Annotated in this window: 199 protein-coding genes, 7 tRNA genes and 2 pseudogenes (2 of these 208 running past the window's edge); 72 read left to right on the top strand and 136 right to left on the bottom strand. The window is 71.2% G+C overall.

The genetic code is table 11. The features are described from left to right. Together MTF65_RS09185 and MTF65_RS09180 are read right to left on the bottom strand one after the other, a co-directional pair. Positions 1–206 carry the start of a peroxiredoxin gene (locus MTF65_RS09185; RefSeq protein WP_243627960.1) on the bottom strand. Its footprint begins 253 nt before the window's first position, so the window shows 206 of its 459 coding nt (coding positions 1–206); its start codon is at positions 204–206; the stop codon falls past the left edge of the window. Between the two features lie 152 nt (positions 207–358). After that, positions 359–784, bottom strand: a complete 426-nt coding sequence (locus MTF65_RS09180; protein ID WP_243627959.1) for a DUF3052 domain-containing protein — start codon at positions 782–784, stop codon at positions 359–361. Between the two features lie 401 nt (positions 785–1,185). On the opposite strand from MTF65_RS09180, the gene aceE reads away from it, so the two are divergent. Together aceE and MTF65_RS09170 are read left to right on the top strand one after the other, a co-directional pair. Next, a complete protein-coding gene (gene aceE / locus MTF65_RS09175; RefSeq protein ID WP_243627958.1) occupies positions 1,186–3,936 on the top strand; it encodes a pyruvate dehydrogenase (acetyl-transferring), homodimeric type in 2,751 nt (916 codons plus the stop codon). Between the two features lie 71 nt (positions 3,937–4,007). Beyond that, complete coding sequence (locus MTF65_RS09170) at positions 4,008–4,796, top strand: potassium channel family protein (RefSeq protein ID WP_243627956.1); 789 nt, start codon at positions 4,008–4,010, stop codon at positions 4,794–4,796. Here MTF65_RS09170 and MTF65_RS09165 read toward each other — a convergent pair. Then, positions 4,777–5,214, bottom strand: coding sequence for a peptidase inhibitor family I36 protein (locus MTF65_RS09165; RefSeq protein ID WP_243627955.1), 438 nt, complete (start codon positions 5,212–5,214; stop codon positions 4,777–4,779). The two genes, MTF65_RS09170 and MTF65_RS09165, sit on opposite strands and share 20 nt — an antisense overlap. On the opposite strand from MTF65_RS09165, the gene MTF65_RS09160 reads away from it, so the two are divergent. From MTF65_RS09160 to MTF65_RS09145, 4 genes are all read left to right on the top strand, one after another. After that, positions 5,213–5,368: a hypothetical protein gene (locus MTF65_RS09160; RefSeq protein WP_243627953.1), complete on the top strand. Its 156-nt coding sequence runs from the start codon at positions 5,213–5,215 to the stop codon at positions 5,366–5,368. The genes MTF65_RS09165 and MTF65_RS09160 overlap by 2 nt on opposite strands. Positions 5,369–5,630: 262 nt before the next feature. Beyond that, positions 5,631–6,284 carry a TetR/AcrR family transcriptional regulator gene (locus MTF65_RS09155; RefSeq protein ID WP_243627951.1) on the top strand — a complete coding sequence of 218 codons (654 nt, stop codon included), beginning with the start codon at positions 5,631–5,633 and terminating at the stop codon, positions 6,282–6,284. A gap of 151 nt (positions 6,285–6,435) precedes the next feature. Then, positions 6,436–7,575, top strand: coding sequence for an alpha/beta hydrolase (locus MTF65_RS09150; RefSeq protein ID WP_243628629.1), 1,140 nt, complete (start codon positions 6,436–6,438; stop codon positions 7,573–7,575). 75 nt (positions 7,576–7,650) lie between these two features. Further along, a complete protein-coding gene (locus tag MTF65_RS09145; protein ID WP_243627950.1) occupies positions 7,651–8,418 on the top strand; it encodes a DUF4429 domain-containing protein in 768 nt (255 codons plus the stop codon). 92 nt (positions 8,419–8,510) lie between these two features. Here the strand turns inward: MTF65_RS09145 and MTF65_RS09140 are convergent, their stop codons facing one another. Then, positions 8,511–9,533, bottom strand: coding sequence for an aldo/keto reductase (locus MTF65_RS09140; RefSeq protein WP_243627948.1), 1,023 nt, complete (start codon positions 9,531–9,533; stop codon positions 8,511–8,513). Beyond that, positions 9,530–9,967, bottom strand: coding sequence for a MerR family transcriptional regulator (locus MTF65_RS09135; RefSeq protein ID WP_243627946.1), 438 nt, complete (start codon positions 9,965–9,967; stop codon positions 9,530–9,532). The genes MTF65_RS09140 and MTF65_RS09135 overlap by 4 nt, the downstream gene beginning before the upstream one ends. An 87-nt stretch (positions 9,968–10,054) precedes the next feature. Between MTF65_RS09135 and MTF65_RS09130 the strand changes: the two genes are divergently transcribed. Then, a complete protein-coding gene (locus MTF65_RS09130) occupies positions 10,055–10,873 on the top strand; it encodes a serine hydrolase (RefSeq protein ID WP_243628628.1) in 819 nt (272 codons plus the stop codon). 37 nt (positions 10,874–10,910) lie between these two features. On the opposite strand, the gene MTF65_RS09125 is transcribed toward MTF65_RS09130, so the two are convergent. Beyond that, complete coding sequence (locus tag MTF65_RS09125; RefSeq protein ID WP_243627944.1) at positions 10,911–11,567, bottom strand: pirin family protein; 657 nt, start codon at positions 11,565–11,567, stop codon at positions 10,911–10,913. 69 nt (positions 11,568–11,636) lie between these two features. Between MTF65_RS09125 and MTF65_RS09120 the strand changes: the two genes are divergently transcribed. The 5 genes from MTF65_RS09120 to fabF all read left to right on the top strand — a co-directional run bounded on the left by MTF65_RS09120 (position 11,637) and on the right by fabF (position 16,551). Further along, positions 11,637–12,857, top strand: a complete 1,221-nt coding sequence (locus MTF65_RS09120) for a CdaR family transcriptional regulator (protein WP_243627942.1) — start codon at positions 11,637–11,639, stop codon at positions 12,855–12,857. 89 nt (positions 12,858–12,946) lie between these two features. Further along, on the top strand, positions 12,947–13,879 hold the full coding sequence (locus MTF65_RS09115; protein ID WP_243627941.1) for an ACP S-malonyltransferase: 933 nt from the start codon (positions 12,947–12,949) through the stop codon (positions 13,877–13,879). A 19-nt stretch (positions 13,880–13,898) separates the two neighbouring features. Continuing rightward, positions 13,899–14,903 (top strand): ketoacyl-ACP synthase III, encoded by a 1,005-nt coding sequence (locus tag MTF65_RS09110; RefSeq protein ID WP_243627939.1) that lies wholly within the window; start codon positions 13,899–13,901, stop codon positions 14,901–14,903. A gap of 54 nt (positions 14,904–14,957) precedes the next feature. After that, the gene (locus MTF65_RS09105; RefSeq protein ID WP_243627937.1) at positions 14,958–15,206 is read left to right on the top strand and encodes an acyl carrier protein; all 249 of its coding nucleotides are present in this window, start codon (positions 14,958–14,960) and stop codon (positions 15,204–15,206) included. A gap of 79 nt (positions 15,207–15,285) precedes the next feature. After that, entirely contained in the window at positions 15,286–16,551 is a 1,266-nt protein-coding gene (gene fabF, locus MTF65_RS09100; RefSeq protein WP_243627934.1) for a beta-ketoacyl-ACP synthase II, read from the top strand. Between the two features lie 66 nt (positions 16,552–16,617). Here fabF and MTF65_RS09095 read toward each other — a convergent pair whose 3' ends face one another. Continuing rightward, positions 16,618–17,112, bottom strand: coding sequence for a DUF3145 domain-containing protein (locus MTF65_RS09095; protein WP_243627933.1), 495 nt, complete (start codon positions 17,110–17,112; stop codon positions 16,618–16,620). Positions 17,113–17,363: 251 nt separating this feature from the next. Between MTF65_RS09095 and MTF65_RS09090 the strand changes: the two genes are divergently transcribed. Continuing rightward, on the top strand, positions 17,364–18,260 hold the full coding sequence (locus tag MTF65_RS09090) for an SGNH/GDSL hydrolase family protein (protein WP_243627931.1): 897 nt from the start codon (positions 17,364–17,366) through the stop codon (positions 18,258–18,260). A 67-nt stretch (positions 18,261–18,327) separates the two neighbouring features. Here MTF65_RS09090 and MTF65_RS09085 read toward each other — a convergent pair whose 3' ends face one another. Continuing rightward, positions 18,328–20,805, bottom strand: a complete 2,478-nt coding sequence (locus tag MTF65_RS09085; protein ID WP_243627929.1) for a beta-glucosidase — start codon at positions 20,803–20,805, stop codon at positions 18,328–18,330. Positions 20,806–21,029: 224 nt separating this feature from the next. Between MTF65_RS09085 and MTF65_RS09080 the strand changes: the two genes are divergently transcribed. Together MTF65_RS09080 and MTF65_RS09075 are read left to right on the top strand one after the other, a co-directional pair. Next, entirely contained in the window at positions 21,030–21,605 is a 576-nt protein-coding gene (locus tag MTF65_RS09080) for a TetR/AcrR family transcriptional regulator (protein ID WP_243627927.1), read from the top strand. Between the two features lie 58 nt (positions 21,606–21,663). Next, a complete protein-coding gene (locus MTF65_RS09075; RefSeq protein WP_243627926.1) occupies positions 21,664–22,380 on the top strand; it encodes a carbon-nitrogen hydrolase family protein in 717 nt (238 codons plus the stop codon). Here MTF65_RS09075 and MTF65_RS09070 read toward each other — a convergent pair. Then, positions 22,377–22,712, bottom strand: coding sequence for a helix-turn-helix domain-containing protein (locus MTF65_RS09070; RefSeq protein WP_243627923.1), 336 nt, complete (start codon positions 22,710–22,712; stop codon positions 22,377–22,379). The two genes, MTF65_RS09075 and MTF65_RS09070, sit on opposite strands and share 4 nt — an antisense overlap. A 96-nt stretch (positions 22,713–22,808) precedes the next feature. On the opposite strand from MTF65_RS09070, the gene MTF65_RS09065 reads away from it, so the two are divergent. Next, on the top strand, positions 22,809–23,696 hold the full coding sequence (locus MTF65_RS09065) for an NAD(P)-dependent oxidoreductase (RefSeq protein ID WP_243627922.1): 888 nt from the start codon (positions 22,809–22,811) through the stop codon (positions 23,694–23,696). A 32-nt stretch (positions 23,697–23,728) separates the two neighbouring features. On the opposite strand, the gene MTF65_RS09060 is transcribed toward MTF65_RS09065, so the two are convergent. The 3 genes from MTF65_RS09060 to MTF65_RS09050 all read right to left on the bottom strand — a co-directional run bounded on the left by MTF65_RS09060 (position 23,729) and on the right by MTF65_RS09050 (position 26,179). Beyond that, on the bottom strand, positions 23,729–24,589 hold the full coding sequence (locus MTF65_RS09060; RefSeq protein ID WP_243627921.1) for an EI24 domain-containing protein: 861 nt from the start codon (positions 24,587–24,589) through the stop codon (positions 23,729–23,731). A gap of 79 nt (positions 24,590–24,668) precedes the next feature. Continuing rightward, positions 24,669–25,091 (bottom strand): organic hydroperoxide resistance protein, encoded by a 423-nt coding sequence (locus MTF65_RS09055; RefSeq protein ID WP_243627920.1) that lies wholly within the window; start codon positions 25,089–25,091, stop codon positions 24,669–24,671. A gap of 65 nt (positions 25,092–25,156) precedes the next feature. After that, the gene (locus tag MTF65_RS09050) at positions 25,157–26,179 is read right to left on the bottom strand and encodes an NADP-dependent oxidoreductase (RefSeq protein ID WP_243627919.1); all 1,023 of its coding nucleotides are present in this window, start codon (positions 26,177–26,179) and stop codon (positions 25,157–25,159) included. A gap of 145 nt (positions 26,180–26,324) precedes the next feature. Between MTF65_RS09050 and MTF65_RS09045 the strand changes: the two genes are divergently transcribed. Beyond that, complete coding sequence (locus MTF65_RS09045; protein ID WP_243627918.1) at positions 26,325–26,753, top strand: MarR family winged helix-turn-helix transcriptional regulator; 429 nt, start codon at positions 26,325–26,327, stop codon at positions 26,751–26,753. Between the two features lie 31 nt (positions 26,754–26,784). Here MTF65_RS09045 and MTF65_RS09040 read toward each other — a convergent pair whose 3' ends face one another. Next, entirely contained in the window at positions 26,785–27,594 is an 810-nt protein-coding gene (locus tag MTF65_RS09040; protein ID WP_243627917.1) for a hypothetical protein, read from the bottom strand. Between the two features lie 78 nt (positions 27,595–27,672). On the opposite strand from MTF65_RS09040, the gene MTF65_RS09035 reads away from it, so the two are divergent. Further along, positions 27,673–28,302 carry a hypothetical protein gene (locus MTF65_RS09035; RefSeq protein WP_243627916.1) on the top strand — a complete coding sequence of 210 codons (630 nt, stop codon included), beginning with the start codon at positions 27,673–27,675 and terminating at the stop codon, positions 28,300–28,302. On the opposite strand, the gene MTF65_RS09030 is transcribed toward MTF65_RS09035, so the two are convergent. Beyond that, positions 28,299–29,021, bottom strand: coding sequence for a triacylglycerol lipase (locus tag MTF65_RS09030; protein ID WP_243627913.1), 723 nt, complete (start codon positions 29,019–29,021; stop codon positions 28,299–28,301). The two genes, MTF65_RS09035 and MTF65_RS09030, sit on opposite strands and share 4 nt — an antisense overlap. 220 nt (positions 29,022–29,241) lie before the next feature. Here MTF65_RS09030 and MTF65_RS09025 point away from each other — a divergent pair, with 220 nt between their 5' ends. Together MTF65_RS09025 and MTF65_RS09020 are read left to right on the top strand one after the other, a co-directional pair. Continuing rightward, entirely contained in the window at positions 29,242–30,279 is a 1,038-nt protein-coding gene (locus MTF65_RS09025) for a rod shape-determining protein (protein WP_243627911.1), read from the top strand. Positions 30,280–30,301: 22 nt separating this feature from the next. Then, on the top strand, positions 30,302–31,870 hold the full coding sequence (locus tag MTF65_RS09020) for a GAF domain-containing protein (RefSeq protein WP_243627909.1): 1,569 nt from the start codon (positions 30,302–30,304) through the stop codon (positions 31,868–31,870). Positions 31,871–32,187: 317 nt separating this feature from the next. Here the strand turns inward: MTF65_RS09020 and MTF65_RS09015 are convergent, their stop codons facing one another. Continuing rightward, the gene (locus tag MTF65_RS09015) at positions 32,188–32,628 is read right to left on the bottom strand and encodes an Lrp/AsnC family transcriptional regulator (protein WP_243627906.1); all 441 of its coding nucleotides are present in this window, start codon (positions 32,626–32,628) and stop codon (positions 32,188–32,190) included. Positions 32,629–33,649: 1,021 nt separating this feature from the next. On the opposite strand from MTF65_RS09015, the gene MTF65_RS09010 reads away from it, so the two are divergent. From MTF65_RS09010 to MTF65_RS09000, 3 genes are all read left to right on the top strand, one after another. Beyond that, positions 33,650–33,907 carry a hypothetical protein gene (locus MTF65_RS09010; protein WP_243628695.1) on the top strand — a complete coding sequence of 86 codons (258 nt, stop codon included), beginning with the start codon at positions 33,650–33,652 and terminating at the stop codon, positions 33,905–33,907. A 67-nt stretch (positions 33,908–33,974) separates the two neighbouring features. Continuing rightward, positions 33,975–35,336: a carboxyl transferase domain-containing protein gene (locus MTF65_RS09005; protein ID WP_243627905.1), complete on the top strand. Its 1,362-nt coding sequence runs from the start codon at positions 33,975–33,977 to the stop codon at positions 35,334–35,336. A gap of 88 nt (positions 35,337–35,424) precedes the next feature. Next, entirely contained in the window at positions 35,425–35,865 is a 441-nt protein-coding gene (locus tag MTF65_RS09000; RefSeq protein WP_243627903.1) for a hypothetical protein, read from the top strand. A 199-nt stretch (positions 35,866–36,064) separates the two neighbouring features. Here the strand turns inward: MTF65_RS09000 and MTF65_RS08995 are convergent, their stop codons facing one another. Beyond that, positions 36,065–36,916, bottom strand: a complete 852-nt coding sequence (locus tag MTF65_RS08995; protein WP_243627902.1) for an AraC family transcriptional regulator — start codon at positions 36,914–36,916, stop codon at positions 36,065–36,067. A gap of 49 nt (positions 36,917–36,965) precedes the next feature. Here MTF65_RS08995 and MTF65_RS08990 point away from each other — a divergent pair, with 49 nt between their 5' ends. Continuing rightward, positions 36,966–37,337, top strand: coding sequence for a cupin domain-containing protein (locus tag MTF65_RS08990; protein WP_243627901.1), 372 nt, complete (start codon positions 36,966–36,968; stop codon positions 37,335–37,337). A 26-nt stretch (positions 37,338–37,363) separates the two neighbouring features. Here the strand turns inward: MTF65_RS08990 and MTF65_RS08985 are convergent, their stop codons facing one another. Further along, complete coding sequence (locus MTF65_RS08985; RefSeq protein ID WP_243627900.1) at positions 37,364–38,641, bottom strand: MFS transporter; 1,278 nt, start codon at positions 38,639–38,641, stop codon at positions 37,364–37,366. Positions 38,642–38,859: 218 nt separating this feature from the next. Here MTF65_RS08985 and MTF65_RS08980 point away from each other — a divergent pair, with 218 nt between their 5' ends. Continuing rightward, positions 38,860–40,005 (top strand): glutamate--cysteine ligase, encoded by a 1,146-nt coding sequence (locus MTF65_RS08980; RefSeq protein WP_243627899.1) that lies wholly within the window; start codon positions 38,860–38,862, stop codon positions 40,003–40,005. Positions 40,006–40,146: 141 nt separating this feature from the next. On the opposite strand, the gene MTF65_RS08975 is transcribed toward MTF65_RS08980, so the two are convergent. The 17 genes from MTF65_RS08975 to MTF65_RS08895 all read right to left on the bottom strand — a co-directional run bounded on the left by MTF65_RS08975 (position 40,147) and on the right by MTF65_RS08895 (position 60,560). Beyond that, positions 40,147–41,307 carry a hypothetical protein gene (locus tag MTF65_RS08975; RefSeq protein WP_243627898.1) on the bottom strand — a complete coding sequence of 387 codons (1,161 nt, stop codon included), beginning with the start codon at positions 41,305–41,307 and terminating at the stop codon, positions 40,147–40,149. A gap of 289 nt (positions 41,308–41,596) precedes the next feature. Further along, positions 41,597–42,844, bottom strand: a complete 1,248-nt coding sequence (locus tag MTF65_RS08970) for an MFS transporter (protein WP_243627896.1) — start codon at positions 42,842–42,844, stop codon at positions 41,597–41,599. Continuing rightward, positions 42,841–44,100: an ATP-grasp domain-containing protein gene (locus MTF65_RS08965; RefSeq protein ID WP_243627894.1), complete on the bottom strand. Its 1,260-nt coding sequence runs from the start codon at positions 44,098–44,100 to the stop codon at positions 42,841–42,843. Before MTF65_RS08965 ends, MTF65_RS08970 begins: the two co-directional genes overlap by 4 nt. A gap of 381 nt (positions 44,101–44,481) precedes the next feature. Beyond that, positions 44,482–46,254, bottom strand: a complete 1,773-nt coding sequence (locus MTF65_RS08960; RefSeq protein WP_243627892.1) for an HAD-IA family hydrolase — start codon at positions 46,252–46,254, stop codon at positions 44,482–44,484. Positions 46,255–46,375: 121 nt separating this feature from the next. After that, positions 46,376–47,638, bottom strand: coding sequence for an ATP-grasp domain-containing protein (locus tag MTF65_RS08955; RefSeq protein ID WP_243627890.1), 1,263 nt, complete (start codon positions 47,636–47,638; stop codon positions 46,376–46,378). Position 47,639: 1 nt separating this feature from the next. Next, positions 47,640–49,277, bottom strand: a complete 1,638-nt coding sequence (locus MTF65_RS08950) for a thiamine pyrophosphate-binding protein (protein WP_243627888.1) — start codon at positions 49,275–49,277, stop codon at positions 47,640–47,642. Next, positions 49,274–50,482, bottom strand: a complete 1,209-nt coding sequence (locus MTF65_RS08945) for a pyridoxal-phosphate dependent enzyme (protein WP_243627887.1) — start codon at positions 50,480–50,482, stop codon at positions 49,274–49,276. Before MTF65_RS08945 ends, MTF65_RS08950 begins: the two co-directional genes overlap by 4 nt. Then, positions 50,482–50,889 carry a DUF6917 domain-containing protein gene (locus MTF65_RS08940; RefSeq protein WP_243627886.1) on the bottom strand — a complete coding sequence of 136 codons (408 nt, stop codon included), beginning with the start codon at positions 50,887–50,889 and terminating at the stop codon, positions 50,482–50,484. The genes MTF65_RS08945 and MTF65_RS08940 overlap by 1 nt, the downstream gene beginning before the upstream one ends. Positions 50,890–51,104: 215 nt before the next feature. Continuing rightward, entirely contained in the window at positions 51,105–52,943 is a 1,839-nt protein-coding gene (locus tag MTF65_RS08935; RefSeq protein WP_243627884.1) for a carbamoyltransferase, read from the bottom strand. Next, positions 52,943–55,024 carry an iron-containing redox enzyme family protein gene (locus tag MTF65_RS08930; protein ID WP_243627883.1) on the bottom strand — a complete coding sequence of 694 codons (2,082 nt, stop codon included), beginning with the start codon at positions 55,022–55,024 and terminating at the stop codon, positions 52,943–52,945. Before MTF65_RS08930 ends, MTF65_RS08935 begins: the two co-directional genes overlap by 1 nt. A gap of 205 nt (positions 55,025–55,229) precedes the next feature. Next, positions 55,230–56,231: an SGNH/GDSL hydrolase family protein gene (locus MTF65_RS08925; protein ID WP_243627882.1), complete on the bottom strand. Its 1,002-nt coding sequence runs from the start codon at positions 56,229–56,231 to the stop codon at positions 55,230–55,232. Positions 56,232–56,274: 43 nt separating this feature from the next. Beyond that, entirely contained in the window at positions 56,275–57,537 is a 1,263-nt protein-coding gene (locus MTF65_RS08920; RefSeq protein ID WP_243627879.1) for an ATP-grasp domain-containing protein, read from the bottom strand. Positions 57,538–57,732: 195 nt separating this feature from the next. Continuing rightward, positions 57,733–59,016, bottom strand: coding sequence for a phosphopyruvate hydratase (gene eno / locus MTF65_RS08915; RefSeq protein ID WP_243627878.1), 1,284 nt, complete (start codon positions 59,014–59,016; stop codon positions 57,733–57,735). A gap of 654 nt (positions 59,017–59,670) precedes the next feature. Then, entirely contained in the window at positions 59,671–59,922 is a 252-nt protein-coding gene (locus MTF65_RS08910) for a hypothetical protein (protein ID WP_243627876.1), read from the bottom strand. Positions 59,923–60,152: 230 nt separating this feature from the next. After that, positions 60,153–60,226: transfer RNA gene (locus MTF65_RS08905), tRNA-Ile, on the bottom strand. A 183-nt stretch (positions 60,227–60,409) separates the two neighbouring features. Next, positions 60,410–60,482, bottom strand: a tRNA-Asn gene (locus tag MTF65_RS08900). Between the two features lie 5 nt (positions 60,483–60,487). After that, positions 60,488–60,560: transfer RNA gene (locus MTF65_RS08895), tRNA-Asn, on the bottom strand. Between the two features lie 146 nt (positions 60,561–60,706). Between MTF65_RS08895 and MTF65_RS08890 the strand changes: the two genes are divergently transcribed. The 4 genes from MTF65_RS08890 to MTF65_RS08875 all read left to right on the top strand — a co-directional run bounded on the left by MTF65_RS08890 (position 60,707) and on the right by MTF65_RS08875 (position 66,308). Further along, on the top strand, positions 60,707–61,018 hold the full coding sequence (locus MTF65_RS08890; RefSeq protein ID WP_243627875.1) for a YtxH domain-containing protein: 312 nt from the start codon (positions 60,707–60,709) through the stop codon (positions 61,016–61,018). A gap of 44 nt (positions 61,019–61,062) precedes the next feature. Further along, positions 61,063–62,511, top strand: coding sequence for an FGGY family carbohydrate kinase (locus MTF65_RS08885; RefSeq protein ID WP_243627872.1), 1,449 nt, complete (start codon positions 61,063–61,065; stop codon positions 62,509–62,511). Positions 62,512–62,655: 144 nt separating this feature from the next. Next, positions 62,656–64,389: an ABC transporter ATP-binding protein gene (locus MTF65_RS08880; protein ID WP_243627870.1), complete on the top strand. Its 1,734-nt coding sequence runs from the start codon at positions 62,656–62,658 to the stop codon at positions 64,387–64,389. Continuing rightward, on the top strand, positions 64,386–66,308 hold the full coding sequence (locus tag MTF65_RS08875) for an ABC transporter ATP-binding protein (protein ID WP_243627868.1): 1,923 nt from the start codon (positions 64,386–64,388) through the stop codon (positions 66,306–66,308). Before MTF65_RS08880 ends, MTF65_RS08875 begins: the two co-directional genes overlap by 4 nt. 82 nt (positions 66,309–66,390) lie before the next feature. Here the strand turns inward: MTF65_RS08875 and MTF65_RS08870 are convergent, their stop codons facing one another. The 3 genes from MTF65_RS08870 to MTF65_RS08860 all read right to left on the bottom strand — a co-directional run bounded on the left by MTF65_RS08870 (position 66,391) and on the right by MTF65_RS08860 (position 70,588). Then, positions 66,391–67,488 carry an RNA polymerase sigma factor gene (locus MTF65_RS08870; protein WP_243627866.1) on the bottom strand — a complete coding sequence of 366 codons (1,098 nt, stop codon included), beginning with the start codon at positions 67,486–67,488 and terminating at the stop codon, positions 66,391–66,393. A 196-nt stretch (positions 67,489–67,684) separates the two neighbouring features. Beyond that, positions 67,685–69,763, bottom strand: coding sequence for a molybdopterin oxidoreductase family protein (locus MTF65_RS08865; RefSeq protein ID WP_243627865.1), 2,079 nt, complete (start codon positions 69,761–69,763; stop codon positions 67,685–67,687). Between the two features lie 105 nt (positions 69,764–69,868). After that, a complete protein-coding gene (locus MTF65_RS08860) occupies positions 69,869–70,588 on the bottom strand; it encodes a vancomycin high temperature exclusion protein (RefSeq protein ID WP_243627864.1) in 720 nt (239 codons plus the stop codon). 363 nt (positions 70,589–70,951) lie between these two features. Here MTF65_RS08860 and MTF65_RS08855 point away from each other — a divergent pair, with 363 nt between their 5' ends. The 4 genes from MTF65_RS08855 (at position 70,952) to dnaG (ending at position 76,391) form a co-directional block, all read left to right on the top strand. Next, the gene (locus tag MTF65_RS08855; protein ID WP_374207187.1) at positions 70,952–71,680 is read left to right on the top strand and encodes a sirohydrochlorin chelatase; all 729 of its coding nucleotides are present in this window, start codon (positions 70,952–70,954) and stop codon (positions 71,678–71,680) included. A 36-nt stretch (positions 71,681–71,716) separates the two neighbouring features. After that, on the top strand, positions 71,717–73,060 hold the full coding sequence (locus MTF65_RS08850) for a deoxyguanosinetriphosphate triphosphohydrolase (RefSeq protein ID WP_374207186.1): 1,344 nt from the start codon (positions 71,717–71,719) through the stop codon (positions 73,058–73,060). Between the two features lie 93 nt (positions 73,061–73,153). Next, positions 73,154–74,428: an FAD-dependent oxidoreductase gene (locus tag MTF65_RS08845; protein ID WP_243627863.1), complete on the top strand. Its 1,275-nt coding sequence runs from the start codon at positions 73,154–73,156 to the stop codon at positions 74,426–74,428. 34 nt (positions 74,429–74,462) lie between these two features. Further along, positions 74,463–76,391 (top strand): DNA primase, encoded by a 1,929-nt coding sequence (gene dnaG / locus MTF65_RS08840; protein WP_243627861.1) that lies wholly within the window; start codon positions 74,463–74,465, stop codon positions 76,389–76,391. A gap of 58 nt (positions 76,392–76,449) precedes the next feature. Here the strand turns inward: dnaG and MTF65_RS08835 are convergent, their stop codons facing one another. Further along, positions 76,450–76,866 carry a gamma-glutamylcyclotransferase family protein gene (locus MTF65_RS08835; RefSeq protein ID WP_243627860.1) on the bottom strand — a complete coding sequence of 139 codons (417 nt, stop codon included), beginning with the start codon at positions 76,864–76,866 and terminating at the stop codon, positions 76,450–76,452. Next, the gene (gene cutA, locus MTF65_RS08830) at positions 76,863–77,243 is read right to left on the bottom strand and encodes a divalent-cation tolerance protein CutA (protein ID WP_243627859.1); all 381 of its coding nucleotides are present in this window, start codon (positions 77,241–77,243) and stop codon (positions 76,863–76,865) included. Before cutA ends, MTF65_RS08835 begins: the two co-directional genes overlap by 4 nt. Positions 77,244–77,495: 252 nt before the next feature. Here cutA and MTF65_RS08825 point away from each other — a divergent pair, with 252 nt between their 5' ends. Further along, a complete protein-coding gene (locus MTF65_RS08825; protein ID WP_374207185.1) occupies positions 77,496–78,050 on the top strand; it encodes a hypothetical protein in 555 nt (184 codons plus the stop codon). A gap of 141 nt (positions 78,051–78,191) precedes the next feature. Then, positions 78,192–78,815 (top strand): class F sortase, encoded by a 624-nt coding sequence (locus MTF65_RS08820; protein ID WP_243627858.1) that lies wholly within the window; start codon positions 78,192–78,194, stop codon positions 78,813–78,815. Positions 78,816–78,830: 15 nt separating this feature from the next. Here MTF65_RS08820 and MTF65_RS08815 read toward each other — a convergent pair whose 3' ends face one another. After that, positions 78,831–79,607, bottom strand: a complete 777-nt coding sequence (locus MTF65_RS08815; RefSeq protein ID WP_243627857.1) for a TSUP family transporter — start codon at positions 79,605–79,607, stop codon at positions 78,831–78,833. A gap of 175 nt (positions 79,608–79,782) precedes the next feature. Between MTF65_RS08815 and MTF65_RS08810 the strand changes: the two genes are divergently transcribed. The 3 genes from MTF65_RS08810 to nirD are packed head-to-tail and all read left to right on the top strand — an operon-like array spanning position 79,783 to position 84,013. Continuing rightward, positions 79,783–81,144: an NAD(P)/FAD-dependent oxidoreductase gene (locus MTF65_RS08810; RefSeq protein ID WP_243627856.1), complete on the top strand. Its 1,362-nt coding sequence runs from the start codon at positions 79,783–79,785 to the stop codon at positions 81,142–81,144. 2 nt (positions 81,145–81,146) lie between these two features. Next, positions 81,147–83,684, top strand: coding sequence for a nitrite reductase large subunit NirB (nirB, locus tag MTF65_RS08805; RefSeq protein WP_243627853.1), 2,538 nt, complete (start codon positions 81,147–81,149; stop codon positions 83,682–83,684). Beyond that, the gene (gene nirD / locus MTF65_RS08800) at positions 83,681–84,013 is read left to right on the top strand and encodes a nitrite reductase small subunit NirD (RefSeq protein ID WP_243627851.1); all 333 of its coding nucleotides are present in this window, start codon (positions 83,681–83,683) and stop codon (positions 84,011–84,013) included. Before nirB ends, nirD begins: the two co-directional genes overlap by 4 nt. A gap of 41 nt (positions 84,014–84,054) precedes the next feature. Here nirD and MTF65_RS08795 read toward each other — a convergent pair whose 3' ends face one another. After that, positions 84,055–84,459, bottom strand: coding sequence for a VOC family protein (locus MTF65_RS08795; RefSeq protein ID WP_243627849.1), 405 nt, complete (start codon positions 84,457–84,459; stop codon positions 84,055–84,057). 279 nt (positions 84,460–84,738) lie between these two features. On the opposite strand from MTF65_RS08795, the gene MTF65_RS08790 reads away from it, so the two are divergent. Beyond that, positions 84,739–85,899 (top strand): alkaline phosphatase PhoX, encoded by a 1,161-nt coding sequence (locus MTF65_RS08790; RefSeq protein WP_243627848.1) that lies wholly within the window; start codon positions 84,739–84,741, stop codon positions 85,897–85,899. 77 nt (positions 85,900–85,976) lie between these two features. On the opposite strand, the gene MTF65_RS08785 is transcribed toward MTF65_RS08790, so the two are convergent. From MTF65_RS08785 to dusB, 3 genes are all read right to left on the bottom strand, one after another. Further along, positions 85,977–86,981, bottom strand: a complete 1,005-nt coding sequence (locus MTF65_RS08785; protein WP_243627845.1) for a helix-turn-helix domain-containing protein — start codon at positions 86,979–86,981, stop codon at positions 85,977–85,979. Positions 86,982–87,451: 470 nt separating this feature from the next. Continuing rightward, positions 87,452–90,160 (bottom strand): pyruvate, phosphate dikinase, encoded by a 2,709-nt coding sequence (gene ppdK, locus MTF65_RS08780; protein WP_243627842.1) that lies wholly within the window; start codon positions 90,158–90,160, stop codon positions 87,452–87,454. Positions 90,161–90,526: 366 nt separating this feature from the next. Continuing rightward, entirely contained in the window at positions 90,527–91,687 is a 1,161-nt protein-coding gene (gene dusB, locus MTF65_RS08775; protein ID WP_243627840.1) for a tRNA dihydrouridine synthase DusB, read from the bottom strand. 34 nt (positions 91,688–91,721) lie between these two features. Between dusB and MTF65_RS08770 the strand changes: the two genes are divergently transcribed. After that, positions 91,722–93,173 carry an MFS transporter gene (locus MTF65_RS08770; RefSeq protein ID WP_243627839.1) on the top strand — a complete coding sequence of 484 codons (1,452 nt, stop codon included), beginning with the start codon at positions 91,722–91,724 and terminating at the stop codon, positions 93,171–93,173. Positions 93,174–93,216: 43 nt separating this feature from the next. Here MTF65_RS08770 and MTF65_RS08765 read toward each other — a convergent pair whose 3' ends face one another. Next, positions 93,217–93,702, bottom strand: coding sequence for a MarR family winged helix-turn-helix transcriptional regulator (locus MTF65_RS08765; protein WP_243627837.1), 486 nt, complete (start codon positions 93,700–93,702; stop codon positions 93,217–93,219). Positions 93,703–93,793: 91 nt separating this feature from the next. On the opposite strand from MTF65_RS08765, the gene MTF65_RS08760 reads away from it, so the two are divergent. The 4 genes from MTF65_RS08760 (at position 93,794) to MTF65_RS08745 (ending at position 96,746) form a co-directional block, all read left to right on the top strand. Beyond that, a complete protein-coding gene (locus MTF65_RS08760) occupies positions 93,794–94,138 on the top strand; it encodes a DoxX family protein (RefSeq protein ID WP_243627835.1) in 345 nt (114 codons plus the stop codon). Positions 94,139–94,194: 56 nt separating this feature from the next. Further along, positions 94,195–95,274, top strand: a complete 1,080-nt coding sequence (locus MTF65_RS08755) for an aldo/keto reductase (protein ID WP_243627834.1) — start codon at positions 94,195–94,197, stop codon at positions 95,272–95,274. A 21-nt stretch (positions 95,275–95,295) separates the two neighbouring features. Then, positions 95,296–95,889, top strand: a complete 594-nt coding sequence (locus MTF65_RS08750; RefSeq protein WP_243627833.1) for a TetR family transcriptional regulator — start codon at positions 95,296–95,298, stop codon at positions 95,887–95,889. 137 nt (positions 95,890–96,026) lie between these two features. Continuing rightward, positions 96,027–96,746 carry a VC0807 family protein gene (locus MTF65_RS08745; RefSeq protein ID WP_243627831.1) on the top strand — a complete coding sequence of 240 codons (720 nt, stop codon included), beginning with the start codon at positions 96,027–96,029 and terminating at the stop codon, positions 96,744–96,746. Between the two features lie 69 nt (positions 96,747–96,815). On the opposite strand, the gene MTF65_RS08740 is transcribed toward MTF65_RS08745, so the two are convergent. Further along, the gene (locus tag MTF65_RS08740) at positions 96,816–98,198 is read right to left on the bottom strand and encodes a glycine--tRNA ligase (RefSeq protein WP_243627828.1); all 1,383 of its coding nucleotides are present in this window, start codon (positions 98,196–98,198) and stop codon (positions 96,816–96,818) included. 154 nt (positions 98,199–98,352) lie between these two features. Between MTF65_RS08740 and MTF65_RS08735 the strand changes: the two genes are divergently transcribed. From MTF65_RS08735 to MTF65_RS08720, 4 genes are read left to right on the top strand one after another with little or no spacing between them, the layout of a single operon-like run. Next, entirely contained in the window at positions 98,353–99,345 is a 993-nt protein-coding gene (locus MTF65_RS08735; RefSeq protein ID WP_243627826.1) for a metal ABC transporter substrate-binding protein, read from the top strand. A 29-nt stretch (positions 99,346–99,374) separates the two neighbouring features. After that, on the top strand, positions 99,375–100,166 hold the full coding sequence (locus MTF65_RS08730) for a metal ABC transporter ATP-binding protein (RefSeq protein ID WP_243627824.1): 792 nt from the start codon (positions 99,375–99,377) through the stop codon (positions 100,164–100,166). Beyond that, positions 100,166–101,032 carry a metal ABC transporter permease gene (locus MTF65_RS08725; protein WP_243627822.1) on the top strand — a complete coding sequence of 289 codons (867 nt, stop codon included), beginning with the start codon at positions 100,166–100,168 and terminating at the stop codon, positions 101,030–101,032. The genes MTF65_RS08730 and MTF65_RS08725 overlap by 1 nt, the downstream gene beginning before the upstream one ends. A gap of 55 nt (positions 101,033–101,087) precedes the next feature. Then, positions 101,088–101,510, top strand: coding sequence for a Fur family transcriptional regulator (locus tag MTF65_RS08720; RefSeq protein WP_243627819.1), 423 nt, complete (start codon positions 101,088–101,090; stop codon positions 101,508–101,510). Here the strand turns inward: MTF65_RS08720 and MTF65_RS08715 are convergent. The 6 genes from MTF65_RS08715 to leuA form a co-directional block, all read right to left on the bottom strand. Further along, complete coding sequence (locus MTF65_RS08715) at positions 101,507–101,686, bottom strand: hypothetical protein (protein ID WP_243627817.1); 180 nt, start codon at positions 101,684–101,686, stop codon at positions 101,507–101,509. The two genes, MTF65_RS08720 and MTF65_RS08715, sit on opposite strands and share 4 nt — an antisense overlap. 122 nt (positions 101,687–101,808) lie before the next feature. Then, the gene (locus MTF65_RS08710) at positions 101,809–102,636 is read right to left on the bottom strand and encodes an isoprenyl transferase (RefSeq protein WP_243627814.1); all 828 of its coding nucleotides are present in this window, start codon (positions 102,634–102,636) and stop codon (positions 101,809–101,811) included. Positions 102,637–102,647: 11 nt separating this feature from the next. After that, complete coding sequence (gene recO, locus MTF65_RS08705; RefSeq protein WP_030009060.1) at positions 102,648–103,394, bottom strand: DNA repair protein RecO; 747 nt, start codon at positions 103,392–103,394, stop codon at positions 102,648–102,650. 115 nt (positions 103,395–103,509) lie between these two features. Beyond that, positions 103,510–105,075, bottom strand: a complete 1,566-nt coding sequence (locus MTF65_RS08700; protein ID WP_243627813.1) for a solute carrier family 23 protein — start codon at positions 105,073–105,075, stop codon at positions 103,510–103,512. 519 nt (positions 105,076–105,594) lie between these two features. Then, positions 105,595–106,296 carry a TerB family tellurite resistance protein gene (locus MTF65_RS08695; protein WP_243627812.1) on the bottom strand — a complete coding sequence of 234 codons (702 nt, stop codon included), beginning with the start codon at positions 106,294–106,296 and terminating at the stop codon, positions 105,595–105,597. Between the two features lie 216 nt (positions 106,297–106,512). Further along, the gene (leuA, locus tag MTF65_RS08690; RefSeq protein WP_243627811.1) at positions 106,513–108,276 is read right to left on the bottom strand and encodes a 2-isopropylmalate synthase; all 1,764 of its coding nucleotides are present in this window, start codon (positions 108,274–108,276) and stop codon (positions 106,513–106,515) included. A 299-nt stretch (positions 108,277–108,575) separates the two neighbouring features. Here leuA and MTF65_RS08685 point away from each other — a divergent pair, with 299 nt between their 5' ends. The 5 genes from MTF65_RS08685 to MTF65_RS08665 all read left to right on the top strand — a co-directional run bounded on the left by MTF65_RS08685 (position 108,576) and on the right by MTF65_RS08665 (position 112,965). Next, positions 108,576–109,718: a transposase gene (locus MTF65_RS08685; protein ID WP_308407129.1), complete on the top strand. Its 1,143-nt coding sequence runs from the start codon at positions 108,576–108,578 to the stop codon at positions 109,716–109,718. Positions 109,719–109,828: 110 nt separating this feature from the next. Continuing rightward, complete coding sequence (locus tag MTF65_RS08680; protein ID WP_243627810.1) at positions 109,829–110,914, top strand: M4 family metallopeptidase; 1,086 nt, start codon at positions 109,829–109,831, stop codon at positions 110,912–110,914. A 20-nt stretch (positions 110,915–110,934) separates the two neighbouring features. After that, positions 110,935–111,204 (top strand): protealysin inhibitor emfourin, encoded by a 270-nt coding sequence (locus MTF65_RS08675; RefSeq protein WP_243627809.1) that lies wholly within the window; start codon positions 110,935–110,937, stop codon positions 111,202–111,204. Positions 111,205–111,306: 102 nt separating this feature from the next. Further along, complete coding sequence (locus tag MTF65_RS08670) at positions 111,307–112,131, top strand: GNAT family N-acetyltransferase (protein WP_243627807.1); 825 nt, start codon at positions 111,307–111,309, stop codon at positions 112,129–112,131. 126 nt (positions 112,132–112,257) lie between these two features. Next, entirely contained in the window at positions 112,258–112,965 is a 708-nt protein-coding gene (locus tag MTF65_RS08665) for a bifunctional 2-polyprenyl-6-hydroxyphenol methylase/3-demethylubiquinol 3-O-methyltransferase UbiG (protein ID WP_243627805.1), read from the top strand. A 22-nt stretch (positions 112,966–112,987) separates the two neighbouring features. On the opposite strand, the gene era is transcribed toward MTF65_RS08665, so the two are convergent. From era to MTF65_RS08645, 4 genes and pseudogenes are all read right to left on the bottom strand, one after another. Then, entirely contained in the window at positions 112,988–113,938 is a 951-nt protein-coding gene (era, locus tag MTF65_RS08660; protein WP_243628625.1) for a GTPase Era, read from the bottom strand. A gap of 510 nt (positions 113,939–114,448) precedes the next feature. Beyond that, positions 114,449–114,763 (bottom strand): annotated as a pseudogene (locus tag MTF65_RS08655) (WxL protein peptidoglycan domain-containing protein); the annotation flags it as partial. 431 nt (positions 114,764–115,194) lie between these two features. Next, entirely contained in the window at positions 115,195–116,520 is a 1,326-nt protein-coding gene (locus MTF65_RS08650) for a WxL domain-containing protein (protein ID WP_243628624.1), read from the bottom strand. 108 nt (positions 116,521–116,628) lie between these two features. After that, the gene (locus MTF65_RS08645) at positions 116,629–117,699 is read right to left on the bottom strand and encodes a GlxA family transcriptional regulator (RefSeq protein WP_243627802.1); all 1,071 of its coding nucleotides are present in this window, start codon (positions 117,697–117,699) and stop codon (positions 116,629–116,631) included. Between the two features lie 71 nt (positions 117,700–117,770). On the opposite strand from MTF65_RS08645, the gene MTF65_RS08640 reads away from it, so the two are divergent. After that, complete coding sequence (locus MTF65_RS08640) at positions 117,771–119,072, top strand: MFS transporter (RefSeq protein WP_243627800.1); 1,302 nt, start codon at positions 117,771–117,773, stop codon at positions 119,070–119,072. A gap of 325 nt (positions 119,073–119,397) precedes the next feature. Here the strand turns inward: MTF65_RS08640 and MTF65_RS08635 are convergent, their stop codons facing one another. The 12 genes from MTF65_RS08635 to hrcA form a co-directional block, all read right to left on the bottom strand. Then, positions 119,398–119,754 carry a cytidine deaminase gene (locus MTF65_RS08635; RefSeq protein WP_243627799.1) on the bottom strand — a complete coding sequence of 119 codons (357 nt, stop codon included), beginning with the start codon at positions 119,752–119,754 and terminating at the stop codon, positions 119,398–119,400. Between the two features lie 56 nt (positions 119,755–119,810). Beyond that, positions 119,811–120,164 (bottom strand): MmcQ/YjbR family DNA-binding protein, encoded by a 354-nt coding sequence (locus tag MTF65_RS08630; RefSeq protein ID WP_243627798.1) that lies wholly within the window; start codon positions 120,162–120,164, stop codon positions 119,811–119,813. After that, positions 120,161–121,471: a hemolysin family protein gene (locus tag MTF65_RS08625; RefSeq protein ID WP_243627797.1), complete on the bottom strand. Its 1,311-nt coding sequence runs from the start codon at positions 121,469–121,471 to the stop codon at positions 120,161–120,163. Before MTF65_RS08625 ends, MTF65_RS08630 begins: the two co-directional genes overlap by 4 nt. Further along, positions 121,468–121,965 carry an rRNA maturation RNase YbeY gene (gene ybeY, locus MTF65_RS08620; protein ID WP_243627796.1) on the bottom strand — a complete coding sequence of 166 codons (498 nt, stop codon included), beginning with the start codon at positions 121,963–121,965 and terminating at the stop codon, positions 121,468–121,470. Before ybeY ends, MTF65_RS08625 begins: the two co-directional genes overlap by 4 nt. A gap of 13 nt (positions 121,966–121,978) precedes the next feature. Beyond that, entirely contained in the window at positions 121,979–123,055 is a 1,077-nt protein-coding gene (locus MTF65_RS08615; RefSeq protein WP_243627795.1) for a PhoH family protein, read from the bottom strand. Positions 123,056–123,291: 236 nt separating this feature from the next. Continuing rightward, a complete protein-coding gene (locus MTF65_RS08610) occupies positions 123,292–124,470 on the bottom strand; it encodes a carbohydrate kinase family protein (RefSeq protein ID WP_374207184.1) in 1,179 nt (392 codons plus the stop codon). Positions 124,471–124,543: 73 nt separating this feature from the next. After that, positions 124,544–125,449 (bottom strand): ribonuclease Z, encoded by a 906-nt coding sequence (locus tag MTF65_RS08605; RefSeq protein WP_243627792.1) that lies wholly within the window; start codon positions 125,447–125,449, stop codon positions 124,544–124,546. A 3-nt stretch (positions 125,450–125,452) separates the two neighbouring features. Next, positions 125,453–125,812: a histidine triad nucleotide-binding protein gene (locus MTF65_RS08600; protein WP_243627791.1), complete on the bottom strand. Its 360-nt coding sequence runs from the start codon at positions 125,810–125,812 to the stop codon at positions 125,453–125,455. Positions 125,813–125,909: 97 nt separating this feature from the next. Beyond that, complete coding sequence (locus MTF65_RS08595; protein WP_243627790.1) at positions 125,910–126,656, bottom strand: 16S rRNA (uracil(1498)-N(3))-methyltransferase; 747 nt, start codon at positions 126,654–126,656, stop codon at positions 125,910–125,912. Next, entirely contained in the window at positions 126,653–127,744 is a 1,092-nt protein-coding gene (locus tag MTF65_RS08590) for a nitronate monooxygenase (RefSeq protein ID WP_243627789.1), read from the bottom strand. The genes MTF65_RS08595 and MTF65_RS08590 overlap by 4 nt, the downstream gene beginning before the upstream one ends. A gap of 202 nt (positions 127,745–127,946) precedes the next feature. Next, complete coding sequence (gene dnaJ / locus MTF65_RS08585; protein ID WP_243627788.1) at positions 127,947–129,086, bottom strand: molecular chaperone DnaJ; 1,140 nt, start codon at positions 129,084–129,086, stop codon at positions 127,947–127,949. Next, positions 129,087–130,103, bottom strand: a complete 1,017-nt coding sequence (gene hrcA, locus MTF65_RS08580) for a heat-inducible transcriptional repressor HrcA (RefSeq protein WP_243628623.1) — start codon at positions 130,101–130,103, stop codon at positions 129,087–129,089. 202 nt (positions 130,104–130,305) lie between these two features. Here hrcA and MTF65_RS08575 point away from each other — a divergent pair, with 202 nt between their 5' ends. Together MTF65_RS08575 and MTF65_RS08570 are read left to right on the top strand one after the other, a co-directional pair. Further along, positions 130,306–131,034 carry an MBL fold metallo-hydrolase gene (locus MTF65_RS08575; RefSeq protein ID WP_243627786.1) on the top strand — a complete coding sequence of 243 codons (729 nt, stop codon included), beginning with the start codon at positions 130,306–130,308 and terminating at the stop codon, positions 131,032–131,034. 28 nt (positions 131,035–131,062) lie between these two features. Further along, the gene (locus MTF65_RS08570) at positions 131,063–131,896 is read left to right on the top strand and encodes a DUF3097 domain-containing protein (protein WP_243627784.1); all 834 of its coding nucleotides are present in this window, start codon (positions 131,063–131,065) and stop codon (positions 131,894–131,896) included. 134 nt (positions 131,897–132,030) lie between these two features. On the opposite strand, the gene hemW is transcribed toward MTF65_RS08570, so the two are convergent. The 3 genes from hemW to lepA all read right to left on the bottom strand — a co-directional run bounded on the left by hemW (position 132,031) and on the right by lepA (position 137,378). Further along, a complete protein-coding gene (gene hemW, locus MTF65_RS08565) occupies positions 132,031–133,263 on the bottom strand; it encodes a radical SAM family heme chaperone HemW (protein WP_243627783.1) in 1,233 nt (410 codons plus the stop codon). A gap of 144 nt (positions 133,264–133,407) precedes the next feature. Then, entirely contained in the window at positions 133,408–135,297 is a 1,890-nt protein-coding gene (locus tag MTF65_RS08560; protein ID WP_243627782.1) for a long-chain fatty acid--CoA ligase, read from the bottom strand. Positions 135,298–135,512: 215 nt separating this feature from the next. After that, positions 135,513–137,378, bottom strand: a complete 1,866-nt coding sequence (lepA, locus tag MTF65_RS08555; protein WP_243627781.1) for a translation elongation factor 4 — start codon at positions 137,376–137,378, stop codon at positions 135,513–135,515. Between the two features lie 230 nt (positions 137,379–137,608). Between lepA and rpsT the strand changes: the two genes are divergently transcribed. Continuing rightward, positions 137,609–137,875 (top strand): 30S ribosomal protein S20, encoded by a 267-nt coding sequence (gene rpsT, locus MTF65_RS08550; RefSeq protein ID WP_243627780.1) that lies wholly within the window; start codon positions 137,609–137,611, stop codon positions 137,873–137,875. 313 nt (positions 137,876–138,188) lie between these two features. On the opposite strand, the gene holA is transcribed toward rpsT, so the two are convergent. Next, positions 138,189–139,181 carry a DNA polymerase III subunit delta gene (gene holA / locus MTF65_RS08545; protein WP_243627779.1) on the bottom strand — a complete coding sequence of 331 codons (993 nt, stop codon included), beginning with the start codon at positions 139,179–139,181 and terminating at the stop codon, positions 138,189–138,191. A gap of 91 nt (positions 139,182–139,272) precedes the next feature. Between holA and MTF65_RS08540 the strand changes: the two genes are divergently transcribed. Next, positions 139,273–139,515, top strand: a complete 243-nt coding sequence (locus MTF65_RS08540) for a hypothetical protein (protein ID WP_243627776.1) — start codon at positions 139,273–139,275, stop codon at positions 139,513–139,515. Positions 139,516–139,544: 29 nt separating this feature from the next. Here MTF65_RS08540 and MTF65_RS08535 read toward each other — a convergent pair whose 3' ends face one another. The 3 genes and pseudogenes from MTF65_RS08535 to MTF65_RS30470 form a co-directional block, all read right to left on the bottom strand. Then, a complete protein-coding gene (locus MTF65_RS08535; RefSeq protein WP_374207183.1) occupies positions 139,545–140,426 on the bottom strand; it encodes a YceI family protein in 882 nt (293 codons plus the stop codon). A 124-nt stretch (positions 140,427–140,550) separates the two neighbouring features. Then, positions 140,551–142,947 (bottom strand): annotated as a pseudogene (locus tag MTF65_RS08530) (ComEC/Rec2 family competence protein); the annotation flags it as partial. A 257-nt stretch (positions 142,948–143,204) separates the two neighbouring features. Beyond that, positions 143,205–143,807, bottom strand: a complete 603-nt coding sequence (locus tag MTF65_RS30470; protein WP_308407128.1) for a ComEA family DNA-binding protein — start codon at positions 143,805–143,807, stop codon at positions 143,205–143,207. On the opposite strand from MTF65_RS30470, the gene MTF65_RS30465 reads away from it, so the two are divergent. Continuing rightward, a complete protein-coding gene (locus MTF65_RS30465; protein WP_308407127.1) occupies positions 143,794–144,060 on the top strand; it encodes a hypothetical protein in 267 nt (88 codons plus the stop codon). The two genes, MTF65_RS30470 and MTF65_RS30465, sit on opposite strands and share 14 nt — an antisense overlap. A gap of 310 nt (positions 144,061–144,370) precedes the next feature. Here the strand turns inward: MTF65_RS30465 and MTF65_RS08520 are convergent, their stop codons facing one another. The 11 genes from MTF65_RS08520 to MTF65_RS08470 form a co-directional block, all read right to left on the bottom strand. After that, the gene (locus MTF65_RS08520) at positions 144,371–145,216 is read right to left on the bottom strand and encodes a DegV family protein (protein WP_243627774.1); all 846 of its coding nucleotides are present in this window, start codon (positions 145,214–145,216) and stop codon (positions 144,371–144,373) included. A 135-nt stretch (positions 145,217–145,351) separates the two neighbouring features. After that, positions 145,352–146,161: a hypothetical protein gene (locus MTF65_RS08515; protein ID WP_243627773.1), complete on the bottom strand. Its 810-nt coding sequence runs from the start codon at positions 146,159–146,161 to the stop codon at positions 145,352–145,354. A 134-nt stretch (positions 146,162–146,295) separates the two neighbouring features. Next, on the bottom strand, positions 146,296–149,178 hold the full coding sequence (gene leuS / locus MTF65_RS08510; protein WP_243627772.1) for a leucine--tRNA ligase: 2,883 nt from the start codon (positions 149,176–149,178) through the stop codon (positions 146,296–146,298). Positions 149,179–149,438: 260 nt separating this feature from the next. Further along, a tRNA-Ala gene (locus MTF65_RS08505) sits at positions 149,439–149,511 on the bottom strand. A gap of 141 nt (positions 149,512–149,652) precedes the next feature. After that, positions 149,653–149,886, bottom strand: a complete 234-nt coding sequence (locus MTF65_RS08500; RefSeq protein WP_008738908.1) for a hypothetical protein — start codon at positions 149,884–149,886, stop codon at positions 149,653–149,655. Between the two features lie 144 nt (positions 149,887–150,030). Continuing rightward, a tRNA-Ala gene (locus MTF65_RS08495) sits at positions 150,031–150,103 on the bottom strand. A gap of 143 nt (positions 150,104–150,246) precedes the next feature. Then, on the bottom strand, positions 150,247–150,912 hold the full coding sequence (locus tag MTF65_RS08490) for a histidine phosphatase family protein (protein WP_243628621.1): 666 nt from the start codon (positions 150,910–150,912) through the stop codon (positions 150,247–150,249). Further along, a complete protein-coding gene (rsfS, locus tag MTF65_RS08485; RefSeq protein WP_243627770.1) occupies positions 150,909–151,355 on the bottom strand; it encodes a ribosome silencing factor in 447 nt (148 codons plus the stop codon). Before rsfS ends, MTF65_RS08490 begins: the two co-directional genes overlap by 4 nt. A gap of 108 nt (positions 151,356–151,463) precedes the next feature. Further along, the gene (locus MTF65_RS08480) at positions 151,464–153,167 is read right to left on the bottom strand and encodes an LCP family protein (protein ID WP_243627768.1); all 1,704 of its coding nucleotides are present in this window, start codon (positions 153,165–153,167) and stop codon (positions 151,464–151,466) included. A gap of 23 nt (positions 153,168–153,190) precedes the next feature. After that, positions 153,191–153,808: a nicotinate-nucleotide adenylyltransferase gene (nadD, locus tag MTF65_RS08475; RefSeq protein ID WP_243627766.1), complete on the bottom strand. Its 618-nt coding sequence runs from the start codon at positions 153,806–153,808 to the stop codon at positions 153,191–153,193. 67 nt (positions 153,809–153,875) lie between these two features. Then, on the bottom strand, positions 153,876–154,040 hold the full coding sequence (locus MTF65_RS08470) for a hypothetical protein (RefSeq protein ID WP_243627764.1): 165 nt from the start codon (positions 154,038–154,040) through the stop codon (positions 153,876–153,878). Positions 154,041–154,181: 141 nt separating this feature from the next. On the opposite strand from MTF65_RS08470, the gene MTF65_RS08465 reads away from it, so the two are divergent. Then, positions 154,182–155,273: a M48 family metallopeptidase gene (locus tag MTF65_RS08465; RefSeq protein WP_243627762.1), complete on the top strand. Its 1,092-nt coding sequence runs from the start codon at positions 154,182–154,184 to the stop codon at positions 155,271–155,273. Here the strand turns inward: MTF65_RS08465 and MTF65_RS08460 are convergent. The 7 genes from MTF65_RS08460 to MTF65_RS08430 form a co-directional block, all read right to left on the bottom strand. Further along, complete coding sequence (locus MTF65_RS08460) at positions 155,257–156,402, bottom strand: hypothetical protein (protein ID WP_243627760.1); 1,146 nt, start codon at positions 156,400–156,402, stop codon at positions 155,257–155,259. The two genes, MTF65_RS08465 and MTF65_RS08460, sit on opposite strands and share 17 nt — an antisense overlap. Before the next feature lie 69 nt (positions 156,403–156,471). After that, positions 156,472–157,014, bottom strand: coding sequence for a hypothetical protein (locus MTF65_RS08455; protein ID WP_243627759.1), 543 nt, complete (start codon positions 157,012–157,014; stop codon positions 156,472–156,474). Between the two features lie 76 nt (positions 157,015–157,090). After that, positions 157,091–158,374 (bottom strand): glutamate-5-semialdehyde dehydrogenase, encoded by a 1,284-nt coding sequence (locus MTF65_RS08450; protein WP_243627757.1) that lies wholly within the window; start codon positions 158,372–158,374, stop codon positions 157,091–157,093. A gap of 371 nt (positions 158,375–158,745) precedes the next feature. Next, positions 158,746–159,144 carry a hypothetical protein gene (locus MTF65_RS08445; protein WP_243628620.1) on the bottom strand — a complete coding sequence of 133 codons (399 nt, stop codon included), beginning with the start codon at positions 159,142–159,144 and terminating at the stop codon, positions 158,746–158,748. A gap of 96 nt (positions 159,145–159,240) precedes the next feature. After that, positions 159,241–160,368, bottom strand: a complete 1,128-nt coding sequence (proB, locus tag MTF65_RS08440) for a glutamate 5-kinase (RefSeq protein ID WP_243627755.1) — start codon at positions 160,366–160,368, stop codon at positions 159,241–159,243. Between the two features lie 78 nt (positions 160,369–160,446). Then, positions 160,447–160,881 (bottom strand): GtrA family protein, encoded by a 435-nt coding sequence (locus tag MTF65_RS08435; protein WP_243627753.1) that lies wholly within the window; start codon positions 160,879–160,881, stop codon positions 160,447–160,449. Further along, positions 160,878–161,897, bottom strand: coding sequence for a glycosyltransferase family 2 protein (locus MTF65_RS08430; RefSeq protein WP_243627751.1), 1,020 nt, complete (start codon positions 161,895–161,897; stop codon positions 160,878–160,880). The genes MTF65_RS08435 and MTF65_RS08430 overlap by 4 nt, the downstream gene beginning before the upstream one ends. A gap of 157 nt (positions 161,898–162,054) precedes the next feature. Here MTF65_RS08430 and MTF65_RS08425 point away from each other — a divergent pair, with 157 nt between their 5' ends. Further along, positions 162,055–164,943 carry a bifunctional glycosyltransferase family 2 protein/CDP-glycerol:glycerophosphate glycerophosphotransferase gene (locus tag MTF65_RS08425; RefSeq protein ID WP_243627750.1) on the top strand — a complete coding sequence of 963 codons (2,889 nt, stop codon included), beginning with the start codon at positions 162,055–162,057 and terminating at the stop codon, positions 164,941–164,943. After that, positions 164,940–166,112 carry a glycosyltransferase gene (locus MTF65_RS08420; RefSeq protein ID WP_243627748.1) on the top strand — a complete coding sequence of 391 codons (1,173 nt, stop codon included), beginning with the start codon at positions 164,940–164,942 and terminating at the stop codon, positions 166,110–166,112. The genes MTF65_RS08425 and MTF65_RS08420 overlap by 4 nt, the downstream gene beginning before the upstream one ends. A 127-nt stretch (positions 166,113–166,239) precedes the next feature. Here the strand turns inward: MTF65_RS08420 and galE are convergent, their stop codons facing one another. The 27 genes from galE to ltrA form a co-directional block, all read right to left on the bottom strand. Next, positions 166,240–167,241, bottom strand: coding sequence for a UDP-glucose 4-epimerase GalE (galE, locus tag MTF65_RS08415; protein ID WP_243627746.1), 1,002 nt, complete (start codon positions 167,239–167,241; stop codon positions 166,240–166,242). 108 nt (positions 167,242–167,349) lie between these two features. Then, positions 167,350–168,969, bottom strand: coding sequence for a glycosyltransferase family 2 protein (locus MTF65_RS08410; protein WP_243627744.1), 1,620 nt, complete (start codon positions 168,967–168,969; stop codon positions 167,350–167,352). A 67-nt stretch (positions 168,970–169,036) separates the two neighbouring features. Next, positions 169,037–170,482, bottom strand: coding sequence for a GTPase ObgE (obgE, locus tag MTF65_RS08405; protein ID WP_243627743.1), 1,446 nt, complete (start codon positions 170,480–170,482; stop codon positions 169,037–169,039). Positions 170,483–170,650: 168 nt separating this feature from the next. After that, entirely contained in the window at positions 170,651–170,905 is a 255-nt protein-coding gene (gene rpmA / locus MTF65_RS08400; protein ID WP_069920265.1) for a 50S ribosomal protein L27, read from the bottom strand. A gap of 13 nt (positions 170,906–170,918) precedes the next feature. Continuing rightward, the gene (gene rplU, locus MTF65_RS08395) at positions 170,919–171,239 is read right to left on the bottom strand and encodes a 50S ribosomal protein L21 (protein WP_056558958.1); all 321 of its coding nucleotides are present in this window, start codon (positions 171,237–171,239) and stop codon (positions 170,919–170,921) included. A gap of 276 nt (positions 171,240–171,515) precedes the next feature. After that, on the bottom strand, positions 171,516–175,505 hold the full coding sequence (locus MTF65_RS08390; RefSeq protein ID WP_243627740.1) for an Rne/Rng family ribonuclease: 3,990 nt from the start codon (positions 175,503–175,505) through the stop codon (positions 171,516–171,518). A 235-nt stretch (positions 175,506–175,740) separates the two neighbouring features. Continuing rightward, positions 175,741–176,520 (bottom strand): TIGR03936 family radical SAM-associated protein, encoded by a 780-nt coding sequence (locus MTF65_RS08385; RefSeq protein WP_243627738.1) that lies wholly within the window; start codon positions 176,518–176,520, stop codon positions 175,741–175,743. A gap of 236 nt (positions 176,521–176,756) precedes the next feature. Then, complete coding sequence (locus MTF65_RS08380; RefSeq protein WP_243627736.1) at positions 176,757–177,194, bottom strand: PIN domain-containing protein; 438 nt, start codon at positions 177,192–177,194, stop codon at positions 176,757–176,759. Then, a complete protein-coding gene (locus MTF65_RS08375) occupies positions 177,182–177,412 on the bottom strand; it encodes a type II toxin-antitoxin system VapB family antitoxin (protein WP_243627734.1) in 231 nt (76 codons plus the stop codon). Before MTF65_RS08375 ends, MTF65_RS08380 begins: the two co-directional genes overlap by 13 nt. Before the next feature lie 157 nt (positions 177,413–177,569). Continuing rightward, positions 177,570–179,495, bottom strand: coding sequence for a TIGR03960 family B12-binding radical SAM protein (locus MTF65_RS08370; protein ID WP_243627732.1), 1,926 nt, complete (start codon positions 179,493–179,495; stop codon positions 177,570–177,572). 102 nt (positions 179,496–179,597) lie between these two features. Then, positions 179,598–181,121 carry a CYTH and CHAD domain-containing protein gene (locus MTF65_RS08365; RefSeq protein ID WP_243627731.1) on the bottom strand — a complete coding sequence of 508 codons (1,524 nt, stop codon included), beginning with the start codon at positions 181,119–181,121 and terminating at the stop codon, positions 179,598–179,600. A gap of 105 nt (positions 181,122–181,226) precedes the next feature. After that, positions 181,227–182,426: a rod shape-determining protein RodA gene (rodA, locus tag MTF65_RS08360; RefSeq protein ID WP_243627730.1), complete on the bottom strand. Its 1,200-nt coding sequence runs from the start codon at positions 182,424–182,426 to the stop codon at positions 181,227–181,229. Next, complete coding sequence (mrdA, locus tag MTF65_RS08355; RefSeq protein WP_243627727.1) at positions 182,426–184,597, bottom strand: penicillin-binding protein 2; 2,172 nt, start codon at positions 184,595–184,597, stop codon at positions 182,426–182,428. Before mrdA ends, rodA begins: the two co-directional genes overlap by 1 nt. Positions 184,598–184,613: 16 nt before the next feature. Further along, entirely contained in the window at positions 184,614–185,336 is a 723-nt protein-coding gene (gene mreD / locus MTF65_RS08350; protein ID WP_243627725.1) for a rod shape-determining protein MreD, read from the bottom strand. Between the two features lie 3 nt (positions 185,337–185,339). Next, positions 185,340–186,290: a rod shape-determining protein MreC gene (mreC, locus tag MTF65_RS08345; protein WP_243627723.1), complete on the bottom strand. Its 951-nt coding sequence runs from the start codon at positions 186,288–186,290 to the stop codon at positions 185,340–185,342. 169 nt (positions 186,291–186,459) lie between these two features. Then, positions 186,460–187,479: a rod shape-determining protein gene (locus MTF65_RS08340; protein WP_008738981.1), complete on the bottom strand. Its 1,020-nt coding sequence runs from the start codon at positions 187,477–187,479 to the stop codon at positions 186,460–186,462. A 293-nt stretch (positions 187,480–187,772) separates the two neighbouring features. Next, positions 187,773–188,186, bottom strand: coding sequence for a nucleoside-diphosphate kinase (gene ndk, locus MTF65_RS08335; protein ID WP_243627721.1), 414 nt, complete (start codon positions 188,184–188,186; stop codon positions 187,773–187,775). Between the two features lie 39 nt (positions 188,187–188,225). Beyond that, a complete protein-coding gene (locus MTF65_RS08330; RefSeq protein WP_243627719.1) occupies positions 188,226–188,606 on the bottom strand; it encodes a DUF4233 domain-containing protein in 381 nt (126 codons plus the stop codon). Between the two features lie 3 nt (positions 188,607–188,609). Then, on the bottom strand, positions 188,610–190,139 hold the full coding sequence (locus tag MTF65_RS08325) for a folylpolyglutamate synthase/dihydrofolate synthase family protein (RefSeq protein WP_243627715.1): 1,530 nt from the start codon (positions 190,137–190,139) through the stop codon (positions 188,610–188,612). 29 nt (positions 190,140–190,168) lie between these two features. Further along, complete coding sequence (locus tag MTF65_RS08320) at positions 190,169–191,266, bottom strand: sugar phosphate nucleotidyltransferase (RefSeq protein ID WP_243627713.1); 1,098 nt, start codon at positions 191,264–191,266, stop codon at positions 190,169–190,171. A gap of 34 nt (positions 191,267–191,300) precedes the next feature. Further along, positions 191,301–192,560: a glycoside hydrolase family 113 gene (locus MTF65_RS08315; RefSeq protein ID WP_243627712.1), complete on the bottom strand. Its 1,260-nt coding sequence runs from the start codon at positions 192,558–192,560 to the stop codon at positions 191,301–191,303. Positions 192,561–192,577: 17 nt separating this feature from the next. Further along, positions 192,578–194,026 carry a glycosyltransferase family 2 protein gene (locus MTF65_RS08310; protein ID WP_243627711.1) on the bottom strand — a complete coding sequence of 483 codons (1,449 nt, stop codon included), beginning with the start codon at positions 194,024–194,026 and terminating at the stop codon, positions 192,578–192,580. Positions 194,027–194,140: 114 nt separating this feature from the next. Beyond that, on the bottom strand, positions 194,141–194,932 hold the full coding sequence (locus tag MTF65_RS08305; protein WP_243627710.1) for a hypothetical protein: 792 nt from the start codon (positions 194,930–194,932) through the stop codon (positions 194,141–194,143). Between the two features lie 64 nt (positions 194,933–194,996). Continuing rightward, the gene (locus MTF65_RS30460) at positions 194,997–196,361 is read right to left on the bottom strand and encodes a glycosyl hydrolase (RefSeq protein WP_243627709.1); all 1,365 of its coding nucleotides are present in this window, start codon (positions 196,359–196,361) and stop codon (positions 194,997–194,999) included. Between the two features lie 185 nt (positions 196,362–196,546). Further along, complete coding sequence (locus MTF65_RS08295) at positions 196,547–199,168, bottom strand: valine--tRNA ligase (RefSeq protein ID WP_243627706.1); 2,622 nt, start codon at positions 199,166–199,168, stop codon at positions 196,547–196,549. An 86-nt stretch (positions 199,169–199,254) separates the two neighbouring features. After that, the gene (locus MTF65_RS08290) at positions 199,255–200,205 is read right to left on the bottom strand and encodes a transposase (protein ID WP_243628619.1); all 951 of its coding nucleotides are present in this window, start codon (positions 200,203–200,205) and stop codon (positions 199,255–199,257) included. Between the two features lie 109 nt (positions 200,206–200,314). Further along, a complete protein-coding gene (ltrA, locus tag MTF65_RS08285) occupies positions 200,315–202,084 on the bottom strand; it encodes a group II intron reverse transcriptase/maturase (RefSeq protein ID WP_243627703.1) in 1,770 nt (589 codons plus the stop codon). An 860-nt stretch (positions 202,085–202,944) separates the two neighbouring features. Here ltrA and MTF65_RS08280 point away from each other — a divergent pair. After that, entirely contained in the window at positions 202,945–203,895 is a 951-nt protein-coding gene (locus MTF65_RS08280) for a hypothetical protein (protein WP_243627701.1), read from the top strand. A 76-nt stretch (positions 203,896–203,971) separates the two neighbouring features. On the opposite strand, the gene clpX is transcribed toward MTF65_RS08280, so the two are convergent. The 5 genes from clpX to MTF65_RS08255 form a co-directional block, all read right to left on the bottom strand. Then, complete coding sequence (gene clpX, locus MTF65_RS08275) at positions 203,972–205,258, bottom strand: ATP-dependent Clp protease ATP-binding subunit ClpX (protein ID WP_243627700.1); 1,287 nt, start codon at positions 205,256–205,258, stop codon at positions 203,972–203,974. A gap of 153 nt (positions 205,259–205,411) precedes the next feature. Continuing rightward, a complete protein-coding gene (locus MTF65_RS08270) occupies positions 205,412–206,086 on the bottom strand; it encodes an ATP-dependent Clp protease proteolytic subunit (protein ID WP_279398787.1) in 675 nt (224 codons plus the stop codon). A gap of 68 nt (positions 206,087–206,154) precedes the next feature. Beyond that, a complete protein-coding gene (locus MTF65_RS08265) occupies positions 206,155–206,772 on the bottom strand; it encodes an ATP-dependent Clp protease proteolytic subunit (RefSeq protein WP_308407125.1) in 618 nt (205 codons plus the stop codon). 308 nt (positions 206,773–207,080) lie between these two features. Further along, positions 207,081–208,487: a trigger factor gene (gene tig, locus MTF65_RS08260; RefSeq protein ID WP_243627699.1), complete on the bottom strand. Its 1,407-nt coding sequence runs from the start codon at positions 208,485–208,487 to the stop codon at positions 207,081–207,083. A gap of 177 nt (positions 208,488–208,664) precedes the next feature. After that, positions 208,665–208,741, bottom strand: a tRNA-Pro gene (locus MTF65_RS08255). A 141-nt stretch (positions 208,742–208,882) separates the two neighbouring features. Here MTF65_RS08255 and MTF65_RS08250 point away from each other — a divergent pair. Continuing rightward, positions 208,883–208,953 (top strand) — tRNA-Gly (locus MTF65_RS08250). A 70-nt stretch (positions 208,954–209,023) separates the two neighbouring features. Here the strand turns inward: MTF65_RS08250 and MTF65_RS08245 are convergent. The 3 genes from MTF65_RS08245 to MTF65_RS08235 form a co-directional block, all read right to left on the bottom strand. Beyond that, positions 209,024–209,218, bottom strand: coding sequence for a hypothetical protein (locus MTF65_RS08245; protein WP_243627698.1), 195 nt, complete (start codon positions 209,216–209,218; stop codon positions 209,024–209,026). A gap of 177 nt (positions 209,219–209,395) precedes the next feature. Continuing rightward, a complete protein-coding gene (locus tag MTF65_RS08240; RefSeq protein WP_243627695.1) occupies positions 209,396–209,851 on the bottom strand; it encodes an HD domain-containing protein in 456 nt (151 codons plus the stop codon). After that, entirely contained in the window at positions 209,848–211,242 is a 1,395-nt protein-coding gene (locus MTF65_RS08235) for a pyridoxal-dependent decarboxylase (RefSeq protein ID WP_243627694.1), read from the bottom strand. The genes MTF65_RS08240 and MTF65_RS08235 overlap by 4 nt, the downstream gene beginning before the upstream one ends. Positions 211,243–211,332: 90 nt before the next feature. Here MTF65_RS08235 and MTF65_RS08230 point away from each other — a divergent pair, with 90 nt between their 5' ends. Beyond that, positions 211,333–211,965, top strand: a complete 633-nt coding sequence (locus MTF65_RS08230; protein ID WP_243627693.1) for a DUF4232 domain-containing protein — start codon at positions 211,333–211,335, stop codon at positions 211,963–211,965. Positions 211,966–212,602: 637 nt separating this feature from the next. Here the strand turns inward: MTF65_RS08230 and MTF65_RS08225 are convergent. Further along, positions 212,603–213,745: a PP2C family protein-serine/threonine phosphatase gene (locus MTF65_RS08225; protein WP_243627692.1), complete on the bottom strand. Its 1,143-nt coding sequence runs from the start codon at positions 213,743–213,745 to the stop codon at positions 212,603–212,605. A 117-nt stretch (positions 213,746–213,862) separates the two neighbouring features. Between MTF65_RS08225 and MTF65_RS08220 the strand changes: the two genes are divergently transcribed. Continuing rightward, a complete protein-coding gene (locus tag MTF65_RS08220; RefSeq protein WP_243627690.1) occupies positions 213,863–215,098 on the top strand; it encodes a GNAT family N-acetyltransferase in 1,236 nt (411 codons plus the stop codon). Between the two features lie 96 nt (positions 215,099–215,194). Here the strand turns inward: MTF65_RS08220 and MTF65_RS08215 are convergent, their stop codons facing one another. Both MTF65_RS08215 and MTF65_RS08210 read right to left on the bottom strand, forming a co-directional pair. Further along, complete coding sequence (locus tag MTF65_RS08215; protein WP_243627689.1) at positions 215,195–216,001, bottom strand: Fpg/Nei family DNA glycosylase; 807 nt, start codon at positions 215,999–216,001, stop codon at positions 215,195–215,197. Between the two features lie 73 nt (positions 216,002–216,074). Then, entirely contained in the window at positions 216,075–216,560 is a 486-nt protein-coding gene (locus tag MTF65_RS08210; protein WP_243627687.1) for a ribose-5-phosphate isomerase, read from the bottom strand. 218 nt (positions 216,561–216,778) lie between these two features. Here MTF65_RS08210 and MTF65_RS08205 point away from each other — a divergent pair, with 218 nt between their 5' ends. Further along, positions 216,779–218,215: an amino acid permease gene (locus tag MTF65_RS08205; protein WP_243627686.1), complete on the top strand. Its 1,437-nt coding sequence runs from the start codon at positions 216,779–216,781 to the stop codon at positions 218,213–218,215. Between the two features lie 95 nt (positions 218,216–218,310). Here MTF65_RS08205 and MTF65_RS08200 read toward each other — a convergent pair whose 3' ends face one another. Continuing rightward, entirely contained in the window at positions 218,311–218,892 is a 582-nt protein-coding gene (locus MTF65_RS08200; protein ID WP_243627684.1) for a biotin transporter BioY, read from the bottom strand. Between the two features lie 306 nt (positions 218,893–219,198). Here MTF65_RS08200 and MTF65_RS08195 point away from each other — a divergent pair, with 306 nt between their 5' ends. Next, entirely contained in the window at positions 219,199–220,611 is a 1,413-nt protein-coding gene (locus MTF65_RS08195) for an amino acid permease (RefSeq protein WP_243627682.1), read from the top strand. 100 nt (positions 220,612–220,711) lie between these two features. Here the strand turns inward: MTF65_RS08195 and MTF65_RS08190 are convergent, their stop codons facing one another. Then, positions 220,712–221,494, bottom strand: a complete 783-nt coding sequence (locus tag MTF65_RS08190; protein ID WP_243627680.1) for an SDR family NAD(P)-dependent oxidoreductase — start codon at positions 221,492–221,494, stop codon at positions 220,712–220,714. Between the two features lie 164 nt (positions 221,495–221,658). Here MTF65_RS08190 and MTF65_RS08185 point away from each other — a divergent pair, with 164 nt between their 5' ends. Together MTF65_RS08185 and MTF65_RS08180 are read left to right on the top strand one after the other, a co-directional pair. Further along, positions 221,659–223,056, top strand: a complete 1,398-nt coding sequence (locus MTF65_RS08185; RefSeq protein ID WP_243627678.1) for an amino acid permease — start codon at positions 221,659–221,661, stop codon at positions 223,054–223,056. A 93-nt stretch (positions 223,057–223,149) separates the two neighbouring features. Next, a complete protein-coding gene (locus MTF65_RS08180; RefSeq protein ID WP_243627676.1) occupies positions 223,150–223,809 on the top strand; it encodes a superoxide dismutase in 660 nt (219 codons plus the stop codon). 121 nt (positions 223,810–223,930) lie between these two features. Here the strand turns inward: MTF65_RS08180 and MTF65_RS08175 are convergent, their stop codons facing one another. After that, positions 223,931–224,578, bottom strand: a complete 648-nt coding sequence (locus tag MTF65_RS08175) for a DsbA family protein (protein WP_243627674.1) — start codon at positions 224,576–224,578, stop codon at positions 223,931–223,933. 128 nt (positions 224,579–224,706) lie between these two features. On the opposite strand from MTF65_RS08175, the gene pepN reads away from it, so the two are divergent. Beyond that, on the top strand, positions 224,707–227,262 hold the full coding sequence (gene pepN, locus MTF65_RS08170) for an aminopeptidase N (protein WP_243627671.1): 2,556 nt from the start codon (positions 224,707–224,709) through the stop codon (positions 227,260–227,262). A gap of 315 nt (positions 227,263–227,577) precedes the next feature. After that, the gene (locus MTF65_RS08165) at positions 227,578–228,561 is read left to right on the top strand and encodes a hypothetical protein (protein WP_243627669.1); all 984 of its coding nucleotides are present in this window, start codon (positions 227,578–227,580) and stop codon (positions 228,559–228,561) included. Here MTF65_RS08165 and MTF65_RS08160 read toward each other — a convergent pair. Beyond that, positions 228,537–229,457: a pyridoxamine 5'-phosphate oxidase family protein gene (locus MTF65_RS08160; RefSeq protein ID WP_243627668.1), complete on the bottom strand. Its 921-nt coding sequence runs from the start codon at positions 229,455–229,457 to the stop codon at positions 228,537–228,539. The two genes, MTF65_RS08165 and MTF65_RS08160, sit on opposite strands and share 25 nt — an antisense overlap. Then, positions 229,457–229,850, bottom strand: partial view of a VOC family protein gene (locus tag MTF65_RS08155; RefSeq protein WP_243627667.1) — the 3' portion only. The gene runs 65 nt beyond the window's last position; 394 of the gene's 459 nt are visible here — the last part of the coding sequence; the start codon falls outside the window, past its right edge — the gene reads right to left on this strand; the stop codon is at positions 229,457–229,459. The genes MTF65_RS08160 and MTF65_RS08155 overlap by 1 nt, the downstream gene beginning before the upstream one ends.

The following is a 229,850-nucleotide window of genomic DNA, read 5'->3' as shown; positions in this document are numbered from 1 at the left end:
GCGAGGAGCTGGACGTCGTCGTTCTGGAAGCGAGGCAGCTGATCGCGCAGCTCACAGAGCTCGCCGGTGCAGACGCCGGTGAAGGCGAACGGGTAGAAGAGCAGCACGACGGCCTTCTCCCCCCGGAAGTCGGAGAGCCGCACGGTGGCGCCGTGGTTGTCCTTGAGTTCGAAGCCCGGTGCCTTGTCGCCGACCTCGATCGCCATCTCTCGTATCCCTTCGTTCCTGCATCCCTGCATGGGGCTGTTCGGGTGAGACCCAGCCTAGGCGGGTCCCGGTGCGCCGAACGCGCACACCCCGCCGACCGCGGGTGGTCCGGGTCGGCGGGGTGTGCGTCCGCTTGGCTGCGGGTTACGGCTCAGCGCTTGGCCTTGGCGGCCTTCGGCGTCACCAGCTTGGTGGAGGTCCACTCCTTGCCGACGGGCAGGCCCTTGGCAAGCGAGAGGCCGGCCGTCTCGGCGGCCTCGCTGATGTCGCTGGCCTCGACGTAGCCGTCACGGCCCGTCTTGGGGGTCAGCAGCAGGATCAGTGCGCCGTCCTCGACCAGATCGGTCGCATCGACCAGGGCGTCCGTCAGATCGCCGTCCTCGTCTCGGAACCACAACAGCACCGCGTCGGCGACGTCGTCGTAGTCCTCGTCGGCGAGCTCGCTGACGAGCTTCTCGACGGCGTCACGGAATTCCTGATCGACGTCGTCGTCGTAGCCGATCTCCTGGACCACCTGTTCGGACTGGAAACCCAGCCGGGCGGCCAGGCTCTCCGCGTGGTCCGCGGTCGCGCTCACGGGGTGCCTCCTGCTCATGTTCGGTGAATGTCTTTCGGCGGCGCGCGTACGCGCAGCATTGGGCGTAGTCCACACGGGCGCGGCGGATCGCGCAAGTACCCGGCCGCCGAGACCGCCGAAACGGTGACGATTGCGGCCGTCTCACCGCAACTTTCAGCCTCCCCGTATACACCTCTGGTGATTCATCCCACACCATTCCAGCTCATTCGACATCATCGGCAACGCTTGACTGCTTTCCTACCTGTTTGAACGAGGAACGGCCTGACGAGTCGGTCGGCGGATCGACTCGGGACGTTACCCGGGGGTACAGGTGAAGATTCCCGCCGAGCGTACGACCATGGGAGGCGGCGACCCCAAGGCACGACCCCAGGCACGACTCCCCCCGACAGCGAAGGAACAGCGTGGCTTCCGCATCCGATCGCAATCCGATCATCATTGGCGGCCTTCCGAGCCAGGTCCCGGACTTCGATCCGGAGGAGACGCAGGAGTGGCTCGACTCCCTGGACGCAGCCGTCGACGAGCGGGGCCGTGAGCGCGCCCGCTATCTGATGCTGCGGCTGATCGAGCGGGCCCGCGAGAAGCGCGTGGCCGTGCCGGAGATGCGCAGCACGGACTACGTCAACACGATCGCCACGAAGGACGAGCCCTTCTTCCCCGGCAACGAGGAGATCGAGCGCAGGATCCTCAACGCCACGCGGTGGAACGCGGCCGTGATGGTCTCGCGCGCCCAGCGTCCCGGCATCGGCGTCGGCGGCCACATCGCGACCTTCGCCTCCTCCGCCTCCCTCTACGACGTGGGCTTCAACCACTTCTTCCGGGGCAAGGACGAGGGCGACGGCGGCGACCAGATCTTCTTCCAGGGTCACGCCTCCCCCGGTATCTACGCCCGCGCCTTCCTCCTGGACCGGCTCTCCGAGCAGCGGCTCGACGCGTTCCGGCAGGAGAAGTCGAAGGCCCCGTACGGCCTGTCCAGCTACCCGCACCCGCGGCTGATGCCGGACTTCTGGGAGTTCCCGACCGTCTCGATGGGCCTCGGCCCCATCAGTGCGATCTACCAGGCCCGGATGAACCGGTACATGGAGGCGCGCGGTATCGCGGACACGTCCAAGTCCCACGTTTGGGCGTATCTGGGCGACGGTGAGATGGACGAGCCCGAGTCGCTCGGCCAGCTGTCGATCGCCGCCCGCGAGGGCCTGGACAACCTGACCTTCGTCGTCAACTGCAACCTCCAGCGCCTCGACGGCCCGGTGCGCGGCAACGGCAAGATCATCCAGGAGCTGGAGTCGCAGTTCCGCGGCGCCGGCTGGAACGTCATCAAGCTGATCTGGGACCGCTCCTGGGACCCGCTGCTGGCCCAGGACCAGGACGGCATCCTGGTCAACAAGATGAACTCCACCCCGGACGGGCAGTTCCAGACGTACGCCACCGAGTCGGGCGCGTACATCCGCGACCACTTCTTCGGCGGCGACCAGCGGCTGCGGGCGATGGTCGCGAACATGACCGACCGGCAGATCCAGCACCTGGGCCGCGGCGGCCACGACCACAAGAAGGTCTACGCGGCGTACGCGGCGGCCAAGGCCCACAAGGGCCAGCCGACGGTGATCCTGGCGCAGACGGTCAAGGGCTGGACCCTCGGCCCGAACTTCGAGGGCCGCAACGCGACGCACCAGATGAAGAAGCTGACGGTCGACGACCTCAAGCGCTTCCGCGACCGCCTGCACATCCCGATCACGGACGCGCAGCTGGAGGGCGGCGCCCCGCCGTACTACCACCCGGGCCGCAACTCGCCGGAGATCCAGTACATGCACGACCAGCGCAGCGCGCTGGGCGGCTACGTGCCGACCCGCGTGGTGCGCGCGAAGCCGCTCCAGCTGCCGGGCGAGAGCACGTACGCGGCGGCCAGGAAGGGCTCGGGGCACCAGTCGATCGCGACCACGATGGCCTTCGTCCGCATCCTGAAGGACCTGATGCGGGACAAGGAGATCGGCAGGCGCTTCGTGCTGATCGCGCCCGACGAGTACCGCACCTTCGGCATGGACGCCTTCTTCCCGAGCGCCAAGATCTACAACCCGCTGGGCCAGCAGTACGAGGCGGTCGACCGCGACCTGCTGCTCGCGTACAAGGAGTCGCCGACCGGCCAGATGCTGCACGACGGCATCTCCGAGGCGGGCTGCACGGCCTCGCTGATCGCCGCGGGCTCGGCATACGCGACGCACGGCGAACCGCTGATCCCTGTGTACGTCTTCTATTCGATGTTCGGTTTCCAGCGCACCGGTGACCAGTTCTGGCAGATGGCCGACCAGCTGGCGCGCGGTTTCGTCCTCGGCGCGACCGCCGGCCGGACCACCCTGACGGGTGAAGGTCTCCAGCACGCCGACGGTCACTCCCAGCTGCTGGCGTCGACCAACCCGGGCTGTGTGGCGTACGACCCGGCCTACGGCTACGAGATCGCGCACATCGTCAGGGACGGTCTGCGGCGCATGTACGGGCCCACCGCGACGAATGCGCCCGGCGAGGACGTCTTCTACTACCTGACGGTCTACAACGAGCCGATCCAGCACCCGGCCGAGCCCGCGGACGTCGATGTGGACGGCATCCTCAAGGGCATCCACCGGGTCTCGGAGGGCACCTCCGGCACCATCGGGGCGCAGATCATGGCCTCGGGCGTGGCGGTGCCGTGGGCGCTGGAGGCGCAGCGGATCCTGGCGCAGGACTGGAACGTCAAGGCGGACGTCTGGTCGGCGACCTCCTGGAACGAGCTGCGCCGCGATGCCGTCGAGGTGGAGGAGTACAACCTGCTCCACCCGGAGGAGGAGCAGCGCGTCCCGTACGTGAGGCGCAAGCTGTCGGGCGCCGAGGGACAGCCGTTCGTCGCGGTCTCGGACTGGATGCGGGCGGTGCCGGACCAGATCTCGCGCTGGGTGCCCGGCCCGTACACCTCGCTGGGCGCGGACGGCTTCGGCTTCGCGGACACGCGTGGCGCGGCCCGCCGGTTCTTCCACATCGACGCGCAGTCGGTGGTCCTGGCGGTACTGACCGAGCTCGCCAAGGAGGGCCGGATCGACCGCTCGGCGCTGAAGCAGGCGGTCGATCGCTACCAGCTGCTGGACGTGGCCTCGGCCGACCCGGGCGCGGCGGGCGGGGACGCGTAGCCGTCACCCTTGCGTGGGGGCGCCGGGACACCTGTCCCGGCGCCCCTTACGCGTTCTTTACGATGCTGGGCATGAAGGAACCCTCCCGCCAGCTGCGGTGGGAGCGCCGTACGCAGGCTCCCCTGCTGGTGCTCGCCGTGACATTCGCCCTCGCCTACGCCGTACCGATCGTCGCGCCCGACGCGAGCCCGGAGGTGCACCGGGCCTGCACCCGCGCGGAGTGGGTGGTGTGGGGGGCCTTCGCCGTCGACTACCTGGTGCGCCTCGCCCTCTCGGACAACCGCAAGGCCTTCGTACGGACGCACTGGGTGGACCTGGCGGCCGTGGTGCTGCCGCTCGTCCAGCCGCTGCGGCTGCTGCGGCTGGTCTCCACGTTGCTGCTGGTGGGCCGGCGGGCCCGGATGGCTCCGCAGATCCGGCTGACGACGTACGTGGCCGGGGCCGTGGTGGGGCTGCTGATGTTCGGCTCCCTCGCCGTGCTGAGCGTGGAGCGGGACGCCCCGAACGGGAACATCAAGAGCCTGGGCGACGCGGTGTGGTGGTCCTTCACCACGATGACGACGGTCGGGTACGGGGACCACTCCCCCACCACCGGGCTCGGCCGGGTCCTGGCGGTGGGCCTGATGCTGTCCGGGATCGCGCTGCTCGGTGTGGTGACCGCCAACATCGCGGCCTGGTTCATCGCCCGCTTCGAGCGTGACGACCAGGTGGAGCGGCTCCAGCTGGCGGCCGTCCAGGAACTCCAGGCGGAGGTACGGGCGCTGCGCGCCGAGGTCGCCCGGCTCGGCTGCGGCGGCGGCGGGGCCGCCGAGCGGCCGGGGGCCCCGGCGCCGCGGGCGGTTACCTCTCCCACACCTTGAACGCCCGCACCAGATAGGGCGACCGGGGCAGCCAGACCCCGTCGCCCGGGTAGGTCTGGAACTCTCCGGTCTCCAGGCAGTCGGCGCTCTGGTAGGTGGTCACGGGCCGTCCGACGCGGTTGATGAGCGACTCGGCGGTGGCCCCGGCGGGCAGGGCGGTGCAGCTGTTGATCTCCAGGGTGCTCAGCTCGTAGGTCCGCTTGGTGCCCTTGAACTCCGGGTTCTTCCACAGGCACAGCGAGCCGGTCGGGCAGGCCGACCCGAACGTCGGCGGGCCCGCGGTGTGCGTGCCGGGTGCCGGTGCGGCGGGGGCCTGCGCGGCGAGGGCCTGCGCCGCGTGTGCGCTGGTGGACGTGCTCGGGATGAGGGCCGTGAGGGCCAGGACGGCGGCCGCGAGAGCGGTGGAACACGTACGCATGACGGGTCAACTCCTTGTGGACGCAGGGCGCCCGGACCTGTTCCGGAGCGCCGCCGACACCACGCTGACCTGCGGCGACGGGCGGGCGGAAGGGGCTGCGGGCGGGTCCACCCGGATAGGCGACACCCCCGCCGGAACCCTGCGGCGGGGCTGATCCCCGTGCGGAATTGACGCCTCGGACGCGGGCCGCGCCCGCGCCGGCGGCGGTGCGGGCGTCCGGCCCCGGCCCGGCCGTCCCCGAACGAGTCGCCGTACAAGTCCCCAACCGAGTCGCCGTTCAAGCCGCGGACGGTGCGGCCGACACGTCACCAACGGCTCAACGGGCGGTCGCCGGGAGGTCGGTCGCGGGTACCCTGACCGCCTACTCGGCGCTCACTCAGCGTCAGGATCCGGCATCAGAAGGGGATCTCGCGGTGATGACCGACCAGCGGCCCGCACCGGCTGCGCCGGCGGCCGGACTGCGCGAACGCAAGAAGCGGCGCACCCGCGACGCGTTGCTGCGCGCCGCCCTCCTCCTCTTCACCTCGCAGGGTTACGAGCAGACGACCGTCGACGAGATCACCGACGCCGTGGCCGTCTCCCAGCGCACCTTCTTCCGCTACTTCGCGAACAAGGAGGAGGTCGCCTTCGCCGTCCAGGACCTCGTCGAATCGCATTTCGTGGCCGCCCTGCGGGCCCGGCCCGCCGCCGAGGGCCCCCTGGAGGCCCTGCGGAACGCGGTGCTCGAAACCTGGGACACCGTCGGCGAGGCCCTCTCGGAGACGGTCCCGGTCGACCTCTACATGCGCACCTACCGGCTCATCGAGTCGACCCCGGCACTGCTCGCCGTCCACCTGCGGCGCTCCACCGAGCTGGAGGAGCGGATCGCCCGCCTGATCGCCGCCCGCGAGCGCCTGGACATGGACGCCGACCCGCGGCCCCGGGTCGCGGTCGCCGCGTTCTCCGGAGTGATGCGCGTCACCGGGCGGCTCTGGGGACAGGGCGAGGACACCAGCGTGGCCGCGATCCGGCGGATGACGGAGCACTACCTCGACCAGATCGGCCCGGCTCTGGCCTCCGAGTGGCGGTGACTCCGCTCACCTTGGGCGCCGTGGCCCGAAAGGGTCTTTTAGGCTGGTCTCAGTGAACGTGCCCGGCCCTGCCCTCCCCTCCCCCACGCCCAGCGCCGCCCCGCGCCTCGCCGCCCTGCGCACCCTGCTCGCGCTCGCGGTGGTGTTCGTCATGCTGGCGACCACGGGGTGGACCGCGGTGCACCGGCCCGAGGCCGGGGCCGCCCCGCGCGCCGCCGCCCTCGCCGCCTGGGCCGCCGCCCGGATCGACGGCCGCCCCCTGCCGTCCGCCGACGCGCCCGTACGGACGGTGGCCCGCTTCTTCGCCGGCCTCGACGGCGTCCAGCGGGCCCGGCTCGCCGACGGCTACCCGCTCGTTGTCGGCAACCTCGACGGGACCCCCGCCACCACCCGCTACCGGGCGAACCGGCGTGCCCTGGAGCAGGCCGGGCGGATCGAGAAGGCCCGCGGCCGCGATGTCACGCTGACCCCGGCCGACCGCGCCACCGCCGACCGGCGCGCCCACCGCTTCGCCTCCCTCCTGGAGCCCGGCCGCCAGATCCTCGCGTTCGACCCGACCGGCGGCGGCCTCGCCGCCGAGGTCTTCGGCGACCTCGACCGGGCCCGCCGGGTCTCGGTGGTCGTGCCCGGCGTCGACACCGACCTGCTCACCTTCGAGCGCACCCAGCGCCGCCTCACGGCCCCCGTCGGCATGGCCCGGTCGCTGTACGAGGCCCAGCGCGCGGCCGCTCCGGACAGCCGGACCGCGGTCATCGCCTGGGCCGGCTACACCGCCCCCATCGGGCTCGGCATCGACGCGGCCACCGGCCGGCTGGCCGTGGAGGGCGCCGTACGGCTGGAGTCGCTGGCCGCGGCCCTGCCCGGTGACGCGAGCGTGGCCCTGTTCTGCCACAGCTACGGATCGGTGGTGTGCGGGGTCGCCGCGCACGCGCTGCCGGACCGCGTGACCGACCTGGTGGTGGCCGGGAGCCCCGGCATGCGCGCGGAGAACACCGCCGACCTGGACACCTCGGCGCGCGTGTGGGCGGCCCGGGACGCCGGGGACTGGATCGCGGACGTACCGCACCTGGAGGTCGGCGGTGTGGGCCACGGGGCGGATCCGGTGTCCCCGGACTTCGGCGCCCGGCTGCTGTCCTCGGCCGGAGCCAAGAGCCACACGGGCTATTTCCAGCCAGGCACCGCTTCCTTGGACAACTTCGCCAAAATCGGAACCGGCGCGTTCGGTTCGATCGTGTGCGCGACCGGCGACGATGCCTGCCGACGGGAAATTTCCGGGACAGACGGGGACTGACACGTGTAGAGCTCCGGAAAACGGGCTTCGCACCGAGGGGGACGCATCGGGGTGCGTCCCTTTACCATGTGCCGCATGGGTGACGTACTGGCCGGAAATCATGCCGTCTGGGAGTTCGACTCGGACTCGGTGCTCATCCGCTTCGCACGGGGGATGCGAACTCCACGCCTCTGGCACGCCCTTGGGTCGCGCCGCATCCCCCTGGAAGCGCTGGCCGAGGTGACCGTGACCGCCGGAAAACGGGACACGGTGATCCTGCGCGCCGTCCCGAGACCGGGCGCGGATCCGCTGATGGAGGCCGCCGCCGGGCAGTTGAAGGAGGCCTGCGATCCGTACCGGCTGGTGCTGCCGGGCGAGCGGGCCCCGCAGGCGGCGGCCCTCGCGGACGCCGTACGGGGCCGGTTGGGGCCGGATGCCGCCGAACCGGCGCCGCGCTTCCTGGTCCGCGTGCCGGAGCCGGCGCGGGACCTGAAGGCGTACGACGCGCGGGTGGGGTTCGACGGCTCGGCCGTCACCTTCCGTTGGTCCCGTACGGGCGCCAGCAGCACCAAGTGGAAGGCGGGCGACCAGCGTTACCCGCTCTCCGAGCTCGCCGGGGTCGAATGGCGCTCCCCCGAGGGTCCGGGCGAGGGCCATCTGCGGCTGCTGCCCCACGAGCCCCGGGGAAGCGCCCGCGATCCCCGGCCCGACCACGATCTGGCGGCCGCCGTCTTCGCCACCGGGCACGGGGCCGTGCACGAGTCGCTGCCGTTCACGGCCGCCGTTCTCTGCGCCCTGCCGCGCGGCCGGCGGCTGACCTCCGCGCGGGGCCTGCTCCCCACCCCACCGCCGCAGCCGCACTGAGCGGGGCGGGGGGCGGCGGGGCGGGTCACACATCGCGCCGGGGTCACACCTCGCGCCGGGTCACGCCGCGCGCCAGGTCACACCGCGCCGGGTCACACCTCGCGCCCCACCGAGGTGAAGGCCATGTCCGGGTAGCGGTCCCCGGCGACCCGGGCGGCGATCGGCTCCAGCAGGGCCAGCTCCGCCGCGCTCAGGGTGATCCGCGTCGCCGCGGCGTTCTCCGCCAGCCGTCCCGGCTTGCGGGTGCCGGGGATCGGAACCACCGTCAGCCCGTGCACCTCCGCCCGCTGTTGCACCCAGGCCAGCGCGATCTGCGCCGGGCTCGCGCCGCGGGCCCGCGCGATCTCCCGTACCGGGGCCAGCAGCGCGGCGTTGGCCTCGGCGTTGTCCCCGGTGAACCGCGGCTGGTTCCGGCGGAAGTCACCGGCCGACAGCTCCTTGGCCGCGTCGGCGAACGCGCCCGTCAGGAACCCGCGCCCCAGCGGGGAGTACGGAACGAAGGCCACCCCCAGCTCGGCCGCCGCGCCCACCGCGCTGCGCTCCACATCCCGGCTGAACAGCGACCACTCCGACTGGAGCGCCGCGATCGGATGCACCGCGTACGCCTCGCGCAGCTCCGCTCCGGTGACCTCGCTCAGCCCCAGGTGGCGCACCTTCCCCTCGCGCACCAGCTCCGCCATCACGCCCACCGACTCCGCGAGCGGCACGGCCGGATCGCGCCGGTGCATGTAGTACACGTCGATCACATCGGTCCCGAGCCGCCGCAGGCTGTCCTCCGCGGCCCGGCGGATGTACGCCGGGTCGTTGCGGACGCCCCGGTACCGCGGATCGTCGGCGCGCCGCTCTATGGCGAACTTGGTGGCGAGGGTGATCTCGTCCCGGTGCGCGGCCACGAACGGGGCGAGGAACTCCTCGTTCGCGCCCTGCCCGTAGACGTCCGCCGTGTCGAAGAGGGTGACCCCGGCGGCCAGTGCCGCGTCGAGGGTCGCGCGGGCCGCCGTCCCGTCCGTCTCCCCGTAGAACTCGCTCATGCCCATGCAGCCGAGGCCCTGGACTCCGACGACCGGTCCGCCCTTGCCGAGTTCCACCTGCCGCACACTGCCGTACTCCGTCATTGTTCCGCCCTCACCGTGGCCGCGCTCACCGTGGCCGCGCTCACCGCGGCGGTGCTCATCGCGGCCGTGCTCATCGAGTACATCCCGATCTTGAAGTCCAGTACGCCGAGCGCGTCCGTCAGTTCCGTGATCCGCGCCCGCACCTCGCGGCGGGTCCGCTCCAGCAACTCCCGCCGCTCGTCTACGGTGTGCGCGCCCTCGCGCACCAGTTCCGCGTACCGGACCATGTCCGCCACCGACATCCCGGTGGCGCGCAGCTTGCCCACGAAGGACAGCCAGTCGAGGTCCCTGTCGCTGAACCGCCGCTGCCCCGAGTGGGAGCGGTCCACGTGGGGCATCAGACCGATCCGCTCGTACCAGCGCAGCGTGTGCTGGGTGAGACCGGTCCGGGCCGCGACCTCGCTGATCGTGTACCGCGTCTGCGTCAGGCTCATACGACCACGCTAAAACCTTGGAGTGCACTCCAAGCAAGTAGGCTCAGCCGCATGGAGAGCGTGGAGGGTACGGAGAGCGTGAACAGCATGGAGAGCCTGCGGATCATCGAGACCTGGCCCGTGCCGACCGCCGCCGCGGCCGTCGTGCGCGCCGACGGGAGCGTGGCCGGCTCCCACGGGCCCGTCGGCCACCGCTTCCCGCTCGCCTCGGTCACCAAGCCGCTCGCCGCGTACGCCGCCCTCGTCGCGTACGAGGAGGGGGCGATCGAGCTCGACGAACCGGCCGGACCGGAGGGTTCCACCGTCCGCCACCTGCTCGCGCACACCAGCGGCCTGGCCTTCGACGAGCACCGCGCGATGGCCCCGGCCGGGACGCGCCGGCTGTACTCCAACGCCGGGTTCGAGGTCCTCGGCGACCACATCGCCAAGGCCACCGGAATTCCCTTCGCGGAGTACCTGCACCAGGCCGTCTTCGAGCCGCTGGGCATGACCGCCTCCGCCCTGGAGGGGTCGCCCGCCAAGGACGGCGTCTCCACCGTCTCCGACCTGGTGCGGTTCGCCTCCGAACTGCAGGCGCCCCGGCTGCTCGACGTCCGTACGGTCGCCGAGGCCACCTCCGTCGTCCACCCGGGCCTCAAGGGCGTCCTGCCCGGCTACGGGCACCAGTCCCCCAACGACTGGGGGCTCGGGATGGAGATCCGCGACGGGAAGTCCCCGCACTGGACGGGCTCCGCGTCCTCCCTGCGGGCCTTCGGGCACTTCGGGCAGTCCGGCACCTTCCTGTGGGTGGATCCGGACGCGCGCGCCGCGTGCGTGGCGCTGACAGACCGCGCCTTCGGCCCGTGGGCCGTGGAGGCCTGGCCTCCGTTCACCGACGCGGTCCTCGCCGAACTCGCGGGCCGCTGACCCCGGGCGCTGACCCGAGGCCGCCGACCCGAGGCCGCTACGGCAGCTCCCAGAGCAGCAGCTCCCCCGGCGAGCCGGCGACGACCTCCAGGCCGCGCTCGCCGGTGATCCGCGCCGAGTCCCCCGGCCCGAGTTCCTCGCCGTCGAGCCGCAGGTCCCCCCGTACGACGTGCAGGTACACCCGCTCCGCCGCCGGTACGGGGATCCGCTCGCCCGCGCCCGGCCGGCGTACGTGGAGGACCGCTCCGGCCGCGGGGACCTCGTAGGGGGTGTGGTCGTCGATCCCCCGGACGAGTTCGTACGTGGGCTCCCCGCCCGCGGCGAGCGGCGCGAGCCACATCTGCACGAACCGCAGGGGCACGGTGGCGTCGTTGCGCTCGACGTGCCGCGCCCCGTTCCCGGCGCCGAGCCGCTGGATGTCCCCGGGCCGGACCAGGCCGGTCCCGCCGGTGGCGCTGTCCTTGTGGGTGAGCTCGCCCTCCACCACCCAGGTGACGATCTCGGTCTGGCTGTGCGGGTGCTCGTCGAAGCCGGCTCCCGGGGCGAGGTGCTCCTCGTTGCAGGCCAGGAGCGGGCCGAACCGGATGTTGTCCGGGTCGTAGAACCCCCCGAAGGAGAAGGCGTGCCGGGTGGTGATCCCGGTGGCCCGGTCCCCGCCCTCGTACCGGTCCGCGGCGCGGCGTACATCAATCATGGGGGCCACGGTAGACCCCGGTGTGGGACCGGAGTCCGTTCCGGCGTCCCGATAAGGCAGTCTTGTCCCGTGCCCGAACCCGAACGTGAGCAGTCCCGCGCGACCCATCCCGCTCATTCCGCGCATCCTGCGCACCCGCACGCCGCGACGCTGCGCCGACTGGAGAAGTCCTCCGGCCGGCTCGCCGCCAACGCGATCGCGCGCATGGACGAGACCCTGCCGTGGTACCGGGCGATGCCACCGGAGAACCGGTCCTGGATCGGCCTGGTCGCCCAGGCGGGTATCGCCGCGTTCACGGAGTGGTTCCGGCATCCCGAGACCCCGCAGGCGATCTCCACCGACGTGTTCGGGACGGCTCCGCGCGAGCTGACCCGGGCGATCACGCTGCGCCAGACCGTCGAGATGGTCCGTACCACGATCGAGGTCATGGAGACCGCGATCGACGAGGTGGCGGCGCCTGGCGACGAGCAGATCCTGCGCGAGGCGCTGCTGGTGTACGCCCGGGAGATCGCCTTCGCGACCGCCCAGGTGTACGCCCAGGCCGCCGAGGCGCGCGGCGCCTGGGACGCCCGGCTGGAGTCCCTGGTCGTCAACGCGGTGCTGTCCGGCGAGGCCGACGAGGGCGCGCTGTCGCGGGCGGCCGCGCTCGGCTGGAACTCCCCGGAGCACGTGTGCGTGGTGCTGGGGACGGCCCCGGAGGGGGACAGCGAGCTGACGGTGGAGGCGATCCGGCGCGCCGCCCGGCACCACAAGCTCCAGGTGCTGACGGGTGTGCTGGGCGACCGGCTGGTGGTGATCGCGGGCGGCAGCGACAACCCCATGCTGGTGGCCAAGTCCCTGATCGGCCCGTTCGCGGCCGGGCCGGTGGTGGCGGGGCCGGTGGTCTCCGACCTGCTGAACGCGACCAAGTCCGCGCAGGCCGCGGCGGCCGGTCTGAAGGCCTGCACGGCGTGGCAGGACGCGCCGCGGCCGGTGCTGGCGGATGATCTCCTGCCGGAGCGCGCGATCGCCTCCGACCCTTCGGCGCGAGAGCAGCTGGTGGAGGAGATCTACAGACCGCTGGAGGAAGCGGGGTCCGCGCTGCTGGAGACGCTGAGTGTCTACCTGGAGCAGGCGAGCAGCCTGGAGGGTGCCGCTCGGATGCTCTTCGTCCACCCCAACACGGTGCGCTACCGGCTCCGACGTGTGACCGACGTCACCGGCTGGTCGCCCTCTGATGTCCGTTCCGCATTTACTCTGCGGATCGCCCTGATTCTGGGGCGTCTGGCCGACGGCGATCTTCAGTCCTAGACTTTTGTCGGACATCAACAATTCCCCCGACGGTTCTTCGTCCCTGTCCCCACGGGCGACAGGGACCATCCACAAGAGAGAGTGTGAGGGTGCTCGTACTCGTCGCTCCCGGCCAAGGCGCACAGACGCCCGGCTTCCTGACTCCCTGGCTCGACCTCCCCGGCGCCGCCGAGCGCGTCGGCGCGTGGTCGGACGCCATCGGGCTCGACCTTGCCCACTACGGCACGAAGGCCGACGCGGAGGAGATCCGCGACACGGCGGTGGCCCAGCCCCTGCTGGTCGCCGCCGGACTTCTGTCCGCTTCGGCGCTCGACGCTTCCCACGGGAAGGGCCGTACGGCCTTCGGCGCCGTCTCGGGCCACAGCGTCGGTGAGATCACCGCCGCCGCGTACGCCGGCGTGCTGTCCGACGCGGAGGCGCTGTCGTTCGTACGGACCCGCGGGCTCGGCATGGCCGAGGCCGCCGCCGTCACCGCGACCGGCATGGCCGCGGTCCTGGGCGGCGAGCCGGACGTGGTCGTCGCGCATCTGGAGAAGCTGGGCCTGACCGCGGCGAACATCAACGGCGCGGGCCAGATCGTGGCCGCCGGCACCATGGAGCAGATCGCCGCTCTGGAGGCCGACAAGCCCGAAGGCTCCATGAAGGTCGTCGCCCTCAAGGTCGCGGGCGCCTTCCACACGCACCACATGATCCCGGCGGTCGACAAGCTGGCGGAGGCCGCGCAGGCGCTCTCCCCGGCCGACCCGGAGCTGAAGTACGTCTCGAACAAGGACGGCCACGTCGTCACCACGGGCGCCGACGTCGTCGCCCGCCTGGTCGGCCAGGTCGCGAACCCGGTCCGCTGGGACCTGTGCATGGAGACGTTCGCCGCGCTGGGCGTCACGGGGATCATCGAGCTCTGCCCCGGCGGCACCCTGACGGGTCTGGCCAAGCGCGCGCTGAAGGGCGTACCGAGCGTGGCCCTGAAGACCCCGGACGATCTCGAAAAGGCCGCCGAGCTCGTCGCCGAGCACGCGGCCTGAGAGAAGGAGCCCACACAGCATGTCGAAGATCAAGCCTGCCAAGGGCTCCCCGTACGCCCGCATCCTCGGAGTCGGCGGCTACCGGCCGATCCGCGTGGTGCCCAATGAGGTCATCCTGGAGACGATCGACTCGTCCGACGAGTGGATCCGCTCGCGCTCCGGCATCGCGACCCGGCACTGGGCCTCGCCGCAGGAGACGGTGGCCGCGATGTCGGTGGAGGCCTCGGGCAAAGCGCTCGCCGATGCCGGGATCTCCCCCGAGCAGATCGGCGCCGTGATCGTCTCGACGGTCTCGCACTTCAAGCAGACCCCGGCCGTCGCGACCGAGATCGCCCACCGGATCGGCGCGGGCAAGCCCGCCGCGTTCGACATCTCCGCGGGCTGCGCCGGCTTCGGCTACGGCCTGACGCTGGCCAAGGGCATGGTGGTGGAAGGTTCCGCCGCGTACGTGCTCGTGATCGGCGTGGAGCGGCTCTCGGACCTGACGGACCTGGAGGACCGCGCGACGGCCTTCCTGTTCGGCGACGGCGCCGGAGCCGTGGTCGTCGGCCCCTCGGACGAGCCGGCCATCGGCCCCACGGTGTGGGGTTCGGAGGGCGACAAGTCCGAGACGATCAAGCAGACCGTGCCCTGGGACGAGTACCGCACCACGGACGGCGCCGAGAAGTTCCCCGCCATCACCCAGGAGGGTCAGGCGGTCTTCCGCTGGGCCGTCTTCGAGATGGCCAAGGTGGCCCAGCAGGCGCTCGACGCGGCCGGGATCACCCCCGACGACCTGGACGTCTTCATTCCGCACCAGGCGAATATGCGGATCATCGACTCGATGGTGAAGACTCTGAAGCTGCCGGAGCACGTCACGGTCGCCCGTGACATCGAGACCACCGGCAACACCTCGGCCGCCTCGATCCCGCTCGCGATGGAGCGGCTCCTGGCGACCGGAGCGGCGAAGAGCGGCGACACCGCGCTCGTCATCGGCTTCGGGGCGGGACTCGTCTACGCCGCGACGGTCGTTACCCTCCCCTAGGGCCGGGGATCCATCCCGCCCTGATCCACCAGTTAGCTACAGAAGGAGCGCCACATGGCCGCCACGCAGGAAGAGATCGTCAAGGGTCTCGCGGAGATCGTCAACGAGATCGCCGGCATCCCGGTCGAGGACGTCGAGATCGACAAGTCCTTCACCGACGACCTGGACGTCGACTCGCTGTCCATGGTCGAGGTCGTCGTCGCCGCCGAAGAGCGCTTCGACGTCAAGATCCCGGACGAGGACGTCAAGAACCTCAAGACGGTCGGCGACGCCGCGAGCTACATCCTGAAGCACCAGGCCTGAGCCTGACGAGCGTTTGTCGCCACCTGGCGGTGGCGCCGTGACAATTCAGCACCCCCTTAGACGTGGAGAAAGAATTCCTGTGAGCCCGACCAATCGCACCGTGGTCGTCACCGGTATCGGCGCAACCACTCCGCTGGGTGGCGACAGCGCTTCGACCTGGGAAGGTCTGCTTGCCGGCCGTTCCGGTGTCAAGCCCCTGGAGGGCGAGCGCTTTGCCGAACTCCCGGTTCGCATCGCAGCCCCGGTCGCTGTCGACCCGAGCGAGGTACTGCCCCGGCCGCTGGCCCGAAAGCTGGACCGCTCGGCGCAGTTCGCCGTCATCGCCGCCCGTGAGGCCTGGGCCGACGCCGGCTACACCGCCCCCGCGGGCGAGGGTGAGCCCATCCTCCCCGAGCGCCTGGGCACCGTCATCGCGTCCGGCATCGGCGGTGTCACCACGCTGCTCGACCAGTACGACGTACTGAAGGAAAAGGGTGTGCGCCGGGTCTCCCCGCACACCGTCCCCATGCTCATGCCGAACGGCCCGTCGGCCAACGTCGGCCTTGAGGTCAACGCCCGTGCGGGCGTGCACACTCCGGTCAGCGCCTGCGCGTCCGGCGCCGAGGCCATCGGCTACGCCGTCGAGATGATCCGTACCGGCCGTGCCGACGTGGTCGTCGCGGGCGGCACCGAGGCGGCGATCCACCCGCTGCCGATCGCCGCGTTCGCCAACATGATGGCGATGTCCAAGAACAACGAGAACCCCGAGCAGGCCTCCCGCCCGTACGACAAGGCCCGCGACGGCTTCGTCCTCGGCGAGGGCGCGGGCGTCGTCGTCCTGGAGTCCGCCGAGCACGCCGCCGCGCGGGGCGCCCGGGTCTACTGCGAGGTGCTGGGCCAGGGTCTGTCCGCCGACAGCCACCACATCGCGCAGCCCGAGCCGACCGGCCGCGGTGTCGCGGCCGCGGTGCAGAACCTGCTGGACAACACGGGTCTCGACCCGGCCGAGCTGGTCCACCTCAACGCGCACGCCACCTCGACCCCGCAGGGTGACACGGCCGAGCTGAAGGCCCTGCGCAAGGTCCTGGGCGACGACCTCGACCACATCGCCATCTCGGCGACCAAGTCGATGACCGGCCACCTGCTGGGCGGCGCCGGCGGGATCGAGACCGTCGCGACCGTGCTGGCGCTCTACCACCGGATCGCCCCGGCGACGATCAACGTGGACGAGCTGGACGACGACATCGACGCGGACATCGTCGTGGGCGAGCCGCGCAAGCTCCCGGCCGACGGCCCGATCTCCGCGATCAACAACTCGTTCGGCTTCGGCGGCCACAACGTCACCCTGGCCTTCCGCACGGTCTGACGTACTGCCTCACCACGTGAAAAGGCCCTCCCGGTGTACCGGGAGGGCCTTTTCGCATGCGCGTTCTCAGACCACTTGGTGGAGCCAGCGCACCGGGGCGCCCTCGCCCGCGTAGCGGAAGGGTTCGAGCTCGTCGTCCCAGGGCTTGCCGAGCAGCCTGGAGATCTCCGCCTCCAGGTCGGTCTCGCCCCGCGCGGAGCGGGCGAGGGCGGCGCGCAGCCGGTCCTCGGGGATGAGGATGTCGCCGTGCATTCCGGTGACGGCGTGGAAGATGCCGAGTTCCGGGGTGGAGCTGTAGCGCTCTCCCTCGGCGGTGGGGCAGGGTTCCGCGGTCACTTCGAAACGCAGCAGGTGCCAGCCGCGCAGCGCGGAGGCCAGCTTCGAGGCGGTGCCCGCTTCGGCCTGCCAGGAGAACTCGGCTCTCCAGGTGCCGGGGGAGGCGGGCTGCCTGATCCAGTCGAGGTTCACCCGCACCCCGAGCACGCCCGCAACAGCCCATTCCACATGCGGGCAGAGCGCGCGCGGTGCGGAATGCACGTACAGAACTCCACGTGTCGTCACCGGGACCTCCAGTATGGGACGAGGTCAGGAATAAACTCCAGAAAACGGACAGTTTGTGACGTGATGCAATTTAGCGGAAATGATCTGACATTGCGTCGCGAGACCTGCGGCCGAAACGCCACGGGAAAAAGCTACCGTGCGCCAGGGGTCCTGGTGTGACGTACGGTCGCTCATAACCCGGTAAACACAGAGCTTTCACTCAGCAGGACGCCCCCGAACGACGCGGGGCGACAAGGGAGGAGACCCACCCGATGCGCACGACCGCTCCGCACCGCCGCGCGCGCCGCACCCTCGCGGGCGTGGTCACGGCGGTCGCCGTGCTGGCCGGGGCGGTTACGGGGTGTCAGTCGGGCGAGTCGGCCTCCGAGGGTGAGCGCGGGGCGCAGGCCGCGCCGCGCTGGAACACCGCGCCGGCCTCGATCGCCGCTGTGGGTGACTCCATCACACGTGGTTTCGATGCCTGTTCGGTCCTGGCGGACTGCCCGGAGGTCTCCTGGGCGACGGGCGACGACCCCGAGGTGCGCTCCCTGGCCGCCCGGCTGCTCGGGGAGGCCGAGGCGCCCGCCCGCAGCTGGAACTACGCGGTGACCGGCTCGCGGATGGCGGACCTGCCGGGACAGCTGGCCTCGGCCGCCGAGCACAAGCCCGGCCTGGTCACGGTGATGGTGGGCTCGAACGACGCCTGCCGGCCGCTGGCTTCGTCGATGACGCCGGTCGCCGAGTTCCGGGCCGGTTTCGAGAAGGCGCTCGCCGGTCTGCGGGCGGCCTCGCCCACGACCCAGGTGTACGTGTCCTCGGTGCCCGACCTGCAGCGGTTGTGGGAGCAGGGCAAGGACAGCCCGGTGGTGCGGCAGATCTGGAAGCTGGGCATCTGTCAGTCGATGCTGGCGGACCCGCTGTCGGCCGGATCGGGAGCGACGGCCCGGCGCGTGCAGGTGCGGGCACGGGTGGTCGAGTACAACGAGGTGCTGCGCGAGGTCTGCGCGAAGGACGCGCTGTGCCGGTACGACGGGGGTGCGGTGTTCCAGTATCCGTTCGAGGCCGATCAGTTGAGCCGCTGGGACTGGTTCCACCCGGGGAAGAACGGGCAGGCGCGGCTGGCCGAGCTGGCGCACCGCCAGGTGACCTCGGCCGAACCGCCGCGCTGAGCGGTACGGACCGGGGGGCGGTGTCAGGGCCGCTCCCGGTCCGGTTCGTGGGTGATTTCCGGCCATATCAGGAACTGGCGGCGGCGCCCTGGATGTCGAGGGCCGCCGTGAGGCGGGTATCGGCGTGGGAATGGCCGGCGCGGACCTCGTAGGTGCCGCCGATCCGACGCCAGCCGCGCGCCTCCTCGTCCCAGATCTCGAAGGCCCGGGCGGGCAGGGCGAGCTCGGCTTCGACGCTCTCCCCCGGGCCCGCCCCGACTCCCGCGAAGGCGGCCAGCCAGCTCACCGGGCGCTCGACGCCGCACCCGCCGACGGGGGCGAGGTAGACCTGGACGACCTCGCGGCCCGGGCGGTCGCCGGTGTTGGTGAGACGCACCCGGGCGGTGGTGCCGGTGACCTCCAGGGACTCGTACGTCCAGTCGGTGTAGCCGAGTCCGTGCCCGAACGGGTAGGCGGGGGTGAGGGAGCGGGCCTCGTAGGCCCGGTATCCGATGAAGAGCCCCTCGCGGTACTCCAGTCGCCCGGCGGTCGGCGCGACCTCGGTGACGGGCGCGTCGGCGAAGCGCGCCGGCCAGGTGGTGGGCAGCCGCCCGCCCGGCTCCGCGTCGCCGAGGAGTACGTCGGCCAGCGCGGCCCCGCCCTCCTGCCCGGGGAACCAGGTCAGGAGCACGGCGGCGACGTCCTCGCGCCACGGGAGTTCCACCGGGGAGCCCGCGTTGACGACGACCACGGTGTTCGGGTTGGCGGCGGCGACGGCCCGGACGAGGTCGTCCTGCCGGCCGGGCAGGGTGAGGTCCTCGCGGTCGAAGCCCTCGGACTCGACACGCTCGGTGGTGGCGACGACCACGACGGCGGTGTCGGCGGCCCGGGCGGCCCGCACGGCCTCGGCGATCAGCTCGTCGGCGTCGCGCCGCGGGCCGAGGTGCAGGAGGGAGAACATGACCGCCTTGAGCGGCAGGGCGCTCATGTCGGGGACCTGGAGCGTCAGCGAGACCTCGACGGGCTGCCCTTCGGTGAGGACGACGAGGGCGCGTTCGCTGGGGGCCCCGAAGAAGGCCTCGAACGGGTCGGCCTCGTCGCCCCTCTCCTGGACGCCGTCCCAGACGGCCGCGCCGCCGACGGCGAGGGTGAAGACGCCGAGCCCGCGGGTGCCGAAGGCGTGCTCGCCGCTCTCGCGCGGCAGGAACGTGCCGGTGACCTCGACGCTCGCCATGGTCTCGTACGTGACCCCGGCGGGCAGGTCCTCGCCGATCCACTGGACCTGGCCGGTCGGCAGGCCGCCCTCGCCGAGGACGGCCCCGGAGGCGTCGCGGCAGACGGCGCGGAGCTCGAAGCCCTGGTCGGCGGGGGCCAGTTCCTCGCTGGGGTCGGCGCCGACGGCGTAGGTCAGCGCCCCGGCGGGCAGCGCGGCGCCCAAGCCGGCGAGCGGGGAGACCACCCGCTCGGGGAAGACGGTGGCGGAGCCGCCGCCGAGGACGCGGGCATCGCGGGCGGCGGCGCCGATGAGGGCGACGGTGCGGCCGGCGCCGGCGTCCAGCGGCAGGGCCGGGGTGTCATCGAGCACCGCCTCGTTGCGTACCAGGACGAACCCGCGGGTGGCGAGTTCCCGGGCCAGGGCCTGGCCGTCGACGGGAGCGGGGGGCTCGGTGACGACGGCCGGCGCGCCCTCCAGGAGGCCGACGCGGGCGGCGAGGCGCAGGACGTTGCGCACGGCCGCGTCCACGGCGGACTCGGGGACCTCGCCGGAGCGCACGGCCTCGGCGAGGGAGGGCCCGTAGACGGTCTGCGGGCCGGGCATGGCGACGTCGAGGCCGCCGAGGATGCCCCCGGTGGTGGAACGGGCGGCCATCCAGTCGGAGACGTTGCACCCGTCGAAGCCCCATTCGCCGCGCAGGACCTCGTTGACGAGGTGCTGGTGCTCGGTCATGGTCGTGCCGTTGACCTGGTTGTACGCCGTCATGATGCCCCAGGGGCGGGCGTTTTCGACGATGGCCTCGAAGGGAGCCAGGTACAGCTCGCGCAGCGGGCGCGGGGCGATGGCGTTGTCGACGGTGAACCGCTCGGTCTCGGCGTCGTTGCCGGCGAAGTGCTTGACGGTGGTGCCGATTCCGCCGTCCTGGACCCCGTTGACGTAGCCGGTGCCGATGACTCCGGTGAGGTACGGGTCCTCGGAGTAGCACTCGAAGTGCCGGCCGCCGAGCGGGGAGCGGTGCAGGTTGACGGTGGGCGCGAGGAGGACGTGGACGCCCTTGCGACGGGCCTCCTGGGCGAGGAGGCGGCCGGCGCGCCGGGCGAGGGCCGGGTCCCAGGCGGCCGCGAGCGCGGTCGGGGAGGGCAGGGCGATCGAGGGGTCGTCGGCGGTCCAGCGCACGCCGCGGACGCCGACGGGGCCGTCGGACATGACCAGGGACTTCAGCCCGATCTCGGGGACGGCGGGCAGGGACCACATGTCCTGGCCGGCCAGCAGACGGGTCTTGGTGTCGAGGTCCAGCTTGCCGAGCGCCGCCTCCACGGCGTCGTCGCGGACCTGATCGGCATCGGTCACGGCCGTGCCTCCTCGTTGAGTGCGGTGCGGTGCGGTGCGGTGCGGGCGGTGCGGTGCGGTGCGGTGCGGTGCGGTGCGGTGCGGTGCGGTGCGGTGCGGTGCGCCCATGGTGGACCGGTACCTGGTGAGCGGTAGGGTTAGTTATCTATTCGTGATATAGCGATGCCGTACGGTCCTGCTGGCGGGCTTGTCTGGCGGGCTGGTACGGAAGGGGTGCGCGGGCGATGGCCAGAGCGAGGAGCGAGGAGCGGCGCGGCGACATCGTCCGCGCGGCCGTCGAGGTGATAGCGGAACGCGGCTACCGGGGCGCGTCCCTGGGGGCGGTCGCCGAGCGCGTGGGCCTGACCCAGCAGGGGCTGCTGCACTACTTCCCCACCAAGGAGGCGCTGCTGGTCGCGGTGCTGGAGGAGCGCGACCGCTGGGACACGGGCGGCGGCTCGCGCGCCTCGGCCGGCGCCTGGCGGCTGGACCTGCTGGCCTCGCTGGTGGAGTACAACGCCATGCGCCCGGGCATCGTGCAGACGTTCTCGGCACTGCTGGGCGAGAGCGTGACCGACGGGCACCCGGCGCGGGAGTTCTTCACCGAGCGCTACGAGCAGGTCCGCGCGGAGATGGCGGCCGTACTGCGCGCCGAGTTCGGCGACCGGCTTCCCTCGGGCCTCACCCCGGAGCAGGCGGCGCCGCTGCTGACGGCCGTCATGGACGGCCTCCAGTACCAGTGGCTGCTCGCCCCGGAATCGGTGGACATGCCGACGGCCTTCCGCGCGTTCCTGACCCTCCTGCGGGCACCCGAAGCCTGACCGCCGACCCCGCGCCGGCCCGGCGATATCCCGGCCGCGGGCTGGCATCCTGTACACGGTGAAGATCGCCGCAGCGCAGATGACCTGCATCCCCGCCGACGTCCACGCCAATGCCGCGCAGGCCGCCGTCCTCGCCGCCCAGGCCCGCGAACAGGGCGCCGAGCTGGTCGTGTTCCCCGAGTTCACGCTCACCGGGTACGAGCTGGAGGCCTTGACCGCCGACCCCCGCCTGTGGATCGCCGATGCCGAGGACCCTCGCCTGGACCCGGTCCGCTCGGCCGGGATCGCCACCGCGGTCAACGTCGCCCTGCGCACCGGGGGCCCGCGCCCCGCCATCGCGACGCTGGTCCACGGGGCGGACGGCGCGCACCTCACCACATACGCCAAGCAGCACCTCTACCGGCACGAGCAGGGCGTCTTCGCCCCCGGCGAGACGGACGGGCGCTTCGAACTCGGCGGGATCCGCTTCTCCCTGGGCGTCTGCTACGACAACCACTTCCCGGAACTGACCGGCCGGGCCGCGGCGGACGGCTGCCGGGTCCACCTGGCCGGCTCGCTCTACGGCACCGGCGACGGAATCCACGAGCGGGCCACGGTCCACCCCGGGATCGCGCGGCGGCACGGCCTCTACGTCGTCCTCGCCAACCACGTCGGCCCCGCGGGCCCGTGGACCGGCTGCGGCCGCGCCGCCGTATGGGCGCCGGGCGGGGCGCTGCTGGCCGAGGCGGACGACCGGACGCCCTCCGTGGTGACGGCCGAGGTCGGAGTCGGCTAGGGGGTGACCTGGAGGAGGTTTCTGGCGCCCCACTCCCCCAGGGACGCCAGGGCCCCGTTCAGGTCCTGGCCCAGCGGGGTCAGGGAGTACTCCACGCGCGGCGGGACCTCCTCGTAGACCTCGCGGTGGACGACGCCGTCCGCCTCCAGCTCACGCAGCTGGGCGGCGAGCACCTTCTCGGAGATCCCCGGGGCCATGCGGCGCAGTTCGCCGAACCGGCGCGGGCACAGCCCCAGCGCCCACAAGAGCGAGACCTTCCATTTGCCGTCGATCACGGACATCGCCGCGGCGACCCCGCAGTGATCCGCCCCCGGCCTTCGCGTCAGCGCCATCGCACACCCCTCCCACCTGCTCGCTCACCTTGGGGTAACCACCCACTCCAAAGTGCGTACTTGAGTGCCTGTCAGCCTGCCACCAGGCTAAACGCCATGACTGACAACCACGCGAAGACCCCGCTCACCCTCCTCGGCCTCGGTGCCATGGGCACCGCCCTCGCCCGCACCTGGCTCGCCGCCGGCCACCCGCTCACCGTCTGGAACCGCACCCCCGCCAAGGCCGAGGCCCTCGCCGCCGAGGGGGCCGCCGTCGCCGCGAGCCCCGCCGAGGCGGTGGCCGCGAGCGGGCTCGTCGTCCTCTGCCTGCTGGACGACGCCAGCATCGGCTCGGCCCTGGACGGCGTCGGGCTGGCCGGCAAGGACCTCGTCAACCTCACCACCGGTACGCCCGCCGAGGGCCGCGCCCGAGCCGTCTGGGCCGAGGAGCGCGGGGCCCGGTTCCTGGACGGCGGAATCATGGGCACGCCGTCGATGATCGGAAACCCGGCGGCCGGCGGGTACGTCTTCTACAGCGGCTCCCGGCGCCTCTTCGACACCCACCGGACGGTGCTGGAGGTCCCGGCCGGGGCCCGCTTCGTCGGGGAGAACCCCGGCTGCGCCGCCCTGCACGACGTGGCGCTGCTGAGCGCGATGACGGGCCTGTTCGCCGGAATCTCGCACGCCTTCGCACTGATCGAGGGCGAGGACATCTCCCCGAAGGATCTGGCGCCGCTGCTCACCGAGTGGCTGGGTGCGATGGGGTTCTTCGCGGGCTCCGCCGCCGAGCGGCTGGTCTCGGGGGACTTCACCACCGGGGTGGAGTCGAACCTGGCCATGCAGGTCGCGGCCAGCGGCACCCTGCTGCGCACCGCCGCGGAGCAGGGGGTCAGCGCCGAGCTGATCACCCCCTACCTGGAGCTGATGCGGGAGCGCCTGGAGGCCGACCCGGCGGCCCACGGCGGCGAGGACACGGCGGGCGCGATCACCCTGCTGAAGCGGTAGTCCCCCTTACATGTGCGGCTTACATGCGCCGCTCACATGCGCGGCGGCGGCCCGAAGCCCCCGTCGGCCGGAGCCTGCGGCCGGCTCTGCGGCCAGGCCTCCACCGCCGGAGCACCCGGCGCACCCGCAGCGCCCGGAGCCGGTGCGGACGGGTCCTCGGCTCCCGTCAGGTCCCGGGCCATCAGCGTGGCTCCCGCCACCGCACCCGGCATCAGGAACACCGCGACCAGCGGCACCAGGAACGAAAGCACCAGCGGCACCCCGAACCCGAGCACCAGCATCCGCCGTGTCCGCAGCAGTACCAGCCGCTCCGACAGGTCGATCTTGCGCCGCTGGAGGGCGACGGCCGTGAGCTCCTGGGTGAGGAAGTACCCGGAGACGCAGAAGCCGATGACCGGGATCACCGTCTGCCCGATCACCGGGATGAATCCCAGGGCGAACAGCAGGATCCCGTACAGCACCACCCGGCCGAGCACCTTCACGCTGTCCCGGGCCGAGATCCACAGCTCCCGCCCGAGCGAGAGCCCGGACTCGGGGACCGCTCCGCCCTCGGTGCGGTCGACCTGCTCCGAGAGGGACTCGTAGAACGGCTGGCCGATGAGCAGGGTCACCGCGGTGAAGGTGATCACCGCGAGGAAGAGGCCGAGGCAGAACACCAGGCCGGTCAGGAAGCCCCGGAACAGCCCGAGCCACGGCGCGGACCAGTCGTCGGCGAAGGGCGTGGCCCAGGCGGTGAGGTCGTCGGCGCCGTAGCCGAGTCCGATGAGCGCGCCGGCGTACAGCGCCAGCGACACCAGCCCCGGCAGCAGGCCGAAGCCCAGCCAGCGGCCGTGCCGGAACACCCATCGCTGTCCGGCCAGCAGATAGCCGAATCCCCCCGCAAGATCACGCATGGGTCCAGCTTAAGGCGGCGAACGGCGAAGGCCGCACCCCCCGTCAGGGGGATGCGGCCTTCGGCGAGCGGGTGCCGGATCAGACGGCGAGCTCGACGGTGATGTTGCCGCGGGTCGCCTTGGAGTACGGGCAGACCTGGTGGGCCTTCTCGATGAGGTCCTTGGCGGTGGCGGCGTCCACGTTCGGGATCGAGGCGGAGATCTTGACGATCAGGCCGAAGCCGTCGTCGTTCTTGCCGATGCCGACCTCGGCGGTGACGGTGGAGCCCGAGATATCGGCGTTCTCGTTGCGGGCGACAACACCGAGCGCGCCCTGGAAGCAGGCGCTGTAGCCGGCGGCGAACAGCTGCTCCGGGTTGGTGCCGGCGCCGCTGCCGCCCATCTCCTTCGGCGGGTTCACGACGACGTCGAGCTGGCCGTCGTTGGTCGCGACGCGGCCGTCACGGCCGTTCTCGGCGGTGGCGACGGCGGTGTAGAGAACGTCGGAGTGCTGGATGGACATGTAAGAGGTTCCTCCTGATGAATCGCCGCGACTCGCGCCCACGATCGCGACGGTGTGGAGTGAGCCTAACCGGTGAAAGAAACGATCATCTTTCCGGTGTTCTCGCCGCGCAGCATTCCGAGGAACGCGTCGGTCGCGTTCTCGACGCCCTCGACGACCGTCTCGTCGTAGCGCAGCTCGCCCGAGCGCAGCCAGCCGGCCACGTCCTGCACGAACTGCTGCTGGAGCCCGGCGTGGTCGTTGACGAGGATGCCCTGCAGGCGCAGGCGCTTGCCGATGACCTGCATGAGGTTGCGCGGGCCGGGGGCGGCCTCGGTGTCGTTGTACCCGGCGATGGCGCCGCACAGTGTGGCGCGGCCGTTCACCTTCAGGGAGGAGATGGCGGCCTCCAGGTGGTCGCCGCCGACGTTGTCGAAGTAGACGTCGATGCCCTCGGGTGCGGCCTCGGGGAGCTGCTTGGCCACGGGGCCGTTCTTGTAGTTGAAGGCGGCGTCGAAGCCGTACTTCTCCGTGAGGAGCGTCACCTTCTCCTCCGAGCCGGCGGAGCCGATCACCCGGGAGGCGCCCTTGATCTTGGCGAACTGGCCGACCAGGCTGCCGACCGCACCGGCGGCGCCGGAGACGAAGACGGAGTCGCCCTCCTTGAAGGAGGCGACCTCGAAGAGCCCGGCGTAGGCGGTCAGGCCCGGCATGCCGAGGACGCCGAGGTAGGCGGAGAGCGGGGCGAGGGCGGCGTCGACCTTGGTGGCGTGCGCGGCGTCCATGTCCGCGTACTCGCGCCAGCCCAGGTGGTGCAGGACGTGGTCACCGATCGCGAAGCGCTCGTCGGCGGAGGCGACGACCTCGCCGACCGCGCCGCCCTGCATGGGCTCGTCCAGCTGGAAGGGCGGGATGTACGACTTCACGTCGTTCATCCGGCCGCGCATGTACGGGTCCACGGACATGTGGAGGTTGCGGACGAGGATCCGGCCGACGGCGGGCTCGGCGTTCACCGGGACCTCGCGCAGGGCGAAGTCCTCGGCGACAGGCCAGCCCTGCGGGCGGCGGACGAGGTGCCACTCACGGCTCACGGCGGGGATCTCGGACATGCGGGGCTCCTGACAAAGCAACAGAGGGGAGGGTCAGCGGGTCAGCGGGTAGCCGGCGGTAGCCAGGCGAAGAAATGCTTCACTAGCTGAAACAACCATGCGCCTGGATATTTCATGTTGTCAAGTAAATGGGTACGCTGGTTCCATGCCCAGTCGTCGCGCAGACCCCCTGACCCTTGAGGTCGTCGAACTCATCGGCGATGTCGTGGCCCGCTACCACGTGGAGTACGAGCAGGCGGCCGCCAGGCACCAGCTCACCGGCGCCCAGGCCAAGGTGCTGACCATGCTGGCGCTGGAGGCGGCGCCCCTGCCGATGCGCAAGATCGCGCAGAAGCTGCGGTGCGAGCCCTCGAACATCACCGGCATCGTGGACCGGCTGGAGACCCGCAGGCTCGTCGAGCGTCTGCCGGACCCCGTCGACCGCCGGGTCAAGCTGGCCGGTCCGACGGAGGAGGGCCTCCAGGCCGCGGACCGGCTGCGCGAATCGCTGGACTTCGCGCGGGAGCCGCTGGCCGGCCTGTCCACGGCCGAGCGGACGGCCCTGCGGGACCTGCTCAGGCGGATGCTGGGCTGACGGGGCCCCGGTCAGCCCGCCCCCCGGGCTCTCAGCCGCAGAAGATCCAGAAGACGCAGTCCTTCGTCTTCGTCGGGCTCGGCGAGGGCGAGGCCGAAGGCGTGACCAGCCCCGGGGCCGGCGCCGTCCCGCTCGCGGACCCGCTCGGCGAGGGCTGCCCCGAGTTCCTCGGCTTTACGGTGGAACCGCCTCCGGCGCCGCCCTGCGACGGCTCCGGATTCCCGGGCCCGGAGGCGCTCCCGGCCGGCCCCGGCTGCGCACTGGCGCCCGGGGACTGCCCCGGGGAGGCCGACTTCGACGCCCCACCGGCGCCCTTCGCGGGCGCGGGGCCCTTCCCGGACGAGGGCAGGGCCGAGGGAACGGCGGGCCCGCCCGCCCGGCTCGGCAGCGGGGCCGGCTGATCCGGAGCGGAGTCGTCGGTCAGCATCACCTCGGAGGCCCGGTCGGAGCGCTCCCCGTCGGTCGCGATCTGGGCGACCGCCACCGAGGCCCCGACGGCGAGCAGCAGGCCGAGCCCGACGCTCATCCCGGCCTTGCGGCGTCTGCGGTTCGCGACCCGGCGACGGGCCCCGGCGCGGCGCTCGTAGGGCACCGACAGCGTGACGATCCAGTCCTCGGGCTCCGGCTCGGCCCCGGGCTCCGGCCCGGACGGCACCGGGCCGGGCTCGGCGAACGGCGCGGCCGGCGCGACCCCCGCGGGGGCGGCAGGGGCGACGGGTCCGGCGGCGGGCCCGGCGGCGAAAACAGGGGCCGCGGGTATCAGGTACTCGGCCGGGGTTCCGCACCCGGCGCACGCCAGTGCGCCATTGAGGTGTCTCCGGCAGGCGTGGCAGTAGTTCATGGCGCCCGCAGGCTACGTGGTCCCGGGCATCATCCGTATCGCGGGAACGTAAGGATCCTGTGTGGAATCGTGGCCCGCATGACAGCGCCCTCGTCCCCGGGCCGGTTCGGTCCGGCCGCCTTCCAACTGGTTCTGCTGCGCCAGATGGCGGACTTCCAGCCCGATCTCGCGGAGCGGGCCCGGCTCCGGCTCGGCGCCTCGCTCGCCGAACAGCGGGAGGCGAACAAGCGCTGGCAGGCCATGGTCCGCTCACCGCGCTCGCGCGGCGCGCTCGCCCGCTACCGTTCGGTGCTCGGCCCGCCGGAGTCGGCGACCGCGCGCACCATCGGCGACCTGGAGTGCGAGGCCCTGCTGTGGCCGGTGCCGCTCTGGCCGGACCTGCGCTTCGAGGTGCTGGCCGCGCCGGACGGAGCCGTCTGGAACGAGTGGCTGGTCCGGGCCCCGGGCGCGCCGGGGCCCGTACTGGAGACGCCGGAGGACCTGCGGCCCTGGTCGGCCACGGTGGACGAGGTGGCCCGGGCCTTCGCCCCCGTACGCCCGATGGAGGGCACGGCGCCGACCCGTTGGCGGCTGGCGTTCGCCGTGCGGGGAGCGCGGTACATCGCGGAGTTCACGTACGGCCTGCTCCAGCGGGTCTCCACGGAGGAACCGCCGGACACCCCGCTGGACCCGCTGGACACCCGGCCGGGCATCCCCGATACCGCTTAGCGCCCGAGGAAGGCGCGGACGCCCGCCGAGGTGCCGTCGTCGCCGAGCAGGTCGTTGTGGCCCAGGCAGCCGACGGGCGTGTTGGCGGCCCCGGTCAGCGGGACGCTGCCGTCGGGGTTGACGACCTCGTCGCAGTCCGACCAGAACGTCGCGTACTTCACCGCGCCCGGGGTCTCGTCCCCACTCGCCAGGTTCTTCGCCACGTACGACCCGGGGGTCATGTCCCGGCACGCCTGATCCCACAGCGCACAGCCCCAGGCCGTGGAGGTGCCGTGGTTGGGGCCGGCGAGCGAGACCCAGTGGTTCACGGTCTCGGTGCCGCCGCCGAATTTCACGTACCAGCGGCTGACGAGCGAGCCGAAGGAGTGCGCCACGATGTCCACCCGGGCGGCGCCGGTCTGCCGGCGGACCTGCTCGACGTATCCGCCGAGTTGCCCGGCGAGGACCTCGTTGACGGACCGGTGGGTGTCGTAACCCCAGGAGAAGAGCTCCGAGTCGGCGTACCCGGCGGCCCGCAGGTCCTCGCGCAGGGCGCCCCAGACTCCCGGGTCGGCGTTGTAGCCGTGCACAAAGACCACCGGATCACGGGGGACGGCCCGGGCGGAGGCTTGGGCGGCGGACCAGTCCCCGGGCCGGCCGGCGGCCTGAGCCGGGAAGGGCGCCAGCAGGGCGAGGCAGAGCGTCAGGAGCGCCGGTAATTTCTGGCGGGGCGTCAGCATCGGGTCCCCTTTACCTTGTTACGCGCGAGTAGCGCGAGCACTGCGCGCATGGTGCTGCCTGTCGGTACAGAAATCCACCCCCGTGCAGCACCCGGGCCACTCCGTCGGCGCACCCCGACCGGAGCACCACAACGGGCGGAATGTCGGATTGGCCCGAGAAGATATGAAGTACAGCCGGCGCTCGCCGGTCTTCTTGCGTCCGTTCTCGGGAGGATCCGCCGTGACCGTCAGTCTTGAGCAGTTGCGCCGCTGCCACGTCGCCGTCGACCTGGGCGCGGCCAGGACCCGCGTGTACGTCAAGGGCGCCGGCCTCGTCGTCGACGAGCCCAGCGTCGCCGCGGTGAACACCCGCACCGGCGCACTCATCGCCGTCGGAACCTTCGCCGAGCGGATGACCGGCCGCACCCCCGACTACATCCGGGTGGTACGCCCCGTCTCCGGCGGCACCGTCATCGACATCGAGATGGCCCAGCGGATGCTGCGTCACCTCCTCGGCGAGAAGCTGCGGCGCGCCCTTCGCCGCAAGCCCCGGCTGCGGGCCGCCGCCTGCACCCCGCACGACGCCGACCCGCTCGCCCAGCGCGCGACCGTGGAGACGCTGGTCGGGCTCGGCGCCCGGCGCGTCGAACTGGTCGACACCCTGATCGCGGCGGCCGTCGGCTGCGGTCTGCCCGTGGAGCAGCCGACCGCGACGATGATCATGGTGTGCGGGGCCGCGGCCACCCAGGTGGCCGTCCTCTCGCTCGGCTCCGTCGTCACCGCCGAGCGGATCCCGGTCGGCGGCGAGGCCGTCGACCACGCCGTGGTCCAGCACCTGCGGCTCGCGCACGAGCTGATGCTGCCCAGCCAGGCCGTCCGGCCGCTCCAGCTGGCCCTGCACGACAGCGGCATCACCCCCGACGGCCCGGCCTCCACGCTCATCCACGGCCTGGACGTGGCCACCGGACTGGCCCGTTCCGTCCACGTGGACACCGCGGCCGTACGGGACGCCATCCACACCCCGCTGACCGCCGTCCTGGACGGCATCGGCAAGGTGCTGCGGGACTGCCCGCCGGACCTGGTCGCCGACCTGACGGACCGGGGGATCATGATGGTGGGCGGCAGCGCCCTGCTGCCGGGCCTGGACCAGATGCTGCGGGACGCCACCGGGATGCCCGTCGCGATCGCTGAACGGCCGGACGTGTGCGCCGTACTCGGTCTCGGCGCGATGCTCGAAGGAACGATCGCTCCCATGGTTCTCAACCATCTGGCCCAATGACGCACGCGGATGACGTACTCGGATGACGCACGCGGATGAGGAGCCTGACCGGCCGTCCGCCCTCCCGGTCCTGCTGGAGGCGGTTCTCGGCGTCGGCTCCGAGGTCGAGCTGAACGCCACCCTCCAGCACATCGTGGATTCGGCGACCGAGCTGTGCGCGGCCCGGTACGGCGCGCTCGGGGTCATCGACCCCGAGCGCGTCCGGCTGACCGGGCTCTTCACCGCCGGGCTGACCGAGGAGGAACGGGCGGCGATCCCCCGGCTGCCCGACGGGCGCTCCGGCGTACTGGGCGCGCTCATCAGCGACCCCCGGCCGCTGCTGCTGGACGATCTGACGGCGGACCCCCGCTCGGTGGGGTTCCCGCCGGGCCACCCTCACATGCGCGGCTTCCTGGGCGTGCCCATCCGGGTGCACACGGAGGTGTTCGGGAACCTCTACCTGACCGGGAAGCGGGGCGGCGGACCCTTCACCGACGGGGACCTCGCGCTCGTGCGCGTCCTGGCCTCGCAGGCGGGCATGGCGATCGGCAACGCCCGGCTGTACGAGACCGCGCGCCGCCGGGAGCGCTGGATCGAGGGGGCCGCGGCCGTGACCACGGCCCTGCTGGCCGGGCGGCCTGCGGCGGACGCCCTGATGTGCGTGGCCGAGCGGGCCCGGCTGCTCGCCGACGCGGCGGCCGGGGTGGTGCTCCAGCCGACCCCCGAGGGCGGGATGGAGATCGTGGCCGCCTCGGCGCAGGGGGACCCCGGTGACCTGGTGGGCACCTCCATCGCCCCCGGATCGGCGGTCCTGGAACAGCTCCTGGGCGGCGAGCCCGTCTTCATCGAGGACTCGGCGACGGATCCCCGGATGACGACACACGTGCGGGAACGTTTCGGCCCGAGCATGATGCTGCCGCTCCAGAGCGGCGGCCAGCTGATCGGCACCCTGGCCCTGCCACGCGGGCGGGGCGGGCCCCCGTACGACGCGGTGGACCGGCTGCTGGCCTCCCAGTTCGCCTCCCAGGCCGCACTGGCCCTCGTCCTGGCGGACGCCCAGCACGACCGGGAGCAGTTGGCGGTGTACGAGGACCGGGACCGGATCGCGCGGGACCTGCACGATCTGGTGATCCAGCGGCTGTTCGCGACGGAGATGATGCTGGAGAGCACCCGGAGGCGCTCGTCGAACGCGCCCACCGGGGACGGGGACACGGTGGGGGACGAACTCGGCCGCGCGGTGGACGAGCTGGACTCCACGATCCAGGAGGTCCGCACGGCCATCTTCGCCCTCCAGCAGCCCCCGACGGACGCCCCGACGGCCTTCCGCGGCCGCGTCCTGCGCGAGACGGGCGGCGCGGCGGTGCTGCTGGGCTTCCAGCCGTCGGTCCACTTCGCGGGGGCGGTGGACGCGCTGCTGCCGGACCCGGTGGCGGACGACCTCCTCGGCGCCCTGCGCGGAGCCCTGGCGGCGGCCCATCGCCGTATCGGGGTCACCTCGATCGGCGTGGAGGTCGATGCGACCCCGGCCCTGGTCCGCCTGACGGTCTCGGACGACGGCGGCACGGAATCGGGCGGCCGGGGCACGACGGTGACGTGGGAGTCCGCGCTGTAGGGGTCCGTCGGCGTGGCCGTGATCCGCCGGCGTCGGCGTGATCCGCCGGCGTGGGCCGGGCCGGACTTCCACGTTCTTTGGCTCCGGCGCCCGCTCGACGGCTGGGCCAGTAGTGGGCTGATGCACAAGCATGACCTGCGAGGAGAGGCCGTCCGTGCCTCGGGTGAGCCCTTGGCCGCCGGTTCGAGGGTGGTACCAAAACACCTTTGACCGCCGTCAGCCGCTGCGGCCCCGGCAGGCCGGTCACCCGGATCCGGACCAGACCAGGTCGGCCTGTTCGGTCTTCTCCCGCAGGGAGGTCACCGGGTCCTCCCCTCTTACGGCCGGGCGGGGCGGGTCGCGGCCCGCAGGGCGATGCGGGTGCTGGACTGGGCCACCCCGGCGTCCCGTTTGAGCCTGCGCAGCAGCGCGTCGAGGGCCGCCGGGTCGGAGGCCCGGGCGCGTACGAGGTAGTCGTACTCCCCCGTGACGTGCACGACTTCGGTGATTCCGGGCAGGTGGGCGACCTGGCGCTCGAACTCATCGTTGGTGGTGTCCTGGCGCAGTGTGAGGTCGATGAAAACGACGAGCCCGCCGCGCGTGTCGGCGGCCGGATCCACGACGACCGTGAAGCCGCGGATCACTCCGTCGCGGCGCATCCGCCGCACCCGGTCGGCGGCGGCGTTCGCGCTGAGGCCGACGCGGACGCCGAGGTCGCGGTACGAGATCCGCGCATCCTGCTGGAGGATGCCGAGGATTTCCCTGTCGAGGCGGTCCATGCCGCGATTCTCGCAGGAGGGCCCGGTAATCGCTGCCCGATCGCCGGGCGGGCCACGCACCCTCGCCTCCATGAGCGAACTGTTGACACCGGCCCTGGCGGGCGCGGTCGCGGGCCTGGGCGTGGCGATGCCGATGGGTGCGATGAGCGTGCTGCTGCTCCAGGAGGCGATCCGGCACCGCCGCGCCGCGGTGGCGGCGGCCGCGGGCATCGCGGTGGTCGACCTCGGCTACGCCGCCCTCGCCACCGCGCTCGGCCCCTGGGTGGCCGCCCATGTCACCCCGGTGGAGGCCTGGGTCCGGCTGGCCTCGGCGGGCGTCCTCCTGGCCATCGCGGCCGTCGGCCTCCACCGCTCACGCCCATCGCGCGAAGCCCCCGCCCCGGCACCCGCCGATCGCGACCGCGGCCCCACAGCCGAACCCGGCTCCGCCCCCGGCCCCCGCCCCGGCTCCGGCTCCGCACCCGCATCCGCGCCCGGACCGGGCTCCGGCCCAAGCCCGGCACCCGGCCCCGGCTCCGCACCCGCATCCGCATCCGCACCCCGACCAGGCTCCAGCCCAAGCCCCGCACCCGAACCCGGCCCCGCACCCGCACCCGCGCCCGCGCCCCGACCGGGCTCCAGCCCAAGCCCCGCACCCGAACCCGGCCCCGGCTCCGCGCCCGCATCCGCACCCGAACCCGGCTCCGGCCCAAGCCCCCGCCCAGAACCCGGCTCCGCACCCAGACACGGCTCCGGCTCCGCGCCCGCATCCGCGCCCGAACTCGGCTCCAGCCCAAACCCACGCCCGGGCCCCGGCTCCGCGCCGGGACTTGGCTCCGCATCCGCATCCGCAGCCTGGTCCGGATCCGGATCCGGACCAGGCTGCGGCCCAAGCCCTGCGCCCGAACTCGGCCCCGGCCCAAGCCCCAGCCCGGGACACGGCTCGTCGCCGGGACCCGGCTCCGCCCCCGGACCCGGCTTCGCGCCGGGACCCGGCTCCGGGGTGGGGAGGACCTTTGGGCGGTACGTCGGGCTCACCGCCGTGAACCCCACCACCGCGCTCTACTTCGCCGCCCTCACCACCGCGCAGGGGGCCACCCTGCGCGCCGGGGCGGCCGGGGCCGCGTTCCTCGCCGGGGTCGCCCTCGCCTCCCTCCTCTGGCAGCAGACCCTCGTGGTCATCGGCACCTTCGCCGGCAGCAGGATCTCCCCCACCGCCCGTACCTGGACCTTCCGTCTCGGCTACGGCCTGGTCGCCGCCTACGCGCTGAAGATCGCCTTCCCCCTTCCCGCCCTGTGACGGACGAGACCGCGCTTGGCCCGGAACCCCCCAGCGAGAACCCGTACCCGCCCTCTAGGGTGAATCCGTGACGACCCGCCTCTCGGCCCGCGCCGCCATCGCCTCCGTGACCGACTCCGGCAGCTTCGCCGAACTCCCCGCGCCCCACCGGGACTCACCCCCCGACGGCCCCCTCGGCTGGGCCGGGTACGACGACTCCCGCGCCCGCGCCGCGCGGCGGACCGGCGAGGAGGAGTCCGTCGTCACCGGCACCGCCCGCATCGGCGGCCGCGAAACCGCCCTGATCGCCTTCGAGTTCGGCTTCCTCGGCGGGTCCCTCGGCGAACGCACCGGAGACCGGCTCGAAGCCGCCTACGCCCATGCCCGCGCGCACCGGCTCCCCCTCGTCTCCCTCATCGCCACCGGCGGCTCCCGAATGCAGGAGGGCATGCTCGCGCTGACCCAACTCCAGTGCGTGGCCCGCCAGTCCGCGCTCACCCGGGCCGCCGGGCTCCCGCAGATCGCCGTCCTGCGCGACCCCACCACCGGCGGCGGCTGGGCCACCCTCGGCGCCGGGGCCGATGTCGTCCTCGCGCTGCCCGCGGCCCAAGTCGGCTTCGCCGGCTCCCGGGTGCGGCCGGCGGACGCGGATCCGGCGGCCTACACCGCCGAGGGCCAGTACGCGGCCGGACACGTGGACGCCGTCGTGCCCGCCGCCGACCTGCCCGCGACCCTGGCGGACTGGCTGCGCGTCCTGGCCGCGCCCCGCTCCGCCGAGCCGGTCGCACCCCCGGCCGCCCTGGCCGACGTATCAGCGCCCGCCACCGGCTGGGACGCCGTACGGCAGGCCCGGCACCCGGACCGCCCGCGCGCCCCCACGTACCTCGACGCGTACTTCGACCTCCGCCTCCCCCTCTCCGGGGACCGGGCGGGCGGCACGGACCCCGGGATGCTGTGCGGGTTCGGGCTGCGGGACGGGCGGGCCGTCGCGTACGCCGCCCAGTGCGGCACCGCCACCCGCCCGGCGGGGTACCGCACGGCCGCCCGCGTGATCCGCCTCGCGGACCGGCTCGGGATCCCCGTCCTCACCCTGGTGGACACCCCGGGCGCGGCCAACGACGCCGCCGCCGAGCACGCGGGGGCCGGTGCGGCCATCGCGGACACGTTCGCGGCGGTGGCCGCCGCCGGCGTACCCGTCACCACGCTGCTCATCGGCGAGGGCGGCTCCGGCGGAGCCCTCGCGCTGGCCGCGCCGGGGAACACGTGGGTCACGGCGGACAGCTACTTCTCGGTCATCGCCCCCGAACTGGCGGCGGCCATCCTCAAGCGCCCCGCGACGGACGCCCCGGCGACGGCGGACCAGCTCCGCATCCGCCCGCAGGACCTCGTCACCCTCGGCGTGGCCCGGGGCGTGGTCGGCCCGGCCCCGTCCCCGACCCCCGGCGCGTGAGCGGGCACGCCCGCGGGGCGGGTCCGCACGGCTTCCGCCAAGCGGTCTCGCCGGGATTCACCTGGCGGCGCCGACCCTGGAGTTGACCATGTCACGCACCGCTCACCACGGCCGGTCCCGACGTACCGGGGCCGGACGTCCGGCCGGTCCCGTCGAGGCGGGGCCGGGCGCACCGCTCCTCGACATCGTCGTCCGCGACCTGCGCTACAGCGCCCGCTGCCTCGCCGAAGCGGAGCGGGCCAGGCGCCGGACCCGGCCGCGGGCCGTCCGGCGCCACGTCGCGATCCGCTGTCTGCCGCGCCGGCTGGGCGACTCCGTGGCCGTCGCGGCCACGCTGGAGGAACGCCGCGCCCGGCAGCGGCTGCGCGCGCGGACCCGTGCCGTGCTCCGACTCGTCGACGGCGAGCGCGGCGGTCCGCTCGACCCGTTCCGCGCCGAGTACGCCAAGTACGCCAAGTACGCCAAGTACGCCAAGGATGCGGACATCCCGCCGGCCCGACACCGCCGGGGCGAACTGTGGCTGGCGTGAGCCCGGGCGCAGGCCCCCCTGACTCCGGCCGCGACCCGGCGTACAGCGCCGACTTGTCGGAGGTACCGGCGACCGTCCCGTCACGGTGGTCCTCCGCGAGCCCGGAGAGGCCGCCGACCAGCCGCCCGTCGAGGGTGGTCCCGTCGAGGGAGTCCGAGTACCCCGCGACGGAGAGGTACGGCGAGCAGGCCCGGTCCCGTTAGCCGACACCGGCGCCGGCGGATCGGCCGAACCTCGCCGGGCTGGTCCCCACATGCCGCCCGAAGTGCCGTGTCAGATGCGCCTGGTCGTAGAACCCCACCGCCGTCGCCACCTCGGCCGGCCGCATCCCCGCCAGCAGCAGCCGCCGCGCGGCCGCCACCCGCCGCCCCGTCAGGTAGGCGTGCGGCGGCAGCCCGTACGCCTTCCGGAAGACCCGGATCAGCTGCGTGGGATCGACCTCACCCAGGCCCAGCAGCGCCGAAGCCTCCCCCAGCGTGACGCCCTCGGCCACCCGCGCGTCGAGCAGCTCGCGCAGCCGTACGGCGACCCCCGCGACCCCCGCGCCCGCCGCCCCGTACGCCGACGGCGCCTTCCGCCCCGCGAGCCATCCCCGCAGCCGCTCCCCTACGAAGGCCAGCCGCGACTCCGCCTCGAACCGCTCGACCGCCGCCTCCCCCGGACCCAGCGCCCGGTGCAGCCCGTGCACGCGCTCCCGCAGCGCCGGGTCGAGCAGCAGCGGGGTGTCCACGGCGGCCCCGGTCAGCCGCTCCGGCAGCACCGAGGTGTCCAGGTACAGCACCCGCTTACGGAAGCCGGCCTCCGTCACGGTCCGCCCGTCGTGGACCACACCGGGCGGCAGCAGAACCACCGCGTCCGACACCCCGATGCCGTGCCGCTCCCGGTCCAGCGCGAAGTCCACACGACCGCCGTCCAGGATCATCAGAGCCCAGGTGTCATGCACGTGGGCCGGGTACGCGTGGTCGGTGAAGCGGGCGTGGAAGACCTCGGTGATGCCCGCGACCGGCGGCTGCCAGGCGGAGACCCTGCTGCGCGGACGTATGGCGGCCATGTCAGCAACGTACAAGACCGGCCCCTCCCCGCACCGGCAGGCTCCTGCCATGACAACGCACACACCGGCCCCGGTGAACATCGCGCGCAAGCTGTCCGCCTTCGACGAGCAGTGGGCCCCGCGCCGCATCGCCCGCGTCAACGACTACGAGGTCAAGGCCGCCAAGCTGCAAGGCGAGTTCGTGTGGCACACCCACGAGGACACCGACGAACTGTTCCTCGTCGTGAGCGGGATCCTCACGATCCGCCTGCGCGAGGGAGACGTCGTCCTCGGCCCTGGTGAGCTGTACGTCGTCCCGCGCGGGGTGGAGCACTGCCCGGCGGCGGACGAGGAGGTGTCGATCCTGCTGTTCGAGCCGGCCGGCACCGCCAACACCGGCGATGTGGGCGGGGAGCGCACCCGCGAGCCAGTGGACGCGTAGGCGTAGGCGTACGCCCCGGCCCGGGGTCAGGCCTGTGGCGACCTCGCGTCGTAGCGGGCGAAAGCGCGCCACCGGAGGGCGAGCAGGGTCAGCACCAGTACGCAGGCGAGCCCCCCGCCCGTGATCGCCACCGCGGGGGAGGTCAGGTCGGCGGCGGTCCCGGCGAGGAAGTCCCCGAGCCGGGGGCCGCCCGCGACGACCACGATGAACACGCCCTGGAGCCGTCCGCGCATCTCGTCCGGGGTCGCCGCCTGGAGCATGGTGGTGCGGAACACCATCGAGATGGTGTCGGCGCATCCGGCCAGGGCCAGGAAGAACAGTCCGAGCCACAGGTTCCGGGTGAGCCCGAAGACGGCCACGGCCAGCCCCCAGGCCGCGACGGAGAGCAGGATCGCCAGCCCGTGGCGGCGGATCCGCCCCTGCCAGCCGGAGAACAGGCCGCCCAGCAGCGCGCCGACGGCGGGCGCGGCCACGAGGAGGCCGACGGTCTTGGCGTCGCCCCCGTACCAGAGGACGGCGATGGCCGGGAACAGCGCCCTCGGGTGGGCCAGCACCATGGCGGCCATGTCGGAGAAGAAGGTCATCCGGATGTTGGGCCGGGTGCCGAGGAAGCGCAGCCCGTCGAGTACGGAGGCCCTCCCCCGCTTGCCCTCCGCCCGGTCAGCCTTAAGGGGTGAGGGGCGCATCGACGGCAGCCGCCACATGGCGTAGAGGGCGGCCGCGAAGGTCACGGCGTCGATCAGGTACGCCGCCTGGTAGCCCCACCAGCCGACGATGAGGCCGCCGAGGACCGGGCCGAGCATCGTCCCGGAGGTCATGGTCACCGAGTTCAGCGCGTTCGCGGCGGGCAGCTGCTCGGGCGGCAGCAGCCGCGGGATCATGGCCGACCGGGCCGGTCCGTTGAGCGCCCCGCAGACCGCCTGGAGCGCGACGACCCCGTACAGCAGCCAGACGCGGTGGTAGCCGAGGAGGGCGGCCGCGGCCAGCGCGATCGACAGCCCGGCGAGGCCGGTGGAGCTGTAGAGGCCGAGCTTGCGCCGGTCCACGGTGTCGGCGATCGCCCCGCCGTACAGGCCGAAGGCGACGAGCGGGACGAGCGAGAAGAGGCCGACCAGTCCGACGGAGAAGCTGGAGCCGGTGATCTCGTAGACCTGGAGCGAGATCGCGAGGGCGGTCATCGCCTGGCCCATCCAGGAAATGGTGGCGCCCACCCACAGCCGCCGGTAGTGCGGGGAGGAGCGGAGCGGGGTCAGGTCGGCGAATATGCGGGGGCGGGGGCGGGTCGGCGCGGTGGTACGAGTCACAGCGGATGATAACCAGCGGCCGATCCCGGCCCCGGGCGGTCCCGGTCCCCGTTCACGCACCCGCACCCGTGATCCCACGCGGATCCGGGGCCCCAGGCCCGGCACCCTCTTGCCGGTAACCCGCCATTATCACCTGACATTTGACTGAATCGACGCGCGCTCCTCCGCTCGTGTTCAGCTCATGATGAAAAGACGCGGCGTATGTCCAGGGAGGCGCAGTGATCGAACCTGGCACCAGCACCACGAGCACCAGCTCCCCGACCGATACGGTCCCCCTCACCGTCGGGGTCGAGGAGGAGTTCCTCCTCGTCGACGCCCGCACCTTCCGGGTGGTCCCGGCCGCCCCGCTCGTCCTCGCCACGGCCGCCGGGCTTCCGCACGAGCTGCACCCCGAAGGCACCCGCTACCAGGTGGAGATCTCCACCCCGGTCGCCGACTCGGCGGTCACCCTGCGCGCGGAACTCGTCGCCCTGCGGCGCACCCTCGCGCGGGCGGCCCGCGCGCACGGCTGCCGGCTGCTGGCCGCCCCTTCGCCGGTGGTGGCCGTGGAGGGGCCGTTGCACCTGACCGACGACGAGCCGCGCCAGCGCGAGCAGCACCGGCGGTTCGGCTCGCTCACCGACACCCTGGTCAGCTGCGGCCGGCACATCCACATCGGCACCCTCGACGTGGACACGGCGGTCGCGGTGTCCAACCGGGTCAGGCCGTGGCTGCCCACGCTGATCGCGCTGGCCGCCAACTCGCCGTTCTGGGGCGGGCGCGACACGGGTCACGCGAGCTGGCGGGCGATGGCCTGGTCGGGCTGGCCCTCGGCGGGGCTGCCCCCGCACTTCACGTCCACGGCCCACTTCCGGCGCTCGGTGCAGACCCTGCTCGGCTCCGGGGCGGCCCTGGACATCAAGATGGTCTACTGGGACCTCCGGCCGTCCGGCCACTGGCCCACGCTTGAGATCCGGGCGCCCGACATGTCCCCGGCCATCGACACCGCCATCCTTCAGGCCGAGTTGGCCCGGGCCCTGGTGGCCACGGCGCTCCGGGAGATCGCGGAGCAGCGCCCGGAGCCCGCTCTACGGGAGGACGTACTCCGCCTCGCCCGGTGGCGGGGGGCCCACGACGGGCTGGAGGGCTTCGGTCTGGACCCGTACACGGGCGTGGAGCTCCCGGCGGCCGATCTCGCGGAGGCACTGCTGGACCTGGTCGCCCCGGACCTGGCCGCCGCCGGTGACCTCGACCACGCGGCCAAGACCATGGCGGACCTGCTCCGCGACGGCTCGGGCGCGCACCGCCAGCGTGCGGCCTTCGCCCGCCGCCAGGACCTGACGGACGTCCTGCGCCTTCTGACGGACGAAACGGAGAATTTCTGAGTGTGGCGGGCTGAGTCCTACGGGCCGGGTCCGGCGGGCCCGGTCCCCGTCGGGCAGGCGCGGCGAAGCCGCAGGCGACAACGTGCCGTCGCCTGCGGCTTCATGGTGGGGGAAGAGGAAGGGGAAGGCGAAGGGGAAGGGTCAGGAGCAGCCGGGCACGGTTCCGTAGCAGTTCGTGGGCAGGTTCTTGATGATCTTGGAGTCCGTGAGCGTGACCACGCCGCCCGGCCAGTTGTTGATGCCGCCGCCGTTGCGGGCGGCCCGGTTGTCCGAGACGGTCGTGTGTGCGAGCGTCAGTCGGGCGGCGTCGGCCCCGTCGACCTGCTCGTTGTTGATGCCGCCGCCGTCGCGGCCGGCCGAGTTCTCCAGGACCTTGCTCTTGCTCAGCGTCGCGGTGCCCTCGTTGTTGATGGCGCCGCCGTCCCGGCCCGACTTGTTGCCGTCGAGGCTCGACTCCTGGATGTCGAGGGTCGCGTCCACGCCGTTGTTGATGCCACCGCCCTCAAGGCCGGCCCAGTTCTCGATGATCTTGCTGTAGGTGACGGTCGCCCTGCCGAGGTTGTTGAGGCCACCGCCGTTGCCCTCGCGGGCATCGTTGTTCGCGAGATGGCTGTGCTCGATGGTCACCGTGCCCAGGTTCTGGATGCCGCCGCCGTCCTGGTCGGCCGCGTTGCCGGCGACGGTGCTCTTCTTGACGCGGAGGGTTCCTTCCGCGTCGTTGCTGATGCCGCCGCCGTCTCCGGAGTCGTTGCCGGTGGCCGTGACCACGTTGGTCAGGACGTCGCTGTTGATCAGGGTGACGTCACCGCCCTCGTTGGAGATGCCGCCGCCGACCCCACTGGCCTGGTTGCCGGCGACCTTGCTGTGCTCCAGCCGCAGGGTGCCCGCGTTGGTGATGCCCGCGCCGTTCCCGTCGATGCGGCCGCCGGTCACGGTGATGCCGTCCAGCGTGAGGCTGCCGCCGTCGCTGACGGCGAGGATGCGGAACAGCGGCAGGCTCTCGACGACGGAACGGATCAGGGTCGAGTTCTTGCCGGTGAGGGTGACGTGCCCGGTGATGGCCGGCAGGGCGTTCCCCGTGCGCGTGTAGGCCTCCTCGAAGCGGTAGGCGCAGTTCTCGGCCAGCGTGATCGTGCCGCCCTCGACGTTCGCATTCGCCGCCCCGATGGCCGCGATGAGTCCGGCGACGTCACCGCAGGTGATGGTCGTGTCTGACGGCTGCGCGATGGCCGGCGAGGCCACCACGCACAGACCCACGCTCGCCGCCACGGCAGCTCCAGCGAGTACGAGACGATTCTTCATCCGTATTTCTTCCTCTCGGTTCCAAGCCGGGCGCCTCACTCGCCCTCTCCTCGGGTACGCGAAGGAGGACGATCCTGATCACGGGAGACCGGCAAGACGGAACCGTGGTATCGCTTGCACACGCCGGTTTCTCGCACCACGGTTCGGACTCTCCGCAATTGCATGCGAACGGCGGTCACCTCACCCCTGCCAGACGCCCGCTCTGATCACCGGTAGCTGACACTGTGCCCCGAGGCCTTCTGGCCTCGGGGCACAGTGCTGTGACGGTCTTCCCGGTACGGGACGGCCTCTAGACGGACGAGGCGGAGCTCATGTCCCGGTCCGCCTTCACCGCGCCCCGGGGGCGTACGGCCCACGAGGCGGCGTAGAGGACCGCGGCGAAGGCCGCGCTCACGGCGACGAGCAGCAGCCAGAACTGCCGCTCCGGGGCGCCGTCGTCCGTGGACAGCCAGGCGGCCAGCGCGTTGGCGCAGCCTCCGCCCAGGGCCATGGCGGTGCCGATGAAGCCGAAGGCCATGCCGCGCCGGTGGGCGGGAACCGTGTTGGCCATCTCGCTGTCGATCCGGGGATCGATCAGCACTTCCGCGGCGGAGAACAGCAGCACGGAGACCACCAGGCCGCCCACGGATCCCAGCGAGGCGGCGGCGAAGCTGGTCGTCATGATCAGCAGGGCGCCGCAGATGACCAGCGCGGAGCTGGTGATCTTGCTGGTGTACTGGTTCAGCGGGACCTGGAGCAGCACCACGGCGATCGCGTTGACGGTGAACAGGACACCGACGAGCGACGAGCTCTGCACACTGCCGGTGAAGACGGGCAGCGCGTATTCGAGCTGGATGTAGCAGAACCCGAAGGCGAAGGCGCACCCGAGCACCCAGGCGAGCTTCCGGCGGTCCACGGCGGCGGCCGCGCCGTCGGCGTCGGCAGCGGCCTTCGAGTCCGCGTCGGTCGGCTCCTCGGCGTCCGCGAGGGACCGCAGCCGCAGGAAGACGACCGCGAGCGCCATGTAGATGGCGCTGGTGACGACGAAGCCGATCCGGGGGTCGGCGACCAGCAGCAGGAGGCTGCCGGCCAGCGGACCGACGGCGCAGCCCACGTTGTTCGCGGTACTGCGGAGGGCGAAGACCGTCCTGAGCTGGTCCCCCGTTCCCAGCAGCCGCACCAGCGCCGCCTTCGACGCCGGTACGTAGATCGCACCGCCCAGACCCAGGAGCGCGCACGCGGTCACGACCTGGACCGGTCCGGAGGCGGACAGGAGCAGCAGGTACGACACCGCTCGGACCAGGAGCCCGCCGGACATGGCGCGGACGGGGCCCACGCGGTCGGCGATCCAGCCGCCCAGCATGGAAAGGCCCTGCTGGGACCAGAACTTGACCGTGATGGCCATGGCGACCACGACGGGGCTGAGGTGCTGCTCCCGCGTCAGATAGACGGCGAGGAACGGGATCACGATGTTGCTGCCGAACGCGACGGCGAAGTTGCCGATCAGCAGCAGAAGGACGCCGGGCGTACGTCGGGCGAGGCGCAGCGTCTCGATCACGATGCGGGGTCCGGTTCGCCGCGGCCCTGGATGACGGTGTTCTGCTCGAACCACGCCAGGGCGTCGGACAGGGCGGTCTCGACCTCCGCGCGCGAGCCGCCGGTGGCGAGCACGGAGCCGATCTTCTCCACGCTCAGCTTGGCCAGTTCGAGCTCGGCGCCCGGCTCGGCGTACGTGCGGTACTCGGTGATCCCGGGCACCGGGCACTCCCCGGGGATCTCCACGAGGGTGCCGGGGCGCGGCGGGAACAGCGAGAGGCCGGCGATCCGCAGCGGTGCGGCCGGGACGTCGAGCGGCTCGTGTCCGCTGAGGTTGCGGACGTACACCTCGGGCAGGAAGACGCCGAAGCCCAGCTTGAGCACGTCCTCGATCATCCCGCCGCCCATGCGGCTGGCGACCTCGTTGAACACCATGCGTCCGTCCTCGGTGAGGAAGACCTCGGCGTGGAACATGGACGTGTCCGGCGTCGGCAGCGCGGTCAGGGCCTGGCGCGTGAGTTCCTGCGCGGGGGCGAGCAGGGGGTCGTCCGGGTCCATCAGGCAGCTGTGCAGTGCGTTGCCCTGCTTGATGTCCAGGCAGGTGCTGTCGCCCTGGGTCGAGGCCCAGATGAGCTTGATCTCCCCGTCGAGGACGATGCCGTCGACGTGCAGCAGTTCGTGCTCGATGTACTGCTCGGCGATGAGCTGGGCGCCGTCGTCGGTGCCGAGGTCGCGGTGGGCGGCGAGCAGGGAGTCGATGTCCTGCTCGTCCCGCAGGACGTGCACGTCCATGGAACCGCCGCCTCGCCGCGGCTTGACGACGACCGGGTACCCGTTCTCCTCGACGAAGCCGAGCAGGTCGGCGAAGTTCGACACGGGCGCGTAGCGCGCGAGCGGGACGCCGGCCTCGGAGAGTATTCGCTTCATGTCGAGCTTGTCGCGGAAGGCGGTCGCGCTGGCGACGTCCTGCCCCGGCACGGCGAAGATCTCCCGCAGACGCGCGGCGCGCAGGATGTCGAACTCCGACAGCGCGAGAACGCGGTCGAAACCCCACTTCCGGTGCATCGCGAGGGCCTGGCTCTCCACCAGGGGGTTGAAGTGGAAGTCGTCGAAGAACTCCACGTGGTCGTACCCGGCGAGCTGGGCGGTGCGCTCCTGCGGGTCGGTCGAGACTGCCGCCGTGTCGGTCAGCAGGACCGCCTCGTCGTCGGCGCCGATCCAGTCGGGGAAGCGAAGTCCCGAGGCGAGCGGGGTCCGGTTGAGGACCAGGTACCTCATCGGACCTCCCCGGCCAGGAACGCGCAGCACGGTGCCCCGGCGATGTCCCATCCCCGGGTCGGCTGCTGCGGTCGGCTGTGATTCCTCGTGTGCGGGAGCAGAATTCTCACAGGTTCGTTTCTCTCAAGTGGGGTAGGGCTGGTGCGAGGGGTGTCCTGCGTTCGGTCTTTCACGCGTTCGCATCGCCTACCGGCAGGAAGGTGAGCGCCCATCGAAGCGCGACGCGTCGCGGCGTACCCGCGTCCGCGTCGGGCCGAGACCGGCCCGGTGGAACGCGGACCGCCCACGGCCCCTGCACAGGGCGGCACCACGGTCGACGACGTTGTCGGTAACAGCCTCGCCATTTAACCCGATCGGCCGGTGGCACGCGCGGGTGACCCGCTACAGCAGCGTGCGGATGTGGCCGACCACCCGGCCGCCGCCCCAGATCTCCGGACGGACCAGCTTCTCCACTGCCTCCTTGGCGGATTCAGGCACCGTCAGGTGGCCGCGCGTGATGAACGCGTCCAGGGCCACCGGCATGGACGCGCGGTTCATGCCGTCGTCGACCTTCACCGCCACGGCCCCGGCTCCCGGCGCGGCCAGCAGGTGCAGGCCCTCGGCCCCGAACTTGGCCAGCAGGCCGGGGACGGCCTGCATCGCCCGCACGTCCGTCTGGTCGGTGCCTTCGACGAGGTGGGGGTGGGCGCGCATGGCGTCGGCCACCGCACGCTCCTCGGTGCCCTCGAGGGCCTCCACGAGGCGGGACATCGCGCGCGCCAGGCCGGTCAGGCCCACCGCGAAGATCGGCACGCCGCAACCGTCGACGCCGGTTGCCGCGACCGTCTCGCCGGTCAGCTCCTCGATCACCGACGCGGCCAGCTTCTGCAGCGGGTGGTCGAGCTCCAAGTAGGTAGCGGTGTCCCAGCCGTTGGCGACGCAGGTCGCGAGCATCGCCGCGTGCTTGCCCGAGCAGGTCATGTACACGCGCCGGGCCTCGCCGCCGGCCGCGACGATCGCACGGGCGGCGGCCGGGTCCATGGGGAAGTCCGGCGGGCACCGCAGGGCGTCGCCGTCCAGGCCCGCGTCGGACAGGACCTTCTCGACCCGCTCCACGTGCGCCGGCTCGCCCCGGTGGCTGGCCGCCGCGACGGCCAGCTCGGCGTCGCCGGCGGGCTTCCAGCCGGCGCGCAGCATCGCGACGGCGAGCACCGGCTTGATGGCCGAGCGGGGGAAGACCGGGGAGACCGCGTCGCCGACCCGGGCGATCAGGGTGCCCGCGGAGTCGGTCACCGCGACGGAGCCGCGGTGGAAGCTCTCCGTGAAGCCGGAGCGGACGATCTCGGCTATGGGGTCACCGCCACGGTAGACGGCGTCGGCAGGGGCGGAACTCATGGCGGGGACTCCTTGCGAAGGTGTGATGACGGTGCCGGAAGGCAGCTGGTTGTATGTCAGGTTCCGCTCGTCGACGGTCAGGCTCAGCCCCGGACCGAACCGCAAGAGGACCCCGTGCGCGTGGCGTTCCAGTGAGACGTCGAGGGAGGCGACGCAGGCTCCGGCGTGCGCGCAGCCGCCACCGGACCGGTTGACGTGCACGCCCTGGAGCCCGGCGTTGCCGGCGCCGATGACGTCGGCTTCGTACTCGTCACCGATGTGCACGACGGCTTCCGCTCCGCCGAGCGCCGCGAGCCCGCCGGAGAAAGCCTCCATCGCGGGCTTGCGGTGCACGCCGTCCCCGCAGTACGTGATGTGCGAGAAGTACTTCGCCAGATCGAGGTGCCGGACGATGTCCTCGCGCAGCGCCGCGAACGAGTTGGAGACGGCCACGCACCTGATGCCGAGCGCTGCCACGGTGTCGAGGAACCGCACGGCGTCGGGAAACAGGCGCACGGACGCGAGCACGGCGCCGCGGCGCCTCGCGACGAGTTCGTCCAGCTCGGATGCGGACAGGCTCCGGCCGTGGCACGCGTCGTGGAACCGGCGGATCCTTTCGCGTTCGTACTCCTCCACCGGGAGGAGGCCTCGGTCCAGGTCACGATCCGCCTGCGCGGAGACCTCGTACCACCGCGGCAGATCCGACCTGCGCCCACCGATCGCTTCGAGCGCCCGCGGCGAACTCACGGAGTAGTCGATGAGGGTCTCGTCCAGATCGAGGGACAGAGCGTCACATCGCATGCGTCACCGCACCCACCACGGCAAACGAACCTTTCACCCGACGGACAGCGGTGCACGGGCAATTCACGTCACCGCGAACTGCCCGTGCTCCTGCGCCGATCGATGGGGAGCAGAACGGCACTTACCGGACCTGGAAGCGAAGCGTCTCGTTGACCTGCCGCTGCTTCTCGATGATATCGGCGCGGGAGGCCGCGGTGAAGATCACGTGACCGTGGGCCTGCCAGACCCGCGGCGGGACGTCGATCAGGTCGCCGATCCGGCTGTAGATCATGACCTCGGAGACGGTCTCGTCGGCCTCAAGGGCGTCGATGCCGTCGACGGCCGCGAGCTCACCGGGCTTCTCGCCGAAGTGCAGCGAGAAGCCGACGTGGCGGGCGTTCGCGTCGTTCACGAAGACGTCGACCTTCTCGCCGAGCGACACCTTGGTGAGGACCTCGACCATGTCGATGCCGGTCGACAGCAGCACGCTCTGGTAGACCGGGCCGCCGCCCAGCCGCGCGCCGGTCTCCAGGATGTAGGGCTCGCCGTCCGGCGAGACCCGGAACTCGGTGTGGGTGGCGCCCTGGGTGATGCCGAGGCCCTGGTGCGCCAGCGCCGTGAACTTCTTGACCTTCTCCAGCGTCTCGCCCGTCAGCACGGTCGGGGTCGCGTAGAAGGTCTCCTCGAAGAAGGGGCCGTCCATCGGGGTCGGCTTGTCGTGCACGGCGACGACCGTCGTCTCGCCGTCCTGCACGTAGCTCTCGACGCTGATCTCGTTGCCGACGAGGAACTCCTCAAGGAGGATCCCCTCCGAGTAACGGGACTTGAGGAAGAACAGCGGGTCGTAGTCGAAGCCGGCCCACGCGCCCTTCTGGATCTCCTCGAAGTGCTCGGCGAGCTCCTCCGGGGTGTCGACCCGGCGGACGAACATGCTGCCGCCGCCGATGATCGGCTTCATGACGAGCGGGTACTTGATCGTCTCCGCGGCCTTCTGCGCCTCCTCGACCGAGGACGCGACCGCGAAACGCGGCTGCGAGACGCCCACCGTCTCGAACGCGTTGCGCATGCTCAGCTTGTCGCGGCTCTTCTCGGCCGTTTCGGGGGAGATGTACGGAAGGCCGAGGGCGGCGGCGACGGCGGCGGCGGCCGGCACGCTGTGCTCGACGAACGCGATCACACCGGCGATGGGCTCGGACTCCTCCTTCGCGATCTCCACGCACCGGGCGACGGTGGCCTCGAGGTCACCGGTGGGCGCGGCGTAGACCGCGTCGACGTACTCGTGCTCCCAGCTGGGCTCCTCCACGACGACGATCGCCCGGTGCCCCAGCGCGTGGGCGGTCTCCGCGGCCTTGGCAAGGTGCTTGCGGCGGCTCGCGTTGCGGGTGTGCAGGATCATCAGGGTCATTTCAGTGCACCTTTCGAATTGCAATTGCCATGTCCGGCGAGACTTCGTCGACCGACGTGTCGAGCACGAGGACGGCCGGGCCTTGCCGGGAGAAGAAGGACGCGATCTCCGACGCGTCGCGGTCCGGGTCGTCGCAGGCCAGCACCGGCAGGCCGATCGCCGCGCAGATGGTGGGCCAGTCGATCCGGTGGAAGTCACGGCTGACGGCGGCGGCTCCGTGACGGTGGATGGCGTGCTGGTCGATCAGATTGAGCCGGCCGTTGTCGAGGACGGTGATCTTCACGTTGAGACCGAGGCGGGCGATGGTCTCCAACTCGCCGATGGACATGGTGAGTCCGCCGTCCCCCACCAGGGTCCACACCGTCGCGTCGGGGCGTGCGACGGCCGCGCCGATGGACGCGGGAATCGCGTAGCCGAGGCTTCCGGTCCCGCGCGGGGTGATGAGTCGCTGCGGAGGTGCGAGGCGCAGCAGCGCGCCGAACCAGCCGCTCGCGACGCTGGCCTCACCGACGCAGACGTCCCGGTCGGACATCTCCGCGTTGACCGTCGCCACGAGGGACGCGGTGCCGGACTTCGACCAGTCGCCGGCGGTGGCCGACGGACGGGGGCCGCTGTAGGACCACTCCCCCAGCTCGTCGGAGAGCAGCTTGAGGCCACTGCCGATGTCCTCGCGCAGCAGGCACCCGCTGACCGGGTCGGCGTCGTCGATCTCCGGATCGTTGTCGATCCGGACGAGGAACTGGTCGGGCGACGGCCACGCGTACTGGTTGGTCGACTTGTCGCCCAACTTGGAGCCCGCGTAGAGCACGACCTCGCAGCCGCTGATGTACTCGTTCGCGGGCGTGTCGCCCTTCGACCCGACCACCCGGGGAAGGTCGGCGGCGACCTCGGAGAGGACACCCTTGCCGTTGAGCGTGGTGAACACCGGGATGCCGAACCGGTCGACGAACTCCCGGAGAGCCTCGGCGGCGCCCGCCGCGTGGCAGCCGCCGCCGGCGATCAGGGCGACCCTCGAACCTCGCCTGACCGCCTCGGCGGCCCTCGCGACCGACTGTTCCCCGCCGGCCGCGGCAGCCGTGTCCGCGGGTGCCGACGCGCCGGCCGCGGCGGACGGCTCGTCCAGCAGCGCCAGGTCCGCCTCGGCCTCCAGGACGTCGGGGGCGATCTCGACGACGACCGGGCCGCGGCGGGGCTGCTCCGCGAGGGCGAGCGCGGCGTCGATGACGCCCAGCGCGCCCTTCTGCTCACGGACCACGTAGACGTGCTTCGCGACACTGTCGAAGAGCCGCGCGTGCTCGACCTGTCCCGTCGCCCACGGTCGCGGGGTGCTCTTGCTCGGCCCCGAGGTGATCAGTACCAGCGGCGTGCCGCTGTTGTACGCCTCCAGGAGGGCCGGGGTGGCGTAGGGAGAACCGATTCCGCCGGGAGCGTCGCAGACCGCGACGCTCCCGCTGACCCGGGCGTACGCCTCGGCCGCGTAGGCCGCTCCCCGGGGACACCTGCCCACGACGTGGGTGAGCGAGTCGCTCCGCTGGAAGGCCGCGTACAGGGAGAGCGAGGTCTCCCCGGGGTATCCGAAGACCTGGGAGACGCCCCGCTCCGACAGCCTCCGGGCTATCTCGTCCGCGACAGTGGTCATGAGGCGACGGCCAGGATGTTCGTCGGCGTGGGCAGCATGGGACGCTCCGCGCCGGTGAGGATGATGAGCAGGTCGCTGTCCTCCTTGAGCGCGCCTTCCTGCGCCATGCGCATCGCGCCCGCGAGGCACGCGGCCGCCGCGTAGCAGGCGTCGAAGCCGAGCGACTTCAGCAGACCCTTGGCCATGTGCATGTCGTGCGTCCGCGCGGCCACCAGGGCGCCACCCGTGTTGAGGCACATCGAGCGCATGTAGGGGTAGGTGTTCGTCGGGTCGCCCCGCTGGATGGCGTGGGCCAGTCCGTCGGGGTTCTCGACGATGTCCTCCTCCGCGATCTCGGCGCGGCCCGCGTTCCACGCGCTGACCATGGGGGCGCAGCTGTCCTCCTGCACGCCGACGAACGCCGGGAGGTTCTCCAGGAGGCCGAGGCGGTTCATCTCCACGGCGCCCTTGTATCCGCCGAGCAGACCCATGCCGCTGCTGATGGCCTGGAAGACGTGCGTCGGAGCCGACGGCATCTGCTGGTAGGCCTCGATGTAGGACGTCTTGAGGCCCTCGCGGCGGGCGTAGTTGAAGAAGCCGCCCTCCCAGAAGTAGCCGTTGTCCTCGGCGAACTTCTGGGCGATCGCGCCCGCGCCGACGAAGGTGCCGGCGACGGCGTGCGTGGCGATCTGGGGGTGGTCCGCGTAGTTCAGACGGTACGCGAACTGCTCGCCCACGAAGATGTGGAGCTTGAAGCCCTGGACGAGGCTCATCGAGTTCGCGTAGGCCATGGAGCTGTTGCCCGTGGAGGCCATGACGAACTCGCGGACGCCGAGGCCCTTGAACCGGCTCAAGGTGGCCGACGCGATGCGGTCCTTGGTCGATCGCGTGGGGTTGCGCGACTCGTCCTTGATGTACACCGAGCGGACGCCCAGCAGGCGGGCGAGCGCGGGCACGTCGGTGCAGGGGGTGTTGCCCTCACCCAGCCAGGTGAGGTGCTCCTCGTCGGCCACCGGCAGGACGTCCTTGTAGCGCCGCAGCGGGTTGGGGTTCGAGTCGAACGGTCCGATCTCCACCCGGTCGAGCGGGTACAGGACCTCGATCGCGCCCTTGCAGGAGGGGCATCGGTGCGTCCTGTCGTCCGTCTCCATCTCGCAGTCGAGACAGAGGAACACGGGACGGTCGGCCGGCGTGTGGTTCGCGTAAAGCTTCTGGTAGTCAAACATCAGGATCCCCCGGAATCCTTGTCTTCTCGCGGACGCGTGGTGACGGCCATTCCGGCCTTCGCTCCGAGCGCGTGGCCGTTTCGGAGTTCCGTGCCCTCGACAAGAATGTTGTAGTGGTTCGGCATGTGGGTTTCGTCGAAGCCGCTGATGGTTCCGAGCGTGCGCCCCTCGCTGACCAGGGCGTCGCCGACCGCGAGTACGCCCGACGTCTCGAACGTGGCGAAACCGTAGTACTCGACGTGGTCGACGGGGTAGCGGGGGCTGGGGCCCACGTTGATGAACTCGTGCACCTCACCCGCACGAATGCACCGCGTCTGCCATTTCGACGGCTCGATGGCACGGTCGTGCCGTGTGTGGTCCATGACCGCGGCCCAACGCAGCCGGAACGGTTCTCTACTGGTAAACATTATTCCCTGCTTCTCGGAAAGTTCTGTCGGGAAAATTCCGTGAGTGAGCGCCGTCAGCGCGGATCCACCGCACGCGGCAAGTCCCAGGCCGAGGAACCCCGGTGGAAGCGCGCACCGAAACGGCTCGACCCCCGCACCCGCCGGTACAGCGAGATCGGAACGAAAACCGCGACGAACACCGCGGATGCTGCAAAACGCATGGAGACCATTCCTTGTCAGTCGAGCGGGATCTCGTCGCGCCAGTCGACGGATTCGGCGAACGGAGGCTGGTCGTCCTTGTGCAGCACGTGGCTGCCGAGGACGAGCACGTCCATCCCGGTGCGCATGAAGCAGCGGTAGGCGTCCTCGGGGGTGTGCACGATGGGTTCACCGCGCACGTTGAACGACGTGTTCACCAGGACCGGGCAGCCGGTCGCCGCCTTGAAGGCGCTCAGGAGCCGGGCGTACGGGGCGTTGTCGCGCTCGGTGACGGTCTGCACCCGCGCCGAGAGGTCCACGTGCGTGATGGCCGGCAGCTCCGAACGGGCTTCGTTGATGCTGCCCAGGCCGCGGCTCGGCCCGCCGGGCTTCAGCGCGGCCTCGGTCTTGATCCGGTCCGCGACCTCGGCGACCACCAGCATGTACGGGCTGTCGCCGACCAGACCGAAGTAGTCCTTGGCGTCCTCGGCCAGCACGGCCGGCGCGAACGGCCGGAACGACTCGCGGAACTTGATCTTGAGGTTCATGCGCTTCTGCATGGACTGGTCGCGCGGGTCGCCGATGATCGACCGTGCGCCCAGGGCGCGGGGGCCGAACTCCATGCGTCCCTGGAACCAGCCCACCACGGCGCCGTCGGCCAGGTGGCCGGCCACCTCGTCGTAGAGCTTCTCCTGCGAGAGTGTGGTGTAGGCGTAGGAGTTCTCGTCGAGGAACTTCTCGATCTCGCTGTCGGAGAAGCCCGGCCCGAGCAGCGCGCCCGACATGCCGTCACCGCCGTCGGCCAGGTGCGGCCGGCCGTGCGCCGGGACCGAGTGGTCGAGTGCGGCGCCCAGCGCGCAGCCCGCGTCACCGGCCGCCGGCTGGATCCACAGCTCGTCGACGATGCCGGAACGGCTGAGCACACCGTTGGCGACACAGTTCAGGGCGACGCCGCCGGCCATGACGAGCGAGCGCTCGCCGGTCTGCTCGACCGCGGCCCGCGCCAGGCCCAGCACGATCTCCTCGGTGACCACCTGTACCGAGGCCGCCAGATCGCAGTGCCGCTGCTCGAGTTCGCTCTCCGCGTCCCGGATCGGCGCGCCGAACAGCTCCTCGAAGGCGCGCCCCACCATGCGGCTGCCCTGGTGGAACTCGAAGTACTTCATGTTCAGCGTGAACGAGCCGTCGGGCCGGATGTTCACCAGTTCCCGGCGAATGATGTCCGCGTACCGCGGCTCCCCGTAGGGCGCCAGGCCCATCAGCTTGTACTCGCCGGAGTCGACCTTGAAGCCGCAGTAGTAGGTGAACGCCGAGTACAGCATTCCCACCGAATGCGGAAAGGAGACCGAGTTGACCAGTTCCAGGGAGTTGCCCCGCCCGTGCCAGATCGTGGTGGTCTGCCATTCGCCCACACCGTCGATCGTGAGCACGGCCGCGTTCTCGAACGGCGAGGGGAAGAACGCCGACGCGGCATGCGAGCGGTGATGCTGCGAGGCGACCGCCCGCGGCGCCGTGCCACGCCCCATCGCCACGAGTTCGGCGTCCACGCGCTTCAGGACGTCGCGCTTCCAGCGCAGCCATTCCGGCAGTACGGCCGAGAACGGCTGCAGCCCGCGCGGGCCGGCGCTGGCGAACGAGGACAGCACACGCCCGTACTTCAGACGCGGGTCCTCGTAGTAGACGACGGCGTCGAGCTCTTCCAGGGAGATGCCGGCGTGATCCAGGCAGTACGCGACAGCGTCCGTCGGAAACGCGGAATCGTGCCGGACCCTGCTGAAACGCTCCTGCTGCGCGGCGGCCACTACGACGCCGTCGCGGACCAACGCGGCCGCGCTGTCGTGATAGTAAGCCGAAATTCCCAGCGTATACATGGACATCAGGACACCCCCACCGGTGCGTGGTGGAACAGCGACCCGCCTTGCGATCGAGGTTTCCACGGAGTTTTAAGGAATCGGTCGCCGATCCGGTCGGCGATGGTGGATGACGGCAGCGGGGCCAGCGACTCGTAGCCGATGCGCACCCGCTCCCATTCGGCGGCGAACTCCGCCGGGGTCGACAGCTTCGACACCGTGCGCATGTGGGTGTCGATGGCGTCGGCGGCCCAGGCCGAGTGGCCGGTGGACACGTTGTCGATCGTGTTGTGCAGATCGACGAAGTGCGTGGAGAAGCCGTAGTGCTTCAGGAAGCGCCGCGCGGTGCGGTAGCTGCCGCCGACGCCGGAGAGTTCCATCGCCAGGTTCATGCCGAGGATCTCCGGCATGAAGGTGTGCGGCAGCTTGCCCAGGCACAGCCAGTAGACCGGCCGCTCCAGCGACTCCTCACGGAACCGGGTGTCGTAGGCGAACTCCCGGCTGCCGGTCGGCGCGAGCTCGATGCCCATCTCGCGCAGCACATCACGGTAGATCTTGGGATGGTTGAGCTCGATGTCGCCGTTGCCCAGCTCATCCCAGTACGTCTCGAACAGCGGGAAGCCGAACCGGCTGGTGGCGAGCCCCCCGTCGGTGAACCCCTGCAACCACGAACCGTCGATCAGCGTCAGCGGCGCCAGCTGCAGGGTCTCGTCGACGACCTGCTCACGGCTGGGCATGTCGCCGGACCTGCCGGTCTCGAACTCGACGCCGTGCTTGTCGTGCATGTCCAGCAGCCAGGGCCGCAGCCCGGCGGGCGTCCACTGCTCGGGCAGCGACCGGTCCGTGCGGCCCAGCGACCGCTTCGCCCTGACCAGCCAGCGATTCACGTACCGGATGGCGAAGTCACGGGTGGCCGGGGCCAGCACGCGCCCCTGAAGCACGAAGTAGGCCTCGCGGATGTCGGCCGGCACCACGCCGTCCTCGACCGTCTTGTCGAGGACATCGGGTGCCGGCGCGCTCGGGACCCGTGCGGCCGGCGGCAGCGCGGGCTGCGGCTCGGAGTCGGCCAGGGAGTCGATCCACTTCGAGATCACCTCGACGTCATCGGCCGAGAAGACCCGGAACATCGGACCCTTCGGCCCGATCAGGCCGTTGACCAGCGAGCTGCGCTCGGCGTTGCCCGGCTTGACCATGCGGGTCGCGGCCAGCTCCTTCAGCAGCGGACCTGGGTCGGACTTCGCACGCTCCAGCAGCTCGGAAAGCGTGTCTCCGCCGCCCATCCGGAAGTTCTGGTGATAGACGGCCCCTTCCCGGGCACGCTCCCGGATGAGCTGTTCCATCGCGCGCTGAGGATGCAGCGCGGCGCGGGCCTCGTCGAGCAGCAGCTCGTTCCACGACCGCAGGGCGTCGAGCGTCCAGGCGGCACCGAGCTCGACCTGGCGGCGCGCGGCCTCACCGGTCGCGCAGAACTTCTCGGCCACGCCACGCGAGACGTCCAGTGGCGCCGAGATGTCGGTGGCCCCGGTGGACCGCGCCAGATCCAGGCGCGCCCACTCGGCCGGCGCGCCCTCGCTCGCGCGGAGCGCCTCCCAGCAGGGGAGCATGCCGACGGAGCGCATCACCAGGTCGATGCCGGCGATCAGCGGCGCGAACTCGTCGCTGCGCCGGCTGATCGCGAACAAGGTCGCGGGCAGCGCGAACATGTGATCCCGGATCGGCCGCTCGGCAGCCAGTTCGTCGGCGTCCACGGCCAGTTCGGGACGGCCGTACTGCGTCGCGAGGACCTTGAACGCGTCGTAGCGCGACGATCGCGGGCCGCCGACGCCGATGTCGTCGGCGAACAGGGCCAGGATTCTGAGGTGGACCTCGTCCTCGAAGACGCCGGGTGCGCTCATGCCCTGCAGCCAGGCCCCGAGGGTCGAGGCGAGCGGCCCGGACTGGCGAAGAAGCGCGTGCGCCAGGGTTTCCGACGCCTCGGTCCGGTCGACGGAGTTTGTCAACTCTCGATAGGCGCTGCCCTGTTCGTCCGACCACGAGGAGACCTCGTCGAGGGTGACGGACAGGTTCGGAGGATCGGTCTCAGGATCAACAGACGCGACCTCGGCCATGAGTGTCTGGATCGCGGTGGTGCCCAGAAATATCTCTGGGTCGACACACCGGCGGTACGTCTCACGCCACATTTGATGCTCTCTTGCTGTGCTCGGCCGAACCTAGAACATCGGATAAATGGACGCGTCCGGCTTCTTGGACCGCTTCTTCCGGCGGAATATCCGGTCGATCAGAGATGTGATGAACGACATGCGGGGCTCCAGGTTAGATGTTTTCCAGAATCTTGCCGGCAACAAAATCATGACCGTGGTCGGTCAGATGGATCCGGTCAATGAACAGCCACTGATCCGGCTTGGCGGAATCGGCCATGATGGGACTGAAGTTGACGAAGTCGATGCCCATCTCCTTCGCGCCCTGCTCCAGCATCGCCGCGTATTCGATATTCACCTCGCGGCTCAGAATATCGCCGTACATCGCAGCAAAACCGCCGTGCTGCTCAAGCTCGTCGAAGATGAGCTCCTCTTCCCTGCTGCCCTTGTCGCGCACCCAGCCCGACAGCGGCTGAAGAATGTAGGTGATCTTCGCGTCCCAGGTGGAGGCCAGGGCCTTCCACCCGCTCAGGTGGCGCAGCGTGAGGTCGGCGGCGTAGGCGATCTGCTCGTCGATGCTCGGCGCGGCCGGTGCAGGCGCTTCCTTTTCCCTGCGCAGCAGGTTGCGCATCGAGGACTTCGCCTTCGCCCTGTCGTGCTGCGCGAATATGTCCTGGTACATGCCGTACTGGAAGAAGGTGCCGTGATCTTCTTCTCGCATCTGCGGCATGCGCGCCAGGCTCAGGTTGTTGAACCCGGAGAACAGCACGATCTCGTCCACCTTCGGCAACAGGTGACGGTAGAGCGTGAGCAGGAGCAGCTCCTGCGTCGAGTTGAAGCTGCGACCGCCGAAGTTGAGCCAGGTCCCGCCCCGGTCGTCGTGCGCGTTCAGCCGCGAGGGAAGCGTCCAGGCGTCGGAGCTGGCACCGATACCGAAGACCGTGGAACTGCCGGCCAGAAGCCGTACCGACTCGGCGTCACCCTGGTCGGCCACCGAATAGCTGCGGTCGCCGTCCGTGGCATACCGAAAACCGATCGAGTCGGTGTTCACCACGTCCGAACGATGCGATTGCGCATGGAAGAAGAGAAGATGCGGGAGCCAACGGATCTCGCCCTTGCTTGTGAACTTCTCCTCATAGCCCGCAAGGTACGGCGCCAGTTCGTTCCTGATTTTCACAGATAGCTCCTCGGGCAGTACACCCGGACCCTCGTCGAGAACATTATTCGATCTCGATCTTGATGGACTTCACAAGCTCGTCGAACGTCTCGACGAGTCCGTCATCACTGTCGGCAGTAAAGATCACATGGCCATGCGACTGCCAGACGCGCGGCGGAACATCGACAGCGTCCCCCACCTTCCGGTAGAGAGAGAGCTCATGCACGTGGGGCTTGAGACCGGCCTCTTCCACCCCGCTGATCCCGCTGATCCGCCCGGCCTTTTCCGCGAAGAACAGGTAGAAACCGGCCGGAGTGGGTTCGGGCTTGGGACGGAGATCGGGTTTCCGGCCGGAAGCCACGTCCAGCACCGCTGCGACCATGTCGACTCCGGTGCTCAGCAGAACCGACTGGTAGATCGGTCCGCCGCCGAGGCGCGCCGCCGTCTCCAAGATCTTCGGTGTGCCGTCACTCTGGATCCGGAATTCCGTGTGAACGGCGCCCGACTCGATGCCGACAGCCCGGTGCGAGGCGGCAGTGAGCTCGACGATGCGGTCCCGCACCTCCACCGGCAGCCGGCTGGGGGTCGCGTAGTGGACATCGACGAAGTAGGGGCCCTCCATGGGGAGGGGCTTGTCGTGGATGGCCACCACATGGGCCTGACCGTCCACGACGATCGACTCGACGCTGACCTCCGCGCCTGGCAGGTACTCCTCCAGCAGGATCGCCGAGTCGTACTTCTCCACCATCCACGCGTAGAGCGGGTTGTGCGCGATCCCGGACCAGGCGCCACGCTGGATCACCGCGAAATGCTCGGTGAGTTCACTGACGTCGTCCACCCGACGGAAATATCCGCTGTCGTTGTCGATGAGCGGCTTCAGCACCAGCGGAAAGCCGATGCGCGCGGCCTGCGTCACCGCCTCATCGACCGTCCGAGCCAGACCGTAGGCCGGCTGCGGAACGTTCTCCGAGCCGAACGCCTCTCGCATCGCATACTTGTCGCGCACAGTGCGCGCCACGTGCTCGCTTACGAACGGCAATCCCAGGTCAGAAGCCACCGCAGCCGCAGCCGGCACGCTGTGCCCGACGAACGCCGCGACGGCTCGAATGGGTTCCGGCTCAGAGGCCGCCAGTTCACGCACCGCGGCGACCGTGGCCTCGACATCCGAAGTGTCCACCGACACAACGACATCAGCAAACTGTTTTTCCCAGGTTGGATCCTTCACGACAAGCAGAAGTCGATCCCCGTTTTTCTTCGCATACTCTGCGGCTCTCGCCAGGTGACCGCGACGGCTGGCGTTGGACTTGTGGAGTACGAGAATGCTCATTTTCTACATTCTTTACCGTGCACGACGAGGAAGAGCGGACGCTCACCCGTGATGCGGACCAAGCAGTTTCGATCGATTCAGACGGCATGAATCAAGGCACAGCGGAGCAGCCGCCTCTTCGCGGGTCTTCGAAGTGAGCGGTGGTCGCGTACAGGCACACCCGTGCGACGGTCACCGCATGCGTGGCCCCTGCGTTCAGCTGATGCCGTTGAAGAACTTCACTCCGCCGTACACCGACGCGGATCCCAGCTCTTCTTCGATCCGGATCAATTGGTTGTACTTGGCCGTCCGGTCGGACCGCGACAGGGAGCCCGTCTTGATCTGACCGCAGTTGATCGCGACCGCCAGATCGGCGATGGTCGTGTCCTCGGTCTCACCCGAGCGGTGCGACATCACCACGGAGTAGCCGGCACGGAAGGCCGTGTTCGCGGTGTCCAGCATTTCGGTCAGGGTGCCGATCTGATTCACCTTGACGAGGATCGAGTTCGCGATGCCTCGGTCAATCCCGTCCTGGAGCAGGCGGACATTGGTGCAGAAGACGTCGTCACCGACCAGCTGGCACGTGGATCCGATGGCGTCGGTGAGGTACTTCCAGCCCTCGAAGTCGTCCTGGGCCATACCGTCCTCGATCGACACGATCGGGAACCGGGATGCCAGGTCGGCCAGGTAATCAGCGTGCTCGGTCACCGACCGGACACGGTTCTCGCCCGCGTAGTGGTAGGCACCGTCGCGGTAGAACTCGGAGGAGGCAGGGTCCAGCAGCAGTGCTACGTCGCTGCCGGGCTGGAAGCCGCTCTTGTCGATGGCCTTGACAATGAACTCGAGCGCCTCGTCCGCGGTGGCCAGATTGGGCGCGAAACCGCCCTCATCGCCGACATTGGTGTTGTGTCCGGCGTCGCGGAGAAGGTCCCGCAGGGTGTGAAAGACTTCCGAGCCGATACGGACGGCCTCTGCCATTGAGTCCGCACCCACCGGTGCGATCATGAACTCCTGGAAATCAAGCGCATTGTCGGCGTGAGCGCCGCCGTTGATGATGTTGATCATCGGAGTCGGCAGGACATGCGAGAAAGTACCGCCCACATACCGGTACAAGGGCATCTCGTGCGACGAAGCCGCGGCCTTCGCAACCGCCAGCGACACACCCAGCGTCGCATTGGCGCCGAGCCGGCCCTTGTTCTCCGTCCCATCGAGTTCGATCATGCGTCGATCGATGATGGACTGTGATTCCGCCGGCAGCCCCTTCACCGCCTGCGCGATCTCGCCATTCACTGCGGCAACCGCGCGCCTGACGCCCTTGCCACGGAAGCGGTCCGGGTCGGAGTCGCGAAGTTCGACCGCTTCCCGAGTGCCTGTCGACGCGCCGGACGGTACCGCGGCCCTACCCATGGAGCCGTCGGCGAGGCGCACGTCCACCTCGACAGTCGGATTCCCGCGACTGTCGACGATTTCGCGTGCGAACACGTCGGTAATCTCAGACATTCCACTCCTACGCTGTGTCCCACATTTTCATGCTGGATGAGTCATCGCACGGCATTGCTGCCGCGGCGCGCTAGTGGGCACTCCACGCTGAGTTGCACCTGACTGTTGCGCACAGAACCTGCGAGAGATCCCGTCGACCATGCTGTCTGCGCTGCGGACGCAGGAAACGCCATCCCCTTTGTTCAGGATTTCGGCGAATCACGAACGGGATCCGGTCCGGACAGCTTCCGGTACCTCCACGCGCCCACAGTCGGTCCAGACAGTTGGATAGGAACAGAATGCGACCTTCCACATTGAAGGTTGCCCCCACCCCCCGTGCAACGGCACCAAGTTGCCGAGCTGGCGCAATCTAACCACACGCTCCGGGGAAGGGGCATTGCACGAAACGGATTCGTCCGGTTCATGCGCCTTGTTCGTGACGTAACGTCATGTCCCTTTCTGGGGCGGGTAAGAAGCGCAGGCACGGCGTCGGCAATCATGTGGTTGTCGACGCCCCTCATCGACGCAGCCGGTCTGCGCGGATCGCAAGGGCCGCCGAGGTCCTGCGGGTTGAGGTCGGGTGCCGACACTTGCCGACTGCCCGCCCGCGTCCGCGGACCGCATCACGCCCACTGCTCCCTCTCCGCGCTGGGAGGAGAGAGCTGAGTCAAGGAGTCAGGCGCGTACGGCTCGCCGCTGCGCTTCCTTGAGGACCGCCGCCACTGTCGCGAAGTCGTTGTCCACGTGGAGCACCGTGTGGCCGTGATGGACCGCTGTCGCACACACCAGGAGATCGATGGCTCCGGCGGCGCGGTGTTGCCCGCGCTGGGTGAGCTCGGCGGCGACGTGCCCTTCCCGGGGCCGCAACGCCCCCGGCGTACGGAAGAGGTGCCACAGGGCGGACGTGTCGAGGAGGTACGTGATCACTCGAAGGCGGCCCGCCGGGCGCGCTTGGCAGCGGCATGTGCCGCAGCCGCCGCCTCGGGCTCGCCCCGCTCCCCCGCGCGGCCAGCCTCTCGGCGGCCTCCAGCCGCTTGATGGGGCCACGTGGTCCCGCAGCGCCCCGTTGACAGAAATCCCAGGTCAATGGGGGTGCACCGTGGACGGCAGTAAGCCCGCGACCGCAGGTGAATCCTTCCTGCGGCCCCGGGCCAGGGTGGGGCGGGTGGGACTCGAACCCACGGCCGACGGATTATGAGTCCGCTGCTCTAACCGGCTGAGCTACCGCCCCTTTACGGCGTGGCGCGTACATGTGTGCGCGCCGTCTGCCGCAGCATAGCCGCTCATACGATCTCCTGCCTCGGATGCCTCGCATGATCGGCTTCGCCTGTTCAGAGAGACCGCGCTGAGGGCTGCCCGGTTCCGGTCCGGGGGCAAAAAAGAAGAGGACCCACCGGGGTCCTCTTCTTCCACGCTCCCCCGACTGGACTCGAACCAGTAACCCTCCGGTTAACAGCCGAATGCTCTGCCAATTGAGCTACAGGGGACTGCGCTCCCCCGACTGGACTCGAACCAGTAACCTGCCGGTTAACAGCCGGCTGCTCTGCCAATTGAGCTACAGGGGATTGCTGCGGTGCACCGAACAGCCCACCTCCGGCCTTTCCCGGGGGGCGAGCGCCCGCTGCGAGTCATAGATTAGCGCAAGCAGGGGGGTGCTCCGCCAATCGGTATCGGAAGCAGGCCGGGCACCACACGACGAAGGGTGACAGGCATGCGGTACAAGGTCGTCTTCGCGGTCGGACTGGCCCTCGGGTACGTGCTCGGGACCCGGGCGGGACGCGAGCGGTACGAGGAGCTGAAGAAGTCCGCGCGCGGGGTCGCGCAGAACCCGGCCGTGCGGAACGCCGCCGAGTCCGCGGGGCAGACCGGGCTCCACTACGCCGGGAAGGCCTTCGCGGTGGTGAGCGAGAAGGCCTGCGCGGCGGTGCCGGATTCGCTGGCCGAGCGGGTACGGGGGCTGCGGGACCGGGTCGGCGCGGGCGGCGCCGGCGCCGAGGACGACTGGGGTACCAGCAACACCTGAGGCGCCGGGGGGCGTCCGTCGGCCCGTGCGGCAGAATTCTCCGTATGGGGATAGTCGCCGGGCTGGACAGTTCTTCCGCCTTCACTCGCATCGTCGTCTGTGACACCGACACGGGTGCCGTGCTGCGGCAGGGGTACGCGCCCCATCCGCAGCCCGCGGGAGAACCGGAGGGCGGGAATCCGTACGAGACCGATCCGCAGGCCTGGCTGCTCTCCCTCGGGGAGGCCGCCAGCGGTGGGATCCTCGAAGGGGTGCAGGCCATCGGGGTCTCCGCGCAGCAGCACGGCATCCTGCCGCTGGACGCGCAGGGCGCTCTCGTACGTCCCGCCCTGGTCGGAAACGACAAGCGCGGGCAGGTGACCGCGGCCGATCTGATCGACGCGCTCGGCGGCCGCCACGCCTGGGCCGATGCCGTCGGGAGCGTCCCGCACTCCGCGCAGCCGCTCGCGAAGCTGGCCTGGCTGGCCCGCACGGAGCCGGAGGCGGCCCGGCGGGTGGCGGTGCTGATGTCCCCGCACGACTGGCTGGTCTGGCAGCTGCTGGGCCGGCCGGCCCGGCGGACCACCGACCGGGGCGGCGCCTCCGGCACCGGGTACTGGTCGCCGGCCACCGGCTCCTACCGGCCCGACCTGGTCGAGCTGGCGCTCGGGCACATGGCCCTGCTGCCCGAGGTGCTCGGCCCGGCCGACGCCGCCGGGACCACGCCGGAGGGGCTGCTGATATCCGCCGGCACCGGGGAGACCATGGCCGCCGCCCTCGGGCTGGGCCTCGGTCCCGGTGACGCGGTGGTCTCGCTGGGCGCCTCCGGTTCGGTGATGGCCGTGCACCACGAGGCCCTGACGGAGCCGGGCGGCCTGATCACCTCCCTCGCCGACGCCGGGGGCATGCATCTGCCGGTGGTGAACACCTCCAACGCCGTACGGGCCCTGCGCGGCACCGCCGAACTGCTGGGCACCGACCTGGAGGGGCTGTCGGAGCTCGCGCTGAAGTCGACGCCGGGCGCGCACGGCCTCGTACTCCTGCCGTACCTGGAGGGTGAGCGGACGCCGAACCTGCCGCACACCGCCGGGACCCTGGCCGGGCTGCGGCGGGACTCGATGAAGCGCGAGCACCTGGCGCGGGCCGCGTTCGAGGGCATGCTGTGCGGGCTGGCGGACGCCCTGGACGTGCTGCGCTCGCGCGGCGTCGAGATCCGCCGGGTGTTCCTGCTGGGCGCGGCGGCCGAGCTGCCCGCCGTACAGGCGGCGGCTCCCGGGCTGTTCGGGACCCAGATCGTCGTGCCGGCGCCGGCCGACTACGCGGCGCTGGGCGCGGCGCGGCAGGCCGCCTGGGCGCTGGGGGTGCGGCAGGGCACGCTGGCTCCGCACACCCCGCCGGTGTGGCCGGCCCCGGCGGCGCAGGTCTTCGAGCCGGGCGAGGAGTACCCGGCCTGGCAGGCGGTGCGCCAGCAGTACATCACCACGCGGGAGCAGATCCACCCCGGGGCGTTCTAGCTGGCTAGATACGCTCCGGGGGGCGTAGGACTCCCGGCGCGCGGGTACTCCTTTTGACCTGCCTTTGCGAAAATCGTTGGGGTTCCGGCGCCGCGTTGGCCAAGATGGAGCGAACCCCTCGATCTTGCCAACCGGAGCCTGCGCGTGCTCATACGACTTCTGCGGACCCATCTGGGTCCGTACCGGAAACCCATCGCTCTTCTGGTCCTTCTCCAGCTCCTGCAGACCAGCGCGACCCTCTACCTCCCGACGCTCAACGCGGACATCATCGACAACGGTGTCGTCAACGGCGACACGGGCTACATCCTGCGGTTCGGCGCGCTGATGCTCGGTGTCTCGCTCGTCCAGCTCGGATGCAACATAGGCGCCGTCTACTTCGGCGCCCACACGGCGGCGGCCGTCGGCCGGGACATCCGCGCCGGCGTCTTCGACCGGGTGCAGAGCTTCTCCGCCCGGGAACTCGGGCAGTTCGGCGCCCCGTCGCTGATCACCCGTACGACGAACGACGTTCAGCAGGTCCAGACCCTGGTGCTGATGACCTTCACGCTGATGGTCTCCGCGCCGATCATGTGCGTCGGCGGCATCGCGATGGCGCTCTCGCTCGACGTGCGGCTCTCCGGGGTGCTGCTGGCCGTCGTGCCCGTGCTCGGCGTCTCCGTCGGCGCCATCGTCTTCAGGACGCGGCCGCTGTTCCGGGCCATGCAGACGCGCCTGGACACCGTGAACCGGGTGCTGCGCGAGCAGATCACCGGTAACCGGGTGATCCGCGCCTTCGTCCGCGACGACTACGAGAAGGACCGTTTCCGCGAGGCGAACGCCGACCTCACGGGCGTCTCGCTGGCCGCCGGCCGACTGCTGGCGCTGATGTTCCCCACCGTCATCGTGGTCGTGAACATCTCCAGCGTCGCCGTCATCTGGTTCGGCGCGATGCGCATCGACAGCGGCGGCATGGAGATCGGCCAGCTGACGGCCTTCCTCGCCTACCTGATGCAGATCGTCATGGCCGTGATGATGGCCACGTTCATGTTCATGATGGTGCCGCGCGCCGAGGTCTGCGCCGAGCGGATCCAGGAGGTCCTGGACACCGAGTCCAGCGTGGTCCCGCCCGCCGACCCGGTGCGCGAGCTCACCCGGCGCGGGCGCCTGGAGCTGCGCGGCGCCGACTTCCGCTACCCGGGCGCCGAGGCTCCGGTGCTGCGCGGGGTGGACCTGGTGGCCCGCCCCGGCGAGACCACGGCGGTGATCGGTTCCACCGGCAGCGGCAAGTCCACGCTGCTCGGCCTGGTGCCCCGGCTGTTCGACGCGACGGGCGGCGAGGTGCTCGTCGACGGGGAGGACGTACGCCGGCTCGACCCGGAGCTGCTGGCGAGGACGGTCGGCATGGTCCCGCAGAAGCCGTACCTGTTCTCCGGAACCGTGGCGTCCAACCTGCGCTACGGGCGCCCGGACGCCACGGACGAGGAGCTGTGGCAGGCCCTGGAGGTGGCGCAGGCGAAAGACTTCGTGTCCGAGCTGGAGGGGGGCCTGGACGCTCCCGTCACCCAGGGCGGAACCAATGTTTCCGGCGGCCAGCGCCAGCGCCTGGCCATCGCCCGCACCCTGGTGCAGCGCCCGGAGATCTACCTGTTCGACGACTCCTTCTCGGCCCTGGACTACGCGACGGACGCGGCGCTGCGCGCGGCGCTCGCCCGGGAGACCGAGGACGCGACGGTGGTCATCGTCGCCCAGCGGGTCTCCACGATCCGTGACGCCGACCGGATCATCGTGCTGGACGAGGGGCAGGTCGTGGGCGAGGGGCGCCACCACGAGCTGATGGCCGGCAATGAGACCTACCGGGAGATCGTGCTCTCCCAGCTGACGGAGGCGGAGGCCGCATGAGCGGGCCCGGAGGACGGATGATGATGGGGCCCGCCGAGCGGTCCCTGGACTTCAAGGGCTCGGGCAAGCGGCTGCTGCGGCAGCTCGCGCAGGACCGGGCCAAGCTGTGGGGCATGGTCCTCGCCGTCATAGGCAGCGTCGCCTGCGCGGTCGTCGGTCCGAAGATCCTCGGCGAGGCCACCGACCTGGTCTTCGCGGGGATCGTCGGCCGGCAGATGCCGGCCGGCATCACCAAGCAGCAGGCGCTGGACGGGCTGCGCGCCGACGGCCAGGGCGGGATGGCGGACATGCTGTCCGGCACCGACTTCACCCCGGGCGAGGGCATCGACTTCGGGGCCGTCGGCGTGGTGGCGGTCTGGGCGCTGGTGGTCTTCACCCTGGCCGGCCTGTTGATGCTGGTCGCGACGCGGCTGTCGAACCATGTGATGAACGGCACCGTGTACCGGATGCGCGAGGAGTTGCAGGCGAAGCTGTCGCGGTTGCCGCTGTCGTACTTCGACAGCCAGAAGCGCGGTGAGGTGCTCAGCCGGGCGACGAACGACATCGACAACATCGGGCAGACGCTCCAGCAGACGATGGGGCAGCTGCTGAACTCGCTGCTGACGATCGTCGGTGTGCTGGCGATGATGTTCTGGATCTCGCCGCTGCTGGCGCTGGTCGCGCTGGTGACGGTGCCGGTGTCGGTGTTCGTCGCGGCGAAGATCGGCAAGAAGTCGCAGCCGCACTTCGTGGCGCAGTGGAAGACCACCGGCGTGCTCAACGCGCACATCGAGGAGATGTACTCGGGGCACAGCCTGGTCAAGGTCTTCGGCCGGCAGAAGGAGTCCGCGGCGGTCTTCGCCGAGCAGAACGAGGCGCTGTTCCGGGCCTCGTTCAAGGCGCAGCTGGTCAGCGGGATCATGCAGCCGGTGATGTTCTTCATCTCGAACATCAACTACGTGCTGATCGCGGTGGTCGGTGGTCTGCGGGTGGCCTCGGGCACCCTGTCCATCGGCGACGTGCAGGCCTTCATCCAGTACTCGCGCCAGTTCTCGATGCCGCTGACGCAGGTCGCCTCGATGGCGAACCTGGTGCAGTCCGGTGTCGCCTCGGCGGAGCGGGTGTACGAGCTGCTGGACGCGGCGGAGCAGGAGCCGGACGCCGAGGTTCCGGAGCGTCCGGAGAAGCTGAGGGGGCAGGTCACCCTCGACAAGGTGGCCTTCCGCTATGAGCCCGACAAGCCGCTGATCGAGAACCTGTCGCTCGCGGTCGAGCCGGGCCACACGGTCGCCATCGTCGGCCCGACGGGCGCCGGCAAGACCACGCTCGTCAACCTCCTGATGCGGTTCTACGAGGTCACGGGCGGCCGGATCGCCCTCGACGGCGTGGACATCGCGAAGATGACCCGCGAGGAACTGCGCGGCGGCATCGGCATGGTGCTCCAGGACACCTGGCTCTTCGGCGGCACGATCGCGGAGAACATCGCCTACGGTGCCGCGCGCGAGGTCACCCGCACCGAGGTCGAGGAGGCGGCGCGGGCCGCGCACGCGGACCGGTTCATCCGCACCCTCCCGGACGGTTACGACACCGTGCTGGACGACGAGGGCGCGGGCGTCAGCGCGGGCGAGAAGCAGCTGATCACCATCGCCCGGGCGTTCCTCTCGGACCCGGTGATCCTGGTGCTCGACGAGGCGACGAGCTCGGTGGACACCCGTACCGAGGTGCTGATCCAGAAGGCGATGGCGCGCCTGGCGCACGGCCGTACGTCCTTCGTGATCGCGCACCGGCTGTCCACGATCCGCGACGCGGACGTGATCCTGGTGATGGAGAACGGCTCGATCGTGGAGCAGGGCACGCACGAGGGGCTGCTGGCCTCGAACGGCGCGTACGCCCGCCTGTACACGGCGCAGTTCGCGCAGGCGGTGGCCGAGGTCGACTAGGCCGTCCCGCGCGGATCAGGCTGGGGGTGCCCTCGTACGGGGGGCACCCCTTCCGCGTGCCTGGACTGACAGCGGCCGTCCGTCAGTCCAGGTAGCCGCGGAGCTGGTCGGCGAAGGCGTGGTCGCGCAGTTTGTTGAGGGTCTTGGACTCGATCTGGCGGATCCGCTCGCGGGTCACGCCGAAGATCCGGCCGATCTCCTCCAGGGTGCGCGGGCGGCCGTCGGCGAGTCCGTACCGGAGCTGGACGACTTTCCGCTCCCGCTCGCCCAGGGTCGAGAGCACCGCTTCGAGGTGTTCGCGCAGCAGGAAGAACGCGGCGGACTCCACGGGTGAGGCCGCGTCCCCGTCCTCGATGAGGTCGCCGAGGGCGACGTCGTCCTCCTCGCCGACCGGCGCGTGCAGCGAGACCGGTTCCTGGGCGAGGCGCAGTACCTCCAGGACCCGCTCGGGGGTCAGTTCCAGGTGGGCGGCGACCTCTTCGGCGGTGGGCTCGTATCCGCGCTCCTGGAGCATGCGGCGCTGGACGCGGACGACCCGGTTGATGAGCTCGACGACATGGACGGGCACCCGTATGGTCCGGGCCTGGTCGGCGAGGGCCCGGGACATGGCCTGGCGGATCCACCAGGTGGCGTAGGTGGAGAACTTGTAACCGCGGGCGTAGTCGAATTTCTCAACGGCCCTGATCAGTCCGAGGTTCCCCTCCTGGACCAGGTCGAGCATGGTGAGCCCGCGGCCGACATAGCGTTTCGCGACGGAGACCACGAGCCGCAGGTTCGACTCGATGAGGCGGCGTTTGGCCATGCGGCCCATGACGACGAGCTTGTCCAGGTCAAGTGTGAGCTGCAAATCAAGATCGGTGTGAGCGGCGAGTTTCTCCTCGGCGAACAGTCCGGCTTCGACGCGTCGCGCGAGTTCCACCTCTTCCGCCGCGGTGAGCAGCGGGATCCTGCCTATCTCGCGCAGGTACTGCCGGAAGAGGTCGGCGGAGGGGCCCGATCCGCTCCCGCTGTCGGCGCGGCGGCCGCGCTGCTCCGGCACGCGCTCGATCAGTTCCAGGGCCTCGGGCTCGTCTTCCACGGCTTCGGCTTCGGTATCGGGCTCGGGCTCTTCGGCCTCGGTGGCTTCGGCTCCGCGGTCGGGGGGCCGGCTCAGGTTCACGGTCAGGGTCTGGGTCTGCACGGGGGCGACCTCCAGGGCTCCGAGGACTCAAGCACCGCACCTCAGTGTGGGGTACGGCACATCGCCGCCACGAGGGGCGTGCGAGCACTTTCTGAGTCCGGTGCGTGACCGGATGGTTACCCCCCGCCGGGAGCCCCGATGCGTAGCGGACGCATGTCCGAGTCGGGCCGTCCAGCGGAAGACGGCCGTCATGCGCCTACGCGGGCTCCACGCGCACCGCGCAGACCTTGAACTCCGGCATCCGGGAGACGGGGTCGAGGGCCGGGTTGGTGAGGGTGTTGGCGCGGCCCTCGCCCGGCCAGTGGAACGGCATGAACACCGTGTCCGCGCGGATGGCGTCGGTGATGCGGGCCGGGGCCACCGCGCGGCCGCGCCGGGAGACCACCGCGAGCGGGGCGCCCTCGACGGCGCCGATACGGGCCGCGAGGCGCGGGTGGAGTTCCACGAAGGCCCCGGGGGCGGCCGCGTTGAGCTCCTCCACCCGGCGGGTCTGGGCCCCGGACTGGTACTGGGCGACCACCCGGCCGGTGGTGAGCAGGAGCGGGTACTCCGCGTCCGGCATCTCGGCGGCGTCGCGGTGCGAGACGGGGGCGAACCGGGCCCGGCCGTCATCGGTGGCGAAGCGGTCCAGGAACAGGCGCGGGGTGCCCTGGTGGGAGTCCTCCGGGCAGGGCCAGAAGACGCCCTGTTCGGCCTCGATCCGGGCGTACGAGATGCCCGCGTAGTCCGCCGGGCCGCCCGCCGAGGCGCGCCGGAGTTCCTCGAAGACCACCTCGGGGTCGGTCGGGAAGCCCTTCTCCACGCCGAGGCGGGCCGCGAGGCCGTGCAGCACCTCCAGGTCGGAGCGGACCCCAGGCGGCGGGGTCAGCGCCCGGCGCCGCAGCAGGACCCTGCCCTCCAGGTTGGTGGTGGTTCCGGTCTCCTCCGCCCACTGGGTGACCGGGAGGACCACGTCGGCGAGCGCGGCCGTCTCGGAGAGGACCACGTCCGCCACCGCCAGGAAGTCCAGCGAGCGGATCCGGTCCTCGACGTGGCCGGCGCGGGGCGCCGACACCACCGGGTTGGAGCCCATCAGGAGCAGCGCCTTCACCTCGGAGCCGAGCGCGTCGAGGAGCTCGTAGGCGCTGCGGCCCGGGCCGGGCAGGGTGGCGGGGTCGATCCCCCAGACCTCGGCGACGTGCGCCCGCGCCGCCGGGTCGGTCAGCTTGCGGTAGCCGGGGAGCTGGTCGGCCTTCTGGCCGTGCTCGCGGCCGCCCTGGCCGTTGCCCTGCCCGGTGAGGCACCCGTAGCCGGACAGCGGGCGGCCGGCCCGCCCGGTGGCCAGGCAGAGGTTGATCCAGGCGCCGACGGTGTCGGTGCCCTTGGACTGCTGCTCCGGCCCGCGGGCGGTGAGCACCATGGCGGATTCGGGCTCGCAGAACATCCGGACCGCCTCGCGGAGCCGGGGCACGGGCACGCCCGTGATCCGCTCCACCAGCTCCGGCCAGTGCGCCATGGCGGCGGCCCGGGCCTCCTCCCAGCCGCTGGTGCGCGCGGCGATGAACTCCTCGTCGGCGCGCCCCTCGGCGACGACCAGGTGCAGCAGACCGAGCGCCAGGGCGAGGTCCGTCCCCGGGCGCGGGGCGAGATGCAGGTCGGCCTGCTCGGCGGTCCGGGTCCGGCGCGGGTCCACCACGATCAACGTTCCGCCGTTGTCCCTGAGTTCCCGGAAGAACCGCAGGGCCGGCGGCATCGTGTCGGCCGGATTGGAGCCGACGAGGATCACGCAGCCGGTGCGGGGGATGTCCTCCAGCGGGAAGGGCAGCCCCCGGTCGAGGCCGAAGGCCCGCTGGTGGGCGGCGGCCGCCGAGGACATGCAGAAGCGGCCGTTGTAGTCGATCTGGGAGGTCCGCAGCGCGACGCGGGCGAACTTGCCGAGCGCGTACGCCTTCTCGTTCGTCAGTCCGCCGCCGCCGAACACCCCGACCGCGTCGGTCCCGTACGTCCGGCCCGTGCGGGCGAGGCCCTCGGCGACCGCGTCGAGGGCCTCCTCCCAGGTGGCCGGCGCGAGCTGCCCGGCATGGGTGCGGATGAGCGGCTCGGTCAGGCGCACCCGGGAGGAGAGCACGGCGGGCGCGGTCCGCCCCTTGCCGCACAGCGCACCGCGGTTCACGGGGAAGTCCGCCCGCTCCTCCACCACCACGCCGGTGCCGCCCGGTTCAGGGCGGAGGTTCATCCCGCACTGCAGCGCGCAGTACGGGCAGTGCGTGGCGGTGACCGGATCCGAGGTGTGCATGCCGTCCAGCGTGCGACGGCGGTGTTACGCGGGCCGCCGCGCCCGGTTACACCTCTTGTACGGGCACCTCAGCGCGCCCGTACGCACCCGGTGAGGGACAGCGGCTCAGTCCGCCAGAGCGGCCAGGGCCCGCGAGACCCCTTCCTCCTTGGGTCCCAGGAAGGTCGGCTCCGGCTTGAAGGCCGCGTCCAGCGCCGCCTTGCCGGCGGCGAGGACCTCGCGCGCCCCGCCGTAGTACCAGGTCGCGTCGTGTACGTCGGCCACCCCGACTCCGTACGAGTCCACGCCCGCCGCCTGGCACAGCGCGACGGCCCGGCGGATGTGGAAGCCCTGGCTGACCAGCACCGCCCGGTGGACGCCGAAGACCTCCCGGGCGCGGACGCAGGAGTCCCAGGTGTCGAAGCCGGCGTAGTCGCTGACGACGCGGTCGTCCGGGACCCCGTGCGCGGTCAGGTACGTCCGCATCGCGTCGGGCTCGTCGTACTCGGTGCGGCTGTTGTCCCCGGTGACCAGGACGACCTTGACCTTGCCGGTGCGGTACAGCTCGGCGGCCGCGTCGAGCCGGTCGGCCAGGTAGGGGGTGGGCCGCCCGTTCAGCAGGCCCGCCCCGAACACCACCGCCACCTCGGCGGCCGGGGCCCCGGCGGTGGTCCGCAGCCGGTCGGCGGCCACCGCGTGCGTCCACGCCGAGGGCAGCAGCGCCAGTACGCACCCGGCCATCACCACCCGCACGGCCCGCCGCCGGGCCCGTACGGTGCGCGGCAGCAGCTTCCGCAGCTTCCGCGCACCGCGCGCGATCTCGGTCAGGCGGCGCGGTCCGCGCATTTCTGGTCCCCCTGGTCATCGTGTCTGGTGAGTCGTCTGGTGATCCGCTGGTCAGGACGCGTGCGAGGACCGCGCGGTTTCAGCGGCCGGGCCCGGGGGCCGGGGCCGGGGGCTCCGGGGACGAGGAGGGCTCCCGCCGAACGCACCGCCGCCGCCCGGGCCGCTGTGAGCAGGTGGAAAACACCCGTCACCACGGCGCAACGCCCCGGCAACCTCCAGCCCGCAGGATCGGTGCATGACGGAGCCGGTGCACCCTCCCGAGTCCCCCGCCTTCCCCTTTGACAGTGCGGCCGAGCTGCTCGGCCGCATCACCCTCCAGCTGGGCACCCAGCTCAGCGGCCTGCGCCGACCCGGAGTCCGCCCATGCAGCAGCAGCCCGCCCTCGTCTGCGTCGCGCACGGCAGCCGTGACCGCCGTGCCCCGGACACCGCCCGCGCGCTCCTCGACCGCGTCCGCGAACTCCGGCCCCTCCTCGACGTCCGGCTCGGCCACATCGAGCTGAACGAGCCGCCGCTCGACGGCGTCCTGCGGGAGCTGCGCGGGGAGGCGGTCCTCGTCCCCCTGCTCCTGGGCCGTGGCACCCACGTCAAGCGCGACCTCCCCGCGGCGGCCGCCCGAGCACCGCACCTGCGGGTCCGCGTGGCCCCGCCGCTGGGCCCGCACCCGCTGCTCGTCGAGGCCCTGTACGAACGCCTCCTGGACGCCGGCTGGACCCCCGGGACCGCGGTCGTGCTGGCCGCGGCGGGCTCCCGCGACCCCGACTCCGCCGCCGACACCCGCCGCAGCGCCGCCATGCTCTCGGAACGGCTCGGCGGGGTGGCCGTCGTACCGGCCTACGCCTCCGCCGCCGCGCCCACCGTCCCCGACGCGGTCCGCGCCCTGGCCGCGCGCGGCCACCACCGGATCGCCGTGGCCTCGTACTTCGCCGCTCCCGGCCGGTTCGCCGCCCAGTGCGCGGCGGCCGTGCCCTCTCTCGCCGCCGCCCCGCTGGGCGACCACCCGGCCCTGGCCCGGCTGCTGCTGCACCGCTACGACCAGGCCCGCGCCGCCCTGCCCCGGCACCCCGCGCGGCCGGAACTCGTCTCCGCCTGATCCCGGTTTGTCACAGGTTCCGGTTACCGTCTCTGCATGGAAGGCATGGAAGGCACCGCGCACGCCCTGGCAGACGACCTCTACGGCCCCGCCGACACCGAGCGCTGGGCCGCCGAGCCGGACAAGCGCCCCGGCCGCACCGCCTTCCAGCGCGACCGCGCCCGGGTCCTGCACTCCGGGGCTCTGCGCCGCCTCGCCGGCAAGACCCAGGTCGTCACGCCCGGCACGCGGTCGTACGACTGGGACGCGAGCCCGCGTACGCGCCTGACGCACTCCCTGGAGTGCGCCCAGGTCGGCCGCGAGCTCGGTGCGGCCCTCGGCTGTGATCCCGACCTGGTCGAGGCCGCCTGCCTCGCGCACGACATGGGCCACCCGCCCTTCGGGCACAACGGCGAGGAGGCCCTCAACGAGTTCGCCGGGGACTGCGGCGGCTTCGAGGGCAACGCCCAGTCGCTGCGGCTGCTGACCCGGCTGGAGCCCAAGCGGTTCGTGCCCGATCCGAGGACGGGCGAACTCGTCAGCGTCGGCCTCAACCTGACCCGGGCCGTCCTGGACGCGGCCACCAAGTACCCGTGGGCCCGCGGCGGGCATCCCACGGATCCCGGCTCGGTCAAGTTCGGCGCGTACGACGACGACCTGCCGGTCTTCGAGTGGCTGCGCCGGGGCGCGCCCGCGGACCGCAAGTGCTTCGAGGCCCAGGTCATGGACTGGGCGGACGATGTCGCGTACTCCGTCCACGACTTCGAGGACTCTCTGCACGCGGGCCACCTCGACCCCAACCTCCTCTTCGCCGAGCCCGAGCGCACGGCGATCTGGCGGGTCGCGATCGGCCGGTACGTCCCGGCCGACACGGAGCCGGAGGAGCTGCGCGAGGCCCTGGACGGGCTGATGGAGGAGGAGTGGTGGCCGCACGGCTACGACGGCTCGGCCGTCGCCCAGGCCCGGCTGAAGGACGCCACCAGCCAGCTGATCGGCCGATTCTGCCTGGCCGCCGAGGGGGCCACGAGGGAGGCGTACGGCTCCGGGCGCCTCACCCGGTACGCGGCGGAGCTGGTCGTCCCGCGCGCGGCGCGCAACGAGTGCGCGGTGCTCAAGGCCGTGGCCGACCTGTACGTGATGCAGCGCGACGAGCAGGGGCGGATCCGCGCCGACCAGCGCATCGTCCTGGCCGAACTCGCCGAGGCGCTCAGCGCCCGCGCGCCCGAGGGGCTGGACCCCCAGTTCCGGGCGATCTTCGACGCGGCCGCCGACGACAAGGCCCGTAAACGCGCGGTCGTCGACCAGATCGCCTCGCTGACCGACGCCTCGGCGCGCTCGCTGCACGACCGCCTCACGCGGCGCACGCGCCTCACACGCCTCACGCGACGCGCCGAAGAGTGAGGTGATCGGGCCACTCCCCCTTCACGCGGCAGGCTCAGTGCGGGACGCTCGCATGTGGTCGCATGTGGCGGTGAGGTTATGAGGAGGCATCAGGTGGTCGACGCACACCGGACATTTGTCATCGTCGGCGCGGGGCTCGCTGGGGCGAAGGCGGCCGAAACGCTGCGGACCGAGGGGTTCACCGGCCGGGTGATCCTCATCGGCGACGAGCGCGACCATCCCTATGAACGGCCGCCGCTGTCCAAGGGGTACCTGACGGGCAAGGAGGAGCGCGACAGCGTCTTCGTGCACGAGGCGTCCTGGTACGCGCGGTCCGACATCGAGCTGCACCTGGGCCAGCCGGCGGTCCACCTCGTCCGGGACGAGAAGAGGGTGGTCCTCGGCGACGGCACGGCGCTGCACTACGACAAGCTGCTGCTGGCGACCGGGGCCGAGCCGCGCCGCCTGGACATCCCGGGCACCGGTCTGGCGGGCGTCTACCACCTGCGCAGGCTGGCGCACGCCGAGCGGCTGCGCAACGCGCTGACCCGCCTCGGCCGGGACAACGGCCATCTGCTGATCGCGGGCGCCGGGTGGATCGGCCTGGAGGTCGCCGCCGCGGCGCGCGGGTACGGGGCGGAGGTCACGGTGATCGAGCCGGAGCCGACACCGCTGCACGCGGTGCTCGGTCCGGAGATCGGCCGGCTCTTCGCGGATCTGCACGCCGAGCACGGGGTCCGCTTCCACTTCGGGGCCCGGCTGACGGAGATCGTCGGCCAGGACGGCATGGTGCTGGCGGCCCGTACGGACGACGGGGAGGAGCATCCGGCGCACGCGGTGCTGGCGGCGATCGGGGCCGCACCGCGCACGGCGCTCGCCGAGACGTCCGGGCTGGCCCTGGTGGACCGGGAGCACGGCGGCGGGATCGCCGTGGACGCCTCGCTGCGTACGTCCGACCCGGACGTCTTCGCGGTCGGGGACGTGGCCGCCGCCCACCATCCGGTGCTCGGGACACGGCTGCGGGTGGAGCACTGGGCGAACGCCCTCAACGGGGGCCCGGCCGCGGCGCGGGCGATGCTGGGCCAGGAGGTGTCGTACGACCGGGTGCCGTACTTCTTCTCGGACCAGTACGACGTGGGGATGGAGTACTCGGGGTACGCCCCGCCCGGCGGCTACGACCAGGTGCTGATCCGCGGGGACGCGGCCAAGCGGGAGTTCATCGCGTTCTGGCTCTCGGAGGGGCGGGTGCTGGCCGGGATGAACGTAAATGTGTGGGATGTCACCGATCAGATCCAGGCCCTGATCAGGTCAAAGGCGCCGGTCAACCGGGAGGCCCTGGCGGACCCGTCGGTTCCGCTCTCCTCCCTGCTGGGGGCGCAGGGGGCCTGACGGGTTTGTCGGCGCGCGGCCGTAGACTTCACGGGTGGCAGGACGGATCAACGACGACGACGTGAAGGCGGTACGGGACGCGGTCCCGATCGACGCCGTGGTCTCCGACTACCTCCAACTCCGCAACGCGGGCGGCGGCAACCTCAAAGGCCTCTGCCCCTTCCATGACGAGAAGTCCCCGTCCTTCCAGGTCAGCCCCAGCAAGGGTCTCTACCACTGCTTCGGCTGCCAGGCCGGCGGGGACACCCTCGACTTCATCATGAAGATCGACCACCTCTCGTTCTCGGAGGCGGTCGAGCGGCTGGCCGGGCAGGCCGGCATCACCCTGCGGTACGAGGAGGGCGGCTACACCGCCGGCACCAGCGGCCGCGGTGAGCGCATCCGGCTGGTCGAGGCGCACAAGGCCGCCGCCCAGTTCTACGTGGACCAGCTGGGCGGCGCCGAGGCCGAGATCGGTCGCAAGTTCCTGGCGGAGCGCGGCTTCGACCAGGCGGCGGCCGCGCACTTCAGCGTGGGCTACAGCCCGGCCGGCTGGGACCACCTCACCCGGTTCCTGCGCGGCAAGGGATTCAGCGACAAGGAGCTGATCACCTCCGGCCTGGCCCAGGACAGCCGCAGCGGGAAGCCGATCGACCGCTTCCGCGGGCGGCTGATGTGGCCGATCCGCGACATCAGCGGCGAGGTGGTCGGCTTCGGTGCGCGCAAGCTGCGCGACGACGACAACGGGCCGAAGTACCTGAACACCCCCGAGACCGCGATCTACAAGAAGTCCCAGGTCCTGTACGGCATCGACCTGGCGAAGAAGGAGATCGCGAAGACCTCGCGGGCGGTGGTCGTCGAGGGCTACACGGACGTCATGGCCTGTCACATGGCGGGAGTCACGACGGCGATCGCCACCTGCGGCACCGCCTTCGGCGGGGACCACATCAAGATCCTTCGGCGGCTGCTGATGGACAACGCCACGGCCGAGGTGATCTTCACCTTCGACGGCGACGCGGCCGGCCAGAAGGCGGCGCTGCGGGCCTTCGAGGACGACCAGAAGTTCGCCGCCGAGACCTCCATCGCGATCACCCCGGGCGGGATGGACCCGTGCGACCTGCGTCTGGCGCAGGGGGACGCCGCGGTGAGCGGGCTGGTGGAGTCCCGGACCCCGCTGTTCGAGTTCGCGCTGCGGCACATCGTGGCCCGCCACAACCTGGAGAACCCGGCGGGGCGGGCGGCCGCGCTGGACGAGGCGGCTCCGGTCGTCGCCCACATCAAGAACATCGCGATCCAGCACGAGTCCGCGGTCCAGCTGGCGGGGATGCTGGGCATCCGCGACGAGCAGTTCGTGGTCAAGCGCGTGGCGCAGCTGGCGCGCTGGGCGCGGGAGCGGGGCGGCCAGCCCGGCGGCCCCGACGGCGGCGGCCGCCGGCCGTCCCGGTCCCGCTCCTCCTACGAGGCCGCGGCCCCGGTGCCCGCCGCCGGCGCCGCTCCGGGCGGCCCGGCGCTGAACCTGCGCAGCCCCGCCCACCGCACCGAGCGCGAGCTCCTGAAGCTGGCGTTGCAGCGGCCGGCCCTGGTCTCCCCGGCGTTCGACGCGTACGGGATGGACGAGTTCACCGCCCCGCCCTACGCGGCGGTGCGCCAGGCCATCCTCGACGCGGGCGGCACGGCGCAGGGCACCGACGACTACCTGGCCCGGGTCCGTGCCGCCGCCCCGAACGACACCGTGCGGGCGCTGGTGACGGAGCTGGCGGTCGAGGCCATCCACGCGAAGACGGTGGACGAGATCTACGCGGGGGTCCAGCTGGTGCAGGTCCGGCTGCGCGCGGTGGACCGCCGGGTGCACGAGATCCAGGGCACGATGTCCCGCCTGGGCCCGCATGCCCCGCCGGAGCAGATGGCCGCGGTCCAGGAGGAGCTGTGGGTCCTCCAGCAGTACGGGCAGCGGCTACGCAATCGGGGGGCCGAGGGGCTGTGACGGGCGGGCGCCGGGGCGCCGGGCGCCGGGGCGCCGGGCGCCGGCCTGGCGCCCGGGCTCACCGTGCGAACCAGTCGCCGCCCGGTATCTCGGTGCCGGACTCGCGCAGCTTGCGGGCCAGCAGCGGGGCCGCCAGGTAGACCCAGGCGGTGGTCCGGGTGCCGTCCCGGCGGACCGCGTCGCGCCGGACCCGCTCGTATACGTTCAGCGGCCGGTCCGGGCCGTGGTACTCCTCCAGCCGGTCCAGGTCGGCCAGCAGCCTCCCGTACGCGCCCGGCGCCGGGGTGACCAGTCCGCCCACGATCTCCGACCCCGCGTGCTGGACCGCGTACGGGTAGCCCGGGCCGTCGTAGAGCAGCGCGTCCGGAAGGCGGGCGGGCTCCTCGGCGGCGGTGCGGCCGCGCAGGAACAGGTCGTGGTTGACCTCGCCCGGACGCAGGGTGCCGTAGACGAAGAACGGCAGCTCGGCGGTCATCCGGCCGTCACCTCCGCCGCGACCCAGGCCAGGTAGTCCGCGCTGCCCCGCACCACCGGGGTGGCGATGACCTCCGGGGTGTCGTAGGGGTGCGCGGCGATCAGGGCGGCCTCCAGGGCCGGGTAGGCCGCCTCCGTGGTCTTGAGCAGGACCTGCCACTCCTGGCCGGAGCGCAGCTCGTCCTTCCAGCGGTAGACGGACGTCACCGGTCCGGAAATCTGCGCGCAGGCCGCCAGCCGCGCTTCCACCGCGTCCCGCGCGAGCTCCCGCGCCACCTCCGCCGAGTCGACGGTGGTCAGGACGGTGAGAACGCCGGTGAGAGCGCCGGTGAGCGCCGTTCCCCGCGCTCGATCCCGCGGCCGATCGACCGATTCCATGAGCCCTCCCTCGTCTACAACCGGACCACCACTACAACCGGACCACCACGGTACGCACCACGCCGACGGCCCGCAGGGCCCGGGATGTCACCCGGACGGGGTGGGGACACACCGATGCCCGATCTGGGCTCTGACCTGCACTGATGTCGAGCAGACCGACGGCGGCGGCCTGATCTGACGGGGGTTCAGCAGGCGCCCGTCGCGCGGGGCGGTTTACCTCGTGACACGACCCCGCGTCATCCAGGAGCCGCCATGCGCCGACGCACCGCCCACGTGCTCACCGCCACCGCGCTGACCGCCGCCGCCTTCGCCGGCCCGGTCGCCGGAGCGGTCGCCGCGGCCGACCTCGGCATGCCCGGCTTCGCACCCGGCTCCGCGCCCGGCGACTTCGCCCCGCTGGAGGTGTGGCCCAAGTCCGCCGCCCCCGGCGCGACCGTCACCGTGAACACCACCGCCTGCGGCCCCGGCAGCCGTGCCGAGGGCGATGCCACCACCGTCGGCGGCGGCCGCTTCAAGCTGGTGCCGGGCACGCACAAGGAGGTGGTCGTGGGGCAGTTCCAGGTCGCCCACGACACCCGCCCCGGCACCTACGAAATCGGCGCGACCTGCGCCAACGGCAAGTTCGCCACCGGCGACCTGGTCGTCACCGAGCGCGGCCCGCAGGGCCACGTGAAGACCGGGGTGGGCGGTGGGACGACCACCACCACCGACCCCGCCAAGATCGCGGCGGGAGCGGCCGTACTGGCCGCGGCCGCCGTCGGCGGTACCTGGCTCCTGCGTCGCCGGGCGAGCGGCACGCGGAGCTGACGGGCGCCCACCGCGGCTTCGGCCGCGGTCCGACCGGTACCGTCCCCCGTCGCCCGCCCCGCGAGGTCCCCCCCGTTCGCGGGGCCGGGCGACGGCCAGTCATACGGAGAGCAGCACAGACGCAGACCCCAGGGGGCAGGCATGGGCACCTCCGGCCGCGCCGGACGCGGCGGGCTCCTCGCGCTCGCCGCCTGCCTCGGCATCTGGCTCGTCGGCAGCGGCTCCAGCGAGCCGGTCCGGCCCCCGCAGCCCTCCCCCGAAGACTCCCTGACCTCCCGGGCCGGCTACGGCCCGAGCATCGCCCCGCTCCCCGGCTCCCCGCCCACCCGGATCCGGATCCCCTCCATCCGGGTGGACGCCCCGCTGACCGGGCTCGGCCTGGACCCCGACGGCCGCCTCGAAGTGCCCCCGCCCGCCCGCCGCGACCTGGCGGGCTGGTACCGCGACGGCACCACCCCCGGCGCCACCGGCACGGCCGTCATCGCCGGGCACGTGGACCACGCCACCGGCCCGGCCGTCTTCTACCGCCTGGGCGCACTGCACCGGGGGGCCGCCATCGAGGTGCCGCGCGCGGATGGACGTACCGCCGTGTTCACCGTCCACGCCGTCGAGGTGTACGACGCGCGGGCCTTCCCGGACTCCCGCGTGTACGGGCCCTCGCCGCGCGCCGAACTCCGGGTGATCACCTGCGGCGGCGGCTTCTCACCGCGTACCGGCTACAAGGGCAACGTGGTCGTCTTCGCCCATCTGACGGGGACGCGCTGAGCGGTCTCGGGGAACTCACCCCCACTGTTCGAGGCCGAGCTTCACCACCAGCGCGGACACCACCGTCAGCAGCACGGCCCGGACGAAGCCGCTGCCCTTCTTGAGCGCCATCCGGGCCCCGATCATGCCGCCGGCCAGGTTGAAGACCGCCATCAGCGCGGCCAGCTGCCACAGCACCATCCCCTGGTACGCGAACATCGCGAGCGCCCCGGCGTTGGTGCAGCAATTGACGATCTTGGCGGTCGCGGAGGCGGTGACCAGGTCGAGGTGGAGCAGCGCGGTGAGCGCGAGCACCAGGAAGGTTCCGGTGCCGGGTCCGATCAGGCCGTCGTAGAAGCCGATGCCGAGGCCGGCGAGCCCGATGGCGAGCAGGATCCGCTGCCGGCTGACGGGTGTGGCGCCCGGGGCGGTGCCGAAGCCCGGGCGGAAGATCACGAAGCCGGCGACGACCACGAGCACGACCATGATCAGCGGGCGGAGCGCGTCCTTGCTGATGCCGCCGGCCAGTGCGGCGCCGCCCATCGAGCCGGCGAGTGCGGCCAGGCCGATCCGGACGGCGAGCCTCACGTCCACCGGGGCCTTGCGGGCGTACGTGATGGCCGCGCCCCCGGTGCCGACGATGGCCACGGCCTTGTTGGTGCCGAGTACGGTGGCGGGGTGGGCGTTCGGCAGGCCGAGGAGCAGGGCGGGCAGGAGCAGCAGTCCGCCGCCGCCCACCACCGCGTCGATCCAGCCGGCCGCGGCGGCGGCCACGCAGAGCACGATGATCACGTTCGTTGATATGTCCGGCACGCCCCTGACCCTATGGAGCCGATGGCTGCAGCAGCCATCGATCCGCGGAAACTTGCGCAAAGGTTGAGCTTCGGGGATCCCCTCACGGAGCCCCCGTCCGGGCGCTGAGCACGGCGTTCCGTTCGGGTAACAGAGGCGATGCGGCGGGGAAACAGCGGCGGCGCACGCTCATGGCATGACCTCGCAACAGCGTGTGGTGGTGATCGGCGGCGGCCTCGCGGGCCTGCGGTTCGCACAGCGGCTCGGCGACCGGGCGGCGGTGACCGTGCTCGGTGAGGAGCCGCACGTCCCGTACAACCGGGTCCTCCTCGCGGAGGTCCTGGCGGGCCGGTACGCGCCGGAGGTGACCGCCCTCCCGGCCCCCGGGCCGGCCCTGCGGCGGGGCGTCCGGGCGGTCCGCGTCGACCGCGCGGAGCGGCGCGTGCACTGCGACGACGGCACGGTCGAGGCGTACGACACCCTGGTCCTGGCGACCGGCTCCAACCCGGTCCTGCCCCCGCTGCGGGGTCTGTTCGAACCCGGCGGCCGGGAACTCCCCGACGGGGTCCACGCGTTCCGCACGATGGACGACTGCCTGGCCCTGTCGGCGGCCGTCCGCCCGGGCGTGCGCGCGGTGGTGATCGGCGGCGGCCTCCTCGGCGTCTCGGCCGCCCGTGCGCTGGCCGCTCGGGGTGCGCAGGTGGTCCTCGCCCAACAGGCGGAGCGCCTGATGGAACGCCAGCTGGACGCGGATGCCTCGGCCCTCCTGCACACGCATCTGACCGCCCTCGGCGTGGAGATCCACACGGAATGCCGCACCCGCGGTCTGACCACCGCTCCCCCGGCTGCCGCTGGGGGTGCGAGGTCGGCCTCCCCGGCCTCCCCAGCCTCCCCGGCGTCTTCCGGGAAGGGGCGGGACGGGGGAGGGCCCCGCAGGGTGACCGGCGTCGAGTTCGCCGACGGGTACCGGCTCGACGCCGACCTCGTCGTGATCACCTGCGGGGTGCGTCCCCGCACCGGGCTCGCGGTGGCCGCCGGGCTCGACATCGGCAAGGGCAAGGGCATCCTCGTCGACGACCGGCTCCGGACCAGCGACCCCCGGATCCACGCCATCGGCGACTGCGCCGAGCACGCCGGCCGGGTCTACGGCCTGGCCGGCCCGGCGCTGGAGCAGGCCGACGCCCTCGCCGCGATCCTCACCTCCACCGCGGGAAGCCCCGGATACACCGGAACCCGCGCGCTCACCCGCCTCACCCTCACCACCGCCGGAGGCCCCGCCACCGACGGGGGCCCCGCCACCGCCGGAGGCCCCGCCACCGGTGGTCCCCTCGACCTCGCCGCCTTCGGCGAGACCACCCCGCTCCCGGGCGACGACGTGGTCCGGCTGACCGACGCCACCCGCCGCACCTACCGCAAGGTCGTCGTCCGCGGCGACCGCCTCGTCGGCGGGGTCCTCCTCGGCGAACTCGCCACCGTGGGCGCCCTCGCCCGCACGTGGGAGGACGGCGAAGCCCTGACCGACCTGTTCCACCTGCTCACCGACGACGGAGGCTCCTGATCATGGCCGCAGCCACGCCCACTCCCGCCATCGTGCTCATCGGCCACGGCATGGTCGGCCAGCGCTACCTGGAGGCCCTCGCCGAACGCGGGGCCACCGCCACGCACCGCGTCACCGTGCTCTGCGAGGAACCCCGGCCCGCCTACGACCGCGTGCACCTGACCTCGTACTTCTCCGGCAGCACGCCCGAGGACCTGTCCATGGTCCCGGACGGGTTCATGGCCGAGCACGGGATCGAGCTCCACCTCGACGACCCCGCCGAGAGCATCGACCGCGACGCCCGCACCGTCACCTCCCGCTCCGGCAAGGTGTTCCCGTACGACGTGCTCGTCCTCGCGACCGGCAGCTACCCCTTCGTCCCGCCCGTCCCCGGCAAGGACGCCCCCGGCTGCTTCGTGTACCGCACCATCGAGGACCTCCTCGCGATCGAGGAGTACGCCAAGACCCGCACCAGCGGGGCCGTCGTCGGCGGCGGCCTGCTCGGGCTGGAGGCCGCCGGCGCCCTCCAGGGCCTGGGCCTCGCCACCCGCATCGTCGAGTTCGCCCCGCGCCTGATGCCCGTCCAGGTCGACGACGGAGGCGGCGCGGCCCTGCTGCGCACCATCGAGTCCATGGGCCTGACCGTGCACACCGGCGTCGGGACCCAGGAAGTCGTCACCGGCGACGACGGCTCCGTCTGCGGCATGAAGCTCTCCGACGGCTCCACCGTCGCCGCCGACCTCGTCGTCTTCTCCGCCGGCGTCCGCCCCCGCGACCAGCTCGCCCGCGCCGCCGGCCTCACCGTCGGCGAACGCGGCGGCATCGGCGTCGACGCCCGCTGCCGCACCTCCGACCCGCGCGTCTACGCGATCGGCGAGTGCGCCCTCGCCTCCGACGGCCGCGTCTACGGCCTGGTCGCCCCCGGCTACGAGATGGCCGAGACGGCCGCCGAAGACCTCCTCGGCCGCGACAAGGAGTTCACCGGAGCCGACCTCTCCACCAAGCTCAAGCTGCTCGGCGTGGACGTGGCCTCCTTCGGCGACGCCCACGGCGCCACCCAGGGCAGCCTCGACGTCGTCTACTCCGACTCGCGCTCCGGCGTCTACAAGAAGCTGGTGGTCTCCCCCGACGGGGTCCTCCTCGGCGGGGTCCTGGTCGGCGACGCCGACTCCTACGGCCTGCTGCGCCCGCTCACCGGCAGCGTCCCGCCCGTCACCCCCGAGCAGCTGGTGCTCCCCGCCGGGCTCGGCGCGCCCGTCGCCCTCGGACCGTCGGCGCTCCCCGACACCGCGGTGATCTGCTCCTGCCACAACGTCACCAAGAAGGCCATCACCGCCTGCGCCGACCTCGCCGAGGTCAAGAAGTGCACCAAGGCCGGCACCGGCTGCGGCAGCTGCGTCAAGGTGATCGGCCAGCTGCTGCCGAGCTCCGCCGACAAGGGGCTGTGCGGCTGCTTCCCGTACACCCGCGCCGAGCTCTACGAGATCGTCCGCACCCGCCGCCTGACCTCGTACGAGCAGCTCCTCGACGGCCACGGCCGCCCCGAGGCCCGCGGTGGCGAGGGCTGCGAGGTGTGCAAGCCGGCCGTCGGCTCGATCATCGCCTCGCTCGCCCCCACCCTCGGCGCGAGCGGCTACGTCCTCGACGGGGAGCAGGCGGCCCTCCAGGACACCAACGACCACTTCCTCGCCAACCTCCAGCGCAACGGCTCGTACTCGGTCGTGCCCCGCATCCCCGGCGGCGAGATCACCCCGGACAAGCTCATAGTGATCGGCGAGGTGGCCCGCGACTTCGGCCTCTACGCGAAGATCACCGGCGGGCAGCGCATCGACCTCTTCGGCGCCAGCGTGGACCAGCTCCCGCGCATCTGGGCCCGTCTCGTCGACGCCGGATTCGAGTCCGGGCACGCGTACGGGAAGGCACTGCGGACGGTGAAGTCCTGCGTCGGCCAGACCTGGTGCCGCTACGGGGTCCAGGACAGCGTCCGGATGGCCATCGACCTGGAGCTGCGCTACCGGGGCCTGCGGGCCCCGCACAAGCTCAAGTCGGCGGTGTCGGGCTGCGCCCGCGAGTGCGCGGAGGCGCAGAGCAAGGACTTCGGGGTCATCGCGACGGCCGGCGGCTGGAACCTCTACGTCGGCGGCAACGGCGGGGCCACCCCGCGGCACGCCGATCTGCTCGCCCAGGACCTGTCGGACGCCGAACTGGTCCGGCTCATCGACCGGTTCCTGATGTTCTACATCCGCACCGCCGAACAGCTGGAGCGGACCTCCACCTGGCTGGACCGGATGGAGGGCGGCCTGGCCCACCTGCGGGACGTGATCGTGCACGACTCGCTCGGGCTGTGCGCGGAGCTGGAGTCGCTGATGGCCGACCACGTGTCGCACTACCGCGACGAATGGGCCGAGACGCTGGAGGACCCGGAGCGGCTGCGCCGATTCGTGTCGTTCGTCAACGCGCCCGGCGCCCCCGACCCGACCGTGAAGTTCGTCCCCGAGCGCGACCAGGTCAAGCCCGACCTGAGCGCCCTCACCCTTCTTCCTGTGGGAGGCACCCGATGACCGTGGAACTGCGTGTGAAGGAAGGCTGGCTGACGGTGTGCGAGCTGTCCTCGCTCACCCCCGGGCGCGGTGTGGCGGCGCTGCTGCCCGACGGGAGCCAGGCCGCGGTGTTCGTCGACCGCGCGGGCCGCCCGTACGCCATCGCCAACCAGGACCCCTTCACCGGCGCGCACGTGCTCTCGCGGGGGCTCGTGGGGACGCTGTCGGGGCGGCCCTTCGTGGCCTCGCCGCTGCTGAAGCAGCGCTTCGACCTGGAGTCGGGGCGCTGCCTGGACCACGAGGAGGTGGCGGTACGGACCTACCCGGTGCGGACCGCCGCGACCTCCTGACGCCTGCCCGGGGCGCCCGTCTGGGGCGCCTGTCCGGGGTGTCAGCCCTGGACGGCCGCCGGGTCCATCCAGACGTACTCCCAGACGTGGCCCTCCAGGTCCTCGAAGGCACGGCCGTACATGAAGCCGAGGTCCTGGGCCGGCCGGGGCTCGGTGCCGCCCGCCGCCAGGGCGGCACCGACCACCTCGTCCACCTTCTCCTTGCTCTCGGCGCTCAGGGCGAGCATCACCTCGGTGGTCTTGGTGGCATCCGCCACGTCCTTCGTCGCGAAGTCCTTGAAGCGGTCCTCGGTCATGAGCATCGCGAAGATCGTGTCGCTGATGACGAGGCAGCCGGTCCTGTCGTCGCTGAACTGGGGGTTGAAGGAGTAGCCGAGCTTGCCCCAGAAGGCCTTGGTGGCGTCGAGGTCCTTGACCGGCAGGTTGACGAAGATCATCGTGGACATTTCGGGTCTCTCTTCCTTCGCGGTGTGTGCTGTCGAGAGATAGACCGCGGGCTCGGAGAAAACTCATCGCTCCCCGTGAAACTTTTTCGAGATGTCCGACAGGACCACGAACCCGCTGGTCAGGCGACTGAGCACGGCGCCGCTGCGGATTGACCCCGAACCGGTCGCTCCCGCGTCATGAGGTGTTGATGTCACGTCAACTCGATGCCTCTAGGTTCCTCGACGCGTGCGACCCCGCGCCCGACCGGGCCCGGGGCCTTCCTCCCCACAGGAGTGACCGTGGAACGTCGTACCTTCCTGCGCGGTGCTGTGATCGGATCGTCGGCCGCCGCCTTCGGCGGCACGCTCATGCACGGGGCCGCCTACGCGGCGCCCGCCCAGCCCGGCCCCGGCCCCTACGGGGCCCTCGGCGCGGCCGACGCGAACGGCATCATGCTGCCGGCCGGCTTCAGCAGCCGGGTGATCGCCCGCTCCGGCCAGACCGTCCCGGGCACCTCGTACACCTGGCACAACGCCCCCGACGGCGGCGCGTGTTTCGTCGACGGCACGGGCTGGATCTACGTGTCGAACTCGGAGATCAACCCCGGCGGCGGCGCGAGCGCCGTCAAGTTCAACTCGTCCGGCACCGTCACCGGCGCGTACCGGATCCTCTCCAACACCCGGCAGAACTGCGCGGGCGGCAAGACCCCGTGGAACACCTGGCTGTCCTGCGAGGAGGTCAGCCTCGGATACGTCTACGAGACCGACCCGTACGGGGTGAACGCGGCCGTCCAGCGCCCCGCGATGGGCCGCTTCAAGCACGAGGCGGCCGCCGCCGACCCGGTGCGCCGGGTGATCTACCTCACCGAGGACGAGAGCAGCGGCTGCCTCTACCGGTTCATCCCCACCACCTGGGGCAACCTCTCCTCCGGCACCCTCCAGGTGATGGTCGCCGGAACCGCCACCTCCGGCTCCTTCACCTGGCAGAACGTCCCGGACCCGGACGGCTCCCCGACCACCACCCGGACCCAGGTCTCCGGCTCCAAGAAGTTCAACGGCGGCGAGGGCTGCCACTACGCGAACGACACCGTCTGGTTCACCACCAAGGGCGACAACCGGGTCTGGCAGCTCAACCTCGCCACCAGCACCTACGAGCTCGCCTACGACGACTCCCTCGTCCCCGGCGGGGCGGCCCCGCTGACGGGCGTGGACAACGTGACCGGGTCCTCGTTCGGTGACCTGTACGTCGCCGAGGACGGCGGCAACCAGGAGATCTGCGTGATCACCCCGGACGACGTGGTGGCCCCCTTCCTGCGGGTCACCGGCCAGTCCTCCTCGGAGATCACCGGCCCGGCCTTCTCCCCGGCCGGCAACCGCCTGTACTTCTCCAGCCAGCGCGGCACGAGCGGCAGCTCGACCGGCGGCATCACCTACGAGGTGACGGGCCCGTTCCGCACCTGACCCCGTCCAGCCTCGCCGCCCAGCCTCGCCACCGGCCGCACCCCGACGGGTTCAACCCCGCCGGGGTGCGGCCGCGGTCATGAGGCCACGGCCCCGCCCTTGAGCAGCGCCGCGCCCAGCGGGGTCACCGTGTGCAGCACGGCGTTCCCCCGGCGGAGGGTGGTGACCAGGCCCGCCTCCCGCATCACGCAGGCGTGCTGGCTCGCGGAGGCCAGCGAGACCCCGGCCCGGCGGGCCAGTTCGCTGGTGGTGGCACCGTCGCCGATGGCCCGCAGCACCACCGACCGGGTGTGCCCGACGAGCTTGCCCAGGGTCTTCTGGCGCTGCTCCTCCACGGGCCGCCGGGCGCCCTCGCCCCCGGCCGGCGCCGACACCAGCTGCGCCGCCGCCGGGTAGACCAGCACGGGAGGCAGCTCGGGGTCGTGCAGGGTCACGGCCGTGCGCCGGCAGAAGAACGACGGCTGGAGCAGCAGCCCGCGCCCCCGCAGCCGTACGTCCCGGTCCACCGGGTAGTCGCACTCCAGGACCGGCGCCCGCCAGCGCAGCATCGGCGGCAGCGAGGCCAGCAGTTCGTCCGCTCCGCCGTCCAGCAGGGCCCGGCCCCGCGCGGCCCGCTCGGCCTCGATCTGGGCCTGTATGTGGGTCCAGTACGGTTCCACGGCCGCCCGGTGGTACCCGCGCAGCTCGCCCAGGAGCCGCGGCAGGTGCTTGGTGCCCCCGTCCATGAACTCCCGTATGCGCGGCGACGACGGAGCCGCCCCCGCGCCCACGAGCGTCAGCTCGCGCCGCAGCCGCTCGGGGTGGATGCCGCGCAGGGCGTCGAGACCCACGTCCCACCCGTACTGGCCCTCGACCGGGGTCAGAAAATCCGGGAAATAGCCGCGACTCGGTATGAGCGCCCCGAGCAGACGTGTTTCACTATTCAACCGGCTCCGGGCTTCAGTACGCCATTCACCGAACAACCGGGCATCACGCCGGTCTCTTAAACGGTGAAAACTAAGAATCGTTTCCCACAACGCATCGGGACGCCCTGCCATCCGTACCCGTGCCAGGTCCACTCCAGTGAAATGGATACGAAGCACCGAACCCCCACCTGTGCAACCGCAATCCCCCCGCCCCATGAGTATGCATGCCGTCACACGTGGTCACCACGCCCTTTCGGCCACAGTTGAAACCCCTTTCGGCGGGGGCGTGACAACCGAAATCCTGTACTCCGCCAGGCACACTCCGGTGCGACCGAAACGCTCCGTGAAGGCCGTGGGGGGCTTTGCGGGGCCTGGCGGTCGGTCGCACGGGAAGCGCCGACGTGCCTGGCGGATTGGCGGCAGGCGGTGGACGGGTGGGGATCCGTCCACCGCCTGCTGCCGTAAAGATTTGTTGAATCTTGTTGAACTTTGTTGAAAATGCGCCTTCATAGACAAGACCGCGCCTGCCCCCGGTGGTCAGGGATCCCGGGGCAGGCGCGGTCAGGTGTGGACCGATGAGGGTCCTGGGCCGGTCCGCCGTTCGTGCGACGGACCGGCAGCGGCCCGGAGGCCGCGTCAGTGGGGGCTCAGCGGCTGTCGGAGCCCTTCGCCTCGGCGGCCGCGCGACCGGCCTCCAGGCGCGCCACCGGGATCCGGAACGGCGAGCAGGAGACGTAGTCGAGGCCGACCTCGTGGAAGAAGTGGACGGATTCCGGGTCGCCGCCGTGCTCACCGCAGACGCCGAGCTTGAGGTCGGGGCGGGTGGCCCGGCCGGCCTGGACCGCGCTGCGGACCAGCGCGCCGACACCGTCCTTGTCGATGGTCTCGAAGGGCGAGACCCCGAAGATGCCCTTCTCCAGGTACGCGGTGAAGAAGGAAGCCTCCACGTCGTCGCGGGAGAAGCCCCACACCGTCTGGGTCAGGTCGTTCGTGCCGAAGGAGAAGAACTGCGCGGCCTCGGCGATCTGCCCGGCGGTCAGCGCGGCGCGCGGCAGCTCGATCATCGTGCCGATGGTCAGCTTGAGGTTCGTGCCGGTGGCGGCCTCGACCTCGGCGATGACCTGGTCGGCCTCGTCGCGGACGATCTCCAGCTCCTGGACGGTGCCCACGAGCGGGACCATGATCTCGGCGCGCGGGTCGCCCTTGGCGTTCTTGCGCTCCGCCGCGGCCTCGGCGATCGCCCGTACCTGCATTTTGAACAGGCCGGGGATGACCAGACCGAGGCGGACACCGCGCAGACCAAGCATCGGGTTCTGCTCGTGCAGCTTGTGCACGGCCTGGAGCAGGCGCAGGTCGTTCTCGTTGGCGTCCTTGCGGGACTCGGCGAGGGCGACGCGCACCGACAGCTCGGTGATGTCGGGCAGGAACTCGTGCAGCGGCGGGTCGAGCAGGCGGACGGTGACGGGCAGGCCGTCCATCGCCTCGAACAGCTCGACGAAGTCCTTCTTCTGCAGCGGCAGCAGGGCGCTGAGTGCCTCTTCGCGCTCGCCGTCGGTGTCCGCGAGGATCAGGCGCTCGACCAGCTCGCGGCGCTCACCGAGGAACATGTGCTCGGTGCGGCACAGGCCGATGCCCTGGGCGCCGAAGCGGCGGGCGCGCAGCGCGTCCTCGGCGTTGTCGGCGTTGGCGCGCACCCGCAGGCGGCGGACCCGGTCCGCGTACGCCATGATCCGGTGCACGGCGGCGACCAGTTCGTCGGCGTCGTCGGCGCCGGCGTGCATGCGGCCCTCGAAGTACTCGACGACCGGGGACGGTACGACGGGTACCTCACCGAGGTAGACCTTGCCGGTGGAGCCGTCGATGGAGACGACGTCGCCTTCTTCGATGACCGTGTCGCCGACCGTCATGCGGCGGCGCTTGGTGTCGACGTCGAGCTCCTCGGCGCCGCAGACACAGGTCTTGCCCATGCCGCGGGCGACGACGGCGGCGTGCGAGGTCTTGCCGCCGCGCGAGGTCAGGATGCCCTCGGAGGCGATCATGCCGTCCAGGTCGTCCGGGTTCGTCTCGCGGCGGATCAGAATGACCTTCTCGCCGGAGCGGGACCACTTGACGGCCGTGTACGAGTCGAAGACGGCCTTGCCGACCGCCGCGCCCGGGGAGGCGGCGATGCCGCGGCCGAGCAGCTCCGTGGTGGCGTCCTCGTCGAAGCGCGGGAACATCAGCTGGGCCAGCTGGGCGCCGTTGACGCGCTGGAGGGCCTCGGCCTCGTCGATGAGCCCCTGGTCCACGAGCTGGGTGGCGATCCGGAAGGCGGCGCCGGCGGTGCGCTTGCCGACGCGGGTCTGGAGCATCCACAGCTGGCCGCGCTCGATGGTGAACTCGATGTCGCAGAGATCCTTGTAGTGGGTCTCCAGCGTCTCCATGATCGTCATGAGCTGGTCGTACGAGGCCTTGTCGATGCCCTCCAGGTCCGCGAGCGGCACGGTGTTGCGGATGCCCGCGACCACGTCCTCGCCCTGGGCGTTCTGGAGGTAGTCGCCGTAGACGCCCTGGTGGCCGCTGGCGGGGTCGCGGGTGAAGGCGACGCCGGTGCCGGAGTCCGGGCCGAGGTTGCCGAAGACCATGGTGCAGATGTTGACGGCGGTGCCCAGGTCGCCGGGGATGCGCTCCTGGCGGCGGTAGAGCTTGGCGCGGTCGGTGTTCCAGGAGTTGAAGACGGCCTCGACGGCGAGGTCCATCTGCTCGCGGGCGTCCTGCGGGAACTCGCGGCCGGCCTCCTTCGCGACGATCTTCTTGAAGACCTTGACCAGCTTCTTCAGGTCGGCGGCGTCGAGGTCGGTGTCGACGGTGACCTTCTTGGCGGTCTTGGCCTCGTCGAGGGCGTCCTCGAAGAGCTCGCCCTCGACGCCGAGGACGGTCTTGCCGAACATCTGGATCAGACGGCGGTACGAGTCCCAGGCGAAGCGCTCGTCACCGGACTGGGCGGCGAGGCCCTGGACCGACTCGTCGGACAGGCCGATGTTGAGGACCGTGTCCATCATGCCGGGCATCGAGAACTTGGCGCCGGAGCGGACCGAGACCAGCAGCGGGTCGTCCGACTGGCCGAGCTTCTTGCCCATCTTCGCCTCGAGGGCGCCCAGGTGGGCGCCGACCTCGTCGCGCAGCTCGGCCGGGGCCGTGCCGCTCTCGAGGTAGACCTTGCAGGCCTCGGTGGTGATGGTGAAGCCGGGAGGGACGGGAAGACCAAGGTTGGTCATCTCGGCGAGGTTGGCCCCCTTGCCGCCGAGAAGGTCCTTGAGGTCCCGGTTCCCCTCGGTGAAGTCGTAGACGAACTTCTGATCTTTGTTTTCCGACACGGGTCTCGACTCCTCGAGGACTCGGGTGGCTGCCCTGACGGCCAGGAACATACCCAGATCGAAGGCATCTCGGTACGTCCACTTGGTCGTCATACGGCTGTAACCACCTGTGCGCCAGCAGATCGAAAGTAACTCATCGGTAGCCTGAACATACGAAGAGCGTTCACCTCCCGAAGGATCGAGTGGCTCTTGAGGCTTGTTTACGCTCGGATGAGCGATCATCGATACATTTGCGTTCAAGACTTGAACGCACAAAGGGTGGCACCCAGTGCCACCCTTTGGAAGTCTTACCCGTGATCTTCGCGCTCATCTGAGCGCAACCCCACCCATGCGTGGCGTATATCACGCTACCGCGAGGGCGAAATGTCAGCCTCCGGACGTGTCCAGCTCGGCATCCTCACTCACCCCGGCACAGTCGTACGGATCCTTCAGCCAGCCGTCCGGCAGGACAACCCGGTTGTTTCCGGACGTCCGGCCGCGCGGACCGTCCGCACTCTCGGGCCAGGCCTGGTCCAGGTCGAGCTCGCTCAAATGAGCGTCCAGCTCGGACAGTGACGAAGTGACGGCGAGCTTCTGGCGCATCTCGGATCCGACCGCGAAGCCCTTGAGGTACCAGGCCACGTGCTTACGGAAGTCGATCACTCCGCGCGCCTCGTCGCCGATCCACTCCCCCAGCAGCTGCGCGTGCCGGTGCATGGTCCCCGCGACCTCGCGCAGCGTCGGCTTGTGGAAGTCCTCTGAACGCCCCTCGAAGGCCGCCACCAGGTCGTTGAACAGCCACGGCCGCCCCAGGCAGCCGCGACCGACGACCACGCCGTCGCAGCCGGTCTCGCGGACCATCCGCAACGCGTCCTCGGCACACCAGATGTCCCCGTTGCCGAGGACGGGGATCTCCGGCACGTGCTCCTTGAGCCGCGCGATGGCGTCCCAGTCGGCGGTGCCGCCGTAGTGCTGGGCGGTGGTGCGCCCGTGCAGGGCGATGGCGGTGACGCCCTCCTCGACGGCGATCCGGCCCGCGTCCAGGTAGGTGAGGTGCTCGTCGTTGATGCCCTTGCGCATCTTCATCGTCACCGGCAGGTCGCCGGCGCCCGCGACGGCCTCGCGCAGGATCGCCCGCAGCAGGTTCCGCTTGTACGGGAGGGCCGAGCCGCCGCCCTTGCGGGTCACCTTGGGGACCGGGCAGCCGAAGTTGAGGTCGATGTGGTCGGCCCGGTCCTCCTCGACGATCATGCGGACCGCCTTGCCGACCGTCGCCGGGTCTACCCCGTACAGCTGAATCGAGCGGGGCTTCTCGGTCTCGTCGAAGTGGATCAGCTGCATGGTCTTCTCGTTGCGCTCGACCAGGGCGCGGGTCGTGATCATCTCGCTCACGAACAGCCCCTTGCCACCACTGAATTCGCGACAAAGGGTGCGGAACGGGGCATTGGTGATGCCGGCCATGGGCGCGAGCACCACCGGGGGCTGCACGGTGTGCGGGCCGATCGCGAGCGACGGAGGGAGCGTGGTCATCCCCCCATTGTCGCGCATGCCGTAGTCGTTAGTTAGCCGTACTATCGCCGATATGTCCGATGTGAGCCACCGCACGCGCATGCTGGTCCTGTCGATCTGCTGCATGAGCCTGCTCATGGTCAGCCTCGACAACACCGTCCTGAACGTCGCGCTCCCCTCCATGCGCCGGGAGCTCAACGCCTCGGTCGCGGGGATGCAGTGGACCATCGACGCCTACACCCTGGTGCTGGCCTCACTGCTGATGCTGGCCGGCTCGACGGCGGACCGGATCGGGCGGCGCAAGGTCTTCATCGCCGGCCTCGCGCTCTTCACCTTCGGGTCGCTGCTCTGCTCGATGGCGCCCGACCTGGAGTGGCTGATCGTCTTCCGGATGATCCAGGCCCTCGGCGGCGCCATGCTCAACCCGGTCGCCATGTCGATCATCACCAACACCTTCACCGAGCCCGCCCAGCGGGCCCGGGCCATCGGGATCTGGGGCGCGGTGGCGGGCATCTCCATGGCCGCTGGCCCGATGGTCGGCGGCCTGCTGGTGGACACGATCGGCTGGCGGTCGATCTTCTGGATCAACATCCCGGTCGGGCTGCTCGCCCTGGCACTGACCCTGCACTACGTCCCGGAGTCGCGGGCCGACCGGCCGCGCCGCCCGGATCCGGTGGGCCAGCTGCTGGTCATGGCGCTGCTCGGCTCGCTGACGTACGGGATCATCGAGGCGCCGGCGGCCGGCTGGACCTCCGGGCTGATCCTCGGCTGCGCGGCGGTGGCCCTCGCGTCGCTGGTGGGGCTGCTGCTGTACGAACCGCGGCGGACGGAACCGCTGATCGACCCGCGGTTCTTCCGGAGCGCCCCCTTCAGCGGGGCCACGGTGATCGCGGTGTGCGCGTTCGCCGGGATGGCGGGGTTCCTCTTCCTGAACACCCTGTACCTCCAGGACGTACGGGGGCTGGACGCGCTGGACGCCGGGCTCTACATGCTCCCGATGGCGGCCTGCACCTTCCTGTTCGCACCGGTGTCGGGGCGGCTGGTCGGCGCCCGGGGGCCGCGGCTGCCGCTGCTGATCGCGGGGGTGGCCATGGCGGCGAGCGGGCTGCTCTTCGCGGTGTTCAACGCCGAGACCTCCACCCCGCTGATGTTCACCGGGTACGTGCTCTTCGGGCTGGGCTTCGGCATGGTCAACGCGCCGATCACCAATACGGCGGTCTCCGGGATGCCGCGCGCGCAGGCGGGTGTCGCGGCCGCCGTGGCCTCGACGAGCCGGCAGACCGGCGGGACGCTGGGGGTCGCGGTGGTGGGCGCGGTGCTGGCGGCCGGGATGGAGGGCGGCGCCGACTTCGGCTCGGCGACCGGGCCGGCCTGGTGGATCATCACGGTCTGCGGGCTGTTCGTGCTCGTCGTGGGCGCCGTGAGCAGCGGGCCCTGGGCGATGGCGACGGCCGAGCGGACGGCCCGGACGCTGGAGCCCCCGCAGGCCAGCCCCTCGCCGGCCGGGGCTCCGCCGCACGTCTGACGGGCGGCTTGGGGCACGCCTCGCCCGCCCCGGACTACTCCTGCTACTCCTGGCAGTCGAAGTCGTCCGGGTGCGAGTCGATCCGGGCCAGGAGACCGCGCAGTACGTCGCGGTCCTGCTCGGAGAGCCCGGCGAACAGCCCGAGCTCGACGGCGTCGAGCGCCGCGTTGGTCTTGCCGAGGACGGCGGCGCCGGCGGCCGTGATGGCCACGTTGTGGCGGCGGCGGTCCGCCGGGTCCCGGCGGCGCTCGGCGAGGCCGTCGCGCTCCAGGTCGTTGAGGATCCCGACGAGCACGCTGGGGTCCACCTCCAGCCGGTCGGCGAGGGCCCGCTGGCTGATGGGGCCGCCCTCCAGGTGCATGAGCGTCATGGCGTGCCGCGGGGTGAGCCCGGCGGCGCTGAGCGCCTTCTTCATGCGGGCCTGGGTGACCGAGCCGTGCCAGGCCAGCAGCAGGCCGAGCCGCTGCGGCGGCTGCGGGGCTTCCCGCGCCGCCGTCGCTTCCTGTGCCGCCTGCCGCACGTCCGTCATGTCCCACACCGTAGCAGTCGAGGAATGATTGCGATCTTTCGATCGTTGATGCTATTCAATGGTTTTGAACTTTCGACCATTGGAGATCTTCATGTTCATCGCCTATGCCGTAGTCGGCGGCCTGCTGGCGCTCGCGCTGGCCGCCTCCGCGACCGTCACCCTTCAGCGCAACGACCAGATCGTGGCCAACATGCGAAAGGTCGAGGTCCCGGACTCCTGGCTGCCGCGCCTGGCCGCCCTGAAGGCCGCGGGTGCGGTGGGCCTCGTCGCCGGCCTGTGGGTGACCCCCCTGGGCATTGCCGCCGCCGTCGGCGTGACCCTCTACTTCGTCGGCGCGGTCATCAGCCACCTCCGCGTGAAGGACTACGAACTCGCCCCGGCGGCCGCTCTGACCCTGGTCGCGGCGGCGGCGCTGGCCCTGCGGATAGCGGCGTAGCACTCTGACGAGTGACAGATATTGAAATCTGTCACTCGTCATGCCATTCTCGTTCCATGACGACGAACGAGAACACCCAAGCGACCACCGGAACCGGCACCGGAACCGGCACCCCTACCGCCCCGCGGCGCGCGCTCGGCACCACCGGGCCCGCCGTCTTCCCGCTCGGCCTCGGCTGCATGGGCATGTCCGCCCTGTACGGAGAGGCCGACCGGGCGGAGTCGATCGCGACGATCCACGCCTACCTGGACGCCGCCCCCGAAGGCACGGGGGCGCTGCTCGACACCGGCGACTTCTACGGCATGGGGCACAACGAGCTGCTCATCAGCGAAGCCCTGCGCACCGCCCCCGCCGCAGCCCGCGAGCAGGCTCTGACCAGCGTCAAGTTCGGCGCGCTGCGCACGGTCGAGGGCGGGTTCACCGGCTACGACGGCCGGCCCGAGGCCGTCAAGAACTTCCTCGCCTACTCGCTCCAGCGGCTCGGCCGGGACCACATCGACATCTACCGGATCGCCCGCGTGGATCCGGCCGTGCCGATCGAGGAGACCGTCGGCGCCATCGCCGAGGCCGTCCAGGCCGGACACGTCCGGCACATCGGCCTCTCCGAGGTCGGCGCGGACACACTGCGCCGGGCCGCCGCCGTGGCCCCGATCTCCGACCTCCAGATCGAGTACTCGCTGATATCCCGGGGCATCGAGCGGGAGATCCTTCCCACCGCCCGCGAGCTCGGCATAGGCATCACGGCCTACGGAGTGCTGTCCAGGGGCCTGATCAGCGGCCACTTCACCCGTGACCGCGCGCTGGCCCCGGGCGACTTCCGCGGGATGAGCCCCCGGTTCCAGGGCGACAACCTGCACCGGAACCTCGACCTGGTCGAGGCCCTGCGCAAGGTGGCCGAGGGCAAGGGCGTGAGCGTCGCGCAGACAGCCATCGCCTGGGTGCTCTCACGCGGTGAGGACATCGTGCCGCTGGTGGGGGCGCGGCGCCGGGACCGGCTGAGCGAGGCACTCGGTGCCATGGAGGTGGAGCTGACCGCTGCGGACCTGTCCGCGATCGAGGAGGCGGTTCCGGCCGGAGCCGCGGCCGGCGAGCGGTACCCGGCGGCGCAGATGGCCCACCTCGACAGCGAGCACTGAGCTGGCGGTACGGTCGTACCCATGCCACCCGCTGCCGCCGAACCCCTGACGCCCGAGCGCATCCTGGAAACCACCGAGGAGGTGCTGCGCCGCTTCGGCCCCACCAAGGCGACCGTGGTGGACGTGGCGCGCGCCCTGGGTGTCAGCCACGGCAGCGTGTACCGGCACTTCCCGTCGAAGGCGGCGCTGCGCGAGGCCGTCACGGACCGCTGGCTCGCCAAGAGCGTCGTGGCGCTGGAGCAGATCGCCTCGGCGCCGACGGGAACGGCACCGTCCAAGCTGGAAGCCTGGCTGGAGGCCCTGTTCGAGGCCAAGCGCCGCAAGGCGGGCGCCGACCCCGAGCTGTTCGCGACGTACTCGGTGCTGCTCGCCGAGAACAGCGGGGTGGTGGACCACCATCTGAGCGCGCTGATCGATCAGTTGGCCCGGATCATCGCCGAGGGCGTCGCGGACGGCTCCCTGTCGGCCCCCGATGTCCCGGCCGCCGCCCGCGCGGTGTTCGACGCCACCGGCCGCTTCCATGACCCGCAGTACGCGGGGGAATGGTTCTCGCCCACGATCATCACGGAGTTCGAGGCGGTCACGTCCCTCGTGATCCGGGGCCTGCGCGCCTGATCCGGCCGCCCCCGAAGAGGAGTGGTCCATTCCGGACAGCTTGGTGATCATTTGAGGCGGGGGGCCCTGTCGCGCGCCGCACACCTGCCCTACGTTCCCCCCGACCGCACTCATCAGGTACTTCTCAGGGGGGAAGCATGTCCGCTCAAGAGCTCCGGGACGACCGTCCGGAGCCGCCCGCCCGCTCGGGTTCCGCCGCGGCACTCGGCTGGATTCTGACCATCGGCCTCAACGTGGTCGCGCCGATCATCACGTACAACCAGCTCCACGACCACGGCTGGAGCGAGTTCGGCGCACTGCTGCTCAGCAGCGCGTGGCCCGTCCTCGACAGCGCCATCCACCTGGCCTGGCGCCGCAAGCTCGACGAATTCGCCGTCGTCACCCTGGTGTTCCTGGTGATCACGGCCGTCGTCTCGCTGATCGGCGCGCACTCGGCCCGCGCCCTGCTGATCAAGGACTCCGGTGTGACCGGGCTGTTCGGGGTGCTCTGCCTGGCCACCCTGCTCGCGCCGCGGCCGCTGATGTTCTACTTCGGCCGCAAGTTCGCCACCGACGGCACCCCCGAGAGCACGGCCTGGTGGAACGGCCTGTGGCAGTTCGAGGGCTTCCGCCGGACGATGACCGTCATGACCACGGTGTGGGGTGTGGCGTACCTCGTCGAGGCCGCGGTGCGGATCGCCCTGGCGTACACCCTGCCCACCGGCACGATGGTGGTCATCAGCCCGATCATGATCTACGCCGTGCTCGGCGTGCTGGCCCTGTGGACCGCGCTCTACGGCAAGCGCTCCCGGCGCGAGGGCGAGCGGCGCGCGGCCGAGACCGCTGCTGCCGCGGCGGCCCAGCCCGCGACCTCGTAGGCGCGGAAGACGACGGTGGCCCGGTGCGCAGTGCGCACCGGGCCACCGGTCGTTCGGCCGAAGCGGAACCTAGCAGCCGAGCAGACGGCTGCCGAGGTAGCTCTGGATCTGGTCCAGGGAGACGCGCTCCTGCTTCATGGTGTCGCGCTCACGCACGGTCACGGCGTTGTCGTCCAGGGTGTCGAAGTCGACGGTGACGCAGAACGGCGTACCGATCTCGTCCTGGCGGCGGTAGCGGCGGCCGATGGCGCCCGCGTCGTCGAACTCGATGTTCCAGTTCTTGCGCAGGTCGGCGGCGAGGCCCTTGGCCTTCGGCGACAGCTGCGCGTTGCGGGACAGCGGCAGGACGGCGACCTTGATCGGGGCCAGGCGCGGGTCGAGGCGCATCACGGTGCGCTTCTCCATGACGCCCTTGGCGTTCGGGGCCTCGTCCTCGTTGTACGCGTCGAGCATGAAGGCGAGCATGGCGCGGTTGACACCGGCCGCCGGCTCGATGACGTACGGGGTGTAGCGCTCACCGGCGTCCTGGTCGAAGTAGGTGAGGTCCTGGCCGGAGGCGGCGGAGTGCGCCTTGAGGTCGAAGTCGGTGCGGTTGGCCACGCCTTCGAGCTCGGAGAACTCGTTGCCGCCGAAGTTGAAGCGGTACTCGATGTCGGCGGTGCGCTTCGAGTAGTGGGACAGCTTCTCCTTCGGGTGCTCGTACCAGCGGATGTTCTCCTCGCGGATGCCGAGGCCGCGGTACCAGTTCCAGCGCTCGGCCATCCAGTACTCCTGCCACTGCTCGTCCTCGCCCGGCTTGACGAAGAACTCCATCTCCATCTGCTCGAACTCGCGCGTGCGGAAGATGAAGTTACCCGGAGTGATCTCGTTCCGGAAGGACTTGCCCATCTGCGCGATGCCGAACGGGGGCTTCTTGCGCGAGGTGGTCTGCACCGTGGCGAAGTTGGTGAAGATGCCCTGGGCCGTCTCGGGGCGCAGGAACGCCTTCGAGCCGGTGTCCTGGGTCGGGCCGAGGTGGGTCTCCAGCATGCCGGAGAACTGCTTGGGCTCGGTGAACTGGCCCTTCACGCCGCAGTTGGGGCAGTTGACGTCGGCGAGACCGTTGGCGGGCACGCGGCCGTGCTTGGCCTCGTACGCCTCTTCCAGGTGGTCCGCGCGGTGACGCTTGTGGCAGGAGGTGCACTCGGTCAGCGGGTCCGAGAAGGTCGCGACGTGGCCGGAGGCCACCCAGACCTCGGGGGCCAGGATCACGGACGAGTCGAGACCGACGATGTCCTCACGCCCGGTGACCATCGCCTTCCACCACTGGCGCTTGATGTTCTCCTTCAGCTCGACACCCAGCGGACCGTAATCCCAGGCAGCCCGAGAGCCGCCGTAGATCTCACTGCACGGGAAAACGAAGCCACGGCGCTTGCTCAGGCTGACGATGGTTTCGATCTTGTCGGCGGCCACGGTGCTCTCTTCATTACGAGGACGAACGGCGAAGCCTTAAGGTTACCGGCGCCCGCACCCCCCCTTTCAAATCGGATCCCCCTCCACGGCCTCCACGGGGGCCGCCCACCAGGGTTTTTGACAATCGTTTCCATTTTTGATGAAAATGGATGTCATGAACGTACGACGCCTCATACCCACCGCCGCCCTCGCCGGAGCCGTCGCCCTCGGCGCCACGGCCCTCACCGCCTGCTCCGGAGCCGGCGCCTCCGGCGGCAACTCCGACGGCAAGCTCGACGTGACGGCGTCGTTCTACCCGATGCTGTTCCTCGCCGAGCAGATCGGCAAGGACCACGTGAAGGCCACCACCCTGACCAAGCCGGGTGTGGAGCCGCACGACCTGGAGATCACCCCGAAGCAGACCGCGCAGCTGGCCGAGGCCGACGTGGTGCTCTACCTCAAGACCCTGCAGCCCGCCGTCGACAAGGCCGTCGCCCAGTCCGGCGTGAAGAACATCGTCGACGCCGGCACGCTCACCTCCCTGGAGGCGCACGGCACCTCCGGCCACGACCACGGCCACGAGGGCGAGGCCGAGAGCGAGGGCGAGGAGGCCCACGGCGACGACCACGGCGACGGCGAAGCCGGCCAGGACCCGCACGTCTGGCTCGACCCGGTGAAGTACGCCGAGGTCGCCAAGGGCGTCGGCGCGGCACTGGAGAAGGCCGACCCCGACCACGCGGCGGACTACAAGAAGAACACCGACGAGCTCGTGGCCCAACTGAACGCGCTGAACACCGAGTTCGAGACCGGCCTGAAGAACCCGGCCACCAAGACCTTCATCACCACGCACTCCGCCTTCGGCTACCTCGCCGAGCGCTACGGCCTGGACCAGGAGGGCATCTCCGGCCTCGACCCCGAGTCCGAGCCGAGCCCGGCCCGCATGAAGGAGATCCGGGAGATCGCGAAGAAGGAGAATGTCTCCACGGTGTTCTTCGAGACCCTGGCCAGCGACAAGACGGCCAAGAGCCTCGCCTCCGACACGGGCCTGAAGACCGATGTCCTCGACCCGCTCGAGGGAATCACCGACAAGTCCCAGGGCGCTGACTACTTCGAGGTCATGCGCTCCAACCTGAAGAACCTCCAGAAGGCGCTCGGCACCACGTCATGACAGCAGTAGCAGCAACGGAGGCGCGAGCCATGGAGTCCACGTCCGCCGAGTCCCCCGGCGAGGCCGTCATATCCCTGCGCCGGGCCACGGCCACGCTCGGCTCTCGCCCCGTGCTGCGCGGAGTCGACCTCACCGTCCGGCGCGGTGAGGTCGTCGCCCTGCTCGGAGCCAACGGCTCCGGCAAGTCCACGGCCGTCCGCGCCGTGGTCGGCCAGGTCCCGCTGACCGGCGGCGCCCTGTCCCTCTTCGGCACCGAGTTCAAGCGGTTCAAGGACTGGTCGCGCATCGGGTACGTCCCGCAGCGCACCACCGCCGCCAGCGGCGTCCCGGCCACCGTCCGCGAGGTCGTCTCCTCCGGCCGCCTCGCCCGCTCCCGCTTCGGGATCCTGCGCAAGGCCGACAAGGCGGCCGTCGAGCGCGCGCTGGACCTGGTGGGCATGGGCTCGCACGCCGACGCCTCGGTCAACGCCCTCTCCGGCGGCCAGCACCAGCGCGTCCTCATAGCCCGGGCACTCGCCGTCGAGCCCGAACTGCTGATCATGGACGAGCCGATGGCCGGCGTGGACCTGGCCAACCAGGAGGTCCTCGCGAACGCCCTGCGCGCGCAGGTCGCCGCCGGCTCGGCCGTCCTGCTCGTCCTGCACGAGCTGGGCCCGCTGGAGCCGCTGATCGACCGGGCCGTCGTCCTGCGCGACGGCTGCGTCGTCCACGACGGCCCGCCCCCCGAGGCCGTGGGCCAGCACGCACTGCCCGGCCACGACCACGTACACCCCCACGCGGCGCACGACGCCGAGCCCCTGCGGACGGGACTGCTGAGCTGATGGACCTCCTGACCTACGACTTCATGCGGCGCGCCCTGCTCGCGGCCGTGCTCGTCGGCGTCACCGCCCCCGCGATCGGCACGTACCTCGTCCAGCGCCGCCAGGCGGTCATGGGCGACGGTATCGGCCACGTGGCCATGACGGGCGTGGCCCTGGGCTTCCTGCTCAACACGAGCCCGGTGTGGATGGCCACGCTGGTCGCCGTCATCGGCGCGGTCGGCATGGAACTGATCCGCTCCCGCGGCAAGACCAGTGGGGACATCGCGCTCGCCATGCTCTTCTACGGTGGTCTGGCCGGCGGCGTCATGATCATCAATCTGGCCCCGGGCGGCTCCACGGCCAACCTGACCAGCTATCTCTTCGGCTCCATCACCACGGTCTCGCCCGCGGACGTCACCGCCGTCGTGATCCTCGCGGCCTTCGTGATCGCCGTCACCCTCGGCCTGCGCCGCCAGCTGTTCGCGGTCTGCCAGGACGAGGAGTTCGCCCGGGTCACCGGCCTGCCGGTGCGCGCCCTGAACCTGCTGATGGCCGTCACCGCAGCCGTCACCGTCACCGTGGCCATGCGCATCGTGGGCCTGCTGCTGGTCAGCGCCATGATGGTGATCCCCGTGGCCGCCGCCCAGCGCGTCACCCGCGGGTTCACGGCCACTCTGACGCTGGCCATGGTCATCGGCGTGCTCGTGTCCCTGTCCGGCACGGTCACGACGTACTACATCGACGCCCCGTCCGGCGGCACCATCGTGCTGCTCGCCATCGGCGTCTTCATGGTGATGACGGCCCTGTCGGCCCCGCTCGCCCGCCGCCGGGCGAAGGCGGCCCGCGCCGCCGATGAGGTCTGCACGCGGGATGACGTGAACGTCTAGCTCGCGTTGATCGGTCGCCTGGCACAATGGGCAGGACCGACACAAGGAGGAACCGGTGGCGACTGCGCCTGGCGAGACCGCGCCAGTACGAGGACGATCCACTCGGCAGCGGGCCGCCGTCGCGGCGGCACTGGACGAGGTGGACGAGTTCCGCAGCGCCCAGGAGCTGCACGACATGCTCAAGCACCGCGGCGATTCCGTGGGCCTGACCACCGTGTACCGCACCCTCCAGTCCCTCGCCGACGCCGGCGAGGTCGATGTGCTGCGCACCAGCGACGGCGAATCCGTCTACCGCCGCTGCTCCACCGGGGAACACCACCACCACCTGGTCTGCCGCAAGTGCGGCAAGGCGGTCGAGGTGGAGGGCCCGGCGGTGGAGAAATGGGCCGACTCCATCGCGGCCGAGCACGGCTACGTGAACGTCGCCCACACGGTGGAGATCTTCGGCACCTGCGCCGACTGCGCGTCCGCCGGCTAGAACCTGGGCACGTTCCGGTCGAGGAGGTCCCGGAGCCGGTCCAGGTCCTCCGGGAGCAGGGCCGCCCGCTTCGGGATCCAGCCCAGGTCGCCGCCGTTCCGGTACCTGAACACGATCAGGTTCCGGGACTCGGTCCAGCCCGCGTACACGTCCCAGCCGTACAAGCCGCGCGCCACCCGCCGCAGGTGGACCAGGCAGGGTGAGCCGCATGACCTCCCGTACGTCCCTGCGCTCCGCGCCCTAGTACAGCTCCACCGCCAGGCCAGTCGTGTCCATGGCGGCAGAGCGTACCGGCAGGTCAGCCAGCGGAGCCGCCCGGCTCCGACTGGTTCGGGACGGCGCCGCCGAAGCGGCGGTCGCGCTGGGCGTACTCCAGGCAGGCCCGCCACAGGTCGCGGCGGTCGAAGTCCGGCCACAGCACGTCCTGGTAGACCATCTCGGCGTACGCGCTCTGCCAGATCAGGTAGTTGGAGGTGCGCTGCTCGCCACTGGGGCGCAGGAAGAGGTCCACGTCCGGCATGTCCGGGTAGTACATGTACTTCGCGAAGGTCTTCTCGTTGACCTTCGACGGGTCCAGCCTGCCCGCCGCCACGTCCCGCGCGATCGCCTGCGCCGCGTCCGCGATCTCCGCGCGGCCGCCGTAGTTGACGCAGAAGTACAGGGTCATCGCGTCGTTGTCGACGGTCTGCTCCTGGGCTACCTGGAGCTCCTGGACGACCGACTTCCACATCTTCGGCATACGGCCGACCCAGCGGATCCGGATGCCGAGCTCGTTCATCTCGTCGCGGCGGCGCCGGATGACATCGCGGTTGAAGTTCATCAGGAAGCGCACCTCGTCGGGCGAGCGCTTCCAGTTCTCCGTCGAGAAGGCGTACAGGGAGAGGTTCTTGACGCCCATCTCCAGGCAGCCCTTGAGCACGTCGAGGACGACGCCCTCGCCGACCTTGTGGCCCTCGGTGCGCGGCAGGCCGCGCTCCTTGGCCCAGCGGCCGTTGCCGTCCATGACGACGGCCACGTGGTTCGGGACCAGCTCACCGGGGATCTTCGGCGGGCGCTCACCGGACGGGTGCGGCTCGGGAACCTTGTACTCCCGGCGAGAGCGTCCCAGAATCCCGCGTCGTGCCATGTGCCCAGCTCCTATTTCTCGACGTATCGCAAGGAGCGTAGCCCGCGCTCCAGATGCCAGTGCAAATAGGCCGAGACCAGTCCGCTGCCCTCCCGCACATGACGCGCCTCGCAGGCGTCCGCGTGGCCCCAGTCGCCCGTCAGCAGCGCGCTGAGGAGGGCGATGGCCTCCGATGAGGGTACGACGCTGCCGGGGACCCGGCAGTCGCCGCATATGACCCCGCCGGCGGCGACGGAGAAGTGCCGGTTGGGGCCGTGGATCCCGCACTTCGCGCAGTCCTCGAAGCTGGGCGCGTAGCCGTTGACGGCGAGCGAGCGCAGCAGGAACGCGTCGAGGATGAGGTGCGGTTCATGTTCCCCCCGGGAGAGGGTGCGCAGGGCGCCGACGAGCAGCAGGTACTGCTGTACGGCGGGCTCGCCCTCGTTCTCGGTGAAGCGCTCGGCGGTCTCCAGCATCGCGGTGCCGGCGGTGTAGCGGGCGTAGTCGGTGACGATGCCGTTCCCGTACGGGGCGATGATCTCGGTCTGGGTGCAGAGCGGGAGGCTGCGGCCGATCAGCTCGCTGCCCCGGGCGAAGAACTGCACGTCGGCGTGGGAGAAAGGTTCCAGCCCGGCGCCGAACTTGGACTTCGTCCGCCGGACCCCGCGGGCGACGGCCCGCACCCGGCCGTGGCCTCGGGTGAGGAGCGTGATGATGCGGTCCGCCTCACCCAGCTTCTGGGTGCGCAGCACGATGCCGTCGTCGCGGAACAGACTCATGGGCCCATTGTCGCCTGTGCGGGCGCGGCGACGGCCCTCCGCCCGGACTGGGGGCACCTCCCAGCGGTAGCTGGGGGAGGGTCCGGGCGGAGGGCCGTCCACCTCTTGGGAGGGGTCAGGGGGCGGGCGTCGCGGCGCCGGCCGCCTTCTCGGCCGTCTCGGCCGTCTTCTCGGCCGTCTCAGCCGTCTTCTCGGCCGTCTCAGCCGTCTCGGCGTCGTCATCCGCCTTCTCGGCCGTCTCCGCGTCGTCGTCCGCCTTCTCGGCGCCGGCCGGGGCCGCCACCGCCTGGGCGGGCAGCTCGGCCTGCGGGGCGCCGTGGGCGCCGTCCTTGCCCGGACCGTTGAAGATCAGGTTCAGCACGATCGCGGCCGTGGCACCGAGCGTCACACCGCTGTTGAGGAGCGAGGACAGGTCGGCGTCCATGTGCTCCTTGAAGAAGACCGGAACGGTGGCCGGGAGCAGCGCGAAGGCCAGGGAGACGCCCACGACCAGCGCGTTCTTCTCCTCCTTGAGATCGACCTTGGCGAGGGTCTGGATACCGGCCAGGGCCACCATGCCGAACATCACGGTCGCGGCGCCGCCGAGGACTCCGTGCGGGACGGCGGCGACGATCGCGGCGGCCTTCGGGAGCAGACCGAGGACGATCATGAAGACGCCCGCCGCGACCACGACGAACCGGCTCTTGACCTTGGTCATGCGGACCAGGCCGACGTTCTCGGCGAAGGCCACGTACGGGAAGGAGTTGAGGACACCGCCGAGCGCGGTGGCGGCGCCGTCGGCACGCAGGGCGCGGGCCACGGTCTCGCTGTCGACCTCCTTGCCGACGATGTCGCCGACGGCGTAGGTGTCACCGGTCGTCTCGACCATGGTGATCAGCATGACGATGAGCATCAGCAGGATCGGGAACCACTCGAACTTCGGGGCTCCGTACTGGAACGGGGTGGTGACGCCTACCCAGTCCGCGCCGCCCACGCCGCCGAACTTGGCGTCCCCGAGCAGGAAGGCGACGGCGGTGCCGCCGACCAGGCCGAGCAGGATGGCGATGCTGGAGAGGAAGGGCCGGCCGAGCTTCATCAGGACCAGGATGAAGAGCATCGTGCCGCCGGCGTACGCGAAGTTCTTCGGGTCGCCGAAGTCGGGGCTGCCGACGCCGCCCGCGGCATCGTTCAGGGCGACGGGGATCAGCACGATGCCGAGGACCGTGATCACCGTGCCGGTGACGACCGGCGGGAAGATCCGCATGATGGCGCGGAAGGCCTTGGCGGGCAGCCAGGCGAAGGCGAAGGTGGCGATGCCGGCCGTGATGACGGCGCCGTAGATGACGAGCAGGCCCGCCGTTCCGCCGCCCGCCCCGAGACCGATGGCGATCATCGGGGACACCGCGGTGAAGGTGACGCCCTGGATCAGAGGCAGTCGCGCGCCGATCCGGCCGATGCCCCACGCCTGGAGGATCGAGGCGATGCCGCAGGTGAACAGGTCGGCGTTGATCAGGTAGACCAGCTGCTCGGTGGTGAGGCCCAGGGCGCCGCCCACGATGATCGGGACGATCACCGCACCGGCGTAGAAGGCGAGTACGTGCTGGAAGCCGTACAGCGCGAGCTTGGGGAGGGGGAGCACCTCGTCGACCGGGTGCGTGCTCTGCTCTCCGTCTGCGGAAAGCCGGGCGGCGACACGTGCCATCTCTGCCTTGCCCTTCAAAAGGTAGGTAACCGAGAGGAATCTGGTTATCCCTGGCCGGAGTGGGTCGCTGTCCCGTTGGTCCGCCAGGGTTGTCAGTGCGATCACGTGAATCGAAGCCCTGCGATGTTTCCGCCGGCGTCTCGTCGTGTGACCGGAATTGAACGCCTGTGGGAGTCCTCACAGGTATCGTCGACTTCCACAAAGTGTTGACGTTCAGTGACGTCACTTTTGGAGGTTTGCCCAATGGCGGGTGCCGCGACAGGGGCGTAAGGGGAACGCGCCGGTGAAGGGCCCGTTCCTGTCGCGCGACCGTGCACCACCTACGGCCTGACCTGCTCGTACGCGTTTCGCGAGGCGACCCGCACCGCAATCCCGCCCCATGGATCCGGCCGTCCAAGGAGTGGGATCGCGCGATCCCGGAGCACACGTCTCCACCCCTGCACGGATGGCGGAAGGCTCCGGTTCAGCCCCCGCGAGGCCGGATTGTTACCTCCCCGGGAGCCGTTTCGTATGCGTTCGCTACGCCCCGGAGGCCCGTACGCCGGACAGCAGCCGGGCCACCTCGTCCGGGGTCATCCGCAGCGCCGCGCCCACCGTGGCCAGCACCTCGCGCTCGGCGGGGATGTACGGCCCATCCGCGAGCGCGATGCGCGCCCCCTGGAGCAGGATCGACTCCCGGCCCGGCCCGGCCAGGTGCGGGGCCAGCGGCTCCAGGGCCTCGTGGAGCTCTATCGACAGCGCGGCCCCGCAGCACTCCGGGCCGTCGTACAGGCCCAGCCGGCCCTCGTCGGTCGCCAGCGCCTCCACCAGGGACTCCAGCTGCTCCTCCGTACAGTCCTGGAAGCCCGCCGACCGTACGGCCGACACGGCGCCCTCCAGCGCACTGCGCGAGGCCGTCCCGCCCGCCGCCAGCACGGCCAGCGCCACGGTGTGCACGGCGTCGCGCAGCAACGCCGAGAACCGGGTGGTGGTGAGGTGGTCCAGGACCTCGGTGTCGAAGCGGTCCCGGCAGGCCTGGCACTCGACGACGGGTCCGGTCCGGCCGCGCGACAGCAGCGGCACGCCCAGGACGGTGAACCGGCGACGTCCGGTGCGCCGGCGGTAGTTGCGGTCACCGCCGCAGCCGGGGCAGAAGAACTCCCCGTCGCTCACGGTGCTCCAGGTGGTACGGATGCCCCAGACCGTCAGCTTCCGGCCGTCCCCACCCCGAACTGGCAGCACGTCGCACCTCCGTCACGTCCCGGCAACGTCGTCGGGTGGGCGTGATGTTAGCCACATCAGTGAGGATCCGTCAGTCGTGTGACAAGACAACCTGCGCCACCCCGTGGACTTGGCCGAACCACGCCCCCGCCGGTTGGCGCGCCGAGGTGCCGGGCCGGAAACGGCGGGACCCCGCCCCTCCAGGCGGAGGGGCGGGGTCCGAAGCGTGCCGACGGGTCAGCGGCCCGCGCGGTTGACGGCGGAGATGACCGCCTTCAGGGAGGCGCGGGTGGTGTTGGCGTCAATGCCGATGCCCCACAGGACGCGGCCGTCGATCGCGCACTCGATGTACGAGGCGGCCACGGCGGAGGCGCCCTCGCTCATGGTGTGCTCGGTGTAGTCCAGCAGGCGGGCGTCGACGCCGATGCCGGCCAGCGCGTCGAAGAAGGCCGAGATCGGACCGTTGCCGGTGCCGTTCAGCACGGTGTCCACGCCGTCCAGGACCGCCTCGACGGTCAGCGTGTCCGTGCCGTCCTTGTCGGTGGTGGTCTGGCCGGAGCGCAGCTGGATGCGGCCCCACGGATTCTCGGGGTTGGGCAGGTACTCGTCCGAGAAGACGTCCCAGATCGCCTTCGGCGTGACCTCGCCGCCCTCGGCGTCGGTCTTGGCCTGGATGATCCGCGAGAACTCGATCTGCATGCGGCGCGGCAGGTCCAGCTTGTGGTCGTTCTTCAGGACGTAGGCGATACCGCCCTTGCCGGACTGCGAGTTGACGCGGATGACGGCCTCGTAGGAACGGCCGACGTCCTTCGGGTCGATGGGCAGGTACGGGACCGCCCACTCGATCTCGTCCACCGTCTTGCCGGCGGCGGCCGCGTCGGCCTCCATGGCGTCGAAGCCCTTCTTGATGGCGTCCTGGTGGGAGCCGGAGAAGGCGGTGTAGACCAGGTCGCCCGCGTAGGGGTGGCGCGGGTGGACCTCCATCTGGTTGCAGTACTCGCTGGTGCGGCGGATCTCGTCGATCTGCGAGAAGTCGATCTGCGGGTCGATGCCCTGCGAGAACAGGTTCATGCCCAGGGTGATCAGGTCCACGTTGCCGGTGCGCTCGCCCTGCCCGAACAGGCAGCCCTCGATGCGGTCGGCGCCGGCCATCAGGGCCAGCTCGGCGGCCGCCACGGCGGTGCCACGGTCGTTGTGGGGGTGTACGGAGATGCAGATGTGCTCGCGGCGGGTCAGGTTGCGGGCCATCCACTCGAAGCGGTCCGCGTGCGTGGACGGCGTCGAGCGCTCCACGGTGGCGGGCAGGTTCAGGATGATCTCGCGGCCCTCGGCCGGCTGCCAGACGTCGCAGACGGCTTCGCAGACCTCCAGGGCGAAGTCCAGCTCGGTGTCGGTGAAGATCTCCGGGCTGTACTGGTAGCCGAAGACGGTCTCGGGGCCCAGCAGCTTCTCGGCGTACTCCATGACCAGGCGGGTGCCGTCGACGGCGATCTGCTTGATCTGCTCCTTGGAGCCGCGGAAGACGACCCGGCGGAAGGTCGGCGCGGTCGCGTTGTAGAGGTGCACGGTGGCGCGCTTGGCGCCGACCAGTGACTCCACGGTCCGCTCGATCAGGTCCTCGCGGGCCTGGGTCAGTACGGAGATGGTGACGTCGTCCGGAATCGCGCCCTCTTCGATGATGGAGCGCACGAAGTTGAAGTCGGTCTCGCCGGAGGACGGGAAGCCGACCTCGATCTCCTTGTAGCCCATGCGCACCAGCAGGTCGAACATCTCGCGCTTGCGGGCGGGGGTCATCGGGTCGATCAGCGACTGGTTGCCGTCACGCAGGTCGGTGGACAGCCAGCGGGGAGCCTTGGTGACGCGGGCGTCGGGCCAGGTGCGGTCCGGGATGTCCACCTGCTCGTACGAGCCGTACTTGTGGATCGGCATTCCGGAGGGCTTCTGGGTGTGGGTCGCGTTCGTGATGGGCGTGGGGCGACCAACGAAAGTGTGCTGACTCATGGCGTAGGGCTCCTCGCGTGTCCGCGTGTAGTTCGCTGGGACGGCCGACGGCGGTCGCAAAACCGCAACACCAAACTCCGCGGGGAGGGGGCCGGCCTACGACTACAGACCCTCGCCGCGGCAGCTAAGGAGAAGCAGCCCGAAACGCATGATGGGCCGAGCCTAACCGAGCCGCGCCGTAACGCGAGGACCTGTTTCAGTATGCAAGACCCGCCTGTCCGATTTGTACCTAATGTGAGCTATACCTCTCTTCCATCAAGGAGGTCCGGTCGATCCACCGGAGCCCGCGAGATTCGTACGTGCGATCACATCATCGCTGGCCACGATCATGGGCGGCCGAGATCGCGTACGCGGAAGAGGCGTACCGGAACCTTGAGCTGCGCAGGCACACCTACGCCGAGGTGAAGGCGCGGTGGGGGCTCGGAGCACAGGCGGCACAGCACGTGATCAAGAAAGCGGCCGACGCCTGCACGACCTCCCTGGCGAGCCTGCGTGCCCGGAGGCTCCACAGGCCGGCCTCAGGGCGCCACCGTCAGGTCGCACCCAAGCCGCCCTCCTTTCGGTCCGATGCCGCCCAGCCGTACGACGACCGCATGCTGTCGTCGCAGATCGAAGCACGCACCGTCTCCATCTGGACGACGAGCGGACGCCTCAAGGGTGTGGCCATCACAGCCGGCGCCGAGCAACTCGCCACACTGGGCTACCACCGCCAAGGCGAGTCCGATCTGCTGCGTCGTGACGGCGACTGGTATCTGCTCGCGACCTGCGAGGTGCCCGAGGCGGAGCTGGACACCGACCCGATGGGCTTTCTCGGCGTTGACCTGGGGATCGTGAACATCGCCACCACCTCGGACGGCGAGATCATGGCCGGGCGCCGGCTCAATCGCCTGCGCGAACGGGATCTGAAACTACGGGCCAATCTGCAACGCAAGAGAACCAAATCCGCGAGGCGTCGCGCGCAGCGCAGGCGCCGCAAGGAGGCCCGGCGCACCCGGGACATCAATCACAAGATCGCGAAACGCATCGTGGCCGAGGCCGCACGCACCGGGCGCGGGATCGGTCTGGAGGACCTGACCGGTATCCGTGAACGGGTACGGCTAAGAAAGCCCCAACGGGCCATGGTGCACTCCTGGGCGTTCGCCCAGCTCGCAGAATTCATCTCCTACAAGGCCCGCCGGGCGGGAGTGCCCGTGGTGTTCGTCGATCCGGCGTACACGTCCCGCACCTGCTCCCAGTGCGGGCACATCGACAAGGCGAACCGGGTCTCACAGGCCCGCTTCGTGTGCCGGTCCTGCGGATTCGTTGATCACGCAGACCGCAACGGCTCCCGCAACATCCGCGCACGCGCGTGGGAGTTGTGGCGACGCGGGGCCCCGTCACCGGCCCCAGCCGTCCCGCACCAGCGAGACGACCGGACGCGGGCGGCGCACCACAGCCAGTGATGCGCCGTAACGCAAGCCGCGTCGCTCCGGCGACGAGGCGTGTGACACAACCGAATGAATCATGGTTGCTTCTAGTGACATCGGAGTAACTCGGTGCCACATTGCCGGGCATGGATACCTTCCGCGCTCACGACCGCCGCACTCACCTTCACCCCGTCTTCTGCACCGTGGTGCCGCCGCACCTGCTCGACAAGATCGCGCAGTCCGATGACTCCCGGCGGGCCGACGCCGCGCAGCGGACCCTTGAACAGGACTCCCTGCTGCGCACCCGGCGCCGCGTCACCACCGTCCGGGGCATCACCCCGGTGCTGGGGGCGCCCCTCTCGGACGACCCCCGACGGACCATCTACGACGCCGAGCACCGCACCCGGCTGCCCGGGAAGAAGGTGCGCGCGGAAGGCGACCCGGCGAGCAAGGACGCCACCGTCAACCGCGCGCACGCGGGGCTCGGGGCCACGTACGAGCTGTTCCTCAAGGGCTTCGGGCGCCACTCGATCGACGATGCCGGGCTGCCGCTGGACGCGACCGTGCACTACGGCGAGGACTACAACAACGCCTTCTGGGACGGCCAGCAGATGGTCTTCGGCGACGGGGACGGGGACCTGTTCCTCGACTTCACGGTGTCGGTGGACGTGATCGGCCACGAGCTCGCCCACGGCGTCACCCAGTACTCGGCCAACCTGGTCTACCGGGGGCAATCGGGCGCGCTGAACGAGTCGATGTCCGACGTCTTCGGCTCGCTGATCAAGCAGTACTCCCTCGACCAGAGCGCCCAGGACGCGGACTGGCTGATCGGCGCCGGACTGCTGGGGCCGAACGTGACCGGGGTCGCGCTGCGCTCGATGAAGGCACCGGGGACGGCGTACGACGACGACGAGCTCGGCAAGGACCCGCAGCCGGCGACGATGGACGACTACGTCGAGACCTACAGCGACAACGGCGGGGTGCACATCAACTCCGGCATCCCCAACCACGCCTTCTACCTGGTGGCGACGGAGCTGGGCGGCAAGGCCTGGGAGCGCGCCGGGCAGATCTGGTACGACACCCTGACGGGCGGGGAGCTGTCCTCGAAGGCCAGTTTCAAGGACTTCGCCCGGCTGTCGGTGGCGGCGGCCGTCGCGCGGTACGGGGACGGCGGCGCGGAGCACCAGGCACTGCAGAAGGCGTGGTCGACGGTAGGGGTGCCGACCGCCTGACGGCGGGGTAGACAGGCCCCATGCGGATTCTGGTGGTGCGTACGGGAGGTTTCGCGGGCATCGAGCGCCGGGTCGAGGTGGACACCTCGGGCCGGCCCGATGAGGACGAGTGGCAGGCCCTGGCGCAGCTGGCACTGCGGCCCGGCCCGCCCGCACCGGGGGCGCACCGGGTGCGGGACGGGTTCTCGTACCGGATCACGGTGGACGGGCGGACGGTGTCCTGCGAGGAGCCGAACCTGTCGGACGCGCAGCGGTCGCTGATCTCGCGCGTGCTGAAGGAGGGCGCGTGAGGGGCCGGGCGTGAGGGCCGCAAGCGCGGGCAGCCCGTGCTGTCAGCCCGTTCGGGAGTCAAAGCGGATGCTCTCGCGGGGCGGCTTTGCTTGTATGACCGTATGACAAAGATCTTGGACGTGCTGGAGCGGTACTACGACGCGGTACCGCGTGTGGGCGGGGCGCGCGGTGAGGACTTCGGAGCTCTGACCCTGTTCGTGCAGGAGGGCGACGGCTGGCCGTACTACGCGCGGCCCGCGCTCGGAGGCCCGTCGGCCTCGGCCTCCGACGTCGAACGGGTACTGGCCCGCCAGCGGGAGCTGAAGCTCCCGGAGTCCTTCGAATGGGTGGCCGAAACCAACCCCTCGCTGCGGGCCGCCGTGGAGGCCGCCGGGCTGCGTGTCCACGCGTACCCCCTGATGGCGCTGGACCCCGCCGCGCCGCCCCTCGCGCCACATCCCGACGTACGGCTGCTCGGCCCCGGCGATCCGCTGCTGGCGGCGGCGGTGACCGTGCCGATGCTGGCCTTCGCGGCGCCCGGGACGGCGCTCGGCGAGGCCGGTCCGGCCGAACTGGCGGTGGCGGTCGCGGACCCGGCGGTGGCGGCACGCCGGGCCATGATCTCGGGGAAGCTCGCATCGGGCACCACGGCCATGGCGGCGGCCGCGCGGGACGGGGTGGTGCTGTGCTCCGGCCAGTACAACCCGGTCGGCGAGGTCGCCGAGATCGTCGGCGTCGGCACCCTTCCCGCGGCGCGCCGCCAGGGCCTGGCCCTCGGTGTGACGGCGGCCCTGGTCGCGGACGCGCTGGCACGCGGGGTGACCACGGTGTTCCTGACGGCGGGCGACGAGGACGTGGCCCGCGTCTACGGGCGCGCCGGTTTCCTCCGGGTGGGCACGGGGCTGATCGCGGAGCCGCCGCCGGAGGAGAAGGAGGAGCGTTCCTAGGGACTGAGACAGGGGGTGCGGGCAGGGCCTTGTTGCTGAAACGGCAACGATGTTTGCCCGTTCGGTGGGGGCGGGCGGAGCATCGGAAGCGACCGCACACCGGCACGCGTACAGGAAGAGACGCCGATGCACGAGCAGACCGAGCAGACCGAGCACCAGCACCAGCACCAGCAGCCCCACGCGCACGTCCACTCCCCCTCCGACGGGCCCGCCGCCGGCGGCGGCGAGGAGTTCTGGGACTCCCGCTACAGCGAGAGCGAGCAGATCTGGAGCGGCAACGCCAACACCGTCCTGGTCCGCGAGGTCCAGGACCTCGCCCCGGGGCGGGCCCTGGACCTCGGCTGCGGTGAGGGCGCCGACGCCGTGTGGCTGGCCCGGCAGGGCTGGCGCGTCACCGGGACCGACATCTCGGGGATCGCCCTGAAGCGGGCGGCCGGTCACGCGGCGGACACGGGGGTCGCCGACCGGATCGAGTGGCAGCGTCACGACCTCGCGCTGTCGTTCCCCGCCGGCGAGTTCGACCTGGTCTGCGCCAGCTTCCTGCACTCGATGGGGGACTTTCCGCGCGAGCGGATCCTCCGTACCGCCGCCTCGGCGGTGGCCCCCGGCGGAGTGCTGCTGATCGTCGGGCACGCGGGCTGGGCGCACTGGCAGGAGGACCGGGATCACTCGGTCCGCTTCCCGGCCCCGGAGGACGTCGTCGCGGACCTGGAACTGCCCGAGGGCGGGTGGGAGGTCCTGCTCGCCGAGGAACACGAACGGGTCCAGAACCAGCCTGACGGCCGGCCCGGGACCCGGACGGACAACGTGGTGAAGCTACGGCGGCTGCGCTGAGCGGCTCGCCAAAGGCAAGGCGTCAGAAGCCGAGCTTGCGGAGCTGCTTGGGGTCGCGCTGCCAGTCCTTGGCGACCTTCACGTGCAGGTCGAGGAAGACCGGCGTGCCGAGCAGCGCCTCGATGTGCTTGCGCGACTTCATGCCGACCTCCTTCAGGCGCGAACCCTTCGGGCCGATGATGATGCCCTTCTGGCTCGGCCGCTCGATGTAGACGTTCGCGTGGATGTCCAGCAGCGGCCGGTCCGCCGGGCGGTTCTCCCGGGGGATCATCTCCTCCACCACGACCGCGATGGAGTGCGGGAGCTCGTCCCGTACGCCTTCGAGGGCGGCCTCGCGGATCAGCTCCGCGACCATCACCATCTCGGGCTCGTCGGTGAGGTCGCCCTCCGGGTACAGCGGCGGGCTCTCCGGCAGCAGCGGCGCGATCAGGTCGGCCAGCAGCTGGACCTGGCTGTCACCGACCGCCGAGACCGGGACGATCTCGGCCCACTCGAAGCCCAGCTCCGCGCCGAGCTGGTGGACGGCGAGGAGCTGTTCGGCCAGGGCCTTGGACTCGACCAGGTCGGTCTTGGTGATGATGGCGATCTTGGGGGTCTTCTTGATCCCCGCGAGCTCCTTGGCGATGAACTTGTCGCCGGGGCCGAGCTTCTGGTCGGCCGGCAGGCAGAAGCCGATGACGTCGACCTCGGCCCAGGTGGTCCGGACGACGTCGTTCAGCCGCTCGCCGAGGAGCGTGCGCGGCTTGTGCAGGCCGGGCGTGTCGACCAGGACGAGCTGGGCGTCGGGGCGGTGCACGATGCCGCGGACGGTGTGGCGGGTGGTCTGCGGCCGGTTGGAGGTGATCGCGACCTTGGTGCCCACGAGTGCGTTGGTCAGGGTCGACTTCCCCGCGTTGGGGCGGCCGACGAAGCAGGCGAAGCCCGCGCGGTGCGGGGCGGTGGGCTCGGGGGAACGATCGCTCATACGGGCCATTCTCCCCGATGCCGCTCCCAGCGCCGACCAGGCCGCCGCGAGGAGGGCCGGAGCGGCGGCGAGGACGGTCGCGAGTCCGGGTCGCGCGGCATGGCCGACGGAGGCCCGGGCGGCCGTCCCATGGTCGCTGACCTGCACCGTCACCTCGGCCCACTCGGCGGCGGGCGGGTCGGCCCAACGGACGGCGAGCCGGACCCGCTGGCCGGGGAGCAGTTCGGCGGGCAGCCCGGGGAGCTCCCGGTCGAGCAGACCGCGGCCGAGGGCGCCGGAGGCGGTGAGGGTGCCCCGGGGGCGAAGGGTGACGTTGCCGAGGTTGCGCAGCGTGTACGAGACCTCCGCGTCGCCGCCGCGTTGCCCGGTGACCCGGAGGTCCTCGACGGCGAGCGCGGCGGCGGTCGGGCCGGTGACGCGCAGGTACAGGCGGGCGGCGACGGCCTGGCGTACGCCGATGCCGGCGTCGCCGCTGTCGCTGTCGCTGTCGGGCTGGTCCTCGACGGCCACGATGGCGCCGGGGTGGTCCCCGGGCTCCGCCCGGTCGGGGACCGTGAGCGTGAAGGCGACGTTCACCGACCCCCGGGCGGGGACGGTGACCCGCTCCCGCGCGAGCTTCGCCCAGGCGGCGGTGGCGCGGCGCGGCTCGTCGGGGCCGCGGAGGGCGAAGCCGCCGTCGCGGGGGGTGTTGTAGGCGTCGGCGGCGTACAGCCGGAAGGACCGGGGGCGGTCGGTCCGGTTGGCGACGGTGACGGTGTCGGCCACGGTCCCGCCGGGGGCGGCGGCGAGGTAGAAGTACGGCCGCTGGGTGACAGTGTTGGCCGCGGGCAGCACGGACCACTGCCCGTTGTCGGCCCCCGCCGCCACCCCGGCTCCACCGACCAACACCCCGAGCCCGATCACGACCACCGCGGCCCCGCGCAACAGCACCCCGAGCCTGGTCGCGACCACCGCCGCCCCGCGCAACAGCACCCCGAGCCTGGTCGCGACCACCGCCGCCCCGCAGGCGGGCAGCAGGTCCCGGACGCGGCCGCGCGGGGGCCGGCCCTGCGGGGCTTCTCTCCCCGCCCCGCCCTTTCGCCGTTTCTCCCCCAGCTCCGCTGGGAGGTACCCCCAGGGGCTCCGCCCCAGACCCCGGCCACCTCCCAGCCCCGCCGGCGTTTGAGGCGCGGGTCCGGGCAGAGCCCGGGGAACGGTGGAAAGGCGGGGCGGGGAGATGGCACCGCGCAGCGGGACCCCGACGCCGGCCACGGTCACGGTCACGGTCACGACAGGGTCAGGGTCAGGACCGCCGTGTAAGCCCCCGGCGGGGTGTACGGCGGGATGCGCAGCTCGACGGTCGCGTCCACCGTGAACGTCCCGCCCACCACCGCCGCGTCCGGCGTCGCCGCGAGGACCGCGCCCTCCGCCCCCACGACACCCGCGCTGCCCGGCACGCACCGGCTCGGACTGCCGGCGGCCGCCGCGCACGACGGCGTCCAGGACAGCGACGCCCCCGGGATCCGCACGCCGCCCGCCCCCGCGAAGTCCGTGACCTTGCCGGTCAGCGACCAGCCCGCCGGCCCGCCCCGCGCGTCCTTGACCGTCACCGTCCCGATCCGCCCCGGCGCCGCGCCCCCGTCCCCGTACGGGACCGCGCCGAGGACGACCGCCTCTCCCGCCTGGGTCATCGCCAGCGCGCCCGGCTCCACCACCGCCGTCACCTTCTGCGTGCCCGGCGGCAGCGGGGCGACGGCGTCGATCACCGTGTACGCGGCCGGTCCCGAGCCCCGCCCCGCCGCCCAGCCCGCGCCCTCGTACGCCACCACCCCGGTCGTCGCCCTGTCCGTCACCGGGAGCTCGGCCCGGAACACCCCGAGTGCGTCGGCCTCGGCCGCCACCCGGTCCGGGGTCTCGGCGGCGCCCGCCCGGCCGGCCACCGTCACGGCCGCCCCCGGCGCGAACCCCGCGCCGGTGACCGTCACCTTCGCGCCCGGTTTCCCGTACGCCGTGCCGAGCGAGACGCCGCGCAGGTTGGCCTGCGGCAGCGGGCTCGCGGTGAGCCGTGCGGAGACCGGGCTCGCGGCTGCCGCGTCCGGTGTGCAGACGGTGTCCAGGTCCAGCAGGTGGCCGGTGTGCAGGGTGTAGCCGCCCGCGGCCAGGGCGGTCTCCCCGGGCGCGGTGACGGTGAAGGTGCCGGTCATGGTGACCCCGGGCAGCGCCGCGCCCGCCCCGACGGCGTCGTTCCGTTCGGCGCCCACGACGGTGACCTCGCCGCTCTGCGCGCCGGAGAGGAGCACCCTCCCGGTCGGGGTCAGCACATCGGCGGGCAGCTCGGCCCCGACCGGGTTCACGGCCGGGGTCCTGACCACCTGGTACGTCACGGTGACGGTGTCCCCGACGCGCGGCGCCGGGTTGTCGACGGTGATCCGGGCGGTCGTCGGCCCGTCGGCGGGCGGCAGTCCGGCCTCCTGCGGCGGCAGGCAGTGCGTCGGGAAGTCCACCTGGCCCGGCAGCACCTGCCCCGGGGGTCCCGCGGCCGCCGCGCTCCCCCCGGCGGCGGCAGGTGCGCTCAGCGCTCCCCCGGCAGCGGCCGCGAGCACGGCCGCCATGCCGAGGGCCCACGACCGTCTCCTGCTGCCCGCCCCTGTGCGCACTGTCCGCCCCCTGGGTTCCGTCCCGCCGACAGGGGGCCATTCACGAGCGGGCGGCTGGAGAAGTCAATGCACGGACCCGGCATCATCTGATGGCCCATCAGTAGATGGCGGGGTGGGCGGTGATGGGTGGGTGGGTGACGGGTGAGCGACCACGGGCACGGACGCCCGGAAGGTCCGCCGGTACGCCGTCGGGCTCACCCCCAGCGCGGCCTGCACATGCTTGCGCAGCGACTGCGCCGTCCCGAACCCCGCCTGCCGCGCCACCCGTTCCATCGGCAGGTCCGTCTGCTCCAGCAGCGACCGGGCCCGCTCCACCCGCTGCCCGACGATCCACTCGCCGGGGCTGGCCCCGCACTCCTCGCGGAACCTGCGCGTGAACGTCCGTACCGACATGGCCTCCTGGCGGGCCAGGTCGGACAGTGCCAACGGCTCGTGCAGCCGGCCCAGCACCCACGCGCGGGCCGCCGCCGTGCTGGCCAGCTGCGGCTCGGGCACCGGGCGCTCGATGAACTGGGCCTGTCCGCCGGGTCGGTGGGGCGGTACGACCGTCCGCCGGGCCACCTCGTTGGCGATGGCCGCGCCGTGGTCGCGGCGCACGATGTGCAGGCACAGGTCGATGCCGGCGGCGACGCCCGCGGAGGTCAGCACGTCCCCGTCGTCGGTGTAGAGCACGCCCGCGTCCACCCGTACCGCCGGGAACAGCTGCTGGAAGTGCTCGGCGGAGGCCCAATGGGTCGTCGCCCGGCGGCCATCCAAATACCCCGCGGCGGCCAGCACATAACCACCCGTACAGATGGAAACGAGCCGGGTGCCGGGGCGGATGTACGCGAGGGCCGCCGCGAGTTCCTCGGTCAGCCGGCCCTCCTCGTGCACCGGGCCCAGCTCGTACGAGGCGGGCACCACGACCGTGTCGGCCGTGGCCAGCGCCTCGGGGCCGTGCTCGACCTGGATCGCGAAGTCGGCCTCCGTGGCGACCGGCCCCGGGGCGAGCCCGCAGGTGACGATCTCGTAGAGCGGCCGCCCGGCGGAATCCTTGGCGCGGCCGAAGATCCGGTGCGGGATGCCGAGCTCGAAGGGCAGCAGCCCGCTGAGGGCGAGGACGACGACACGGTGCGCCCGCTGCTTCGACTCCATGGCCCGATCGTAGCGAAACGTGACAGTCAGGCCACTGTCGCGGCGGGCCGCCCGGGCCGGAAGCTGTCCGCGTGACGCAGAAAGCCCCCTCCACCACGCCCACGCCCTCGCCCTCGCGCACCCCCACGGCGACGCCCGGACGTGTCCACCGCGCCTGGTTCGTCGCGGCCGTCGCCTTCGTGACGATCATCGGCGCGGCCGCCTTCGCCTCCCTGCCCGGACTGCTCATCGATCCGCTGCACGAGGAATTCGACTGGTCGCGCGGCACGATCGGCTTCGCCGTCTCCGTGAACCTCGCGCTGTACGGGCTCACGGCGCCCTTCGCGGCCGCGCTGATGGACCGCTACGGCATCCGCCGGGTCGTGGCCCTGGCCCTGCTGGTGATCTCCGGCGGCTCGGTCGCCACGATCTGGATGACGGCGTCCTGGCAGCTGGTGCTGTTCTGGGGCGTGCTCGTGGGGCTGGGCAGCGGCTCGATGGCACTGGCCTTCGCGGCGACGGTGACCAACCGCTGGTTCACCGCCCGGCGCGGCCTGGTCACCGGCATCCTGACCGCGGCGGGCGCCTCCGGCCAGCTGATCTTCCTGCCGCTGCTGTCCTGGCTGGTGGAGCGGCACGGCTGGCGCCCGGCGGCGGTGACGGTCTCGCTGGCGGCCCTGGTCGTGGTCCCCTTCGTGTGGCTGCTGCTGCGCGACCACCCGGCGGACGTGGGGCTCGCCCCGTACGGCGGCACGTACGCGGAGAAGCCGGCCCCGGCGCGGGGCGCGGCGCGGCGTACGGTGACGGTGCTGTTCAAGGCGGCCCGCACCGGCCCCTTCTGGCTGTTGGCGGGCACCTTCGCGATCTGCGGGGCCTCGACCAACGGCCTGGTCAGGACCCACTTCGTACCGGCGGCCCACGAGCACGGCATGCCGGTGACGGCGGCGGCGGGGCTGCTGGCGGTGATCGGTGTGTTCGACGTGGTCGGCACGGTGGCGTCGGGCTGGTTCACGGACCGCTTCGAGGCGCGGCGGCTCCTCGCCGTCTACTACGCCCTGCGCGGGGTCTCGCTGCTGTTCCTGCCGCTGCTGCTCGCCCCGACGATCCACCCGCCGATGGTCCTGTTCATCGTCTTCTACGGCCTGGACTGGGTCGCGACCGTGCCGCCGACCATCGCGCTGTGCCGCGAGCACTACGGGGAGGACAGCGCGATCGTGTTCGGCTGGGTCCTGGCCTCGCACCAGATCGGCGCGGCGGTGGTCGCCTTCCTGGGCGGCCTGGCGCGGGATGTCTTCGGCTCGTACGACCTCGTCTGGTACGCGTCGGGCGCGCTGTGCGCGATGGCCGCCCTGATGGCCATGGTCATCCGCCGCCGCCCGGCCACCGCCGCGTGACCCCGGCCGACACCCCCGCGCGGGGTTTGCCTTTCAGCCTCGCCGGCGTTTGAGGCGCGGGGGCTGCGGCGGAGCCCGTGGGGGCACCTCCCCGCGGTAGGTGGGGTAGAAACCCGGCCCCGCCGGGCACCGGGCTCCGCCCGGACCCGCGCCTCAAACGCCGGCGAGGCTGAGTGTGCCCGGTGGGGCCTCAAATGCGAGGCTGAGTGTGCCCGGCGGGGCCTCAAACGCCGAGGCTGGAGGGGGCCGGCGAGGCTGGATGTGGCCGGCCGCCGCGGCGTGTCCGCGGGGGCCCCGGGCCGCACGTTCCCCCTCCCGGGAGGGATCAGGCGCCGGCCGGGGTGGTGGAGCGCAGGGTTCCGTCCGGGGCCGCCAGCAGGACCGGGGTGGTCGGGCCGCCGAGGTCGCGGACCGCGGCGCGGTCGGCGTCGGCCACCGCCTCCGCCGCGCTGACCACGGCCGCGGCCTCCAGGGAACGCGCCCCGCTCGCCACCGCCATCGCCACCGCGGTCTGCAGCGCGCTCAGCTTCAGGGAGTCCAGCTCCACCGTCCCGGCGACGTACGTGCGGCCCGTCTCGTCCCGCACCGCCGCCCCTTCGGGCACCCCGTTGCGGGCCCGGGCGCTGCGCGCCAGCGTGATGATCTTGCTGTCCTCGGGGTCGATCCCGGTGCTCTCCGTCATGGGCGAAAGCATAGGGAGCGCCTCGGCGCGGTCGTGCGACCACCCCGCCGAACCCGTCAGGGCCGGTCCAGCCTCAGCCGCTCCGCCCTCGGCAGACCCGCGACCACCAGGTCGTACGAGTCCTCCACCAGCTCGCGGACCAGTTCGTCGGGGAGCTCGGACACCGTCACCGTGTTCCAGTGCCGCTTGTTCATGTGCCAGCCCGGCCGGATCGCCGGGTGTTCCGCCCGCAGCCGTACCGCCAGCTCCGGCTCGCACTTGAGGTTGACCGTCAGCGGTTCCGCGTCCAGCGCCGACAGGGCGAACATCTTTCCCAGCACCTTGAACACCGAGGTCTCCGGGGTGAAGGGGAACTCCTCCACCGCCGCGTTGAAACCGAGGCAGAACGCGCGCAGCTCCTGCGGGGTCACTCCGCTCCCTCCTCACCCTCGCCGACCGCCGGAACCAACGGCTCCACCAGCACCGTCACGATCTTGTTCCGCCGCCCCGCGGGGGACTCGGCCGTCAGCCGCAGCGGACGCCCGTCCGGGAGCTCCACCACCGCCGACGCGCCCGCGATCGGGACCCGCCCCAGCGCCTTCGCCAGCAGCCCGCCGACCGTCTCGACGTCCTCGTCGTCGAAGGCCTCGACCTTGAACAGCTCGCCGAGGTCCGTGATGTCCAGCCGCGCGGTCACCCGGTAGCGGTCCTCCCCCAGGTACTCGACCGGCGGGAGCTCGCGGTCGTACTCGTCGGTGATCTCGCCGACGATCTCCTCCAGGATGTCCTCGATGGTGACGATGCCCGCCGTGCCCCCGTACTCGTCGATGACGACGGCCACGTGGTTGCGTACCTGCTGCATCTCGCGCAGCAGATCGCCCGCGTTCTTGGTGTCCGGCACGAACACCGCCGGCCGCATCGCAGTCGAGACCAGGTCGGACTCCGCCTCCCGGCTGATGTGCGTCTTGCGGACCAGGTCCTTCAGGTACACGATCCCGACGATGTCGTCCTCGTTCTCCCCGGTCACCGGGATGCGCGAGAAACCCGACCGCAGCGCGAGGGTCGTCGCCTGACGGATCGTCTTGTACCGCTCGATGCAGATCAGATCGGTACGCGGCACCATCACCTCGCGCACGAGCGTGTCACCGAGCTCGAAGACCTGATGCACCATCCGGCGCTCGTCGTCCTCGATCAGCGATTCCCTCTCCGCCAGGTCCACCATCGCGCGCAGCTCGGCCTCGGAGGCGAACGGCCCCTTGCGGAAGCCCTTGCCGGGCGTGAGCGCGTTGCCGATGAGGATCAGCAGCTGTGGGATCGGGCCCATGACCCGGGCCAGCGGGACCAGTACGTACGCCGCCGCCGTCGCCGTGTTCAGCGGGTGCTGGCGGCCGATCGTACGCGGGGACACGCCGACCGCGACGAACGAGACGAGCACCATCACGCCGATCGCCACGAGCAGCGCGGTCCAGTTCTCACCGAACGCGTCGAGGCAGACGTACGTGACGAACACGCCCGCCGCCATCTCGCAGGTGACCCGGACCAGCAGGGCCACATTCACGTAGCGGGTGGGGTCGGCGGCGACCTGCGCGAGCTTCGCGCTGCCGCGCCGGCCCTCCCGTACGGCCTGCTCCGCGCGGAAGCTGGAGACCCGGGCGATCCCGGACTCGGCGCACGCCGCGAACCAGGCCACCACGACCAGCAGGACCGCCCCGGTGATCAGCTGGGGAGCCTGGGTCACGAGACGGTCGGGGCCGGGGACGGACCGGTGATGCCGCGCTCACCGCGCCAGCCGTCGACGATGGCCGCCTGGAGGCCGAACATCTCGGCCTTCTCGTCCGGCTCCTCGTGGTCGTACCCGAGCAGGTGCAGCACCCCGTGGACCGTCAGGAGCTGGAGCTCCTCGTCCATGGAGTGCCGCGTCGGGGCGTCCTCGCCCTGCTTCTTCGCCACCTCGGGGCAGAGCACGATGTCGCCGAGGAGCCCCTGCGGGGGCTCCTCGTCGTCCTTCGCCGGCGGACGGAGTTCGTCCATCGGGAACGACATGACGTCGGTGGGTCCGGGCAGGTCCATCCACTGGATGTGGAGCTGCTCCATCGCCCCCTCGTCCACGACGATGACGGAGAGCTCGGAGAGCGGGTGGATCCGCATCCGGGTGAGCGCGTAGCGGGCGATGTCGAGGATCGCCTGCTCGTCGACCTCGATCCCGGACTCGTTGTTGACGTCGATCGACATGGTGCGCTGAGTTCTACTTCCCGTATTGGCCGCGGCCGTCCTGGCCGTCCTCGTACTTCTCGTACGCGTCGACGATACGGCCGACGAGCTTGTGCCGGACGACATCCTCGGACGTGAGCCGCGAGAAGTGGATGTCCTGGACTCCTTCGAGGATCGACTGGACCTGGCGCAGACCGCTCCTGGTGCCGCCCGGCAGCAGGTCGACCTGGGTGATGTCACCGGTGACGACGATCTTCGAGTCGAACCCGAGCCGGGTCAGGAACATCTTCATCTGTTCCGGGGTCGTGTTCTGCGCCTCGTCGAGGACGACGAACGCCTCATTGAGCGTGCGACCCCTCATGTATGCCAGCGGCGCCACCTCGATGGTGCCGGCGGCCATCAGGCGGGGGATCGAGTCCGGGTCGATCATGTCGTGCAGTGCGTCGTAGAGCGGGCGCAGGTACGGGTCGATCTTGTCGAAGAGCGTGCCGGGCAGGAAACCGAGCCGCTCACCGGCCTCGACGGCGGGGCGGGTCAGGATGATCCTGCTGACCTGCTTGGACTGCAGGGCCTGGACCGCCTTGGCCATGGCGAGGTAGGTCTTGCCGGTACCGGCGGGGCCGATGCCGAAGACGATGGTGTGCTTGTCGATCGCGTCGACGTACCGCTTCTGGTTGAGGGTCTTGGGACGGATGGTGCGGCCGCGGCTGGAGAGGATGTTCTGGGTGAGCACCTCCGCGGGTGTCTCCTCCGGACCGTTGCCGTTGCCGTTGCCGCTCGCCTTGAGCATGGCGATCGAGCGTTCCACTGCGTCCTCCGTCATCGGCTGCCCGGTGCGGAGCACCAGCATCATCTCGTCGAACAGGCGCTGGATCAGGGCGACCTCCGCCGCCTCACCGATCGCTCGGACCTGATTGCCACGAACATGGATATCGACCTTCGGGAAGGCCTTCTCGATCACACGCAATAGGGCGTCGCCCGAGCCGAGTACGGTCACCATCGGGTGTTTCGCCGGGACGGTGAAGTGGGCTCGCGCCTGCCCAGGCGCTGTGGACTCCTCCGCGCCCGCGGGGCGCAGGGGGTGGGTGTGGGCTGTCGGTGTCTGAGTCATGGGCCGGCACTGTGGCCTGCGCATACCTCCCACTGAAGGGCCGTGCCGATCGACGACCTCCGGAATACCAAGCGTACGACTCCCCCGCCCGTTCCCCGAGCCCTTTTCCCCCGGCGCCCCGCCCGCCCGCATCCCGCCCCGCCCCGGGCACGCCCGGGCACGCCCGGAAAGGCGCCGGAGCGCTGCGGCGGGGGCGGGGAAACCCCGGGGGGGTCCAGGTCCCGCCCGGCCAGGGCTCAGGGGCGGAAGCCGATCGTCGGGACCGCCCGCCGGCGGGCCGCCGGCTCCGCGGCCTGCGGGATCAGCGCGTCCAGGAACCCGTACCGCCCGCGCAGCGAATCCGGGGCGGTGCGCCACCAGTGCGCCACCTCCGGCCAGCCCGGCGCCGACAGCGAGCCCCCGAACTCCTGCACCGACAACGCCGCCGTCAGGCCGGCGAACGCCAGCCGGTCCGCCAGCGGCCATTCCGCCAGGGTGCCGGTGACGAAGCCCGCCACGTACACGTCCCCCGCCCCCGTCGGGTCCAGCGCGTCCACCGTGATGCCGGGGACCTCCGCCGTCTCCCCGGTCCGGCCGTCCACCGCGCACGAGCCCTCCGCGCCCATCGTCACCACGGCGATCGGCACCTTCTCGGCCAGCGCCCGGGCCGCCGCTCTCGGGCAGTCGGTCCGCGTGTACCGCATGGCCTCCCCCGCGTTCGGCAGGAACGCCTCGCAGTGCCCCAGGTCCGCGAGCGCCCCCAGGTCCCAGCGCCCGCTCTCGTCCCAGCCCACGTCCGCGAAGACCCTCGCCCCCTGCCGTGCCGCCGTCGCGATCCACTCCTCCCCCCGGCCCTGCCCCAGCGAGGCCACGGCCGCCCGGGCCCTCGGCGGGCACTGCGGGAAGGGCCCGGGGCCTGCCGGCGGCGGGGCCTCGTGCCCGTGCGACACCATCGTGCGCTCGCCCTCGTAGGCCATCGAGACCGTGACTGGGCTGTGCCAGCCGGGGATGGTGCGCGACATGGTCAGGTCGATGCCCTCGCCCTGTTCGAGCGCGTCCCAGCAGTACTCGCCGTAGTGGTCGTCCCCGAACGCCGCGGCGAGGGAGGTCCGCAGGCCGAGCCGGGCCAGCGCGGTGGCCATGTTGGCCACGCCGCCGGGGCTGGAGCCCATGCCGCGCGCCCAGGACTCCGTACCGCGCACCGGGGCCGTGTCGAGGCCCGTGAAGATGATGTCGAGGAAGACCGTGCCGGTCAGGAAGACGTCGCAGCCCGGGTCCTCGGGAGCCCGGATCGGACCGAGGGGGTCCACGGCTGGGGTGAGGCTGGTGCGGGTGTCCCGACTGGTCACGGTGTGCTCCCCGGATCGTGCGCGCGCGGTTGAAGGGTTGAGGGGTCGTTTCCGCAAGACGTGTTCCCGCAGAAAGCTCCCAGCCATCCCCGCCCAGGCGCAACCCAAACCCCAGTGTGACCCAGATCACCCTCGCCAGGTGGACAGTCCCGCGCCGCCCCTATCCGCGCTTCGGCAGGGGAACCCGTACAAGGTCCGCGGCGATCGTCAGGTCGCCCTCGAATCCCGCCGCGCGGGCCTGGCGTTCGAACTCGGAGGGTTCGGAGTAGCGCTGCGAGAAGTGCGTCAGCACGAGGTGCCGTACGCCCGCGTCGCGCGCCGCCCGGGCCGCCTGGCCGGCGGTGAGGTGCCCGTGGTCGATGGCCAGCCGCTCGTCCCCGTCGAGGAAGGTCGACTCGATGACCAGCATGTCGCAGCCGTCGGCGAGCTCGTCCACGCCGGAGCACAGCCGGGTGTCCATGACGAAGGCGAACCGCTGCCCGGGCCGGTGCTCGCTGACCTCGTCGAGCGTCACGCCGTTCAGCTGCCCGTCACGCTGGATCCGGCCCACGTCCGGCCCCTTGATCCCGTGCCGCGCGAGCAGTTCGGGAACCATGCGGCGGCCGTCGGGCTCGGTGATCCGGTAGCCGAAGGACTCCACCGGGTGCGACAGCCTGCGGGCCTCCAGGGTGTACGAGGGCCCGCTCGCCAGCGTCCCGTCCCCGGCCACCGGTTCCTCGCGGAGCGGGACGGTCTCCCGGTAGGCGGTGGCGTACCGGAGCCGGTCGAAGAACCTCTGCCCCGAGGCGGGGTAGTGCGCGGTGACGGGGTGCGGGACCTGGTCGAGGTTGATCCGCTGGATCACCCCGGCGAGGCCGAGGCTGTGGTCACCGTGGAAGTGGGTGATGCAGATCCGGTTGATGTCGTGCGCGGCGACCCCGGCGCGCAGCATCTGGCGCTGGGTGCCCTCGCCCGGGTCGAAGAGTATGCCCTCGCCGTCCCAGCGCAGGAGGTAGCCGTTGTGGTTGCGGTGGCGGGTGGGCACCTGGCTGGCGGTGCCCAGCACCACGAATTCGCGGAGGGACACGGCTTAACCGGGGGGCCACTGGAGGCCGCGGCCGCCGAGGAGGTGCGCGTGCGCGTGGAAGACGGTCTGGCCGGCGCCGGCGCCGGTGTTGAAGACGACCCGGTAGCCGTGGTCGTCGATCTTCTCCTCGCCGGCGATCCGGCCGGCCTCGCGCAGCAGGTCGGCGGCGATGGCCGGCTCGGCGGCCGCGAGGGAGGCGGCGTCGGGATAGTGCACCCGGGGGATGACGAGCACGTGGGTGGGCGCCTGCGGGTTGATGTCCCGGAAGGCGACGGTCGTCTCGGTCTCGCGGACCAGCGTCGCCGGGATGCTCCCCGAGACGATCTTGCAGAACAGGCAGTCGGCCTGCGGTTCCCCGGCCATTGCTTCGCCTTCCGTGACAGTGAGGTCGACCGTGTGTGACGTCGACGTTGATCGCCCCGGCATCGTATCCGCCGCCGCCGTCGGCCTCACCGGCGTTTCAGGACCAGCGGCCCGTCCGGGCGAGGAGGACCGCCGTCGCGGCCGTACCGGCGGTGGAGGTGCGCAGGACCGAGGCGCCCAGGCGGTACGGGTGCGCGCCGACGGCGGCGAAGGCGGCCAGTTCGTCCGGGGAGACACCGCCCTCCGGGCCGACCACCAGGACGATGGATCCGGTGGCGGGAAGCGCGGCCGTGGCCAGGGCCTCCGACGGCGTGTCCCGGTCCTCGTGCAGGACCATCGCCAGGTCGGCGTCCGCGAGCAGCGTCGCGACCTGCTTGGTGGACATGGCCTCCGCGACCTCCGGGAACCGGACCCGGCGGGACTGCTTGCCGGCCTCCCGTGCCGTGTTGCGCCACTTGGCGAGGGACTTCGCGCCCCGGTCGCCGCGCCACTGCGTGATGCACCGCGAAGCCTGCCACGGCACGATCTCGTCCACGCCCGTCTCGGTCATCGTCTCGACCGCCAGCTCGCCGCGGTCGCCCTTGGGAAGGGCCTGGACGACGGTGATGCGGGGCGAGGGCGCGGGCTCCTCCTGGATGCTGTTCAGGTCCATGATGACCAGCCGGTCCTTGCCCTCGGCGGCCTTCACCACGCCCTCGGTCCAGCGCCCGCGCCCGTCGGTGAGGACGACGTCCTCACCGGGGTTCAGCCGCTTCACGGACACCGCGTGCCGGCCCTCGGGGCCGTCCAGCACGAACTCCGGCCCCGCGGGGACCTCTTCGACCACGAACACGGGGGCCGTCATGACGCTCTCCTCGTCTGCATTTCCTTCAGCGTGCTCTGTGCCTCGGCCAGTTCCGCCGCCAGCACCTCCACCAGCTCGCCCGCCGGCAGGGTCCGCGCCAGCCGGTGTCCCTGCCCCGCCCACAGCGCCATGCCCTGCGGGTCCCCCGCCGCGGCGGCCGCCTTGCGCAGGCCCGCGGTCAGGTAGTGGACCTGCGGATACGCGGCCGGGGCGTACGGCCCGTGCTCCCGCATGAAACGGTTCACCAGCCCCCGCGCGGGCCGCCCGGAGAACGCCCTGGTGAGCTCCGTGCGGACGAACAGCGGATCCGTCAGCGCCGCCTTGTGGAGCGGGTGGGCCCCGGACTCCGGGCACGCCAGGAACGCGGTGCCGAGCTGCGCCGCTTCCGCCCCCGCCGCGAGCAGGGCCGCGATCTGCGAGCCGCGCATCAGGCCGCCCGCCGCGATGATCGGGAGGGCCACGGCCTCTCGTACCTGCGCGACGAGCGCGAGAAGCCCGACGCCCGCCGTGCCGTCGGTCTGCGGGTCGTCGCGGTGGGTGCCCTGGTGGCCGCCGGCCTCGACGCCCTGGACGCAGACGGCGTCGGCGCCCGCCTCCTGCGCGGCCCGGGCCTCGTCGACGGACGTGACGGTGACGACGGTGTACGTACCGGCCTCGCGCAGGCGGGTGAGCACCGCGGGCGAGGGGCAGCCGAAGGTGAACGAGACCACCGGGACGGGGTCTTCGAGGAGGATGGCGAGTTTGGCGTCGTAGCCGTCGTCGCAGGTGCCGATGATGTCTTCGGCGGCGAGGGAGATCTCGTACCAGGCGGCCTCGCCGGCCAGTTGCCCGCGGTAGGCCTCGACGGCGGCCGGGTCCACGTAGGCGGTCTGCGGCATGAACAGGTTCACGCCGAAGGGGCGCCGGGTGAGCCCCCGGGTCTGTTTGATCTCCTGGTACATGCCGTCGGCGGTCTTGTAGCCGCCGGCCAGGAAGCCCAGTCCGCCCGCCTCGCACACGGCCGCGACGAGCGAGGGGCACGAGGCGCCGCCCGCCATGGGAGCCTGCACGATCGGGAACTGGTAGAGACCGTTCGGTGCGGAGGACATGGACTGCATCGTGCCATGTCCCGCTCACGGGGCCGAATCATGGCATTCGCCTGGCATAGTCCGCTTCCCGGGTGCGGCCGAAACACGCCAGGGGCCCGCCAGGGGCCCGCCGCGAAGGCGTCGAGCCCGGTCCGGGACGTTCCGGACCGGGCTCGAAGGCCTTACGGCGTACGGCGGGCGGCAGGCCGGCCCGCCGAGGGCGTCAGCGGCCGTTGAACGCGTCCTTCAGCCGGCTGAACAGCCCCTGCTGACCCGGCGCGAACTGGCCCATCGGCCGCTCCTCGCCGCGCAGCTTCGCCAGCTGGCGCAGCAGGTCCTCCTGCTGGGCGTCCAGCTTGGTCGGGGTGGTGACCTCGACGTGGACGATCAGGTCGCCGCGCCCGCCGCCCCGCAGGTGCGTGACGCCGCGCCCGTGCAGCGGGATCGACTGGCCGGAACCGGTGCCGGGCCGGATGTCGATCTCCTCCAGGCCGTCCAGCGTCTCCAGCGGGCACTTGGTGCCGAGGGCCGCGGCCGTCATGGGGAGGGTGACCGTGCAGTGCAGGTCGTCCCCGCGCCGCTGGAAGGTCGGGTGCGGCAGCTCGTGGATCTCCACGTACAGGTCGCCGGCGGGGCCGCCGCCGGGGCCGACCTCGCCCTCGCCCGCGAGCTGGATCCGGGTGCCGTTCTCGACGCCGGCCGGGATCTTGACCGTGAGGCTGCGGCGGGAGCGGACCCGGCCGTCGCCCGCGCACTCGGGGCACGGGGTCGGGACCACGGTGCCGAAGCCCTGGCACTGCGGGCAGGGGCGCGAGGTCATGACCTGGCCCAGGAAGGACCGGGTGACCTGTGAGACCTCACCGCGACCGCGGCACATGTCACATGTCTGCGCCGAGGTGCCGGGGGCGGCGCCCTCGCCGGAGCAGGTGTTGCAGACGACCGCCGTGTCGACCTGGATGTCCTTGGTCGTCCCGAAGGCCGCCTCGTCCAGCTCCAGATCCAGGCGGATCATCGCGTCCTGGCCGCGCCGGGTCCGCGAGCGCGGGCCGCGCTGCGAGGCCTGGCCGAAGAAGGCGTCCATGATGTCGGAGAAGTTGCCGAAGCCGCCCGCACCGAATCCGCCCGCGCCGCCACCGCCGCCCGAGGAGGACAGCGGGTCGCCACCGAGGTCGAAGACCTGCTTCTTCTGCGGGTCCGAGAGGACCTCGTACGCCGCGTTGATCTCCTTGAAGCGCTCTTGCGTCTTCGGGTCCGGATTCACATCCGGGTGGAGTTCACGGGCGAGGCGGCGGAAGGCCTTCTTGATCTCGTCCTGCGATGCGTCGCGGCGCACGCCGAGAACGGCGTAGTAGTCCGTGGCCACTTACGACTCCGCCAGGATCTGTCCGACGTAACGTGCCACTGCGCGTACCGCTCCCATCGTTCCGGGGTAGTCCATGCGGGTCGGTCCGACCACGCCGAGTTTGGCGACTGTTTCGCCGCCCGAACCGTAGCCGACCGAGACGACGGACGTGGAGTTCAGTCCCTCGTAGGCATTCTCATGCCCGATCTTCACGGCCATCCCCGACTCATTGGCCTCGCCCAGCAGCTTGAGGAGCACGACCTGCTCCTCCAGCGCTTCGAGCACCGGCCTGATCGTCAGGGGGAAATCATGTCCGAAGCGGGTGAGATTGGCGGTGCCGCCGATCATCAGCCGCTCCTCGGCCTCCTCGACCAGGGTTTCGAGGAGGGTGGCGAGCACGGTGGAGACCGTGCCCCGGTCCTCCGCCTCGAAGGATTCGGGGAGGTCCTGCACGAGCTGCGGCACGTCGGTGAACCGACGGCCGACGACCCGGCTGTTGAGCCGCGCCCGCAGATCGGCGAGGGAGGTCTCGCCGAAGGGCGCCTGGCAGTCCACGAGCCGCTGCTCCACCCGCCCGGTGTCCGTGATCAGTACGAGCATCAGCCGGGCCGGGGCCAGCGACAGCAGCTCGACGTGGCGGACGGTGGAGCGGGTCAGCGACGGGTACTGGACGACGGCCACCTGCCGGGTGAGCTGCGCGAGCAGCCGGACCGTACGGCCGACCACGTCATCGAGGTCGACGGCGCCGTCGAGGAAGTTCTGGATGGCCCGGCGCTCGGGCGTCGACAGCGGCTTGACGCCCGCCAGCTTGTCGACGAAAAGGCGGTAGCCCTTGTCGGTGGGGATCCGGCCCGCGCTGGTGTGGGGCTGGGCGATGTAGCCCTCGTCCTCCAGCACGGCCATGTCGTTGCGCACGGTGGCGGGCGAGACGCCGAGCCGGTGCCGCTCGGTGAGCGCCTTGGAGCCGACCGGCTCCTCCGTCCCGACGTAGTCCTGGACGATGGCGCGCAGCACTTCGAGTCTGCGTTCGCTGAGCATCGCGCACACCTCCAGCTCTGATGCGTGGTCGTAGTCGGCCCGCGGTCGCGGCCGACTGCGGTGACTGTTGGCACTCATGGCGTACGAGTGCCAGAGATCCCCCGGTCAGTGTACGGCCGGGTAGTACGCGGGAGGCAAGGGCGGTCGCTCGGGAGATCGCCGGGAAGGTCGCGCGGGGACGTCGCTCGGGTAGCGTCGCGGCATGGACGTCCGATGGGAAGAGGCGGGCTGGGAGCGGTTGACCGGGCGGGCCGGCCGGCGCCGTCTCCCGGTGTGGGACTGCACGGTGGGACTGGTGGTGGGGGACGAGTCGGTCCTCCTGATCGACCCCGGATCGTGCGTACGGGAGGGCGCGGAGGTACGGGCCGAGGCGGAGCGGCTGACCGGGCGGAGCGTGACCCATATCGCATTCACCCACGGCCATTTCGATCACGTGCTCGGCGCGGCCGCCTTCTCCCCCGGAGCCGAGGTGTACGGGGCGGTCGGGCTGGACGCGCTGCTGGCGGTGGAGCGCGACGAGCTGCGCGGGGACGCGGTGCGGCAAGGACTGGCGGAGGCCGAGGCGGCCGAGGCGGTGGATCGGCTGGTGACGCCGAAGCATCTGGTGTCGGGCGAGTGGACGCTGGAGCTGGGCGGGGTCCAGGTGCTGCTCGCGAACGTCGGGCCCGGGCACACCCGGCACGACCTGGCGGTGTTCGTGCCGGGCGCGCGGGAGGTGGTGTTCTGCGGGGATCTGGTGGAGGAGTCGGGCGACCCGTCGGTGGGCCCGGACGCGGTGCCGCGGCAGTGGCCGGCCGCGCTGGACCGGCTGCTGTCGCTGGGCGGGGACGACGCACTGTACGTGCCGGGTCACGGAGCGGTGGTCCCGGCGGCGTTCGTCCGTGCGCAACGGGACACACTGCGGGCGCAGTTCGGCGTGTCGGGCCGCTGAGGGCGGGCTCTCTTCTACTGTCGGCCGGATGCGCGAGTACTCCCCCGACCTGACCCCGCAGTGGAAGCGTGCCAAGTCCGTGCCGGAGGTGGCGGCGGATCCCGGCCTGGTGGTGGAAGTGGCCGGTACCGACTTCTGCGGCGCGGTGGTGGCCTGCGAGGCGGGCACGGTGACGCTGGAGGACCGCTTCGGCAAGCGGCGGGTGTTCCCGCTGGAGCCCAGGGGATTCCTGCTGGAGGGGGCGGTGGTCACCCTGACCCGCCCGGCGCGGGCTTCCACTTCCGCCTCCCCTTCCGCCTCCCCGCTCCGGACGGCGTCGGGCTCACTGGCCGTCCCGGGGGCGCGGGCCCGGGTGGCGAGGGCGGGCCGGATCTACGTGGAGGGCCGCCATGACGCCGAGCTGGTCGAGCGGGTGTGGGGCGACGACCTGCGCATCGAGGGCGTGGTGGTGGAGTACCTGGAGGGCATCGACGACCTCCCGGCCGTCGTGGCGGACTTCGCGCCCGCGGCGGACGCCCGGCTGGGGGTCCTGGTGGACCATCTGGTGCCGGGGTCGAAGGAGTCCCGTATCGCGGCGGCGGTGACCTCGGAGCACGTCCTGGTGGTGGGCCACCCGTACGTGGACGTCTGGCAGGCGGTGAAGCCGGCCGCGCTGGGCATCGCGGCGTGGCCGGTGATCCCGCCGGGCCAGGACTGGAAGACGGGCATCTGCCGGGCCCTGGGCTGGCCGGAGAACACCGGGGCCGCCTGGCAGCACATCCTGTCCAAGGTGACCTCGTACAAGGACCTCGAACCGACCCTCCTGGGCTCGGTGGAACACCTGATCGACCACGTCACAACACCCAGCCCCGCCGGCGTTTGACGCGCCCACCTCAGCCAGGCCACACCCAGCCCCGCCGGCGTTTGAGGCACCCACCCCAGCCCGGCCACCTCCAGCCCCGCCGGCGTTTGAGGCGCGGGGTCTGGGGCAGAGCCCCAGGAAGCCGGCCCGCAGGGCTAATCGACCAGGTCCCGGACCACCGCATCGGCCAGCAGCCGCCCCCGCAGGGTCAGCACAGCCCGCCCCGCCTCGTACGGGCCCGGGTCCAGCAGCCCATCGGCCAGGGCCCGGCGGGACGCCACCAGCCCCGCCGGCGCGAGCAAAGACAGCGGGATGCCGTCCACCAGCCGCAGCTCCAGCAGGATCCGCTCCACCCGCCGGTCCTCCTCCGACAGGAGCTCCCGCCCCGCGCCCGGCGACCGCCCCTCCGCCAGCGCCGCGGCATACGCGCCGGGGTGCTTCACGTTCCACCAGCGGACCCCGCCCACGTGCGAGTGCGCACCCGGCCCCGCGCCCCACCAGTCGGCCCCGCGCCAGTACAGCTCGTTGTGCAGGCACCGCCCGGCCTCCGAGGTGGCCCAGTTCGACACCTCGTACCAGGAGTAGCCCGCCTCGGCCATGACCGAGTCCGCGATCAGGTAGCGGTCCGCGTGGACGTCGTCGTCCGTCATCGGGACCTCGCCCCGCCGGATCCGCCGCGCCAGCTGGGTGCCCTCCTCCACGATCAGCGCGTACGCCGAGATGTGGTCGGGCCCGGCCCCCAGCGCGGCGGAGAGCGACGCCCGCCAGTCCTCGTCGGATTCCCCGGGGGTGCCGTAGATCAGGTCCAGGTTGACGTGCTCGAACCCCGCCGCCCGCGCCTCCGCCACACACGCCTCCGGCCGCCCCGGCGTGTGCGTGCGGTCCAGCACCTTCAGGACGTGCTGCTTCGCGCTCTGCATGCCGAACGAGATCCGGTTGAAGCCCCCGGCCCGCAGCTCCGCCAGGTACCGCGGATCGACCGACTCCGGGTTGGCCTCCGTGGTGATCTCGGCGTCCTCCGCCAGGCCGAACTCGTCCCGGATCGCCGCGAGCATCCGTACGAGGTCCCCGGCGGGCAGCAGCGTCGGCGTGCCGCCGCCGACGAACACCGTCCGTACGGCCCGGGGGTCGTCCCCGAGCACCTTCCGGGCGAGGCGGACCTCGTCGATCAAGGTGTCGGCGTAGTTCTCCCGCGAGGCGAGCACACCGCCCGTGCCCCGCAGCTCGGTCGCCGTGTAGGTGTTGAAGTCGCAGTACCCGCAGCGCGTGGCGCAGTACGGGACGTGCAGGTAGAACCCGAGCGGCCGGTCCCCGGCACCCGCCAGGGCGTGCGACGGCAGCGAGCCGTCTTCGGGCATGGGTTCACCGTCGGGCAGTGCGGAAGGCATGAGCCCATTGTCCCGCACCGCCCCAAGGTCGTTTACGCGTGCCGCCGGGGGCGCCGGGGCGGGCGGCCGCGGCGACGCGAGGACGGCGGGGGTGCGCGGGGCGGCCCGCCGCCCCGCCCCGCCCCGTCCCGCTCGCCGCGGCCGCTACGCCTCGCGCGCCCCGGCGTACATCTCGTCGATCAGGTGCTTGAACTCACGCTCGACGACCGGCCGCTTCAGCTTCAGGCTCGGCGTCAGGTCGCCGTGCTCGACGTCCAGGTCGCGGGGCAGCAGCCGGAACTGCTTCACGGTCTGCCACCGCTGGAGGCCCGCGTTCAGGGTCTGTACGTACGTCTCGACCATCCGCGTGGTCTCCGGCGCGGCCACGATCTCCGCGTACGTCTTGCCCTCCAGCCCGTTCTCCGCGGCCCAGGCCTGGATCGAGGGGCCGTCCAGGGCGATCAGCGCCGAGCAGAAGTTCCGGTCGGCGCCGTGCACCACGATGCTGGAGACGTACGGGCAGATCGCCTTGAACTGGCCCTCGATCTCGGCCGGGGCGACGTACTTGCCGCCCGAGGTCTTGATCAGGTCCTTCTTGCGGTCGGTGATGCGCAGGTAGCCGTCGGCCGACAGCTCGCCGATGTCGCCGGTGTGCAGCCAGCCGTCCGCCTCCAGCACCTCGGCGGTCTTCTCGGGCTGGCCGTGGTAGCCCTGCATGATGCCGGGGCCGCGCAGCAGGATCTCGCCGTCGTCGGCGATCCGGACCTCGGTGCCGGGGAGCGGCTTGCCGACGGTTCCGGTGCGGTAGGCCTCGCCCGGGTTGACGAAGGAGGCCGCGCTGGACTCCGTCAGCCCGTAGCCCTCCAGGATGTTGATGCCGGCGCCGGAGAAGAAGTAGCCGATCTCGGGCGCGAGGGCGGAGGCGCCGGAGACCGCCGCGCGCAGCCGGCCGCCGAAGGCCTCGCGGAGCTTGGAGTAGACGAGCGCGTCGGCGATCTTGTGCTGGGTCGCGAGGCCGAAGGGGGCCTTGGCGTGGCCGGTGCGCCGGTAGTTGTCCTGGGTGACCTTGGCGTATTCGCGGGCCACGCCGACCGACCACTTGAAGATCTTGTACTTGGCGCCGCCGCCGGCCCGGGCCTTGGCCGCGACCCCGTTGTAGACCTTCTCGAAGATGCGCGGAACGGCCGCCATGTAGGTCGGCTGGACCACCGGCAGGTTCTCGATGATCTTGTCGATCCGGCCGTCGACGGCGGTGACGTGCCCGACCTCGATCTGGCCGGAGGTGAGCACCTTGCCGAAGACGTGCGCCAGCGGCAGCCACAGGTACTGCACGTCGTCGCTGGAGATCATGCCGGTCGCCACGGTGGCCTTGGCCATGTACGACCAGTTGTCGTGCGGCAGGCGCACGCCCTTGGGGCGGCCGGTGGTGCCGGAGGTGTAGATGAGGGTGGCGAGCTGGTCGGCGGTGATGGCCGCGATCCGCTCCTTGATCGCCTCGGGGTGCTTGGCGAGGTACTCCTTGCCGCGCGCCTCCAGGTCGGCCAGGGAGAGCACCCAGCCCTCCGGATCGCCCTCGGCCGCGACCGCGTCGGCGGTCTCCACGACCACCACGTGGGCCAGCGCGGGCAGGTCGGCGCGCCGCTCGCGGGCCTTGGCCAGCTGGGACGCGTCCTCGGCGATCAGCACGCGGCTGTCCGAGTCGGAGAGGATGAACGCCGACTCCTCGGCGTTGGTGGTGGGGTAGATCGTGGTGACCGCGCCGCCCGCGCACATCACGCCGAGGTCGGAGAGGATCCACTCCACCCGGGTGCCGGAGGCGAGGGCGACCCGCTGCTCCGGCTCGATCCCGAGGTCGATGAGGCCGGCCGCGATGGCGAACACGCGCTCGGCGGCCTGCCCCCAGCTGAGCGACTTCCAGTCGTCGGGGCCCTCGCCGCCGGCCGCGGGCACCGGGAAGCGGTAGGCCTCCGCGTCCGGCGTGGCGGCGACGCGTTCAAGGAACAGGGCCGCCACGGTGGGCGGGCGGTTCTCGATCAAGGTCTGTGTGTCGCTCACGGACGTCCTCCGGACCACGCGGCAGGGCCTGCATTGGGCAAGTGACTCAGGGCGGTGACTCAAGGCTGAACAGTGACTCGCGTTCTTGTAACTGGCGAGTAACCAATGATCAGACTAGGGGCCCTCCGCCTGGCGCGTAAGAGCCCGCGTGCGGCCGATTCATAACGAAACAGGCCCCCGCGCGTCCGCACGGGGGCCTGTTTCGCATACAGCCGCTACTTCTTCTTGCCGCCGGACTCGTCGCTGGACAGCACCGCGATGAAGGCCTCCTGCGGGACCTCCACGGAGCCGACCATCTTCATCCGCTTCTTGCCTTCCTTCTGCTTCTCCAGCAGCTTCCGCTTACGGGAGATGTCGCCGCCGTAGCACTTGGCGAGGACGTCCTTGCGGATCGCGCGGATGGTCTCGCGGGCGATGACCCGCGAGCCGACGGCCGCCTGGATCGGCACCTCGAAGGCCTGCCGCGGGATGAGCTCGCGCAGCTTGGCGACCAGGCGCACGCCGTACGCGTAGGCCGCGTCCTTGTGCGTGACGGCGGAGAAGGCGTCCACCTTGTCGCCGTGCAGCAGGATGTCCACCTTGACCAGGCTGCCGGACTGCTCGCCGGTGGGCTCGTAGTCGAGGGAGGCGTAACCGCGCGTCTTGGACTTCAGCTGGTCGAAGAAGTCGAAGACGATCTCCGCGAGCGGGAGGGTGTAGCGGATCTCGACGCGGTCCTCGGAGAGGTAGTCCATGCCGAGGAGCGTGCCGCGGCGGGTCTGGCAAAGCTCCATGATCGCGCCGATGAACTCGGTGGGCGCGAGCACGGTGGCCCGTACGACCGGCTCGAACACGTCCGAGATCTTGCCCTCGGGGAACTCGCTCGGGTTGGTGACGGTGACCTCCTTGCCGTCCTCCAGGACGACGCGGTAGACCACGTTCGGCGCGGTGGCGATCAGGTCGAGACCGAACTCGCGCTCCAGGCGCTCGCGCACCACGTCCAGGTGGAGCAGGCCGAGGAAGCCGACGCGGAAGCCGAAGCCGAGCGCCGCCGAGGTCTCCGGCTCGTAGACGAGCGCGGCGTCGTTGAGCTGGAGCTTGTCCAGGGCCTCGCGCAGATCCGGGTAGTCCGAGCCGTCGAGCGGGTAGAGGCCCGAGAAGACCATCGGCCGCGGGTCCTTGTAGCCGCCGAGGGCCTCGGTCGCGCCGTTGTGCAGGCTGGTGATGGTGTCACCGACCTTGGACTGACGGACGTCCTTCACGCCGGTGATGATGTAGCCCACCTCGCCGACGCCGATGCCGTCGGCCGGGGTCATCTCCGGGGAGGAGACGCCGATCTCCAGCAGCTCGTGCGTGGCGCCGGTGGACATCATCCGGATGCGCTCGCGCTTGTTGAGCTGGCCGTCGACCACACGGACGTACGTGACGACGCCGCGGTACGAGTCGTAGACCGAGTCGAAGATCATGGCGCGGGCGGGGGCGTCCTTGGGGCCGACCGGGGCCGGAACCGTGGCGACGATCTTGTCGAGCAGCGCGTCCACGCCGAGACCGGTCTTCGCCGAGACGCGCAGCACGTCCTCGGGCTGGCAGCCGACCAGGTTCGCGAGCTCCTCGGCGAACTTCTCCGGCTGGGCGGCCGGCAGGTCGATCTTGTTCAGGACCGGGACGATCGCGAGGTCCTTCTCCATCGCCAGGTACAGGTTGGCGAGGGTCTGGGCCTCGATGCCCTGGGCGGCGTCCACCAGGAGGACCGTGCCCTCGCACGCGGCGAGGGAGCGGGAAACCTCGTAGGTGAAGTCGACGTGCCCGGGGGTGTCGATCATGTTGAGGATGTGGGTGCTGCCCTGGCCCTCGCCCGTGGTGGGCGCCCACGGCAGCCGGACCGCCTGGGACTTGATCGTGATGCCGCGCTCACGCTCGATGTCCATGCGGTCGAGGTACTGGGCGCGCATCTGCCGCTGGTCGACCACACCGGTGAGCTGGAGCATCCGGTCGGCGAGGGTCGACTTGCCGTGGTCGATGTGCGCGATGATGCAGAAATTGCGGATCAGCGCCGGGTCGGTACGGCTCGGCTCGGGCACGTGGCTGGGGATGGCGGGCACGCAGTGTCCTGATTCTCGGGATTCTCGGGTCTCAGTCGGGGGCGTTGTCGATCCTGGTCGGATCTGTTGGGATCTCTACGCTGACTCCCATCGTCCCATGGACGGGGCAGTGCGCTCGGTTTGGGCTGCTCGGAGCGCGCCTGGTAGCCTGGGCAGCTGTGTCTCGTATGCCCTCTCAGCTGTCGAGACACAATCCGAAGATCAAACTCTGAACCTGAAAAGGCTCTTTCGTGGCGAACATCAAGTCCCAGATCAAGCGGAACAAGACGAACGAGAAGGCGCGCCTGCGCAACAAGGCCGTCAAGTCCTCGCTCAAGACCGCGATCCGCAAGGCCCGCGAGGCCGTCGTCGCCGGTGACGTCGAGAAGGCCACCGTGGCTTCCCGCGACGCCGCTCGTGCGCTCGACAAGGCCGTCTCGAAGGGTGTCATCCACAAGAACGCCGCCGCCAACAAGAAGTCGGCGCTGGCTGCCAAGGTTTCCACCCTTCAGGGCTGAGCTCCCTGATGTGATCGCCGGGTAGGGATCCAGTGGGCCCTCTCTCCCGCTCCTGACCGGCACCCCGCGCCGCACACGAAGCGTTCGCCACGCGGGTGCGGCGCAACCAAGAAGTAACCGAAGGCCCCGGCCGCCACCCTTCCCCAGGGTGACGGCCGGGGCCTTCGTCATGCGCGGAACCAGCCTCGCCGGCATTTGAGGCGTGGGGGTCCCCCCGGACGGAGTCTGGTGGGGGCACCTCCCAGCGGTAGCTGGGGGAGAGGGTCTGGGGCGGAGCCCCGGCAACGGCGCCGCGCCCGGATCCCGGCGGAGCCTAGCGTCGCTGGGGGCGGGCCGCGCGGGCCACCGCGACGACCGCCTTTTCGAGGGCGTACTCGGGGTCGTCGCCCCCGCCCTTGACCCCCGCGTCAGCCGCGGCCACCGCGCGCAGGGCGTCCGCGACGCCGTCCGCCGACCAGCCCCGCATCTGCTGGCGGACCCGGTCGATCTTCCACGGCGGCATGCCCAGGTCCCGGGCGAGGTCCCCGGGGCGGGCCCCGCGCGGGGCGGAGGCCAGCTTGCCGATGGCCCGGACCGCCTGGGCGAGGGCGCTGGTGATCAGGACCGGCGCCACTCCCGTGGACAGGGACCAGCGCAGGGCTTCGAGGGCCTCGGCCGCCCGGCCCTCGACCGCGCGGTCGGCGACCGTGAAGCTGGAGGCCTCCGCCCGGCCCGTGTAGTAGCGGCCCACCACGGCTTCGTCGATGGTGCCCTCGACATCGGCGCACAGCTGCGCCGCCGCGCTCGCCAGCTCCCGCAGGTCGCTGCCGATCGCGTCGACCAGCGTCTGGCACGCCTCGGGGGTGGCGGAACGGCCCAGCGCGCGGAACTCGCCCCGTACGAACGACAGCCGGTCCGCCGCCTTCGTCATCTTCGGGCAGGCGACCTCCCGGGCGCCCGCCTTCCGCGCCGCGTCCAGCAGGCCCTTGCCCTTGACGCCGCCGGCGTGGAGGAGGACGAGGCTGATCTCCTCGAACGGCGCCGCGAGGTACGCCTTCACTTCCTTGACCGTGTCCGCGGACAGGTCCTGCGCGTTGCGCACCACCAGCACCTTGCGCTCGGAAAAGAGCGAGGGGCTCGTCAGCTCCGCGAGCGTGCCGGGCTGGAGCTGCTCGGACGCGAGGTCGCGTACGTCCGTGTCGGCGTCGGCGGCCCGGGCGGCCGCCACCACCTCCCGCACGGCGCGGTCGAGCAGCAGGTCCTCCTGCCCCACCGCGAGGGTGAGCGGGGCGAGCGGATCGTCGGTTGAATTCTTCCTGGTGGCCATCGCCCCCAGCATCCCACGCCGCACTGACAGGCCCCCGCGCCCCGGCACCCTCACGGCCGGCACCCTCACGACCGTGCCTGAGAATGGTCGGGTGAACGCGCGACATGTACTGGTGCTGCCCGACCGCGAAGCCGCCGAGGAGGTGGCGCAGGAGGCCGTCGACCGTTTCGGGCTCTCCGAGGATCCCCGACTGGTCCGCGATGCCCTGGCCGGCGAGGACGACGCGGAGGACGCCCAGTGGCTGGTGGTCGTCGAGGACCCGCGGGAACGGCTCGACCCCACCGCCCTGGACGCCCTCGCCTCCGCGTACGAGGGCTGGCTGGAGGCTCCCTGAGCCCCGCCGGGGCGGGGCCCGCCACGGGCCTACGCCTTGTGGACGATCTGGACGTCCAGCTCCACTTCCACGCTCGAACCGATCGCGGAGATCCCCTGCGCCAGCATGGACTGCCAGTTCAGGGTGAAGTCCTCGCGGTGCAGTTCGGCCGTGGCCCGGCACGCGGCCCGGGGTTCGCCCTCCAGGCCCGTACCGAGGCCCAGGTACTGGGTGTCCAGGGTGACGGAGCGGCTGGTGCCGTGGAGCGTGAGCGCCCCCGCGACGGCCCAGCGGCTGCCGCCGCGGTGGATGAACCGCTCGCTGTAGAACTCCACCGTCGGATAGTGCGCGGAGTCCAGGAAGTCGGCGGAGCGCAGGTGGTCGTCCCGCATCCGCAGCCTGGTGTCGATGCTCGCCGCGTCGATGATGACGTGCATAGAGGAGTCCTCCATGCGATCGGCTATCCGTACCGCGCCGGCGAAGGTGTTGAACCGGCCGTGGATCCGCGCGAAGCCGATGTGCCGGGCCGTGAAGGCGATGGACGAGTGCCCCGGATCGAGCTCCCAGTGGCCCGGCGCCGGCAGCAGCGGCGGTTCCACGGCGTCGAGGATGATCTCCGCCGTGCCCGGCTGCGCCGGGTCCCCGACGAGCGTCGCCCCGTGGAACGGCGCGTAGCCCTCGGCCGTGACGGAGAGCCGGTACTCCCCCTCCGGCACGGCCGCGGTGAATCCGCCGAACGGATCGGTCTCGCCGCTGACGATCCGTCGGCCGATCGGGTCGGTGACCTCGAACGTGGCCTGGCGGACGGGCTGATGGACCGTGTCCAGGACGCGGCAGCTCAAAAGCCGCGCCATAGGTGGCAGTGTCATTGTCGCGGATGTGTGTGAGCTGGCACTTCCGGCCGTCTCCATCCCCCGTCGGCGTCCGAACATGGTTGATGCACCCCCGTGCTGTGTGGACTTGGACCGCTCTGGCGAAAACGCATTCGATCATGCTGTCGGGTTGTGGGCAAACAGAGCGGTGCCGCCCGGTATGCCCGCGCCGGTTCCGGCGCCGTCCGGCCGGAAACGCCCGCATTCGCGAGCCGCTTCCGGAGATGGCCACGGAGCCGTCGGTGTCGGTGCGCAGGACGGTCGCCCCCAGCGCCCGCAACCGCGCGAGCGTACCCGGCGCGGGGTGCCCGTAGCGGTTCCCCACGCCGACGGGGACGATCGCGATCCGGGGCCTGACACGGGCCTGCAAGGCCGGGTCCTGGTGCGCCGAACCGTGGTGGGCGACCTTGAGCACATCCACCGGGCCCAGTTCCGGACGGGCTCTCAGCAGGGCCTGCTGGGCGGGTGGTTCGAGATCGCCGAGCAGGAGCAGGGTCAGCCCGGAGCCGCGGACCAGCAGGGCGACGCTCGCGTCGTTGGGCCCCTCCGTTGGCGGCCCCCCGGACGGCGGCCAGAGCACCTCCCACTCCAGCGGGCCGGCCCGGCGCCGCTCCCCCGACGGCGCCGGCACGACGGGCACCCCGGCGGCGGCCGCGGTCCGTCGGACGAACTCGGCCTGCCCGGGCGGCTCCCGCAGGGTGGTGGTCTGAATCACACCCACGGCCCGGCCCCGGAGCACCCCGGACAGGCCGCCCACGTGGTCGGCGTGAAAGTGCGTCAGCAGGAGCAGCGGCACCCGGCGCACGCCCAGGGTGCGCAGGCAGTCGTCCACCGGCCCGGGCTCGGGGCCCGCGTCCACCACCACCGCCGTGTCCGGGCCCACGGCGAGGACTGCGGCATCGCCCTGGCCGACGGCGCACTGAACGTAGCTCCAGTCGGGCGGGGGCCAGCCGGTGAGTCCCCGGGTGAGCTGCGGCGGCCGCAGCACCGCGATGAGCAGCACCCCGGCCACGGCCGCGCAGACCCACTTCCGGCGGCCGAGGCGGCCTCCGAGGCCCACGACGGCCAGCGTGGCGGCGGCCAGCAGCAGACCTCCGGTGACGCCGCCCGGCCAGGCCAGCTCCGCTCCCGGCAGTCCCGCCCCGGCCCGTGCCACGGCGGCGATCCACCCCGCCGGGACCCCCGCGCACCAGGCGAGCAGCTCCGCCGCCGGCATGCACAGCGGGGCCATCGCGAGCGTCGCGAAGCCGAGCACGGTCGCCGGACCCGCCGCGAGCTCCGCCAGCAGGTTGCACGGGACCGCCACCAGGCTCACCCGGGCGGAGAGCACGACCACGACCGGCGCGCACACCGCCTGGGCGGCCGCGGCGGCCCCCAGCGCCTCGGCGAGCCGGGGCCGCACCCCGCGCCGCCGAAGGGCCTCGCTCCACCGCGGACCGAGGGTCAACAGGGCCCCGGTGGCCAGGACGGACAGCAGGAAGCCGTAGCTGCGGGCCAGCCAGGGCTCGTACAGCACGAGGAGCAGAACGGCGGCTCCCAGGGCGGGGACCAGGGATCTGCGCCGCCCGGTGGCGATGGCCAGCAGGGTGATCGCCCCACAGGCCGCGGCCCGCAGCACGCTCGGCTCGGGCCGGCACACCACGACGAACGCCAGCGTCAGCGCCGCCCCGCTCAGGGCCGTCGCCCGCAGGGACAGCCCGAGCCGGGGCGCCAGCCCGCGCCGCTCCGCGAGCTGGGCACGAGCCGGGGGCCCGATGAGCAGGAACAGGACCACGGTGAGGTTGGACCCCGACACGGCCAGGAGATGCAGCAGGTCGGTGGCCCGGAAGGCCTCGTGCAGATCGGGCGGGACCCGCGAGGTGTCCCCGACCACCAGCCCGGGCAGGAGGGCCCTGGCATCCGGGGGGAGCCCCTCGGTAGCGGCCCGCAGCCCGGCCCGCAGTCTCCCCGCGACGCGCTGCGCGGTGTCCGGGCCGCCGGTCACCTCGGGAGGGGTGCCACCCGACGGGCGCACCAGCGCGACGGCGCGCTCGCCGCCCCGGGCCGGCGTCAGCCGGGCGACCACCGCCACCCGCGTCGAGGGCAGCAGCCCGGCCCAGCCCGGATGCCCGGCCAGCACCCGTACCGGGGTCTCGACCCGGGTCCGCGACCCGTCCGGCCCCGTCACGGCGGTCACCACCGCGTCCAGCATCACCACGGGCGGCCCGCTTCCGCCGCCGGCCGCCCGAGGATCGGAGCCGACGGTGAGCTCCACGGACACCCGGGCGTGTGCCCGGGCCAGCTCCTCGACCGGCCCGGCCCGGGCCTCGGCCCGGGCGAGCCCGGCCACCCCGGCCCCGGCGGCCGCGCACAGCAGGGCGGCCGCGGCGGCGATACCGACCCTCCACCGGGATTCCGGGCGGCTCCGACAGCCGGCCAGCATCAGCAGCCCCGCGCCCGCCACCCCCAGCCCCGCCCCGGCGGCGGTCCAGCCGCCCGGTACGTCGAGGGCGAGGGCGGCTGCCGCCCAGGCGGCCAGTGCCGGCGCCAAAAGCCGCAGATCCACCACCCCCGGCCGCTCGGCCCCGGCCCCCTTCCGGCCGGACCCATCGGACCCGGACCCATCAGAGCCGAACCCCTCGCGGCTGGCCCCCTCGCGGCCAGACCCACCAGACCCAGACCCCTCGGAGGAGGACTCCTCGCGGCTGGCTCCCTCGCGACCGGACCCGCCGGACCCGTACCCCTCGGAGCGGGACCCCTCCGGGCCAGACCCCTCCCGGCCGGAGCCATCGGACCCGGACCCCTCTCGGCCGTACCCAGCCGGGCCGGACCCCTCCGGATGGGGCTGCCCGGGGCGGTTCATGGCCGCACCAGTTTGCGCAGGTCGGCGAAGCGGCGCTCGCCGATGCCACTGACCTGGCGGAGGTCCTCCACCGACCGGAAGCCCCCGCGCGCGGTGCGGAAGTCCACGATGTGCTGGGCGAGCACCGGGCCCACCCCGGGCAGGCCGTCCAACTGCTCGACGGTGGCACTGCCGAGGCTCAGCGGCCCGGGACTTCCGCCGGCGCCCGGACCGGTACCGCTCGGAGGCGGCGGCGCCGGGGCGCCCACGAGCACCTGCTCACCGTCCATCAGGACCCGGGCCCGGTTCAGCCCCGTGGTGTCGGTACCGGGGCGCACTCCGCCGGCGGCGGCCAGCGCGTCCTCGACCCGCGATCCGGCGGGCAGCCGGCGGACGCCGGGATCCCGGACCTTGCCACTGACGTCCACCACGATGCGGGTGCCCCCGGCGGCGGGTGACGCGGCTCCGCCCGGCCTGGGTGAGGGCGCCGGGACCGGGGCCGGGGCGACCACGGCGGGGGCGGTCACCGCTCGGGGCCGGCCCGACCAGTACTGCTGCGCCGCGAACCCGACGGCGACGACGAGCACCACCCCCACGGCGGCCACCGTGCGCGGCTCCACCCCGCACCTCACCTGCAGCCACAACGGCAGCCGCTCCCGTAACGCGAGACTCCGCGCGGTCCCGGCGGGCAGCTCTGCCGGCGCCGGCTCCGCCACCTCCGACGGTGGCGGCGGCGGAGCCGGCGGCTCGGGCCGGGTCGGGGAGACGGCCTCGGCCGCCGGCGGCGGAGGCTCCGGCACGGGCGGCGGTGCGCTGCCGCCCAGCAAGGCCTCGGCCCGGCGCCGCACCGCGACGGGGTCGGGATGGGGATGAGCACCCCGGCGGGCACTCAGGCGGGCACTCGGGCGGGCACCTCGGCCCGGGCCTCGGCCGAAGCCGTCCCCGACGCCGTCCCCAGGGCCGTCCCCGGAGCCGCGGCGATGCCTGAGTCGGCCGTCGGAGAGACGGGACCGGCCGGGGCCACTGGTTGCGCCGACGAGGCCGACAAGGCGGGTGGGGCGCGAAATACGTGTTCGAGTCGTCATGCCACGACGGTAGGGGCCGATCCCGATCCCCGTTCGGAGGCATCAATTCCGGTGGATGACGGCCCCGTTGTGGATATCCCGACCACTCATTCCGGTGATCAGCGGGGCGACACGACCGCCGCCAGCAGGCCCGGCCCGGTGTGCGCGCCGATCACCGCGCCCACCTCGCTGACGTGCAGCTCGACCAGACCGGGGATGCGCTCGCGCAGCCGCTGGGCGAGCTTCTCGGCCCGCTCCGGGGCCGCCAGGTGGTGCACGGCGACATCCACACTGGCCGTGCCCGCCCGCTCCACGGCCAGCTCCTCCAGCCGGGCGATCGCCTTGGAGGCCGTACGCACCTTCTCCAGCATCTCGATCCGCCCGCCCTCCAGCGTCAGCAGCGGCTTGACCGCGAGGGCGGATCCGAGGAGGGCCTGCGCGGCGCCGATCCGGCCGCCCCGCCGCAGGTAGTCGAGCGTGTCCACGTAGAAGTACGCGGCCATGTCCGCGGCGCGCTTCTCAGCGGCCGCAACGGCCTCGTCCACAGAGCCGCCGGTCTCGGCCGCCTCGGCGGCGGCGAGGGCACAGAAGCCGAGGGCCATCGCGACCATGCCGGTGTCGACGACCCGTACCGGGACGGCGGCGGTCTTGGCGGCGACCACGGCGGCGTCGTAGGTGCCGGAGAACTCGGCGGACAGGTGCAGGCTGACGATCCCGGTCGCACCGGCGTCGGCGGCCGCCCGGTAGGCCCGGACGAACTCCTCCGGGCTGGGGCGGGAGGTGGTGACCGAACGGCGCTTCTGCAGGGCCAGGGCGAGGCTGCGGGCCGAGATCTCGGTGCCCTCCTCCAGTGCCTCGTCACCGAGCACCACGGTGAGGGGGACGGAGGTGATCCCGTGCCGCGCCATCGCCGGTGGGGGCAGGTAGGCCGTGGAATCGGTGACGATCGCGACATGGCGGGACATGAGCCGGAGGTTACCGCCAGTGGGGCTGGGCCGGCAGCCCGGACCCCTCCAGAGCGCGCCGGGCTCTCCCCGCGACCCCTCCGCCGCTCACAGGCCGACGCCGCCGACGCGCCACGCGGCGCCTCAGCCTCAGCCTCAGGTCGTGGTCTCCGGACGCGACGACTTCTGCCACGGGTACGAGGCCGCCGGAGCGGACGGGTTCAGCGCCGCAGGCTGAGCCTCGGCCTGGCCTGCCTGGCCTGCCTGGCCTGCCTGGCCTGCCTGGCCTGCCTGGGCCTGCGCCTGCGTCTGGGCCTGCGCCGGCCCAGGAGCGGCCGCAGGAGGCGTCGGGGCCCCGTCCCGCACGCCGGCGTCCCAAGCCGCCGCCGCGGCCGCGAGATCGTCCACCGACTCCCGTGACCAGTCCCGCAGCGCCCCCGACTCGACCTCGATCTGCTCCGACAGCGACGACAGGTCGTCGTCCGCGAAGCGACGGGCGCGCTCACGCGCGGCCCACCGCAACGAATCCGCCGACTGTGTGATCTTGGCGGTACGTTCCCGCAAGTCAGGGAGCATGTCGGCGATCCTCCTGCGGTCCGGCTCCTGCTCCAGCCGCCTCAGCTCATCGTCCAGCTCGCGGCCGTGCGTGCTCAGTCGTTCGAACAGCCCGATCGACTCCTTCAGGGACGGATCGGACCGAACCCCCTCCTGCAGCGCCTGCTGCGTGGCCCGCATCGACGTCCGCAGGCCGAGCCGCAGCTGCGCCAGCGACGCGGTGACCCCGACCTGACCGAGGCTCTTCGCCCTCAGGGTGGTGTCCTCCACGGTCCGGCGGGCCTGCGTGATCGTCCGGTCCACGCCGCGCTTCGCCGCGCCGACCACCTTCACCGTGGCCCACACGCCCAGCCCCAGGAAGGCGAACAGCACCAACAGGGCAAAGATGATGACCAACACGCCCGCCTCCATGAGGCTCCCCTTCCCCTGCCTTTTTCCGTCACCTCCACCGTAAACGCCACAGGCAGGCCAGGAGTTCCGATCGAACCCCCAACCTGCCCGTACGGGATCTCCCCGAGAGCGGCGCGTCAGGCGCGTCAGGCGCGTCAGATGACGATGTTCACCAGCTTCGGCGCGCGCACGATCACCTTCCGGATCTCCGCACCGCCCAGCGCGGCCACGACCGCCTCGTCACCCAGCGCCAGCTGCTCCAGGTCACCCTCGGAGATCGTCGGCGGCACCTCCAGGCGCGCCTTGACCTTGCCCTTGACCTGCACCACGCACGTCACGGTCTCGTCCACGACGTACGCCGGGTCCGCGACCGGGAAGTCCTGGTGGACCACCGAGTCGCTGTGCCCCAGCCGGTGCCACAGCTCCTCCGCGATGTGCGGGGCCAGCGGGGCCACCAGCAGCACCAGCCGCTCGGCCACCGAGCGCTCCAGCGGGCGGCCCGCCTTGGTCAGGGCGTTGTTCAGCTCGGTGATCTTCGCGATGGCGGTGTTGAAGCGCAGCGCGGCCATGTCCGAGCCGGCCCCGTCGATGGCCTTGTGCAGCGCGCGCAGCGTGTCCTCGACGGGCTCGGCGTCGACGACCGTCACCGCGCCCGTCTCCTCGTCCACGATGTTGCGCCACAGCCGCTGCAGCAGCCGGTACTGGCCCACCACGGCCCGGGTGTCCCACGGACGCGAGACGTCCAGCGGGCCCATCGCCATCTCGTACAGGCGCAGGGTGTCCGCGCCGTACTCCTCGCAGATCTCGTCCGGCGTGACGGCGTTCTTCAGGGACTTGCCCATCTTGCCGTGCTCGCGCTTGACCGGCTCGCCCTGGTAGAAGTAGCCGCCGTCGCGCTCCTCGACCTCGGCCGCCGGGACGTAGACACCGCGCGAGTCGGTGTACGCGTACGCCTGGATCATGCCCTGGTTGAACAGCTTGTGGAACGGCTCGGCCGAGGAGACGTGTCCCAGGTCGAACAGCACCTTTGACCAGAAGCGGGCGTACAGCAGGTGCAGCACCGCGTGCTCGGCGCCGCCCACGTACAGGTCGACGCCGCCGTGCGGAGCGCTCTCGCGCGGGCCCATCCAGTACCGCTCGATCTCCGGGTCCACCAGGGCCGACGCGTTGTTCGGGTCCAGGTAGCGCAGCTCGTACCAGCAGGAGCCGGCCCAGTTCGGCATGGTGTTGGTCTCGCGGCGGTACGAGCGCACTCCGCGCCCGTCGCCCAGGTCCAGCTCCACGTTGACCCACGCCCCGTTGCGCGACAGCGGGGTCTCCGGCTTCGAGGTCGCGTCGCCGGGCTCGAAGGTGCGCGGCGAGTAGTCCTCGACCTCCGGCAGCTCCAGCGGCAGCATCGACTCGGGCAGCGCGTGCGCGACGCCGTCCTCGTCGTAGACGATCGGGAAGGGCTCGCCCCAGTAGCGCTGGCGGCTGAACAGCCAGTCGCGCAGACGGAAGTTGACGGTCCCCTCGCCGATGCCGCGCTGGGTCAGCCACTCGGTGATCGCGGCCTTCGCGTCGACGACGCCCAGCCCGTCCAGCGAGATGCCCTCGCCCGTGGAGTTGACCAGCGTCGCGTCGTAGGAGACGAAGGCGTCGTCCCACTCGGCCGGGTCGGTCCCGCGCCCGTCGGTCGGCTGCACGACGCAGCGCATCGGCAGCTCGAAGGCGCGCGCGAACTCGAAGTCGCGGCTGTCGTGCGCCGGGACGGCCATGATCGCGCCGGTGCCGTAGCCCATCAGCACGTAGTCGGCGATGAAGACCGGGACCTTCGCGCCGCTGACCGGGTTGACGGCGTACTCGCCGGTGAAGACACCGGTCTTGTCCTTGGCCTCGGCCTGCCGCTCGACGTCCGACTTCGAGGCGGCCTGCTTGCGGTACGCCGTGACGGCCTCCGCCGGCGTGGCGTGCCCGCCGGTCCACACGTCGTGGGTGCCCTCGGGCCAGGCATCCGGAATGAACTTCTCGACCAGCGGGTGCTCGGGCGCCAGCACCATGTAGGTGGCGCCGAACAGGGTGTCGGGGCGGGTGGTGAAGACGGTGATCGCCTCGCCGCCCAGCGCGAAGTCGACGCGCGCGCCCTCGCTGCGGCCGATCCAGTTGCGCTGCTGCAGCTTGATGGCCTCGGGCCAGTCCAGCGCGTCCAGGTCGTCCAGCAGGCGGTCCGCGTAGGCGGTGATCCGCATGTTCCACTGGCTCAGCCGGGACTTGAAGACGGGGAAATTACCGCGCTCGGACCGGCCGTCCGCGGTGACCTCCTCGTTGGCCAGTACGGTGCCCAGGCCCGGGCACCAGTTCACGGGCGCGTCCGAGGCGTAGGCCAGCCGGTACTCGTTCAGCACGTCGGCCCGCTCGCCCGCGGTCAGGGCCGCCCAGTCGCGGCGCCCGGGAACCTCACGGGAGCCGTCCGCGAAGGCGGCGACCAGCTCGGCGATCGGCCGGGCCTTGCCCGCGTCCGCGTCGTACCAGGAGTTGTAGATCTGCAGGAAGATCCACTGGGTCCACTTGTAGTAGTCCGGGTCGATCGTCGCGAACGAGCGGCGCTTGTCGTGGCCCAGGCCCAGGCGGCGCAGCTGGACCTTCATGTTCTCGATGTTCGCCTCGGTCGACACGCGCGGGTGCGTACCAGTCTGCACGGCGTACTGCTCGGCGGGCAGGCCGAAGGCGTCGAAGCCCAGGGTGTGCAGGACGTTGTGGCCGGTCATCCGCTGGTGGCGGGCGTACACGTCGGTGGCGATGTACCCCAGCGGGTGACCGACGTGCAGGCCCGCACCGGACGGGTACGGGAACATGTCCATGATGAACTTCTTGGGCCGCGCGACCATCGCCGCCTGAATCGGATCAGTCGCGGCCAGGTCACCGGTCGGGTTGGGGGCCTCGTACGTGCCCCGCGCGTCCCATACGTCCTGCCAGCGTGCCTCGATGTCGGCGGCCATGGCAGCCGTGTAACGGTGCGCCTCGGCCGCCTCGGGGGCCGGGGTGTTCGTCTCGCTCATGATTTCTGAAGCTCCATCGATCGTCTCTGCCGTCTCTGCCTGCCCAAACGAAAAAACCCCTCGCACAGGAGGGGGCGCCGCGCCGATGCCGACCGTCTCTAAGGGGTCGGCGCTGATCAGCGCGGCTCGGTAAGCAGAAGGCGTACGGCACGCATGGCGTCAGGGTACCGCAGCGGCTCCTACGGCCGCTCGGCCCTTCCGCCCGTCGGACACAACGAGAAGCGGGCCACCCGATCCGGGTGGCCCGCTTCTCTTCACTGTGGAGCTAAGGAGAATTGAACTCCTGACCTCCTGCATGCCATGCAGGCGCTCTACCAACTGAGCTATAGCCCCTTGTCTTGCCTGGTCTTGCTCGCCGCCTCGGTTTCCCTTGCCGGTTCCCCTTGGCGACGTCCCAAACATTACACGGTCATGGCCCTGGTCCAAAAATCGGTTTTCACCAGGCCGGGGCCATGTCCGAAATGTACCGCTCCGTCAGGCTCTGGCGAACTGGTAGAAGCGTTTGAGCGTGCAGTGCTCGTCGAGCAGCCGGCCGTAGATCGGCTCCCCCTCCAGCTCGCGGTACGTCTCGATCGGGTCGCCTTTTATGATCAGCGCCCGCGCGCATTCCTCGCACCAGTACTGGTAGTCGGGGTTGACCGGGTCCATGTCCCGCACGATCGGCGTGCCGTTGTTGCACCAGTCGCACCGCCGCCGGTGTGCACCCATCCGTCAGCGACTCCCTCCCGCGTCGGGCCGTCGTGACCCCCTCCGGCCGTCCGATTCTGCCATGACGGTACGGGCCGGGTCAGCCAGCACAAAGGGAACAAACGCAAGGATCCCGCCCCCCTGTTGGGGACGGGATCCTGATTGTGGAGCTAAGGAGAATTGAACTCCTGACCTCCTGCATGCCATGCAGGCGCTCTACCAACTGAGCTATAGCCCCGCTCTCCGCGACGCTCCCCCCGTTTCCGGTGTTCCGCGCTGCGAACAAGAAGAACTCTAGCCTGTGACCAGCCGGAAAGTGAAATCCGGGTGGGAGCCCCTGCCCGGCCCCGGCCCGGGGCGCCGGAAGCCCCGGAAGAGGCCTCAGTCGTCGTCGCCGAGCACGGGCTCCGGCAGCGTGCCGGCGTTGTGCTCCATCAGGCGCCAGCCGCGCGCGCCCTCGCCGAGGACGGACCAGCAGCAGTTGGAGAGCCCGCCGAGGCCCTCCCAGTAGTACGCCTCCAGGCCGAGCAGGCGGCCGATGGTCGTACGGATGGTGCCGCCGTGGCTGACCACTACGAGCGTGCCGCCCTCCGGCAGCCGGTCGGCGTGCTCCAGCACCACCGGCGCGGCCCGGTCGGCGACCTCGGTCTCCAGCTCGCCGCCGCCGCGGCGCACGGGCTCGCCGCGCTTCCACGCCGCGTACTGCTCGCCGTACTTCCCGAGGATCTCGTCGTGCGTGAGGCCCTGCCACTCACCGGCGTAGGTCTCGCGCAGCGCGGCGTCGTGCGCCACGGGCAGACCTGTGACGGCGGCCAGTTCGGCGGCCGTGGCGGAGGCCCGCTGAAGGTCGGAGGCCACGATGGCGTCCGGCTTCAGCGAGGCGAGCAACCGAGCGGCACGGCGCGCCTGCGCCACACCGGTCTCGGTCAGGGCTATGTCCGTGGAGCCCTGGAAGCGGCGCTCCAGGTTCCACGAGGTCTGGCCGTGCCGCCAGAGGACGATCTTCCTGCCGTTCTTGCCGCTCGTGCGGGTGGTGGTCGCGCTCAGAACAGATCACCATCCAGTTCCTCGTCGCCCTGCGCCTCGCGCAGCTTGGCGTACTCCTCGGCCTTGCCCTTGGTGAGCTTGGCGTCCTCGGGGAGCGCGATCTCGGGGCAGTCCTTCCACAGGCGCTCCAGCGCGTAGAAGACCCGCTCCTCGCTGTGCTGCACGTGCACGACGATGTCGATGTAGTCGAGCAGGATCCAGCGGGCGTCGCGGTCGCCCTCGCGGCGCACCGGCTTGGCGCCGAGCTCCTTGAGCAGGCGCTCCTCGATCTCGTCCACGATCGACTTGACCTGGCGGTCGTTGGGGGCCGAGGCGAGCAGGAAGGCGTCGGTGATCGACAGCACGTCGCTGACGTCGTACGCGATGATGTCGTGCGCGAGCCGGTCGGCCGCGGCCTGGGCGGCGGCGGTGATGAGCTCGATGGAGCGGTCCGTGGCGGTCACTGGCCATGCTTTCGGGTTGGCGGGCAGATCCTTACAAGGGTCTCATGTACCGCCGACACCGCCCGCGCGGAACGTCCCGCGCGGGCGAAGGCACAGCTCGGGGCCCTGTCAGGACGGTTTGTAGTCCTTGCCGAGGGTCACGACGACATCCGCGTTCACGGCGTTCTCGGCCTTCTTCACGGCCGTCTCCGCCAGCCCCAGCGTCTTGGCGACCTCGATGGCCCTGTCCCGCTGCGCGTCGTCCTGGTACGTGATCTGCGTGGTGGCCTGGGTCTTGTCGGCCCTGCCGCCGTCCACGAAGGTGTAGCCGCCGTTCAGCAGCGCCGCCTTCGCCGCGACCTGCGTCTTCTCGTCGCCGGTGGCGTCCTTGAGGCCGACCCGGGGCGCGACCCCGGCCTGCGCCGCGGTGAAGTCGCCGCCGAGGATCTCCTTGACGACCGTCTTGTTGGCGTCGTCGGTCAGGGACCCGTCCGCCTTCACCGCGAGGAGCGCGGTGCGGTACGCGCCCTCCTTCGCGTGCTCACCGATCTTGGACAGCATCGCGCCGAGGGTCTGGGCGTCCAGCGCGGGGTCCAGGATCTGACCCATGCTCTCGACCGTCACGGCCGCCGCCTTCGGATCCGAGGGGATCTTGCGCAGTACGGCGTACAGGACCGCGCCCATCCGCTCCAGCTGCTTCGCCTCCGGCTCGCCCTGGCCCCGGTGCGTGGCGTACGCGACGGCCATCGCCCCGGTGAGGCGCTGCTTCTGGCCCTGGGCCACGGCCGGCGTCTTGGCCTCGTCGTCGGCCGGGACCGCCGCGTCGGTGTCGACGTCGATGCCGCCGACCAGCTCGACCAGGCGTTCCAGGAACGGGGTGTCCAGCCGCCAGGTGCCGCCGATGCTGGTGCCGAGGACGGTGTCGAGGGACTCGCGGGTGCCGAGGCCGCCCTCCTCGACCGCCTTGCCGAGGGCCAGTCCGCCGCCGTCCTGCCCCGGGACGGCGAGGGCGTTCGGCAGCAGGACGGTGGCGCCCTGCTTCGTGGTGACGTTGTCGACGAGCAGCGCCGTGGAGGTGCCGCCCTTCTTGGTGTTGTGCAGGTGGACGACGATCATGTCGCGCTTCTGCGCGGCGCCCGCGGCCGCCGCGCCCTGCTTCTGCCCGGGGCCGTCGAGGAACGGCAGCCTGCCGTCGTACCAGAGGTAGCCGAGGCCGCCGACGGCGAACACGGCGAACACGACGATCAGCGCCACCACGCGGTTGCGGCCGCGGCGGCGGGCCTCCTCGCGGCGTTCGGTCCGGCTCTCGGTGAAGGCGAGCCAGTCGATGACGTCGTCGGAGTCCTCGTCGGGCTGGTCGATGAACGCGAACTGCTCGGTGCGGTAGTCGCCGCCCGGAGCGGAGTCGGCCCGGCGCGGCTCGGGGACCCGCGCGGCCGGCCGGGGCGCCGGTTCCGGTTGGCGCTCCGGTTGGCGTTCGGGTTCCGGCAGCGCCGCCGGGGGCGCGGCCCCGGGGGCCGGCTGCTGCGGGATCCACTGCGGGGCCGGCGGGGCCTGTGGGGCCTGTGGGGCCTGCTGGGTGTCGTAGCCGTAGCCGGGGGCCGCCTGCGTGTACTCCGTGTACTCGGGGTACTCCTGCGCGTACTCCTGGGCGGCGGGCTGCTGCGGGTAGTACTGCTGCTGCCCGTACCCCTGGTGGTCGTAGCCGTATTGCTGCTCGTACGCCTGCTGCGCGGGCACCTGGCCGTACACCGGCCGCCCGTAGGCGTCGTAGCCGATGAGCTGCTGCCCCTGGGCGGCGTACGGGTCGTACGGCTGCTGTGGGTCGTTCACCGCAGGCCCCTCTCTCCGGAAGCTCAGGCTCCCCGGTACAGCTCACGCTTGTCGATGTAGCGCACCACACCGTCCGGCACCAGATACCAGACGGGGTCTCCGTTGGCGACCCGCGCCCGGCAGTCCGTGGACGAGATCGCCAGCGCGGGCACCTCGACCAGCGAGACGCCGCCCTTGGGCAGTCCGTCGTCGGTGAGCAGGTGGCCGGGGCGGGTCACGCCGATGAAGTGGGCGAGCGAGAACAGCTCGTCGGCGTTTCGCCAGGTCAGGATCTGCGCGAGGGCGTCGGCACCCGTGATGAAGAACAGGTCCGCGTCGGGGTTGAGGGCGCTCAGATCCCGCAGGGTGTCGATCGTGTACGTCGGGCCGCCGCGGTCGATGTCGATGCGGCTCACCGAGAACTGGGGGTTCGAGGCCGTCGCGATGACCGTCATGAGGTAGCGGTCCTCGGCGGGCGACACGGCCCGCTGCGACTTCTGCCACGGCTCGCCGGTCGGTACGAACACCACCTCGTCGAGGTGGAAAAGGGCGGCCACCTCACTGGCGGCCACCAGGTGTCCGTGATGGATCGGGTCGAATGTCCCGCCCATCACGCCGAGCCGGCGCTTGACCGGGCCGGTAGGCACTTCCTGCTCTCCCATGAGCGCAGAGCCTACTGGCCCGGCGGGGCGGCCCGGACCCGCATTCGAGCACGTGCGCGACAGGGATCTAGCGGTCGCGGTTCAGGCGCGTGGTCACCCACAGCATGAGGAGCAGGATGAAGAACGCGCCGCCACCGGTCAGGTAGGGGTTCAGGCTGTCGTGGTTGCCGTGCTGCTCGGCCCCCTCCGAGGCGAGGACGACCAGGTTGTGGGCGGTGGAGGAGAGGCTCATCAGGCTGATACCTATCGAGTCGGGGAGCGGGCGGAGACTTCGCTCACATCGTATGCGGGGGCCTGGGGCACGCTCACGCCGACTCAGGCGTTGGAGAGGATAGACGCAAGCGGAGTCAGGCTGATCTAGGGGGAGGGCGCAATGACGGACACGGGATTCGAGAAGGCACCGGCGAGGGACCGCAGGAGGTTCCCCGGTATCTCCTCGCGGGCGTACGAGCATCCGGCGGACCGCTCGGCGCTGGTGGCGCTGCGCAAGCTGAGCGGATTCGACACGGTGTTCAAGGCCCTGAGCGGGCTGCTGCCGGAGCGCAGCCTGCGGCTGCTGTTCCTGTCGGACTCGGTGCGGGTCGGCGAGACCCAGTTCCCGCACCTGTACGCGATGCTGCGCGACGCCTGTTACATCCTGGACCTGGAGAAGGTCCCGCAGATGTACGTGCAGCAGGACCCGAAGCCGAACGCCATGTGCATCGGGCTGGACGAGCCGATCATCGTGGTGACGACGGCCCTGGTCGAACTGCTCGACGAGGAGGAGATGCGGGCGGTCGTGGGCCACGAGGTGGGCCACGCGCTGTCGGGGCACGCCGTGTACCGCACGGTGCTGCTGTTCCTGACGGGTCTGGCGCTGAAGGTGGCCTGGATCCCGCTGGGCAATGTGGCGATCACGGCGATCGTCACCGCGCTGCGGGAGTGGTTCCGCAAGTCGGAGCTGTCCGCGGACCGGGCCGGACTCCTGGTGGGCCAGGATCTGAACGCTTCCATGCGGGGGCTGATGAAGCTCGCGGGCGGCAACCACCTGCACGAGATGAATGTGGACGCCTTCCTGGCCCAGGCCGAGGAGTACGAGGCGAGCGGCGACCTGCGCGACTCCGTACTGAAGATCCTCAACATGCTGCCGCGTACGCACCCCTTCGCCACGGTCCGGGCGGCCGAGCTGAAGAAGTGGTCGCAGAACCGGGACTACCAGCGGATCATGGACGGCCACTACCCGCGGCGGGACGAGGACAAGGACACCTCGGTGACGGACTCCTTCCGGCAGTCCGCCGCCCACTACGCCGACTCGGTACGCACCAGCAAGGACCCGCTGTTCAAGCTGGTCGGCGACCTCGCGGGCGGCGCGGTCGACGTGGGCGGCAAGCTCCGCGACAAGTTCACGGGGGCCACCGGGGGAAGCGGCGGGGGCACCGCCGGCGGCGAGGGCAAGGGCGGGGGCGGGGCTACGGAGCGGGACTGACGGGCGCGGTGACGGGCGGCGGCGGCGCCAGTACGCCGCACAGCCCGGTCACGCGCCGCGGGTGGCCGCTGGCGTACGGGTCGCTCGCGGCCGGGCCCACGGTCGTGGGACCGGCGCCCGCGGTGAGCGGCCGGAAACCCTCCGCCGGGTCGGTGGAGCAGTCCTGCGGCCCGGCCATCACGTAGGCCTGGACCAGCTCCGCCCGGCGGGCCGTCAGGTCCTCCCGGTCGAAGCGCAGCCGCAGCTCGCGGCGGACGGTGAAGAGCGAGGCCCCGTCGGCGGCGGCTCCGGTCGCCGTGGCCGGCCGTACCGCGTACACGAAGGTGTGGTCGGAGATCACCTGGAGTACCTCGGGGGCCACTTCCTCGTAGCTGAGGGTGCCGCTCACCCGGACCCGGGAGTCGGCCAGGACCGTGGTGGCGGGGTCGAAGCGGACGAGCCAGCCGGTGGCGGCGTGCCGCCCGTCGCCGGAGGGCGAGGTCATGCTGCGGTCGAACTGGGCCAGCTGGTCGGGATCGAGCAGGACCCGCACCGGCCGGGTGGCCGTGCCGGTCAGCACGTCCGGGTCCAGCGAGGACTGCACCAGGTAGTCCTTGGCGATGGACAGCGCGGTGACGACCTCGCTGTCGGTGAAGTGGTGGGTGCGGCGCAGGGCGGGCATCGTGATCCCGGCCGCCCCGACGCGGTACTCGGCGGCGGGGCTCACCTCGTACAGGTCGGCGGGCTTCCCGCCGGGTACGGTGGCGGCCGGAGCGAGCGGGACGACGGTGCTGCTGAGCGGCTCGGCGTGGCCTCCGGGCGGGGGCACGTACGGGTTGCGCAGGCCCATGTAGACGGCTGCGGCGAAGGCCGTGGCGATGAGCAGGACGAGCAGCATGCCCTGGCGGGCGCCGCGGCCCGGGGTCCCGGTGCGCGCTCCACCGGAGCCCGTGCCCGACCAGATGGAGCGGCTGCGGACGGCGCGGGCGTGCTCGCCCATGCGTTCCTCGGCGGAGAACTCCTGGAGCCGGGCAGCCCGGACGAAGTCCTCGTCGAACACCACCGACCGGTACTCGTCCGGCCGGAACTCATCGTCACCCCCGCCGATGCCCTCGGGGGTGCCGTTGGGTGGATCTCCTGGAACGGCCATCGCTTCTCCCCGCTGTCCCCGCTTCAGAGAAGCCCCCAGCTCCGGAACAGGCGAGTGGGGTCGTCACCTTCAGGGTTGGCGGCCTGCGGGGTAGGTAAACGCTCCGGCGCCGGTGACTTCCCTGAGCGGGGTGCTTGAGGGCGCCGGGGCGGGTTTCGCCGCCCCCGCGGCACTGCGGTAGACGGCGCTGAAGGCGAGCGCGACCATGCCGAGGCCCATCACGAACGCGAGCACCCAGGCCACAGGCCGCAGCCACGGCGCGCGGCCCCGGTACGGGCGCAGACTGCCGCCGTACGCCCCGTAGGGGCCGTCGGGAAAGCCGTGGCCGCGGTCGTGCTCCCAGCCGCGGTCGTCGAGGCCGTACCCGTACCCGTAGGTGTCGTGCTCGTCCTCGCCCGGCCAGCCGCCGGCGACGGCGCGGGCGGCTTCCGCCTCCGCGCGCGCCCGGTCGGCGGCCCGCTGGCGCTCCGCGGCGCTCGGTTCATGGATCTCGGCGTTCCGGACGAAGTCCTCGTCGAACACCACGGAGGCGAAGTCCTCTTCCGCGCCTCCGCGGTCGTCGTCGGGCTCCCCGTCGTCCGGGAACGGCTTGCCCCCCACGTCGTCCGGCACAGGACCAGCCTAGACCTGGGGGGCGGCTTTGGGCAGTGCGTGGCCGAAATCCGGCCACTCGGTGTTCAGCTCCCGACTACCGGACGTGACCGTCACCGGTGACGATGTACTTGGTGGAGGTGAGCTCCGGAAGGCCCATCGGGCCACGGGCGTGCAGCTTCTGCGTGGAGATTCCGATCTCCGCGCCGAAGCCGAACTGGCCACCGTCCGTGAACCGCGTGGAGGCGTTCACGGCGACCGTCGTCGAGTCGACCAGCTGGGTGAAGCGGCGCGCCGCGGCCTGCGAGGTGGTGACGATCGCCTCGGTGTGGCCGGAGGTCCAGCGGCGGATGTGGGTCACGGCGTCGTCGAGGGAGTCCACGACGGCGGCCGCGATGTCGTACGAGAGGTACTCGGCGGCCCAGTCGTCGTCGGTGGCGGGGAGCGCGGTGGCCTTGGAGTCCTCGGCGTACGAGAGGACCTCGGCGTCGCCGTGGACGGTGACGCCGGCGTCGGCGAGGGCGTCGAGGGCGCGGGGCAGGAAGGCGTCGGCGATGTCGCGGTGGACGAGGAGGGTCTCGGCGGAGTTGCAGACGGAGGGCCGCTGCGCCTTGGAGTTGATGAGGATGTCCACGGCCATGCCGAGGTCGGCCTGGGCGTCCACGTAGACGTGGCAGTTGCCGGTACCGGTCTCGATGACCGGAACGATGGACTCCTCGACCACGGTCTTGATGAGGGCGGCGCCGCCGCGCGGGATGAGCACGTCGACGAGGCCGCGGGCGCGCATCAGTTCGCGGACGGAGTCGCGGGACTCGCCGGGGACGAGCTGGATCGCGTCGGCGGGGAGGCCGGTGCTCTCGACGGCGTCGCGGAGGATGGCGACGAGCGCGGTGTTGGAGGCGTAGGCGGAGGAGCTGCCGCGCAGGAGGACCGCGTTGCCGGACTTGAGGCAGAGGGCGGCGGCGTCGACGGTGACGTTGGGGCGGGCCTCGTAGATGATGCCGACGACGCCGAGGGGGACGCGGATCTGGCGGAGGTCGATGCCGTTGGGGAGGGTCGAGCCGCGGACGACCTCGCCGACGGGGTCGGGCAGGGCGACGACGTCGCGTACGTCGGAGGCGATGGCCGCGACGCGCTCCGGGGTGAGGGTGAGCCGGTCGATGACGGTCTCGCTGGTGCCGGCCGCGCGCGCCTTGTCGGTGTCGACGGCGTTGGCGGCGACGATCTCGGCGGTACGGGCCTCCAGCGCGTCCGCGATGGCCAGGAGGGCCGCGTCCTTGGCGGACCGCGGGAGGGGGGCGATGGCCGCGGCGGCCGTGCGGGACCGCTGCGCGGTAGCGAGGACGGGCGAGGTGGCGGTGGCGTCGTCGAGCGAGGTCATGCCGCCAGGGTAATCCCCGGCCGGGCCCCCGCCGACGGGGTTTCACCCCGCGAGACGCTCCCGCCGCCGGGCTGCCGCCGGCCGTTGCGGCACCGCTGCGCGGGGCCTTCTCCCCGCCCCGCCCTTTCGCCGTTCCCCAGGGCTCCGCCCCGGACCCCGGTCCTCAAACGCCGGACGGCTGGACAAACCCGGGGCTCCGCCCCAGACCCCGCGCCTCAAACGCCGGACGGCTGGACAAACCCGGGGCTCCGCCCCAGACCCCGCGCCTCAAACGCCGGCGGGGCTGGAAATCGCCCCCCGCCGGACGGAGTCCGGCGCAGCGGGCCGAAGCCCGGGAGGCCGCCTGCGGCCGAGCGGTGCGAGGGGCGCGTTCAATAAGGGTGCACGCCCACCGGGTGGGCCGGGGGTGGGCCGTAGCCCTCGGCCACGCGTTGGTGGTAGGTGGCGCGGTCGATGACTTCCAGGCCGACGATCTCCCACGGCGGGAGTTGCGCCGACGAGCGGTGTTCGCCCCACAGCCGCAGGGCGACGGCGGCCGCGTCGTGGAGGTCGCGGGCCTCCTCCCAGTAGCGGATCTCCGCGTGGTCGTCCGCGTACCGGCTGGTCAGCAGGAAGGGATGGTCGTGCGCGAGCTGCTCCAGCCCGCGCCGGACCTCGGACAGCGGGGCCGGCTTGCCGGAGACACTCAGGGTGACGTGCCAGAGGCGGGAGGCGTCGCGCTCGTCCCCGCCTCCGCCGCCCTCACCGTGCCCGGTGCCGACGCTGGTCAGCGCTCGTCTCACCAGCCGCCTCCTGTCTGCGCTACGCGTGTCCGCCCCTCACAGTTGACCAGTCCCACGGCCACCGCGCGGCGGTTTTACCGAACCTCAGCCCTGCAGCAGGACCAGATCGTCGCGGTGGACGACTTCCCGCTCGTACGCGGGTCCGAGTTCCCGCGCGAGGTCGCGAGTGGAGCGGCCCAGCAGCTGCGGGATCTCCTTGGCGTCGAAGTTGACCAGGCCCCGGGCCACGGCGCGGCCGTCGGCGGAGCGCAGTTCCACCGGGTCGCCCGCGACGAAGTCGCCCTCGACGGCCGCGATGCCGGCGGCCAGCAGCGAGCTGCCGCGCTCCGTCACCGCGCGTACCGCGCCGTCGTCGAGCACGAGGTGCCCCTGCGGGGTGGACGCGTGCTGGAGCCACAGCAGCCGGTCGGCCGAGCGGCGGCCGGTGGCGTGGAACAGCGTGCCGGTCCCGCGCCCGGCCAGGGCATCGGCCGCCTGGCTGGCCGAGGTGAGGACGACGGGGATGCCGGCCGCCGCCGCGATCCGTGCCGCCTCCACCTTGGTGACCATGCCGCCGGTGCCGACGCCCGCCTTGCCCGCGCTGCCGATCGAGACGTGCGCGATGTCCTCGGGGCCGCTGACCTCGTCGATCCGGGTGGCGCCGGGCAGCGACGGGTCCCCGTCGTAGAGGCCGTCCACATCAGACAGCAGGACGAGGAGGTCGGCGCGGACCAGGTGGGCCACGAGGGCCGCCAGCCGGTCGTTGTCGCCGAAGCGGATCTCGTCCGTGGCGACGGTGTCGTTCTCGTTGACGACGGGCAGCGCGCCCATCGCCAGCAACTGGTCCAGCGTCCGGTAGGCGTTGCGGTAGTGCGCGCGCCGGCTGGTGTCGTCGGTGGTCAGCAGTACCTGGCCGACGCGGACGCCGTAGCGGGCGAACGAGGCGGTGTAGCGGGCGACGAGCAGACCCTGCCCGACGCTGGCGGCGGCCTGCTGGCGGGCCAGGTCCTTGGGGCGGCGGCGCAGGCCGAGCGGGGAGAGGCCGGCGGCGATGGCTCCGCTGGAGACCAGGACGATCTCCTTCTCGCCGCCGCTGCGGGCCTTGGCCAGTACGTCGACCAGCGCGTCCACCCGGTCGGCGTCGAGCCCGCCGGCCGCTGTGGTCAAGGAGGAGGAGCCGACCTTGACCACGATCCTGCGGGCGTCCACGACACCTTGCCTAGCCGCTGACACGTCTGTCCCCTTGCCCCTTGCCTCCGAAAGCCTGCCCGCTCAATCTACGGGGTGGCCCGCGGGGCCCGCCCGCCGGTTTCAGACCGTGGACGAGCGGGGAGACGCCTCCGGTTCCTCCGCCATGGCGCGGGCACCGGGGACGAGGATCTTGCGGGAGAGCAGGAAGGTGAACGGGATGGCCACGACGGCCGCGACCAGCGGCGCGATGCGGGTGTCCATCCCGGCCCACGTCACCAGGGCGTAGAGACCGGCCGACTGGATCACGTAGTTCGTGACGTTCGTCAGCGGGAAGAGCAGGAACTTCTTCCAGGTCGGCCGGGTGCGGTACGTGAAGTACGTGTTCATGAAGAACGAGCCGACCATCGACAGCACGAAGGCGAGGGTGTACGCGGCGAAGTACGGCATCCACGGGTGCAGGAGCAGATAGATGCCGAAGAAGGTGCCGGTGTTCACCCCGCCCACGAGCGCGAAGCGGACGATCTGGCCGAGCTGGTCCTTCCTGTCGCTCGTCATCGGCGGAAGCGCTCCGCGATCACCGGGTCGGTCGGGTCGGCGGGCAGGGCGGCGGCCGCGCCGGCGATCTCGGGTCCGGCCGGGACCGGCTCCGCGCCGTGCGATTCCTTGACCAGGAAGTGCGGGCGCCGCTTCGTCTCGTAGTAGATGCGCCCGATGTACTCGCCGATCAGGCCCAGCATGATCATTTGGACGCCCCCGAGGCCGGTGATGATGGCCACGAGCGTGACATATCCCGGCGAGTCGACGCCGTTGGTCATCGCCATGACCGTGATCCACAGCGCGTACAGGCCGGTCAGCGCCACCAGTGACACGCCGAGCCAGATGGCGATGCGCAGGGGTCTGTTGTTGAAGGAGATCAGGCCGTCCATGCCGTAGTTGAGCAGGGAGCCGAACTTCCACTTCGTCTCGCCCGCCTCGCGCTGGGCGTTGCGGTAGTCGAAGTGGACGGTGTCGAAGCCGATCCAGGAGAACAGGCCCTTGGAGAAGCGGTTGTACTCGGGCAGGGACAGCAGGGCGTCCACGGCCGGCCGTGACAGCAGCCGGAAGTCCCCCACGCCGTCGGTCAGTTCCACGTCCACCCAGCGGTTGATGCCCCGGTAGTACAGCCGGCTGAGCACCGAGCGGACCTTCTTGTCCCCCTCGCGGGTGCGGCGGGCGATGATCTGGTCGTGTCCCTGCCGGTAGTAGTCGAGCATGGTGGCGATGAGTTCCGGCGGGTGCTGGAGATCCGCGTCCATGATCACGACGGCGTCGCCGGTGGCCTCGCGCAGACCGGCCAGCATGCCGGCCTCCTTGCCGAAGTTGCGGCTGAAGGAGACGTAGCGGGTCTGGTCCCGGTAGTCCGCGGCGATCCTGCGGAGCTTCTCCAGGGTGCCGTCACGGCTGCCGTCGTCGACGTAGCAGACCTCGTACTCGATGGGGAGCGAGTCCAGAACCTTTCGGATCTCGACATCAAAACTTTCAATGACGGCTTCTTCGTTGTAGCAAGGGACGACTACAGACAGCTTCGTCATGACACATCCTGCTGGGTCCGAACGGGTGATTGTCGGCGACCGGACCTGTAACTCACCTCTTCCTTAGAAGATGCACGGCGAGGTTAGGGCTTCCTGGGTCGTCTGCGGCGCACGGTAGCTTTGACGGGTTAAGAGCAATGAAACAAAGGGATTCGAGGTGCACGTGCCTGACGTCTCCGTGGTCGTCATCGTCTACAACGACGCAGAGCGCCTGCCGGCAGCCGTCCAGTCGGTTTTGGACCAGACCCTGCACGGCGTCGAGGTCGTGATCGTCGACGACTGCAGCAAGGACGCGTCCTACGCGGTCGCCCAGGAGTTCGAAGCGGCGCACCCGGGGAGGGTGCGCGCCTTCCGGCTGCCGGAGAACAGCGGCGGCTGCGGCGCCCCGCGCAATCACGGCATCCGGCAGGCGACCGGCACGTACGTCATGTTCCTGGACAGTGACGACGTACTGGAGCGCAATGCCTGCCGGAACATGCTGGCCGCCGCGGAGCGGACCGGCTCCGATCTCGTCTCGGGCATGTGCGTGCGCGTGCACCTCGACGACCGGTGGCGAAAGACCACCGAGTGGTACCCCTGGATCTATTCGCGCACGCGTACGCTGGAATCCATCACCGAGTACCCCGACCTGCTCGTTTACGACACCCTTTCGACAAACAAGTGTTATCGGCGCGCATTTCTGTTGGAACAGGGGCTCGAATTCCCGGTCGGTATCCACTACGAGGACCTTCTGTTCTCCGCACAGGCGTACGTGTCCGCCCGCCGGATCACGCTGATCCCGAACCGCGTGTACTTCTGGAACGTGGTCGAGAAGGCCTCCGCGAAGTCGATCAGCAACCGGCGCCACGAGATCGAGAACTTCGTCCACCGGATGGAGATCCACCGCCGCGTCGACGAACTGCTGGCCGCCAAGGGCCACACCGCCCTCAAGACGGCCAAGGACACCAAGTTCCTCAAGCACGACCTGGTGCTGCACCTGCGTGACCTGCCGCTTCTGGGCGACGCGTACCGGCGGGAGTTCGCCCGGCTGGCCAACGGCTACCTGGCCGGCATCGATCCGGCCGCCTACGAGAACGTCAACCACCTCCAGGCGATCTGCGCCTACCTGCTGGGCAAGGAGGACTGGGACAACCTGCTCCCCGCCGCCGACGCCATGGCCAACAAGGGCCGCCTGTCCTCGCCGCTCGCCGAGCGCGACGGCCGCGTGTACTGGTGCGCGCAGCACATCGACAGCCCCGTCGAGGCCGAGGCCACCGAGGGCCGCCGGATACTGGATGTCACCGACCAGGGCTTCCACAGCACCCCGCTGTCCGCCCTGCGGCTCGGCAACCGCCTCGTCTCGTACGCGGACGACGGGCGCGGGACGGTGACCCTCAGCGGCGCCGTCGTGAACCCGCTGGGCCGTATCCGGCCCGACGCGGAACTCAAGGCCTCACTCGAATTCCGGGCCCGGAGGCAGATCGGCGTACGGTCCTTCAGCTTCCCGGTGGCAACCGTGCGCCACGCCGGTGACTCGATCGAGTGGACTGCCACGGCCGATATCGGGAGCACCGTGCGCCCCCTCGGCATCATCGACGCCGTCTGGGACGTCCGCCTGAAGTTGACGGCCGGCGCCGACTGGATCACCACCCGTGTCGCGGTCGGCGGGGTCGATCTGGAGAAGGCCACCCGCCTGCGGGTGCGTCCCCGGCTGACCCGGCTGGTCTCCGACCGCTTCGAGCCGGAGATGACCAGGAAGGGCAACCTCTCCTACGTCCTGACCGCCGAGGGCCCCGCCGCCGTCCGCACCCGGACGCTGATCGACAGCGCGATGCAGGGCAAGGCCGCGGGCGTCCTCAAGCGGAGCCTGCGCTTCGCGCTGAAGGCCCGCAGGAGCATCGGCTCGGGTGAACAGAAGGTGAAGGTCTACCACGAGGTCTTCTCGAAATTGCCCATCCGGAAGGGCACGGTCGTCTTCGAGAGCCACATGGGCAAGCAGTACAGCGACAGCCCGAAGGCGATCTACGAGGAGATGGTCCGCCAGGGTGTCCCGTTCGAGCCGATCTGGTCGTACGCGGGCGCCAGGCCCACCGGCTTCCCCCCGGAGGCCACCCTCGTCAAGCGCTGGAGCTGGCCGTACCTGCGGGCGCTGGCCCAGGCTGAGTACTGGATCGACAACCAGGGCTTCCCGCTGGCCCTGGCCAAGCGCCCGGGGACGACGTACATCCAGACCTGGCACGGCTCCGCGCTCAAGCGGATGGGCTTCCACGAGCCCCGCACCAAGGCCCAGGGCAAGGAGGCGCAGGACCGCTTCCAGACGGCCATCGATCGCTTCGACCACTTCCTGATCCGCTCCGAGCACGACACCCGCACCCTCGCCAGGGCCTTCCGGCTGCGCGACGAGGTGCTGCTGCGCACCGGCTACCCGCGCAACGACGCCCTGGTCGAGGCGCACCGGGCCGAGGCGCACAGTGGGGAACGGGTCCGCGGGCCGCTCGCCGCCGAGCTGGGCATCGACCCGGAGAAGAAGGTGCTGCTGTACGCGCCGACCTTCCGGACGAGCCCGGACGGCTCGGTGGAGGGCTTCGAATTCCCCTTCGACGTCGAGGAGTTCGCCGACCGGCTCGGCGACCGCTTCACCCTGCTGGTGCGCACCCACTACCTCAACAGCGTCTCGCTGCCGCCGTCGGTCGCGGGCCGGGTGATCGACGTGTCCCGGTACCACGACGTCACCCCGCTACTGGCGCTCGCCGACGGGCTGATCACCGACTACTCGTCCGTGATGTTCGACTACGCCGTACTGGACCGGCCGATGCTGTTCTTCGCGTACGACTACGAGAGGTACGCGACCGACATCCGCGGCACGTACTTCGACCTGAAGGAGAAGGCGCCGGGCCCGGTGGTGGCCACGGCGGACGAACTCCTCCAGGCCCTCGCCGCCTTCGAGGAGGCGGACGCGAAGTACGCGGAGGCGCGGCAGCGTTTCCTGACCGAGTTCGGCGAGTACGACCGCGGGGACGCGGCCCGCCAGATCGTGGCGAAGTTCTTCACCAGGAGCGGCAAGTGAAACAGCAGCCCACCGGCCCGGGCGGCCGCGACGTCTTCCTCGTCTCCAACAGCGTGGACGAGCTCGGCGGGGTGACCACCTGGTCGCACCAGATGGCGCGGCTGTTCAGCGAGCGCGGGCACCGGGTGCACGTCGTCGGCGTCGTGCCGGTCGCCGAGGAGCTCCGGCAGCGGCTGCCGCGGGACCTGCCGTACGAGACGACCACCCTGTACGACACCCATCCGCCGCAGGCGCGCCGCCTGGAGGGGATCAAGGGCCGGCTCAACGCTCCGGAGCGCCGTCGGCAGGCGGCCCGGCGGGCCGGGATGCGTGCCCAGGCCGAGAAGCTGAGCGCGCTGTTCCGCGCGGCCCGGCCGGGGGCCGTCGTGATCGTCACCCAGGTGTGGGCGATGGAGTGGGTGGAGCTCGCCGACACCAAGGGGCTCACCGTCATCGGGATGAGCCACGAGTCGTACGAGGCCAGCCACAAGTCCTCGCGCGCCGCCCGGGTCCGACGCCACTTCCGGGAGGTGGACCGGCTGCTGGTGCTGACGGCCGAGGACGCGGACCTCTGGATCCGGTCCGGCATGGAGAACGTCGCCAGCATGCCGAACCCGCTGCCGTTCATGCCGGACTCCCCCGCTCCGCGCACCGGGAAGGTCGTGGCGAGCATCGGCCGGCTGTCCTTCGAGAAGGGCGTGGACCTGCTGCTGGACGCGTGGGCGGACGCCGTCCCGCGGCACCCCGACTGGGTCCTGCGGATCTACGGGGCGGGTACGGAGGAGCCGGCGCTGCGCGCGCACTGCGCCTCGCTCGGGCTGAACGACTCGGTGGAGTGGCGGGGCCGCACGGACGACGTGCTGGGCTCGCTGCGCGAGGCCTCGGTGTTCGCGCAGGCCTCCCGGGCGGAGGGGTTCCCGATCACGCTGCTGGAGGCGATGGCGGCGGGCCTGTCGGTGGCCGCCTTCGACTGCGCGCCCGGCGTACGGGAGATCGTGGCGCACGGGGAGGACGGGCTGCTGGCCCGGCTGGGCAACACGATGGAGCTGGCCGGGCACCTGGACGCGCTGATGTCGGACCGGGGGCTGCGCGAGCGGCTCGGCGACGCCGCGTTCCGCGAGGTGCGGCGCTACTCCAGTGCCGACATCACCGACCGCTGGGAAGAGCTGATGGCGTTCCTGGAGCGCTGACCGCACCCGGAGCGCCCCACCCTCCACCGCACACCCGTCTTCACACCGCACCCGGCCCGACACCGAAAAGCCGCCCGCACCGGATCACGTCCGGGGCGGGCGGCTTCGTACGGGCGCGGACGACGCGTCAGCGCTCGGCGTGGTGGAGGGCGCCCTTGCGGTTGGCCTCCCAGCCCGCCCAGGCCGAGGTGATCATCTCGCGGACGTCGTGGCGGGCCTTCCAGCCCAGCTCGGCGGCGATCTTGTCGGCCGAGGCCACGACCTTCGCCGGGTCACCGGGCCGGCGCGGGGTGATCACAGGAGCGTAGGTGTGCCCGGTGTGGATGTTCAGGAGCTCGACCATCTCCTTGACGGAGACGCCCTCGCCGCGGCCGATGTTCACGGTGAGGTCCTTGTACTCCCCCGCCGCGCCCCACTCGGCGAGCTTGCGGGCCGCCACCACGTGGGCGTCCGCCAGGTCCTCGACGTGGATGTAGTCGCGGATGCAGGTGCCGTCCGGCGTCGGGTAGTCGTTGCCGAAGATCCGGGCGCCCTGACCCGCGTCGTAGCGCTCGAAGACCATCGGGACCAGGTTGAAGACGCCGGTGTCCGCGAGCTCGGGGGTCGCGGCGCCCGCCACGTTGAAGTAGCGCAGGCAGGCGGTGGAGATGCCGTACGCCTTGCCGGCGGCGCGGACCAGCCATTCACCGGCCAGCTTGGTCTCGCCGTACGGGCTCAGCGGCGCGCAGGGGGTCTCCTCGGTGACCGAGTCCACGTCGGGCATGCCGTACACGGAGGCGGAGGAGGAGAAGAGGAAGTTGCGGATGCCGGCGGCGGCCACCGCACCCAGCAGGACCTGAAGCCCCTCCACGTTCTCGTGGTAGTAGTACATCGGCTTCTCGACGGACTCGCCGACCTGCTTCTTGCCAGCGAGGTGCACCACGCCGGTGATCTTGTGCTTGAGGATGGTCGCGTCCAGGGTCAGGCGGTCCAGGACGGAACCGATCACGAGCGGGACACCCTCCGGCACCCGGTCCTCGTTGCCCGTGGACAGGTCGTCCAGGACGACCACCTTCTCACCCGCGAGCAGCATCGCGCGGACGACGTGCGCGCCGATGTAGCCGGCGCCACCGGTGATCAGAAACGTCATGCGTATCTCCCTGGGGTCCCCCCGGACGGCGTCCGGGGGCTGTCCGATATATCTCTGAAGCTGTCTTCGCGAAGCGATCATCGTAAGGCGGCCGTCGTAGGACGACCGTCAACCCGGCCGGCGGCCCGCACGGGCCCGGTCGAAGCGGTTGCGTACGAGGTCCAGCGCGCCCGCCGCACCCGGCGCGAGGCGGAGGGCCAGCGAGCCGGCCGCCGTACGGTAAGGCTGCGCCAGCAGAACACCGTACCGGCTGCTGGGCAGGATCCGGCGGCCGACCAGGCCCGCGGAGGGCCGCGGGGCCGCGTTCACCGAGCTTCCGTCGGCGCACGACACGGCCACCCGGACGTCCCAGACCTGTAGTCCGCGCAGCCCCCGGCGGCGTCCGGTGCGGGCAAGGGCCCGCGGGCGCAGCGGCAGTTCGGCGACCCAGCCGCCGTCCGGTGCGGCCCGCAGCGCGGCCGGGGGCGCCGGGACGGGGTCGCCGCCCTCGCGGGGCAGGAAACTCAGCCGCGCGGTGTCCGGTCCGGCCGGGGCGAGGCGCCCGTAGAAGTCGTGGACGCGGATCCGGATCGCGGAGCGGCGGGCGGCCCCGTCCACTTCGACGGCGACGGGCAGCGCGGAGAGCGGCAGCGCGGCCAGCCCGTCGAGCTCGACGGGGAACTCCTCGCTCCACACCGGCAGCCCGTCGGCGCCGACCGCGTACGGGGGCAGCAGGCACGGCGGTTCGCAGGCGAGGCGGATCAGCCGGTCCATGTCGGCGGGCGCGGTCTCGCCGGCGCGCAGCAGCCGGGCGATCCAGCGGCCGTGGGGTCGGGCGGCGGCGATGTCGGCCTCGGCGAGGCAGTCGAGGCCGTTCCTGGTCAGGGTCCACCAGGCGGCGCGGTACCCGGGGTCCGGGTCGAGCTCGCGAAGGTATATCGGCAGGTCGTACTCAAGGAACTTGACCTTGCAGGCGCGGCCGAGCTCCGGTGAGGCCTCGGAGAGGACGCGGGCGGCTTCGTGGTGGGCCTCGACGCGGGAGTGCCAGTTGCCGACGTCCTTGCGGTCCAGGGAGATCGACACCCGGGCGGCGGAGCGGCGCACGTGCCACACGTAGACGGTGTCGCCGACGACCGCGAGGCGCGGGGCGGCGGCCAGGACCCGCGCGGTGAAAACGAAATCCTCGTAAATGAACCGGCCGTCGGGAAAGCGGATCGCATGCTTGTCCAGGAAGTACCGGTCGTACAGCTTGTTGACGCAGAGGGTGTCCCGGACCAGTTCGGGCCGGTCGGCGGGCTGCTCGATGACCTCGCCGGGCGTGTAGAGCCCGGGCACCCAGGGCACGTCGCGGCCCCGTGGCAGCTCACGCCGGACGCACCCGCCGACCGCCACGGGCGCCTGGTGCTCCTCGGCGGCCCGGACCAGGGCGTCCGCCGCGCCCGGCGGCAGGATGTCGTCGCTGTCCAGGAACATGACGTACGGGGCGCTCGCGGCCGCTATCCCGTCGTTGCGGGGGGTGCCGCAGCCCCCGCTGTTCTCCGCCCTGTGCACCACTTTCAGGCGGGGATGGACGGCGGCCAGACCGTCCAGGACCCGCCCGGTGCCGTCCGTGGAGGCGTCGTTCACCGCGACGACCTCGGACACCACCGGGCCCTGGGCGAGAGCCGAGGAAACGGCCTCGCCCACGAGCCCGGCGTCGTTGAACGCGATCACCACGACGGTGACCGTGGGGGAAGAGCAGCTGTTCACCCGGCGGACCATAGCGGACCTGGCCGTGACCTAAATCAAGGTGAAGGGGGCGCTGACATGGACAGGATTAGAACGGACGGAACTCGTCGTACTCCTGCTGCGCCGAGTCTCCACGCGTGGCTTCCTTCTCCTTGCGGCGCTGCGTGGCCGGGCGGGGCGCCTCCATGCGGTGGTCCTCACCACGGCGGCCGAGCATCTCGGCGCCGGCCATCATGGTCGGCTCCCAGTCGAAGACGACCGCGTTCTCGTCGGAGCCGATGGCGACGCCGTCACCCGCACGGGCACCGGCCTTCTTCAGCGCCTCCTCGACGCCGAGGCGGTTGAGGCGGTCGGCGAGGTAGCCGACGGCCTCGTCGTTGTTGAAGTCGGTCTGGCGGACCCAGCGCTCCGGCTTCTCGCCGCGCACGTTGTAGACGTCCTCGACCTCGTCGTACGTGACGGTGAAGCCGGCGTCGTCCACGGCCTTCGGGCGGATGACGATGCGGGTCGCCTCCTGCTTCGGCTTGCGGGCGCGCGCCTTGGCGATGACCTCGGCGAGGAAGTAGGAGAGCTCCTTGAGGCCCGTACGGGCGACCGCGGAGACCTCGAAGACCTTGTAGCCGCGGGCCTCCAGGTCCGGGCGGACCATGTCGGCGAGCTCCTGGCCGTCCGGGATGTCCACCTTGTTGAGGACGACGAGGCGCGGGCGCTTCTCCAGGCCGCCGCCGTAGAGCTTGAGCTCCTCCTCGATGACGTCGAGGTCGGCGACCGGGTCGCGGTCGGACTCCAAGGTGGCGGTGTCCAGCACGTGCACCAGCACCGAGCAGCGCTCGACGTGGCGCAGGAACTCCAGGCCGAGGCCCTTGCCCTGGCTGGCGCCGGGGATCAGGCCCGGGACGTCGGCAATCGTGTAGACGGTCGAGCCGGCGGTGACGACGCCCAGGTTCGGGACCAGGGTGGTGAACGGGTAGTCGGCGATCTTCGGCTTGGCGGAGGAGAGCACCGAGATCAGCGAGGACTTGCCGGCGCTCGGGAAGCCGACGAGCGCCACGTCGGCGACCGTCTTGAGCTCCAGGACGATGTCACCGGTGGTGCCCGGGACACCGAGCAGCGCGAAGCCGGGAGCCTTGCGGCGGGCGGAGGAGAGCGCGGCGTTGCCGAGGCCGCCACGGCCACCCTCGGCGGCGACGTAGGTGGTGCCCTGGCCGACGAGGTCGGCGAGGACGTTGCCCTCCTTGTCGAGGACGACGGTGCCGTCCGGCACGGGCAGGATCAGGTCCTGGCCGTCCTTGCCGGAGCGGTTGCCGCCCTCGCCGGGCTTGCCGTTGGTGGCCTTGCGGTGCGGGCTGTGGTGGTAGTCCAGCAGGGTGGTGATCGCCTGCTCCACCACCAGGATCACGTCACCGCCACGGCCGCCGTTGCCGCCATCGGGGCCGCCGAGCGGCTTGAACTTCTCCCGGTGAACGGAGGCGCAGCCGTGGCCCCCGTTACCCGCGGCGACGTGCAGCTCGACGCGGTCCACGAAGGTGGTCATGGTTGTTCCTCCAGTTACATGCGGGAATGTCCCGGACAGGCCTTGCTGTCCATTAAAACGTCTGTACGTACCAACGCGCCGAGGGCGGACCTCTCTTCCCGGCTTGCGCCGGAAAGAGCTGAGATCCGCCCTCGGGAAGTTACGAACGCTTGATCAGCCGGAGCTGGATCAGGCGGCCGGAACGATGTTGACGACCTTGCGGCCACGGTGCGTGCCGAACTCCACGGCACCGGCCTGCAGGGCGAACAGCGTGTCGTCGCCGCCACGGCCGACGCCCGCGCCCGGGTGGAAGTGCGTGCCGCGCTGGCGGACGAGGATCTCACCAGCGGAAACGACCTGACCGCCGAAGCGCTTCACGCCGAGCCGCTGGGCATTGGAGTCGCGCCCGTTCCGGGTGGACGATGCGCCCTTCTTGTGTGCCATGTCTCAGTCCCTCTTACTTCGCAGCCGCGGGGATACCGGTGACCTTGATCGCCGTGTACTGCTGGCGGTGACCCTGGCGACGGCGGTAGCCGGTCTTGTTCTTGTACCGAAGGATGTCGATCTTCGCACCCTTGTGGTGGTCCACGATCTCGGCCTGGACCTTGATGCCGGCCAGGACCCACGGGTCGCTGGTCACGGCGTCGCCGTCGACAACGAGCAGGGTCGAGAGCTCGACCGTGTCGCCAACCTTGGCAGTGGGAATCTTGTCAACTTCAACGATGTCGCCGACAGCAACCTTGTGCTGGCGACCACCGCTGCGCACGATGGCGTACACGCGGATCTCTCTCTCACTCGGGACGGATGCTCCTGAAGCCAGCCGCTCAGGCGGGCCCCTCTTCTCGACGGGAACCACACTGATCCGGATTGGACGAGCGGCCTCTCCGGGCAGAGCCTGGAGGGAGGTGCTCAGGAGCTGCGGCGCGCACAAAAACACGCCGACGGTCTAGGTTACGGGGCCGGTTCCAGAGGGTCAAACCGAGTCCCGCATGGCCGGGGGCCCCGCCGTTCGGCGGGGCCCCCGGCCATGCTGATTTCCTTCAGGTGCGGCGGATCAGGCTTCGGTCGGAGCCGAGACGGAGGGCGGCGTCTGCTGCTCCGCCGCCGCGGTCTTCTTCGTCGCCCGCTTCGCCACCGTCTTCTTGGCCGTCGTCTTCTTGGCGACGGTCTTCTTCGCGGTCGTCTTGGCAGCGGCCGCCTTCTTGGCCGGGGCCTTCTTCGCCGTGGTGGTCGCCTTCTTGGCCGGAGCCTTGCGGGCGGCCTTCTTGACCGGGGCCTCGGCCTCCGCCTCCGCCTCCACCTCGGGCTCGGCCGGGGCCGCTGCGGGCTCCGGCTCCGTCACCGGGGCCGCCTCGACGACCACGATGGCCGCCTCGGCCGCGCCTGCCGGGGAACCGGCGGGTGCGGTGGCCTTACGGGTGGCACGGCGGCGCGGACGGGCCGGGGCCGCTTCCGCGGCCGGCTCGACCGGGGTCGGGGCGACGACCGGCTCGGGCTCGGGCTCGGCCACGACGACCGGCTCCGGCTCCGCGACGACGACCGGCTCCGGGGCCACCTCGGCCGCGGGGGCCGGGGCACCCGACGGGGCCGTGGCCTTACGGGTGGCACGGCGGCGCGTGCGGCCCTTGGGGGCGGCCTCGACCGTCTCCGCGGCCTCGACGGCCTCGGCGACGACCTCGGCGGACGGCTCCAGGACCGTGTCGGCGGGCTCGGTGACGGGCTCGTCCTCGACGACCGGGGTCACCGGGACCACCGGAGCCGGGGCGGCGGCAGCCGGCCGCTCCGCACCGCGCGGGGCACCCGCCGGAGCGGTCGCCTTACGGGTGGCACGGCGACGGCTGCGACGACCGCTGATACCGGCGGCGGCCTCCGCCTCGGCCGGGCTGCTGTACAGCTCCTCGTCCGGGACGAACTCCGGCTCCGGCAGCGCGACCGGCACGGCGGCCTCGGCGGCCACCTCGGCCTCGGTCTCGAACTCGGTCTCGAACTCGGTCTCGACGGCCTCGGCCTCGACCTCGTGCTCCAGGGCGCGGCCACCGCGGCGCTTCGCGCGCTTGCCGCCGTTGCCGCCACCGCCGATCACGGTCGGCGTCTCCATGTGCACGATGACACCGCGCCCGTTGCAGTGGACGCAGGTCTCGGAGAAGGACTCCAGCAGACCCTGGCCCACCCGCTTGCGGGTCATCTGGACCAGGCCCAGCGAGGTGACCTCGGCCACCTGGTGCTTGGTGCGGTCGCGGCCCAGGCACTCCAGCATGCGCCGCAGCACCAGGTCGCGGTTGGACTCCAGGACCATGTCGATGAAGTCGATGACGACGATGCCGCCCAGGTCGCGCAGCCGCAGCTGGCGCACGATCTCCTCGGCCGCCTCCAGGTTGTTCCTGGTGACCGTCTCTTCGAGGTTGCCGCCCTGACCGGTGAACTTGCCGGTGTTGACGTCGATGACGATCATCGCCTCGGTCTTGTCGATCACAAGCGAGCCGCCCGAGGGCAGCCACACCTTGCGGTCGAGCGCCTTGGCGAGCTGCTCGTCGATCCGGTACGTCGCGAAGACATCGACCTCGGAGGTCCAGCGGGACAGCCGGTCGCCCAGGTCCGGGGCCACGTGGTTCACGTAGCCGTGGATGGTCTCCCAGGCTCCGTCACCACTGACGATGACCTTCGAGAAGTCCTCGTTGAAGATGTCGCGCACGACGCGGACGGTCATGTCCGGCTCGCCGTACAGCAGGCTCGGCGAAGAGGTCGAGATCTGCTTCGACTTCTTCTGGATGTCCTCCCACTGGGCCTGCAGACGCTCGACGTCGCGGCGCAGCTCGTCCTCGCTCGCGCCCTCGGCGGCGGTGCGCACGATGACGCCCGCGTCCTCGGGGACGATCTTCTTGAGGATGGTCTTCAGACGCGCGCGCTCGGTGTCGGGCAGCTTGCGGCTGATGCCGGTCATCGAGCCCTCGGGCACGTAGACCAGGTAGCGGCCGGGCAGCGAGACCTGACTGGTCAGGCGGGCGCCCTTGTGGCCGATCGGGTCCTTGGTGACCTGCACCAGGACCGACTGGCCGGACTTGAGGGCGGACTCGATGCGGCGCGGCCCGTTGGCCATGCCGAGCGCCTCGAAGTTGACCTCACCGGCGTACAGGACCGCGTTGCGGCCCTTGCCGATGTCGATGAAGGCGGCCTCCATCGACGGCAGCACGTTCTGGACCTTGCCCAGGTAGACGTTGCCGACGTACGAGGTGGCCTCTTCCTTGTTGACGTAGTGCTCGACGAGCACGTTGTCCTCAAGGACGCCGATCTGGGTGCGCTCGCCGCTCTGGCGGACGACCATCACGCGCTCGACGGCCTCGCGGCGGGCCAGGAACTCGGCCTCGGTGATGATCGGGACGCGGCGGCGGCCCTGCTCGCGGCCCTCGCGGCGGCGCTGCTTCTTCGCCTCCAGACGGGTCGAGCCCTTGATGGACTGCACCTCGTCGGACGGCTCGGCCTTCTCGCGGACCGGGCGGGGCTCGCGGACCTTGACGACGGTGCGTACGCCGTCCTCATCGCCCGCCTCGGCCCCGGCGGTGACGTCGGCGGGCTCACCGCTGCGACGGCGACGACGACGGCGACGACGGCTGGAGCTGGAACCGAAGGCCTCTTCGGCCTCCTCTTCCTCCTCCTCTTCGGCCTCCTGCTCGGCGGCCTCGGCCTCGGCCTCTTCCTCGGCGGACTCGTCGAGCTCGGCGGCCTCACCGCGGCGGCGGCGACGGCCACCCCGGCGACGGCGACGGGAGGGGCGCTCGCCGTCGAACTCCTCCTCGTCGAGTTCGGCGGCCTCGGCCTCCGGCTCCTCGACTTCGGCGAACTCCACGTCGGCCACCGACAGCGGGGCGGACTCGACGGCCGGGGCGGCGGTCTCGGCGGCGGCGCGTCCGCGACGGCGGCGACGGCCGGCCGGCTGCGCGACGGGGGCCTCGATGACCTCGGCCTCGGGCTCCAGCTCCTCTTCCTCGGCCTCTTCGGCGCGGGAGGCGGCGGCAGCGGCAGCGGCGGCCATGGCGGCCGTCTCCGGGGTCTGGAACATCGGCTCGGCGAAGACCGGGGCCTGGAACACGGCCACGGCGGGACGCGCGGCGCGGCGGCCGCGAGCCGGGGCGGCGGGCGCCTCGGCCTCGGCGGGCGCGGGCGCCGGCTGCGCGGGGGCGGCCGGAGCGGTGGAGCGGGTGGCGCGGCGGCGGCCACCGCGCTTCGGGGAGTCCACGGCGTCGGCGACCGTGACGGTGGCCTTCGCGGGCTCCTCGACGACGACGGCCGGAGCCTCGGCAGCGGCCTCGGCGGCCGGAGCGGTGACGGCGCGGGTGGCACGGCGGCGGGCCCGCGGAGCCGGAGCGGCCTCCTCGGCGGCCGGAGCAGCCTCAGCGGCCGGAGCCTCCACGACGACCTCGGCCGCCGGAGCCTCCGGAGCGGCGACAGCACGCGTGGCACGACGACGAGCACGCGGAGCCGGAGCAGCCTCAGCGGCCGGAGCAGCCGCGGCGGCCGGAGCCTCCACGACGACCTCGGCCGCCGGAGCCTCCGGAGCGGCGACAGCACGCGTGGCACGACGACGGGCCCGCGGAGCCGGAGCCGCGGCGGGCTCCTCGGCAGCCTCAGCGACCGGGGCCTCTACGACGACCTCGGCGACCGGAGCCTCCGTCGCGGCGACGGCACGCGTCGCACGACGACGGGCCCGCGGAGCCGGAGCGGCCTCCTCGGCAACCGGAGCAGCCGCGGCGGCCGGAGCCTCCACGACGACCTCGGCGACCGGAGCCTCGGTAGCGGCGACAGCACGCGTGGCACGACGGCGCGTACGGGCGGGAGCGGCAGCCGGAGCGGCCTCCTCGGCCGGAACAGCCGGAGCGGCAGCGGGGGCCGCCTCGTCAGAAGCGGAAACAGCGGAAGCGGCGGCGGCCGCGCCGGGCGGACCGGCGGGCCGGGAAGCCGCGCGGCGACGCCTGCGCGGAGGCAGGTTGTCGCTGGGGCTTTCGCCGTCGGCGTTACCGGCGGCGGGGGTGGTTTCGTTGTTGAGCATGCGGGCGGTTCTCCCGTCACGCTCCCGGGCGCCGCGGCTGACATCCGGTCCGGCGCGGCCCCGCGTAATGAGCGCGGAGCCGGCCTCCGGGGCGCGTTCGCCACACGGGAGCTGTAGTCCATGGCCGCCGGTTCCGTACGTCTTGTCCGTACGGCCTGGCGGAAGTCTTCAGGTCAGATGCGCTGCCCGACCCAGGTGGCTCCCGAGTGCCAGGGCGGCGCGGCAACGACGATCCTTACGCGGCGGGACCTTCCGGCGCCTTCGCGTCGGCTGCTACGGCGGCCGTGGGTGGGGCGGCCGTGACAGCCTCGCGGTCGGGCGCGAGCGGGTCGGTCACCGTGCCGGACTCCTCGTCGAAGAGCCCCTGCGCCAGCCTGGTCACCGCTGCGGGGACCGGCGGCGCCAGGTCGGCCACAGCTCGGAGACCGGACAGGACGTCGTCGGGTCGCACGGCAGGTGTCAAATGCCGAACAACCAGCCGCAGTATCGCACAGGCATTGTCCAGGGGCCTATCAGCAGGAGCGGGAAGTGCCTCCAGGCTGGTCACGGCCTCTCGTGCGTCGAAGGTCCGCATGCCGTTCTTGGTGCGGCGCTGGACCTCCACGGTCTCGGCCGCGAGGAACGCGGCCACGGCCCGCTCGGCGTCGGCGGGCTCCACGCCTTCCAGGCGCAGCTCCCAGACGGAGGCGGTCAGGCGCTCGGCGAGCCCGGAGGTACGGGCCTCGACGGCGTCCACGATGTCGAGCCCGACCGGCATCGACTCGTCGAGAAGCTCGCGGAGCTTCTGCGGGTCGCGGGGCTCGGCGAGGGCGATCTCCAGGTACTCGGCCTCGCTGCCGGTGCCGGTGGGCGCGGCGTTCGCGTACGAGACCCGAGGGTGCGGGGTGAAGCCCGCCGAGTACGCCATGGGTACCTCGGAGCGGCGCAGGGCCCGCTCGAAGGCACGCTGGAAGTCTCGGTGGCTGGTGAACCGGAGGCGGCCGCGCTTGGTGTAGCGCAGTCGGATGCGCTGCACCACCGGTGCGGGTGGCGGGCCTTCGGGCTGTCGCTTGCCCAGTGGTTCTTCTCCTTGTGCGGGGCTCCGCGGCTCGCGCGTCGCCCTGAGATCCTTCGACCCGCTGCGGCTCACCCCCGCCCGGTCGGGCAGGGAGATCTCGGCGGCGGTCGCCGCGTCGGCAGCGGTGTCGTACTACCCAGAGTACGCGCCCGTGACCTCGCCGGTTCCCGGCCCGGTCCTCTTTCGCCCCGCCGTCAGTCGATGGAGCCGGGCTCGGCCAGCCACCGGGTTCGCAGGTCGATGTGCTTGGCGAGCGTCTCGAAGTCACGGTCGTAGTGCAGCACCGTCAGCCGGTGCCGCGCCGCGGTGACCGCCAGGACCAGATCGACGACACCGGCGGAGCGCACACACCCCACTTCGGCCAGGGCGCTCTGCGCGGCTCGGACCCTGACCCACACGTCTTCCGGGATCTCGTGCCATACGTACAGGTCCGCGAACGCCTGGCGCATATCGGCGTATTGGGCAGGCGACCGGGCAGAACACAGCGCCTCGGCCTCGGTCACCGCGCACATGCCGACGCGCCCGGCGGCGAGCGCCGACCGCCAGATGGAGAAGGGGCCCGGGAGGGTGATCCGATGCGCGGCGGAGGTGTCGATCAGGAACGTGCCCTCGGTCTCGGTCAGCTGCCCCACGGCCCGCGCACCTCTTCCTTGAATCCCGCTTCCCGGCCCTTGTCGAAAGCGCCTTCCTCATCGAGCTTGATGAGGGCTTCGAGAGCTCGCTGCCGGCGCACCCGCGCTCCTATTTCCTCCAGCGCGGCGTTGACCGTGTCCTTCTTCGTCGTGGTCCCGAGGGCCTCTGCGGCAAGCGCGAGCGCTTCCTCGTTGATGTCGATCACGGTCTTGGCCATGCCGGCCACCTCCTGGCAGCGGGGGTGGAGTATTGCTCCACCGACAAAATCAGGATATCCCCACAGCGCGAGTGCAGAAACCTTTGATCACTGCTTGCATAAATATGCCCCCACCGTTCCCGGTGGGGGCACATTCGACAGCAGCTTCAGCCCAGGGTCACTTCACGACCGACAGCGGCAGCAGCTTCTTGCCGGTGGGGCCGATCTGGATCTGGGTGTCCATCTGCGGGCAGACGCCGCAGTCGAAGCACGGGGTCCAGCGGCAGTCCTCGACCTCGGTCTCGTCGAGGGCGTCCTGCCAGTCCTCCCAGAGCCAGTCCTTGTCGAGACCGGAGTCCAGGTGGTCCCAGGGCAGGACCTCCTCGTACGTGCGCTCGCGCGTCGTGTACCAGGCCACGTCCACGCCGTACGCGGGCAGCGCCTTCTCGGCGGCCTTCATCCAGCGGTCGTACGAGAAGTGCTCGCGCCAGCCGTCGAAGCGGCCGCCCGACTCGTACACGGCGCGGATGACGTCGCCGATGCGGCGGTCGCCGCGCGAGAGCAGGCCCTCGACGATGCCCGGCTTGCCGTCGTGGTAGCGGAAGCCGATGGAGCGGCCGTACTTCTTGTCGCCGCGGATCTTGTCGCGCAGCTTGGTCAGGCGCGCGTCCGTCTCCTCCGCCGACAGCTGCGGCGCCCACTGGAACGGCGTGTGCGGCTTGGGCACGAAGCCGCCGATCGACACGGTGCAGCGGATGTCGTTCTGGCCCGAGACCTCACGGCCCTTGGCGATGACGTTGACCGCCATGTCGCCGATCTGGAGGACGTCCTCGTCGGTCTCGGTCGGCAGCCCGCACATGAAGTACAGCTTCACCTGGCGCCAGCCGTTGCCGTACGCCGTGGCGACGGTCCGGATGAGGTCCTCTTCCGAGACCATCTTGTTGATGACCTTGCGCATGCGCTCGGAGCCGCCCTCGGGGGCGAAGGTGAGGCCCGACCGGCGGCCGTTGCGGGTCAGCTCGTTGGCCAGGTCCACGTTGAACGCGTCCACGCGGGTCGAGGGCAGGGACAGGCCCACCTTGTCGTCCGAGTAGCGGTCCGCGAGGCCCTTGGCGATGTCGGCGATCTCGCTGTGGTCCGCGGAGGACAGCGAGAGCAGGCCGACCTCCTCGAAGCCGGTCGCCTTGAGGCCCTTCTCGACCATTTCGCCGATGCCGGTGATGCTTCGCTCCCGCACGGGGCGCGTGATCATGCCGGCCTGGCAGAAACGGCAGCCGCGGGTGCAGCCGCGGAAGATCTCCACGGACATCCGCTCGTGGACGGTCTCGGCGAGCGGGACCAGGGGCTGCTTGGGGTACGGCCACTCGTCGAGGTCCATGACGGTGTGCTTGGACACGCGCCACGGCACGCCGGAGCGGTTCGGCACGACACGGCCGATGCGGCCGTCCGGCAAGTACTCGACGTCGTAGAAGCCCGGCACGTAGACGCCGCCGGTCTTCGCCAGGCGCAGCAGGACTTCCTCGCGCCCGCCCGGACGGCCCTCGGCCTTCCACGCGCGGATGATCTCGGTCATGTCGAGGACGGCCTGCTCGCCGTCGCCGATGACCGCGCAGTCGATGAACTCGGCGATCGGCTCGGGGTTGAAGGCCGCGTGGCCGCCCGCGAGGACGATCGGGTGGTCCACCGTACGGTTCTTGGCCTCCAGCGGGATGCCCGCGAGGTCGAGCGCCGTGAGCATGTTGGTGTAGCCGAGCTCGGTGGAGAAGGAGAGCCCGAAGACGTCGAAGGAACCGACCGGGCGGTGGCTGTCAACGGTGAACTGCGGGACCTTGTGCTCGCGCATGAGCGCTTCCAGGTCCGGCCACACGCTGTACGTGCGCTCGGCGAGGACGCCTTCGCGTTCGTTGAGCACCTCGTACAGGATCATGACGCCCTGGTTGGGGAGCCCGACCTCGTACGCGTCCGGGTACATGAGCGCCCAGCGGACGTCCGCGCTCTCCCACGGCTTCACGGTGGAGTTGAGCTCACCACCGACGTACTGGATGGGCTTCTGCACATGCGGGAGCAGAGCTTCGAGCTGTGGGAAGACCGACTCGGACATCACGCGACTTTCGTGAAGCGGGCAGGGGGCAGCTCTCAAGCGTACCCCCAGGCCCGGCCGCCCCCTGCCGTCGTGATCACCGCCCGGACGGCTGCCGGGCCGCCCCTAGCCGCCGAGGCCCGCCCGCAGTGCGGGAGAGTAGGCCTCCGCCCAAAGGTCCGGAAGTTCCCGTTCGTGCCGGTCGGCCAGGGCCTCCTCGCGGGCGTAGAGCACGCCCCAGGTGAAGGCCGACTCCCCCGCGGCGGCGGCCTGGACGGCGAGGCCGTGCAGGGCTTCGCGGGCGACCACGCTGTCCTGGTGGTCACCGAGCAGCGTCTGGACCGCCTTCACCGCCTTGACCACGCGTTTCGCGGGCTTGCCGAGGGCCGGTACGGCTGCCTCCGCCGCGTACCGGGAGCGTTTGGCGGCCTTGCGGGCCTCGTGCAGGGCCAGGTCGCGCTCGCCTCCCGGTTCGATGGCCAGCGCGGCGGCGACCCGGTCGGCGAGCCGCTCGTAGTCGCGCAGCACGGCCTTCGGCAGGACGCTCTCGGCCGGGCGGCTCGCGGCCTTGCGCAGCGGCGGGTCGGCCAGCAGGGCGTCGAGGGAGTCCAGGAGCCTCACGTACCGGTCGCTGTCCAGGACGGCGAGGGCGCGCCCCCGGGAGCCGGAGCGGCGGGTGTCGTTCCACACCCGCAGCCGGTTGCGGACGGGGCCCAGCAGCAGGGTGTGGGGAAGTTCGCCGAGCCGGGTCCGCAGCCGCTCCAGCAGGACTTCCTGGTCGCGGTCGACGCCGAGTTCGCCGGCGAGCCAGCGCAGTTCCTCGCCGATCGGGTCGGTGACCTCCCGGTCCAGCACCTTGCGGTAGGTCTTGAAGGCGCTGCGCGTCCGGCGGGTGGCGACCCTCAGCTGGTGGACGGAGTCCGGCAGGTTCCGGCGTACGGCGGGGTCCTGCGCGATCACGGCGTCGCGCTGTTCGCGCAGGTACGAGAGGACGTACGCGCCCGCCGTGCCGTCCTCGGAGCCCGCCTCGGGGCGGGCCGGCGGTGCGGCGCCGGTCTCCGCAAGGGCCCGGGCGAGTTTCGAGGGGGCGTCGCAGACGCGGAGTCCGGCCTTGCGGAACCTCTTCTCGACGGCGTCGAGCAGCGCCGGGTCCACCCCGTCGGCGAGTTCCACCTCGACCTCGGTCCAGGCGGCGGTGGCCCCGTCCCGTTCGGCCCGGACGGTGTCGGTGGCCAGCTCCGCGAGCAGGGCTCCGCCGGCGTCGAGGAGGTGGCTCACCCGGCGCGAGGAGAGCAGCCGCACCTGGGGCTCCAGCTCGGCGCCGCGGACCCGGGAGCGGACGAGGGCGGCGAGGGAGCCGGGGACGGAATCGCCGAGGGGGGTCGTGATCTCCTCGCGGACTCCGGGGGAGACGGGCAGTTTGAGGTGCCAGCCCGCGTCCGCGCCGCCGGTCCTGCGCCGCAGGGTCAGGCCGTCGGCGGCGAGCTGCTGGTCGGGGGTGTCGTAGTAGACGGCGTCGAGCTCGACGGTGCCCTCGTCGCGGACGGCCGCGATCGCGGCCGTCCCGGCCAGGTCCGGGACCCCGCGCCGCTCCGCCTCAGGCGTGCTGAACTCGAATTTCCGCTCGATCTCGCGCTTCGTGTCCGCCATAGATCGAACGTAGCCCTGAACGGATCGCAACGTGAGGGTGAACGGAAGATTCGGCCGGGGCGGGGCCGATCGCGCGCGGCCGATCGCGCGCGCCCCCCCGCCCCGCTACGCCGACATCGGCCGTTGCACCCTGATCGACTGCAACAGCCCGACCGCCACCCACACCGCGAACATCGACGACCCTCCGTAGGACACGAACGGCAGCGGCAGGCCCGCCACCGGCATGATGCCCAAGTTCATCCCGATGTTCTCGAAGGACTGGAAGGCGAACCAGGCGGCGATCCCGGCCGCCACGATCGTCCCGTACAGCTCGGTGGTCTCCCGGGCGATCACGCAGGCCCGCCACAGCACGACCCCGAGCAGGCCCAGGATCAGGATGCCGCCGACGAAGCCGAGCTCCTCCCCCGCCACGGTGAAGACGAAGTCGGTCTGCTGCTCGGGCACGAACTGGCCGGTGGTCTGCGGGCCCTTGAACAAGCCGGAGCCCGTCAGGCCGCCGCCGCCGATCGCGATCCGCGCCTGGTTGGTGTTGTAGCCGGCGCCCGAGGGGTCGAGCTCGGGGTTGGCGAAGGCCGCGAAGCGGTTGATCTGGTACTCGTCGAGCACTCCGAGCTGCCAGATCAGGATCGCGCCGACCGTCCCGGAGCCGATCAGCCCGAGCACCCAGCGGTTGGAGGCGCCGGAGGCCAGCAGCACCCCCAGCACGATCACGACCATCACCATGACCGACCCCAGGTCGGGCATCAGCATCACGATGCCCATGGGCGCGGCGGCCAGGCACAGCGCCTTGACCACGGTCCGGTGCTCGGGATGGTCCAGGTCGCCCGCGTCCACCCGGGCCGCCAGCAGCATCGCCATCACCACGATGATCGTGACCTTCACGAACTCCGAGGGCTGGAGCGAGAAGCCGCCGCCGATGACGATCCAGGCGTGGGCGCCGTTGATGGTGGCGCCGAGCGGGGTGAGCACGGCCGCGACCAGGACCAGCGAGAGCCCGTACAGGACCGGCACCGCACCGCGCAGGGTGCGGTGGCCGAGCCAGACCGTCCCGATCATCAGCACCAGGCCGATGCCGGTGTTGAGCAGGTGGCGCCAGAGGAAGTACTGCGGGTCGCCCTGGGTGAGCGTGTCGCGGTTGAGGGTCGCGGACCACACCAGCAGGGAACCGATCAGCGACAGCGCGAGCGCCGCCAGCAGCATCGGCCAGTCGAGCCGGCGCAGCGGCGAGTCGCGGGCGGTGAGCCGGGCGAGCGGGCCCTGCTTGGGCGCGTACCGGGAGACCGAGAAGTTGTTCGTGGTGGGCATCAGTCCTGCCTCCCCGGCGGCGGGGCGGGCGGTCCGGCGAGCGCCGGCACGTCCTTGGGCGACGGGGGAACGTACGGGGTGATGGTCGGCGCCTCGATGGTGCCGTCCGGCTGGACCTCCGGCAGCTCGGCCTGCGGCGCGGGCAGCAGCGCCTTCTTGAGGTCCTGGTTGCCCTCCATGTCGAGGCCGTACATCGCGTTGTAGATGTTGCGCACGGCGGGACCGGAGGCGCCGGAGCCGGTGCCGGCCTGGGAGATCGTCATCACGATCGCGAAGTCGTCCGTGTAGGTCGCCAGCCACGACGTGGTCTGTTTGCCGTAGACCTGGGCGGTGCCGGTCTTGGCCCGCATCGGGATCTTGTCCAGCGGCCAGCCGCCGAACCGCCAGGCGGCGGTGCCGCCGGGCTCGACGACGGAGCGCAGGCCCTTGTCGAGGTTGCTGATGGTCTGGGCGTCGATCGGCAGCATGCCGTGGGGCTTCGGCTTGATCACTTCGATCTTGCCGTCGGGGCTGATCACGGCCTTGCCGACCGTGGGGTCGTGGAGGGTGCCGCCGTTGCTGATGGCGGAGTAAGCGGTGGCCATCTGGATGGGGGTGACGAGGACGTCGCCCTGGCCGATGGCGAAGTTGATGCTGTCGAAGGCCTTCAGCTGGTTACCCTCAAGGCAGTTCTCGTAGGCGATCTGCTCGACGTAGGTGCCGCCCTTCTTGCCCTGCTTGCACCAGGATGCCTTGTTGGCCTCCCAGAAGCTCTTCTTCCACTGGCGGTCGGGGATGCGGCCGGTGACCTCGTTCGGCAGGTCGATTCCGGTCTCGGAGCCGAATCCGAACTCGCGGGCGGTCCGGTAGAACCAGTCGTGGGCGTCCTTCTTGGGCTCAAGGCCGCCGTCGCGCTGCCACTCCTTGTGGCCGAGGGCGTAGAAGACGGTGTTGCAGGAGAACTTGAGGGCGTCGCCGAGGGTGATGGGGCCGTGCCCCTTGGACTCGAAGTTCGCGAAGCTCCGGCCGCCCATGTTGTAGGAAGCGCTGCAGTTGTACTTGTCGTCGAAGTCGTAGCCGGCCCGGACGGCCGCGCTCGCCGACACCACCTTGAAGATGGAGCCTGCGGGGGCCTGGCCCTGGATGGCCCGGTTGAGCAGCGGGTAGTTGGAGTTCTTGCTGGTGAGCGTGGCGTAGTCGCTGCCGGAGATGCCGCCGACCCAGGCGTTGGGGTCGTAGTCGGGCTGGGAGGCCATCGCGACGACGCGGCCGGTCTTGGTCTCCATGACGACGACGGCGCCCGAATCCGCCTCGTACTTACGGCCCGTGATGTTGTCGGTCTCGTTGCGGACGGTCTTCATCGCCTGCTGGAGCTCGTACTCGGCGACGGCCTGGACCCGGGCGTCGATGCTGGTGACGAGGGTGGACCCGGCCACCCCCGGGTCGGACTCGGTCTGGCCCATGACCCGGCCGAGGTTGTCGACCTCGTACGAGGTGACCGCCGCCTTGCCGCGCAACTCCTTGTCGTAGGTGCGTTCGAGTCCGGAGCGGCCGACCTGATCGGAGCGCAGATGCGGCGAGTCGGTGTCCTTGGCCTTCTGGATCTCCTCGTCGGTGACCGGCGAGAGGTAGCCGAGCACCTGCGCGGCGCGGGCCGCGCCGGGCGCCGGGTAGCGGCGTACGGCGGTGGGTTCGGCGGTGATGCCGGGGAAGTCCTCGGGGCGCTCGCGGATCTGCAGGGCCTGCTGGGTGGTGGCTTCGAGGGTGACCGGGATCGGCTGGTAGGGGGAGCCGTTCCAGCAGGGCTTGGGGGTCTGGGAGTCGCAGAGCCGGACCTTGTCCATGACGTCCTGCGGCTTCATGTCCAGGACTCCGGCGAGGCGGGTCAGGACGGCCTTGCCCCTGTCCTTTATCTTCATCAGCTCGGTGCGGGACGCGGAGACGACCAGGCGGGTCTCGTTGTCGGCGATCGGGACTCCGCGGGCGTCCAGGACGGAGCCGCGCACGGCGGGTTGGACCACCCGCTGGACGTGGTTGTTCTTGGCGGCGTCGGCGTATTCGTGGCCGTTGCGGATCTGCAGGTACCAGAGCCGTCCGCCGAGCGTGAGCAGCAGTGAGCAGACGAGAACTTGGATGATGACGAGCCGGATCTGCACCCGGGGGGTGCGGCCGGTCTCCGGAATGTTGGTCATGCGTCGTGCTCCCCCGTCACAGCTTCTTGACGCTCTTCACGCCTTTGACGCTCTTGATGCTCTTGATGCCTTTGACACCCTTTATGCGGCCGGCCCGGTTGGCCCGGCCGCGCGCGGTCCTCAGCCGCAGGCCGCCGCGCTGACTGCCGATCCGCAGTCCCGTGCCGCCGGCCAGCCAGCCAGAGGCGACGTCCTTGCCCTGCGGGGCTCCGCCGTTGGCGTCGACGGCCATCGGGTCGTTCTCGGCGCGGCGGGCCAGAGCCATGATGAACGGCACGGTGAACGGGGCCAGCAGCAGGTCGTAGAGGACGGCGGTGAAGAGCAGGCCGCCGAGGCCGACGTGGCGTTCCGCGGTGTCGCCGACCAGGGTGCCCACGCCGACGTAGAGCAGGATGGAGCCGACGGCGGCGGCCGTCACGGTGAGCATGGGCCCCCAGGCGGAGCGGAAGCGGCCGTTGTCGGGCCGGGCCAGGCCGGCGGCGTAGCCGATGACGCACAGCGCGAGGGCGTAGCGGCCGGCGGCGTGGTCGGCGGGCGGGGCCAGGTCGGCGAGCAGACCGGCGCCGAAGCCGATCAGGACGCCCGAGGTCGGCCCGTAGACGAGGGACAGCGCGACCACGGTCAGGAGCACCAGGTCGGGCACGGCGCCGGGCAGTTGGAGCCGTCCGAGGACGGTGACCTGGACGACCAGGGCGACCACGACCAGTGTGCTGGAGAGCAGGATCCGGTTGAAGCGCATGGCTCAGCTCTCCTCCTCGTCCGCCGGGCCGCCGGAGGCGCTCGGGGAGGGCGTCACCGTCACGGTGACCGTCGGGATGGGCTTGGGGGGCGCCGGCTTGGGCGGCAGGACGGCGTCGCGCGGGTCCTCGCGGGGCGGCACCACGACCACGCCGACGATGTCGAGGCGGGAGAAGCCGACGAAGGGCCGGACGTGGATCGTCCGGGTGAGGCCGCCGCCGGACGGGTCGACGCGGACCACCTCGCCGAGCGGAACCCCCGGCACGAACGGCTTGTTGCCGCGCGATCCGAAGGTGAGCAGCCGGTCGCCGGGGCTGATCTTGGCCTTGCCGTTGAGCATCTGGACGGACAGGGCGCGGTCGCCCTGGCCGGTGGCGAAGCCGAGTTCGCCGGTCTTCTCCAGGCGGGTGCCGACGGTGAAGTCGGGGTCGCTGGCGAGCAGGACGGTGGCGGTGTCGGGGCCTACGGTGGTGACCCGGCCGACCAGTCCGTCCCCGTTGAGGACGGTCATGTCGCGCTCGATGCCGTCCTTGCTGCCCGCGTCGATGGTGACGGTCCAGGAGAAGCCCTGGGCCGCTCCTATGGCGATGACCTCGGCGCCCTTGATGCCGTACTGGCCCGCGCCGGCGCGCTTGAGCATCTCGTCGAGCTCGTGGATGCGGCTGCGGGTCCGGTCCTCGCTGCCCAGCTTGGCCTTCAGCGCCGCGTTCTCGCGTTCCAGCGTGGCGACGCGGTTGTGGCGCTCGCCGGAGTCCCGTACCGCCCCTATGGCGTGGGCGACCGGGTCGACCGCGGTCGCCACGCCCTTCTCGACCGGGCCGAAGACCGCCGCGGCGGCCTGCCGGGCACCGTCGACCGGAGAATCCTCGCCCGTTCTGATGTCCACCGTGATCAATGCGAACGCGATGGCGATCAGAAGAACCAGGAGCAGCCGGCTTTCTCGTGTGTCCCTCACGTGCGGCGGCCGTGCCTTCCTCATAGATACCCGTGCGGCGGAGCGGCTCCGGTCGGGCCGGGGCCCAACCAACCGACTGTGCCTGTATATCAACGATCCGCCGTACGGGCTCGGTAGCACCCGTACGGCGGATCCTTGTGTTCCACATGCCCCGTTCCCGGGGGTTTGATCACCGCCGGGGCTGGGCGTCCAGGACCTGCTGGAGCGCCTCGAACTCCTCCACGCACTTGCCGGAGCCCAGCGCGACGGAGTCGAGCGGGTCCTCGGCGATGTGGATCGGCATGCCGGTCTCCCGGCGCAGCCGCTCGTCCAGGCCGCGCAGCAGGGCGCCGCCGCCGGTGAGGACGATGCCGCGGTCCATGATGTCGCCGGAGAGCTCCGGCGGGCACTTGTCGAGGGTGGTCTTGACCGCGTCGACGATGGCGTTGACCGGCTCCTCGATGGCCTTGCGGACCTCGGCCGCGGAGATGACGACCGTCTTGGGCAGGCCGGACACCAGATCCCGGCCGCGGATCTCGGTGTGCTCGTCCTTGTCGAGGTCGTAGGCCGACCCGATCGTGATCTTGATCTGCTCGGCGGTGCGCTCGCCGAGGAGGAGCGAGTACTCCTTCTTGATGTGCTGGATGATCGCGTTGTCCAGCTCGTCGCCGGCGACCCGGATGGACTGCGCCGTGACGATTCCGCCGAGGGAGATGACGGCGACCTCGGTGGTGCCGCCGCCGATGTCCACGACCATGTTTCCGGTGGCCTCGTGGACGGGCAGTCCCGAGCCGATGGCGGCGGCCATGGGCTCCTCGATGATGTGCACCTGGCGGGCGCCGGCCTGCGTGGACGCCTCGATGACGGCGCGTCGCTCCACTCCCGTGATGCCGGAGGGGACGCAGACCACGACGCGCGGCCGGGCGAGATAGCGGCGCTTGTGGATCTTGAGGATGAAGTAGCGGAGCATCCGCTCGGTGATCTCGAAGTCGGCGATCACGCCGTCCTTGAGGGGTCGTACGGCGACGATGTTGCCGGGTGTCCGGCCGATCATCTTCTTCGCCTCGGAGCCGACCGCGAGAATTCCACCGGTGTTCGTGTTGATGGCGACCACGGACGGCTCGTTCAGGACGATCCCCCGGCCCCTCACGTACACCAGCGTGTTGGCGGTCCCGAGGTCGATCGCCATGTCACGGCCGATGAACGACATGTTGTTCCCCTTGTTCCCCATGAGGAGCGTCTGGCCTTCCAGTTGATAGCGGCTGCTGTCAGGTCGGCGAGGTGGGTGTGTGGGTGGAGGCCCCATCGTAGTGCCGCAGGTACGGACACCGCGCGACGGGACTCCGGCAATCCCGCCGGAATGGATACCCGCCCCCGTAGTGGTGACGTCGTGTCCTGTCTATGCGTTCCCGGAAGCGTCCGGCAATACCAAAGGGCGACCGAAATTACTTCGGTCGCCCCAGGTCATGAGCGCTATTTGGCTGATGTCGCGTCAGGATGGACTCAACCGAGAGTGGGGAAGAACAGCTTCAGCTCGCGCTCGGCGGACTCCTCGGAATCCGATGCGTGGATCAGATTCTCCCGGGTGATGGAACCGAAGTCCCCCCGGATGGAGCCGGGCGCCGCGGCGATCGGGTCGGTGGGGCCGGCCAGCTGGCGGACACCCTCGATCACGCGTTCCCCTTCGACCACCAGGACGACGACCGGGCCGGAGGCCATGAAGCCCATGAGCGGCTCGTAGAAGGGCTTGCCCTTGTGCTCGCCGTAGTGGGTCTCCAGGGTGTCCTGGTCCAGCGTGCGCAGCTCCATCGCGGGAATGGTCCAGCCGGCCTTCCGCTCGATACGGCCGATGATCTCGCCGATCAGGCCGCGACGGACGGCGTCGGGCTTGAGGATCACGAGGGTGCGCTGGGTCATGGGTAACTCCTTGCGGCAAACGGGTGCGGTCCGAAGAATCTACAGGGGGTTCGGAGCACCGCCGTGCGGAGCCTGCGCGGCCTCGGTCTCGGCCAGGGCGGCCCACCGGGCCTTGATGGTGTCGATCCGGCGGCCGTAGTGCACCGAGCACCACCACAGGGCCGCGAAGACCGCTCCCAGGATGAACATCATCGGGACGACGAGCCCGCTCAGGATCAGCCCGATCTGGAGCGCCCAGCCGATCTGGACGGCCCCCGGCCGCGACAGCATCCCGCACAGCAGGACCGACAGCAGCATGGCGACCCCGCACACCGTCCAGACGGTCGCCTGGGTCAGGTCCGGGTCCTTCATCGCGACCAGCCCCGCGAAGCCGATCACGAAGAACTCGCCGATCAGCGTCGAAGCACACAGCGTGCGCATCCCTCAGCCCCTCTTGAGCAGCAGGCGCGCTTCGCCCACCGTGATCACGGAACCGGTCACCAGGACGCCGGCCCCTCCGTACTCGGCCTCTTCCTCCGCCAGCGTGATCGCCGCCTCCAGGGCGTCGTCCAGCCGCGGCTCCACCTGCACCCGGTCCGGACCGAAGACCTCGACCGCGATCGCGGCCAGCTCGTCGGCGCTCATCGCCCGGTGGCTGGTGTTCTCCGTGACGACGACCTCCGCGAAGATCGGCTCGAAGGCCTCGAAGACCCCCCTCACGTCCTTGCCGTCACTCGCGCCCACGACGCCGATCAGCCGGCTGAACCCGAACGCCTCGGTCACCGCCTCCGCCGTGACCCGCGCCCCCGCCGGGTTGTGCGCGGCGTCCAGCACCACGGTCGGGCTGCGCCGGACGACCTCCATGCGGCCCGGCGAGGTCACCGAGGCGAAGGCCGCCCGTACGGTGTCCGCGTCCAGGACCCGGCTCTGCTGGGCGCCGATGCCGAAGAAGGCCTCCACCGCCGCCAGGGCCACCGCCGCGTTGTGCGCCATGTGGGCGCCGTGCAGCGGCAGGAAGATGCCCTCGTACTCGCCGCCCACGCCGCGCAGGGTCAGCATCTGGCCGCCGACCGCGACCTCGCGGGAGACGACGCCGAACTCCATGCCCTCGCGGGCCACGGTCGCGTCGACCTCGACGGCCTTCTTCAGCAGTACCTGCGCCGCGTCCACCGGCTGCTGGGCCAGGATCACGGTGGCGTCCTGCTTGATGACGCCGCCCTTCTCCTGAGCGATCTCGCCGGGCGTGGAGCCGAGCCGCTCGGTGTGGTCCAGGCTGATCGGGGTGATCACCGCGACCGACGCGTCGATCACGTTGGTCGCGTCCCAGGACCCGCCCATGCCGACCTCGACCACGGCCACGTCGACCGGGGTGTCCGCGAAAGCCGCGTACGCCATCCCGGTGAGCACCTCGAAGAAGGACAGCCGGTACTCCTCGGAGGCGTCCACCATCTCCACGTACGGCTTGATGTCGTGGTACGCCTCGACGAACCGCTCGGCGCTGATCGGCGCCCCGTCCAGGCTGATCCGCTCGGTGATCGACTGCACGTGCGGGCTGGTGTAGCGGCCGGTGCGCAGCTGGAAGGCCTTCAGCAGGGCCTCGATCATGCGGGCGGTGCTGGTCTTGCCGTTGGTGCCGGTGACGTGGATGGAGGGGTACGCGTGCTGCGGCTCGCCCAGTACGTCCATCAGGGCGGCGATCCGGCTGACGGACGGCTCCAGCTTGGTCTCGCCCCAGCGGGTGGAGAGCTCCTCCTCCACCTCGCGCAACGCCTTGTCCACCTCCGGGTCTGCGGGGCGCGCGGGCACCTGGTCGGCCTGCGGGGCCGCGCCGTGTGCGCGCAGGGTGCGGCTGCCGGCCTCGATCACCGCCAGGTCGGGGTCTCGGTCGGACTCTTCCGCCACGATCTGGTCGAACGCGTCGATGTTGTCGTCGAGGTCGTCGGGGCCGTGGCTCTCGGGCTGCTGGTCACTCACAGGGCCAGTCTACGGACGAGGCTCGGGCTTCAGGAGGCGAGTGCCGCCGGGGCGGCGGAGACGCGGACCGCCCGGGCCGGCAGCCGGACCCCGCAGTCGATGCGCAGGCCCGCCGTCAGCTCGTTGTCCGGGCCGATCACCGCCCCGTCCCCGACCACCGCCGAGCGCAGGCTGCTGTCCTCGCCGATGGCGGCGTGCGCGCCCACCACGGAGTCGCGCACCGAGCCGCGCGCCGCGATCCGGGCCCCGGGCAGGACGACGCTGGCGTGGACCACCGCCCCCGCCTCGATGACGGCGCCCTCGCACACGACGGTGCCGCCGGCCAGCCGGGCGCCGGGGTCCACCACCGCGCCGGGGAGGACGAGCGCCTCGCCGGTCGGCCCGGGCAGCGCGGGCGAGGAGACGACACCCCGCACCAGATCGGCGGAGCCGCGTACGAACGCCTGGGGCGTGCCGAGGTCGAGCCAGTAGCTGTCCTCGACGACGCCGTTGACCAGGGCCCCGGAGGCGAGCAGCGCCGGGAAGGTCTCCCGTTCGACGGACACCTCGCGGCCGGCCGGGATGGTGTCGATGACGGAGCGGGTGAAGACGTAGCAGCCGGCGTTGATCTGGTCGGTGATGATCTCGGCCTCGGTCTGGGGCTTCTCCAGGAAGGCCAGGACCCGGCCCTGCCCGTCGGTCGGGACGAGACCGAAGGCACGGGGGTCCTCGACGCGGGTGAGGTGCAGGGTGACGGCCGCCCCGGACGCCGCGTGCGCGTCCCGCAGGCCGGCGAGGTCCACGCCGGAGAGGATGTCGCCGTTGAAGACGAACACCGGCTCGTCGGGGCCGCAGGTGAGCAGCTCCGCGGCGTTGCGGATGGCTCCGCCGGTGCCGAGCGGCACGGCTTCCTCCGCGTAGACCAGCTCCAGGCCGAGCGGGGAACCGTCGCCGTACTCCGCCCGGAAGAGCTCGGCCAGGTAGGAGGTGGCCAGCACCAGCCGGGTGACCCCGGCCTCGGCGGCGCGCGCGAGCTGGTGGGTGAGGAAGGGGACGCCGGCCACCCGCAGCAGCGGCTTGGGCGTGTGGGTGGTCAGCGGCCGGAGTCGGGTGCCCTTGCCGCCTACCAGAAGGATTGCCTCGCTCATGCCGGGCACATCGCTTTCTCGTGGTGGGTGTCGGTCACGGCGCGGGGGTGGTGCCCGGACCTGCGTAGTCGGAACCGAAGCAGGAGCGGATCGCCTCTTCGGTGGCCGGACGTCCCGCGAAGTTGAAGCGGGAGTCCTCTTCCTTCGGAGCGGCCTTAGGGTTGGAGTCGAAGTAGATCGACCACCAGTAGACGCCGGCCATCTTGCGCTGCTGGACGACCTGGCAGACCGCCTTGTACCAGTTCGCCTGGACCTGCGGGTTGACCTTGCGCTTGGTGTAGAAGTCGCCGGGCGCGTGGAACGCCCCGTCCATGGCGCTGATGCCCGCCTCGGCGAGCACGATCTTCGGCAGCGCCCCCTTGCTCTTCTTGTCGAGCCAGGTGTTCCAGCCGTCGACCAGCCGGTCCACGGGCGCGTCGTCGTCCACCTTCACGGGGAAGTAGGCGTCGACGCCGAGCCGGTTGACGGGGACGTCGATGCGGCCGCCCACGTAGTTGTCCCAGTTGGCGTCGTAGGACACCTCGCCCTTGAACCGCTTCTCCGCCGCGGATATCAGGCCCTTCCAGCCCGCCTGCCCCTCCATGGAGTTCAGCTCGGTGCCGATCACGAAGGTCGCCGCCCGCTGCCGCTGCGCCGCTTCGAGGTACGGGGCCAGGAAGGCCTCGTACGACGTGAACCAGGCCGCCTTGTCGGAGGGCTTGATGTTGCCGCGCCAGCCCTCCGGCGGGATGAGCGCCGCCTCGTCCAGGATCGGGCGGACGGTGGTGCGCAGGCCCGCCTCGCGGAAGACGCGCAGGACCGTGTCGAGGTGCTCGGGGGTCGGGGTGTTCTTGCCGGCCGCGAGCTGCGTGGAGGTGCGGCCCTCCGTGTAGAAGGGGAAGGAGACGGCGACCGAGTTGGCCTTCAGCCCGACGATGTAGTCGGCCTGTTGGCGGGCCTTCTTGGCGAGGTATTCCTCGCTGTGCTCCTTCTTGTCCTCCCAGAAGATCTGGACGCCCCACTCCGGCATGCCGGCCTTCCACGGCTCGGCCACCGTCTGCGCGGGCTTGGCGGGGCCGGCCGGCTTCCCGTCCTCTGACCCGTCGCCGCCGCCGTCGCCGTCGGCGAGGACGGTGTCGTCACCGCTCCCGCCCTTCGCGGGAGCCGAGTCGTCCAGGACCAGGATCGGCTTGAGGGAGTCCGCCTTCCAGCGCAGCGGGTGGTCGCCGACCACGAACGGCAGGCCGAGGACCAGGGAGGTCACGGTCACCGGCAGGATCGCCAGCAGGGGGACCTTGGAACGCTTCTTCTTCATGACGGGCTCTCGGTTGCTCACGCGGGCTTGGCGATGACGACGAACTTGTTCTCTTCGCGCTTGATGAACTTGATCAGCCCACGCAGGCCGCCGAGTCCCTCCATCACGGAGAACAGCGGGATGAGTCCGAGGACGACGATCGGCTCCCACCAGCGGCGCTTGCCGTCCGCGGACACCAGGGAGTTGAGCCGCAGCCCCTCCCAGTACGTCCAGATGACGTACGCGAAACTCAACGACCACATGATCACGACGGACTGGGTCACGGGCGAGGTGTTGAAGTCACCGATGAACCAGGCCACGAGCAGGACCGTCGCGACGTGCTGGAGCGGGCCGAGGACCCAGCTGACCATGCAGAGCATCAGGAACCAGCGGTACCGGAAAGGCACCGTCCTGTTGAAACAGAGGGCGACCAGGCCCCAGGCCCAGCGCTCGCGCTGCTTGATGAAGTCCTTGGTGGTGGCCGGCGAGGCGCCGTAGCAGCGGCCGTTGAACCAGTCGCTGCGGCCCGGGTACTTGCGGCAGAACGTCAGGGCCAGCTGGGCGTCCTCGACGATGGCCTTGGGTCCGAAGTCCCAGCCGATGGTGGCCTCGATGGAGGCGCGGAGCAGCAGCAGCTCGCCGTGCACGCCGGCGACCGGGGTGCCGAGACCGGTGAAGGCGCGGAAGCGGGCGATGTCGTCGGCGGGCCGGACCGCGTCGGCCAGCCAGGTGAAGCGGTTGACGGCGTTCTCGCGCGGGTAGGCGAGGATGCCCTGCGCCATGTGCTTGGCCTCGTCGCCAGCGCGGCCCTGCCGGTTGATGAACTGGGCGATGGCCATGGCGGTGTCGGGGCCGACGCCGGTGTCGTCGTCCATGTGGAGCACCCAGACGTCGTCGAGCGCCTCGCCCTCCTCGATCCGCAGCTCGTGGGCGTAGTGGTTGGCCCGGGCCTTGAACCGCGTCCCGTTCGCCGTCTCGTACACCTTGGGTACGGCGACCACCCGGATCAGCGGGTGCGTCGCGGCGAGGTCGTCGATCCGCTCGGTGGCCTCGCAGCCCTCCTCCGTGAGCACGTCGACCCGCATGCGCGGGAAGAACGGGGGGAGGTGCTCCACGTAGCTGAGCACCGAGCGCTCCAGCGCCGGGTACGTGTCGTGGCGGCCGATGGTCGGCACGAGCACGACGAGGAAGTCATCCTCCACCGGGGCCGCCGGGACCATCTCGTGCGATTTGCGGACGCGGCGGCGGATCAGCAGGACACCCTGGAAGCCGACCATCACGCCGATCGCGGGCAGCGACCAGATGACCGACAGGGTCCAGCCCAGCGGGGACGGGTTCGGCTCGAACACCCACAGGCCGAAGCTGACGAGCACCAGGAAGGGCAGCAGGAAGGCCAGCACGCTGGGTTTCCAGTCGGCATGCCGCTGGACGATCTTCGCGTCGCGACGGGAGGTGGTCGCGACCTCTTGTACGGGGGCGGGGGACATAGGAGTGGTCCTTCTGGGTTCGCCGGGTCAGCTCGCGCTGCGGCGGTGTCTGCTGGGCGTGGCGGGGCTGCCGGGAGCGGGTGCGGCGCTCCGGCGGCAGCCTCCGTCCGCCGCCTACTGCTGGGGCGGCTGCTGGGGCGGCTGCTGCTGGGCCGGGATCTGGGGCTGCTGCCAGGGACCGCCGTACGGGCCGGCTCCGTATCCGGGCTGCGGCTGCTGCTGGGGCTGCGGCGCGTAGCCCTGCTGGGGCTGGGGCTGGGCCTGCTGCTGGGGCTGGGGCTGCGCGTAACCCGTCTGCGGCTGCTGCGGCTGCTGCGGCTGCTGGGGCTGCTGGGGCTGCTGGTAACCCTGCGGGATGCCGTACGGCGGCTGCTGCGGGGCGGCCGCGCGCTGCGCCGCCTCATGGGCCTGCCGCGCCTCGTGCGCCTGCGCGCTCCACGGGTTCACCGGCGGCTGCCACGGCTCGTAGGCGGCGAAGTCGCGCAGCAGCAGCACGATGAGAGCGGTCGTCACGAGGAAGCCCGCGCCGAACGTCGCCAGCTTCAGCCCGCCCTGGAGCGTGTTGGTGAAGTAGTCGGTCTGCTTCTCGTCGAACATCGCACCGGTCAGGCTGCGCAGCCGGTTGTAGCCCTCGATGGCCGCGCCGCCGATGATGATGCCCCGGCCGAGCGTGTTGCCGCGCAGCACCAGCAGCGCGCCCGCCACGTAGACGATGCCCCAGTTGAGGTTGAAGGTCTCGGCAGCCCCGGAGCCGTCTCCGATGCCGTAATAGACGATGCCCTGCAGGAAATCGACGATGCCCACCTGCCAGAAGCAGTTGTACAGCGCCCAGATGAGCAGGACACCAGCCCAGCCCATGGCCACGAATGCGGCTACGCGGTGGGCGCGCGGCGTTGAGGCGGTCACTTCACTCCTATTCACCGAAAACAAAAAAGTGTTACAGGCTGCCTTTGCAAGGCCCTTACTGCGACTACTGCGACGTTCCCTCGCGCAAGGAGGGCCAACTCACACCGACAGGGCCGGTCTCCTTGCCACCGGTGACCGTCTTCGGATCGTTGTACGTCTGCTGAACGTCCTTCGCGGTGTTCTTCGCTGTCAGCCCGTCACCCCAAACGGTCCAGAGGACCCAAGGGGCTTCGTCGAGCGTCGTGCGCTGCTCCGCGTTGAGCGGGACGTGGAAGGACTCCGCCACGATCCGCGGTTTGCCGTAATCCTTCAGCTCCCGGTGCCACTTCGCCGTCCAGGCTCCCTTGCCGAACGGTTGCTCCGGTGAACCGCTGTAGTCGTCGACCCCGACCACGTCCACGTACTCGGCCCCCGGGTAGAAGTCCCAGGGTTCGTTGCCGTGGACACCGTCCCAGGCCGTGGGGGACCAGACGAAGATGAGGTTGTGCAGCCCGCGCGAGCCCACCAGGTAGTGGTACATCAGCTCCCACAGGGCCACGTACTGCTCGGGCTTCAGCCCCGCCCACCAGAAGCGCTGCTCATCGTCCAGCGCGTTCATCTCGTGGTACGGGCGCAGCAGTACGGGCACGTCGTGCGCGGCCAGGTAGCCCAGGTGGTCCGCGAGGAACGCCAGGTCGAGCAGCAGTGCGGCGTGTTCCGCCGTGCCCGGCGTCAGGACCCGGTCGATCCACTTCGGGTCCTTGGCCGCGGGTGAATTGCCGCGCATGGTCTGCTCGAAGCCCTTGACCGGGCTGCCCGGCCACGGCTGGTGGAACGACATGCCGACCAGGCCGGCCGGCGCTCCCCCGTTGGTGGGCAGCGTGGTCTTCGTGCCGTTCCAGAGCTGTTCGGTGCCGGTCGGGTTGTACGAGCCGTCGGTCTTGCGCGGCAGGCCGTGCCAGACGCCCATGGCGAGGTCCACGACGTCGTTCGTGTAGGTCCAGAACTCGCGGCGGGCGGGCCAGGCGGCGCGCGAGTAGTCCCGCGGCTCGCCCACGCCCCAGCTGTCCTGCTGGTAGCCGGGGCCCAGGTCCAGTTCGAGGAACGCGGGCAGCTTCCCGGTGATGTCCTGCGGCTTGCGGTAGTAGTAGCCGGGCACCTTGGGGCCGTTGTGGTCCCCGTACTCCGGGTTGTACCGCTCGTTGTGGACCTCGGCGTGCTGTCCTATGAGGGTGGCCCGGCGGTGGCCGGCCCGGGCGTCCGCCTCCAGCGCGGCCAGCAGGCCGTAGACGGCCTCGGCGGCCTTGGACGCCTTGGGGTCCCGCGAACGCAGGTCCTTCTGGAGGCCCTTGGCGGGCGCGCGGGAGGTGCTGAAGGCCGCGACGCCGGCGAGCGTGCCGCCCATGGCCGCGGTCGCCGCGGCCCCGATGAGTACCTTGCGACGCTTCACGTACTGACGTACCACTCCCAGACACACCCCCCTCGTTCCTCAGCGGCCCCACCGCACAGACATCTCCGTGACGGGCTTACAGACTGCCTTGAGCGGGCGATGGTTGCGTGAAACCCCTGGGGTCTACGTCACAATACGCGTCGGCCCCCGAGCAGTTCGCTCGGGGGCCGACGGCGTACGGGGTGTTACGCGCCCGGCAGCGCGTCCAACTGGGCCTGGATCCGGGCGATATCGGTCTCGGCCTTGGCGAGCCGGCCCTTGATCTTGTCCACGACGTTGTCGGGGGCCTTGGCCAGGAAGGCCTCGTTCCCGAGCTTCGCCTCGGCCTGCTGCTTCTCCTTCTCGGCGGCGCCGAGGTCCTTGGAGAGGCGCTTGCGTTCGGCGTCCACGTCGATCGTGCCCGAGAGGTCGAGCGCGACCGTGGCGCCGGCGACCGGGAGGGTCGCGGTGGCGCTGAAGGAGTCGCCCTCCGGCTGGAGGCGCAGCAGCTGCCGGATGGCGGCCTCGTGCGCGGCCAGCGCGGTACCGGTCAGGTCCAGGCGGGCCGGGACCTTCTGGCCGTCCTGCAGGCCCTGCTCCTTGCGGAACCGGCGGACCTCGGTGACGACGGTCTGGACGCTCTCGATCTCGGCCTCGGCGGCCTCGTCGCGGAAGCCGCTGTCGTTCGGCCACTCGGCGATGACGAGGGACTCGCGGCCGGTCAGCGTGGTCCACAGCGTCTCGGTGACGAAGGGGACCACCGGGTGCAGCAGGCGCAGCATGACGTCGATGACCTCGCCCAGGACCCGGCCGGAGACCTTGGCCTGCGCGCCGCCCGCGAAGAACGTCGTCTTCGACAGCTCGACGTACCAGTCGAAGACCTCGTCCCACGCGAAGTGGTAGAGGGAGTCCGACAGCTTCGAGAACTGGTAGTCGTCGTAGAACGCGTCGACCTCGGCCACGGTCTTGTTGAGCCGCGACAGGATCCAGCGGTCGGTCGCCGACATCTGCTCGACCGGCGGCAGCTCGCCCTCGATCGTGGCGCCGTTCATCAGCGCGAAGCGCGTGGCGTTCCAGATCTTGTTGGCGAACTTGCTGGACGCCTGGACCCAGTCCTCACCGATCGGGACGTCGACACCCGGGTTGGCGCCGCGCGCCAGGGTGAAGCGGACGGCGTCGGAGCCGTACTTGTCCATCCAGTCGAGCGGGTTGACCGCGTTGCCGAAGGACTTCGACATCTTCTTGCCGCGCTCGTCACGGACCATGCCGTGCAGGGCGATGGTGTGGAACGGCGGGGTGCCGTCCATCGCGTACAGGCCGAACATCATCATCCGGGCGACCCAGAAGAAGAGGATGTCGTAGCCGGTGACCAGGACGGAGTTCGGGTAGAACTTCGCCAGGCTGTCGGTCTGCCGCGGCCAGCCGAGCGTGGAGAACGGCCACAGGCCGGAGGAGAACCAGGTGTCCAGGACGTCCGTGTCCTGGTGCCAGCCCTCGCCCGCCGGCGGCTGCTCGTCCGGTCCGACGCAGACGATCTCGCCGTTCGGGCCGTACCAGACCGGGATGCGGTGGCCCCACCACAGCTGGCGCGAGATGCACCAGTCGTGGAGGTTGTCGACCCAGTCGAAGTAGCGCTTCTCCATCTCCTGCGGGTGGATCTTGACCTTGCCGTCGCGGACCGCGTCACCGGCGGCCTTGGCGAGCGGGCCGACCTTGACCCACCACTGCAGGGACAGGCGCGGCTCGATGGTGGTCTTGCAGCGCGAGCAGTGGCCGACGGAGTGGGTGTACGGGCGCTTCTCGGCGACGATCCGGCCCTCGGCGCGCAGCGCGGCGACGATGGCCGAGCGGGCCTCCAGCCGGTCCAGGCCCTGGAAGGGGCCGTGGGCCGTGATGATGGCGTGCTCGTCCATGACGGCGAGGTTCGGCAGGCCGTGGCGCTGGCCGATCTCGAAGTCGTTCGGGTCGTGCGCCGGGGTCACCTTGACGGCGCCGGTGCCGAACGCGGGGTCCACGTGCTCGTCCGCGACGACGGGGATGCGGCGGCCGGTGAGCGGCAGCTCGATCTCGGTGCCGACGAGGTGCGTGTAGCGCTCGTCCTCGGGGTGGACGGCGACGGCGGTGTCGCCGAGCATCGTCTCGGCGCGCGTGGTGGCGACGACGATGGAGCTCTCGCCTTCCCCATACCGGATGGAGACGAGCTCACCGTCGTCGTCCTGGTACTCGACCTCGATGTCGGAGATCGCGGTGAGGCAGCGCGGGCACCAGTTGATGATGCGCTCGGCGCGGTAGATCAGCTCGTCCTCGTACAGCTTCTTGAAGATGGTCTGGACGGCCTCGGAGAGGCCCTCGTCCATGGTGAAGCGCTCACGCGACCAGTCGACACCGTCGCCGAGACGGCGCATCTGCCCGGAGATCTGCCCGCCGGACTCGCCCTTCCACTGCCAGACGCGCTCGACGAACGCCTCGCGGCCCAGGTCGTGGCGGGACTTGCCCTCCTTGGCGAGCTCGCGCTCGACGACGTTCTGCGTGGCGATGCCGGCGTGGTCCATACCCGGCTGCCACAGCGTCTCGAAGCCCTGCATGCGCTTGCGGCGGGTGAGGGCGTCGATCAGCGTGTGCTCGAAGGCGTGCCCCAGGTGGAGGCTTCCGGTGACGTTCGGCGGCGGGATGACGATGGTGTACGGAGTCTTGTCGCTCTTCTCGTCCGCCTCGAAGTAGCCACGCTCTACCCAGCGCTCGTAGAGCTTCCCCTCTACCTCGGCCGGTGCGTACGCGGTCGGCAATTCGGAGTTGGGGCTGCTGGGTGTCTGCGTGTTCTCGGTCACGAGCACAGTTTAGGGCCTTGGCGCGTCTGGCCTCGTCGGCCGGGGGCTTCCTGCTTCATCGCGTGGCGCCGGGCCTGGACCCGGTCTTATCCGCGCTCCAACGAGGCGTTTAGCCTGTCCGCCCGCCCGGCGGCCAGGGTGTTGATCGCTGCGTTCTCGTCCCGGTCGTGGACAGACCCGCACGCCCCGCACGTCCATTCGCGGACGTGCAGCGGCTTGGGCCCGTCCCGGTGCCCACAGGTGGAGCAGACCTGGGACGTGGGCTCGAAGCGGCCGATCTTCCCGAAGTGGCGACCGTGCTTGGCGGCCTTGTACTCCAGCATGCTCACGAACGCCGCCCATCCTGCGTCATGCACGGACTTCGCGAGCCGGGTCCGGCCCAGGGCGTGCACCGCGAGGTCCTCCACGTACACCGCTTGGTTGTCGCGGATGATCCGTGTGGACGTCTTGTGGTGCCAGTCCCGCCGCCGGTCGGCCACCCGGGCGTGCTGCCGGGCGACCTTGATCTGTGCCCTGGTCCTGTTTCTCGACCCTTTCACCTTGCGCGAAAGCTCCCGCTGAAGCCGCCTGAGCTTCTTCTCCGCCCGTCGCAGGAACCTCGGCGAAGAGATCTTCGTCCCGTCGGAAAGGACCGCGAACGTCGTCAGACCCAGATCGATCCCGACCTCCGTGTCCACCTCCGGAAGGATGCCCGGCTCCGTGTCCACGACGAAGCTGGCGAAGTATCGTCCCGCCGCGTCCTTGACGACCGTCAGCGAGGTCGGCGCGGCAGGTAGCGGCCGCGACCACCTGACTCTCAGGTCACCCACCTTGGCCACGTACACCCGGCCGTCATCCCGGAGGACGAGGGACTGCTGGAGCACCACGGCTGAGACGTCGCCCAACCCGGCGCGCCCCTCGGTGCGCTTGGCCTGCGTGATGCACGTCTTCGACAACTCGGCCGATGACAGGTAGGGCCTGCCTGCCGCGCGGGCGTCCCTGCGCGCCCGGAGGCCGTCGTTCCACACGACACGCGCACAGCCGAAGGCCTGTGCCAAGGCCGACCGCTGGGCGGCATTCGGATAGACGTCGGGTAGCCGGGACGCATTACTGCGTCCCGGCCCCCTCAGAACCGTGCTTGCACCTTTCAATGCACACGGCTCAAGCTCACCCTGCGGGCGATGTTTCAACGGGCCGTCTGCCGTCTTTCGCATGGTGCTGTCGATGGCATTCGGCGTGCAAGAGACGGAAGTTGGTCTTCTCGTCCGAACCGCCGTCGCGTCGGTAAACGAAGTGATGCTTATGAAGCATCTTCATCGACGCCGCGAACCAGTTCACCCACTCGCGTGGGCTGTCCGGTTCGTACTCGGCTCCGACAATGAGGGCCTGTTTGCAGAGTGGGCAGAGCCCCTTCTGCTTGTACGCCAGGTACAAGCTCAGCTTGTCCATAGGCGGAGGGGCCTTCTTGCGTCGTCGGTTGCGCCAATACTCGCTCAGGGCTGGATTGTCCGGAGACGCCGAGCCCTTGACTTGCGCATGGCGGACGATCTTAGTCCAGCTGAACTTCGGGAGATAGGCACCGCTCACGCGGTCCCCGAACACCCATTTATCATTCCTGGATTTATCGAATCGACCGAAGTACCTGTTGGCTACCCAGGTCCTCGTCTTCCTTGGATGACCTCGTCGCGCCCATTCCCATGTCAGTTTCCACACATAGTGGTCGAGACTCGCGAAAGTTTGCGACGAGACCGCCTTCCGATAGTAGGCCGACCAACCCCGAATGATCGGTGTCAGCGCACGCAGCATTCCGGCGGCGTTGGATCCGTACAGGCCCTTCACCTCTGCGCTGAGCCTCTTCCGGATTCTCTTGACGGCATCCTTGCTCGGTTTGACCAACAACTTCCCGTCACCATAGCGGCGGATATTGAAGCCGAGAAAATCGAACCCTTCACTCATGTGGACGATCCGGGTCTTCTCCTCATTGAAGCGGAGCCCCCTTGGCTTCAACCAGTTGGTCAGCTTTTCCTTGACCTGCTCTGCCTCTTTCTTGCTGTGGCACATCGCCACGAAGTCGTCGGCGTAGCGGATCAGGATCGGTGTGCCTGGGGCAGCCTTCGGCTCGTACGATTTCGCCTCAGCTCCCCAGTACCGGCATCCGGCTGCCTCTTCCATCCCGTGGAGCGCCACGTTCATCAGCAGCGGGCTGATCACGCCCCCTTGCGGGGTCCCGTCTTCAGTCGGGGTGAACCGACCTTCCTCGACCACGCCGGCCTTCAACCAACCACGGATCAGCCCCCTGCCGGGGAACTGTCCTACGGCTGCCATCAGCTTGTCGTGGTCGATTCGGTCGAACGCCGCTGCCAGATCCGCATCCAGAACCCAGAGGCGCTTGGCAGACTTCCTCGCTGTCGCACCGAAAATGGCTTCTACTGCGTCGTGACATCCTCGTCCCGGTCGAAAACCATACGACCGAGACTCGAACCGGGCTTCCCATTCGGGTTCCATCGCGTTCTTGACCCTGGCCTGAATGGCTCGGTCTCGAATGGTCGGAATTCCGAGTGGGCGCTGCTTCCCGTTGCTCTTTGGGATGTGTACCCGCCTGACCGGACTGGCTTTCCAGGGTTCGACTCGGTGGACCTCTGCCGCGAGGTTCCACCTCGTCTTTGGCGTGAGCGCCTTCTTCCTGTCCACACCAGCGGTCTTACGGCCCGTGCTTAGCTGAGTCACCCGCCGGACACTCGTGAGAGTGTTGGAATGGCTTCGCAGCATGAGCTTCTGGAGGTTCCTGACCTTCGGCCAGTCCTCCTCTTCCACCGCCCTGAAGATCCTTTGCCTCAGTCGCCGTACCTCTTCTTCGCACTGACTCCAGTCAACCTGGCGCCAGAGTCCGGAAGCGTCCTCGGGTCCGTTCACCAGGGCACGCGACGTGCCTGTCATGGTTCATCGCCTCCCTGGCGTCAAACTTGTCCCTCGGTTCGGGTTTCCTTGCACTTTCACTTCAAGGTTCACCAGACCCACGTCTGCTCCCTTTCGAGCCGGGGACGATCCCCGTATCCGGCGGGTTATACGGGACGCGCCCCGTTTTCCCCTTCCCTTTCGGGTACCGGCTTTTGCTTCTTGGGTCTTCCTGTCCAGCTGAGGGGTTCCGCTTCCCTTACGGTCGGCCTACCAGGTTCCTGGACCTCAACTGGGTTTCCACGTTCCGCACCGTCAAGATGCGTTCGGGGAGGGTGCCCTCTCTGCCCCGTGGCCAGTGGTGCTCGCAACCTTCGGCTCCGAATCCGTAGGTCCACCTGATGCTTCTCTGCATCCAGGCCATCGACCGCCGCTGTCGCTTGGTATCGGGCGGCTTACATTCACGAGGCTTTACATGAGGGTTCGCTCTCGCTCACCCGTCCGAACTACCCCTCGGCCTGTGGCGCCAGACACCTTGACGCCCTTGGGCCTTGAGTGCCCAGCTTCACACCCCGCCGTTGCCAGCGACGCATGTGGACATGGGGTCGGGCCTTGAGCACTGGCCCGGAGGGTGACCGCGAGGCGGGCACCCCCACTTGGGCGGTGCGACCTCGTGTCGCACCCGGTAGTTGTAGCGAAGCTGCACACCCAGCACCGTAGACATGGGGCGCGGTCTCATCTGCCCTGCGACCGGAAGTGGCGGCAAGAGCTCCGCTCATGCAACTTATTGTCACAAGAGCGGTAACAGTCCCGCACTGAACCACACCCTGCGGTCCCGGCCGCCTCGGGCTTCCGTCAGGATGTGAGGAACAGATAAGCAAACCTCACAGGGGGACGCGGGCATGAGCTACAACCAGCCGGGGCCGTACGGCGGCCAGCAGCCGCAGCAGCCGCAGCAGCCGGGACCGTACGGCGGCCAGCCGGGACCGTACGGGCAGCCCCCTCAGGCCCCCCAGCCCGGATACGGCTACCCGCAGCAGCCCCCGCAGGGCGTCCCGCCGCAGGGCTACCCGCAGCAGCCGCCGCAGGGTTACCCCCAGCAGCCTCCGCAGCCTGCCTACGGCTACCAGCAGCCCCCGTACGGCGGCGTGCCGCAGCAGCCGAAGAAGTCGAAGGCCGGAGTCGTCATCGCCGTGGTCGTCGCGGTCGCGGTGATCGCGGGCGGCGGCTGGTACTTCCTGGGCGGCGGCGGCGCGGGCGGCTCCGTGTCCGCGGACACCAAGGGCTACAAGCTGGTCGCGCCGGAGTCGGTGGACGACTTCAAGAAGAACCCGGAGTACAAGGAGCCTGATTTCAGCGACAAGGACCGGAAGGAGGCCGAAGCGGCGGGCGTGAAGAACCCCGTCCAGGTCGGCATGGATTACCGGTCCGGGGACCCGAAGAACCCTCTGTCGGCCAAGGGCGTCAACTTCAAGGGCGTCTACGGTGAGCTCGCCGATCCGGAGAAGTCGGTGGACGCGAACTTCGCGATGGCCAAGGTGAACGCCAGCAAGGACAGCAAGGAGTTCACGGCCGAGCTCGTCGGCAGCCCCAAGGAGATGAGCCCGGCCGGCTTCAAGGGCGCCGTCATGAAGTGCCAGGAGGTCAAGATGACCTCGAAGAAGACGGACCCGTCCTACAAGGGCCCCAAGGAGATGACCGTTCCGGTCTGCATCTGGGGTGACTACAGCACCCTGAGCATGGTGACGGCGACGGACGTGGCCTCCCTGCTCGCCGGCAGGCCGGGCTACACGCTGGAGCAGACCGCGGAGATCACCGCGAAGCTCTACAACACCGCCCGCGTCAAGAAGTAACAACCGCGGCGAACATGCAGAAGGGGCGCCCCCGGTCGGGGGCGCCCCTTCTGCGTGTTCTCTCCGCGGCCAGCGGCTACGCGGACTTTTCCTGCGGGCCCTGGTCCTTCGGGACGATGCGGGGGACCAGGGTCGGGTTGACGTTGGAGCGGACCACGTCCGAGGTGATGACCACGCGGGCCACGTCCTTGCGGGACGGGACCTCGTACATCACCGACATCAGGACCTCCTCCATGATGGCGCGCAGGCCGCGCGCGCCCGTCTGGCGGAGGATCGCCTGGTCGGCGATGGCTTCGAGGGCCTCGCGCTCGAAGTCCAGCTCGACACCGTCGAGTTCGAACAACCGCTGGTACTGCTTCACCAGGGCGTTGCGCGGCTCGATGAGGATCTGGAGCAGGGCCTCGCGGTCCAGGTTGTGGACGCTCGTGATGACCGGGAGACGGCCGATGAACTCGGGGATCATCCCGAACTTCACCAGGTCCTCCGGCATGACCTCCTGGAACTGGTTGCTCGCCTCGATCTCGCGCTTCGAGCGGATCGTCGCCGCGAAGCCGATGCCCTTGGCGCCCGCACGCGACTCGATGATCTTCTCCAGGCCGGCGAAGGCGCCGCCCACGATGAAGAGCACGTTCGTCGTGTCGATCTGGATGAACTCCTGGTGCGGGTGCTTGCGGCCGCCCTGCGGCGGGACGGAAGCCGTCGTGCCTTCCAGGATCTTCAGGAGGGCCTGCTGCACGCCCTCACCGCTCACATCGCGGGTGATCGACGGGTTCTCGCTCTTGCGGGCGACCTTGTCGATCTCGTCGATGTAGATGATCCCGGTCTCGGCCTTCTTGACGTCGTAGTCGGCCGCCTGGATCAGCTTGAGCAGGATGTTCTCGACGTCCTCGCCGACGTACCCGGCCTCCGTCAGCGCCGTCGCGTCGGCGATGGCGAACGGGACGTTGAGCATGCGGGCCAGCGTCTGCGCGAGGAGCGTCTTGCCCGAGCCCGTGGGGCCCAGCAGCAGGATGTTGGACTTCGCGAGCTCGATCGCGTCGTCCCGGCCCTGCGCGCCGCCGTTCTCGCCGGCCTGGACCCGCTTGTAGTGGTTGTACACCGCGACCGAGAGGGCCTTCTTCGCCGGCTCCTGGCCGACGACGTAGCTCTCCAGGAACTCGTAGATCTCGCGAGGCTTGGGGAGTTCCTCCCACCGGACCTCGGAGGTCTCCGCGAGCTCCTCCTCGATGATCTCGTTGCAGAGGTCGATGCACTCGTCGCAGATGTACACACCGGGTCCTGCGATGAGCTTCTTCACCTGCTTCTGGCTCTTTCCGCAGAACGAGCACTTGAGCAGGTCGCCGCCGTCACCGATGCGTGCCACGAGGTGCTTCCCCTTCGCCTGGGAGACGCTTGGTTCAGCGCTCCTGGTGCCTCATATCCGACGGTACCTTGCCGGGGGCCCCGTTCGGGGCCCCCTTGACGTGGTTCACATCGCCGAATGTGACGACGTGCCCACGCCAACTCTGGGCAAGGATCAGACCGCGGTGCTCTTGCGGGTGGAGATGATCTGGTCGATCAGGCCGTAGGCGAGCGCGTCCTCGGCCGTGAGGATCTTGTCGCGCTCGATGTCGTCGCGGATCTTCTCGATCGGCGTCGTGGAGTGCTTGGCCAGCATGGTCTCCAGCTGGTCGCGCATCCGGAGGATCTCGTTGGCCGCGATCTCCAGGTCGGAGAGCTGCTCACGGCCGGTGCCGCCGGAGGGCTGGTGGATCAGCACGCGGGCGTTCGGCAGGGCCATGCGCTTGCCGGGGGTGCCGGCGGCGAGCAGGACCGCGGCGGCGGAGGCCGCCTGGCCCATGCAGACCGTCTGGATGTCCGGCTTCACGAACTGCATCGTGTCGTAGATCGCCGTCAGCGCGGTGAAGGAGCCGCCGGGGCTGTTGATGTAGATCGAGATGTCGCGGTCCGGGTCCATCGACTCCAGGCACAGCAGCTGCGCCATGACGTCGTTGGCGGAGGCGTCGTCGATCTGCACGCCGAGGAAGATCACGCGCTCCTCGAAGAGCTTCGCGTACGGGTCGTACTCGCGCACGCCCTGCGAGGTGCGCTCGACGAAGCGCGGGATGACATAGCGGTTGTCCACCTGCGGGCCGGTGTAGAGGCCGTTGGCGCTGGCGGAGAAGTTGTTCTGCATCTGGGTGTTCACCATCCTGGTGGCGTTCTGCGGGCTGAGGCTTGCCCGTTGCGGGCTGGCGTACGAGAGGTCGCGCGCCGGGATCAGGCCCCGGTGCCGCCGCCGCCCGGGACCAGGGACGCGGCCGAGATGATCTCGTCGATGAGGCCGTAGTCCTTGGCCTCCTCCGCCGTGAACCAGCGGTCGCGGTCGCCGTCGCGGATGATCGCCTCAACGGTCTGGCCCGAGTGGTGGGCGGTGATCTCAGCCATGCGCTGCTTGGTGCGCAGCAGGTACTGGGCCTGGATCTTGATGTCCGTGGCGGTGCCGCCGATGCCGGCGGAGCCCTGGTGCATCAGGATGTCGGTGTTCGGGAGCGCGAAGCGCTTGCCCGCGGTACCGCCGGTGAGCAGGAACTGGCCCATGGAGGCCGCCATGCCCATGCCGATGGTGACGACGTCGTTCTTGATGTACTGCATGGTGTCGTAGACGGCCATGCCCGCCGTCACGGAGCCACCGGGGCTGTTGATGTACAGGTAGATGTCCTTGTCCGGCTCGGCGGCCAGGAGAAGGAGCTGCGCCGTGATCTTGTTCGCGATCTCGTCGTCGACCTGCTGCCCGAGGAAGATGATCCGCTCGCTGAGCAGCCGGTTGTAGACATGGTCACCGAGGCCGCCACCGATGGACGGCTCACCCGCGGCGTAAGGCATCAGATTCGTCACGTATCCACCTGCTCGTCTCCGACGGCCATGTGCCGTCTCAGCGTCTCGTTCTGGGGCGCGGACCGGCCGGTGCGGACGACGTCCGCCGGCGTCGGGTAATCCCGTGCCCTCGTATTCATGGACCCTAACGCGCAGGTCGGACAACGCCATCCCGCTTCCCGAACTGTTCGCTCGGAGCGCAAGGTACGGGACCCCTGCGAAAGAGGCGGAGAAGGGCGGAGACGGCGCGGCGCGGGCATGCCGAAGGGCCCGGACGCGGCTGCGTCCGGGCCCTTCGGGGCACTGCTCAGTGGGCTTCGCCCCGGGTGTTACTTGGCCTCGTCGGCCGCGCCCTCGGCGTCGCCCTCGACGTCGCCGTCAACGGCGGCGTCGACGACCTCGACGGCCGTCTCGACCTCGTCCTCGTCGTCGGAGAGGTCGACGACCTCACCGTTGGTGTCGGTGACCTTGGCGGCCTCGACGACGACCGCGAGGGCCTTGCCGCGGGCGACCTCGCCGACCAGCATCGGGACCTGGCCACCCTCGACGACCGCCTGGGCGAACTGGTCGGGGGACATGCCGGAGGACTGGGCACGGCGCATGAGGTGCTCGGTGAGCTCCTCCTGGTTGACGCCCAGCTTCTCCTTGTTGACCAGCGCGTCGAGGACGAACTGGGTCTTGATGCCCTTGATCGCCTGCTCGGAGGTCTCGGCGTCGAACTCCTCGACCGTCTTGCCCTGGAACTCCAGGTACTTCTCGATGGTCAGACCCATCTGGCCGAGCTGGTGGTGCTCCAGGTTGTGCTTGCGGGTCTGGACCTCGTCCGCGAGCAGCTTCTCGGGGATCGGGACCTCGACGAGCTCCAGCAGCTTCTCCAGGACGCGCTCCTGGGCCTGCGTGGCCTGGTCGTACTGCTTCATGTTCTCGAGGCGCTTGCGGCTGTCCGCCTTGAGCTCCTCAAGGGTGTCGAACTCGCTCGCCATCTGCGCGAACTCGTCGTCCAGCTCCGGCAGCTCGCGGGCGGAGACCTTGGTGACCTTGACGGTGACCTCGGCGTCCTTGCCCTCGGCGGAGCCGCCCTTCAGCTGGGAGGTGAAGGTGGCCTCGCCACCGGCCTCCAGGCCCTTGACGGCGTCGTCGATGCCTTCGAGGAGCTCGCCCGAGCCGATGGTGTACGAGACGTCGGAGGCGACGCCGTCCGGCAGCACCTCGCCGTCCACCTTGGCTTCGAGGTCGATGGTGACGACGTCGCCGTCCTGCGCCGCGCGCTCGACGTCCTTGGTGGACGCGAAGCGGGCGCGCAGCTGCTCGACCGACTTCTCGATGTCCTCGTCGGAGACCTCGATGGCGTCGACCTCGACCTCGATGCCGGAGTAGTCCGGGATCTCGATCTCGGGGCGGACGTCAACCTCGGCGGTGAAGGCCAGCAGCTCGCCGTCCTTCAGCTCCGTGATGTCCACGTCGGGCTGGCCCAGCGGGTTCAGGTCGGCCTCGTTGACCGCCTCGGTGTAGAACTTCGGGAGAGCGTCGTTGACGGCCTCCTCCAGCACCGCACCGCGGCCGAAGCGCTGGTCGATGACCCGGGCAGGGATCTTGCCCTTACGGAAGCCCTTCACCGTGACCTGCTGGTTGATCTTCTTGTACGCCGCGTCGAGGCTGTCCTTGAGCTCCTCGAAGGGCACCTCAACAGTGAGCCGAACCCGAGTCGGGTTCAGGGTCTCCACGGCGCTCTTCACGGTTCGGTCTCCTTGTGGCTGACTGTTGGGGGATCTGCCGTCACGCTGCGATTCAGCGGTTCAGCGGACTTCGGCCCGGTACATCAGACACACGGGCACGCAGCTTGCATAGTAACCGCAAGCGGCAATCAGCCCACAACGCGATCTTCGTGACGACAGTCGTGATGACAGTGATGATGGTCGGGGTGGCCGGATTCGAACCGACGACCTTCCGCTCCCAAAGCGGACGCGCTACCAAGCTGCGCCACACCCCGTCGGTGCGACACGTAGGGTACATGCCCGAACGCCCTCCGACATGACGTGGTCGCGCGCAGTTCAATGTGGTGTGCACTCCACCTGTGCGACCCGCTAGGATGCTGTGCGTGCCGCGGTCCTCGACCTGCGGCGCGCCTGTTGCGGGTGTAGCTCAATGGTAGAGCACTAGTCTTCCAAACTAGCTACGCGGGTTCGATTCCCGTCACCCGCTCTGAACGTCAAAGGGCCAGGTCAGAGGATGTTTCCTCCGCCTGGCCCTTCGTCGTTCCCGGGTCTCGTCGCTAGAGCTTGATGCCCGCGATGGTGTCCGCGAGGGAGTTCAGGAAGCGGTTGACGTCCGGGGCGATGGAGCTGGACGCGAGGAAGAAGCCGAAGAGGACCGCGACGATCGCGGGGCCGGCCTTGAGGTGGTTGCCGCGGATCAGCACCACCAGGATGACCGCCAACAGAACCACCACTGACAGCGAAATGGCCACTACTGATCACACCTTCGGTCGTCCCCTGGTCGGCCCGGGGCGTACGGCCACGCGCGCCCCCACATGGACCATCCTCCCACCAACGGGCCCTGGGTATCCGCCTCGTGACGAATCGGCATCGTCACCTTTCCGCCAATCGCATCTGCGCCGGGCATATTTCGGGCGCGGGGGCGACGGTCATGGCGCGGTGAGGCCGAGGAGGGAGCGGACATACGCGTACTTCGCGGACAGCCGGTCGCGGGTGGGCCCGTCGAGGGCGGAGAGCCGCGCGGGATCGGCGTTGTGCGCGAGGTCGGCCTCCTTGACCAGGAGGGCTCCCGGCGTGGCGAGGATGCGGGCCGTGTACGCCTCGACCGGCTCGCCCGGGCGCTTGGTGAGCGCCAGGACCATGTCCTTGACCGGCTGCGGGAGATCGGCGGATTCAAGCCAATCGGGGGTGAGCGCGTCGTCCTCGATGGCGTCGTGGAGCCAGGCCGCTGCCTGCTGCTCGGCGCTGCCGCCGCGGACGCGGACGCCCTCGGCGACTGCCGCGAGATGCTCCCCGTAGGGCCGGCCGGCCTTGTCGGTCTGGCCCTCGTGCGCGGTGCGGGCGAGGGCTTCGACCTCCATGAGGGTCATGGATCCGCTCGTCATGCGATCTCCCTTGCTGCCATACGGAGAGCCTCGGCGGCCCGGCGTACATCCGCCTGCGTGGTACGCCAGTTGGAGAACGCCGCGCGCAGCGCCGGGGTTCCCGCGAGGACGGTGGGCGTGACGAACACCTCCGCCGCGGCGGCTTCCCGGAGCGCGGCGAGGCGGGCCGCGGTGGGGTCTTCCGCGAGGGTGAAGCAGACGACGTTCAGCCGGACCGGGGCGAGCAGGCGGAAGGCCGGGTCCCCGGAGAGTTCCGCGCCCAGCGCCCGGGCGCAGGCGATGTCGCGCTCGACGATCTCCCGGTGGCCCTGGCGGCCGTACGCGCGAAGGGTGAACCAGGCGGCGAGGGCGCGCAGCCGGTGGGAGTTCTCCGGGGTGAGGTGGACCAGGTCGGGGTGGTCGCCGAGGGGCCCGAGGTAGGCGGCGGAGTTCTGGAAGACGCGGGCCTGGAGGTCCTGGCGGCGGGTGAACTGGACGGCGCTGTCGTAGGGGACGTTGAGCCATTTGTGGAGGTCGACGCAGAGGGAGTCGGAGGCGTCGAGTCCGGCGGTGAGAGGGGCGTGGTCCGGGGAGAGCGCGGCGAAGGCGCCGAAGGCGGCGTCGGTGTGCAGCCAGAAGTCGTGGCGCTCCTTGAGCGCGGCGACGGCGCGGAGGTCGTCGAAGTCGACGGTGTTGACGGTGCCGGCGTTGGCGACGACGACGGCCGGGCCGGGGGTGTCGGCGAGGGCCCGGTCGAGGGCGGCGGGATCGACGGCCTCGCGGCCGGGGAGGGTGGGGACGGGGACGAGGGAGTTGCGGCCGAGGCCGAGCACGGAGAGGGCCTTGGCGATGGAGGAGTGGGGGGCGCCGGAGAGGACCCGGACCGGGCCGAGCGCCGCCGCGCCGTCTTCGGAGGGGGAGACTCCGAGCCGCTCGCCGAGCCATTCCCGGGCGATGGCGAGGCCGGTGGTGTTGGACATGGTGGCGCCGCTGACGAAAGTGCCCGCGTGTTCCGGGCCGAGGTGGAAGAGCTCCCGGAGCCAGCCGACGGTCTCCCGTTCGAGGTCCTGGCCTGCGCCGTCCAGGGCGGAGTTGGAGTTCTGGTCGTGGGCGGCGGTGAGCCAGTCGCCGGCGAGGGCGGCGGGGGTGGCGCCGCCGGTGACGAAGCCGAGGTACCGGGGACCGGCCGAAGCCGACAGGCGGGGCTCCCAGCGGTGGCGGAAGGCGGCGAGGGCGGCGGCCGCGCCGGTGCCGTGCTCGGGGAGCGGCTCGGGGTCGTGCGGCGCGGCGGCCGCCGCCGGTACGACGACGGGGCGCGCGTCCAGCGTCTCCAGGGCAACGGCTGCGGCGCGGCGGGTGGCCTCCAGGAGTTCGGGGAGGCGGGCGAGATCGGCGGCGAGCGTACGGTCCATGGCGGCACCGTAGATCGCGCGGCGGGGTGGGGGGCTGGCCAATCCGGGGTGAGTGGCCCGCCCGGCGGGGGCGGCTCGTAGAGTCGACGGATGATCGCGGAGCGGTGGGTACGGGGACTGGTCGGGGGCGTGATCGTCCTGGGGGCGGTGGCGGGGTGCGATGTGCCGCCCCCGCCTGAGGCGGCGCCCGGGCCGACGGCGCCGACCCGGGCGGCCGGGCCGGGCCGGGCGGCGAAGCCGAGCGCTCCGGCCGGGGCGCCGCGGACCGCCTCGCGGGAGCCGTGCCCGGCGGGCGGCGTGCGCCTGCGCGAGGGCGGCGGGGACGCCGCGATGGGGCTCCGGGTGGCGGGCGTCGAGCTGGTCAACTGCGGCGCGGAGCCGTACGTACTGGAGGGCTACCCGGAGATCCGCCTGCTGGACAAGGACGGGGCGCCGGTGGAGGTGGCGGTCGGCACCGGGACGAACGGCGTCACAACCGCCGTGCCGAGTGTGGAGGCCTCCCCGCAGAGGATGTCGCTCCGCCCGGGAGGCGAGGCGTCGACCACGCTGGTGTGGCGGAACACGGTCACCGATGTGACGGTGCCGGCGGTGGAGGGCTGGGAGGTGGAGATCGTGCCGCGCCCCGGCGCCCCCCGGGTGAGGCTCAGGCTGACCCAGCCGATCGATCTCGGGAACACCGGAAAGCTCGGGTTCGGCCCGTGGATCGAGCGGGGCACGCGGTGACTTCGCGGAGGTCTTGGGGCGGCTGAGCGAGCGCGGGCGTGACGTACGGCACTCCGTGCTGGCGGCCGAGCGGGCGACGGTGCTGCGGCGGCTGAGCGCGCGGGAGGGCTTCGCGGTATTCCGGCTCGACGGGGGGCCTGGAGGCGCTCCGCGCGCCGGAGTTCGCGTAGCGGCTGACCACGGGCCGGCTGACCGTGCCGCAGGTGGCCGACCGTATGGACGCCTGCGTCGCCCGGCGGGGTCGCGTCCGGCGCGCGCTGGGATGTCCCGGTCCGCGCCGCGGGCGGTCCGGGACACGAACGCGTGCGCGGCCGGCGGCAGCACAGAGGTCCGGGCGGGGTGGCGCACGCCCCGCCGTGCGGTCGCGGCCCGATGTGGGCGGTCATGTGGGCGGCGATGGTCGCGGCGGAGGCGGCCGGGAGGCGGTCCGCGATCAGGCCGTCGACGGCGGGGGCCTGATCCCGCCCACCCTCACGCTCGTCCTCGCGCTGCCGCCGCCAGCTCCGTCGGAGCCCCATGGTGTGCCGCCTTCCGCGTTCGCCGTGCCCGCCGCTGTGACGCCGCTACGGAGGCGCGGCGGGCCCGGGCCATCGCGGAACCCGGGGGGGCGGTGGTCGGGACGACGCCACCGACCGGCTCAGGTGGACCGGCGGATGAGCAGGAGCGCGCGGTCGTCGTTGACGTCCTTGGCGACCTTCTCGATCAGGTGCCAGGCCGCGCCCTCCCAGCCGGCGGCGACGTAGCGGTCGGCTTCGCCCGTGAGGCGGTCGATGCCCTCGCTGATGTCGCGGTCGGCGGTCTCGACGAGGCCGTCGGTGAACAGCATCAGGACGTCGCCGGGGCGGAGGTTTCCGCGCGCGGGTGCGAACTCGGCGCCGTCGTAGACGCCGAGCAGCGGGCCCTCGCCGGACTTCTCCTCCCAGCGGCCGGTGCCCGCGGAGAGCTGGAGGGCGGGGAGGTGGCCGGCGGACAGGAGTTCGTAGTCGCCGGTCCGCAGGTCCAGGACGAGGTGGATGGAGGTGGCGAAGCCCTCGTCCCAGTCCTGGCGGAGCAGGTAGCCGTTCGCGGCGGGCAGGAAGCCCTCCGGCGGCAGCGCGCCGAGCAGCCCGCCGAACGCGCCGGACAGGAGCAGGGCGCGGGAGCCCGCCTCCATGCCCTTGCCGGAGACGTCGGTGAGGACCACCTCCAGGGTCCGGCCGCCGTTCGTCCGGGCGGCGACCACGAAGTCGCCGGAGAAGGACTGGCCTCCGGCCGGGCGCAGGGCCATCTCGCGGTGCCAGCCGCGCGGCAGGGCGGGCAGCTTGCTCTGGACCCGGATGCGTTCGCGCAGGTCGAAGAGCATGGTGCCGCCGCGCCGCCAGGGCACCCCGACGCGGCTGCGGAACTGTGCGATGACCAGTCCGAAGAATCCGCAGGCGGCGACCACGAGCACGGTGCCCGGCGTGACCCGGGCCGGTCCCTGGGTGTACGGCCCGAGGACCAGGGACTCGACGATCAGGGCGCCCGCGGAGGCCGCGTACAGCCCGAGCAGGCTGGCGGGCCGCAGCAGGAGCCCGCCCGCCACGATGGGCAGGACGAGGGCCGAGGCCGAGAACCACACGGGCAGCATCAGGGTGCCGCAGGTGATGGCGGGGATGGTCAGCAGCAGCCCGCCGAAGGCGAGCCAGTCGGAGGCGTCGCCGCGGAAGTAGTCGACGGCGGATTTGCGCAGGGCGGTGCGCGCCCGGTGCGACATCATGCGCGTCCGGGCCATGAGCGTCTCCACGCGTGCTCCGGCCATTGCTTCGGGACCCTATCCATCCTGGCTGTGCGCGCGCAGAGGTACCCCCGGACCTCCGTCACATCTGCACTCGAAAACCCTTCGACGTCGATGGCATGCCCGGGCAACGATGGGCGAATGGCTCTTGAGATGCGCACTTTGAGGCTTGACGAGTGGGATGTCTGGTTCGATCATCTGGAACTGACGTTCGGTGGCGTGTTCATGTCCCCTCAGGGGCGCGAACTCTTGCGGACCCTGACGGAAGCCGACCGCTCGCTCGGCGTCTGGGACGACGGCACCTGCGTGGGCTCGGCCTCGGCCTACAGCTTCCGCCTCTCGGTGCCGGGCGGGGCACTGGTGCCCGCGGCCGGCGTCGCGATGGTGGGCGTCGCACCGACGCACCGCCGCCGCGGGGTCCTCACGTCGATGATGCGGCGCCAGCTGGACGACGTCCGGACGGGTGGCGAGCCGCTCGCCGTGCTGACGGCCTCGGATCCGGCGATCTACGGGCGTTTCGGCTACGGCACGGCGGCGTACGCCCTGGCCGTGGAGATCGACACGACCCGCGTACGGCTTACCGTGCCGCCGGGCACGGACGAGGTGCGGCTGCGGCTCGCCGATCCGGAGAAGGCGCTGGCCGACTGCGAGCAGGTGTACGCGGAGCTGGTTCCCGGGCGGCCCGGGATGCCGGCCCGGCAGGCCGGCTGGGAGCGGCTGGCGCTCGTGGATCGGCGGGTGGGCGGGGAGGGCGCTTCCCCGCTGACGTGCGTGGTCGCGGAGCGGGCGGACGGTGAGGTGGCCGGGTACGCCCGCTACCGGGTCAGGCCGGATTGGAGCCCCTCCGGTTCGGACGGCAAGGTCGAGGTCCTCGATCTCGACGCGCTGGACCCGGCGGCGACGGCCGCGCTGTGGCGCTACCTGTTCGAGATCGACCTGACCTGGACCGTACGGGCCGCCAAGCGGCCGGTGGACGATCCGCTGCTGCACCTGGTCAGCGACGTCCGGAGGTCGCGGCCGCGTACGGGCGACGCGCTCCACGTACGGCTGGTGGACCTGCCGGCGGCGCTGGAGGCGCGGACGTACGGGGCTCCGGTGGACGTGGTGATGGAGGTCGAGGACGCGTTCTGCCCGTGGAACGAGGGGCGGTGGCGGCTGGCCGCGGACGGGAAGGGGGTGGCCCGCTGCGCCCGGAGCGAGGACCCCGCCGATCTGGCGCTGTCCGTACGGGACCTCGGCTCCGCCTACCTGGGAGGGATCACCCTGACCTCCCTCGGCGCGGCCGGCCGGGTACGCGAGCTGCGCCCGGGCGCGCTGACGGAGGCCTCCCGGGCCTTCGCCGGGGACGTGGCCCCCTGGCTGCCGCACGGCTTCTGACCCCGGGTGCCGGCCCGGAGCCCGGCCCGGGCGTCGGCCCGGTGCGAGCCCGGGGTGCGAGCCCGGACCCCGGCCCGGGCTCCGGCCAAGGCGCGGCTAGCGCTGCTGGCAGTCCGGGCACCAGAAGAGGTTGCGGGCGGCGAGGTCGGCGGTGCGGATCTCGCCCCCGCAGATGTGGCAGGGCATGTTCGCCCTCCGGTAGACGTACACCTCGCCCCCGTGGTCGTCCACCCTCGGCGGGCGGCCCATGGCCTCGGGCAGGTGCTCGTCGCGGACGGTGTCGATCCGGTTGTTCCGTACGCCCTCGCGCATCAGGACGGCCAGATCGAGCCACATGGCGTCCCACTCGCCGCGCGTGAGGTCCTTGCCGAGCCGGTACGGGTCGATGCCGTGCCGGAAGAGGACCTCCGCGCGGTAGACGTTGCCGACTCCCGCGATCACCTTCTGGTCCATGAGCAGGGCCGCGACGGTGGTGCGGGAGCGGGAGATCCGCTTCCAGGCCCGGTCGGGGTCGTCGGCCGGGCGCAGCGGGTCCGGGCCGAGCCGGTCGTGTATCGCCTTCTTCTCGCCCTCGCCGATCAGCGCGCAGACGGTGGGGCCGCGCAGGTCGGCGTAGTGGTCCTCGTTCAGCAGGCGCAGCCGGACCGTGTCGGCGGCCGGCGGCGCGGGGGCGGGGCCGAAGCCGAGCTTGCCGAACAGGCCGAGGTGGATGTGGATCCAGGCGTCGCCCAGTTCGAGGAACAGGTGCTTGCCGTGTGCCTCGGCGCTCTCCAGCTCACGCCCGTCGAGCAGGGCCGCGCTCTCGGCGAAGCGGCCCTGCGGGCTGCTGATCCGGACCGTGCGCGCGGCGAACCGCTCGGTGTGGTCCTGGGCGAGGCGGTGGATCGTATGCCCCTCGGGCACGGCGCGACTCCTCACGAAGATCACAAAAAAACGGCCGTGCCGCCGGGGGTCCCGGCGGCACGGCGAGGCGGAATCAGCCCTGCGGGTGGTGGGCCGGGATCGGGGGCAGCTCGCCGGTCCGCTCGTAGGCCGCGAGCATCTCGATGCGGCGGGTGTGGCGCTCCTCGTCGGAGTACGGGGTCGCCAGGAAGGCCTCGATGAAGCTGACGGCCTCGTCCTGGGTGTGCATCCGGCCGCCGACCGAGATCACGTTGGCGTTGTTGTGCTCGCGGCCGAGCTTCGCCGTCTCGACGCTCCACGCGAGGATGGCGCGGACGCCCTTGACCTTGTTGGCGGCGATCTGCTCGCCGTTGCCGGAGCCGCCGATCACGATGCCGAGGCTGTCGGCGTCCGCGGCGGTCTTCTCCGCGGCGCGCAGGCAGAACGGCGGGTAGTCGTCCACCGCGTCGTAGATGTGGGGCCCGCAGTCGACGGGCTCGTGGCCGTTGTTCTTGAGCCAGTCCACGAGGTGGTTCTTGAGCTCAAAGCCTGCATGGTCGGATCCGAGGTACACGCGCATGGCACGAGTGTGTCACGAGCGGGTCCGACGACTCTCAGAGGGTGTCGCGTAAATCACGTCTAAAGCTCAAGTAAACCCAAAGAACCCATACAGGGCCTACTGAGACCTTGATCCACCTTTTATGGCCCGAGGCAACCATCGAAATGGGGTCTTCCGCACTGCCGGGATGTCGGGTTTGAATGCCGGGGCTCGTAACCCGAGAACCTAAGGAATCGTCCATGAGCTCCACGACGACCCTTCAGAAGGCAGGCGACTCCTCCGGTAACCCCGGCGACGCCCAGCCCTCCGACGGTCTGAAGGCTGGTCTCAAGAACCGCCACCTGTCCATGATCGCCATCGGCGGTGTCATCGGCGCCGGCCTCTTCGTCGGCTCCGGCGGCGGTATCGCCAAGGCCGGCCCCGCCATCCTGGTGTCCTACGCGCTGGTCGGCGCGCTGGTCGTCTTCGTCATGCGGATGCTGGGCGAGATGGCCGCCGCCAGCCCGAACTCGGGCTCCTTCTCCGCCTACGCCGACCGCGCGCTCGGCCGCTGGGCCGGCTTCTCCATCGGCTGGCTGTACTGGTTCTTCTGGGTCGTCGTCCTGGCCGTCGAGGCCACCGCCGGCGCCGTCATCCTCGAAGGCTGGGTCCCGGCCGTCCCGCAGTGGGCCTGGGCACTGATCGTGATGGCGGTCCTGACCGTCACCAACCTCGGTTCGGTCGCCTCGTACGGCGAGTTCGAGTTCTGGTTCGCGGGCATCAAGGTCGTCGCCATCAGCGGCTTCGTGATCATCGGCATGCTCGCCGTCTTCGGCGTGCTGCCGGGCTCGGACAACCCGGGCGCGGGCTTCGCGCACCTGACCGACGCCGGCGGGTTCATGCCCAACGGCTGGGGCTCCATCCTCACCGGTGTGCTGATGGTCGTCTTCTCCTTCATGGGCAGCGAGATCGTCACGCTGGCCGCCGGTGAGTCCGAGGACCCGCGTCGCGCGGTCACCAAGGCCACCAACTCGGTGATCTGGCGCATCGGCGTCTTCTACTTGGGCTCGATCTTCATCGTCCTCACCCTGCTGCCGTGGAACGACGACTCGATCGTCAAGAAGGGCTCGTACGTCGCCGCCCTGGACTCGATCGGCATCGCGCACGCCGGTCAGATCATGAACGTGATCATCCTGACGGCCGTGCTGTCCTGCCTGAACTCCGGCCTCTACACCGCTTCCCGCATGGCGTTCTCGCTGGGCGAGCGCGGTGACGCCCCGAAGGCCTTCGCCAAGGTCAACAAGAAGGGCGTGCCCACCGCCGCGATCCTGGGCTCCGTGGTCTTCGGCTTCGTCGCCGTCTACTTCAACTACGCCTTCAAGGACACGGTCTTCGACTTCCTCCTGAACTCCTCGGGTGCGATCGCGCTCTTCGTGTGGCTGGTCATCTGCCTGACCCAGCTGCGGATGCGCAAGATCCTGGTGCGCGAGGCGCCGGAGAAGCTGACCGTCAAGATGTGGCTCTTCCCGTACCTGACGTGGGCCACCGCCGCGATGATCACCTTCGTCCTCGCCTACATGGTCTACGACGACGGCAACCGCAAGACGGTGATGCTGTCGCTGCTGGTCGCAGCCGTGGTCGTGGTCATCGGTGTGGTGCGCGACGCGCAGCGCCGCAAGGCCGCCGTCGACGCATAACCGGTACGCGCAACCGGTACGCGTCACCCGTACGCGAACAACACGCAGCCCCGGACCGCCGCTCGCGGTGGTCCGGGGCTGCGGTGTACGGGGCGCTACGCGCGGCCGAGCAGCTTCCACGTGGCGGGCAGCAGCCCCATGGCCAGCGCCGCCTTGAGGGCGTCGCCGATCAGGAACGGGGTCAGGCCCGCCGCGACGGCCGCGCCGAAGGACATGCCGGTGGACAGGGCCAGGTACGGCACGCCCACCGCGTAGATCAGCGCGGAGCCGAGCGCCATCGCGCCCGCCGTACGCAGGACCGAGCGGTCGGCGCCGCGCCGGGCGAGGGCTCCGACGACGGTGGCGGCGAGCAGCATGCCGAGGACGTAGCCGAACGAGGCACCGCCCGCGCCCGAGGTTCCGTTCGCGAACCACGGCACTCCCGCCATGCCGACGAGCGCGTAGAGGGCGAGCGAGAGGAAGCCGCGGCGGGCTCCGAAGGCAGTGCCGACCAGCAGGGCCGCGAAGGTCTGGCCGGTGACCGGGACCGGCGAGCCGGGGACGGGCACGGCGATCTGCGCGGCCAGACCGGTGAGCGCGGCTCCGCCGACGACGAGCGCGATGTCTCGGACGCGGCTCGCGGGCAGCAGGTCGGCGAGGACGGCGCCGGGCCGGAAGGAGACGGAAGCAGTGCTCATCGGGGCTCCGTAGGGGGTACCCGGCGGTGGCCGGGGGGAGTGGGAGTGACGGGACGATCACCGACGCTAGTGCTCGGTCCGCCGCCGCCCCACCGTCGCCGGGGACAAAGCCCTACTCCCCAGTTTCGTGGGGAGTGCACAAAGACCCCGGTTCACACCCGAGGTGTAGTGATCCGCATCACGAGTCAGATCAGACCACACGTCCGTTTTGCGCGGATGGGCGCCGCCCGGCGAGACTGTAGGGTCCCGCCAACCTTCTGCGGAGCCCCACCGCCGCTGCCGAGCACGAGAGTACGAGCACCCCTCATGCGCGACCCCCTGCCCGAAGCCCCGCCCGCCCCGGCCGAGCTGCCCGCGGAACCCCTCAGTCACAGCCTCAAGCAGCGCCACCTGACCATGCTGGGCCTCGGCGGCGTGATCGGCGCCGGGCTGTTCGTCGGCTCCGGTGCCGGTATCGGCATCGCCGGTCCGGCGATCATCTGCTCGTACCTGCTCGCGGGCGTCCTCGCCATGCTGGTGATGCGCGCGCTCGGCGAGATGTCGGCCGCGATGCCGGCCTCCGGTTCGTTCTCCGTGTACGCGGAGAAGGCGCTGGGCCGCTGGGCCGGTTTCTCGGCGGGCTGGCTGTACTGGTTCCTGCTGGTCGTGGTGCTCGCCGTGGAGGCGACCGGCGCGGCGAAGATCGCGAACGGCTGGCTGCCCTCGGTGGACCAGTGGGTCTGGGTGCTGGTCTTCATGGTGGTCTTCACCGTGAGCAACCTGGCCGCCGTGAAGAACTTCGGCGAGTTCGAGTTCTGGTTCGCGGCCCTCAAGGTCGGCGCGATCGTACTGTTCCTGATCCTGGGGACCCTGGCGGTCTTCGGCCGGCTGCCCGCTGCGTCCAATTTCTCTGGCGACCCGGTAGGCATGGCCAACCTGACCGGGCACGGCGGCTTCTTCCCCGAGGGCTTCGGCGGCGTGATCGCGGGCATGCTCGCCGTCGTCTTCGCCTTCGGCGGCCTGGAGGTCGTCACCATCGCGGCCGCCGAGTCGGACGACCCGGCCCGTTCCGTGGCCCGCGCGGTGCGCAGCGCGGTGTGGCGCATCCTCTTCTTCTACGTCGGCTCGATGGTGGTCATCGTGACCCTGCTGCCGTGGGACTCGCTCAAGCCGGGCCAGAGCCCGTACGTCGCCGTCCTGGACTCCATCGGCATCCCGGCGGCCGGCCAGATCATGAACATCGTGGTGTTCGTGGCGCTGCTGTCGGCGCTCAACGCCAACCTGTACGGGTCCTCCCGCATGGTGTTCTCGCTGGCCGAGCGCGGCGAGGCCCCCAAGGCGCTGCTGAAGGTGTCGGGCGGCGGGGTGCCGCGCCGGGCCGTGTTCGCCTCGGTGGCCTTCGGCTTCGTGTCGGTGGTGCTGAACCTGCTGTGGCCGGACACGGTCTTCCTCTACATGCTCAACGCGGTCGGCGCGGTGCTGCTGTTCGTGTGGGCGCTGATCGCGGTGTCGCAGCTGAAGCTGCGCCGGACGCTCGAACGGGACATGCCGGAGCGGCTGACCCTGCGGATGTGGCTGTTCCCGTACCTGACGTGGGCGGCGCTGATCGGGATGGCCGCGGTGCTGGTCCTGATGCTGTTCGACGATGCGGCGCGGCCGCAGCTGCTGTGGTCCTCGGGCGCGGCCGCGGCCGTGCTGGCGGTGGCCTGGATCCGGGAACTGCGCGCCCCGAAGTCCTGACCCGCCCGGCCATCCCGACCCGCCCAGCCGTCCCGACCCGCCCGGACCCCGCGAAGGCTCCCGCGCACACCGCGCGGGGGCCTTTCGCTCTCTTCGCGCGTCAGGTGCGCAGGTACGAGGCCCCGTTGACGTCGAGGACCGCGCCCGAGCTCCAGCGCGCCGCGGGCGAGGCCAGGTGGAGCACGGCGGCGGCGATCTCCCGCGGGGTGCCGACCCGGCCGAAGGGGCTCTGCGCCCGGATCCGCTCGCCCTCCTCCCCGTCGAGGCGGCCGGCGACCCGTTCGGTGGCCACGAAGCCGGGTGCGACGGAGGCCACCGCGATGCCGTGCGGGGCCAGGGAGACGGCGAGCGACTGGCCGAGGGCGTGCAGGGCCGCCTTGGTGGCGCCGTAGGCGGGGTGGTCGGGCTCGCCCCGGAAGGCGCCGCGCGAGCCGATGTTGACGACGCGTCCCTCGCGGCCGCCGTCGATCATGCGGCGGGTCGCGCAGTAGGCCAGGTTGGCCGCGCCGAACAGGTTGACCGCGGCCGTGCGCTGCCAGGCGGCCTGCCAGTCGGCGTAGGAGGTGGTGGGCAGCGGGTGCGCGACCATCACGGCGGCGTTGTTCACGAGCACGTCGATCCCGCCGAGCGCCTCCTCGGCCTCGGCGGCGAGGGCTTCCACGCGCGCCGGGTCGGTGAGGTCGCCGGTGACGAGGACGTGCCCCTCGCCCGGCAGGTCCGCGAGGGTCCGCTCGGCGTCGGGCCCGCGGGCCGTGCAGTGCACCGCGACCCGGTCGCCCTGCTCGGCGAACGCGGTGGCGATCGCCCGTCCGATGCCCCGCGAGGCTCCGGTGACCAGTACCCCCCGGCCCGTCGCCGCCAATTCCCGTATGCCATGGTCCATTCGGCCCTCCGTCGTGCGCTCCGGTCCGGTTCATCAGCGTACGGGGATGATCACGGCCGGTCAGCCGGCTGTCCGGATAACGGACATTCGGCGTCCGATGATCGGACACCGGTGAGACTGGGGCACTCCATCCCGTCCCACCGCACACCGGACAGGCCCCACGCATGAGCCACACCACCGCCGCCCCCCGCGAACAGGACGCGCCGCCCGCCGGCGACGCCGGGTCCCCCCTCGGCAACGGCCTCAAACAGCGCCACCTTTCGATGATCGCCCTCGGCGGAGTCATCGGCGCCGGACTCTTCGTGGGGTCCGGCGCCGGCATCGCCGCCGCCGGCCCCTCGATCGTGCTCGCGTACGCCGCCTCCGGGCTGCTCGTGATGCTCGTGATGCGGATGCTCGGTGAGATGTCCGCCGCGAACCCGGCCTCGGGCTCCTTCTCGGTGCACGCGGAACGGGCCATCGGCCCCTGGGCCGGGTTCACGGCCGGCTGGATGTTCTGGACGCTGCTCTGCGTGGGCGTGGCGATCGAGGCGATCGGTGCGGCGCACATCATGACGGGCTGGTTCCCGGGCACCCCCTCCTGGATGTGGGTGCTGGCGTTCATGGCGCTGTTCTGCGGCTCCAACCTGGCCGCCGTCTCCCACTTCGGCGAGTTCGAGTTCTGGTTCGCCGCCCTCAAGATCGGCGCGATCGCGCTGTTCCTGGGGCTGGGCGTGCTGGCCGTCATGGACCTGCTGCCCGGCACCTCCTCCCCCGGCACCGCCAACCTGCTCCACGACGGCGGCTTCCTGCCGGGCGGGGTGGACGGCCTGCTGGTCGGCCTGCTCGCCTCGGTCGTCGCGTACGGCGGGCTGGAGACGGTGACCATCGCGGCCGCCGAGTCGGAGAACCCGGTCAAGGGCGTGGCCACGGCGGTGAGGACCACCATGTGGCGGATCGCGATCGTCTACGTGGGCTCGATGCTGGTCATCGTCACCGTGCTGCCGTGGAACGACCCGGCGGTGGAGAAGGACGGCCCGTACGCCGCCACGCTGGACCACCTGGGCATCCCGGCCGCCGGCCAGATCATGAACGTGGTCATCCTGATCGCCCTGCTGTCCGCGATGAACGCCAACATCTACGGCTCCTCGCGCATGGCCTACTCCCTGGTCTCCCGCGGCCAGGGCCCGAAGGCGCTGGGCAAGGTCAGCGGCCGGGTGCCGCGCCGCGCGGTGCTGGTCTCCTGCGGCTTCGGCTTCGTCACCGTGCTGCTGTCGTACTGGTACCCGGACACCCTGTTCGCCTGGCTGCTGAACATGGTGGGCGGGGTCATCCTCGTCGTCTGGGGCTTCATCGCCGTCTCGCAGTTCGCGCTGCGCCGGCGGCTGGACCGGGAGGCCCCCGAGAAGCTGGTCGTGAAGATGTGGGGCTTCCCGTACCTGACCTGGGTGGCGCTGGCCGGGGTGGCCGGGGTGCTCGTCCTGATGGCGATGGACGAGGGCACGCGGGTCCAGGTGATCTTCACCGGCGGGCTGACGACCGCTCTCGCAGTCGCCGGCTACGTGAGGCAGCGCCGCAGCTGACCCTTATGCGTGACTCGGAATAGATACTGCTAGCGTGCAGTTGCGCATTAATTGCAATAAGCAGTTGGCACGCCGAGGGGACCGGACACACGCATGGCCATCTACAGCCTTCCTGAGCTTCCTTACGACTACGCGGCGCTGGAGCCGGTGATCAGCCCGCAGATCATCGAGCTCCACCACGACAAGCACCACGCGGCCTACGTCGCGGGCGCCAACTCCACGCTGGAGCAGCTGGAGGAGGCGCGCGACAAGGAGAACTGGGGCGCGCTGAACGGGCTGGAGAAGAACCTCGCGTTCCACCTCTCCGGCCACATCCTGCACAGCATCTACTGGAACAACATGGCCAGCCCGAAGACCGGCGAGGGCGGCGGCATCCCGGACGAGAAGGACGGCCTGGGCGAGCTCCCGGCCGCGATCACCGAGTCCTTCGGCTCGTTCGCCGCCTTCAAGAAGCAGCTGACCTTCGCGTCCTCCGCCACCCAGGGCTCCGGCTGGGGCGTGCTCGCGTACGAGCCCATCAGCGGCCGCCTGATCGTCGAGCAGGTCTACGACCACCAGGGCAACGTGGGCCAGGCCTCCGTACCGGTTCTGGTCTTCGACGCGTGGGAGCACGCCTTCTACCTTCAGTACAAGAACCAGAAGGTGGACTTCATCGAGGCCATGTGGAACGTCGTCAACTGGCAGGACGTGGCCAAGCGCTACGCCGACGCCAAGGCGAACACCCCGCTGCTGATCCCGGCGAACAAGGCCTGATCAGCCCCACCGGCCCGTCCGCCTCGTGATCGTCTTCTCCACCTTCACCGGCGGGCGTGTACAGCGGAAGGCCCCTGCGAGGACGTGACTCGCGGGGGCCTTCTGTGTCGTGGGTCGCGGACTACTCGAAGTTGGGGCCCTGGGTGCGGGTCCGCTTGATCTCGAAGAAGCCGGGGGTGGAGGCGACCAGCAGCGTGCCGTCCCACAGCCGGGCGGCGGCCTCACCGCGCGGGGCCGGGGTGACGACCGGGCCGAAGAAGGCCACGTCCTCGCCGTCGGCGCCGGGCACGGAGATCACCGGGGTGCCGACCTCCTGGCCGACCCGGTCGATGCCGTCGTTGTGCGAGGCGCGCAGCACCTCGTCGTACTCGTCGGAGTCGGCGTACGCGAGCAGCTCCGCCGGCAGGTCGAGCGCCGCCAGCGCCTCGGCGATCACCTCGCGGGTCGCGCCCTTGTCCTGGTTGTGGATGCGGGTGCCGAGCTCGGTGTACAGCTTGCCGGTGATGTCGTCACCGAACTTCTGCTGGGCGGCGACGACCACGCGCACCGGCGCCCAGCCCTTGGGGCCGAGCAGCTCGCGGTAGCGCTCGGGCAGTTCGTCGAGCTTGTTCTCGTTCAGGACGGCGAGGCTCATCACGTGCCAGCGCACCTCGACGTCGCGGACCTTCTCGACCTCCAGCATCCAGCGGGACGTCATCCACGCCCAGGGGCACAGCGGGTCGAACCAGAAGTCGACCGGGGTCTTCTCGCGCACCTGGGTGTCGGACATGTCTCTCCTCTTTCGTCGCTCACCGCGTGGGTCGTGGATCCTCCCTCCCCAACCAGCACGCGTTCGCACGCATTCCCCCCATGGGAGGATTCGATCGAAGGAACGCGACCACGCACGAAGGAGTGCACGTGCCCGGAGAGAATCTGTCCCGTGACGAGGCCCACGAGCGGGCCGAGCTGCTGTCCGTCGACGGGTACGAGGTGGTCCTCGATCTGAGGTCCGCGACGGACGAGGCCGAACCGGCCGAGGGCCCGCGGACCTTCCGTTCGGTGACCACCATCCGCTTCCGGGCCGCGGCCCCCGGCACCGCCACGTTCGCGGACCTGATCGCCCCCTCGGTGAACACCGTGACCCTGAACGGGCGCGAGCTGGACCCGGCCGTCGTCTTCGACGGGGCGCGGATCGCCCTGGACGGGCTGGAGACCGAGAACGTCCTGGTGGTGGACGCGAACTGCGCGTACAGCCGGACCGGCGAGGGCATGCACCGCTTCGTGGACCCGGAGGACGGCGAGGTCTACCTCTACACCCAGTACGAGCCGGCCGACGCCCGGCGGGTGTACGCGAACTTCGAGCAGCCGGATCTGAAGGCGCCGTACCGCTTCGAGGTGAGCGCGCCCGAGGGCTGGCAGGTGTGGAGCAACGGCGCCGAGGAGTCGCGGGAGGGCGGGGTCTGGCGGTTCGCGCGGACCGAGCCGATCTCCACGTACATCACCTGTGTGGTGGCGGGCCCGTACCACTACGTGACGGACACCTACACGCGCGGGGACCTGACGATCCCGCTGGGCGCGATGTGCCGCAAGGGGCTGGCGAAGCACTTCGACGCGGACGACGTCTTCCTGGTCACCAAGCAGGGCTTCGACTTCTTCCACGAGCACTTCGACTACCCGTACCCCTTCGGCAAGTACGACCAGGCGTTCGTGCCCGAGTACAACCTGGGCGCGATGGAGAACCCGGGGATGGTGACCTTCCGGGAGGAGTACATCTTCCGCGGGAAGGTCACGCAGGCCTCGTACGAGCGGCGCGCGAACGTCATCCTGCACGAGATGGCGCACATGTGGTTCGGCGACCTGGTCACCATGAAGTGGTGGGACGACCTGTGGCTGAAGGAGTCCTTCGCGGACTTCATGGGGTCGTTCTCGCTGGTGGAGGCGACCCGCTTCGACCAGGCGTGGGTCACCTTCGCCAACAACCGCAAGGCGTGGGCCTACCGGGCCGACCAGCTGCCGTCCACGCACCCGATCACGGCCGACATCCGTGACCTGGAGGACGCGAAGCTGAACTTCGACGGCATCACCTACGCCAAGGGCGCGGCGGTGCTGAAGCAACTCGTCGCGTATGTGGGGCGGGAGGCGTTCCTGGAGGGCGCGCGGCGCTACTTCAAGGCCAACGCGTACGGGAACACCACGCTGGACGACCTGCTGTCGGTGCTCGCCGAGGTGTCCGGGCGGGACATGGCCGAATGGTCGCGCTCGTGGCTGCAGACGGCGGGCGTGAACGCGCTGACGCCGGTGGTGACGTACGACGCGGGCGGGCGGATCACCGAGCTGGCGGTGGTGCAGGAGGGCGAGGAGCTACGTCCGCACCGGGTGGCCGTGGGCCTGTACCGGCTGTCGCCGGACGGCTCGCTGGACCGGTACGCGCGGGCCGAGGCGGACGTGGCCGGGCCCTGGACCGTGATCGCGGAGCTGGCGGGACGGGAGCGGCCCGACCTGGTGCTGGTCAACGACGACGACCTGACGTACTGCAAGATCCGCTTCGACGAGAGCTCGCTGGCGACGCTGCGGGCACACCTGGGCGACGTGTCGGACCCGCTGGCGCGGGCGCTGTGCTGGTCGGCCCTGTGGAACCTGACGCGGGACGCGATGATGCCGGCCCGGGACTTCGTCTCGCTGGTACTGGCGCACGCGGGCCGGGAGACGGACGTCGGCGTGCTCCAGATGCTGCACGCGCAGGCGCTGAGCGCAGTGACGCACTACGCGGCGCCGGAGTGGCGCGAGGAGGGTGGCCGGGAGCTGGCGGCGGGCGCGCTGCACGAACTGCGGCTGGCGGAACCGGGCTCGGAACACCAGCTGACGTGGGCCCGGTTCTTCGCGGCCGGCGCGGTGACCGAGGGCGACTTCCAGCTGCTGCTGGGGCTGCTGGAGGGTTCGGCGCGGATCGACGGGCTGGAGGTGGACCAGGAGCTGCGCTGGGACTTCCTGCTGCCGCTTGCGGCGCACGGCGCGGTGGACGAATCGGTCCTACGGGCCGAACTCGGGCGCGATGACACGGCGTCGGGCAAGCGGCACCAGGTGCGGTGCCTGGCGGCGCGGCCGTCGGCGGCCGTGAAGGACCAGGCGTGGGCGGCGGTCGTGGAGTCGGACGCGCTGTCGAACGCGCTGGTGGAGGCCACGATCGCGGGGATGCAGCAGCCGTCGCAGCGGGCGCTGCTGGCCGGGTACACGGAGCGCTACTTCGCGGTGATCGAGCGGGTGTGGGCCGAGCGGTCGATCCAGATCGGCATCGATGTGGTGAAGGGGCTGTACCCGGCGCTCCAGGACGACGCGGCGACGCTGGCCGCTACGGACGCGTGGCTCGCCGGCCATCCGGATGCGGCTCCCGCGTTGCGCCGTCTGGTGCTGGAGTCCCGCGACGACCTGGCCCGCGCCCTGCGCGGCCAAGCCCGCGACGCGGCCGCCGCCTGACCCTGCCATTTCAGCCTCGCCGGCGCTTGAGGCGTGGGGGTCCCCCCGGACGGAGTCTGGGGGAGGGTCTGGGGCGGAGCCCCAGGGAGTCCCGGCTCCGCCGGGCACCGGGCTCCGCCCGGACCCGCGCCTCAAACGCCGGCGGGGCTGGATTTGGCTGATGCCGCCGCCTGGCAAATTCAGCCTCGCCGGCGTTTGAGGCAGGGCACCCCATCGGCAGTCGAACGCCCGTACTTTAGCCCTGGCTTGTCCTGATTTGCCGACGGGCGTGTAACAGGGGTTAGCGGGCCCGCGGACCGAGGGAATCACCGCGTCATGAACCACAACGCACCCCTCCCCCTCGCCCACCTCACCGGCACCCGCCCCCGCGTCCTCACGGTGGCCCAGCTCCGCGAGCACGGCGTCACCGCCTCCGACGCCGCCGGCCGGCCCTGGCAGCAGATCCTGCCCGGGGTCTTCCTGCTCCACTCCGGCCCCGCGACCAGCGAGGAGCGGCTGCACGCCGCGCTGCTGTACGCCGACCGCCGCGGCGGCAGCGGCGCCGGCAGCGGCTCCGACGAGGCCATGATCACCGGGCTGGCGGCCCTCGCGCTGTACCGGTTCCACTCCGCCCCCGCGCTCCTCGCGCTCCCGACCATCGACGTGCTCGTCCCGAACACCCGCCGCCTGCGCTCCACCGGGGACGTCCGGGTCGTACGGGCCCACACCCCGCCCCGGCCCGTCCAGGTGACCGGCCTCCCCGTGGCACCGGTGGCCCGCGCGGTCGCCGACGCCGTGGCCCAGCTCTCCGACGCCGGCACCGTACGCCGCCTCCTCAGCGAAGCCGTCCGCGGCGGACACTGCGAACCAGCCGCCGTGGTGCGCGAGTTGACGGTGGCCCGGCTGCTCAATCGCCCGCATGTCGTCGACGCCGTCGAGTCCCTCCTCGCGGAGGGCCGGGCCATCGCCGAGGACCGGCTCTACCAGCTCGTCCGCGGCTTCGACCTGCCCGAGCCGGTCTGGAACGTGGACCTTCGCCTGCCCGGCGGCCCGCACCTCGGCGGGGTGGACGCGTACTGGCCCGAGCACGCGGTCGCCGTCGAGATCGACACCCGGGCCCCCCGCCAGGGCGAGGACGAGCAGTGGTCCGAGTGCGTCCGCAAGCGGGAGACCCTGGAGCGGCTCGGGGTGACCGTCATCCACATCACCCCGCGCAAGCTGCGCGACTGGCCCGAGCAGCAGGCCTCGGTGATCCGTACCGCCCTGACGGCCTCCGGCGACCGCGAGCCGGCCGCCTACCTGGTCGTACTGCCCCGGTGAGGCGGCGGCCCCGGCAGCGGAGGGTTCGCCGGCGAGTACTCCGGGGTGCTCCACAGCAGCCGCCCCGGGTGCAGGCTCTCCACCACCGAGTCGACGAAGAAGCGGACGCTCCGGCTCCCGTCCCGCCCGAACTCCGTCCGGGCCCGCCCGCTCAGCTGGAGCACCGCGCCGGTCTCCCAGTGCGGGAAGAGCAGCCCGGCCCGCTCGTCGGCGGCCAGGTTCCCCAGGGTCAGGAACATCGCGTTGCCCGCGTAGTCCGGCCAGGTCAGCTCGCCCGGCGTCCGCACCTCCACGAAGCCCGGCAGCCCGCCCCGGTGACTGGCCTCGACAGCGCCCTCCGCAACGCCCTCCGCGGTCGTGGCGACGAAGAAGGTGTCGGCGGCGCGGACGGCCCGCTCCTGGTCGGGGGTGAGCGCGTCCCCGCGCCGCACGACACCGGCTCCTTCGGCGACGAGCTCCAGCGGCTCCCGCTTCTGCAGGTACTTCGGGCAGTTCGCGAAGACCTGCTCCGCCGCGACGGCGAACCCGCCCGGCGTCACCTCCACCGTTCCGTTCAGCCGCATCCGGCGCCGGGTGCGCGGGTCGAGGGAGATGGTCCCGACCCGGGTGCCGTCCGTGGCCAGCGCCCCCGCGAGCGGGTCGCCGTCCGGTAGCCCGCCCGCGACCGCGATCCGCTCCGGCCCGGTGGCCCGTACGAAACCGGGGGCACCGGTGAGCAGCGAGGCCCAGAGCCGCCCCGTACCGTCGGCCGCGCCGACGACCAGGTGGGGCTGCTGGGCGAGGAAGGCCGCCGCGACGGGCCGGATGTTCGTACCGATCGAGCGGCCGACGTGCTCGGCGAGCTCGCGCACGCCGACCCGGTCCTGCACGGCCTGTGCGCCCCAGTGGTAGGCCATTAGAAGAACCCGCAGGTGGGAGCGCCCGTGGTGGGGGCGGAGGCGTCTTCGGCCCCGGTGGGTACGGAGATCTCCAGGCGGGTGCCGTCGGGGTCGTGGAAGAAGATGCCGCCGGAGGCGGCGCCCTCGCCGTGGGAGACGACGCCCTCGTAGGCGAACGCGACGCCCAGGTCGCGCAGCCGTGTCTCGTACGCGCGGACCTCCTCCATCGAGCCGGCGGACAGCGCCAGGTGGTGGAGTCCGGCCGAGGCCGGCGCGTACGCGCCGTCGGCCTGCTGCCACAGCGTGAGGACGAGCTCGCCGTCCTGCCCGAGGAAGGCGAAGCGGCGGCCGTCCTCCTTGCCCTCGCCCAGGAGGCCGAAGCCGAGGGCGTCCCGGTAGAAGGCGAGCGAC

The sequence above is a fragment of the Streptomyces sp. APSN-46.1 genome (assembly GCF_022815725.1).
Lineage (GTDB): Bacteria > Actinomycetota > Actinomycetes > Streptomycetales > Streptomycetaceae > Streptomyces.
This window is presented reverse-complemented; position numbering and strand designations above follow the sequence as displayed.

Coding starts and splice junctions, on each gene's coding strand:
- MTF65_RS09090 (WP_243627931.1), top strand. CDS start 17,364: ATGCGCACGACCGCTCCGCACCGCCGCGCGCGCCGCACCCTCGCGGGC.
- MTF65_RS08950 (WP_243627888.1), bottom strand. CDS start 49,277: ATGACCACTGTCGCGGACGAGATAGCCCGGAGGCTGTCGGAGCGGGGC.
- MTF65_RS08595 (WP_243627790.1), bottom strand. CDS start 126,656: ATGACGGCCCCCGTGTTCGTGGTCGAAGAGGTCCCCGCGGGGCCGGAG.
- MTF65_RS08500 (WP_008738908.1), bottom strand. CDS start 149,886: ATGGGTGCACACCGGCGGCGGTGCGACTGGTGCAACAACGGCACGCCG.
- MTF65_RS08730 (WP_243627824.1), top strand. CDS start 99,375: ATGGAGTCCACGTCCGCCGAGTCCCCCGGCGAGGCCGTCATATCCCTG.
- MTF65_RS08610 (WP_374207184.1), bottom strand. CDS start 124,470: ATGGCTGGGAGCTTTCTGCGGGAACACGTCTTGCGGAAACGACCCCTC.
- MTF65_RS09060 (WP_243627921.1), bottom strand. CDS start 24,589: ATGCGTGATCTTGCGGGGGGATTCGGCTATCTGCTGGCCGGACAGCGA.
- leuA (WP_243627811.1), bottom strand. CDS start 108,276: ATGAGTCAGCACACTTTCGTTGGTCGCCCCACGCCCATCACGAACGCG.
- MTF65_RS08190 (WP_243627680.1), bottom strand. CDS start 221,494: ATGGACCATGGCATACGGGAATTGGCGGCGACGGGCCGGGGGGTACTG.
- MTF65_RS08240 (WP_243627695.1), bottom strand. CDS start 209,851: ATGACGAGCGGATCCATGACCCTCATGGAGGTCGAAGCCCTCGCCCGC.
- MTF65_RS08180 (WP_243627676.1), top strand. CDS start 223,150: ATGGCCATCTACAGCCTTCCTGAGCTTCCTTACGACTACGCGGCGCTG.
- MTF65_RS09170 (WP_243627956.1), top strand. CDS start 4,008: ATGAAGGAACCCTCCCGCCAGCTGCGGTGGGAGCGCCGTACGCAGGCT.
- MTF65_RS08160 (WP_243627668.1), bottom strand. CDS start 229,457: ATGGCCTACCACTGGGGCGCACAGGCCGTGCAGGACCGGGTCGGCGTG.
- ndk (WP_243627721.1), bottom strand. CDS start 188,186: ATGACCCAGCGCACCCTCGTGATCCTCAAGCCCGACGCCGTCCGTCGC.
- nirB (WP_243627853.1), top strand. CDS start 81,147: ATGGCCGCAGCCACGCCCACTCCCGCCATCGTGCTCATCGGCCACGGC.
- MTF65_RS08860 (WP_243627864.1), bottom strand. CDS start 70,588: ATGCGCGGACCGCGCCGCCTGACCGAGATCGCGCGCGGTGCGCGGAAG.
- obgE (WP_243627743.1), bottom strand. CDS start 170,482: ATGACCACCTTCGTGGACCGCGTCGAGCTGCACGTCGCCGCGGGTAAC.
- MTF65_RS08535 (WP_374207183.1), bottom strand. CDS start 140,426: ATGTTCGGACGCCGACGGGGGATGGAGACGGCCGGAAGTGCCAGCTCA.
- MTF65_RS08460 (WP_243627760.1), bottom strand. CDS start 156,402: ATGGCCGTTCCAGGAGATCCACCCAACGGCACCCCCGAGGGCATCGGC.
- leuS (WP_243627772.1), bottom strand. CDS start 149,178: ATGAGCGAGACGAACACCCCGGCCCCCGAGGCGGCCGAGGCGCACCGT.
- MTF65_RS09035 (WP_243627916.1), top strand. CDS start 27,673: ATGACAGCGCCCTCGTCCCCGGGCCGGTTCGGTCCGGCCGCCTTCCAA.
- MTF65_RS08760 (WP_243627835.1), top strand. CDS start 93,794: ATGTTCATCGCCTATGCCGTAGTCGGCGGCCTGCTGGCGCTCGCGCTG.
- MTF65_RS09125 (WP_243627944.1), bottom strand. CDS start 11,567: ATGATTGATGTACGCCGCGCCGCGGACCGGTACGAGGGCGGGGACCGG.
- ltrA (WP_243627703.1), bottom strand. CDS start 202,084: ATGACAGGCACGTCGCGTGCCCTGGTGAACGGACCCGAGGACGCTTCC.
- MTF65_RS08340 (WP_008738981.1), bottom strand. CDS start 187,479: ATGTCGTTCATCGGCCGTGACATGGCGATCGACCTCGGGACCGCCAAC.
- MTF65_RS08615 (WP_243627795.1), bottom strand. CDS start 123,055: ATGACTCAGACACCGACAGCCCACACCCACCCCCTGCGCCCCGCGGGC.
- era (WP_243628625.1), bottom strand. CDS start 113,938: ATGGCCCGTATGAGCGATCGTTCCCCCGAGCCCACCGCCCCGCACCGC.
- eno (WP_243627878.1), bottom strand. CDS start 59,016: ATGTCTGAGATTACCGACGTGTTCGCACGCGAAATCGTCGACAGTCGC.
- MTF65_RS08935 (WP_243627884.1), bottom strand. CDS start 52,943: ATGTCCATGTATACGCTGGGAATTTCGGCTTACTATCACGACAGCGCG.
- MTF65_RS08575 (WP_243627786.1), top strand. CDS start 130,306: ATGGACGTCCGATGGGAAGAGGCGGGCTGGGAGCGGTTGACCGGGCGG.
- MTF65_RS09165 (WP_243627955.1), bottom strand. CDS start 5,214: ATGCGTACGTGTTCCACCGCTCTCGCGGCCGCCGTCCTGGCCCTCACG.
- MTF65_RS08645 (WP_243627802.1), bottom strand. CDS start 117,699: ATGGAGTCGAAGCAGCGGGCGCACCGTGTCGTCGTCCTCGCCCTCAGC.
- MTF65_RS08835 (WP_243627860.1), bottom strand. CDS start 76,866: ATGACCGCCGAGCTGCCGTTCTTCGTCTACGGCACCCTGCGTCCGGGC.
- MTF65_RS08955 (WP_243627890.1), bottom strand. CDS start 47,638: ATGACCCTGATGATCCTGCACACCCGCAACGCGAGCCGCCGCAAGCAC.
- MTF65_RS08855 (WP_374207187.1), top strand. CDS start 70,952: ATGCAGCAGCAGCCCGCCCTCGTCTGCGTCGCGCACGGCAGCCGTGAC.
- MTF65_RS08390 (WP_243627740.1), bottom strand. CDS start 175,505: ATGCTCAACAACGAAACCACCCCCGCCGCCGGTAACGCCGACGGCGAA.
- MTF65_RS09055 (WP_243627920.1), bottom strand. CDS start 25,091: ATGTCCATCCAGCACTCCGACGTTCTCTACACCGCCGTCGCCACCGCC.
- MTF65_RS08725 (WP_243627822.1), top strand. CDS start 100,166: ATGGACCTCCTGACCTACGACTTCATGCGGCGCGCCCTGCTCGCGGCC.
- MTF65_RS08755 (WP_243627834.1), top strand. CDS start 94,195: ATGACGACGAACGAGAACACCCAAGCGACCACCGGAACCGGCACCGGA.
- MTF65_RS08365 (WP_243627731.1), bottom strand. CDS start 181,121: ATGGCGGACACGAAGCGCGAGATCGAGCGGAAATTCGAGTTCAGCACG.
- MTF65_RS08995 (WP_243627902.1), bottom strand. CDS start 36,916: ATGGCCGCCATACGTCCGCGCAGCAGGGTCTCCGCCTGGCAGCCGCCG.
- MTF65_RS08600 (WP_243627791.1), bottom strand. CDS start 125,812: ATGGCCGGGGAACCGCAGGCCGACTGCCTGTTCTGCAAGATCGTCTCG.
- MTF65_RS08850 (WP_374207186.1), top strand. CDS start 71,717: ATGGAAGGCATGGAAGGCACCGCGCACGCCCTGGCAGACGACCTCTAC.
- MTF65_RS08890 (WP_243627875.1), top strand. CDS start 60,707: ATGCGGTACAAGGTCGTCTTCGCGGTCGGACTGGCCCTCGGGTACGTG.
- MTF65_RS08515 (WP_243627773.1), bottom strand. CDS start 146,161: ATGGAGGCGGGCGTGTTGGTCATCATCTTTGCCCTGTTGGTGCTGTTC.
- MTF65_RS08270 (WP_279398787.1), bottom strand. CDS start 206,086: ATGGTGAACACCCAGATGCAGAACAACTTCTCCGCCAGCGCCAACGGC.
- MTF65_RS09105 (WP_243627937.1), top strand. CDS start 14,958: ATGGCCGCCACGCAGGAAGAGATCGTCAAGGGTCTCGCGGAGATCGTC.
- MTF65_RS09140 (WP_243627948.1), bottom strand. CDS start 9,533: ATGACGGAGTACGGCAGTGTGCGGCAGGTGGAACTCGGCAAGGGCGGA.
- MTF65_RS08965 (WP_243627894.1), bottom strand. CDS start 44,100: ATGAGGTACCTGGTCCTCAACCGGACCCCGCTCGCCTCGGGACTTCGC.
- MTF65_RS08205 (WP_243627686.1), top strand. CDS start 216,779: ATGAGCTCCACGACGACCCTTCAGAAGGCAGGCGACTCCTCCGGTAAC.
- galE (WP_243627746.1), bottom strand. CDS start 167,241: ATGACGTTTCTGATCACCGGTGGCGCCGGCTACATCGGCGCGCACGTC.
- MTF65_RS08960 (WP_243627892.1), bottom strand. CDS start 46,254: ATGCGATGTGACGCTCTGTCCCTCGATCTGGACGAGACCCTCATCGAC.
- MTF65_RS08230 (WP_243627693.1), top strand. CDS start 211,333: ATGATCGCGGAGCGGTGGGTACGGGGACTGGTCGGGGGCGTGATCGTC.
- MTF65_RS08280 (WP_243627701.1), top strand. CDS start 202,945: ATGAGCTACAACCAGCCGGGGCCGTACGGCGGCCAGCAGCCGCAGCAG.
- MTF65_RS08200 (WP_243627684.1), bottom strand. CDS start 218,892: ATGAGCACTGCTTCCGTCTCCTTCCGGCCCGGCGCCGTCCTCGCCGAC.
- MTF65_RS08945 (WP_243627887.1), bottom strand. CDS start 50,482: ATGTTTGACTACCAGAAGCTTTACGCGAACCACACGCCGGCCGACCGT.
- MTF65_RS08330 (WP_243627719.1), bottom strand. CDS start 188,606: ATGCGCACGCTGTGTGCTTCGACGCTGATCGGCGAGTTCTTCGTGATC.
- MTF65_RS08520 (WP_243627774.1), bottom strand. CDS start 145,216: ATGTCCCGCCATGTCGCGATCGTCACCGATTCCACGGCCTACCTGCCC.
- MTF65_RS08375 (WP_243627734.1), bottom strand. CDS start 177,412: ATGGCCAAGACCGTGATCGACATCAACGAGGAAGCGCTCGCGCTTGCC.
- MTF65_RS08940 (WP_243627886.1), bottom strand. CDS start 50,889: ATGTTTACCAGTAGAGAACCGTTCCGGCTGCGTTGGGCCGCGGTCATG.
- MTF65_RS08745 (WP_243627831.1), top strand. CDS start 96,027: ATGTCCGCTCAAGAGCTCCGGGACGACCGTCCGGAGCCGCCCGCCCGC.
- MTF65_RS08235 (WP_243627694.1), bottom strand. CDS start 211,242: ATGGACCGTACGCTCGCCGCCGATCTCGCCCGCCTCCCCGAACTCCTG.
- MTF65_RS09110 (WP_243627939.1), top strand. CDS start 13,899: ATGTCGAAGATCAAGCCTGCCAAGGGCTCCCCGTACGCCCGCATCCTC.
- MTF65_RS08570 (WP_243627784.1), top strand. CDS start 131,063: ATGCGCGAGTACTCCCCCGACCTGACCCCGCAGTGGAAGCGTGCCAAG.
- MTF65_RS08735 (WP_243627826.1), top strand. CDS start 98,353: ATGAACGTACGACGCCTCATACCCACCGCCGCCCTCGCCGGAGCCGTC.
- MTF65_RS08635 (WP_243627799.1), bottom strand. CDS start 119,754: ATGACGGAGAGCACCGGGATCGACCCCGAGGACAGCAAGATCATCACG.
- MTF65_RS08175 (WP_243627674.1), bottom strand. CDS start 224,578: ATGTCCGACACCCAGGTGCGCGAGAAGACCCCGGTCGACTTCTGGTTC.
- MTF65_RS09040 (WP_243627917.1), bottom strand. CDS start 27,594: ATGAACTACTGCCACGCCTGCCGGAGACACCTCAATGGCGCACTGGCG.
- MTF65_RS08185 (WP_243627678.1), top strand. CDS start 221,659: ATGAGCCACACCACCGCCGCCCCCCGCGAACAGGACGCGCCGCCCGCC.
- MTF65_RS09015 (WP_243627906.1), bottom strand. CDS start 32,628: ATGGACCGCCTCGACAGGGAAATCCTCGGCATCCTCCAGCAGGATGCG.
- MTF65_RS08320 (WP_243627713.1), bottom strand. CDS start 191,266: ATGAGCGAGGCAATCCTTCTGGTAGGCGGCAAGGGCACCCGACTCCGG.
- mreD (WP_243627725.1), bottom strand. CDS start 185,336: ATGCGCTTCAACCGGATCCTGCTCTCCAGCACACTGGTCGTGGTCGCC.
- MTF65_RS08820 (WP_243627858.1), top strand. CDS start 78,192: ATGGGCACCTCCGGCCGCGCCGGACGCGGCGGGCTCCTCGCGCTCGCC.
- MTF65_RS08990 (WP_243627901.1), top strand. CDS start 36,966: ATGACAACGCACACACCGGCCCCGGTGAACATCGCGCGCAAGCTGTCC.
- MTF65_RS08770 (WP_243627839.1), top strand. CDS start 91,722: ATGTCCGATGTGAGCCACCGCACGCGCATGCTGGTCCTGTCGATCTGC.
- MTF65_RS08220 (WP_243627690.1), top strand. CDS start 213,863: ATGGCTCTTGAGATGCGCACTTTGAGGCTTGACGAGTGGGATGTCTGG.
- MTF65_RS09020 (WP_243627909.1), top strand. CDS start 30,302: ATGACGCACGCGGATGAGGAGCCTGACCGGCCGTCCGCCCTCCCGGTC.
- MTF65_RS09000 (WP_243627903.1), top strand. CDS start 35,425: ATGTCACGCACCGCTCACCACGGCCGGTCCCGACGTACCGGGGCCGGA.
- rpmA (WP_069920265.1), bottom strand. CDS start 170,905: ATGGCACACAAGAAGGGCGCATCGTCCACCCGGAACGGGCGCGACTCC.
- MTF65_RS08450 (WP_243627757.1), bottom strand. CDS start 158,374: ATGACCTCGCTCGACGACGCCACCGCCACCTCGCCCGTCCTCGCTACC.
- holA (WP_243627779.1), bottom strand. CDS start 139,181: ATGGCCACCAGGAAGAATTCAACCGACGATCCGCTCGCCCCGCTCACC.
- MTF65_RS08765 (WP_243627837.1), bottom strand. CDS start 93,702: ATGACGGACGTGCGGCAGGCGGCACAGGAAGCGACGGCGGCGCGGGAA.
- rodA (WP_243627730.1), bottom strand. CDS start 182,426: ATGCCCACCACGAACAACTTCTCGGTCTCCCGGTACGCGCCCAAGCAG.
- MTF65_RS08210 (WP_243627687.1), bottom strand. CDS start 216,560: ATGCGCGTGTACCTCGGATCCGACCATGCAGGCTTTGAGCTCAAGAAC.
- MTF65_RS09080 (WP_243627927.1), top strand. CDS start 21,030: ATGGCCAGAGCGAGGAGCGAGGAGCGGCGCGGCGACATCGTCCGCGCG.
- MTF65_RS09155 (WP_243627951.1), top strand. CDS start 5,631: ATGACCGACCAGCGGCCCGCACCGGCTGCGCCGGCGGCCGGACTGCGC.
- MTF65_RS08795 (WP_243627849.1), bottom strand. CDS start 84,459: ATGTCCACGATGATCTTCGTCAACCTGCCGGTCAAGGACCTCGACGCC.
- MTF65_RS08465 (WP_243627762.1), top strand. CDS start 154,182: ATGACGGACACGGGATTCGAGAAGGCACCGGCGAGGGACCGCAGGAGG.
- MTF65_RS08975 (WP_243627898.1), bottom strand. CDS start 41,307: ATGAAGAATCGTCTCGTACTCGCTGGAGCTGCCGTGGCGGCGAGCGTG.
- MTF65_RS09160 (WP_243627953.1), top strand. CDS start 5,213: ATGACGGGTCAACTCCTTGTGGACGCAGGGCGCCCGGACCTGTTCCGG.
- MTF65_RS08920 (WP_243627879.1), bottom strand. CDS start 57,537: ATGAGCATTCTCGTACTCCACAAGTCCAACGCCAGCCGTCGCGGTCAC.
- MTF65_RS08670 (WP_243627807.1), top strand. CDS start 111,307: ATGACAAAGATCTTGGACGTGCTGGAGCGGTACTACGACGCGGTACCG.
- MTF65_RS08680 (WP_243627810.1), top strand. CDS start 109,829: ATGGATACCTTCCGCGCTCACGACCGCCGCACTCACCTTCACCCCGTC.
- MTF65_RS08885 (WP_243627872.1), top strand. CDS start 61,063: ATGGGGATAGTCGCCGGGCTGGACAGTTCTTCCGCCTTCACTCGCATC.
- MTF65_RS09065 (WP_243627922.1), top strand. CDS start 22,809: ATGACTGACAACCACGCGAAGACCCCGCTCACCCTCCTCGGCCTCGGT.
- MTF65_RS08710 (WP_243627814.1), bottom strand. CDS start 102,636: ATGGCACGACGCGGGATTCTGGGACGCTCTCGCCGGGAGTACAAGGTT.
- MTF65_RS08590 (WP_243627789.1), bottom strand. CDS start 127,744: ATGTCCTCCGCACCGAACGGTCTCTACCAGTTCCCGATCGTGCAGGCT.
- MTF65_RS08165 (WP_243627669.1), top strand. CDS start 227,578: ATGAACCACAACGCACCCCTCCCCCTCGCCCACCTCACCGGCACCCGC.
- MTF65_RS09030 (WP_243627913.1), bottom strand. CDS start 29,021: ATGCTGACGCCCCGCCAGAAATTACCGGCGCTCCTGACGCTCTGCCTC.
- MTF65_RS09070 (WP_243627923.1), bottom strand. CDS start 22,712: ATGGCGCTGACGCGAAGGCCGGGGGCGGATCACTGCGGGGTCGCCGCG.
- MTF65_RS08700 (WP_243627813.1), bottom strand. CDS start 105,075: ATGGCACGTGTCGCCGCCCGGCTTTCCGCAGACGGAGAGCAGAGCACG.
- dusB (WP_243627840.1), bottom strand. CDS start 91,687: ATGCGCGACAATGGGGGGATGACCACGCTCCCTCCGTCGCTCGCGATC.
- MTF65_RS08195 (WP_243627682.1), top strand. CDS start 219,199: ATGCGCGACCCCCTGCCCGAAGCCCCGCCCGCCCCGGCCGAGCTGCCC.
- MTF65_RS08930 (WP_243627883.1), bottom strand. CDS start 55,024: ATGGCCGAGGTCGCGTCTGTTGATCCTGAGACCGATCCTCCGAACCTG.
- nirD (WP_243627851.1), top strand. CDS start 83,681: ATGACCGTGGAACTGCGTGTGAAGGAAGGCTGGCTGACGGTGTGCGAG.
- MTF65_RS08665 (WP_243627805.1), top strand. CDS start 112,258: ATGCACGAGCAGACCGAGCAGACCGAGCACCAGCACCAGCACCAGCAG.
- MTF65_RS08225 (WP_243627692.1), bottom strand. CDS start 213,745: ATGGCCGGAGCACGCGTGGAGACGCTCATGGCCCGGACGCGCATGATG.
- MTF65_RS08750 (WP_243627833.1), top strand. CDS start 95,296: ATGCCACCCGCTGCCGCCGAACCCCTGACGCCCGAGCGCATCCTGGAA.
- MTF65_RS08470 (WP_243627764.1), bottom strand. CDS start 154,040: ATGAGCCTCTCCTCCACCGCCCACAACCTGGTCGTCCTCGCCTCGGAG.
- MTF65_RS09130 (WP_243628628.1), top strand. CDS start 10,055: ATGGAGAGCCTGCGGATCATCGAGACCTGGCCCGTGCCGACCGCCGCC.
- ybeY (WP_243627796.1), bottom strand. CDS start 121,965: ATGTCGATCGACGTCAACAACGAGTCCGGGATCGAGGTCGACGAGCAG.
- MTF65_RS08865 (WP_243627865.1), bottom strand. CDS start 69,763: ATGCACACCTCGGATCCGGTCACCGCCACGCACTGCCCGTACTGCGCG.
- MTF65_RS08810 (WP_243627856.1), top strand. CDS start 79,783: ATGACCTCGCAACAGCGTGTGGTGGTGATCGGCGGCGGCCTCGCGGGC.
- cutA (WP_243627859.1), bottom strand. CDS start 77,243: ATGGAATCGGTCGATCGGCCGCGGGATCGAGCGCGGGGAACGGCGCTC.
- MTF65_RS09150 (WP_243628629.1), top strand. CDS start 6,436: ATGCTGGCGACCACGGGGTGGACCGCGGTGCACCGGCCCGAGGCCGGG.
- MTF65_RS08825 (WP_374207185.1), top strand. CDS start 77,496: ATGCGCCGACGCACCGCCCACGTGCTCACCGCCACCGCGCTGACCGCC.
- MTF65_RS08675 (WP_243627809.1), top strand. CDS start 110,935: ATGCGGATTCTGGTGGTGCGTACGGGAGGTTTCGCGGGCATCGAGCGC.
- hemW (WP_243627783.1), bottom strand. CDS start 133,263: ATGCCTTCCGCACTGCCCGACGGTGAACCCATGCCCGAAGACGGCTCG.
- nadD (WP_243627766.1), bottom strand. CDS start 153,808: ATGGGAGAGCAGGAAGTGCCTACCGGCCCGGTCAAGCGCCGGCTCGGC.
- MTF65_RS09145 (WP_243627950.1), top strand. CDS start 7,651: ATGGGTGACGTACTGGCCGGAAATCATGCCGTCTGGGAGTTCGACTCG.
- mrdA (WP_243627727.1), bottom strand. CDS start 184,597: ATGACCAACATTCCGGAGACCGGCCGCACCCCCCGGGTGCAGATCCGG.
- MTF65_RS08650 (WP_243628624.1), bottom strand. CDS start 116,520: ATGGCGGCCGTGCTCGCGGCCGCTGCCGGGGGAGCGCTGAGCGCACCT.
- MTF65_RS08315 (WP_243627712.1), bottom strand. CDS start 192,560: ATGAAGAAGAAGCGTTCCAAGGTCCCCCTGCTGGCGATCCTGCCGGTG.
- MTF65_RS09135 (WP_243627946.1), bottom strand. CDS start 9,967: ATGAGCCTGACGCAGACGCGGTACACGATCAGCGAGGTCGCGGCCCGG.
- MTF65_RS08435 (WP_243627753.1), bottom strand. CDS start 160,881: ATGACGAGCGACAGGAAGGACCAGCTCGGCCAGATCGTCCGCTTCGCG.
- MTF65_RS08875 (WP_243627868.1), top strand. CDS start 64,386: ATGAGCGGGCCCGGAGGACGGATGATGATGGGGCCCGCCGAGCGGTCC.
- MTF65_RS08430 (WP_243627751.1), bottom strand. CDS start 161,897: ATGACGAAGCTGTCTGTAGTCGTCCCTTGCTACAACGAAGAAGCCGTC.
- MTF65_RS09045 (WP_243627918.1), top strand. CDS start 26,325: ATGCCCAGTCGTCGCGCAGACCCCCTGACCCTTGAGGTCGTCGAACTC.
- recO (WP_030009060.1), bottom strand. CDS start 103,394: ATGAGTCTGTTCCGCGACGACGGCATCGTGCTGCGCACCCAGAAGCTG.
- hrcA (WP_243628623.1), bottom strand. CDS start 130,103: ATGCTCAGCGAACGCAGACTCGAAGTGCTGCGCGCCATCGTCCAGGAC.
- MTF65_RS08310 (WP_243627711.1), bottom strand. CDS start 194,026: ATGTCCCCCGCCCCCGTACAAGAGGTCGCGACCACCTCCCGTCGCGAC.
- MTF65_RS09050 (WP_243627919.1), bottom strand. CDS start 26,179: ATGTCCGAGATCCCCGCCGTGAGCCGTGAGTGGCACCTCGTCCGCCGC.